This is a genomic window from Chryseobacterium salipaludis, assembly GCF_022968825.1.
Classification (GTDB): domain Bacteria; phylum Bacteroidota; class Bacteroidia; order Flavobacteriales; family Weeksellaceae; genus Kaistella; species Kaistella salipaludis.
In genome coordinates this window covers 173,014-403,699 of record NZ_JALHKS010000001.1, presented here as the reverse complement: position 1 = coordinate 403,699, position 230,686 = coordinate 173,014, and the positions used below count along the sequence as shown (strand labels likewise).

Genomic DNA, 230,686 nt, shown 5'->3' with positions numbered 1-230,686 from the left:
TGCATCCCATTCAGATTGATGAGGTCACCGGATTTCCCGAAATGCTGGACGGCCGCGTGAAAACACTTCACCCTAAAGTTCACGGCGGATTGCTGGCTGTGCGCGATAATGCGGAACACATGCGTACGGCGGAAGAACACGGAATCGGCCTGATCGATATGGTGATCGTAAATCTCTATCCCTTCTTTGACCATGCTACCGAGGATATTTCACTGGACGAAAAAGTGGAATTCATTGATATTGGCGGTCCCTCCATGTTGCGTTCCGGCGCGAAGAATTTCAAGTCCGTGACCGTAATTACCGATGTAAACGATTATGAAACTGTGCAACAGGAATTGGCTGCAAACGGAGAAACCACACTGGAAACCCGCCGCCGCCTGGCCGGTAAAGTATTTAATCTGACTTCCGCTTATGACGCTGCCATTGCAGATATTCTTTTAGAAGAAAACTATCCGCAGTACCTGAATGCTTCCTATCGCAAAGTGTCGGACCTGCGCTACGGTGAAAATCCGCATCAGTCTGCTGCCTATTACGTTTCGACCACTGAAAACGGTGCAATGAAGGATTTCGAAATTCTCGGCGGAAAGGAACTTTCCTTTAATAACCTGCGCGATATGGACTTATGCTGGAAAGTCGTGCAGGAATTTAAAAATGAAATGGCGTGTTGTGCCGTAAAACATTCTACGCCTTGTGGTGTAGCTACCGGCAATACCGCGGTGGAAACTTATAAACTGACTTTTGAATGCGACCCCGTTTCTATTTTCGGCGGCATTGTCGGGATGAACTTTACTGTGGATGCAGCCACTGCCGAAGAACTGAACAAAACATTTCTGGAAATCGTAATGGCTCCCGATTTTGAGGATGAAGCGCTGGAAATTCTGCGTCAGAAAAAGAACCTTCGGATTATTAAGATAAAAAATCCGGTATCCGATAAGCAAACCTGGGTGAAAACTGATGGCGGAATGCTGGTACAGGATAATGACAATCAGTTCTCGGAAGACATAAAAACCGTTACCAAAACTGAACCTACCGACGCGCAGAAATCAGCTCTTTTGTTCGCGCAGCGTGTAGTTAAATATGTGAAGTCCAATGCGATTGTTGTTTCAGATGGTCGCCAGGCGCTGGGCATCGGCGGCGGGCAGGTGAACCGCATCTGGGCTACGCAGCACGCCGTGGAAAGAGCCAAAGCAAAGTTCGATGGTGAGCTGGTACTGGCTTCCGATGCTTTCTTCCCTTTCCGCGATGTGGTGGATTTCTGTGCCGCAGAAGGCATTACCGCGATTATCCAGCCCGGCGGCAGCATGCGCGATGAGGAGAGTATCCAGGCAGCTGATGAACATCAGATTCCGATGCAGTTTACCGGCATGCGTCATTTTCTGCACTGATTTTGCTGTATATCCGGGCAGGCAGAATGAGTACTGCCGGCGGACTGACCGCCGCTTGTGCTATCTGCCTGAACAGTAATAATAAACATTAAAAAAATGAAAATATTAATCGTAGGAAACGGCGCACGTGAGTCTGCGCTGGCCATGAAGCTGAAAAGCGATACCCGCATTTCTAAACTTTATTTTGCCAAAGGAAATGCGACCACGGATTTGCTTGGACAGAATGTGCATGAAGAGAGCATTGAAGGTCTGCGCGACTTTGCCATCAAAGAACAGATAGATTTAACCATCGTGGGCCCCGAGGCTCCTTTAGTGGAAGGCATCGTGGACGAGTTCAAAAGCCATAGTCTGAATATCTTCGGTCCGCGGAAACGCACCGCCGAACTGGAAGGCAGCAAAGCTTTCTCTAAACGCTTTATGCAGACCCACAACATCAAGACTGCAAAAGCCGTGGTGTTCGATGCGTATCATGATGCGATTGATTATGTACGACAGCAGGAGTTCCCGATCGTCATCAAGGCGAGCGGCCTGGCAGGCGGAAAAGGAGTAGTGATTGCCGACGATTTGGAGGAAGCGGAAGCAACCATTCACAGCTTTATGATTGAACGTATTCACGGCGATGCCGGCATTCAGCTGGTGATCGAGGAATATCTTCGCGGCTTCGAAGCATCCATTATTGCGTTTTCCAACGGAAAGAAATTGTTCCCGTGTATTCCGGTCAAGGATTACAAGAAAGCCGGAAACGGCGACACCGGCCCGAACACCGGTGGTATGGGTGCTGTGGCTCCCAGTCCCGAATTTACCGAAGCGCATATGCAGGATTTCGAGCAGCATATCCTGCAGCCCACGCTGGAAGGTTTGCATTCCCACAACATCCATTTCAAAGGGTTTATTTTCTTTGGCCTGATGGTTACCGACCGCGGAACGTACTTACTGGAATATAACATGCGCCTCGGCGATCCGGAAACGCAGGTCATCTTCGCGCTCCTGGAAAACAATCTTTATGATGTTATTACGGACTGTCTCGCTGGAAACGATATTGAACTTCGCTTCAGCGGACAGAAAGCAGTCTGTCTCGTGATGTGCTCAGGTGGTTACCCGCGCCGCATTGAAACCGGTTTTGAAATCCGCAATACGGAGAAAGTCACGCATAGTCAGATTCTCTTTGCGGGCGCACAGCACCGCGGTGACCGTATTGTGACCACCGGCGGCCGTGTGCTCAGCCTCGTGGCAACCGCCAATTCCTTCCAGGAAGCACGTGATAAGGTGTACACTGATGCCCGAACCATTCACTATGATTATGAGTATTACCGGGAAGATATCGGTGATTATTAATAAACCAGGACGCGGGAATTTTTCCGCGTCTTTTCTTTTCAGGAGTTTCCTCCGGCTCTCCACTGTATCTTTTGCTCCACGATGTTTCGCAGAAGGATGCCAGTTTGTCTCGTTTATGGATGAGATTTCGAGCCGGGCTAAGAGGGTAGTTTGCTTTTGAAAAACCAGCAATATATTTAGGTGCAGTTTATAGTCTGCTCTTTATTACTTTAAATACTTTTTAAAAACCGCGGGCCGTCGTATCTTTAACCCTTCAGAAAATAGGGCGCTTACAAAGTATCCGCATTTATATAAAACCATCAACATCATTATGCAAAACGGAATTATCATCCTCGACTTTGGTTCCCAGTACAATCAGCTCATCGGCCGCAGAATCCGCGAAATGGGTGTGTACTCCGAAGTCCTTCCGTATTACACACCGCTCAGCGAAATCCTGGCGCGTGAACCTTCGGGCATTATTTTGTCCGGCGGACCGAGTTCCGTCAATGTAGAAAATGCCCACCTCATCGAAAAGGAAATTTTTGACCAGCGTATTCCTATCCTGGGAATTTGCTACGGTATGCAGCTTACCACCCATCTCCTGGGCGGCGTGGTGAAAAAGGGCGTGAAAGGCGAATACGGCAAAGCTACTTTGCAAATTCAGAGATCAAATGATTTGCTGGCCGGTGTTGGCCGCTTTTCTACCGTCTGGATGAGCCATTTTGATGAAGTGCAGGAAGTTCCGTCCGGCTTTGCGATTAATGCCGTCAGTGATGTGATTTCCGCCATCAGCGATCCGTCCCGCAAGATTTATGGCGTTCAGTTTCATCCTGAAGTATCTCATACCGAGGAAGGCTTGCGCATGCTCGAGAATTTTGTCTTCACGATCTGCCAGGCACCGAAAAACTGGAAACTGACCAATTATATTGAAACGACGATCGAACAAATCCGTGAGAAAGTAGGTGACCAGAAAGTTATTCTGGGCCTTTCCGGCGGGGTGGATTCTTCTGTGGCCGCCGTACTGATTCACAAAGCAATTGGCGACCAGTTGCAGTGCATCTTCGTGGATACCGGCTTACTCCGCAAGGATGAAGGCAAAAAAGTAATGGAAAATTACGGCGAGCATTTTCATCTGAACATTAAAATGATTGATGCTGCGGACCGCTTTCTGAACAAACTGAAAGACGTTTCGGATCCGGAAGAGAAACGGAAGATTATCGGCAATGAATTCGTGGCTGTTTTTGATGAACAGAAACATGATTTTGCCGGCGCTAAGTTTCTGGCGCAGGGAACTATTTATCCTGATGTGATAGAAAGCCAGTCTGTCAAAGGGCCTTCTTCTGTCATTAAATCACACCACAATGTGGGCGGGTTGCCGGAGGAAATGGAGTTTGAGTTACTGGAACCGCTGCGTGAACTCTTTAAAGATGAAGTTCGCAAAGTAGGCGAGGAGCTGGGCATTCCGGCGCATCTGGTACATCGTCATCCGTTCCCGGGCCCAGGTCTGGGCATTCGTATTTTGGGCGAAGTGGATGCAGAAAAAGTACGCATTCTGCAGGAAGCCGATGATATCTTCATTGAAGAATTATATAAAAATAAATTATACGACACAGTTTCTCAGGCCTTCGTGGTGTTATTGCCGGTTAAATCCGTGGGCGTAATGGGTGATGAACGTACTTATGAATACACGGCGGTGGTTCGCTCGGCTAATACTATTGATTTTATGACGGCCACCTGGAGCCGCCTGCCATACGAATTCCTGGATACCGTTTCCAGCCGGATTATCAATGAGGTGCGCGGAATCAACCGGGTTACCTACGATATCAGCAGCAAACCGCCTGCAACGATTGAATGGGAATAACAAACCATCCTTCTTAACAAATTCCCCGGCCCATGGTCGGGGAATACTTTTTGCGGCACCCTGCAAAAGCTTTTTTATGTTCGATAAACAGCAGCGCAAGTTCCGCCGCTCCGCCAAACTGATTGGTATTCTCAGCAAATATGGTTTCCGGGATATCCTGGCGCGTATGAATGTACGCAGCGGGAATGAGCCGGCTGATGACCTGACCGGCAATCATTCTGTATATGAACGTATCCGCCTCGCCATCGAGGAGCTGGGACCTACTTTCGTGAAACTGGGCCAGGCTTTTTCCAATCGCGAAGATCTGCTGCCACCTGAACTTATTTTGGAACTGCAGAAACTGCAGGATAAGGTGGAACCGGTAGCGCTGGACCCGTCTGGTGTGCTCGCGCAGCAGTTCAACATCGAGCCGGCTGATTTTTTTCAGGAAATAGATTCTGCTCCGATTGCCGTGGCTTCCATTGCGCAAGTGTATCGTGCCGTGCTTACAGATGGCTCACCGGTTATTCTGAAAATAAAAAAGCCCGGTGTGGACGAGCAGATTCAGGACGACCTGCTGCTTATTCATGATCTGGTTAAAGTAATTACAACCTATTCCGATATCGGTGAACGGCTGAATCTGAAACAGGCCATTAATACTTTTGAAAAATCATTGCTGGAAGAACTTTCACTTTCGAATGAGAAAAATAATATCCGTCGTTTTGCTTTAAATTTCCGTGAAAATCCGAAGACCTATGTGCCGAAAGTGTACGATGAGTTTTGCAGCAACAGCGTGCTTTGCATGGAGTTTATTGACGGAATCAAAATTACCGATATTGCGCAGTTGCAGGAAGCAGACCTGAATCCGGTACAATTGTCGGAAGCCGGTTTGCAGTTGTTCGTTTCACAAATTCTGGATTATGGTTTCTTTCATGCCGATCCGCACGCCGGCAATATTCTGGTCTTGCGGGATGGGCGGATTGTCTTCATCGATTTTGGTGCAGTGGGAAGTATTCAGCCCAATGAAAAGGAAATTCTGGAGCAGCTGATCATTGCTTTTGTTTCTGCCAATGCCTCCCGGATTGTCAAGTATTTGAAAAAGTTGGCCATCGAATACGATATTCCCGACGAACGCGGTTTCCAGAAAGATGTACAAACCGTACTTGATTATGTGCACCGTACTTCTTTGCAGGAAATTGAAGTGCCGGCGTTGCTCGCAATGATGACCGACACGCTGAAGAATAACCGCATCCTGATGCCGGAGTATCTGTATTTGTTATTGAAAGGAATCAGCTTAATTGAAGGCGTCGGACGAACCATCAATCCCGATCTCGATGTGGTGAAGAGTCTGCAACCCTTCACCAGAAAGATGCTATTTAAAAAACTGTCGCCACAGCATTTGCTGAAATCCGGCACTCAGAAGATGGCGCTGCTCGCAGAAAGCCTCGAGGAAATTCCGGCCGAACTACGATCGATATTACTAAAACTGGATGAAAACCGTTTCACTATTCAGACGGAACAAAAAGGGCTGGAAAAGCAACAACAACTGCTTAAAACGCTGATGGTTAATCTAATCCTTTCTTTGGTGTTGTGCGCCAATATCGTTTCATCAGCTTTGTTATTAACCGACGGATGGCCGGCTGAGCATCCCTCCAAAGCAGGTTTTCTTATTTTCAGTTTATTGCTTTCGGCTATCCTGATTCCGGTCTTAGTGCTGCGCCTGCTGAAAAAATAGATTTCGCGTATCTTTGCGGGATGAATACCACCACCTTTGCCGATTTCGACTTATCTGGAAAAATCCTGGATGTTCTTGCGGATCTTGAATTATTTGAACCAACCCCTATCCAGGAAAAGGCTTTTAAACCGATTCTTTCCGGACGGGATGTAATGGGCATTGCTCAAACCGGCACCGGGAAGACACTGGCGTATCTGCTGCCGGTACTTCATCTCTGGAAGTACAACAAAAGCGGGAATCCCACCGTATTGGTGCTGGTTCCCACGCGCGAACTGGTTGTACAGGTGACTGAAATTCTTGAAAAGCTTACGGAAAATCTGACGGCAAGAGTCATTGGCGTGTATGGTGGTAAAAATATCAATACGCAGAAATTATTATTTAATGACGGCTGCGATATTCTGGTAGGAACGCCGGGGCGTGTGATGGACCTTTCTATTGACAACGCCATTTCTTTGCGTGAAGTACAGAAGTTAATTATCGATGAGTTTGATGAAATGCTGAATCTCGGATTCAAAGCACAGTTGACCCACATTTTTGAAATGATGAAGGAGAAGCGGCAGAACATTCTCTTCTCCGCAACCATGACAGAGGCTGTTGATGCCATGCTCGATGACTACTTCATGAATCCGGTAGAAATCTCCCTGGCCAAATCCGGAACGCCACTGGAAAAAATAGAGCAGTACGGCTATCAGGTGACGAATTTCAATACCAAGATTAATCTCTTACAACATCTTCTGGAGACAGAAGAGGATTTCTCGAAAGTGCTGGTTTTCTGTAATAACAAAAAACACGCGGATTACCTGTACACAAAAATCGAGGAACTTTTCCCTGGTGCGTTTGATGTGATCCATTCTAATAAATCACAAAACTACCGGCTGAATGCCATGCGGCAGTTTGAAAATCAGCAGGTGCGCGGGCTTATTACCACGGATATTATGGCGCGTGGGCTTGATATTACAGATATTACCCATGTCATTAATTTCGAAATACCGGAAGTTCCCGAGCAATATATTCACCGTATCGGACGAACCGGCCGTGCCGATAAACCGGGTATCGCTATCTCTTTTGTGACAAAAAAAGAAGAAGCCGCTCTGCTGGAAATTGAGGTGCTGATGGATAAAGAAGTGCCGCTGCAAATTCTGCCGGAACAAGTCAAAGTGAATCCGGTGAAAATTGCTTCCGAGAAAGATGAAGTGGTGATGAAAAATGCACACACTGTAAAACTGGAAGAAGGCGGCGGAGCGTTTCACGAAAAGAAAGAGAAAAACAAAAAAGAAAATTGGGGCGGACCGCACAAACGTAAGCCTGCCAAAAAAGTGGGTGCCAATCGTGCCCAGCAAAAAGCCAAATCCAAAGCACGCCGAAAAAAATAAGCCCGGCCTATTTGCCGGACTTAGTTCCTTCATTTATTTCCAGAATTCATCATCGTATTCCGGTTCTTTCAGCGCAGCATGTTCCTGCTCGAGTAGCGCCTGCAGCTGTTCTTCGGTAGCAGCTTCCTCAATGGCCGGAAAAATCTGCCGTTCCTCGGTACGAATGTGTTTCTCCAGCAGATCCCGGAAATGCTGAATCTCTTCCGCTGTCGTGAATCCACGGGCAACCATTTCAGCAAACTCATGATGCTCGGCAATGGCTTCCGCAATCAGCGGATGTTCTGCGCCCAGCAGCGGAAATAAATCCTGCTCCTCTTCTGCAAAATGCGGCTTTAAATTATGGTGGTAAAACAGCTCAATATATTTAGCCATCCTGTCCACGTCGATTTCTTTCTTCAACCCCTTTTTTAGTTTCCAGCAGAGCAGTAAGCCAAAATGATGATCGCGGCTGAGCTGAACCAGTGCTTCATGTCTTTTCATCAGTACTATTTTTTAAAGCAGAAATGATTAGTAACTCATCTCCACAATCTTCGCAGCATCCTGCGGGGTAAGTGCTTTGTGTTCACCAAGTCCGGTCCAGTTACGCCCGGCAAATGCCTGTTCCACTTTTTCGGCCGTTCCCTGGTATTCTGAGGTGTAATCCGAAAGTCGAGTCTGAATTCCCAGACTTTGGAAAAACTCCGTCAGTTTTTGGATGCCGGCTTCTGCCTTTTCTTCCAGACTTCCGTTTTGCACATTCCAGACACGCTCCGCGTACTGCGCGAGTTTTTCTTTTTTATTATCAAAGAAATAGCGGTAATGCGAAGGTGCAATGATTGCCAGTGTGCGCGCATGGTCGATGCCGAAGTGTGCGGTAAGCTCGTGGCCCATGGAGTGTACAGCCCAGTCGGTTTTCACGCCTTTTGAAACCAGGCCATTGAGCGCCATGGTACAGCACCACATAAAATTAGCCGCGGCGTCATAATTAAATTCATCCGCCATTACTTTCGGAGCCACTTCCTGCAAAGTCTGGAAAATACTTTCCATGAAACGTTCCTGCAACGTGGCCGACGTCGGAAAGGTCATGTATTGTTCCAGGACATGGGAATAGGCATCAGCAATACCATTGGCTACCTGCTTTTTAGGCAGTGAATAAATGACGTTCGGGTCCAGTACGGAAAACTGCGGGAACAGCCCCGGGCCGCCGGTAGAGAGTTTCTCATTGGTGCTGCGACGCGAAACCACATAGCCGGAATTCATCTCGGAGCCGGTCGCGGGAATGGTAAGCACCGTTGCAAAAGGCAGGCCTTCGCCTTCCGCCGTACGAATGTTTTTCGTTAAAATATCCCACGGATCGGCACCTTCATATTTTGCCGCTGCCGCCAGAAACTTTGTGCCGTCGATTACGGATCCGCCACCAACAGCTAATAGGTAGGTGATATGATGTTCGCGAATATAAGCCAGTGCCTCGAGCAAAACTTCATATTCGGGATTGGCGGGAATACCACCAAATTCATGAACCGTAAAGCCCTGCAGGCCCTCCATAACCTGTTCGTAAATGCCATTCTTTTTTATGCTCCCGCCGCCATACAGCATCAGTATATTTTCGCGGGGAGAAATCTCATCGCGCAGGTGTGCAATTTGTCCCGCGCCGAATAATATTTTTGTCGGATTTTTAAATTCGAAGTTCAGCATCGTAATATCTTTTTCTCAAATTTACAAAATGATGCGCGGATGCTGCGTTAAAGGTTTATTAAAAATAGAATTGCAGTTTTTTAAATAAAAAAACCGGACTGAAAAAGTCCGGTTGTATGGCAAAATTTGCTTTAAGAAAAGCAAATTTTAATAACGATAATACTCCGGCTTGAATGGCCCATCTACCGTTACACCAATATAATCAGCCTGTTCCTGCGAAAGTGTTTCCAGTTCCACACCCAGTTTGCTCAGGTGCAACGCAGCTACTTTCTCATCCAGATGTTTTGGTAAAGTATACACTTTATTTTCATATGCCTCGCGGTTGGTCCACAGTTCAATCTGCGCCAGCGTTTGGTTGGTAAAGGAGTTACTCATCACAAAACTTGGGTGTCCGGTAGCACAGCCCAGGTTCACCAAACGGCCTTCTGCCAGAATGATGATTTCTTTCCCGTCAATCGTATAGATGTCAACCTGTGGTTTTACCTCGGTTTTGGTATCGCCGTAATTTTCATTCAGCCACGCCATATCAATTTCATTATCGAAGTGACCGATATTACAAACGATGGTTTTGTCCTTCATTTTTTTGAAGTGCTCCGCTTTCACGATATTATAGTTACCGGTTGTTGTAATCACGATATCAGCATTGTCCACTACCGTTTCCAGCTTCTTCACTTCGAAACCTTCCATCGCAGCCTGCAGTGCGCAGATCGGGTCAATTTCAGTTACGGTTACGATAGAACCGGCGCCACGGAAAGAAGCCGCCGTTCCTTTGCCCACGTCACCATAACCACAAACGACCACGCGTTTGCCGGCCAGCATTACATCGGTTGCACGACGAATAGCATCAACCGCAGACTCACGGCAGCCATATTTATTATCGAATTTAGATTTTGTTACAGAATCGTTTACGTTGATCGCGGGCATGACCAGCGTGCCGTTTTTCATGCGCTCATACAGACGGTGAACACCAGTGGTTGTTTCTTCCGAAAGACCTTTGATGCCTTCAGCCAGTTCAGGATATTGATCGAAAACCATATTCGTCAGGTCGCCGCCGTCATCCAGAATCAAGTTCAGCGGTTTTCTTTCTTCCCCGAAAAATAAGGTTTGTTCGATACACCAGTTAAATTCTTCCTCGTTCATTCCTTTCCAGGCGTACACCGGAATACCGGCAGCCGCAATTGCCGCGGCAGCGTGGTCCTGGGTTGAGAAAATATTGCAGGACGACCAGGTAACTTCAGCACCAAGCGCTACCAGCGTTTCAATCAAAACGGCAGTTTGGATCGTCATGTGAAGACAGCCGGCGATGCGAGCACCTTTCAGTGGCTGGGAAGGTCCGTATTCTTCGCGAATTGCCATCAGGCCGGGCATTTCTGCTTCCGCCAGTGCAATTTCCTTGCGCCCCCAATCTGCCAGGGAGATGTCCTTTACTTTGTAAGGAAGATATTGTGTTTTGGTTTCCATTTGAAATAAAATTTGATGCAAAGATACGGAAAAGGTGCGGAAGGCTTTGTATTCTGTGCAGTAGCCGTGAGCCCATGATAAGGAATAAACTGATGCACGAAGCGGCAGGTTGTGGACGAACTTATATTAATATAAAAACTGTTTATTTTTGTATTAAAATTAAAGTAAAATATGCCACTCTTCCGTGATTTTTCCGACGATCAAACGACAGTACTTGTGTGGAAATATGATGATAACGATGCGCTTGATGAAAAATTGCTGGAACCGGAAAATAAAGAGCGGATTTTAGACTATCATCCGGTTAAAATTAAAGAAGTGCTGATGGTGCGCGGGCTGTTGAAAATGATTTTACCGGAGCATAAAATTCTGTACAATGACCGTGAACCTTATTTGTCGCCGCCAGGATTGGAAATATCGATCACGCATTCGTTTCCCTATGCCGCACTGGCTGTTTCAAAAGACAAAACCGGTATTGACGTGGAACCTTTCAACCCAAAAATAAAGCGAATCCGCCACAAGTTTATTCAACCCGAAGAAGATGCTTTTTTTCCGGAAGAACAGCAAACAGAATACCTGACCGTTATTTGGTCGGTAAAGGAAAGCCTTTATAAATTGCATCATTCCAACTATTGGTCGCTGAAGAAGCATTACGAAGTGAAGCCTTTTACCTTAGGACAATCTGAACGGCTGAAATGCCGCGTACACGATGAAACTGTTTCTGATCTGTTCGAAGCGCGCGTGGAATTTTTTGACAATTACTGCCTGACCATCGTTCACTGACCCCCGGAATGAATTTTTTCCGTTACCTTTCTTTGTTCCCGGGCGGCATCGAAGATGAGTTCCAATACCTCGCGCAGGCTCTTAACTTCGGTTAAATGTGTCATGTGAGAAGGATCACGGCGATCGAAAAACTCATTTTCCTGAAGTTCTTTTTTTCGTTTTTGCAGAAGTTTTTCCACGGAGTCATGGGGTTGCAGTGCAGCATCCTGTTTCACGGTTTCGTCTTCATTCAGTTCGTTCAGTAATAAATCAGTTCGTGTGAGCTCCGCTGATATTTTCGTATGCCAGCTTTCAAAATCAATTTCCGGATAGGATTTTCCGGGCCGTGCATACTGCGCAAAAGAAGCGATATACGCCGTGATCAAATGGGCGGTAATCACAAACTGATGAAGGTATTCCATTTTCTTCTGCTGGTTTTTCGGATCGGAGATCATCCGCTGGAAATTATCCGAAAGATTGGCAAGATCTATTACGGCCGCTTTTCTGGTAAGTTTGTACTGCTGCTCCTCACTCACGCCGCTGGTGAATCGCCGCACGGCGCTTTCGAAATAGGCAAGGTTGCTGCGGGCCGCACGCTTCATAAACTGCCGGTTGTGTGTATGCTCCCAGACAGGCAAGACGAGGTAGGAGACCAGATACGCCACACCACCGGCGATAAAAGTATCCAGAATTCTGTCTTTAAAAATAGTATTTAAGTTACCGGGATTTAAAAAATTAAAGGCCAGGAAAATGTAAATGGTCATAAAAAATACAGCCCAGGCATACTTGTTTTTTAGCATTGAAAAGCAAAGAATCATGGACAGTAACAACAATGAGAAGAGCACGCTGGAATTACTGATAAAGTAAATCATGGCATAGGCAACGATCGCACCGCTGATGGTACCGTACAACCGCAGCATGTTCCGGTGTTTGGTTGTGGCAAAAGCCGGCCGCATAATCGCAATCACCGTAATCAAAATCCAATAGGAATGCCCGATTCCCAGCACTTCGAACGTAGAGATAAAATAGCCAACCACCAGCGCCGTAGTCACGCGCAAGGCATGCCGGAAATGCGCGGACTGCAAAGAAAAGTTACTGCGGAAAATCCGCCAGTTCAGTTTTTCTTCCGGTGACACAAACTTCTGGTAATCCAGTCTGTCTTTTCCGGTTTTTTGTACCGACTGTTCCTGATCGAAAACTTTATAGATGGTTTTGATATCATCTGAAATAGAGGTGACCCGGTTTAAAATCAGCCGCAAGGTCATGAAATATTCCAGATTTTCGGGTTTCAGCCTTCTGTTTCTGAGATTGAAATATTGGTTATAAATATTTTCCAGTTCCTCATCCAGATCATACAATGGCCGGGCGCGGCGTGCGCCCTGAAGTGCTACTCCGATGTGGTTCATTTCTTCCGCAATCTCCTGCAGATAGGTACTAAGCTGATCCAGAAAGCCGGAATCGCCAAACTGCTCGTGGATCTTCCGGTAATCACTCTCAGAGGTCATCAACTTTTCGTGTAGGTCAATGGAATTCAGGAACATCAGCATCAGCAGACGGCTGGTACGTGTGGATTCGTTTACGATTTGTCTGGTCTTAAAAACGGTTTCGCGCGTTTCTTCCTGCAGATTTTTGATAGCAATCTGCTGCGAAATGACTTCGCGGTAGAGTTCATCAAAATCCGGCTGACGGTTATAAAATTTTGATTTTAAAGTTAGATAGCGGGCCAGTGCCATATAATTTTCACCGATCATCTGTCCGGCGAGTTTATACGGCTGAATTTTAGAAACGATGAGAAAAATAAAAAAATAGCAGAATGATCCGGCCAGAAAAACCAGCGAACTGTGAATCACATCACCACCCGTTAGGTGCCCATCAATAAAAATGGCTAAAACCACCAGCGCAAGTCCGCCCACCGCTGCCATCCGTTGTCCGAAAACGCCAATCATCGTCAGCACAATTCCGAAGAAAATAAGCTCCGCATAAATCAGCAGCGGATAATTCATCAGCAGGTTGGCGGTCACCGCCACTATAAAAAACAGCGCGACTGCAATGAGCAAAGCATTGCGCCGGCGGACAAACGGCCCGGCCTGATCGGTAAGACCCACAAAACTGGTCGCCAGCGGAAAAAGGAAATATTCTTTCAGTACACCGAAATGGGCCAGCACGACACTGGGCAGCACAATGGATAAAGTAATCCGTACCGCAGAGTAAATCGCCTGGCTGGTGGCAAATTTTCTGAATTCTGTGGCAAGGTTCATCTTACAAAGCTACGTTTTTAAGTACAAAAAACCCGGATGAGGTTTCCGGGTTTGGGTTAATTTTTTTAACAATAATATTAATAGTCTGCGTTGGAAGATTCCTCACCAATATTCCAGGTCAGCCCGAAACGAAGTGTGTTATCCAATGCTGAATTTAATTTGGACGTGTTGATCAGGTAAGACATATCCAGCCCAAAAGACTGATATTTCAGACCAACGCCCAAGGTAGCGTATTGTCTGGCACCTTGCTCAGGACTTTCATAAAAATAACCACCACGCACCGCGAAGGCATTATCATACTCATATTCAAGCGCGCCGCTGAACATCAAGCTTTTTTTATTGCTGAATGATTTTCCGATTCCTTCAATCACGCCCACATTCGGAACGTCTCCGGAAGCATCCGGTCCGGCTACAAGCAGTTTGGAAGCTTCCAGGTTTACGCCCACGCGGTTCAGGTCATCAATGAAAAGGTCATATCCCGCACCGATTCTCGCCATGGTCGGCAGGTAGGAGCGGGATTCATCATCGCCGGTATAGTCAAGCCTTGGCCCCAGATTTTGAACTGCGAAACCTCCACGCGCGCGGCCTTCGTAATCACCGAAGGAAGTGTGTTTTTCGGACTGGAAATATCCCGAAACATCTACGGCAAAGGAATTTGCTGCTTTCAAAGTGTTATCTGAATTGAATCCGCCGGACAAATCGGAACGGATAAATCGGCCGGTAACCGCCATGGAGTAGTAATCCGATAATTTCAGACCATACGCCACGTCGATTGAAAATTCGTTTGGCTTGGCAGTACCTTCCGTAACTACTTCGGAACCTACTAATTTTGTCAGGTCCACAGAACCCATATTGAAGTAATAGATACTCGCAGAAATGGTGGAACGCTCCTCATCACCAAGAAACTGATGGTACGCACCGTAAAGCAGGAACACATCATTGGTTACCTTACCCATGTAAGGTGTGTAATTCAGTCCGATGGCGGAAGTTGTTTTGCTGAACGGATATTTCGCTGCGTTCCAGAACTGGGAGAATGCATCAGATGTAGTTGCTACCCCCTGATCACCCATTCCACCTGCGCGGGCATCCGGTGAAATACGCAGGAAAGGAGCACCGGTAAGAACAGGCTGAATGTCGCCTACCTGCGCCTGTGCTGCAACGCCCATCCCGATTCCCAGGCCCAACAGGAGCTTTTTTGTAATTGCCATAAAGTAAAGTTTTTTTATCGTTGTTTGTTATTTAAGTAAAACCATTTTTTCCACTGCCGTAGCACTGCCCGGGCATTTGTCCTGATTCTGGCTGCGGGCAAAAACCTTAAAAATATAAGTTCCTTTCCCGACGGTATCACCAAAATCATCGGTGCCATCCCATTCAATTGCAGTGCGCGGTGTACGGTACCCTTGGAAAAAAGGTTCCGCAGTCACCGTGGTATTCAGTGTGCGAACCAGTTTCCCGGTGATGGTAAAGATTTGCACATGCACATCCAGCATATCATCACAATTATGTTCAAAATGAACGTATGTTTTGCTGGTGAACGGATTCGGCCAGTTCAGCAGTCTGTTTAAGACCAGTTTCCGGTCAGCTTCGTCCTGAACTATAAAGTTTAACGTAGCAGTGGTTGAATTATTATTGATGTCCCATACTTTAAAGCTCAGCTGGTGTTCGCCGGGGCTCAGGTTGCGGAACGGATAAGAAACAGCGCCTTTCTGATAGTCTTTTAAAGAAGGATTAAGGCAACCGTTATTATCTCCGGAAAAGTAGAAATCATTGAGCACAGTTGTATCGATGATTTTCCCATCAAGTACCACCGTAATATCGTGTCCGATACCGGCGCCGGTCGAATTAATTCCGGTATTGTCGCTCACACAGGCGAGCAGGGTAGGGTTTTGGTCCGTAATACCACCATCGGCAAAATTGGTGTTATTCATGTAGAGCTTCACCTTGGGTGGTTCATTGTCATCAATTCCGTTTGGATTGATACCGCCGATTTTTTGAACTTTATTGGTGAAAACATCAAACTTTTTATTATCTGCGTACAGCAAAATCCGTCCGTCACCATCGGTATAGTTAATGTCTTTGGGCATATAAAACTCCACGGTGAACTCGCCATTTACTACTTCGGCCGATGATTTCACAAGGGTACCGGGCTCTTCCTGAAACTCCATGACACCCATGCCGCCATCGTTATTTAAAGTTTTCTTTTTTACTTTTTTATCAAAAACGTTTACCGCAATTCGTCCGGTGAAATCAGTATCGGTACTACCATCAGCTTTTGTAACAATTCCTTTGACAGTGACGAAATCCAGCGCCCGGAGTTTATCCGGATTGGATTGTCCGTCCGCAATAATTTCATTAATAATAATATTCTGTGTCGGCCGGGCCAGTTTCATTGCGGGATCACCCAGGAAATTAACCCGAAGATGGTCCTGTTGTGTTCCTTTTTTCTCTTTTGCCTCTAAAAAAGCATTACCCAGCGTATCGAAATCATGATTGTTCGTGAAGCGGAAAATTTCGGTGGTAAACAATTTGGTGAAACTTTCACCGTATCCAACCCCAATAGCGCGGCTGGAAGTAATCATCGTAGCTGCACCGCCTTCTTTCGATTTAATCACCTGTTCACCTGCGGAGAAAGTGCCCGGCTCATCCCAAAGGGTAAATTCACAGGTGATGGTGGAAACCAGCGGAAGCCTGGAATAGACATTATTATAATTCCGGAAATTACGGATCATATCAATGGTCAGGATCCGCTCCTGCGCCCAGCCATTAATCCCGCCATGGCCGAAATAAAACATATATAAAGTATTTCCCATATCATTGGAAATGGCCTGGTTCACAGCCGGGTAACGCTGCCCGCCGGCTGCTGTTTCGGCCGGGAAGGCATCAATATAGAGTTTGCGCACATTATACTCGCTGCGGGTTCCCTGCTCAAATTCTGCTTTCAGGGTTTCTTCCATTGTTTCGTGGAAAGGTGTGCCGGCATCCTTGTCATCATCTACCACAAAATCAAGTTTCATCCGCCATTCTCCAAAAGGTGTAGACTGCCCGGGCAACGCGTTATAATAGGCCAGCGTTTTATCGATCAATAGTTTTGCTTCCGAAATGTTAGAGGCCGGCAGGCGACCGATCGGGATATCCGGTAACTGATTGCTGATCATGGTGCTACCGTTAGTCTGAGGTTCTGTCATCACAAAATAATCATCGGTGACAAAAGAAGTGGAGAAACTGCCGCTTTCTTCACTTTGGTAGGAAGGAATAATATCAGACCCAGGATAAATTCGTCCACGGAAATCAAAAGAGGTATCGCCCAACAGGAAAACATATTTTAAGGGCGTTTTCTCGTGCATCTGGCTGATGAAGTCGCGGATAGCGGTGAGGTCTTTCCTGCCACTGCTGTATTCGTTATAAATCTTATTTACGTCTACAACAGCGACACTAAACTGGTCCTTATAATAATCTGCCAGCCGCTGCGCCTGGCCCAGCATTTCGGTTTGGGTAATCATGACATAATCAATCCCTGAAAGTCCGGCCAAATCCTGATTGTCGATCCTCCCGACAAATTGAGGGGCATATGCGTCCTGATGACGAAACGCCACGAACTCATTAGGGAACGTTTCAGTTTGCTGATAATTAAACTGGTGAACTCCTGCCGTACCGGAATTGTTTTTTGTGCGCACGGCATTGGTAAGATCAGATACATCCCAAACCTGTTCGGCAGTTCCCGCGTTGGAAAGAACGAAAGTCGCGTTACCCAAAGGAAGATTAAATTTCCTGAAACTCATCTGGCTGCCGTTAAAAGTCAGGTTCTGCGGGTAGGAAACTTCGGCATAATCAAAATAGAAATTCCCGGTGGGATTCGCTGACGTATCGGGATTGTAGGTAAAAGTCAGGGTGTTTCCTCTAACGCCGGTGACCGTTCCTTCTTTTAGGGGAGAAGCAAAGGGATATCCGGCGCTGTTTCCGGAAGCGTGAGAAGAGGTTTCCGCGCCGGTGAAGCCTATCGAAATTTTATTTCCCTGCGACTGGAAGGCAATTACACGAGTCCGGTATTTCACCTCGTCTGTAGGTTGTAGGGGCTCACGGGTAGTAAATGTTTGGACCTGATTGGGCTTGATAATGTCGCCTGTCCAGATGCGGCCCAGCTTCAGCAGATTGTATTTTTCCTCGTTTACAAACTGAAAATCATCATAGCGCGTAATCAGTGGACCGCCGGCAATATCGGCTGCTTCCGGAAATCTTTTACCTGGTCCGAGATCAAAATTGATAAAGTAATAGGCGAAGTCATCATATATATTGATGAAATTGTCCGGCTTATCACTTCGAAAATCCTGTTTTCTTCGGCCGGGACTGTTTTTGTCAAAGACATGAAAGCCGTGCGGGCCCTGCGCATAAAAAAGCGCAAAGGTATTTTCAGTCCAGGTAGTAGCTGCCTCATCATTTATTTGAATCGCCATTTCCTGTAAGCCGCCAAAGCGTGGCTCGAGGTTGTGTTCGGGCAACATCAGGCCACCGTTTCCGTATATTCTGAAATTTTGCGGGTTAATATTGGCTGGATTGATGCCATTATCTCTCAAGAACTTGGAAGTGATTTTGAATATTCCGGATTTATCTACTTTAATTTTATAAAAAGTTCCGGTCTTCAGCGGATTGTCAGTGGTGCCGAGCGGAGCTGGAATTTGCTCTGCCAGACCTCGGGCGGTACTTTGGTCGGTAATGGTAAAAGACGACAGGCGGTAGACTTTTCCGTTTTCTTTTCTAAAAGTGTTGACGAGGATAGAAGTGGTGTGCGCTCCGGTAAAAGGATTTTTATTTACAGCAATATCGGTTATTTCATCTTCCGGCAAAAACTGCGCGTTCAGATCATATAAAGCCGATGGCGAAACAGCTTCCCAAACTAAATTGCTGACTGTTTTTAAACTGCCGGTATAAGGCTGCGTTACTCTTATCACCACAGAATGGTTTTCATAAGCGAAACCCGCATTACTGAAATGGGGAAGCGTTACCTGTGAACTTCCATAATCTACTACCGTGGTTCCTTTCCAGTCGATAGTAATTTTTTGTGCAAGAATAAAAGAGCAGATACTGCAAAAAAAGGCCAGCGTAAGCAGACGTTTCATCAAGGCTGTTTTAGAAGGATTACAAATTAAACGAAAAAAAAATTATAATATTCAGTGTGCAATAAAATTAAGAGGTTATCGTTTTGCAAAATAACATAATAGGTTGCTTAGTCTTTAAAATTTATTTTCTTTGTATCTTCTAATTATATATAAATTTATGAACAAATTTAACCTCTTTCCCTTATTGTTACTGATGGCATCTGCACTTGTTATTAGTTGTGGGAGCGGAAATAACACTAAAAAAGGTGGGGGAACAAAAAGGTTTATCAGTAAAACCGGTTGGAAACCTAACGATCCGAAAGGTTGGTTCTTTAGCGGTAAGGAACAAAAGCAAAAAGGGTGGCCAGGTATGGTATATGTGGAAGGAGGAACTTTTACTATGGGTATGGTAAAGGATGATGTGATGCACGATTGGAACAACACGCCGAAAAGAATGCAGGTAAGCTCTTTCTTTATAGGTGAAACCGAGATTACCAACTACGAATACCGTGAATATGTAACCTGGCTTAAATATGTATTTCCACCGTCTGATCCGAACTATAAGGATATTTATACAGGTGCGCTGCCAGATACTTTAGTTTGGAATAATAAATTGTCACGTAATGATTTTGCAGAGACCTATTTTAGATCACCGGAGTTTGATTATTATCCGGTAGTAGGTGTTTCCTGGTTGCAGGCGTCGCGCTATTGCGAATGGTTAACTGATCGGGCAGCAGAAAAAACTTTGATGGATCAAGGAGTGCTTTCCAAAGACTTATATCTTAATGAAAGCAATAATGTTGGTGGTTCTGCTTTTAATTTGGACAAATTTAAAGGCAATGATCCCGAAATGCAAGCCTACATTAATACGCAGCGTCTCCAGCAAAAAACGGGAATCAAAACCACTAATCAAAGAATTCTTGCCGCGAACCGCAATGCCAATGCAGGTGTTGTAACCAAATTCCGTCTTCCGACAGAAGTGGAGTGGGAATTCGCTGCCCTGGGAATGCAGAAAGAACGTGAGTATAACCTCTTCACCAATAAAAAACCGGAGATTGAAAAGCTGAAAGGCAAGAAAGGCCGCAACCGCGGAATGTACCTGGAAAACTTCAAACAGGGGCGTGGTGACTACTCCGGCGTGCCGGGTTGGAAAAATGATGGTTCACCAACCACTTCTGATGTTCGCCAGTATCCGTCCAACAACCTGGGTATTTACGGAATGTTCGGTAACGTGTCCGAATGGACCGCTGACGTGTATCGTCCGATTATCGATGAAGAAGCAAGTGACTTTAATTACTACCGCGGAAATGTAAGCCGCGCTGTTGTGAAGAATGCAGATGGCACCGTGAAGAAAATCGACGAAGTAAAGTATGATACGCTGGCTGACGGGCGCTTGGTGTACAGAGGGCTTCCGGGTCAGTATGAGCGCGAAGTGGTAGCGGATAACCGCAACTTCCGTGATGGTGACTTCCAGTCTTCACTTGATGCAGGGTACGGCCGCGCAGAGGACAGTTCTACGGTTGGATACAACATGTACAACTCTAAGCAAAAACGGTTCTTCGTGGATGACCGCGGACGTGTGATTCTGGAGAAAGATAATTCTATGCGCACCACCCGAATTTCAAATGAGGTTCGTGTCATCAAAGGTGGTTCCTGGCAGGATGCAGCATACTGGCTGGATCCGGGACAGCGCCGCTACCGTGATGAAGGTAAAGCATTTGGCTGGGTTGGCTTCCGGGTCGCTCAGGATGCTAAATCCAACTCCAAAGGACGCACCAAGAGATAATATCTCAACCGTAAACAACTTACAAATCCTTCCCGCTTTCGGGAAGGATTCTTTATTTTTGCAGCATGAATGCAACTGCTTTTTATCCGCTTTTTTTGGAGTCTTCTTCGGTAACTATTGACAGCCGTACGGCACAGCAAGGTTCTGTGTTTTTTGCGTTTTCGGGTGAAAACTTTAATGCCGCTGAAAAAGCGCAGGAAGCGATAGCAAACGGAGCCATGGCTGTAATTGTCGAAAGGGAAGAGTTCAGTGATCCCAAGCAGCATATTTATTTTGTGCCGTCCACGTTGCAGTTTCTTCAGGATTTAGCCAGGCATCACCGTGCGCAACTGTCAATTCCGGTTATTGGCCTGACCGGCAGCAACGGCAAAACGACAACCAAAGAACTGATGCACGCCGTTCTCAGCCGCAAGTTCAACGTTCAGTACACAAAAGGAAATCTGAATAACCATATCGGTGTTCCTTTAACGGTCTTAAGTATTCGCCGGCAACACGAAATGGCGGTTGTTGAAATGGGTGCCAACCACCAGGGAGAAATCGCTTTTCTGTCCGGGCTGGCAAGACCAACCATCGGTTATATCACTAATTTCGGAAAAGCGCACCTCGAAGGATTTGGCGGTTATGAAGGTGTAATTAAAGGAAAGTCGGAGTTATATGACTTTTTGAAGGAGAACCAACAGACACTTCTTATAAATAATGATGACCCCTTACAGCAGGAAAAAGCAGGGGAGTACGCAGATACGATAAGTTTCGGAACCGCTGCCGGAAATTATATTTTTGAACCAGTCAGTCAGCCACCTTATGTGGGTCTAAATTATAATAATGAAACTGCGGTGTCGCAACTCACCGGGAAGTATAATTTTACGAATATGGCGGCGGCGGCGGCGTTGGGTTTACATTTTGGAATCGCTTTCCCCGAGATCAAGGCTGCGCTGGAAAAGTATACGCCAACCAACATGCGCTCTCAGTTATTAAAAAAGAATAACGCCACCTGGGTTTTGGATACCTACAACGCCAACCCAAGCTCGATGCGTGAGGCGCTTCAGAATTTTTCGCAATTCAAAGGGACTAAAATAGTGATTATCGGGGATATGCTTGAATTGGGAACGGAGGCAGAAACCGAACATCAGCAAATACTTGATTTAGCACAGGAACTTAGTTTCGAATCAATGTTTACGGTAGGAAAGCATTTCGGAAATTCCCATGGAGCCACAAAGCATTTCGATACCGTAACTGAATTGGGGAATTATCTGAAAAAGCACCCGCTTACCGCCGAGAATGTTTTGGTAAAAGGTTCACGCGGGATTGCGCTCGAGAAAATTCTGGACCTGGTTTAGCAGTAATTCCAGTACTGATTCAGGATAAGTTTTATGTTTTCAAAAGTACCGGGAAACACTTCCTTCTGGATCTGTTGTTCATTTTTCCATTGCACATCAGAAATTCCTTCTTCCGTTTGGGGAACAGGCTCGGCGGAGCCCAGATATTTCATCTGAAACCAGTGGGTCGTTTTCAAAACCTTGGTTCCGTTGCGTTCGGTATAAATATGAAAGGTGGTGTTTAAATATTCTTCCAGCATCAGATCTTTCAGCGCTGTTTCTTCTTCAACTTCCCGCAGGGCAGTTTGTTCCAGCGATTCACCGTCTTCAATTTTTCCTTTCGGCAAGTCCCAGCGACCGAGACGCTGAATAAAAAGTACTTCCTTTTTTTGGTTATAGACCACACCGCCGGCTGCTTCGATCACTTTGAACATATGGGTGAAATCTTCCCACATTTCTTCGATATTATCAGCGTACACATTCAGCTCCGGACACGAAGTATTCTCTAAAAGATCCACACCGATTTCCAGTGTGGCAAAACCTTCAAAACGCAGCTTTTTTTCAATATCTTCCGGATATTTACTCAGCGTCAGTTTTTTTTCATTCACAAAAACTTTATACATTTGTAAGGCTTTAATTAATACAAAAATATAAAAATGAATTTAGAAGGACGTAAGATAACAGTAAATAAATCGCCGGCTGAACTGGTTGAAATGCTGAAGAATCCCGAGGATTATAAAAGCTTAATGCCGGATTCGCTGCAAAATTTCGAGGCACGTGAAGATGGCTTTAAATTCAGCCTTAAAGGTATGCCGGAAATCGCCCTGAAGATTGCCGAAGTTAATGAGCAGCAGGCCATCCTGAAATCTGCCAATCCCAGCCTGGACTTCGAACTGCGAGGCGTGATGACTCCGTTAGATGCCAATAAAACCGAGGTTCAGTTGCTGTTTGAAGGAAAATTCAATCCCTTTATCAAAATGATGGTGGAGAAGCCTTTAAAATCTTTCCTGGAAACTCTTACAGATAATATCGAGAAACTGTAATTCGTCTTCTAAATCAATATATAAACTCCGGTCCCGCCGGAGTTTTTTAGTTGGTATAGGTGGCAAAAGCCTGTTCCAGACTTTCATATTTTCCTCGGAAATCCTCAATGCTCGTATCCTGGATCACCGAGCCTTTGTGCAACAAAATAACGCGCGTGCACAGTGCGTCCACTTCCTGCATGAGATGGGTGGAGAGCAGCACCGTTTTGTGCCTACCAATCTCGCGGATAACGCTGCGTATTTCCAGAATCTGGTTCGGATCCAAACCGTTTGTCGGTTCGTCCAGAATCAGCAGTTCCGGCTCATGCAGAATGGCATGTGCCAGGCCCACGCGCTGACGGTATCCCTTGGATAACTGCCCGATTTTTTTGTTTCGCTCCGGCTGCAGTCCGACCAGTTCGATGACTTCCTGAACCCTTGTAGTCTGTACCTGATGGAGCTGCGCTGCAAAACCCAAAAATTCCTGCACGTACATATCAGTGTACAAAGGATTATTTTCCGGTAGGAATCCTATTTGTTTTTTAGTTTGTTTGGGATTAGTGCGAATATCTGCCCCGTTAAAAATAATCTCACCTGCTTCGATATCCAGCGCGCCGACGATCGATTTCATCAACGTGGATTTTCCGGCACCATTTGGACCCAGCAAGCCGATGATTTCATGACGATCGATGGTCAGATTGATTTGGTTAAGTGCCGTCTGGCTCCCGTAGTTCTTCGTTAGGTTATTAATCTGAAGCGACATTTATAAGCAGTTTGCGCAAAGGTACATAAAGACGGGTACAATTTCGATCTGCTACTTATACTCTAAAATAATTTTCCAAAGTTTCTTTGCAACCGTTTTTCCGCCGGTTCTGAGGTAAAACCAATGTAGAATTTAGCTGTTGTTTCTGAAAAGAGAATATAAACGGTAAACATAAAAAAAAGAGAAACCTAAAAAATAGATTTCTCTTGGTGAGCGCGCCAGGATTCGAACCTGGGACCGTCTGCTTAGAAGGCAGATGCTCTATCCAGCTGAGCTACGCACCCTTCGTGCTTTAAAAAGTGTCTACCAACAGGGTATAAACTAAAAAATTCCCGAAGGAATTTTTAAATTGTCGGGGCGGCAGGATTCGAACCTGCGACCTCCTGGTCCCAAACCAGGCGCGATGACCGGACTACGCTACGCCCCGAGAAAATCAGTCCAAAGGATTGCGGAGAGACAGGGACTCGAACCCTGGCGACGGTTGCCCGTCGACAGATTAGCAATCTGCTCCGTTACCACTCCGGCACCTCTCCTTGCAATATTTATAAGAACGTTTCCTCTGTAATTGCGAGTGCAAATATAGAAGAGTTTTCATTACAAACCAAAACTTTTTCCTAAAAAATAATTGTATTTTTGACTTAATAACCGATTAATCACAGAATATATGCGTAAACCATTCGCGCTCATAGCTTTAGGAATTTTAACAATTTCCTGCGGTACTCAGAAGCCCGCGAAGCAACCTGTAAAAAAAGCACCAACCACGGTTAAAACACCAACCCCGGCGCCTAAACCTAAAGCCGAACCGGTCCAAAAACCCAAAGTACAGCGGCAGGCAGGAGCGGAGTTTTTCCGGGAAAATATTGCAGAACGAGGCAAGAACGATAACACCGCCAGCTACGGTTCTATCGTCACGGCGGAAACACCAGGGTACAAAGTGGTGAAAGATTACTTCCCGGCAATTGCGCAAAATTTCCGTCAGCGCTATATTATTCTGCATTACACTGCGCTCGATCATGAGAAATCCGTTCGCGTACTCACCCAGCAGGCCGTCAGTGCCCACTATTTGGTAAATGAACTCGATGATAATGAAATCTATCAGTTGGTTGATGAAAACAAACGCGCATACCACGCAGGGATCAGTGCCTGGCGAAATGACCGTAATTTAAATGATACCTCGATCGGTATTGAAATTGTCAATGCAGGGTATACCACTGATGCCGGCGGAACGAAGATTTTCACACTGTTCCCGCCGGAGCAAGTGGATAAAGTGGCCTCCCTCGTAAAAGATCTCGCAGAACGATATATGATTCCTGCTACCAATATCCTGGGGCACTCCGATATTGCACCAACGCGCAAGCAGGATCCGGGACCTACATTCCCCTGGAAGCAGCTATATGAAAAACATCAGATCGGGATGTGGTATGATGAAAGCACCAAAGATCTTTTCATGCAGACCGCGATGACAGAGGATTATGTGCAGCAAATGACGGTACCTTCTTTTGTTTTTAAAATACAAACCGCACTTCGCGATTTTGGTTATGATGTCAACCCGACGGGAATATATGACGATGCAACCAAAAAAACAGTGGAAGCATTCCAGTATCATTTCCGGCCGCAGAATTATTCCGGTATGGTGGATGCGGAAACCTGGGCAATTCTGCAGGCACTGCTGCAGAAATATCCGCGTAAATAAAATTAAATTATAACTCTATACAATTCCTGCTTTTATGGAAAACTACAGAAATGAAAGTGATTTGCTGGGCACACTTCAGGTTCCGGTACAAGCATATTATGGCGTGCAAACGCAGCGCGCGATGCATAATTTCAAAATATCAGGGCAAACCCTGTCTTCCTATCCGCACATGATCAATGCGCTGGCCGCAGTTAAGAAAGCTGCTGCACAGACGAATCATGAATTAGGCTTGCTGGAAGAAGAACTGTTCCGCGATATTGTCAAAGCATGCGACGAACTCATGAGCGGTGAACTGCATGATCAGTTTCCGATTGATATGATTCAGGGCGGTGCCGGCACTTCTGTAAACATGAATGCCAATGAAGTGATAGCGAACCGGGTACTCGAAATGATGGGCCACCAGAAGGGTGAGTACCAATACTGCTCTCCCAACGACCATGTAAACCTGTCGCAGTCAACCAATGATGCGTATCCAACAGCGCTTAAAATGGCTTTATTAACCATGAACGCAGCGCTGGTTCAGAAGCTTGAAAAAATTGTGCAAGCCTTCCGCGAAAAAGGGAAGGAGTTTGCCGAAGTGATTAAAATGGGGCGCACCCAGCTGCAGGATGCGGTTCCGATGACGCTGGGGCAGGAGTTCGAAGCCTTTGCTGCTACCTTAGAGGAAGATATTTCAAAACTCAACGCCAACGCCGGTTTGTTTGTGGAAATTAATATGGGTGCTACCGCTATTGGAACCGGCTTAAATGCACCGGTAGGATATGCAGTAAAATGTGCGGAAAATCTCGCTGCGATCACCGGTTTCCCGATCGTGTCCGCACCGAATCTGGTGGAAGCTACGCCTGATACCGGCTCTTATGTAATCTATTCTTCTGCATTAAAAAGGCTGGCAGTCAAGTTATCGAAAATCTGTAATGACCTGCGTTTACTGGCGTCGGGCCCGCGTGCGGGTTTGTTTGAAATCAATCTTCCGGCGATGCAGCCCGGTTCTTCCATTATGCCCGGTAAAGTGAATCCTGTAATTCCGGAAGTAGTGAATCAGGTATGTTTTAAAGTAATCGGGAATGATCTTACCGTAACCTTCGCTGCGGAAGCCGGACAATTACAGCTGAATGTGATGGAACCGGTACTGGCGCATTCCATTATGGAAAGCATCAATTTCCTGGGGAATGCAATGGACACGCTGCGTGAAAAATGTATCACCGGGATCACCGCCAATAAAGATATCTGCCTGCAGATGGTGCGCCACAGTATCGGAATTGTGACGGCGCTGAACCCCTATATTGGGTATAAAACCTCCACGACGATTGCAAAGGAAGCACTTGAAACCGGAAGAAGCGTTTATGACCTCGTTTTGGAGCGCGGTATCTTATCTGAAGAAAGACTCAATGAAATTCTTGATCCGGTGAATATGCTGAAACCGCATCAGCCGATGTAAATGACAAATAAAAGCCGGGCTAAAGAGAAATACAGGTCGGCTTTTCTATATAAACCAAACCATAAAAACTTTTGCATGAAAAAAATCATTACCACCTTAACCCTGATTGGAACCCTGATGATGACCAACGCACAGCAATTTGAAACCAAAACCGCAACAGACCCTGCCGGTTACCGCTACGAAACGGTACTGAATGATAAAACCGGCGTACGAATCTATACGCTTAAAAACGGCCTTAAAGTGTATCTGGCAAAAAATGATGATGCACCCAGAATACAAACCTATATTCCTGTTCGAACCGGAAGCAATAATGACCCGGCAAATAATACCGGCTTGGCGCATTACCTGGAGCACATGATGTTTAAAGGAACTTCTAAACTCGCCAGCTCCGACTGGAACAAGGAGAAACCCTTGCTGAAAAAGATTTCGGATTTATACGAGCAGCACAAAGCCGAGAAAGATCCCGAAAAGAAAAAGGAGATTTATAAACAAATCGATGCGGTATCTCAGGAAGCAAGTAAATATGCACTTGCCAATGAATATGACAAAGCCATCTCCTCCCTTGGGGCGAGCGGAACCAACGCCCATACCTGGCTGGATGAGACTGTTTACAAGAACAATATTCCCAACAATGAACTAGAGCGCTGGCTCAAAGTAGAAAAAGAAAGATTTTCGGAACTTACTTTGCGTTTGTTCCACACAGAACTGGAGGCAGTGTATGAAGAGTTTAACCGCGCGCAGGACAATGATGGCCGCCTGGTAAACTACGAATTGATGGACGCTTTGTTCCCGACCCATCCCAACGGACAACAAACCACCATCGGAAAATCCGAGCACCTGAAAAATCCTTCCATGGAAGCGATTCACAAATATTTCGATGAATATTACGTGCCTAATAATTACGCAATGGTGCTCGTAGGTGATCTGGATTATGACAAAACCATCAAGCTGGTCGATCAGTACTTTGGAAGTTTTAAATACAAAGATTTACCAAAAAAAGCGAAAATTACCGAACAGCCGATGACCAAAATTGTGGAGCGTACCGTCAAAAGTCCATCCACGCCACGTTTGCAGCTTGCCTGGAGAACCGATTCGTACGGAACACAGGAAGCGCGCCTGGCAGATATGGTGGCGAACATCCTCACGAACTCCGGCGAAACGGGACTGATTGACTTAAATATTAATCAAAGCCAGAAAGCGCTGAGAGCGGCTGCTTACGAATCTGCGTTCAAGCAATACGGCGGCTTCTCCATGGTGATTGTGCCTAAAAATGACCAAACCCTGGACGAAGCAAAACAACTGTTGCTCGCGCAGCTCGATCTGGTAAAAAAAGGACAGTTCCCGGACTGGCTCATTCCGGCGATTGTTACAGATATGAAAATTCAGCGCATGAAAACCTATGAAACGGCAGATGGTCTGGCCACCAGTTTATACGGTGCCTACATTAACGACCGCACGTGGCAGGATGAACTGAATGAAATTAATGAATACGAAAAAATCACCAAAGCAGATGTGGTGAAATTTGCAAACGATTTCTTCAAGGATAATTATGTGGTGATCCGCAAAGAAAAAGGTGTAAATGATAAGTTAGTACGCGTGGAAAATCCCGGTATTACACCGATTAAACTCAACCGCGACAGCCAGTCCGTTTTCCTGAAGGACTTGATGAGTACAAAATCCACCGACATCCGTCCCGAGTTCATTGACTACAACGCGGTGATTAAAACCGATAAAATTGCCGGCAAGAAAGCAAGTTTCGTCCATAATAAGTACAATGATATTGCCCAGGCTTATTTTATTTTCCCATTCGGCAGCGACAATGATAAGGAACTGGCGCTGGCAGCACAGTATCTGGATTATCTCGGCACTGAAAAGCTAAGCGCAGAAAAACTGAAGGAAGAATTTTTCAAACTTGGAATTTCGCATAACATCCGTGTGATGCCGGATCAAATCCGCGTTTCGCTGAGCGGACTGGAGCAGAATATGCCAAAAGCCATTACCTTATTAAAGGACTGGCTGAGTACCGCCAAGGCCGATCAGGAGGTTTATCAAAAAACCGTCAATACCATTCTGGAAAGCCGCGAAGTTGCGAAAAAGGACAAAGGCCGCATTATGGCTGCATTGAGTAATTATGCAAAATATGGCAAAAATTCCCGCTTTACCGATGTGATTTCTGCAGAGCAAATGAAAACCATGAATCCCGCACAGCTTACAGCGAAAATTAAAGAAATGCTGGCGATGCCGTATGAGATTTTCTTTTACGGACAGGATTTCAATTCATTTAAGAATTATGCGAAACCTTTCATAGAAAAAGAAACCAAAACAGCACCGGCTAAGAAAGTTTATCCGGAACCGGCAACCCAGAACCAGGTCTATTTCACCAATTATGATATGGTGCAAACGGAAATGGCGCGGGTGGCCAAAGGACCGGTGGTTAATCTGAACAATTTCGGAAAGATCAGCGTTTTCAACGAATATTTCGGGCGCGGATTGTCCTCCATTGTTTTCCAGGAAATCCGCGAGAGTAAGAGCTTGGCCTACAGCGCCTACGTTTCCTATGCAACTGCCGCAGAACTGGGGTATGCTGATTATGTAACTACCTATATTGGCACACAGGCAAACAAACTTCCGCAGGCCGTACACGCGATGGATGAACTGATGGCAGATTTACCGCAAATCCCGGCACAGTTTGAAAATGCGCGCAACTCCGCGCTGAAACAGATTGCCAGCAGCCGCATTACGAGAACCAATTTATTCTTCAATCAGTTAAACCTGAAAAAGCTGGGTGTGGATTACGACATCAGAAAAAATCTCTATGCTGAGATTGAAAACCTGACCCTGCCGGAACTTACCGATTTCTACAATAACCAAATGAAACCGATGAAGTACAACACGGCCATCATTGGCAAAAAAGAAAACTTGGATATGGCTGCACTTGCTAAACTGGGCACTTTCCATGAAGTGAGTCTGGAGGAGATTTTTGGGTATTAATTTTATTTAAATCAAATGGAAGCCGCTTGTAATTAAAGCGGCTTTTTTTATGTTATATTTTATTTGGTGAGGTAAAATCAGGTGATTAAACGATACTAAAATGGGCGATTTTCAGCTTGAATCTAAATCTGCTTTTGTGCACCTTTGTTCCAGTCAAATGATGAAACTAATAACCGTGCGAACCTGATCGCGGACCACGCTCCGGTCTTGTCGCAACCTGACGAGTTCAGGTATAAAAACCTTGAAGCATTTGCTTCAAGGTTTTCTTTTGTACTTACTTAATATAGATTATTTCACAATCTTCATCTCGTTCAGCAGCCATTTGGCATCTGCGTATTTATCAACAATAAACAGAATATATTTGGAATCCACCATAATGTTTCGGCTGAAGCGCGGATCGAAGTTAATGTCGCTCATCGTTCCTTCCCACTGGCGGTCGAAATTCAGGCCGATCAGATTACCCTCTGCATCCAGTGCCGGAGAACCGGAATTGCCGCCGGTCGTGTGATTCGTGGCCGTAAAGTTAACCGGAACATCACCCGTTTGATCCTTATACATCCCATAATCTTTGGTATTGTACAGGTTAACCAGCTTGGCCGGCACATCAAACTCGTAATCGCCTGGAACGTATTTTTCCATCACGCCGCTTAGGTGCGTTTGGTAGCCGTAATATACAGCGTCACGCGGATTACTGCCTTTCACCTGTCCGTAGGTGACACGCAGCGTAGAGTTGGCATCCGGGAAGAACTGGCGGTCTTTGTCGGTTTCCATTTGCTGCGCCATGTATGTTTTCTGCAGTGCATCAATTTGCTGCTGCAGCGCATTGTATTTCGCTTCTGTATTTACCGCGTACTGGTTACGGATTGCAGCAGTCAACTGGATCAGCGGATCGTTTTTCAGTGTTTTAATGAGTTCCGCCTGGTTTGCAAATACCTTATCAATATCAGAAATCGTAGTAGCGCCATTCAGGCTGCCGCGTCCGCTCACGATAGAATTGCGGGACCAGTTTTCCACGGTTTCCAGGTTTTTCTTCCCGTCGCTGAACTGATCAAATCCTGCCGGCAGGAACTGCTTGGGTGTTTTGGCATTATATAAAGCCAAAAGCTCTGCGGTTACTTTTGCGTCCAGTTCGCCGCTGTAGTCGCGGTAGATGTTCGTCAGGCGTTTTTTAAAGTTGTTGAGTGACTGCTCATTCACTTTGCCTTCCTCGTAACTCTGAATATAATTAATGAACTGGCTCGCCAGCGAAAGCGTCTCCGCGTTGCGCATTAGTTCACCGAAGTAAGCACGGTTCAGGGCATACGGACCTTGCTCGGTGTACAAGGCATTCAGCTGGTCAATCGTCTTGCTGATCGCCGGGTTTTTGCCGGCCAGCATTTGTTCATATTGCTTTTTCTTCCCGACCGCATCAGATTTTTTCAGGCCTTCCACTTCGCCGATCCACTTTTTCCAGTAGTTGGCAACCGAAGCATATTTGGAGGCGTACTTAATACGCGTTTCATCATCGGCGCGCATCTTTTCGTTCAGAATCTTCAACGCTACTTCACGCACAGAAATCATGGCCGGATCGGTTTCATTCATGATTTTTTCTACTGCGATGGCCGGAAGATATTCGGTAGTTCGTCCCGGGAACCCAAATACAAAAGTGAAATCGTTTTCCTTTTTGTCCTTAATGGAAATCGGCAGGAAGTGTTTTGGTTTGTAGGGAACATTGTCTTTGGAATATTCCGCCGGCATATTGTTTTTATCGGCGTATACGCGGAACATAGCAAAGTCGCCCGTATGTCTTGGCCATGTCCAGTTATCCGTATCCGAACCAAATTTCCCGATGGAGCTCGGCGGGGCTCCTACCAGACGCACATCCTTAAAGGTTTCAATAATATACGCGTAGTATTTATTGCCGTAGTACACTGGTTTCACTACGGCTTTCTGCCAGGCTTTTAATTTAAAACCGGCCTTAACTTTTTCAATGTTGGCATTGATTTTATCATCTGCCGCTTTTCCCTGCAGTTTTTGTGTACCCTTGAGCACTTCAGCAGTTACCTCGTGAATATCTGCAATAAAGTCTACCGTAACACCCGGGTTCGGAAGTTCAGCTGTCATATTGCTGGCCCAAAAACCATTGCTCAGATAGTCATTTTCCACAGAGGAGTGCTTCTGAATCTGGCCGTAGCCGCAGTGGTGGTTTGTCAGCAAAAGTCCCTGAGGCGAGATCATTTCAGCAGTACAGCCTCCGTTGAACTGCACAACCGCATCTTTTATACTTGGTTTGGACGGGTCGAAAATATCTTTGGCAGAAATTTTCATTCCCAGTTCCTTCATTTCTTTTTCATTCAGCTCCGTGGGAATCCACATGCCGCCGTATTGCTGTGCAAAAGCCATGACAGCCGGAAACAACAGCGCCGAAAGCAAAATATTCCTTTTATTCATTGTTCAAAAATTTGCCTAAAAATAAGAAAATTTACCGAGTTAATACGGTTGTTCGTTTGAGCTGGATACTCTTAAGCTAAAGTATAAAATCACTGATGATTCTAAGTTCAAGCTATATGTTCATTGAAAGTTGCTTGAACATTCTGTCTGGAAGTGTCATCTTTATATAATTTCATAAATCTTTTATGAAACTTCCTACAGTTGCATACAATTTGCCTTTCATGTGGAATTAAAAAATACACTGATGGAAAGTATTTATACCCAGCTTTTTGCCGCTTTTGCTTTGGCCATTCCCGTGGCCTGTGTTGCATGGACGGTCACGCACGAAGAGATTTTCCGTGAGCCTCGTGAATATTGTGTAAAACGGTCCCAAAACTCAGCAACGCTCCTGAAACGCAAGTTTTTCTACCTCTTTACCTGCGAGTACTGTTTTAGTCATTACGTCACGGCATTCTTTTTAATTGTAACAGGATTTAAATTGTATTTCGAAGACTGGCGCGGCTATCTGCTGTCCTTTTTCACTGTGGTGTACATCGCCAACCTGTACATGAGCCTGTTCGGATTCCTGCGTCAAAACCTGAAAGCTGAAAAAATAGAAGCGAAACTGAAAGATACTGAGCTCAAGGAAGTTATTAAAGAAAAAGAAAATAAGTAGCTGTTTTTTATTGTACCATACCTGAAATCCTGTGGCTGTCACCGGATTGTTTTTTCCGTTCTGGTCTTAAAATTGTAAAGCCTTGTGAAAATAAAATTATGAAGAAGGATCTTGTCAAAGTTTTTAAAAGTGTCATCTGTCTTTCGTTGTTTTCAATGTTGATGATGCAATGTAATAAAGAAACAACGCCCGGTGGCCCGAATCCGGCAGAAACTGCACGGCAGGATTCCATCGCAAAAGCCAAAAAAGAATCCCTGATTCAGGATTCCATTGAAAAGAACCGGATCACCTACCGAACCATTATTTTCCCAAAAAAGAAAAAGGATTCGGTAATGAAAGCGTTTAATGAAGAGTTTGATAAAGACCAGCAACGCATTATACTTGCTCTGAACCGGCTGGACATGGACAATAAATGGCGTGCAGATACGCTTTCTGTTCCCGATAAATTTGACGAAACGCTGATGCGCTATTCTCCGTTTCCGGCCCACATTGCAAAGTTGGATAAGGTGGACAAGATTGCATTTTTCTCTTATCCTATTCAGGCGTATGCGTTGTATGAGCACGGTAAATTAGTGAAATGGGGGCCTACCAGCATGGGCAAAAAAAACGCTCAGACCAAGCGCGGACTCATGTTTGCCAACTGGAAGAAAGAACTCGCTATCTCAACTGTGGAAAGCGACTGGAAATTGCCCTATAACTTTAATATCCATAATACGCTGGGCATCGGCTGGCATGAGTATGACCTGCCCGGCTATCCGGCTTCGCATTCCTGCCTGCGTTTGCTGCATGATGATGCAAAATATTTATACAATTGGGCAGACACCTGGGTACTTAATAAAGGCGGTGCCACTGTCAAGGCAAACGGGACGCCGGTCATAGTCTTTGGTGATTATGGCTGGGGACAGAAAAAGCCTTGGAAGCACCTGGAAAATGAGCCGGAAAGCAATATCGTTTCTGCCGATGAACTGAACAGTCTCGTCGACGAACATTTAGACAAAATCCTTGCTGAACAGGAAAAACGCCACGCTGTGAAAAGCACTCAGTCCGCCTGATCAGCAGCATGATCCCGCTCAAAACGGATGATGCTTTCCTCTGCAAATTTCCTCAAATGCTGCATTTCTTTCTTTGCACTTAGTTTTCCGATCCTGGAGGCGATATAAGTGGCCGCCAGTAACCCGAGCATGACGAAAGACACCGGAAGCGCCCAGGGGAAATCGTCGCTTTTAATTTGTCTTTCCACAAACCACAGCGTGAAGAACACCATCCACAAAATCGCCAGGATGAAATATAAGAACATGAAAAAAGTCCAGACCGCGGAGGTAGGTCCGAATATTCCCGTGATTACTGTTTTTCGTTCATCCTCATCCTGTTCCGCCCGCAGGGTCAGGCAGGGTTTCCAGTACGCATCTTTATCAGTTTTTGCACAAATGATGGATATTTCGGTATTGATATTACCGGTATAGGCTCGCTCGTTTTCCTGAATATAGGATTTAAGATACTGCGCGTAATTTTCTTTACTGATGTCGGTGTGTATTTTAAAGCGGGGTCGCGAACGGATGCTGTCCAGAATGCTTTGTTCAATCTTCATAGGGTAATGGGTCTTTCAGTGTAACGGTGGATTTCAGGAGTTCGCCGGCACGTCTTACTTCAAACCGGAGCTGCGTGCCGTCTTCGCCCTTCAGTAAATCATTGATTTTTTGCAGGGTCATGTTGGCGGTTTTTTGCCGGTTGATGGTTTCTATCTGATCATTTTTCCGAAGGCCGGCGGTATCGCAGGGCGAATCTTTCCGGCAGCCGGCGATGGAATAAACAGGCTTTAAAACAAAATTATAACGAAATACATCCTGACTTTCATAAACAGGATTTTGCTCACCGGCGGGTTTCACCTGAATGCGAACCACATCCTGCTGCCACTCCATGCCGCTATGCTGTACTTCCAGACCGCTGCTGTTGAACCGGAACGGATCACGGTAATGGCTGTTCTTTTTTAAATACAAGTGCTGATCAGGATAATCAAAAACGATGGTGAAACGGCGCAAAATTTCATTGCCGATGGAACCGGAGCGGCCGGCAGCCATTTTCAGATGTTCCAAGGAAGTACTGTCCGGGAAAGCAGCCAGTGGTTTATTGAAATGAAAATCACCGATTTGCACATTTTTAATCCGGCTTCGCTGCCCGTAAATATCTCCGTTAAACCCGCGGCCCAGATAGTCGGTAAAAATGACGGCCGCGGAAGGAAGAAGCGCGCGGTATTTTGGGAAAAGCCAAACCCCGTCACTGTTACCGAGGTCCAGCAGCATTTTAGTATCATAAAAATCGTCGCGGACAGCGGATTGTGTTTGCAGGTAAGGTTTATTTCCTTCAATGCTGAGGTCGAATCTTTTAAAGCGAGCCAGATTCCTGGGGAGGTGTTGCGGTTCTTTATATACCGTAATTTTCCGTCGGCCGTAATCTATTTGCACCGGATGGTTTTTAAAGAAATGATAGCCGATAATGCCGTGTACCGGAATCCCGATATGTGAGGAAAAATTGATGCTTTCATCCGGAATCACATAAATGGTATGATCAGGATCCTGCAGTGATTTACCAATCATTAGCGTGTTGTGCACAGCGCGCAAACCCTCCAGTTGGCGGCTCTCGCCGAGACCGGAAAATTTAATTTTCTCTACTTCTTTTAGATCGAGTGTCTCGTCACCGAGACTAAATAAGATTGTTTCGCTGACACCCGAGTCCAGCAAAAAAGTGAGCTGCGTTCCGTTGACCGAGACCGGAATCAAAATCAGGTTATTGATAAACTGAAACTTAATGGTTGTTTTCCTGTCGCTCAGCACCGAAAAGCCCGGCTGTGCAAAGCCGCGGGTAAAGCAAATCAGTGAAAGCAACAAGAGCAGTTTCATATCGTGAGTGGGTCTGTTTTTTTATTTTTTAACCATCTTTTCAATGACCGTTTGCGACGCTGTTGAAATCTTTAGAAAATAAATTCCGGCTGGCAGATCATTTACTTTATATTCATCGGCAGGTTCAAATGTTTTGATGCGCTGCCCCAGTGTATTATACAGTTCGATACCTTTTACTTTTTCTGCCGTCTTCACACCGAAAGTGTGGTCCACCGGATTCGGATACAGTTGTATTTTGGCTGTTTGCAATTCAGAAACATTCAGTTGACTTTGTTGCCGCGCTTTTTCAAAATTTAAAATTCCGTATCCCTGTTGTGCATTCGTATTTGGGTAAAGAGAGGCAGTCTGCCGCAGCGTATTTTGCAAATCCTGCAGCGGCTTGTCGGGAAACGCCTGGATCAGGCAGGCAATTCCGCCGGCGGCGAGCGGTGTCGCAAAAGAAGTTCCGCTGCCGTACGTCACAGAGTTATTATAGGCAATTGCTGTATTGGAGCCCCGGGCGCTGGCATCCGGTTTAATGCGGCCGTTGGCATTTGGCCCGTAAGAGGAAAATGAGGAGCTGCTGCCTGTGGAGGTTACCGAGCCTATGGTGAAGACCTTCTCATTGTCACCCGGTGTCACAATTCGTTTCCAGGCGTTGGTTCCTTCGTTGCCGGCAGCGGTCACCACAAATATTCCTTTTTCCACTGCAATCTGGGCTGAGCGCGCAATGAAAGACGTAGTTCCGTTCATGTCCGCAAATACAAGGTTGTAGCGCGGGTCATCAAAATCATAATACCCCAGAGAGCTTGTAATGACATCAGCGCCCACCCGGTCGGCTTCTTCGGCGGCCTGCGCCCAGTACAACTGCTCTTCCGGGATTTCGTTTGCAGCATCTTCGGTGGCATACAGATAAAAATCAGCGTCGGGTGCCGAACCGGCAAAGCCATTTTGAATGTATCCGCCGATGACACCAAGACAGTAGCTGCCGTGATTGTTGAGCGAAGTACTGTAGATATTCGTCGATTTATTAATAAAATTATAGCCGCCTTTTATCTGCCCGCGGCTGCGCAAACGCTCGTAGGCGGAGCCGGTATTAACATAGGGAAAACCGGTATCCAGCACGGCGATGGTCATTCCCGCGCCAGTGAAACCTGCCACATGCAGCGGACGCAGGTTGACCTGAGTGATTTGCTCCAGGCCTTGTCCGTAATTAAATTCCGTTTTACTGACGGTACGGTTGAATTCGTCGAACTTATTTGTTTTTTTCCAGACCGGAACGGCGCCGGGATGTTTAATAAAACTTTCGACTGCCCGCACAAATGACAGCGCGGCCAGCTGCGAAATCTGGGAAGCAGTGGCCTGCACTGCGACACCGTTCATCCATTTTGACTGGTCTTTTACCGTAAAGCCGAGATCGCGAACGGCAGCGATGTAAGAAGGCTCTATGGGCACATCCTGATCATTCAGCGAAATTCCCAACCGCGAACGGCGATCCAGCGATTTCTGGCTGAGCTCCGTTAATGGCTGCTGATAAAAGCTGGCTTTGTTCGGTTTGTCCTTAAAATAAACAAATACCAGTTCTGTTTGTCCAAAACTGTTCAGGGAAGCTGCGATAAGAAAGAAAAGGATCAGTCTTTTCATGAGGAATTGATTGGGTTTAATAACAAATGTAAATAATCTCTCAATAAAATTAAAGAGATATTTTCGAATTTGTATTGATGTAGCCTGATTTTACTATAATTTATTTTTGAATAGCCCCCTCCCTTGCGGATTATTTGTGAGCATTTGTAATTTATTCAGATTAAAATCAAAAATACAGTCGCTCGTTTTACCTGTTAATTGAAACCGCTGTGAATAAAAATTTTATCCAAAATTTAAATTTGCTAAATTTGAGCAAATATTATTTATGAAAAAGATTCAGATGGTTGACCTGGTGAGTCAGTATTACAAGATAAAACCTGAAGTGGATAACGCAATGCTGAATGTGCTGGATTCGGCATCTTTTATTAATGGTCCTGAAGTAAAATTCTTTCAGTCCGAACTCGAAAGCTATCTCGATATTCCGCACGTAATTCCGTGTGCCAATGGTACTGATGCGCTGCAGATTGCACTGATGGCGCTGGATCTGAAAGAAGGCGATCAAGTAATTACGGCTGATTTCACCTTTGCTGCAACAGTGGAGGTAATCCATCTGCTGAAACTGAAAGCTGTGCTGGTGGATGTGGATTATGATACTTTCACCATGGATACCGAAAAGCTGAAAGCGGCTATTACTAATAAGACAAAAGCGATTATTCCGGTGCACCTTTTCGGACAGTGCGCCAATATGGAAGCCATCCTGAAAATTGCCAAAGAGCATAAGCTGTACGTGATTGAGGATAATGCACAGGCCATTGGTGCTGATTATACCTTCAGCGATGGTACGGTTAAAAAATCCGGGACCATGGGAATCATCGGTACCACTTCTTTCTTTCCGTCCAAAAACCTGGGTTGCTATGGAGACGGTGGTGCGATTTTCACCAGTGATGATGAACTCGCGCACAAAATCCGAGGCATTGTGAACCACGGGATGTACGAAAGATATTACCATGACGAAGTGGGAGTAAACTCCCGACTGGACAGCCTGCAGGCTGCGGTGCTGAGAAAAAAGCTGCCACTGCTGGATTCCTACAACGAGGCACGCCGCAAAGCAGCAGATTTTTATGATGAAGCCTTTGCCGGACACGATCAGATTCTCACGCCGGCCCGCGCTTCTTATTCTTCCCATGTTTTCCACCAATACACGCTGCGCATCCTAAACGGAAAAAGAAATGAGCTGCAGCAATTCCTGACCGAAAAGGAAATTCCGGCGATGATTTATTATCCGGTGGCGCTTCGCAAACAGAAAGCGTATTTCCAGGAAAGTGATGATGCTGAGTTCCGCAATACGGACCGTTTACTGGATGAAGTGATTTCTTTACCGATGCATACCGAACTGGACGAAGAACAGCTGAAATACATTACCGATGCTGTGCTGGAGTTTATGGAAAAACAGAACACGGACGCATGAGCAAAACGATTTTAGTTACCGGCGGATTGGGTTATATCGGCTCGCATACCGTGGTGGAACTGCTGGCGAGTGGATTTGAGGTGATCATCGTAGACGATTTGTCTAATTCTGAAAAGTTTATTCTTGATAATATTGAAAAGGTAGCCGGGAATAAACCTATTTTTTATCCTTTTGATTTAAAGCGAAAAGAGCTGCTGGCGCAGCTGTTTGAAGCTCATCAGATAGACGGCTGTATCAATTTCGCGGCGTTCAAGGCAGTAGGAGAGAGCCAGGAGAAACCGCTGGATTATTATGAGAATAATTTGTTTTCCTTAATTAATATATTACAGGAATTTAAAAACAGAAATATATCCAATTTCATTTTCAGTTCCTCCTGTACCGTGTACGGCCAGGCAGACGAAATGCCGATTCACGAAGAAACGCCGCTGAAGATGCCCGAATCGGTGTATGGCAAGACCAAGCAAATGGGCGAGGAAATCCTGAAAGACTTTGCAATTGGCTACGGCCGCAAAATTTCTTTGTTGCGGTACTTTAATCCGATTGGCGCCCATCCTTCAGCTTTGCTGGGTGAGCTTCCGATTGGTGTACCAAATAACCTCGTGCCTTTTGTTACCCAGACGGCTGCCGGAATCCGCGAAAACCTCTCCGTATTCGGAGATGATTATCCGACGCCAGACGGCACTGCCATCCGTGATTATATCTATGTGGTAGATCTGGCCAAAGCACACGTGAAAGCTTTGCAGAAACTCCTGAATGAGGCCGAAGGAACCGTGATTGATATCTATAATCTGGGAACCGGAAAAGGTTCATCCGTACTGGAAGTAGTTCATGCCTTCGAAGCTGCAAATGACGTAGAAGTTACGTACAAAATCTGTGACCGCCGCGCCGGCGATATTACGATAGCTTACGCGAATGCAGATAAAGCTGCCGCAGAGCTCGGCTGGACGGCCGATACGCCGCTGGAAGAAGCTTTGCGCACGACCTGGCAATGGCAAAAATATCTGGAGTCCAGAAATTAAAAGGTTTTAATTCAAAATAAAGCAAGCCCCGAAATATTTCGGGGCTTGCTATTTATCACATTGGCGGCATCTCGTCGTCGCCCATTTCAGCACGGTCATTACGCGGCTTGCGTTTCTGTTCCACTTTATCACCCTGTTTAAAACGGTAGGTAAAGGACAGATTCACCTGTCGCGGATTCCACTTCATTGTAGTTTCGCGGATAAAGGTCGGGTTGATCTGCGTACGGTTGAAACCTCCGGTGTTGAACAAGTCCTGAACATTAAAGGTAAATGTTCCGTTGCCGTTCCACACGGTTTTGGATAGTCCCAAACTGGCCATATACATTGGTTCGCGCTCACTGGCTGCCGTTTTTTCGCCACCGCGGTAAAAGCCTTGTAGCTGTACGCTGAATGTTTTGTCAATTCTGAACGTGTTGCTCAATCTGGCACGCGTGGAAAAACCTGTTCCGGCATAATCTATCGGCTCATCAACATAGGTTAAGTCATCGAAAACACCTTCTACTTTATATCCGTACAGATCCACACTCCCCATAATTTTCCACCATTTGAAGAGGTCTGCGGTTCCGTTGATATCCAAACCATAACGCTGCGCCTGGCCCACATTAAACGGCATACTCATGAAAAAACGAGGGTCATCTGCATCTCTTTTCACAACGATTTGCGTTTCTCCACTGGTGTGGCGGTAATATACAGTTGGGTTAATAGTGATGCTCTTCTTTTGGAAAGCGTAACCCACTTCGAAAGAGTCAGTGTATTGCGGATCCAGATCCGGATTTCCCTGGAAGATGTTTCTTCTGTTCGAAATGCTGTTTGGGAAAGGCGTCAGGAACCAGGAACGCGGACGGTTGATCCGGCGGCTGTAGTTCACCAATAGTTGATTGTTTTTTTCGCCCAGGTCATAACTCAGGAAAACGCTTGGGAAGAAATCAACATAGTTTTTGTTTTTATCGAAACTTTTGCCTGCCTGATTGCTGAAGTCAATATCCAGATTAGTAAACTCCGCACGCAAACCAAGCTGATAACCGAGCTTTCCGGTTTTGCTCTTAAACTGTCCGTAGAGTGCATTTATCTTTTCATCGTAGCGGGAATCACCGCTGAAATCAGGCAGTACTGCAACTACGCCGGCACTGTTGAAATCGTCCGCATTCGTAAAGCTGTATTTGTTGTCATTCGCATCCAGGCGGTAACCTGCTTCAATTTTCGAGGCTTCCCCAATCGGAAGCTCATAATCTATCTTGCCAATATAGGTAGTACTGCGGTTATTGTTAAAGGAAGTGCTGTTGTACGGAAGGTCGAAGAGAACGGAATTATCCACATTCTCATCTCCGTTCGACTTGTTGGACTGGGCACTGAACGAAACAGAAATCTGGTGGCCCTGCTCATTGAATTTATGGTCCAGACCCACATCTCCCTGCAGCGCAGTGGATTCAGAATTTCCTTTGCTTAAGGTATTTTCAGCACGAAGAAGATTCATATTACCGTCATAGGCAATATTCTCCACCGTGTTCTCATTGTTGTTATTAAAAGTTCTGGCCAGCACGGACAGGTTTACAGATGTTTTTTCCGAAAGATCGCGGCTGAATCCGGTATTAATATTATAGAATTCGCTCTTACTGTTGCTAGTACTGTTAGAGGCTTCAAAATCAGTAGCCTGTCCATTCAATAAATTGGTCGTAAAGGTGTCATTTTTACCTTCACGCTCGCGGTAACCGCCGCCGCCGTTCACAAACCAGATCCAGTCGCCGCGTCTCCAGCTTAAGTTGGTGTTCAGGCTGGTTTGTGGTAAATACCCCAGGGCGCCTGTTACACTTCCGTTAAACCCAACGCGGGCTGTTTTCTTTAAAATAATATTTAAGATCCCTGCCGTTCCGCTGGCTTCAAACTTCGAAGATGGATTGGTAATCACTTCAATCCGCTCAATTTGCTCCGCCGGGATAGATTGCAGGGCGTTCGCGCCATCATCAATACCCAGTAAAGAAGAAGGTTTTCCGTTGATCAGGAATTTCACATTCGAGCTTCCGCGCATATTTACCGTTCCATCTGCATCTACTGAAACAGAAGGAACATTATTCAAAACATCCTGCAGGTTTCCGCCCTTGCTGATCACATCGGTTGACGGGTCATATACTTTTTTGTCCAGTTCCACGCGGTACGGCTTGGAGCTGGCTGCGGTAATGGTGACACCCTGGATATCCTGCGTTTTCGTTAATGTTGCGGAACTTTCGCTTTCAATGGTAAAGGAACCCAGGCTGCCGCCTGTTCTGATATCCCGTGCTACGGTACTCTTTTTATAATCAATAGCTTCAATGATTACATCATAATTGCCCGGGACCAGATTAAGCTGATAGTTTCCTTTCTCATCGGTCAAAGCAGCATCGCTGAACATTTTATTGGCCTTGTTACTGAAAGTAACTGAAGCGTAGGGAACCGGCTGGTTCTGCTTGTCCACAATTTTCCCATTGATGTTTAATTTTTCCTGTGCGAAGGCCAGACTCGCGGCGCTCAGCACAAAAGTAAGACCCAGGGCCCGCTTTCTCACGACGGTTGAAATCTCAGTTTTGTTCCTCATATAGATAGTTTAAAGTATACAGATTGTCTTTTCCTTAAAAAGTTAAATCCAGTTTTCACGCAAACAGCGATGAATAAAGGGTTTTTAACATAATATCAAACAGCGCCTCACCGGATGTTTCTGGCATTCAGCCAGTCCTGGTATTCTTTGGCATTGATGGCATGCTCTTCTGCACTCGCCGTAAATTTGTGATAACCCGGCCGCGCGGGATCAGCGCACATATAAATGTGATTGTTATTTTCCGCATTCAGCACAGCTTCTACCGAAGACTGGTCAACCACGCAAATCGGCCCCGGCGGAATTCCGGCAGAATAGTAGGTGTTATAAGGTGATGGTTCTCGCAGGTGTTTATAAAAAACTCTTTTCAAAGGCGGGTTTTTAAAGTTTTCTGCCTTGCTGACAGCGTAAATAACCGTTGGGTCACTTTGCAGTTTCATCCCTTTGCGGTGGCGGTTCAGGTACAGGCCGGCCACAGTTTTCATCTCATCGGGCTTGCCGCCGGTTTCTTTATAAACTAAAGAGGCAAGTGCATACACCTGCGCTCTGGATAAACCAAGTTCTTTTTCTTTCTGAAGTCTTTCCGGTGTCCAGAAATCTTCATATTGTTTTTCGAAAGTTTTGAAGAATTCCGCGGGCGATACGGTCCAGAAAAAATGATAGGTATCGATAAAGAAATATCTCTTCAAATCTTCTGCATCGCTGAAACCTTTCTCCACGGCGATTTGGTTCAGTTCTTTTGCGAAGGTGGCAGAATCCGCTTCCGTTTTCTTGGCTACGCGTCCTACCATCTGGTACACGCTGTAAAAATCACCAATCCGGAATTTATCTTCTGTCTGGTTTCCGGCTTTGATCATATTGACGAGATCGGTATTTCCGGTGCCGGCATTTATTTTATAGCGCCCCGCCTTAAATACCCGGTCCATATTTTTATCTTTTGCCACTTTTTTAAATGCTTCGCGGTCTTCCACGTAGGGAGTAATGCTGTCCAGGATGGAGGCAAAAGTAGCCGTATGCGGAATCAGCACGTATCCTTCTTTCGCGACGTTATTAGCAAAATAAAGCTGGTAATAACGATATCCGAAGAAAGCAGCAACCGCGAAAACAACCGCTATCACGGCAAGCAGCACTTTACTGTATTTCATACAATCTCAAAATCAGTTAATAAATCCGGTAAAAACATGAGCGGCCGGCCCTTCCAGCCAGATGTCGGAAAATCCTGCGCCGTTTTGCTTTGCATAGACGAACAAACGCCCGCCGGGGACTTCCACAGTCACATGGTCTGTGTCATGGTCTTTCAGAAACATCAGTGCGGCGGCAGTGGCACCGGTTCCGCAGCTGTAAGTTTCATCTTCCACACCGCGCTCGTACGTTCTTACGAACAATTCATTGTTTCCGCGCTTTTCGGCAAAGTTCACATTAATACCTTCAGCACAGTATGTCGCAGAATTCCTGATTTTGTTACCAAGTACCGGCACATCTGTGTTTTTTGCGTCCTCCACAAAGCGCACATAATGCGGTGAGCCGGTATTCAGGACAAAATCATCACCGTCCGTATGCCACTCAGCTACATCAGACATTTTAAGTTTTACCTTTCCGTTTTTTAATGTAGCCTCGTGCAAACCATCTGCAGCAATAAAGCGGGTAGCGTAGGTAATGATTTCCAAATAAGCCGCGAAGGCAACAATACAACGTCCGCCGTTACCACACATGGAACTTTCGCCGCCATCGGCATTATAATATACCATTTTAAAATCAGCTTCCGGCGTATTTTCGAGCAGGATCAGGCCATCAGCACCAATCCCGAAACGGCGGTCGCATAATTTTCTGATATACGCTTTCTCTTTGTAGAATTCCAGGCTGCGGTTGTCCACCATAATGAAGTCATTACCGGTGCCCTGGTATTTATGAAACTGTACCATACATTATATTTTTTTAAGCTCACATGCCGGAGAGGCATTGCGAACGGACGCAAAGATAATTAATGCGGTAAAGCAGCGGAAAAGCCAAGGTGTTAAATACTTCCCAAAATCAGGCTTTGGATCGGGCGCTCCGGAGCCATTCGCGGTAACCGATCACTGCCATGATGGTGAAAATAAAGTATTGCACGGAAGTTATTCCCAGACCCTTGTAAATCATCATCGGAACACTGATCAGGTCGCCCACAATCCAGAAAATCCAGTTTTCGATCCGGCGTCGTGCCATTAAAAACATTCCAACCAGGAAGATTGCCGTCGTGAAGACATCCAGCCAATTCGCCCAATCCAGGTGATACAGACCCAGTTGCGCCGAGGCATAACCGTCATCCAAAATCGGTTTATAATAATAGACCAAAGTAACCAGTGCCAGGCTGAGTACGAACAAAAGTGAGGAATATATCCACTCCCGGCGTGTGGTTTTGGATACAAAAACATGAACGTGATCGTCCGAACTTTTAGACCAGAGTATCCAGCCGTAAATACTCATTGCTGTGTAATACACGTTAATCATCATATCGCCCAGCAGCCCAAACACAAACAAAATATAAACATAAATCGCGGTGGAGATAATGCCGGTGGGATACACCCAGATGTTTTTTCTGATCGAAAAGAAAACACTCAGTAAACCAAAAATAGTAGCAATGGCCTCCAGCGCAATCTGATACCCGGCATAGGATTCATACGGCTGCAGGAAGAGTTCATAAAAATTCATGAAGCCAAAGATAGTATAAAATGAAAGTGGGCGAACTACAATTAATCTTACATTTTGCTGCCGGAAGTGCGGTTTGTTGCCGAAATCACTTTTAATAAAACAAAAGAGAATAAAATAATAGATTGCACGTTCGCAGTGTGTTTCAGTGCTAAAGAGTGCGCGGAGAAACTAAATCTGAAAAGAATATGCCGAAAATACGTTAATATTTATTAAATTTTATATTTTTGGAAATCTTAAAAAAAATCAAATGTCAAATCTTTGGAGAACGAAGTCCCTTACGCAGTTGCTGTCAGAAGCAGATGAATCGGAAAAGGGGCTGAAAAAAACCCTCTCTTCTGCTTCGCTGGTCGCCTTAGGAATCGGTGCCATCATCGGAGCCGGCCTTTTTTCGATTACCGGCATGGCCGCCGCAAATTATGCGGGTCCCGGAATTATGATCTCATTTATCATCGCTGCCATCGGCTGTGCTTTCGCCGGTCTGTGTTATGCGGAATTCGCCTCGATGATTCCTGTAGCCGGGAGTGCCTATACCTATTCGTATGCCACCATGGGCGAATTTATTGCCTGGATTATCGGCTGGGACCTGGTGCTGGAATACGCGGTGGGCGCTGCCACGGTAGCCTCGAGTTGGTCCGGCTATCTCGGAAAATTCTTCTCCAATTTTGGCGTCGCCTTGCCGGAAGCGCTGATGACAACGCCGTTTGATGTAACCTCTACCGGCGAGATGGGGCTCATCAACCTGCCGGCCGTGTTCATCGTGACCATCATGTCCTTGGTGCTGATCAAAGGCACCAGCGAGTCTGCGTTTGTGAATACATTGATTGTTATCCTGAAGGTTTCCATTGTTATTGTCTTCATCGTAGTTGGTTTTAAATATGTGCGTCCGGAAAACCTGACACCGCTGATTCCGGAGAACACCGGCAAGTTCGGTGAATACGGCTGGACCGGCGTCATACGGGCTGCCGCGGTCGTCTTCTTTGCCTACATCGGGTTTGATGCCGTATCTACCGCTGCCCAGGAAACAAAAGATCCGAAAAAGTCGATGCCGATCGGGATCATGGGTTCCCTTTTGATTTGTACCGTACTCTATATTATTTTCGCTTATGTAATGGTGGGTGTTACGCACTACAAAACCTTTACGGCCGGCGGCGGTGGCGATCACCTGGCACCGGTAGCTATTGCGATTGATGCGATGGGCGAGGTGGTGAACGGTACGGTTGTACCTGCTTATCCGTGGTTGAATACCTCTATTATTTTAGCAATTTTGTTAGGATACGCTTCGGTAATTCTGGTAATGCTGATGGGGCAAAGCCGTGTTTTTTATTCCATGAGTAAAGATGGCCTGTTGCCAAAAGTATTTAGTGAAGTGCATCCGAAATTCCGTACACCGTACAAATCCAATATTTTCTTCCTTGTTTTCGTGAGTTTATTTGCGGCGTTTATTCCGGGTCGTGTGGTCGGCGAGATGACGAGTATCGGAACTCTGTTTGCCTTCATCCTGGTTTGTGCCGGTGTTCTGGTACTCAGAAAAACGCAGCCAGATGCGCCGCGTGCTTTCCGTACGCCACTCGTACCGCTTATTCCGGTTCTGGGAATTCTGGTATGTTTCGGGATGATGGCCTTCCTGCCGTTTGATACCTGGATCCGCTTGGTCTGCTGGATGATGATTGGTCTGGATGTGTATCTGTACCGCGGCATTCGCAACTCAATCTTAGGGAAGCATAACAGCACCACCGAAAATCCGAAGAATTACACCGTAAGTGCTATTTCGGGAGCGATTCTCACCATCGTGCTGGCCGTTCTGACGTATCTGCACCATCAGAATGCAGAAACCGATGACAGCGGACTGATTATCTTCTCGGTTATAATGATAGTTGTGCACACGGTATTGTACGGATATTATTTCCTTAAGTACAAAAAGAAATAACAGTTTATATTCCCGCTCCTGCAGCGGGATTTTTTTTAAGTTTATACCATGAAAAAGGTTTTGATATTTCTTTGTTTAGTGAACACATTGGCAATTTCATTTGGTCAAAAAGTCCGTAAAGAAACACTGCTGGAAGATGATGTTTCTATTCGCGCACTCGAAATCTGGGACGGTAAAGTTTGGTACACCGGGACCGCTTCTAAGTTTGGGTACGTAGATATTGCCAATCCGGCGGAGCGCAAGCAAATCAAAGTAGCGCCGACAGATCTTCAGTTTCGTACCCTGGCACAGAATGATGCTGCTTTTTATATCATTAATATCGAAAGCCCCGCCCACATTTTTCGTATTGCTAAAAAAGACCTGACAGTAACGTCCGGCGTAACAGATGCGGCTGCTACTGCTTTTTATGATGCCCTGCATTATTCAGACGGATACTTTTATACCTTCAGCGATCCGGCGGAAGATCTGGTCTTGCAATGGAGCCGTCTTAAAGATGCTGATTTTCCTGAATTAAAACCCCTGGCACCTGTTTTACAAATGAAAACGGGAGAAGCAGCCTTTGCGGCCAGTAATTCCAACATTGCCTCAGCCGGTGATTATGTCTGGCTCGCAACAGGAGGCGCAGTTGCACGGATTTTTCGATATCATAAAAAGACCGGCGCGACGCAAATCTTTGAAACGCCTTTTGTGCAGGGAAATTCTACGCAGGGAATCTATGCTATTGATTTTTATAACGCTAAAAAAGGGATTGCGGTCGGTGGTGATTATAGGAAACAGAAGGAAAATCGTAACAATATCGCCACAACCAGCGATGGCGGTAAAACCTGGCAGATTCGTGCTTCCGGAAAGAATGGTGGCTATAAAACGTGTGTACAATACCGGCCCGGATCGCATGGCAACGATATCCTCGCAGTCGGAGACCAAATGGTGGAATATTCTGCAGATGGCGGAAAATCCTGGAACATTATTTCTGATGAGAAAGGATTATATGTCTGCGCCTGGGTGGACCGGAACACAGCTGTGCTCGCCGGCAAAAACAAAATCCTGAAAATGACCTTTGAGCCTATATAAATTAGCTTGTTTATTCCGTCTTTTTTAAGGCCTGTGTATTCAGATAGAAATCATAAGTGTACACATTATAAGGCAACACTTTCTGCGCAAAGTAACGTGCAATAATACAACCCACCAGTACCGGCACAAAAAGCTGAAAACCTCCGGGCGCCAGGCCGCATACCAGAATAAGCGCGGTAAAAGGAGCATAAATAGAGGCGGATAATGTAGCAGCAGCACCCACTAACGCAAAATTCAGCGGGATGAGATTCAAGTCTAAATAGATATTTCCCGCCTTCGCGACCAGTAAGCCTAAAAACGCACCGGCAACAATGCTCGGCGCAAAGACACCGCCGTCGCCACCCGCGCCCAGCGTAAGCGAAGCAGCCAATGGTTTCAGCAGCGCCAGGATGGCCAGCGTACCCAGAGAAATGCCGGTAGCGGTCATGGCCTCCTGCATACCATGGTAGGAATCACCGTACAGTGCCGGAAAAACACACAAGCCGACTCCAACAGCAATGGCACCCGTATTCACCCGGATAAAATTGTTGTTGATATTGCCGAACAGCCTTTTCATTCTTGTTACCAGCAGCGTAAAATAAACGGAAAGAAGTGCACCCAGTAAACTTAAAATAATGAAGCCGGGCATCGCGTGCCAACTCCACGCGAAGTCCTCAAACGCCAGTAGCGGTTCAAGTCCGGCAACGTAGATAAACGCCCACGAGAGCAGCGCTGCTGTTCCACAGGATAGAAGAAGGGTGCTGCGAACCTTGCGGGAAATAACTTCCAGCGCGAAAAGCATTCCGGCTATGGGACTCACGAAAAGTATCGCCACGGCAGCCGTCACGCCGGCACAAACGAGTTCTCTTTTATATTGATTCGCCGCAAAATTGCGAATGTGAATCTGATTTCCGACTGTGGCAGATGCTACGACCGAAGATACCTCGATGCCGGTGGAACCACCGAATATCACCGTAAGCATTCCGTTCAGTAAATGCGAAGGTATCTTGAAGAAAGGCAAATGTTCCTTGCGCTGATCCAGCGTTTTGTAGATTTCAGTAATTCCCTTGTTCTTTCTGCCTTTGAAAGCGTATTTCCTCAAAAAATATATGGCGGTAATACCGATGGTAGGTGTGATGATAAACAGTAGAGCAGAACGGCTGAAGAGCCAATCAAACAGTATTTCTTCCAAATGTTCAGTGACTAGTTTGACCCCGTAAATCAATAGAATGGTAACGCAACTTACTACAGCAGAAGCTGCCAGGAGTTTAAGCAGGTGTCGGTTTTTAATCTGATGTCTGTCCATTTGGCGCACAGGCTGTTATCGTATTTTTAATTAAAGTGGTGCAAAATTAGTAAAAGTGAAATTGAAACACGAACGATTGTACTTTAAGAAGTCCATGTGCTATTGGTTTCTGTCTATAGCGGTATTTGTCAAAAGCAATAATATGTCAGGTGCCGTTGCTGGGCTGCCGGTTTCTAATTTCGTAATTTTGCCACTTGTACCTTAAATCAAGTGAGCACATGCAATCTTTAATTGATAAATATAATATTCCCGGGCCAAGATATACCTCGTATCCAACGGTTCCTTACTGGGATGATGCCGGTTTCACGCCGGAACTTTGGAAGGAATCCGTACTTCGGACCTTCAATGAAACTAATGACGAAGAAGGAATCTCCATTTATATTCACCTGCCGTTTTGCGAAGCGCTGTGTACCTTCTGTGCCTGCCATAAGCGGATTACCAAGCAGCATTCGGTGGAAACACCTTACATCGATACGGTTTTGAAAGAATGGGATTTGTATGTCGAACTGTTTGGTCGTCGTCCTAAAATCAAAGAACTGCATTTGGGTGGGGGAACACCGACATTCTTCTCGCCGGCAAATCTGAAACGAATGCTAGAAGGAATTTTTGCTAAAGCGGAAATTGCAGAAAATCCTGAATTTTCTTTCGAAGGCCATCCGAATAATACGACGCGCGAGCATTTACAGACTTTGTATGATTTAGGTTTCCGCCGCTGCAGTTTTGGCGTACAGGATTACGACCCGAAAGTACAAAAAGCCATTAACCGCATCCAGCCTTTCGAAAATGTGAAAAATGTAACGGAGTGGGCGCGTGAAATCGGTTATCGCGGCATTTCTCATGACCTGGTCTTCGGGCTGCCTTTCCATACCTGGGAAAAAATGGAATACACCATTCGTAAAACCCTGGAACTAAAACCCGATCGTCTTGCTTTCTATTCCTATGCACACGTGCCCTGGATCAAGGGTGTGGGCCAGCGCGGTTTTGATGAAAATGATTTGCCGAGCGGCGAAGAAAAACGAAAACTGTATGAAAACGGCAAACGGTTGCTGGAAGAACTCGGTTACCGCGAAGTAGGGATGGATCACTTTGCGCTGGAACACGACGATTTATACCAGGCGATGCTATCAGGCGATATTCACCGGAATTTTATGGGCTATTCCTCCGGGAAAACACAGTTGATGGTTGGTTTGGGAATGTCCTCGATTTCAGATTCTTGGTACGCTTTCGCACAGAACGAGAAAAGCGTGGAAAAATATCAGGAAATGGTGGAGCAGGGGATCATTCCGGTGGTTCGCGGTCATATTTTGAGTGATGAGGATTTGGTCATCCGTAAGCATATCCTGAACCTGATGTGCCGCCTGGAAACTTCCTGGGATTTGCAAACGAGCTTCCCGGAACTGGAGCAAGCATTGGGCGCACTGAAAGAAATGGAAAAAGACGGCCTGGTTGAGATCGGTGAGAATACTATTAAAATAACTGAAAAGGGGCGTGCTTTCACGCGGAATGTAGCCATGACCTTCGATTTACGAATGATGCGCAACAAACCGGAAACCCGGATTTTTTCGATGACGATTTAATATGTAGAAGCAAGCTGAAAGGTTTGCTTTTTATTTTTTCCAAGAAAGAGGTAGCAGATGATGTTTTTATCAACTATCTTTAATGATTAAAGATTTAATTATGAGCAGGGTTATCTTATTGATATGCATCAGTTTCACCGCGATTTGCGCAGCTCAAAATTCTGGTACCGTTCAGCAAAAATTCGAACAGTCTCGCCCGTCGGCTCCTGATGTTCCTGCGCCACCGGTGATGCTTCATCCGGCTGCATATCCGGGCGGTAACAAAACTTTTGTGACAAAAGTAAAAGAGAATATCTCTTTTGATCATAAAGTTGTACCAAAGTACAAAGCTACTTTAATCCTAAAAATATCACCTGAAGGGGAGGTTCAGAATATATCTGTTTATGCTCCAGACGAAGCATTAAATAATACTATAAAAAAAGCGGCACACCAGGTAACCGATCATATTCGGTGGGAACCTGCACGTAATAAGGCTGGCATTCCTGTGGTTGATGTAGTACGTTTGCCTATATCTCTATAAAATTTCACTCGTATCTGTTTTTAAGTTTTAATTTTTTTGAAATAGAATAACTAATCGTATTTCTGTTTAATGAAGTATTGGAGCGAATCCGCAAACCGGATCCGGCTTAGCACACATTTTGCAACCCTTCAGCCGCTGGTCATTCGCTGCCTGCCGCGGCAGATACCGCAGTTTCATAAATGCCTGTCTTAATTTATAATGCGCTAAAAAATCCGTAAATTTGCACCGCGAAAAAATTGCTTTCGCGACTACTTAATACATGAAAGATTCCAAAGAGTATATAGAAGTTTACGGAGCCCGTGAACACAACCTTAAAAACATAAACGTAAAGATTCCGCGCAACGAACTCGTCGTGATTACCGGCCTTTCCGGGAGTGGAAAATCCTCGCTGGCGTTTGATACCATTTTCGCGGAAGGCCAGCGCCGCTACATTGAAACCTTTTCTGCCTACGCCAGGCAGTTTCTCGGTGGTCTGGAACGGCCGGATGTCGATAAGATTGACGGCCTCTCGCCGGTGATCGCCATTGAACAGAAAACGACCAGCAAAAATCCGCGCTCAACCGTGGGAACGGTTACAGAACTGTATGACTTTCTCCGCTTGTTATTTGCCCGTGTTTCCGATGCCTATTCCTTAACCTCCGGTAAAAAACTGGTGAGTTATACGGAAGAGCAAATCCTGCAAGCTATTCAGAATAATTATAAAAACGAAAAAGTCATGCTGCTCGCGCCCGTGGTGCGGTCGCGGAAGGGACATTACCACGAGCTTTTTGTGCAGATGGCCAAGAAAGGATACGGCCAGGCAAGAATTGATGGAGAGATCCGTGAACTGGAATACAATCTGAAACTGGACCGGTACAAAACCCACGATATCGACATTGTGATCGACCGCTGGATTATCGGCGAAGCGTCGTCCGAGAGCCGCATGGAGAAATCCTTATCTACTGCCCTGCAAATGGGCGATGGGATTATTGGCATTCAGAAGCTCGATAGTGACCATATCGAATACTTTTCGCGAAATCTGATGGATGCGGAAAGCGGTCATTCCTTGGCCCTTCCGGAGCCAAATACTTTCTCTTTTAATTCTCCAAAAGGAAGCTGTTTTTATTGCAAAGGTTTGGGCACGGTGAAGAAGGTGAACACGGATTATTTTGTGGAGAACCCCAAACTGTCCATTAATCAGGGTGGTTTACTGCCGCTGGAGGATATTAAATCTAATAAATGGATTCTTTCCCAGATTAAGAATATTCTGGAAATCTTCGGTTTGTCTTTGTCTACTCCGATGAAGGATATTCCGAAAGAAGCGTTGGATTATATCTACAACGGTTGTCATAAAGAATTTAATAAAGACCTGAAATACGCCGGTGTAAATAAAAAAATTAAAATCAGTTTTGATGGCCTGGTGCCTATGATCAACGAACTGATTGATGATAAAGACAGTTATGATGCGGTGTTGCTGGAACGCCATTTCACCACTGAAGAAAACTGCCCGGAATGTAAGGGAACACGATTGCAGCCTTCGAGCTTGAGTTTTAAAATAGCAGATAAAAATATTGCGGAAGTAAGCGCGATGTCTTTGTCTGATTTTATGGTATGGCTGGTGGAAATTGAAGATCATTTTAGCAATAAAAATAAAATCATCGCTCATGAAATCCTGAAAGAATTGCGCACGCGATTGCAGTTTTTGCTGGATGTGGGATTGGAATATTTAAGCCTGAGCCGCAGTACCAGAACGTTGTCCGGTGGCGAATCGCAGCGCATTCGCTTGGCAACGCAAATCGGATCGCAACTCGTTAATGTGCTTTATATTCTGGATGAGCCTTCTATCGGTTTGCATCAGCGCGATAATGAGCGGCTCATTAATTCGCTTAAAAACCTGCGCGATATCGGAAATTCTGTGCTGGTCGTGGAGCATGATAAGGATATGATTCTGGAGGCAGATGAAGTCCTGGATGTAGGCCCACGCGCCGGAAAGTTCGGTGGTGAAGTGCTTTGGCAGGGCAAACCGGCCGACCTGCTGAAAGCTGATACCATTACAGCAGATTACTTAACCGGAAAGCGGGAAATTGAAGTGCCGGCTGAAAGACGGAAAGGCAACGGTAAATCTTTAATCTTAAAAGGTGCAACGGGAAATAACCTGAAGAATGTAACACTTGAAATCCCGTTGGGAAAACTGGTGGTGGTAACAGGCATCAGCGGAAGCGGAAAATCTTCGTTGATTAACGGTACGCTGTATCCCATTCTGAACCGTCATTTTTACCGAAGTGTACAGGAGCCTTTGCCTTATAAAAAGATTGAAGGCATCGACAATATTGACAAGATTGTAGATGTGGACCAGACGCCTATCGGACGGACGCCACGCTCCAATCCGGCTACCTACACCGGAATGTTCACCGATATTCGTAACCTTTTTGCGGAATTGCCGGAGTCTAAAATCCGCGGGTATAAAGCAGGGCGTTTTTCATTTAACGTAAAGGGCGGACGCTGCGAAACCTGTCAGGGCGGCGGGCTGAAAGTCATTGAAATGAATTTCCTGCCCGATGTTTACGTGCATTGCGAAACCTGTAACGGAAAGCGGTTCAATCGCGAAACGCTGGAAGTACGCTACAAAGGAAAATCTATTTCGGATGTATTGGAGATGACCAACGATGAAGCAACCGAATTCTTCCAGCCGATTCCCAAGATTTATGCAAAAGTGAAAACCTTGCAGGACGTCGGTTTGGGATATATTACGCTTGGCCAGCAATCCACTACCCTGAGCGGCGGTGAGGCGCAGCGCATTAAACTGGCCACCGAATTGTCTAAAAGGCAAACAGGAAACACGCTGTACATTCTGGATGAGCCGACCACCGGACTGCACTTTGAAGATGTGAAAGTTTTAATGGACGCGATTAATAAACTGGTGGACTTGGGGAACTCCTTTATTATTATTGAACATAATATGGATGTGATTAAGCTGGCAGATTATATCATCGATGTAGGTCCCGAAGGTGGAAAGAATGGTGGGGAAATCATTGCGAAAGGCACACCCGAAGAAGTGGCGCGGTCCCGCAAATCATTAACGGCGCGCTTTCTTAAAAAAGAACTGCCGTCAAAATAATTTCATTGTAAAATAATGCTTAAATGCCCGCTGTTTTTATGGCGGGCATTATATTGTGTTCAATTTAAACGACTGTTTGGCATTAAGATTGAACTATAAGAGCAATTGTTTAAATTGTAGAAATGAAAAAAGTATTTAACCTCATCGCCGGCGCAGGATTGGCACTAAGCCTAGCCTCATGTTCCGCAAATCCCGGCGTAAGTGATAGAAATAATTATCCTTCTAATGGAACTGTTTATCGCGCCGGCGACGGCAATGTATATAACCGCGGAGAAGTATATCGTGACCGTAATGGGAATGTGTACCAGAACGGACGTGTCATCCGGAGAGGAGATGTCTATGGACGCCCAGGTGTGATTACGCGCGGCAATCAGTCCACGGTATATTATCCGAACAGAAATGCACGGAACTTACCGCCGGGACAAGCAAAAAAGATTTATGGCGGCAGCGCTAAAGACTATGCCAAAGGCCAGCAAAAAAAGAAGTACAAACAGTACAAATACAATGACAACGGCTACAAGTACAATGATAAAAAGTACAAGAAAGGCCAGAAGAAATATAAACATTAACAGAAAAAAAGCAGCGGAAAATTTCCGCTGCTTTTCTTTTATACTAATTCCGGTAATTTACCGGTCAATCGACCCCAATACCTTTTGTGCAAAGGAATTAAGCGCATCACGCTCGGCCATTCCTTCGGCCACTTTTGCATGCACCTCCAGCGCGCCGCAAATGTTGGTAATCAGCTCGCCTGTAACGTTCAGATCCTCTTCAGTCGTGCCTCGAAACTCCGAGAAAGACTCCAGGACTTCCAGGGTTTTCTCCAGGTTCTCCGCAGACTGGTTCTGATAAAATTGTCTGATAATCGGAAGCTTCATTACTTAAATTCGTTAAAAAGGTTCGTGAGGCTTTCTGCCTGATTGCTCTGTACCTGGTTCACAAGTTCACCATTCTGGAAAATTGCAAACGTTGGCAGGTTATCCACGGTTGCTAGTTTGCGGCTTTCCGGATATTTCTCGGCATCCACGTACAGGAAAGGGATGTCCTCGTTTTCAGAAGCCAGTTTCTTGAACTTCGGCTTCATAATTCTGCAGTTACCGCACCAAGTAGCACCGTACTGCACCACGACTTTGTCATGATCTGCAACCAACTGCTGCAGGTTGTCTTCTGCTAATTCTGTGTACATAATTTTCGGTTTTTATTTTTGTTGAGCCAGATATTCTGCTGTAGATTTTCTGTTGGCCTGCATCGCATCTTTTCCTTCTTCCCAGTTGGCCGGGCACACTTCGCCGTGTTTTTGTACGTGAGCGTAGGCATCAATCATTCTCAAGAATTCTTTTACATTACGGCCCAGTGGCATATCATTTACAGATTCATGGAATACTTTGCCTTCTTCATCAATCAGGTAAGTAGCGCGGTAGGTAACGTTGGAGCCGGTGCAGGTCTCATTTCCTTCTTCATCATAATCAAAATCCTGATCCACAATTCCCAGTTGGTTCGCCAGCTGACGGTGTGTATCTGCCAGGATCGGGTACGTAACGCCTTCGATACCGCCATTGTCTTTCGGGGTATTCAGCCATGCGAAGTGTACTTCGTTGGTATCGCAGGAAGCGCCAATTACCTTTGTGTTTCTTTTTTCAAACTCACCCAGTGCCTCCTGGAATGCGTGAAGTTCTGTCGGGCATACAAAAGTAAAGTCTTTTGGATACCAGAAAAGAAGAACTTTGCTCTGGTTTTTGGTAGCTTCTTCAAGTACGTTGATTCTTAAGTCATCGCCCATTTCAGACATGGCATCGATTGTGCTGTTCGGGAATTTTTTTCCTACTAGTGACATATTTTTTATGGTTTTAAAATTATAATGCAAAGATATAAAGTTTTCATCAATCAAAAAATAAAAACCGATTAATAAAATCTATAACCGTTACAGATGTTGATGGTTTAAAGATAAAGCATTACATTCACAATAGCAAAGTTAGTCCTATGAAAAAAATCATTATTGCACTGATTATCATCTTTATATTTCTGCAGTTTTTTCCGATTGACCGCGAAATTCCGGCTGCCACGCCCCAACTTGATTTTCTTTCCATCAAACAAACACCTGCGCCCATTGCTGAAAAAATCCGCAGCAGCTGCTATGACTGCCACAGCAATGAAACAAAATACCCCGCTTATGCACGAATTCAACCGCTGGGTTGGTTTGTGCAGAACCATATTCGGGAAGGACGAAAGGAACTGAACTTTTCCACCTTCGCTACATACGATTATGAACGTCAACTTAAAAAACTCGAGGAAGCGGCGGAGATGGTGGAGCAGGGCGACATGCCTTTGGACTCGTATTTGCTCGCGCATGGGGAAGCAAATCTTTCGGCGCAGGATCGGCAGCAACTCAGTGCCTATTTTCGCAAAGTGGCCCAAGATCTAAAGATAGTGGGCGAACCACCGTTCACTGCAGAGCCGTCGGATTTTAAAATTGGACAACCATGACAATACAGGACGAAAAATTTTATGTTTTTTATGACGGTGAGTGCGGTTTCTGCAATTTCTGGGTACACTGGATCCTGAAGCGCGATGTTTCCGACCGTTTTCTTTTTGCTTCGCTGCAATCTGACTTTGGACAAAAGTTTCTAAGTGAACGCGGCCGCAAACTGCATGATCTGGATACTTTATACCTTTGGAAGCCGGGCAAATATTATCTGCAAAAATCTCATGCGGTTTTCAAAATTGCGGAAGTGCTCGGCGGAAAATATAAGCTGATTTCTTACCTGCGCTATCTGCCTACATTTATTACTGATTTTATGTATGACCGTGTCGCTGCTAACCGTAAAAAAATCGGAACCGGTGCTTGCGAAATTCCGACACCTGAAGAGCGAAAAAAGTTTATTGCCTGATGGGTCTCACATTTTAGAGCTTTCAATGACCGGAATAAAAACGATCTTCAGTGGGCTTCTGGTGTGTGCTGCACTGCTATTCTCGGGTCAGGATTTGCGGCCAGAACAGCAGCGTAATATTCAGATTATAACAGATTTATTTAAAAAAGCAGATCGCACGCAGATAGCGAACCACATACAGTATCCGCTTAAGAGGCAAACGCCTGTTCCTGATATAAAGTCGAAAATAGAAATGCTGGCGCACTTTGATGAAGTATTTGACGAAGAGCTTCTTGCCATCATTGCAAACTCCGGCGCTGACAACTGGTCCGCCAGGGGCTGGCGTGGAATCATGCTGAATGACGGCCTCCTTTGGTTAGATGATTCGGCAAAATTTATCCGTGCCATCAACTACAGTTCCTCCGCTGAGCAGCGAAAAAAATCACAGTTGATACGGGCTGATAAAGCCGCTCTTCATCCTTCGTTACGGGAGTACAAGGAACCTGTTTATTTAGTAACGACAAAAACCTACCGAATCAGAATTGATGAAATTTCAAATGGCTTCTATCGGTACGCCTCCTGGAAAAAAGAAAAAGCCACAAGTGCAAGACCGGATCTTACAATTAATAACGGCACTGTAGATATGCAGGGCTCAGGTGGCAACCACGTCTTCATCTTCACAAACGGCAGATACAAGTATGAGATCTATCGTGCATATCTTCGGGAAGCCGGTAGTGCAGCAGTATCGCTGATCGTGTATCTCAATGGGAAAATGATACTCCGGCAGGACGGCGAATTGCTTCCGTTTTAGTTTTAATTATCAGCAGTCTCTCTACGCAGGGACAGAGGTTAAGGGGGATATAAAAATAGCCTTACAAATCCTTATATTTGCAATCTATGCAATACAACACACAAAAAACCCGGCTGCATATGCCGGAATACGGGCGCATAACCCAGCAATTGGTTGAACGCTGCAAAGAAGTGGCAGACCGCACCGAACGAAACGAAATGGCCGTAGCCATCGTGGAGTTCATGGGCCAGCGAAACCCGCAATTGCGCGATGAAGAGAATTACCGTCATAAATTATGGGATCATCTGTTCATCCTTGCGGATTATGATCTGGATGTGGACAGCCCCTACCGCATTCCTACACGGGAAGAATTGCACGTGAAGCCTGCACCGATGGCCTACCCGGCATTGCAGGGCGAATTTAAATTCTACGGAAAAAGCATTCTTCAGTTAATCGATAAAGCCATTCAACTGGAAGACGGTGAAGAGAAAGATGCGCTGATTCAGGTGATTGCCAATAATATGAAAAAATCCTACAATGTGTACAACCGTGAGCATGTGCAGGACGATGTGATTTTCCGCCACCTGAAAGATTTATCGCAAAACCGCTTAGATCTCACCAGCCTTGATTCACTGGAGAAAAGCAAGATTTACTACGGCAACAACCGCACAAATAAAAATAACGGCAGAAATTATCAGAATATGCAGGGGAAAAGAAGGAATTACCAAAACAATAAAAACCGCAAATAAAGATGAGCGGAAGTTTTGTAATACATGGCGGCAAAAAGCTGCACGGAGAAATTACACCGCAGGGTGCCAAAAATGAAGCTTTGCAGATATTATGCGCTGTGCTTTTAACCAAAGATCAAGTCCGCATTGCGAATATCCCCGATATCCATGATGTCAACCGTCTTATCGAAATTCTGGGTGATTTTAATGTGAAAATTACGAAGCATGGCACAGGTGATTATACTTTCCAGGCAGATGAGGTTGATTTTGATTATGTGAAATCTGATGACTTCAAGCAGGATGGCACCAAACTGCGTGGTTCGATCATGCTGCTGGGTCCGATGCTGGCCAGATTCGGAGAAGCCTATATGCCAACGCCCGGTGGCGACAAGATTGGCCGTCGACGCCTGGATACTCACTTCCAGGGATTGGTAAGCTTAGGTGCCGGCTTTGAATATGATGAAAAACACGGCTTCTACAGTCTGCATTGCCAGGAATTAAAAGGGACCTATATTCTGCTTGAAGAAGCTTCCGTGACGGGAACCGCCAATATTATTATGGCAGCCGCTTTAGCCACCGGAAAGACGACGATTTATAATGCCGCCTGTGAACCCTATTTGCAGCAACTTTGCAAAATGCTGAATCGCATGGGCGCCCAGATTTCTGGCATTGGCTCCAATTTACTCACAATCGAAGGGGTGGATGAATTGCACGGAACAGAACACCGCATTCTTCCTGATATGGTGGAGATCGGTTCGTGGATCGGGCTGGCCGCCATGACCCGTTCCGAAATTACCATAAAGAATGTTTGCTATAAAGAGTTGGGTCTCATCCCGGACACATTCCGCAAGTTGGGAATTGATATGGAGTTGCGTGGCGATGATATTTTCATTCCGGCACAGGAAGATTATAAAATCCAAAAATTTATTGACGGTTCTATCTTGACGGTTTCCGATGCGCCATGGCCGGGCTTTACACCGGATTTACTTTCCATTATTCTGGTGGTGGCCACTCAGGCCAAGGGAACGCTGCTGGTTCATCAGAAAATGTTTGAATCCAGATTGTTTTTCGTGGATAAACTGATCGATATGGGCGCGCAGATCATCCTGTGTGATCCGCACCGTGCGACGGTGGTTGGCTTAAACCATGAATATCCGTTGCGCGGAACCACTTTGGTATCTCCCGATATTCGTGCCGGTAACGCCCTGCTGATCGCCGCGCTGAGTGCCAAAGGAAAGTCGGTGATCCAGAATATTGAGCAGATTGACCGCGGTTATGAAAATATTGACGGACGTTTGCGCGCCATCGGTGCTGATATCGAAAGGATATAAAATATAATCTAGCTAAATAAAGAGGCTGTCTTCCGCAAGACAGCCTCTTTATTTTATCCAAAAGCAGCACATTACCAGCCACCGCCACCGCCACCGCCGCCGCCACCGCCGGAAAAACCACCGCCACCGGAGCCGCTTCCCGAACTGGAAGGCTCCGTAGCCGTGCTTGCAATGGACGAAGTCAACGACTGATTCAGAGCAGAGGCGAAATGCATGTTGGTAATTGAATTTCCGATAAACCAGCCACTGTGATATTCGGCGCTGCCACCCACGGCAGACTTGGCAAGTGCAGACTGAAACTTTTCACCCCATATTTTTTCCACCCCGAGCACCATCGCATAGGGAAGCATCTTTTCGAAAACTTCCGGCGTGAGTTTCGGCGGATTGTGGAACTGCAGGGTTTTTTCCTCGGCTGCCGATAAATACATTTTAAAACCTTCGATCAGCGACTGCATTTCCAGCTTTTCAGGACTTGGTTTTTTAATCAGATAACTATAGAGCACCAGCGTGATAAAACTGAAAATAATAAAACCAAACAAAGCCTGCACATTCAGAGAGGCAGAAACGAGGTTGCCAATGCTGAAAAATGCAATAATCAGCACAACACTGACAATACCGTACATGATCTTTGGCCAGACAGAGCGGTCAAAAAGGGCGACCAGTACCACGCCGGCAATTAGTAAAGGAACTGCGGTAACACCAAGTAAGAAGAAAGAAATTTCTGCCAGATCAAAAGCCTGAATTAAAAATACACAAAGCGCCACAAGTCCTATCATCAGTAATAAGGGCGTAACTGCAAGCTTCGTGTTATTTCCTTTATTTAAAAACGTTTGATGCTGATATTTCAGGTTCGCCTGGAAATTGCTGACAGCGTTTTCCACGTAAGAGCGGTAGGTGCCGTCAAAAGAAACCTGGGTGCGCTTGCCGCCAAATAATTTGTCCATCAGCTGTTTTTCCTCGGTCGGGAGGGTGTCGTCGCTGTCTTTTAATTTTTCAACATTGTAGCTGGTGCTTCCGAAAATCCCGAGCACGCGTTTGTCTTTCTCGATTATTTTCACATAACCTTTCACAGCGAGATTCACCAAGCTTGCAGAGATAAACTGGGACTTGTAATATTCATCTTTAATAAAACCTAAAGAAGCGGGCGAAATTTCTGCGGGTGGATTAAACTGGGGATAGACCACCGGCCTTTCAGGGTCACGGCCGTATTTATTCCAGGTCATATAGAAATACATAAGAAAACCAACTGCCGAAAACAGCAGTAATAAAGGAATTCCAAATTTTTCCAGCAAAGTAGGTGGCGGCGGTGCTGCGATTACGCCTTTATTAAAACCAACCGCAATGGTCAAACCCTCATTTTGTTCAAGCCCGTTGGCGATGAAGGAAATGGTGGAGGCACTTTCTTTATCCTTTGAACACTGTTGGTTTGTATTGCCATATGAACCAGTGTAACAGCTCGACTGCAGAATAGTGGCTCCCTCCGGCAGATGCAGCCGCGCGCTTACTCTGTCCGTCGCGAAATCCCACATAGTACCGTTTACATTCCAGTAAAACTCGTCATATGTGTCGAAAAAGCCAACCTGATTTTCGGTTTCATATGTTAGAACATATTCATGCACGCCAGTTTCGAGCTGGCGGTTTTTGCTTCCGAAGTAAATCACGAGATTGTCGTTGGAAGACTCCGTATGAAAAGACTCTTTCTGGCCATCGCGCTGTACAGAGGTGATGTCATACTTCACACGCTTTCGCCGGTTATTCAGATTTCGCCAACGCGGCAGCGTCCGGAAAATACCGCGGCGGATATTATAACCGGCCGCATATACGCGGATTTTTTCCGTAATCGTCACTTTTCCGCTTTTCTCCAGTATGATATCTGAATCAAAAGAAAGAATGTGCTCATACTGATTTCGGCTGTCTTCGGCAGAGTAGGGTTCCTGCGCCGGACTGATGAAACCCGCCAGAAATAATATAAGTATTAAAAAAGACTGCCGCATGCTGTGTTTTAAAATTTCACTGACGGCACATTTCTTTCAGCCGTATTTTCCAGTTCGAAGAAGGTGGCTTTTTCGAACTTGTACATGTTTGCAATAATATTGCTGGGGAAGGTTTCCACCATGATATTATTCTCGCGTACGGTTCCGTTGTAGTATCGGCGCGCTTTTTCAATATCTCCTTCCAGCGCTGAAAGTTCGCCTTGCAGTTGCATAAAGTTCGTGTTCGCTTTAAGATCCGGATATTGTTCGGCCACCGCGTTCAGGTGCATCATCGCCTGACTCAGGTTTTTTTCGGCAGCTTCTTTTTCCTGCACCGAGTTGGCGCTCATGGCTGCTGCCCGGGCACGGGTTACGGAATCAAAAGTTTCACGCTCGTGCGAGGCGTATCCTTTCACTGTTTCCACCAGGTTGGGAATCAGGTCATGTCTTTTTTTCAGCATTACATCAATACTGCTCCATGCTTCCTGCACCAGCGTGCGCAGCCGTACGAGCCGGTTGTAGATGGAAACGCCGTAGAAAATAATAAGTACTGCAATAGCAGCCACGATGAGTAAAGCAATCATAGTTTTTTATTTTATAAAAGTAAATATAAAGAAAAATAAAAATGTATTTGCTAAAGGCCGGAAAGGTATTAAGTACCTTTGCGTGTAAATCTTACTATTTTAAAATTGTTTTAATGAAATTAAATTACAATCAGGCGTCCATTTCCTTACTATCTGACGATGCTAATCTTGCTCAGAACGCAGCGGCGGTTGACATTATGTCAACCAGAAATGCAGGTGATTTTGAAGAAACCTCTTTTGCGTCTGTGAAAAAAACGCTGGACAGTGATAAAAACGCGCTATTTGTTTTCCACAATGAGGCCAATCAATATCTGCAGTTTTTACCTGATCTGGACCTGGAAGCGTTGCGCAAAGCAGGTGCAACGCTGTATAAGAAAGTTAAGGAACATAAAGAGGAGCAGCTGATTTTTAAGAATAACAAAATTCTTTCTGCTCGGCAGTGCTATGCTTTTATGGAAGGGTTTCTGCTGGCCTCTTATGATTTTAATAAATATAAAAAAGAGCAGGAAACACAAGAAATAAAACTTTATGTAGAAGATAACATATTGACTGAAAAGCAGCTGGAGGAACTTCAATTGCTGACCAAAGCTGTTTCACTGACCAAAACACTTGTGAACGAACCGGTGAATGTGCTGGATGCGCTTTCTTTTGCGGAAGTGGCAAAACAGGCAGGTGAGGACTTTGGTTTTAGCACGGAAGTGCTTCACTTAGAGGAAATCAGGGAATTGAAGATGGGCGGTCTGTTGGCTGTTAACAAAGGTTCCGAAACGCCGCCTACGTTCAATATCTTCGAATACAAACCCGAAAATACGATCAACGAAAAGCCGTTGGTTTTGGTAGGTAAAGGCGTCATGTTTGACACCGGCGGTTATTCCTTAAAAATCAGTGGAAACATGCTGACGATGAAATCTGATATGGCGGGTGGTGCAGCAGTTTTGGGAACCCTGGCGGCAGTGGCTGCCAATAAACTGCCGTATCACGTGATCGGTCTGGTGCCCGCAACGGATAATAAAATTTCAGCCAATGCTTTGGTGGTAGATGATGTGATCACCATGATGGACGGAACCACGGTAGAAGTTCAGAACACGGACGCGGAAGGCCGCCTGGTGCTGGCAGATGCACTCACGTATGCAAAGCGGTATGCTCCGGAACTCGTTATCGATCTGGCAACCTTGACCGGTGCCGCTGCCGCCATTACCGGAAGTTACGGAATTGCAGTACTGGGCACCGCGCAGGAAAAAATTGAAGAATTAAAACAAACCGGTGAACAGGTGTATGAGCGCCTGGTGCAACTGCCCCTTTGGAAAGAATACCGCGAATTGCTGAATTCTAAGATAGCAGACATTTCCAACCTGGGAGGTCCGGTTGGCGGTGTGAGTACTTCTTCAGCATTTCTTCAGCATTTTACGGATTACCCGTGGATTCACCTGGATATTGCCGGCCCGTCTTTCCTGAAGAAAGCCGAAGGCTACAAACAAAGTGGCGGCACCGGTGCCGGTGTACGTTTGCTGTTTGAATATATTAAACAACAATGTGAAGAGAAGAAATCATAGGAATTTTAATATAATTCACAGAAAATCGTCTGATTTTCAGCAGCAGCCGGCAGTTCTTGTCGGCTGCTGCCGTATAAAGCAGTGAAATACACTATCTTTGCAAAAATTTTGGGCTCGGAGTGTCCGGGTAACCCATTAATAATCTTTTTATTAAACAAATTTTTATGTCGAATATTGTCGCCATAGTCGGACGTCCCAACGTAGGAAAGTCCACACTGTTCAACCGTCTGCTGGAACGCAGGGAAGCCATTGTAGATGCCACTGCCGGCGTCACCAGAGACCGCCATTACGGCAAATCCGACTGGAACGGAGTTGATTTCACGGTGATTGACACCGGTGGATATGAGGTGAATACCGAAGACATCTTCCAGGAAGAAATTTCCAAGCAGGTTGCATTAGCCGTAGATGAAGCTACTTCGATTATCTTTATGATGAGCGTGGCAGATGGCCTTACCGATACGGACCGCGAGATTTATGAAATGCTGCGCCGGTCAAATAAGCCTGTCTATATTGTCGTGAACAAGGTTGATTCTGCCAAGGAAGAACTTGATGCTACGGAATTTTACCAGTTGGGTATAGAAAAATACTATACACTTGCCTCTGCCACCGGTTCGGGCACAGGGGAACTGCTGGATGATATCGTAAAAGGTTTCCCGACGACTGAATACAAGGATCCTTTTGAGGGCCTGCCTAAAATTACGATTGCCGGCCGTCCCAACGTAGGGAAGTCCACGCTGACAAACGCCTTGCTGGATGTTGAAAGAAATATTGTAACTGATATTGCCGGTACCACGCGGGATTCCATTGAAACATTATATAACAAATTCGGTCATGAGTTTGTGCTGGTGGATACCGCCGGGATGCGCCGGAAAGCCAAAGTAAAAGAAGACCTGGAGTTTTATTCGGTGATGCGTTCCATACGTTCCATTGAATATTCTGATGTGGTTATCATCATGGTGGATGCTACTCTTGGCTGGGAATCCCAGGATATGAATATTTTCGGGCTGGCGCAGAAGAACCGGAAAGGCATCGTGATTCTGGTTAACAAGTGGGATTTGGTGGAGAAATCAACCAATACCATGCGCGACTTTGAAAATGTAATCAAGGAGAGAATCGGACAGTTCACGGATATTCCTATACTGTTTATTTCCGCACTCACGAAACAGCGTATCCTGAAAGCAGTAGAAGTCGCAATGGAAGTGTACGAGAACCGCGCGAAAAAAATAAAAACTTCAAAACTGAATGAAGTGATGTTGCCGGTTTTCGAAAATACGCCGCCACCTGCGCTGAAGGGCAAATATGTGAAAATTAAATATTGTGTGCAGTTACCGACACCGAGCCCGCAGTTCGTATTCTTCTGTAACCTGCCGCAGTATGTGAAGGAACCCTACAAGCGTTTTACGGAAAACCAGCTTCGCAAGCATTTCGGGTTTACCGGTGTGCCGATTGAAGTATATTTCCGACAAAAATAAAACCTGCATCTTTTTATCATTTAAAAATAATTTATGACTACCGTTTTATCAGCAACTTCTTCCCTTGTTAATACCTGGATTAATGAACTTCGGAACGTGGAAATTCAGCAGGACAGATTGCGCTTTCGCCGTAATATGGAACGAATTGGGGAAATTGCCGCTTTCGAAATCAGTAAAAAGCTGGAATATAAAACGGTAGCCATTCAAACGCCGCTTGCGTCAGTGGAAGCGCAGGAAATTGCCGTGCAGCCGGTGATCACTACGATCCTGCGGGCAGGCGTACCGCTGTTTCAGGGCGTTCTGAATTATTTCGATGGTGCAGATTGCGGTTTCGTAGCCGCGTACCGTAAGCATGATGCCAACGATTATTTTTCCATCAAACAGGATTATCTGACGTGTCCCAATATTGAAGGCCGGCCGCTGATTGTTGCCGATCCGATGCTCGCCACCGGTGCCAGTTTAATTGAGGCGATTAAGGATTTACTGAATCACGGAACACCATCTCAGCTGCATATCGTGGTAGCGATTGCCAGCGAACTTGGTGTGAAAACCATTGAAGAAGCGTATCCTGAAGCGCATCTCTGGATAGGTGTTGTGGATCCGGAATTAACTGAGAAGGGATATATTTCTCCCGGGCTGGGCGACGCCGGCGATCTCTCGTACGGCGAAAAACTGCAGCGCTGATTAGTCCAGTGCCATCACGAGCACGCTGACTTTATTTTTTCCTTGTTCTAAAATTTCCCAGGCGATGGTACTCAGTGTATTGCCTGTCGTAAAAACATCGTCGATGAGCAGAATATGCTCGCCGCTGACCTTTTGCGTACAACTGAACAAATCCTGGCGCACACTTCGTTGTTCACGCTTCTTTTTTGCCTGCGCTTTTTTGTGAAAGTTTCTTTTTAATAAATTGTGGTCACAGGGAATTTTATAATGTCCCGACAGCGCATTGGCGAAGGAGTGTAGCTGATTGTAACCTCGTAATTTTTCTTTCTTCGGATGCAATGGCACGGTTACGATTCGTGTAGGAATATCATTTTTAAAATGAAGACGCTCGGTGACCCAGCCGGCCAGTAAGGCACCGACATCCGCCCGATGGTTATACTTCAGCTGATGGATTAACTTTCTGGCGATTCCTTCTTTCTCAAACTGCAATAAGGCAAAAGCATGGTGCACCGGAAACAGCAGGCGGCATTCTTCAGTAAAAATATTGGCATTGCCCCAGTTATGATGCAGAAAACTGATCTGCTGATAACACAAACCGCAAATTAAATCGCGACCGGAAATAATCCGACGGCATTCCAGGCAACGGTTCGGGAAGAAAGTGTTCAGTAAAAACATAACCGGCTATAATGGTGAAAGTTACGCTTTTTCTGCTAACAATATGTACAGCCGCAACCTGAAAGCCGGATTTTTCAATTCGCTGCAAATGTTATGGATCGTCCTTTAATCTTTATCTTTGCGCCATGATACGAATTACGAAAATATTCACCTTCGAAACCGCGCATGTGTTATACAATTACGATGGTAAATGTAAAAATATGCACGGCCATTCCTATAAATTGTTTGTGACTGTGAAAGGTGCGCCGATTAATAATCTGCAAGACCCGAAAAACGGCATGGTGGTCGATTTTGGTGATATTAAAAAGATCGTAAAAGAACATATTGTGAACATCTGGGATCACGCAGTTTTGTTGAACGGCCTTTCACCGCACCGCGAATTGGGTGAAGAGTTGCAGCGCCAGGGGCATAACGTTATTTATTGTGATTATCAGCCCACCTGCGAAAATATGCTGTACGCGATTGCTGATATCCTGCGCGAACGCCTGCCGGAAACTGTTTCCCTCGCATATCTGAAACTTCACGAAACCGAAAACTCGTACGGTGAATGGTTCGCAGATGAAAATCCTGTGTAAATATTTAATTTCTTATCAGCCGCTTTGTGCTATAAAATTCCTTTGATGACGATTGACCTGCAGCCCGGAAAGAAAGTATATTTCGCCAGTGATCAGCATTTCGGAGCGCCGACACCGGAAAAAAGCCGGCCACGCGAAGAAAAGTTTGTGCGCTGGCTGGATGAGATTAAAGACGATGCCCAGGTTCTCTTTCTCATGGGCGACCTGTTTGATTTCTGGCACGAGTGGAAATATGTAATTCCCCGCGGCTATGTGCGGGTGTTGGGCAAGCTTGCGGAATTGAAAGATCGTGGAGTGGAGCTGTACCTTTTTGTTGGCAATCACGACTTGTGGATGAAAGACTACTTTGAAACAGAAATCGGTTGCAAAGTTTATTTTGAAAAACAATATTTCATTATTAACGGCAAGAACTTCTTACTGGCACACGGCGACGGTCTGGGTCCCGGCGACAAAGGTTATAAACGGATGAAGAAACTTTTTACCAATCCGGTGGCGCAGTGGTTATTCCGGTGGTTTCATCCTGATTTGGCAATGCGCCTGGCAGTGTATTTTTCCACTAAAAATAAACTCATCTCCGGCGAAGAGGATAAAGCATTCCTTGGTGAAGACAAAGAGTTTTTGATATTATATGCGAAGGAAAAACTCAAAAACGAACAAATCGATTATTTCGTTTTCGGTCACCGCCATTTGCCGATGGTGTTGGATCTGAATGAAGGAGCGGCACAGTATATCAACCTGGGCGACTGGATTGGATACTTTACTTATGGCGTCTTTCAGCATAATTTTGAATTAAAGGAATACCGAGGCTAAAATCTGAATAGATGTTTTCTATCGGATTTGAAATCTTATAGCATTTGACGTGATACAGAAGGACAAAAAAATATCATGAAAAATTATTGACATTCTTCTTTGTTTGTTTTGTTCTTTTACCGTCCGCGCAAAAAACTTCCTGCCAGCTTTCCAGCCATATTCTCGATATTGGTAAAGGTCAGCCGGCACCCGGTGTACAGATTCAGCTCGAAAAAATGAATGAAACTTCCAAAACCTGGGCGGTAGTGGATCGTCGCGCAACTGATAAAAACGGCCGCGTAGGCGATTTCCTTCCTTCCACTGCGGATAATGCCGGGATTTATAAACTGACGTTTTTCACACAGCCTTATTTCCAGCAGCAGAAGACAGACAGTTTTTATCCCTATATCGAAGTTATCTTCAAAATAGCTGATGAGGCGCATTACCACCTACCGATCACGGTATCGCCCTACGGGTATTCTACCTATAGAGGAAATTAAAAAGGCATAGTTTATCTAAATGTTTTGATATCTGCCTTGGTTTTAGGAACTTTGCAGGACCTATTGCATGCATTCTTTTTTTAAAATTATAACCGACGCAGATTTCCGTGCGCATTGTCTGGAAACCTTTGAATATCAATATAAAAACGTTGGTGTTTACCGTAAATTTGTGGATTATTTACAGATAGATCCGGCAGGTATTAACCAAGTGGAAGAGATTCCGTTTCTCCCGATTGAAATGTTTAAAAAACATCAGATTACGGACGGGTCTTTCACTTCGGATCTGTACTTTCAAAGTTCAGGCACCACACAACAGAATTTGTCCAAACACTATATTGCAGAGCCGGCTTTGTATGAGGAAAGCATTGTGCAGAGCTTTTCCCGGTTTTTAGGCAAACCGTCCGACTATATTTTTTTAGGGCTGTTGCCGAGTTATCTGGAAAAGCAGCATTCATCATTGATTTATATGGTGAATCACCTGATGAATATCTCCGGCAAACCCGAAAATGGTTATTATTTATACAACCATGCGGACCTGTTCGAGATACTGAATCAGCTGGCGGCAGAAAAGAAAAGAGTGATTTTATTTGGTGTTTCCTTTGCGCTATTGGATTTTATGGAAGCGCTGCCGGCAGAGTTGCCGTACAACCCGGAACTGACGGTCATCGAAACCGGCGGAATGAAAGGCCGCAAGGAAGAAATGACCAAAGATGAGTTGCTCAGTATGTTGCAGAAAGGTTTAGGTACGGAACGGATTTTCTCGGAATATTCGATGACAGAACTTTTGTCGCAGGCGTATTCTTTGGGAGGGAATGTGTATCAGTGCCCGCCCTGGATGCGTATTCTGATCCGGAATACCGAAGACCCTTTTTCCTATATGCCCGCCGGACGAAACGGTGCGGTGAATATTATCGATCTGGCCAACCGCCATTCCTGCAGTTTTATTGCGACACAGGATTTAGGTAAAATTACGGGCGGCAGCGGCTTGCAGCAGGAGTTTCAGGTGATGGGACGAATTGATCATTCCGATATCCGCGGGTGCAGCCTGCTGGTTTCCTGAGAATTTATTATGATGTTAAAAGTAGAGGAACTTACCTACAACTATATTTGCACCTTTTGCGATTTCGAGAAAGATGTCGTTCTGACCAATCATTTCCATTCTGATTGGGAAGCAGATATTCTCGTTATTGGCGAAGACGGATGCAGCCACGAAATTGAAATTAAACTGTCGCGTGCTGATTTTAAAAATGATTTCAAAAAGAAATATGAGCACCACCAGACCGGCCAGAAATTTTTGAAACACGACAAGATCGCATGTGGTGACTATCCGTGTAATAGTTTTAGTTTCCTGATTCCGCAGGGAATGGTGGAAGCAGACGAAATTCCGCCGTATTGCGGCATTATTGAATTTTATCACAATCCCGATGCCTGGGAAACCAGTTTCCACGTGGTGCGGCCGGCCAAAACGGTGCACGGAGATTCGTTCTGGACTTTGTTTGATAAAGATTTAATGTTGAGAACGATGGCGCGCAATTTCTTTTACAAAAAACTCGAAGCGAAAGGACGGTTTGAAGAACTTATTCTTCCACCGAAAGCTTCCATGAAAAAGTAGGAGTTTGCTTCGGTACAGGATTTGGCGCTTTTGGATTTTTACTTAAATTCGGTTTATGAAATTATCTAAAGGCAAACTGTTTCTGATTGTTTTCGCAGCATTTATCATTTTACTGATCGTGGGGCTGTTGTTTAAACCATCTGCACCCGGCGCGTTGAGCCCGATGCTCATTTTCGGAATGCTGGTCGTGGGCCTGGTGCTCGGCGGTGTGATTGTGTATTTAATCGTGCGCAACATGAAACCGGAGGCACCTGCGGTTCGCGTGGAATCGCACACGCTGGCGGAAAGCTTACGAAAAGTTTTTAAAGTTGTTACGGCAGAAGGCCAGTTCAGCGCAATTTATAATTACGAAGACACCACGAAACTGCTGAAGTTTATTCCTTCCAAAAAGAAAGCACTGGTGATCGTGGAAGCTAAAGTTTTGATTGGTTATGACTTTGAAAAGCTGAAATGGGAACTGGATTCCGAACAGCAACATGTCAGGTTGATTCATTTTCCGCCGCCGGAAATTCTTTCCACCGAAACCGATTATAAATACTATAATATCGAAGAACAGTTTTTCAACCTGTTCAGCCGCGAAGATCTTTCGAATATTCAGAATAACGGCAAAAAGCAGGTAATTGAGGCAGCCAAACAGTCACGGCTACCCATGGTTGCGGCGGAGCAGATGCGTACTTTGCTGACGGAGCTTCTGTCGGCGAAAGGACTTTCTTTGCAGAATCCTGAATTGATATCGTCGGCGGCAGCGCCGCAGGCGCTGCCGCCGACAAGTCCTGCTGAATCCTAAGCCGGTGTGTGTTCCAGATAATCAGCCAGCACTTTCATTTGCTGCTCATTTCCGATCTGTACCAGTTTTTCATATTTCACAGGATTATCCAAAGCATATACTTTCTGACTCACGCGGTTTGCCGCTTTTATCAGTCGCGGAAAAACGCGAAAAGGAGCAGCAGGTTTTGGAATTTCCAGGCGCCTGTTAACTTCCGGGTCCAGTAAAAACCAGTTCATGCTCTGGTGCAGGTTTCGGAGCATGCTGCGCTGAAACCGGTATTTGTAAATGGTGTTTTCCATATTCTCATCAAGGAGCGCGCGGGCCAGTTGCGCGGCATCGGCATCGGCGTGGTCCTGCAAGGTGGCCCACCAGTAGAACTGCTGTGTAGCTGTTTGCCGGTCTTCCGGAATAAACGCTGCCGGTATTCCCAGCTGATAGCCGATGTGTTTCCACAAATGAAATAATCCTTTTTCTTCGGTTGCGGAGATGTGCAGCCCAAGCTTTTTCAGACCCTGCATAAATACGAGAGAAAAACCGGTGTAGGTAGCAATCATATCCCAAAGGTTAATCGGTTCACCCCAGGCTTCGTAATTCCAGTCGGGCAGGCGCTTGCGGATTTCCAGCCGCGCGTAGGAATGCATCAGCCGGGTGCGGACCAGCAGTTCAAATGTGCGGGGATTCTGCTGTGCGTCCTCGCGGGTGACATGAACCCAGAATTCAAGGGTGTCTTTCAAACGCTTGACCGCTCCCTTTTTCAGGGCACCGGTCATGACAAGCGGTTTGGCAAGGTTTGCAAAATCATAGCCACCCATCAGTGAAAAGTCGCGCAGAATGATGAGCGCATTTGTACCGGCGCGCATGCACAGCCGGGCGCCTGCTTTGGCCAGCTCCGGCTGATACCACTGTGGTAATGCGCGCATCTGTTGCAGCATGGTGGTGAGTGCCTCAGGAGTTTCAGCGGTCGGGTTCTGAAGGGCGCTGCTGATGAGTTTTTCGGCTTCTTTGAAAGGCATCCGGTGATAGGTTTGCCGGACCACCTCATCGCCCAATTCATCTACCGAGTGATAGAGCGGACTATAGCGGCTGAAAATTTCCGCGTTTGGCTGAACCTGTGCCTGAACCAGAAGCTCCTGGCCGTTTCCCTGTTGCCAGAATTGCTGAAAGTGCGGTGAATGCTGAAATTTCGGAGTGATCATACGGGGTTGATGGCTGCAATTTTTGAGCCGTTGCAGCAAGGTAAAAACTTCCCTGCAATAGGGATTGCAGCGGAAATCCCGGACCGGCCGACGGCAGGAGGACGGGAGGAATTGTAGTGTAAAGCCCGACCCGCGCGTCGGCACCCGCGCAGGCGAGGGGATTGCCCAAATAAAAAACCTCCCACGGAAGCGGAAGGTTTATTCTTATATGTTTCTTGTCTATAAAGAAGCTGAATGCACGAGCAGATCGGCCAGTTTGTTGGAATAACCCATTTCGTTGTCATACCAGGAAACCACTTTCACGAAGTTTGGTGACAGCATGATTCCGGCATCTTTATCAAACACGGAAGTTCGTTTTTCACCCACGAAATCCTGAGAAACTACGGCATCTTCGGTATATCCCAAAATTCCTTTCAGGTCACCTTCTGCTGCATTTTTCATAGCTGCGCAGATTTCCTCGTAGGAAGTTGCTTTTTCCAGACGAACGGTTAAGTCCACCACAGAAACGTCTACGGTCGGTACGCGGAATGACATCCCGGTGAGCTTACCGTTCAGCGAAGGAATTACTTTTCCTACTGCTTTGGCAGCACCGGTGGAGGAAGGGATGATATTGTTCAGTGCAGAGCGTCCGCCTCTCCAGTCTTTCATGGAAGGCCCGTCTACTGTTTTTTGGGTAGCGGTGGTAGCGTGTACGGTAGTCATCAGTCCTTCCACGATGCCGAAGTTATCATGAAGTACTTTGGCTACGGGTGCCAGACAGTTCGTCGTACAGGAAGCGTTGGAGAAGATTTTGATATCATCCGTCAGATCCTTATGGTTTACGCCCATTACGAACATTGGGGTATCATCTTTGGAGGGAGCAGACAGAACTACTTTTTTTGCACCGGCGTTAATGTGTGCCTGCGCAGCTTCCTTGGACAGGAATAAACCGGTAGATTCCACGATGTATTCAGCACCTACCTCGTTCCATTTCAGGTTGTTTGGGTCTTTTTCTGCAGTTACGCGGATTCTTTTTCCGTTCACGACCAGGTCATTTCCTTCCACGGAAACGTCTCCTTTAAACTCTCCGTGCACAGAGTCATACTTCAGCATGTAGGCCATATACTCAGCGTTGATCAGGTCATTGATCCCCACTACTTCGATATTGTCGCGCTCAGCCATTGCTCTGAACACGAGGCGGCCGATACGCCCAAATCCGTTAATTCCTACTTTGATTGTTGACATAATTTTTAGTTTAAAATTAGATGTATTTAAATAGCCAGGATTTCTGATATTTTTAAAAGTTCCTGATCGAGTTCGTTATGTTTTTTAATAGCTTCCACGATGGGCGTGAACACCAGTCTGTTGGATTGCATCCCCGCCATGACATTGGATTTGCCCTGCATTAAACCGATGACAGCGCCGTAGCCCAGGCGGCTGGCGAGTACACGGTCGGCACAACTGGGAGAACCGCCGCGCTGCATGTGCCCCAGTACGGCCACACGAATGTCATAATCCGGGAAGCCGGCCTGTGTCGCTTTCGCGATATCATAAATGCTGCCCAGTTGCTCCCCTTCGGCCACCACGACAATGCTGGAGGCTTTGCCTGCTTTTTCAGCACGCTCAAAAGTGGCAAAAAGATCCTCAATGCTGTCTTTGCGTTCGGGAATCAGGATGTCTACCGCACCGGTGGCCATGCCGCTGTTCAGTGCAATGAAACCGGCGTCGCGGCCCATGACTTCCACAAAGAAAACTCGGTTATGCGAGGTTGCTGTGTCACGAATTTTATCAATGGCTTCCATCGCGGTATTGAGCGCAGTATCATAGCCGATGGTATTATCAGTGCCGAAAATGTCATTATCAATGGTTCCCGGTACGCCGATGACCTTGATACCGAATTCTTCGCTGAAAACATTGGCACCTTTAAAGGTTCCGTCACCACCGATGCAGACCATGCCATCAATGCCGTGTTTCCGGCAATTTTCAAACGCTTTTTTGCGTCCTTCGTAGGTTTTAAATTCTGCGGAGCGGGCAGATTTCAGGATGGTACCCCCTTCGGAAATAATATGTTTCACAGAGCGCGGGCCCATCTTAATAAGGCTGTCCGTCATCAGGCCGTTGAAGCCTTCACGAACGCCATAACAATCGATTTTGTAGTGGCTCGCCGTGCGGACCACGGCGCGCAGCGCGGCATTCATGCCCGGTGCATCACCGCCGGAAGTAAGAACTACAATCTTTTTGACTGCACTGTTTTCCATAGAAAAAAAATTCAGTGCGAATTTACGAAATATCGGTCAATAAAACCCTGCGCTCGCCAGCCATCTTTGTTTCGTTTATTTTCAGACAAAATACCATAAGAGATCGGGTCTAGATTTTTCTGGGCCAAGGTTGGTATAATTTTGTATTTTTGCGGCATGTGCGTAAAAAAGGATTACAGGAAATACTCGGCGATGCTGTTTGCAGCGCTGTATCTTTTCGTGGCCCTTTTCTCGCAAAATTTCCATGAGCACGGCAGTGGTGCGGTGCTGAAAGATTTGCAGCTCCGCGGTACGGAAAAGAAGTACAAAACTACTACTGATTTTGCGTACTCGGATTGTTTGTCCTGCCACCTGCTGCACGACGCGAAATTCATTCCAAGCTTTGGCGCGCCTTTCGAAATCTTTACATCTGTTTCCTTTGCGCAGGATTTTAGTTTACAATCCAGTTTCTGGGCTGCCGTTTCGCAGCACCCCTATCCGGCGCGCGGGCCACCGGCATATTTCATTTAATTTTTTCGTTGAAAGGACGGCTTGTACATTGAGCTTTGTCCTGTTTCACCTTTTTACTGTTTAAAAATTATTAAATGAAATTTATATTTAGTTTCACGGCGCTGCTTTGTGGTTTATGGATGCAGGCGCAACAAACTTTTACCGTCCGCGGAAAAATCCTGGACTATCACGATAAAATTCCACTCAAAGAAGCACGCATTTCGCTGGCCGGCAAACAAACCCAAAGCGACAATTCCGGCTCCTTCACCTTTAAAAAAATTCCTGTCGGCGCTCACAACCTGCAGGCAACGCACCCTTCCTGCGAACCCTACCTGGAAACACTGAACGTTCATGCGGATCTGGAAATAACGATCCAGATGGAACATCATGTGGAAGAGATCGAAACCATTACGCTGCACATCCCGCACAAAAATGCCAATTCATTGATCGTTAAAACACTTGACCGGCAGGAGATTGAACGCAATACAACCGAGAATCTCGGAAACGCGCTAAGTTCCTTATCCGGTGTGGGCGCACTGAAAACCGGTAACCAGATTTCCAAACCGATAATTCATGGACTGTATGGAAGTCGTGTGCCGATCATCAGCAATGGTGTGAAGCTGGCCGAGCAGGAGTGGGGCGTGGAACATGCGCCGAATGTGGACATCAATCATTATGACCATCTTGATGTCATTAAAGGAGCCTCTGCACTGAAATACGGCAGTGATGCGGTAGGCGGTGTGGTGGTGCTGGAGCCGTCTGTGTTCAAGAAGCGCGACACACTGCAGGGAAATGCGAAATTTTCGGGGATTTCTAATGGTCGCGGCGGTGCGCTGGCGCTGGATGTACTGAAAACCTGGGAAAACGGTTGGGCAGTGAAAACGGCCGGGGGCTACCGCAAAACAGGAGACCTGAAAACGCCTGATTATTACTTAATGAATACCGGCGCGGAACAACAGTCGCTTGCCTTCACGGTACAGAACAATTCTTTCCTGCAGGGAATTTCATTTGATTATACACTGACGGCGCAGGAAACCGGCATCTACCGCGGCTCCGACCTGGGAAATCTCGAAGATTTTTATAAAGCCCTGACTTCTGATATTCCTCTGTACACCGGTCATTTTTCTTATAAAATTCAGAACCCGAAGCAGGAAGTGCAGCATCATATTGCCAAGATTTCTGCCTTCCGCCGTCTGGAGAAATTAGGAAAGGTTTCCTTGGATTACAGTTTTCAGTATAACCACCGCAAGGAATACGACATCCGCCGTGGTGAGCTGGCTCAATTGCCTTCGCTGGATCTGGAACTTTTTACTAATCAGCTGCGGTTGAATGATTTGATCGAGAGGGCAAAATGGAGCCTGGAAACCGGTCTGGATTTTAAATATCAATACAATTACTCTACGCCCGAAACCATGGCGCGCAGGTTGGTTCCGAACTACGAACAATACGGTGGCGGGGCCTATGCTATTGGTAAATATAAAATTTTGCCGAAAATTACCGCAGAAGCCGGTGCCCGGTATGATTATACAAAGTATCAGGTGAATAAATGGTATGACCTGAGTGACTGGGAGCGGCAATATGCCGAACGTTTCCCGGCGTTTTACCGTCGTACGGAAGGAAACCGCGTGTTCACGCAGCCGGAACTTACTTTTAATCATGTTTCTTTTAATGCTGGAATCGATTATCAGCCAGTTCCGGAACTGGATATTAAATTAAACTATGCCCACGTGGGGCGAACGCCTAATGTCGCGGAATTGTTTGCAGACGGTTTGCACCATTCGGCAGCAGTGATCGAGCGCGGTGATCTTTCCCTAAAGAAGGAAGACGGACACCAGCTTAATCTTAATATCGATGCCAAAATCAATGTGCTGGAAGGTGCGCGGTTAAGTTTCAATCCTTATGTATTCCGGACCCATAATTTCATAACGGAAGTGCCGGTGGATATTCAGAATACCATTCGCGGTGTATTTCCGGTGTGGGCGTATCAACAGGTAGAAGCCAAGATGTACGGACTGGATGCAGACTTGTCGCTCGAGATAACGCCGCAGCTAAAGTATCAGGGAGCCTTTTCTTACTTATACGGTCAGGATCTGAGCAACGACCAGCCACTGATATTAATGTTGCCCACCAATTTTAATAACAGCCTGGAATTTAAAAATGAACAGCTGAATAATTTATTTATAAAAGTTCAGCAGCAAACCGTCTTAGGGCAAGACCGCTTTCCGGTGTACAATCCGACCGTTACTGTTTTTGAGAATGGGGAGCAAGCCGAGAAAACACTTGATCTGTCAACACCGCCGCCGGCTTATACTTTATGGTCTGTACAGGCAGGAGCGGATATTGCAAAAAACTTTTCTGTGATGCTGAATGTTCACAATGTTTTTAACACGAAATACAAAGACTACTTAAACCGCCTTCGTTATTTTTCCTACGATACGGGCAGAAACGCAATACTTACCTTACACTATAAATTTTAATTAAAATGCGACAAGCTTATATATACAGATTTTTAATGCTGCTGTTTTCAGCATGGGTACTTGTGCAGTGCAGCCGCGCTGATGAAGAAGATGATGTGCTCTCTCAGGAAGATATTTCCAATATTATTCTGGTGGTGAAAGACGAACTGACCGGTGTGGCAGAAACTTATAATTACACCATGAATGCGCCTGTGCAGCCGGAAATCAAACTGAAGAACGGACGAAACTATATCGTTCGTGCTGTTTTCCTGAATGGCAATGAGGACGAAACCGAAAGTATCATTGAAGCGAAAGAAGAACATTTCCTTTTGTACCGTTTTGAGCAGTCTGAAATTGAACTGGAACGGCTGGATGATGAAGAAAGCACCCGGAACGATGGAGCACGCCTGGGCCTGAAAACGCGTTGGAATATAATTAATGTAGCAAATGGCGCCAAACCGCAGCTCGTACTCACTTTAGTGCATGATCCGATGTCGGTTTCCGAAACAAAGGAGGGTGCAACTTACGGAACGGTGGAGGGAGGCGAAACCGATGCGCTGGCAGTTTTCAGTCTGAAGGTACAACCGTAAGTTCAGAGGAAGTCTTGCACCGTTTCCCACTCAATTAAAAAAAATTACTATTTTTGCAACCTAAATTTTGAATAAATTACCATGAACGTTACAGCGACTCAGCATGATGATGTAAGTGCATTACTTACAGTAACTTTAGAGAAATCCGATTATAAAGATAAAGTTGAAAAACAACTGATCAACTACGCTAAAAATGCACAGGTGCCAGGTTTCCGTAAGGGGAAAGTGCCATTGAGCATGGTGCGTAAGCAGTACGAAGCAGGCATTGCTTTCGAAGAAATCAATAAGCAGGTTTCTGAGGCGCTGAATAATTATGTAAACGAGCATAAACTGCGTCTGGTAGGTCAGCCTGTACCACAACCAGTGGATGAGCTGAACCACAATGCGGAACAGCTGACAGTTGCTTTCGAGATCGGATACGAACCGGATTTCACCGTGGATCTGAGCCAGTACGAAGCACCGCATTATAAAGTGGAAGCTTCTGACAAGGAAATCAACCAAAGCATCGAAAACATGCAGAAGCGTTTCGCAGAACAGCAGCCACAGGATGCAATCGGTGACGATTCTCACGTAGCACTGGAAATCAGCCAGGTGGTAGAAGAAGGCGCTGAAGGTGAACATCACCACGCTCCGAAAAACGTAACCATTGATTCTTCTAAAAAAGAGGCTTTCCAACTGGTGAAAGATCTTAAAATGGATGGTTCCGTGAAAGTATCTAAAGAAGAACTTCAGAAAAATGAAGAGCTGGCCAAAGAGCTGGGCTTCAGTAAAGAAGAAGTCGAGCATCTTCACCACGATGAAATCGAAGTGAAGGTGAAGGATTTTTATGGTCTGAAGCTCGCTGAGTTAAATCAGGAACTGTTCAACAAAGTATATGGTGAAGACACCGTGAAGTCTGAAGAAGAACTTCGCGAAAAAGTGAAAACGGAGCTCGATGAGTATTTCCAGCAGAATGCAGATGTACACTTCGTAAACCAGATTCTTGCTCAGATCAATGAGAAAGAAGAGGTGAAACTGCCGGAGACTTTCCTGGTAAAATGGTTAGTACACAGCAACGAGCAGGTACAGACAGAAGAGCAGGCGAAAGAAATCCTGGAAGCAGAAAAGAATCAGCTGAAAAACCAGATTCTGGAAGGTAAGCTGATGAATGACAATGATATCCAGATTGATTATGCCGATGTTCTGGCGCAGGCTGAGCAACTGGTACGCAACCAGCTGGCGATCTACGGAATCCACCATTTGCCGGATGAAGAAGTTCAGAAGTACGCAGTGGAAATGCTGAAAGAGCAGGAGCAGGTTCGTCAGATTTCATCTGAGGTTGCCATGGCTAAACTGAAAGACGTGATCCTGGAAAAAGCCAAGAAAAACGAAACAGCCATTTCCCACGATGAATTCCTGGAGGAACTGAAAAAGTAAGATTGTCGCTTTATATATTAAATTCCGCTTTGCCTGTGCAGAGCGGAATTTTTTTTGGCGTGTTGACGGAGTTGGTTTCTATTCTGAATAAAAAAATCTGCTCCGGTTACGGGGAGCAGATTTATTAAAGGGAAATATTTGCTTAAATATTACTTTTTAAAAAGCTATAAAATCAAAACTTAAAATCATTAATATAAAAGTTGTGAATCAGATATCGCTCCAGTTCTTTCAGCTGCCGGTCGGTGATGAAAAGTTCCAGTGTCACCATCATTTCGCCCGGTTCTTTTTCTAACTGAATCTGATAACCGCGTTTTGAGATTTTAATCAGGTCTGCAACAATCGCCTGTTTTTGATCAAAATGTTCCGGCAGCAAGCTGAACTTTAAAATTTTATTATGATGCTGCGCCAGGAAATGACGCGTTAAAATTTTAGATAAATAAATAACAATCAGTGCTGAAATCAGAAAGGTAAAAGCGATATAAATTTCACCAAAACCAATGGCAAGCCCTACTGCGGCCGCAATCCAGATGATGCCCGCCGTGGTTAAGCCATACACGTTAAAACCTTCTTTAAAAATAACACCAGCGCCCAGAAAGCCAATGCCGCTGACAACATACGATGCAATCCGCGTCGGATCACCAGAGCCAGACATCTTATAAGATAAAATGGCAAACAGGGTAGAACCCAGGCAGATAACGGTAATCGTTTTCAGGCCGGCGGACTTGTCTTTCATTTCCCTTTCGAAACCCAGGATCAGGCCGGCGACCAGTGCGATCACTGCCTTGTACATATCCATCATTTCGAAATGTTCCGACATCTTATTTTTTTTATTTAAAGATACATTTTCTTTAAGATGAGAATTCACGCTTCCATTCCTCCGCCGCTTCGGTAAGCGTCTGGTAAAATTCTTCACCGTATTTGCGGATGAGTGGTGTTTTTACAAATTTATAAATCGGCACCTGCAGTTCTTTGCCCAGTGCACAAGCATCACTGCAAATTTCCCACCGATGATAATTAAGTGCGGAAAAAGTGCGGTACACATCCACGCGAATCGGATACAGATGACAGGAAATGGGTTTTTGCCAATCAACTGCACCGGCCTCGTACGCCTTTTCAATTCCGCATTTGGTCACACCGTTTTCATCAAAGATAACATACGCGCATTCCCGGCCGGCGACCATCGGAGTTACGTAATCACCATCATTCGGATCCAGCGTCCAGGTTCCTTGTTCTTCCAGCGCAGCCACGCCTTCCGGGCGGAGGTATGGTTTTACCTGATCGAAAATACGATCCAGAATCACCGTCTCTTCTTTATCCAGCGGAGCACCCACATCACCTTCCACACAGCACGCGCCTTTGCAGCGGCTCAGGTTACACACAAATTCCTCGGTAAAAATGTCCTCGGAAATCAGTTTATCGTCAATTTGAATCATGTTCAGTAAAAATTAAAATAAGAAGAAAGTTTAAATAAAAGCAGGCAGCCGATAATCAGCCATAAACCTGCCTCCCGAACCCAGTATTTTTTCGCAAAACGAAGCATACGGCTCAGGATGATGGACGCCGGCAAAGCCAGCAGTAAAAGATATTCGTAAGTCTTGCCCATATACAGCACAATGGTAATCAGCTGCGCTACGGAATACACAAGCAGAAAAGTATATTTAAAACGGCTGGACGGGCTTTTTCTGTTATAAAACCGAAAGTGGTCGCCTACTGAATGCAACAGTAAAATCAGGATTGGGCTGAGCCACCATAAATAACCGAAATTTTGTGTAAAGGTAAATTTACCAAACGGAAAGTAGGCAGTGTCCCAACTGCCAAGATGCAGAAAATAAGCAATGCTAAAATAGGAAAGCGCCACGAGCACGATGCCTAAGAAAAACTGCCCGAGCTGTCTCCCGATATTCGTGCCGGTGGCCACAATATGAAAGAGTACAAAGATAAACATAGGCCAGGTTGTCGGCAGAAAAATAAAATTTAAAGCCAGCAGTGCTCCGACCAGTAAATAAGAATTATTCCGCACGGAGAGGTTATCTGCCGTCAGCTGAAGTAAAATAATGGCATTTGTAAATAGGGATACCGCAATGCCAATATCTAGGTCGCCGGGGTAAAGGGCAAAAATGAAAAAGGTGTAAAGAAAGAGTGGTAGATGCGTCTGATAGTTCAGCGCCATCGCGTGAAAACAGAAATACCCGAGTGCTACGCCCAGGAATGTGATCATAGCTGAAATAATGTCCAGCGTGTTGTAATCCAATATATTAAAGCTAATGACGATTACCAGAAGCACCCCGATATAGACCGGTATTGAAAAAATATTGCTTTCCTTGGAAAGTAATCGAAACATTTTACTTAAATTTGTGCAAAGTTAAAAATTAAAAAAGGAAAATAATGACGGCATTCTGGTTATTCTTAAGCGGTGTTTTCAAGTGGGCTTTTGGATTTTTTGATGCATTTGGATATGTAATCAACTGGATTTTGTTTATCGTGGGAAGCATCCTGTTCTGCTATTGGTGCTGGGTACTGGTGGCTAAGCTGGGCGGAAATAAGGATAAAGAATACCATTCACCAACAGAAGGTCATCACCCGTATTATGATCCCCGTATTTATAATAAGGAAAATAAATAATTGATACGTTTTTCATCGAACGGTAAAAATCCCGGAGTGTTTTCGCTCCGGGATTGTTATTTTATGATAAGATGTCAAATTATTTATCCTGTGTATGAACGGGAATCACCAAAACCGGCACCGGCGAACGGCGGGTCAGTTCTTTGGTCAGGCTACCTACGAAAACATCATACATATTGCTACGTCCGTGGGAACCCATCACAATATAGTTTGCATCCTTTTCTTTGGCATATTCCAGGATTACATCGCCGGCGACACCTTGTTTCAGCAGATGTTCGCAGTCAATTCCCTGGGCAATAATGCGCTGCTCCAGTTTATTAAGCTCCATCAGCTCATGCTTGATTTCATTTTCTTCCACCTCCGGGAAGTACTGGAAACCCATATCACCAATAGCAAAACCAATATCAGAAGGAGCGACGTGAATCAGGCAGATTTTGCCGTTGGTTTCTCTGGCGAAGCGAAGTGCGCCGTCTACCAGCTTTTCTGTAGCATCCGAGAAATCAACCGGAAGAATAATATGTACCATAGCCTTACATTTTTTTAGTTTCTTAAAAGTACACATTTATTCGGTTATCCGAAAATAAACTGGGCTGATATAATTTCAGAAATATAAGCATTCAAAATCCTTCGCTAAATGTGACTGTATTAAGAGTAAAGAAGTGGATAAGTATTGGTGAAAAAAATTAGTCAGCTCAGGATGCTTTCTGCAGGTCGAGCGGTTGCTATTGTTTATTGAAGGTATATTAGATCGAAAAAATTATAAAATATTGATGTCCAGCATCTTCTTTTCTTCCAGGTAAGCCTGCAGGCGGTCTTTTTCATTGACTTTGCCCACCCCTTCCGGAGTGCCGGTAAAAATTAAATCTCCGGTTCGTAATGTAAAATATTGCGACACGAAAGCGATGATATCATCAAAGCCAAAAATCATGTGCCGCGTGTTTCCCAGCTGCACTTCATCTTTATTAATAAGTAAAGAAAAATTCAGGTTTTTCAGGTCGTAGTCATTTTTATCATAGAAGGCGCCGACGACGGCAGAACCATCGAAACCTTTCGCCAATTCCCACGGCAATCCTTTGCTCTTCAGTTTACTTTGCAGATCACGCGCAGTGAAATCAATTCCTAAGCTTATTTCGTCGTAATGCTTGTGGGCATTTTCTTTTTGTATGTATTTCCCGCCTTTGGAAATCTTCAGTACCACTTCCAGTTCGTAATGAATTTCCTGTGAAAATTCGGGGATATAAAAATCGCTTCCTTTTAAAACCGCAGTATCCGGTTTCATGAAGATGACGGGATTCTCCGGTATTTCATTTCCCAGTTCGCGCGCATGTTCCGCGTAGTTTCTTCCGATGCAAATTATTTTCATGTATAGTTTTTTTTATGGTTTTAAAACCGGCCGCGCAGCTGAATGGCGGTCAGCACTCTTTTTGTGTACAGCGGGAAATCAGCATTCTGCAGCCAGCCGAAATAGCCCAGGTCTTTTTTAAAGACATCTGCCACACGCTGGTTACGGTACTTTCCAAAAGAGAATACCTCAAATCCCTCGGCGTCATAGCCTATAAAACCGGCGAGGTCCGCACATTTCTGGTGATAAGAAAACTCGCTGAGCCCGGCTGTGTCTTTTGGCAAGTCCGGGTAGTGGCCAACCTGGGCGTCCAGCACTTCGAAAGTTGCCAGTACATCTGCTTCCGCAGAGTGGGCGTTTTCCAGCGTTTTACGGCAGTAGAACTGGTAGGCCGCCGTCAGGTTACGGGGTTCCATTTTGTGGAAAATGGTTTGTGCATCAATGAGTTTATATTTGCTTAAGTCAAAATCATGACCGGCGCGCAGTAGTTCTTCAGCCAGAACCGGAACATCAAAACGATTGCTGTTAAAACCCGCCAGATCGGAACCCTGAATCATTTCCAGAACTTTAGGGGCAATTTCCCGGAAAACGGGCGAGTCGCGTACGTCGTCATCGCTGATGCCGTGAATGGCGGTTGATTCGCGAGGAATCGGCATCTCCGGGTTCACACGCCAGGTCCGGCTTTCGCGCGAGCCATCAGGAAATACTTTGAGAATACAGATTTCTACGATGCGGTCTTTGCTGATTTGCGTCCCGGTTGTTTCCAGGTCAAATGTGCACAGCGGTTTATGTAAATGTAAATTCATGATACGGTTTAAAGTTGTTTCTGGAACGCGAGCGAAACCAGAATATAATAAAGCACAGCCAGCGGAATTGCGCTCGTTTTAAAGAGGATCAGCAGTACGATAATGCCTGCCAGCAGCGCCAGTTTCGGATAATTGTCCTGCAGTTTCAGGGATCGGAACTTTAGTGAAATCATTTTTACCGGACTGACCAGCAAAAGTGAGCAGACAATGGATAAGAAAATAAGTAACAGCGGGCTTGCAAATAAAAATGAAAATGAACTGCTTTCCTGCCAGGCATAGTATAACCCAAAAAGAAGCAGGGTATTGGTAGGTGTATTCAGGCCTTTAAAATAATAAGTTTGTTCGTCGTCCAGATTAAAGATGGCTAAACGTAAACATGAAAATAAGGTAACTACCAATCCGATATACTGTATTGGAAATCCGAGATCAAAGCCGGAAATATTGTTCCCGAACGGTTCCAGTGCCATGTACATCACCATGCCCGGCAGCACGCCGAAACTCACCATATCCGCCAGTGAATCCAGCTGCACACCGAGCGCAGAATTAGCTTTGAGTGCGCGCGCGACGAAGCCGTCAAAAAAATCAAGCACCAAAGAAATCACCAGGCAAAGGGCCGTAATCGCATATTCTCCGCTAAGAAGATGAATCACGCCGATGCTGCCAGCCAGCAGATTTCCAAGCGTGAGCACATTGGCGAGATTGTTTCGTACAAAGTTCATGTGGGCAAAAGTACGTTTTTTCTGCATTCGGCTGTATGCATGGGCGTGGGCAACCGCCGCAGATTTTATTGTAATTTTGCAGGCTTATTATTGCAACGTATGATGTTGAAAAACAATCTGAGAGTCAGCGAATGGTGCGCGCTTCTGTACCGGCTGCTGCTCGTTTATTTTTTCTATCAGGCTGCCCGCCTTATTTTTTATTTTTATAATCAAAATCTAATCCCGGTCTCCGGCGTCGGCGAATACCTGAAACTGGCGTATTATGGGATTGCGTTTGATACAACGGCCATTCTGTATGTGAACGCTTTGTTTATATTGCTGAGCGTGTTGCCTTTAACAGTTAATACCAGACACGGCTATCAGAAGTTCTTGTTCTGGCTTTATTTTATTACCAACTCAATCGCTTTCAGTCTTAATTTCGGCGATGTTCTATATTATCCGTTTTCACAGGCGCGCCTGACGACGGCTGCGCTGAGTGTGGCACAGAATGAAACCAATATTGCCGGTGTTTTTTTAGCTTCTGTGCTGTCGCATCCGCTGGTGCTTTTATTATATGTCGGCTTGCTGGTGCTTTGGATTTGGTTGTACAAAAAAGTGAAAGTGACCGCAGGTCTGCCCCGCAAACTGCTTCCGTATTTTCTTTCGAGTATCGTGGGACTGGCGCTCACTGCTTTGCTGGCCGTCGGCGGAATACGAGGTGATTTTAAACATTCCACCAGGCCCATCAACCTTGTGGATGCAAACAGGCATGTGGCACAGCCGGCGCAGGGCAATCTGGTTTTAAACAGTGTATTTTCTTTTTTCAGGACTTTGGGAAGTAATAATTTTAAGGAAGTTCATTTCGTGGATGATTCTTTTATTGAGGAATACATTAAACCATATAAACAATATCATCGCGAAGTGCCGCAGCCGAAACCTAATGTGGTCATTTTTATTCTGGAAAGTTTCGGGCGTGAGTATATCGGCGCGTTTAATAAAGAGGCTGATATTCCGGGTTACGTTTCCTATACACCTTTCCTGGACAGCCTGGCACAGGAAAGTTTAATTGCGACCAATGCTTTTGCCAACGGACGACAATCTATTCACGGCATGAGTTCGGTCCTGGCCGGGATCCCGAGCCTGCGCGATGCGTTCACCTCTTCGCCGTATGCCAACCAAAAGATTCAGTCCATCGTTTCTGTTTCGAAGGAAATGGGGTATGACACCAGTTTCTTTCATGGTGCGCCCAATGGTTCAATGGGATTCCTCGGTTTTGGAAATATTCTGGGCTTTGATCATTACTACGGTAAAACGGAATATAATAACGATGCCGACTTTGATGGGATGTGGGGGATTTGGGACGAACCGTTCTTCCAATATTTCGCGCAAACGCTGAACACAAAGAAAGATCCGTTTATGGCGACACTGTTTTCCGTGTCATCGCACCATCCTTTCAAGATTCCGGAGAAATATCAGGGTAAATTTAAAAAAGGAACACTTGAAATTCACGAGCCGGTGGGCTACACCGATTATGCCTTAAAGCAATTTTTTAAAACAGCTTCCGCGATGCCGTGGTTCAGGAACACCATTTTTGTTTTTGTGGCCGACCATCCCAACCAGATCGCCTATCCGGAATATGAAAAAGCAGTAAACCGCGCCGCCGTTCCCATTATGTTTTATTCACCGAACAGCGACTATGGCCTGAAAGGCGAAATAAAAGAGCCGGCACAGCAGATAGATATTTATCCCACGCTGGCCGATCTGATGGGTTATCAACAACCTCTTCGCAGCTGGGGACGTTCACTCCTTTCACGGCAGGAACCTTATTTTATCGTGAATTCGGATGGCCTTAGCATGCGGGTGATGACAGGAAATTATATCTATGTTTTCGATGGCAGCGAGGTGACTGGTGTGTATTCTATCAATGATAAAGCATTGCTCGATAATTTACTTTCAAACACTTTAACTCAGGAAATGAAATTAGGCATCCAAAAAACTAAAGCCTGGTATCAGGATTATATGGATCGCATTATCAATCATAAACTGCGGTAGAGTTTTAAGCTTAAAAAAGAAGTAAATCTGCATCAATTATAACCATTTAAAATTTCTATGAGTGTGCGTAATCATAACTTTATTTTATTCCAAACCTAAATATTTTGGATAGTTTGCTACGGTTACTGGCTTAGCTTATTTTTGTTTATTTCAATATTTTAAGCATTTAAATAAAGGGTATAAAAGAAATAGGGTTCTGCCATACTGCTGTTTATCACGCATCCAATTTTTCGCTACCTATTTTCTGTGGAAATCACCCTAATTTACTTTAAAGCTGCATTGACGTTTTTGATTTGATTAATAAATTTGTATTTTTGACGTAAAATAATATATAATTATGACTGAAATCGGAAACCGCATTAAAGAAATTCGTAAGAGTAAAGGTTTGTCACAAGGTGCGGTAGCTTCTCAACTGGGTGTGTCTCAGGCAACTTATGGTAAAATTGAGAAAAACAGTGCGCAGCTTTCCATTGACAAGTTGGATAAAATGGCACAGATTCTGGGGGTGAGTGGAGCAGAGCTTTTGGGCTGGCCACAGGCAAGCGGCAGCAGTGCCAGCGCGCAGCAACTGGAAGAACTTCAGCTTGCGCATGATGAAAACAAAGAAGTAATGCAAAAACTTTTGCAATCCAAAGATGAACAAATCGAGGTATTGAAAGAACTAATTAAGTTTTACCGCGAAAAATTCAATCAGCAGGAAGCATAATTTATTCATCTTTCCCGATAAATCATAATGGCATTTTTACGAAGATGCCATTATTTTTTTTGCGCAGTTGCAGAGGTGTTGGGGTTTAACTTTTTTTAGTTACTTTTATCCAAAGATAACTTAAAAACAAACCTTACAATGAAAAGAATATTTTCTGCCTTCGCGGCGCTGCTGTTTGCCACTTTCTCTTATGCTCAGATTGAAGGGAAATGGAAAACCATTGATGATGAAACCGGACAGGCAAAATCCATCGTAGAGATTACCAAAAAGCCCAATGGTAAGTACTACGGGAAAGTGACCCAGCTCCTCATTAAACCTGCCGACCCGAACTGCACCGGCTGTAAGGATGACCGAAAAGGAAAACCCATTCTGGGCATGGAAGTAATCCGCGATATTAAAAAAGAAGGAAACGAATTTACCGGCGGAACCATTACCGATCCGAAAACCGGAAAAATGTATAAATGCCTGATCACCCGTGATGGCGATAAACTAAATGTGCGCGGATACATGGGCATCTCCCTGATTGGCCGTACACAAACCTGGCAGGCCGTTAAATAAATACCGTCACCTTTTTTATATTACAAAGCATCCGGCAACGGGTGCTTTTTGTATTCCTATTTTAGCGAAAAAATCTTTACTTTTGTATTTTATAATTATTCAAGAAAGATCATGAAGGAATATACGTTTAGAGAAGTGATTGCACAGGCGATGAGCGAGGAAATGCGAAAGGATGAATCCATTTATCTGATGGGGGAGGAAGTCGCAGAATATAACGGCGCCTACAAAGCTTCCAAAGGCATGCTGGACGAATTTGGTCCCAAGCGTGTGATCGATACGCCGATTGCCGAGCTGGGCTTTTCCGGTATTGCAGTAGGTTCTGCTATGAACGGCAACCGCCCGATTGTGGAATTCATGACCTTTAACTTCTCCCTGGTAGGAATTGATCAGATCATCAATAACGCAGCGAAGATCCGCCAGATGAGCGGCGGTCAGTGGAACTGTCCGATCGTTTTCCGCGGTCCGACTGCTTCTGCAGGACAGCTGGGTGCTACGCACTCTCAGGCTTTGGAGAGCTGGTATGCCAACTGCCCGGGACTTAAAGTGGTGGTTCCTTCCAACCCATACGATGCAAAAGGATTGCTGAAAACCGCCATTCAGGATAATGATCCCGTAATCTTCATGGAATCCGAGCAGATGTATGGCGACAAAATGGAGATTCCGGAAGAAGAATATTACATCCCGCTGGGTAAAGCAGATATTAAAAAAGAGGGTTCCGATGTGACTCTGGTTTCTTTCGGAAAGATCATGAAGTTAGCCATCCAGGCTGCAGAAGATCTGGAGAAAGAAGGAATCTCTGTGGAAGTAATTGACCTGCGTACGGTGCGTCCGTTGGATTATGACACGATCCTGGCTTCAGTGAAAAAGACAAACCGACTGGTTGTCCTGGAAGAAGCCTGGCCGTTTGCTTCCGTAGCTTCCGAGATTACTTATATGGTGCAGCAGAAAGCCTTTGATTACCTGGATGCGCCGATTAAGAGAATTACCACACCGGATGCACCGGCACCGTATTCCGCACCCTTATTTGCGGAATGGTTCCCGAAACTGGAAAAAGTGAAAGAAGAACTGAAAAAAGCAATGTACATTAAGGCTTAACTCAGAAGAACTTTACATAAACCGCTGCAAAAACTTTTGCAGCGGTTTTCTTTTTGGCATACTTTCAGCCACGAAAAAAGGCTGAACGGTATATTTTCTAAAACTTTAAATAAGTACAGAAAAAAATCTAAAAAATTTAATTCAGGAAATCTGCCAATCATTTACCTTTGACGAAATTTTTTTTAAGCTATGGCTGATACAACCGGCGCACATTTCGACACGAAAAAACTCACGGCCATCGGAGTTTTGGTTTCCCTGGGAATTGTTTTCGGCGACATCGGGACTTCGCCGCTTTACGTGATGAAAGCCATCGTGAATGCCCGGCGCGAAACCAATAATCTACCGTTTGAGGAATATATCGAAGGGGCTTTGTCCTGTATCATCTGGACGCTTACCCTGCAGACCACTGTTAAATATGTAATTATTGCACTGCGTGCTGATAACAAAGGCGAGGGTGGAATTTTGTCCTTGTATTCCTTAGTAAAAAGACTTAAAAAAAAATGGCTCTATGTCATCGCCATTATTGGCGCCTCCACCTTGGTGGCTGATAGTGTGATTACACCGTCATTAACCGTGATGTCGGCGGTGGAAGGGCTGAAGATATTTTCGCCACACACGCCGGTGGTGGGGATCACGCTTGTTATTCTTGCGATTGTCTTTTTTGTGCAGCAGTTTGGTACCGCTTCGATCGGTAAGTTTTTCGGGCCGGTGATGGTTTTGTGGTTTTTGACTTTGGGTGTTTTCGGCTCGATTCATATTGTGGACCATGTGGAAATTATCAAAGCATTTAACCCGTATTATGCTTATAATTTGATTACACATTCACCGAGTGCTATTGTAATTATGGGCGCGGTGTTCCTTTGTACTACGGGTGCGGAAGCGTTGTACTCCGATCTGGGGCACTGTGGTAAACAAAATATCCGGGTCAGCTGGGTTTTTGTGAAACTGATGCTGATCCTTAATTACCTAGGACAGGGCGCGTGGCTGCTGGACAATCCCAACAGTGTGGCACAAGGAATCAACCCTATTTTCGGGATTATGCCGGAGTGGGCTGTTTTGCCGGGCGTTATTCTGGGGACTGCGGCGGCTATCATTGCGAGCCAGTCGGTAATTACCGGTTCGTTCACGATGTTCTCAGAGGCGATGTCGGTAACATTCTGGCCGAACCAGCAGATCGATTATCCCTCGGGAGTCAAAGGTCAAATGTATATTCCGCGGATCAACTGGGGACTGATGTTTTTTTGTTTTATCGTTGTAATCTATTTTCAGAAATCCGAAGCGATGGAAGCTGCGTATGGGCTGACGATTACCATCACGATGCTGATGACCACGGTGCTGCTGTTCTTCTGGCTGAGCCGCACGCAGGTCTCCAAGGTGTTTGCGATTGGATTTATTACCATGTATCTATTTATTGAGCTTGGCTTTTTCTATGCGAATGTCATTAAATTCTTTGATGGCGGCTGGCTGACCATGGTGCTGGGAGGATTCATCGCAACCTGTATGTACGCTTGGTATAATGGGCGCTCCATCAAAAGTAAGTTCGTCAAATTCGTCAAACTCGAAAAGTACGTGCCGGTAATCCGGGAACTGAAACTGGATGAAACCATTCCGAAATATGCGACCAACCTGGCTTTCCTGAGCCGCGCCAAGAAAGCGGATGAAGTGGAATCCAAGATCATTTATTCGATCATGCGCAAGCAGCCGAAACGTGCGGATCACTACTTCATTCTGAATATTACCAACCAGGAGGATCCGTACACTTTCAAATATACGGTGGACGAAGTGATGCCGGGAACCGTGTACCGCATTAATTTTTTATTAGGATTTAAAGTAGACCGCCGCATCAATGATTATTTTGATCAGGTACTGGAAGATCTGATGGCCGAAGGAACGATTCCGTCCCGCAGCAGCCATCCTTCCCTGAGAGACTATAACATTCCGCCGGATCTGCGCTATGTGATTATCGATAATACCTACATTAACGATACGCTGCTTACGGTGAAGGAGAAAATTACCCTTAATATTTATAACTTCGTGAAGTACATCGGCAGCGATGATTTCAAAGCCTGGGGCATGTCTGCGCACAATGTCACGGTGGAATCTGCACCGCTCATTGATCAGCGGGTAATTATGACTCAGCGCATCAGTCAGGTCGGTTTTAAACACCGGGAGTAAGATTCACGTTTATTTAAAATAGGCTAAATTTGCATATAACTATTTGAGATGATGATGGACCCGAAACAGAAACAGTTGAATCTTACCACCATTAAGGAAGTATTGCGCCAGTACCTTCAGGAACGCGGGCTGCGGAATACACCGGAGCGCTACACCATTCTAGAGGAAATTTATGAGCTGGAGCACCATTTCAATGTGGACGATCTGTACCTGATTATGATGCAGAAGAAATATCACGTGTCCAAAGCGACGATTTACAATACCATCGAAATTTTTCTGGATGCGGGCCTGATCCGTAAACATCAGTTTGGCGAGAAAACTCTCACATCTTCTTCCTATGAGAAGTCTTATTTCGACAAGCAACACGACCATCTGGTGATCTATAAAAAAGACAGCGGAAAAGAAATTGCTGAAATCATTGAGTTCTGCGATCCGCGTATTCAGGGGATTAAAGAGTCTATCGAACAGGCATTTAACGTGCAGATTGATTCACACTCGCTTTACTTCTACGGAACCAAGAAGGATTAATGAAGCATCTTATTGCATTTCTGCTGCTCTTCAGTGCGGCACTTTCCGGCCAGTTTACCCCTAAAAACGATCTGGTTAAGGATCCCTATTTCAACACGCAACAACCGGCCGGCACTCCGGAAAAGGTGAAATTGGTGCACTCTGACCGCTTTGATAAAAATCCCGAAAAATATAGCGGCAACCCGTATTTCAGCGGTAATGTTCAGTTTGCGCATCAGGGTTCGGTACTGACGGCTGATGAGGTGATTTTCTATCAGGACCAAAATTTCGTAAAAGCACTTGGAAATGTGCGTCTGCAAAACGCCGATGGATCTGTTATCACCTCCGGAGAGATGGAATATGACGGCAACACCCAAAGAGGAATTGCCCGTAAAGATGTCGTTCTGACGGATCCGGGGCAGACGATAAAAACACAAACGCTTTACTACGACCGCATTTCCAATAAAGCTTATTTTAATACCGGCGGTGTTATTTCCAAAGATGGAAATGTGATGTACACCCGCTCGGCTACTTACGATTTAAACAGCCGCCTGATTGATTTCACGGGAAATGTAAAAATTGAAAATCCGGAGTATATTGTCGAAGGTGCGAATATTATTCAAAATCAAAACAGCAATACAGCCACCTTTAACGGCCCGACCACCATTACCAACCGCCAGAATCCCGGCAACCTGATCTACACCGAAAAGGGCACCTACAACATGAATACGAAAGAGGTATATCTGAAAAAAAACGCGCGTATTCATTATAACGGCAAAACCCTCACTGGTGATGATATGTATTTCAATCAGATCACCGGTTTTGGTACCGCACGCGGAAATGTTACCTTGCGCGATCCGGCCGAAAACCGCTATCTGAAAGGCGGCTATGGTGAGATTTATGAAAAGAAAGATTCCGCGATGATGACCGAGAAACCGTATGCCGTCAAGATTCTGGAGAAAGATTCCATGTATTTTGCGGCGCAGCGTATTCTTGCATTTCAGCGACCGGATTCAGTGCAGCCATTAAAAAAGAAAAGTTTTCTTCGCGCATATCGTCAGGCGCGGATGTTTAAAACCAATATTCAGGTGCGGGCAGATTCTCTGAGCTTCGATGAAACGGACGGTATTATGCATTTGCACGGCAAACCCATTGCCTGGAGCGGCGAGAAGCAGGTAACCGGCAATGTGATTGAAGCGTATTTTGATACAGAAAAAGAATACCTGGATTCCCTGCGCGTGGTGGGCGATGCATTTGCCATCAGCAAAGCAGATTCCCTGAATCTGAAAGATGAATTCAATCAGGTGAAAGGTAAGCTGATGACGGTATATTACGAGCAGAACGAAATTAAAACCGCACGTGTTATCGGCAATGCGCAGGCAATCACGTATGCAGATGACCAAAACGAAAAAACAAAAGAAGTCGAACGCATCGGGGTAGCTTTATCGACCTGCGGGATTATCGAAGCGGAGTTTGAAGACCGCCGCGTACAAATTATTTCCTGCAATATCGGCGCGGATGTACAAACCTATCCCATGAGTTTAATTTCCCGTGAAAAGCGCTTTTTCGCCGATTTTAACTGGAATACCACGGACCGCTTGCGGCGTTGGCAGGATATATTTGTCGAGTCACCCAACTATCCGGAAACACAATACCAAAGTAGCGATCAGCTCTACAACGCTGCGCAGAAAGCGATTGAAGATGAACGCGCAAAAGAAGAAGCGAAAAAGCCGAAACGGACGAGGAAGTAATTTCTGACTGCATTTTCCTTTCTCTTTTGTAAGTGCCACGGCCAGTTCATTGCAATTTTTTCCGACCTTTGCAGCCAAATAGAATAGCGCAGTGCAAAAAGATTTTTTTACTTATCAGGCTCAAACTACCCGGTTCGCTGCCGGCTTTGAAGTTGAGCGCGCCGAAGGTTCCTATATCTACGGAACCGATGGCAAAAAATACCTGGATTTTGTAGCAGGTGTTTCTGCTAATACCTTGGGACATTCTCATCCTAAAGTAATTAATGCAATTAAAAATCAGGCAGACAAATACCTGCACGTGATGGTCTACGGCGAATATGCGCAGGAAATGCCGGTGCAACTTTGTAAACTGCTGGCCGAAGCCACGCCAGAACCGCTGGAAGTGACGTATCTTGTAAATTCCGGTGCGGAAGCGATTGATGGTGCGCTGAAACTGGCAAAGCGTTACACCGGCCGCGAAGAAATTATTTCGATGAAGCAGTCCTACCACGGGAATACCCACGGTGCTTTGTCAGTATCCGGGAATGAATTGCACAAACGTGAGTTTCGGCCGTTGCTGCCGCTGGTGGATTTTATTGAGTTCAATAATACAGACGAGTTTTCCAAAATCACGGAAAAAACGGCCTGTGTCATTGCTGAAACCATTCAGGGAGCTGCGGGCTTTCTGATGCCGGACCAGGATTATTTTATGAGGCTGAAAAAACGCTGCGAGGAAGTCGGTGCGCTGCTCATTCTGGATGAAATACAGCCGGGCTTCGGCCGGACCGGAAAATTGTTTGCCTTCGAACATTATGGAATGGTGCCCGATATTCTGGTGATGGGCAAAGGAATGGGCGGCGGTGTTCCGGTGGGCGCTTTCATGAGTTCCCGCGAAATCATGGAAACGCTTTCTCATACACCCAAGCTTGGGCATATTACGACCTTTGGCGGCAATCCCCTTATCGCTGCGGCCAGCCTTGCGACGCTAAAAGAAGTATTGCACAGCAATCTGATGGCAGAAACAGCCGCGAAAGAACAGATTTACCGCGAAATGCTGGTACACCCTGCCATTAAGAACGTGAACGGAAAAGGATTGATGCTCGCAGTAAACCTGGGTACACCCGAATTCACACTGGAAGTAGCAAGACGCTGCATGGAAAAAAGACTGATTGTTTTCTGGCAACTGTATCGCAATGAATATCTGCGCCTCTCGCCGCCGCTGACGATTTCTGAGGCGGAAATACGCGAAGGCTGTCAAATTATTCTGGAGGTTCTACAGGAAATGCAACCTGCTTAATTTCAAAAAAAGCCCGGCTTTTCCAAAATAGCCCCGATGGAAGTGGCATCCTCGCGGTGGCGCGGCAGCGCTGCCGGGAGATATAGCGGACAGCGGGACGAACCTGCCACAAAAATACGGCGCTGCCTGCTCCTGAGAATATACGCTTTTTCCGGGAATCTATGGTATATATCAGAAATTAATTTATATATTGCGACACATTAAAAACTAGGAGTAATATGGCGAAAACCAAAGTGCAGTACGAATTCCCAATGCACTGTCAGTCAGAGATTTTGTATGAATACTTGGCGAGTGAGGAGGGACTGTCGGAATGGTTTGCAGATGAGGTTGTGGAAAAGGGTGATGATTTCTTTTTCAGCTGGGGTGGTGGCCCTGCCGAGAAGGCAACGCTGATCCGGTATAAGCCGGAAAGCTTTGTGCGCTTCCGCTGGGAAGAAGATGAAGGCACGAAAAATTATTTTGAAATGACCATCGTGATTGATGATATCACGGAGGATCTGGCGCTGATTGTTGTGGATTTCTGCGATGAAGGTGATGAGGAAGAAAATCGCCTGTACTGGGAAAATCTGATTGAAAACTTAAAAATTAAACTCGGAGCGTCGTAAGCGCGCTGCTGATCAATTTATAAATGAACGCCCGGCGTTCATTTTTTGTACCTGTTTAGTTTCTTATACTTCTTTTTATGAATACTGTTTTGTCTGCAGCCTCCACTTCTTTACTTCAGTACGGCCCGGTAGTTCGTGTTGCATTCTATTTCCAACAGCAGCAATTAATTATGGCAGAGGAATGCTATTTCTACCTTATGGCATCCATGCGCAAAATGAGAATGCCCATTCCGTTGTCTTATACGCTCGAATATTTTACGGAGCTGATCACTGCTGCGGTTTCTGCGCAGAAGTTGGAAAGTGGTATTGTGGATTTATATGCGTTCGTTGAACCATCGTCAAAACAAACCGAGTTACATATTAATATTTCTTCAACACAATCTGTATTAGGTTTAAAATCTCCGGTGGAAATTGATGTGTTGCGCGAAATTTCTGTAAATACACATATTCTAAGCCAGATCCACACGCCTTGTCCGGAGAATCACTACGCCGCGGTGTATGCAGCGGAAAATGAACTGGATGATGTCATTTTGCTGAACCCGCACAAGAGAATTGCACGTTGCGGCACAGGAAATCTGTTGCTTTTAAATGAAGATACCATCCGGATCCCGACGCAAACAGAAGGTGCTTATATTTCTCCGCTGATGGAAAACTTCGTGACCTGGCTGAATAAGAAGGAACGAATCACCATCGAAGAAGCAGAGATCAACGGATTTGAAACCCAGAAAGCCGAGGAGCTTCTTTTGATATCAGACGCATCCGGCCTGCATCCGGTGCAGAAAATCAGAAACAAAAGTTTTGGATACAGCCGTTTTGAGCAGTGGGCAGCAGACTGGACCAATAGTTTTCTGTTGGGATAATATCAGTTCATCGACACGTCAGTCGGAGCATTGGCCCAAAGCAGGAATTCACCGCCGAGATTCTGCATAATATTTTTCCAGAGACTCTGGTCGTTAGGAGAGGTGTAATCCAGGTTATACACATCCACCGGTGTCCACATTTTCTGTTGGATTTCGCGGTCAAGCTGCTGGCTACCCCAGCCGCTGTAACCGGAAAATATCTTTACATCACTGATGGGCAGGCGAAGTTCAATAAGTGCTGAAACCACATTTTCCACATCTTCGGTCAGGTAGTAATCGTCTGAGATTTCGGTATAGGTGTCGGTCACCTGTTCTCCTTTACAGATAAAAAATATTTTATCGTTTTCCACCGGGCCGCCCTCGTACACCGGCATCTGGAAGCCAAAAATGTCGAGCAGTTTGTTGCTCATTTCATCATTCTTTTTATTCAGGATAAGGCCGAAAGCGCCGTCATCATTGTGGGCGATAATCAGTACCACGGAGCGTGAAAAAATGTCGCCGCCGAGGTCGGGAGTGGATATTAAAATTTTACCTTTGTAAGAGTAACTCATGTGTAAATAACCTTTGAATAAAGCAAACGTAAATCAAAATTAATAAAAATTATATGGAAAACCTGCACGATAAAAGAAAATCTTACGAGCGCGGAGAACTTTTGGAGAGCATGGTCCGCGACAATCCGATGGAGCAGTTCCGCAATTGGTTTATGCAAGCAGAGGAGCATCCGCAGATTGCTGAAGCCAATGCCGTGGCTCTTTGTACCGTGGAGCCGGACGGGTATCCGCGCAGCCGCATGGTTTTGCTGAAGAGTTATGACTGGCAGGGATTTGTCTTCTATACAAATTATGAAAGCCGGAAAGGAAAAGCTATTGAGGCACATCCGCAAATCTGCCTGCATTTTTTCTGGCCCATGCTGGAGCGGCAGGTAATCATCCGCGCTCGCGCGGAGCGGCTGGCCGAAAACCTAAGTGATGGTTATTTCCACGCGAGACCGAAAGGAAGTCAGCTCGGCGCAGTTGTTTCGCCGCAAAGCCAGGAAATTCCTGACCGCGAGTTCCTGGAAAACCGTTTGCATGAGCTGGAGTCCGCTTACAGCGACAAAGAGATTCCGCGGCCCGGTAATTGGGGCGGTTATCTGGCAAAACCGGACGAAATTGAATTCTGGCAGGGCAGGCCCAACCGTTTGCACGACCGGATTATCTATCGTCTGGAGAACGGACTCGACTGGAAAATCAGCCGCCTCGCACCATAAAAAAAATCCCGGCCTGGAGCCGGGATTATTCTTTTCTGCAGAGCAAAATTATTTCTTCTTGCTGCCACCCATTACAGAGTCAGACAGTTCTGCGCCCGGCTTAAATTTAGCTACTTTCTTGGCAGCGATTTTAATAGGTTGCTTGGTTGCAGGGTTGATTCCCTGACGTGCAGCTCTTTCAGACACGGAGAATGTTCCGAAACCTACCAATGACACTTTGCCATCTGCTTCTTTCAACGTTTCAGTTACATTGGAAATAAACGATTCCAAAGCAGCTTTTGCTTGTACTTTAGAAATATTGGCATCTTTTGCCATTGCATCAATTAATTCCGACTTGTTCATAGTAAATGGTATTTAGGTTAGTTTGATTCTATAGCAAATATAAAACATTTTTCATATTGCACAAATCTTTTGCAATTTTCTGACCAAACATCAATAATTAGGGAATTTTAACCAAAACCTTCAAAATCAGCACGCTGCCATTCTATGGCGTTTGCGGTGGGGGCAGTTTCCGGTAAAGCAATAGGGAACGGCCTTTTAATCAAACGGCTGTTTTAATTTCGAAATTACGAATAATACAAAATATAATTACTCGTTTCCCATAATTTTTTAATTTTATAAAAGCTGGTAAATCAACACTTTATAATTAATGAGCGACTGTGTTAATTTCCGTTTCAATTTCAATATTGTCTCCGGGCTTTTATTAAAAATAAGTAAATTTGCGCCATGTTACTTGAAGTATTCAAATCCAAGATTCACCGCGTACGCGTAACGGAATCAGACCTTAATTATATTGGCAGCATCACCATTGATGAAGATTTGCTGGAAGCCGCCGGTATTTTTGTGGGCGAAAGGGTCTATATCGTAAACGTCAATAATGGGGAACGGTTCGATACCTATGCCATCAAAGGCAAGCGTGGCTCCGGTGAAGTGTGCCTGAACGGGCCTGCCGCGAGGCGCGTACAGAAAGATGATATCATCATTATCATTGCCTATGCGCATATGACGCCGGAAGAAGCACAAACTTTCCAGCCTAAAATTATCTTCCCGGATGAACGAACCAATCTGCTTACGTAAATAAAATATCTTGGAAGAAAAACCGAAGAAGTCCGCGCTTAAAACAGCTGTAACCATTGTTATTTCCCTGGCAATCGCAGCCGTGTTTATGTGGTGGGCGCTGAAGGGAATTGAGTTTTCCCGCATTGCCGGTTATTTTGCAAAGGCCAATTATTTCTGGGTTTTGCTGGCGGCGGCCTTTGGAATCGCCGCATACTGGTTCCGCGCGGTTCGCTGGAATTTGCTTCTGCAGCCGATGGGTTATACGGTGAAAACGTCTAACGCTTTTTGGACACTGTCGTTCGGTTATCTGATGAATCTTACCATTCCGCGCAGTGGCGAAGTGGCACGTGCCACGGCCTTGTACAGTGTAGAAGATGTTCCGGTCGACAAATCTTTCGGAACGATTATCCTGGAGCGTGTAATTGATTTGCTCTGTATGGTAGTCTTTCTCATTCTGACCTTGATCTTCAAATACGACGCATTTATTGCTTTTTATAAATATATAACGCAGCAGAAAACTGATACACAAAGCACAGGTAATCGCTGGCTTCTGATCGCCGGCGCGCTGACCGTGGTAATCATTATATTTTTTGTACTGCGTAAGAAGCTGCAGCAGTTACCGCTGTATCAGAAAATAGTCGGTTTTTTGCGCGGAATCGGTGATGGTTTGATGTCCGTTTTCCGTATGAAAGAAAAAAAGAAATTTATTTTTTATACGGCTGGCATCTGGGTTTCCTATTATCTGGCAGCCTATCTGGTTTGTTTTGCGTTGCCGGAAACTTCCGGCTTCACCTGGGCCGATGGCTTTTTCATTATCGTGGTGGGAACCATGGGCATGATGGTACCGGCCTCCGGCGGCATTGGCGCGTATCACCTGGCCCTGAAGTTCGGGATTATGGCGCTGTTTCTGTCCTTGGGTTTGGACCCGGAAGAGGGAGGCGAAGTCGGTTTATCTTATGGTTTTATTTCACATACCATGCAGTTGGTAATTATGCTGGTCATGGGCGTTATCGCTATACCGGTGCTGGCGCGGGAACGCAGCCGTAAACGTTCTTAAAATTACTTCTATATAGTAAAAAGCCGCACCTTTTGAAAAGTAGTGCGGCTTTGTTTTTTAATTTAGATTAAAAGCTCTTTTGAGCAGGCTTTCCACCTGCGGCTCACGACCGCGGAAATCGCGGTATAGTTGCATCGGGTCTTGGGTGCCGCCGAGTGACAGCATTTTTTTATAACGCGCGGCGATATCTTCGTTGAAGATCCCATTGTCTTTAAAAAACTGGAAAGCATCTGCATCCAGTACCTCGGCCCACTTGTAGGAATAATATCCTGCGGAATATCCGCCCTGGAAAATATGCGAAAAGCTGGTGCTCATCACCGTTTCCGGATTGCTCGGGTAGAGGTGGGTCGCTTTGGTTTCTTCCGTTTCAAAGGTTTGAATATCGCCAACTTTTTCCGGCTGGGTATGATAGGCCATATCCAGGATTCCAAAACCAATTTGCCGTAAGGTTTGGTAGCCTTCCATAAAATTTTTGGAGGCAGCAATTTTCTCGATTTTCTCCATGGGCAATACTTCACCTGTTTGGTAATGGTGCGCAAAAGTTTGCAGGAATTCCGGTTCATAGCAATAATTTTCCAGGAACTGAGAAGGTAATTCCACAAAATCCCATTTCACCGAAGTGCCTGATAAATTGGGATACACCGTATCGGCCAGTACGCCGTGGAGCGCATGCCCGAACTCATGGAAAAGCGTGGTTACTTCCTGAAAGGTGAGCAGGCTGGGCGTATCTGCCGACGGGCGCGAAAAATTGCAGACCACTGAGATGTGAGGACGGTAATTTTCGCCGTCTTTTCGATATTGGCTTCGGAAACTGGTCATCCAGGCACCGGCGCGTTTGCCCTTGCGCGGGAAATAATCGGCGTACAGCAGAGCCTTGTAACGGCCGTCTTCATAAATTTCATAGGTGCGCACTTCCGGATGATATTTATCCACGTCCGATGTTTCGCGGAACTCCAGGTTAAACAGTTTGCCGGCAAGGGTAAACACGGCTGCCTGCACTTTTTCCAGCGGGAAGAAAGGTTTCAGTTCTTCATCATCAATATCAAATTTCACTCGGCGCAGCTTTTCAGCATAATAGGCGTGGTCATAACTGTGCATTTCTTCAATGCCGTCTTCTGCAGCCAGCTTTTTCAGTTCATCTGTTTCCTGAATTGCGAACGGTTTTGCTTTTTCCAGCAGTTCGTTCAGAAATGAGGTAACCTCTGCTGGAGATTTAGCCATCCTTTCTTCCAGCACAAAATCAGCATAACTGTCGTAGCCCAGCAATTTTGCTTTTTCCTGTTTTAATAGAATGAGGTCACGAATCAGGCCCTGATTATCATAACTGTTGTTCTGAAAACCTTTTTTTCCATTGGCTAGAGCGAGTTCGCGGCGAAGTTCGCGGTTGCGTGCATAAGTAATCAGCGGCACATAACTCGGGTAATGCAAAGTAATCACATACCCTTCGAGGCCGCGCTCTTTCGCTTCTGCGCGGTATTGTTCCAGAACCGCTTCCGGAATACCTTCGAGCTCGGAAACATCAGTAATATGCTTAAAATAGTCATTTGTTTCTGCCAGTACATTTTGCCCAAACTGTAAGGATTTGCGGGAGAGTTCCATGCTGATTTCCTTGAACCGGGCTTTATCTTCTTTATTCAGCAAAGCACCGCTTCTTACAAACCCTTTGTACGTTTCAAGCAATAAAGTATTCTGCTCTTCCGTAAGTTTCGCACGGTCGCATTCTTCATATACTTTTTTAATTTTTTCAAAAAGCTTTTCGTTCTGGGAAATTTTCGCGGAAAATTCGGTAAGCATCGGCGAAACTTCCTGCGCAATTTGCTGGATGGTATCGTTGGTTTCGGCTGAATTTAAATTAAAGAACAGGGATGAAACAATTTCGAGCTGTTGTCCGGAATAGGCCATGGCTTCAATTACATTAGCGAAATCCGGTGCGGCAGGATTATTCACTATTTGTTCGATTTCCTGCTCTGCTTCAGATATAAGTTCTTTAAAAGCAGGTACAAAATTTTCTTCTTTAATGGCTGAAAAAGGAGCGGACGCATAAGCCGTTTCAAATGGGCGGAGCAAAATATTATTCATAAAAATAAGGTCAGGATTTGTTAAAAAGCAAATTTAACTAAAATTTAATGCTTTCCCTCTGAGTCCGTTTCCAGGCGCCCCTCCTGAAAAAGCATTTCTCGGCAAGCGTTAAAATAAACACAAGTTTTAAAACAGCTTAAATAATTAGTTTAAATTTGTGCTTCGTAGAATTTTCCGGTACAGCCCGGATGCAATTGCTGAAAACTATTTTAATGAAAAAAGTATCCGTACTGGCAGTTTTGGTTCTTACTTTAACTGCCTGTAAGAAAGAAACAAAAACGATAACCAAAACAGATCCGGCCACAGGCGAAACCATTACGGTGGAAGTTCCGGCCGACAGTGCCACTGCATCGAATACAAATGATGCCACGATCGTAAGCGGTCAGCCGGCAGTGTACGCAGAGAATGGAGTGTACAAACAAAGTTTTAAGCTTGAAAAAGGCCAGACCTATCCGCTGATAACGCATCAAAAGGATGTGCAGACACTCACCGGTCCGGACGGAAAAGCACAGAGCGGCACCAGCGAAATGACCGATGAAATGTCTTTCACCGTAAATGATTTTAAAGACGGCGTTTATGATATTTCTGTCAATCTGCTGGGCAAGCGAAACAGCCAGACGGCCAACGGGCAGACGGTGACTGTGGATACGAAGCAGGCGGCACCAAAAGATGAGCAGCTGAAGATGATGTGGAATGTGAATAAGGCATTGATCGGTAATTCCTTAAACATGAAAATGAAACAGAACGGTGAGGTGGTTTCAATCACAGGTTTTGACCCGATTTATACCAAAGTAACCGCGGCGGTCGGAACCGTGCTCAAAGACGCCAAGGAAAAAAATGCATTTGCAGGCAGCTTTAAACAAAGCTTTAATGAAAAAATGCTGAAAGATCAGTTTGCTAAAAACCTGGTCCTTCTGCCGGCGAAAGGAGTGAAGAAAGGTGAGAGCTGGACTGAAAGCGAAAATGCCACGCCTGATGGCAAGATAAAACTGACGACAAAATACACGCTGAAAAGCGCAGGTGATGGTACGGCCGAGATTACCGTTGCGGGTGGTATTCCGAAAAAATCAGATAAAAACACACAGGAAGGCATTACCAGAACAATGAGTTCTGAGCTTTCTCAAAACGGAAATATTGTACTGGATGAAGCGACCGGCTGGGTGAAAAATCAAAACGTGACCGTAAAGACAACACAGTCAGAAACCCTGTCCGACGGAAAACAAAGCCAGACCATGAAATCTGTGTCCAACTCCACCGTGTCGGTGAAAGGCAAATAAAGTGTGCAGTTGCTGTTATTTTTTTGATTAATATTTTATGAAATACGTTTTAGAACTGATTCTAACCACGGTCATTGTGTTCTTCGTCTGGAATATCCTGAAGCGGCTTTTTGTGAACAGCATTTTCCGCTATACGCGCCCGCCGCGACGGGAGCAGCCGGCAACTTCGCAGAAGAAAAAAGATTCAAAGTCAAAAATTCACTGGGATGCTGAAACCGTGGATTACGAGGAAATAGACGAAACTAAAAAGTAATAATAAATCCTCTGGCTGTTGCCGGAGGGTTTTTGTGATTATATCCGCAACCATGAAAAAAAATAAAAACCTGATTTTCGCAGCCGCAAGCCTTGTTGTTTTTGTGCTCATCGCGGTGCTTTATGCACATCCGGTGCTCACAGGAAAGCAGTTGTTTCAGCACGATATTGTACAATATAAAGGCGGAGCCAAAGAATTGCTGGATTACCGCGCCGAACACGGAAAAGAAACCTACTGGAGCGACTCCATGTTTGGCGGAATGCCTACCTATCAGATGGGCGCACAGTTCCGCGGCGACCTGATACGCAATATTGACGGTTGGCTGAATTTCCTGCCAAAACCGGCGAATTACATCTTTCTGCTGTTTGCAGGTTTTTATCTTTTAGGCTGGGTTGCCGTCCGCAACTGGAAATTTGCCTTGCTGGGTGCGTCGTTCTTCGGGCTGTCAACCTATTTTTATATCGCGCTGGCGGCCGGGCACAATGGCAAAATCCATACGGTGGCGTACTTTGCGCCGCTGCTTGCCGGAATTTTGCTGGTGTATATTCGCCGGAATTATGTGGCTGGGTTTATTGTAACCGCTTTGTTTATGGGTTTGCAGATATCATCAAACCACCCGCAGATGACGTACTACCTGTTTCTGGCACTGGCATTCCTGTTCCTGTCAGAACTTGTGCGCGCGATTCGGGTGACGCGTGACTGGAAACACTTCGGGCTGAGCAGCGGCATTCTGGCTGTGGCGATGGTTCTCGGCGTCGGGATGAATTCCCAGCGTTTGATGGCCAACTCTGAATATGTGGGCGAAACGGTGCGCGGAAAGCAGATCCTGACCAATGAGCGTCACGATGGCGGGAAAGCAGGTATGGATAAAGAAAGTATGCTGATGTGGAGCTACGGAAAACTGGAAACCTTAAATCTGTTTATTCCACGGCTGATGGGCGGAGCCAGCAATGAAAAAGGCTCCGACGAAATGATGGCGCAGGTTCAGCAACTGGTGCAGGAAAATGCCAGCTCGCAGGAAGAAGTGAACCGAATTGCGCAGGGGTTCAGTTCGTTAACGTACTGGGGCGAACAACCCGGAACTTCGGGGCCGGCGTATCAGGGCGCAGTCGTTTGTTTTCTGGCAGTGCTCGGATTCTTCCTGGGTTGGAAGAAATACAGATACTGGATTCTGGGAGCTTCTGTTTTGACGATATTACTGGCATGGGGAAGCAACTTCATGATCGTTTCGGATCTGTTTATTGATTTTGTTCCTTTTTACAATAAATTCCGTGCACCAAGTTCGATTCTGGTGGTGGTGGAATTATTGTTCCCGCTGATTGCGATTATTGGCTTATACCGGTATTTTAATTCCGGAAAAAACAGTTCAGGAAACAATACAGATCTGGCGAATGAACCGCTGCTTACAGCTGATGTTAAGGAGAAAACCTTAATAAGAGTTACCGCTGCTGTCCTCGGGATTACGGTCCTGCTCTTAATTTTCGGCAAAAGTATTCTTGGATTTCACACGGCTCAGGAAAAAACTTATCTGCCGCCTTACCTGCTTGAGTATTTGGTTGGGGAGCGATACAGCATGTTTGCCGCAGATGCCGTAAAAGCCATTCTCTTCGTGCTGGCCGTTGCGGGTTCCTTATGGTTATTTATAAAAGATAAAATTTCGCAGAACGTTGCGCTGATTATTATCGGTCTGGTAAGTTTTGTCGATTTATGGTCCGTGGATCACCGTTATTTAAATTCAGATAATTTTATTGATAAAACCTTTACAGAAAATCCGTTTCAAACGGAGACCAGCGATTTGCTCTTTCAGAAAGTGGGGGACAATTCAAATTTAATGGGACTGCTCAGCAACGTGAACGTCAATAAAACACTGGAAGAAATTGCAGAAAAAGACCAGAGTCATTACCGGATTTATAACCAGACACTTGGCACATTCAGCGAAACTAATACTTCCTATTTTAAGTCATCAGTGGGCGGCTATCACGCAGTAAAGCTGCGTCGCTATGACGATTTGATTGATCATTACTTTTCCAGGATGGATACGGTGAAGGTGCCGCGCATTTTGAATATGCTGAACACAAAGTATATGATTTTCGGCAGTGCCCAGGAACCGCAGGCAGTAGCGAACCCGACGGCAAACGGAAATGCCTGGTTCGTATCTGAAGTAGTCATGGCAGAAAATCCAAATCAGGAGATCGATCTTATCGGAGAAATGGATACGCGCAAGACCGCAATCATAGGTAAAGACGATGCAGCATACTTTAAAGGCAAAAAGATGCAAAGCGATTCCACGGCGTATCTGGAGCTCAAATCGTACGAACCCAATCATTTGACTTTCAGTTCTGTGTCGGCTACGCCGCAGCTGGCTGTTTTCTCAGAGATATACTATCCGCACGGCTGGAAAATGCTCATCGACGGTTCCGAAGTACCTTATATAAAAGCCAATTACCTGCTTCGTGCCGTACATGTGCCGGCAGGAAAACATACAGTAGAAATGATTTTCGCGCCTAAAGTAATTGAGACCGGCAAAACCGTTTCATTGATTGCGTTTGCGTTATTTATACTGCTTTCGCTGGCTGGTTTATTCCTGCTTTATCGTAATTATAAAGCGAGGATTGCACCGGAAAAGGCATAATTTAAATCACAACACTCATCATTAAAAAAGATAAAAAAATACTGATTGTTTCCTACTACTGGCCACCAGCGGGCGGACCGGGCGTACAGCGATGGCTGAAATTTGTGAAATACCTGCCGGACTTCGGTTGGAAACCGGCTGTTTTTATTCCGGAAAATCCAAGTTATCCGCTTACGGATGAAACGCTTTGTTCAGAAGTTCCTGCGGACTTAGAGGTGATCAAAAGTCCAATCTGGGAACCCTATCAGTTGGCAGAACTCTTTGGAAAACAAAATAAGAAGTTCAAAGCCGGCCAGTTTGATGTAGGTAAAAAACAATCCTGGAAGTCAAAAATTTCCATCTGGATCCGCGGTAATTTTTTTATTCCGGATGCCCGCGTGTTTTGGGTACGGCCATCCGTTAAAAAACTAAAGAAATATCTCGCTGAACATCCCGTGGAGGTGCTCGTGACCACCGGTCCGCCGCATTCCATGCATCTGATCGGACTACAGTTAAAAAAAGATTTTCCCGACCTGCGCTGGGTGGCAGACTTCCGTGATCCCTGGACGGAGATTTCCTATTATAAACATTTAAAGCTCACCGCCGCCGCCGACCGTAAACACCGCCGGCTGGAAAAGCAGGTCTTTCAAAAAGCGGATTTGACGCTCGCCACCAGTTATAGCGATGCGGAAAACTTCCGAAACCTCGGCGCAAATGCGTATTGCATCACCAATGGTTTTGACGGCAGTCCTTATAAAAAAGGAAAGGAGGCGCATTCAGAAAAGTTTACCATTTGTTATGCCGGCGTGTTGGAGCAGCTGCGCAATCCCGAAATATTATGGTCGGAGCTGCAGCAACTAGCTGATCAGAACTTAGCTTTCAAAGAAGATTTAAAAATTGTTTTTGCCGGTCGGGCAGATGAGCATATCCTCCATGATTTGAAAAACAGTTCTTTGTCGGATTCTGTTGAAACACCGGGCTATCTTCCGCATCAGCAGGCTAATGAGCAAATGCGAAAGGCAGATTTACTTTTATTAACCAACTTCACGCAACCAACGTCCAGAGGAATTATTCCAGGAAAACTGTTCGAGTATCTGGCTTCCGGAACAGAGATTATTTCCTTTGGCCCGGCCGAAAGCGATGTCGCACGCATTCTCCTGGAAACGAAAGCCGGCCGTCATTTTTCTTATACCGAGGAGCAAGAGGTTTCAGCCTTCATTCTGCAGCAGTATGAGCGGTGGAAGCGGAGAGAAGAACTGAAAGAAAAGCGGCATATCGATCAGTTTACGAGAAAGAACCTGACCGGAAAGCTTGCTGAACTGCTGAATACTTTAGCTTCATAAAAAAACCGGCTGCGTGGTGCAACCGGCTTCTGTTGTCTAGAGCCAACCCATTTCCTTCATCCAGTCATCGTTATAGACTTTGGCCACGTAGCGGGAACCGTGATCGTGCAGCAATACGACAATAATGTCATCTTTGGTGAACTGGTCTTTCATCTGAACTAAAGCAGCAATAGCACTTCCGGCGGAATACCCGCAGAAGATGCCTTCTTCTTTGGCCAGTTTGCGCGCATAAACCGCACCGTCTTTGTCGGTCACTTTTTCAAAATGGTCAATGACTGCCATATCGTAGTTTTCGGGGATAATATCTTCACCGATACCTTCCGTGATGTAGGAATAGGCATTCGCTGGAATAAATTCACCTGTTTCGTGATATTCTTTCAGAATGGAGCCATAGGTATCCACCCCGATGATCTTGATATTTTCATTTTTTTCTTTAAAGAAACGACCGCAGCCGGTCACTGTTCCGCCTGTGCCGGCACCGGCAACAAAATGCGTAAGCTTGCCCTCAGTCTGCGCCCAGATTTCGGGAGCCGTTGATTCATAATGCGCCAGGCGGTTGGAGAGGTTGTCGTACTGGTTTACGTACCAGGAATTTTCGGTTTCTTCGGCCAGGCGTCGGGAAACGCTGTAGTAAGACTGCGGATCATCAGGCGTTACATCCGTTGGGCACACAATCACTTCGGCACCCACCGCACGCAGAATATCGCACTTTTCTTTTGATTGTTTGGAGTTGGTCACAAAAATACATTTGTATCCTTTCACGATGGCTGCCAGTGCCAGGCCCATCCCGGTATTGCCGGATGTTCCCTCGATAATGGTTCCGCCCGGTTTCAGCCGTCCGTCTTTCTCTGCATCTTCCACCATTTTAACCGCCATTCTGTCTTTCACGGAATTGCCGGGATTGAAGGTTTCTACCTTTGCCAGCACCAAGGCCGGAAAGTCGTCTCCCAGGACTTTATTTAATTTAACCAAAGGGGTGTTCCCAATGGTTTCCAATATATTTTCAGCGTAATTCATTCTGATTATTTTTATGAAAATTGCAATGCTCTATTACGCGCATTTTAGTGTTGCAAAGGTAAGGAATTTTAAACTTTAATTATATTTAATAGCCTTCACCGGAGAGATTTTACTGATGAGATAACTCGGTAAAATAAGGGAAATTGCGGACACAAGTAAAATTCCCGCCGAGATACAAATAATGTGCAGGAAGTTAATTTCAACCGGTACGACACTCAGATAATAGTTTTCGGGATTTAAAGTAATCAGCCCAAAATATTTCTGAATAAATAAAAAGCTCAGCCCGATCAAATTACCAATCACCAGGCCGGGCACCATGATCAGCAAAGTGTAGTTAATGAAAATGGTGCGGATCTGTGCATTGGTCGCGCCCAGTGTTTTGAGCATTCCGATGGAATTGGTGCGCTCGATGATCAGGATCAGCAGCAGCATAATGATATTAATAATGACGACCACAAGCATTATGCTGATAATCAACATAATATTGGTATCGAAGATCGCAATGAAATCCATGATTTGCGGATATTCATCAGTTGCTTTTACGGTGTAATTTTTATAACCCGCTAGCCGGTCGATGTCCGGCGCGTATTCATCAATATCGTCGATGTTTTTCATGAAAACATCCAGACCGCCCAGTTGCTGGTTGGTCATTCCCTGAATTTTCCGTGCGTGGTTGATATCGCCGATGATATACAGGTCATCGATCATCTTGATCTCCGTTTTATAAATCCCTTTCACTTCAAAGTTCCGATAAAGCGGACTTTGGTTCTCCTTGGAGAAAATGGCGACAATGCTGTCCATTACTTTTAAATGAAGATCAGCGGCAATCTTTTCTGAAATAATAATTCCGTTGTTATACCCTTTTTCCTGATAGTTTGGGATTTCACCGGCGACCAGAAATTTTTTAAATCTTGCGGCATCGAAATCTTTTCCGATGCCTTTCAGAATGATTCCTGCAAAATTATGTTCATTCCGTAAGATCCCGCTTACCGACGCATATTTCTGAGTGGCGGCCACACCGCTAAGATTTTTGATTTGCTGCAGCTTCAGCTCAGAGGTGTCGAGCACCGAGGAATTATAAGAGTTGTTGGATTGCTTTGATTTAATGGAAATGTGTCCCGAAAAATCAGCCATTCTTTCTTTGATTGCTCTTTTGGAACCGAGGCCTGTGGAAACTGTAATCAGCGAAACCACCACGCCCAAAGCCACCGACAGGCGACCGATAAACACAATCACCCGTGAGAGGTTATTTTTGTTATCTTTGGAAAAAGCAATCTTTTTGGAAAAATACAGCGGAAAATTCAACGGCAGATGTTTAACAGCCAAAATTAAAGATTTACTTCTGATTCTGCTAATTTATTTTGGCGCCGCACTTCACATGCAGGCGCAGCAGACCGGAAAAAACTGTTTTCAGAAGGGCGCTGACCGTCCTGCTTTATACTTGCCGCTGCTGGCCGGGAAAAAGGTGGGCATAGTTACCAATCACACCGGCGTGATGCAGGATAAGCAGCACGTGGTGGACTTCCTTCTTAAAAACGGAATAAGCGTTACCAGGATTTTTGCGCCCGAGCACGGTTTCAGAGGAGAAGCTGATGCCGGCGAGCAAATCCGAAACGGGCGGGACACTGCTACCGGCCTTCCCATTATTTCGCTTTATGGTAAAAACAAAAAACCTTCGCGCGACCAGGTAGAAGATCTGGATGTGATCCTGTTTGATATTCAGGATGTAGGGGTGCGATTTTATACCTACATTTCCACACTAGCGTATGTGATGGAAGCTGCCGCGGAAAATCAGGTGGCCGTGATCGTACTGGATCGCCCGAATCCGCATGACGGATATACCGATGGTCCTGTCCTGCAGTCGGGTTTCGAAAGTTTTGTGGGCATGCATCCGGTGCCGGTTGTTTATGGACTAACCATTGGAGAATATGGAAAAATGGTCAATGGCGAAAAATGGCTGGCCAATGGAATCCAGGCAGACTACACCGTAATTCCCATGCTGAATTATCATAAAACACAGCGCTATCCGATTGACGAAAAACCCTCGCCGAATCTGCCGAATGCCCAATCAATAGTGCTCTACCCAAGTCTTTGTTTTTTTGAAGGAACACAGGTTTCCGTCGGCCGCGGTACAGCACTGCCGTTTCAGGTATATGGTTCACCCTGGACCAAATCATTGCCGTACACCTTCACACCGAGGCCTACTGCGGGAGCAAAAGATCCTTTTCTGAACGGTAAATTGTGTTATGGTGAAAATCTCTCAGCCCCTGCCCGCGATTTGCGACAGCTGGAGTTGCAGTGGTTATTAAAAGCGTATCAGGCTTATAACAATCCGTCGCAAAGTTTTTTCCTGAAAAACCTTTTTTTCGATAAACTAGCGGGCACCGATGAACTCAGAAAGCAAATCATCAGTGGCAAATCCGAAAATGAAATCAGAAAATCATGGCAAAAAGGACTGGCTGATTTTGAACGCATTCGCCAGAGGTATGTGATCTATCCGGATTAATTTAAAAAACAGCCTTCACCTGCATGGAGCCGATGTGGATGGTGCGCTCGCCACTGTTTCTGCCTTCATAATTTACATTTAACTGCAGGAATGAATTGATGCTTTGCTGCAGGAAAAGCGACCAGACCTGGTTTTTTCCGGCCTTCAGTCCGTCGAGCATTTGGTTCCCGACGATCGAGAAACTATTGCCGGTAAAGTCGTGGTTAATAAAAGAAAAGTTTCCACGAAGCGAGGTCTTTCTGCGTTCCCACTGAAGTGTGCCAGTGAGTTCATAGGTTTTTAAATTTTCGGGGCCGTCCTGCCTGTTTTTATGTCTTACTGCGGCAGACGCTTCTGCCTGTATATGCTCCGACAGTTGATAAGTTGCTTTCGGGCGGCTTTCCAGAGACTGTATTAAGAAGTTTCGGCTGTCAAACAGTTGCGAAGTGTTCCCTGTGTCCTGCAGGCTGTTCTGCCAGTCGATTTTTAAACTTCTGCCAAACCAGTATCCGATATTTACAAAGTGCGAAGATTGCCGGCGTTCCTCATTACTGTAGTTTGCATTGATTAAATTATCTGTCGCCACAAACCGGTACCCTCCGTTCCAGCCGGAAACATCGGTGTTATGGAACTGAACCGCAGCCAGCAGTGACTGATTTTTAAGCAACTGTGCCGCGTTTTTCTCAAAAGGATTCCAGGCTACCGCATCATTTTCTTTTAAATAAGAATTTTGCGAGTTCACCGAAAGGTTCAGGTTCCATCGTTTCAAAAAGCGGTTTTCTGAGTTAAATATAAAAGAAGGCTGCACGTACAAGGCAAGTTCCAGCTTGTTTTTATTGGAGGGAACATAGGTAATCGTGTTGGTGTAAATGCGGATATATTGTGCAAGGTCGGCGTACTCTGCGATTTCGAACTCATCCAGTTGCTGAATGCCGTCGCCGTTGTAGTCGGTCCATTTATAAACTCCCTGTCCGTCGGTAACTTTAATGTACTGAAATTCCCGGCGCGCTTCCTGTCCGTTTCCTAATTCATAAAAAGCCTGCAGCCGTAGTCCGTTATTCAGAAATTGCTGGCTGTAGGAGATATTGCCGATGATATAATCGCGGTTATATAAAGCTGAGGGTGAATTTTCTTTGTTAAAAAATTTGCGGTAGTGCAGCAGCACTCCCAGCTGTGTCCGCTCTGTCTTAATCAGCTGGCTTTCTGCTTTGATTCCCAGCACCTGATTCAGGGTAATCAACTGATCATTCCGCGCTGAATCATTTTCACGCAGATAGATTTTTGCCAGCAATTTGGTTCTTGCTGAATCGGCTATTTTGTTTTGAAGGAAAATTTCTTTCCAGCGGAAACTCTCCGCATCGAGCAAACCTGTTGAAACCAGTTTTCTGCTGTTTTCTTCGAACCCGCCACCCGAACTCCAGACGCCCGTTCGCGATATATAGGAAACGGAAGTGTTGCCTCGTGCATAATGAGTTTTTAATTCTTTGCCATCAGTTTTTAAATAAGAGGCGGCACCTTCGGCGCTCCATTTATTTCGTGTCCACCCGAAAGCAAGTTCGTTTTTCAGCCCTTTATAAAAGTTCTTTTCTGTAAGATAATTTAAAGTATAATTCAGGAAGCCGGCCTGCTGCCAGGAATTTTTAAAATCAAAAATTAGCCGATCCTGCCGGATGTTATTAAATTCTTCTTGAAGGTTGAAGTCGCGCGCAAACTCAGTGTCATTAATCCGGTCCAGTACATAAAAACGGTCACTCAGATGCTGGTATTCAAAACGCGGTGTTCCCTGCCAACTCCCTTTATGAAAGGTTTTGTACCCAAAAATACGCGCGGCATAGCCCAGGTTTTCTTCCGCATCCAGAGAAGAAAATAAATTGCGGTCATGGTTGCTTAAGGATACATCGCCGCCGACTGCCCCTTCGTTCAGTTGCAGAACAGCATTGGCCGAATAGACATGGGTTTTCTCCGGTGCCGGTAATTTCCGGACCGCGCGGTAACTTCCCATCCCGCTGCCGACATATTCGAAAACGCGACCGTTGGCAATGCTTTGCTTTAAAATATAATCCCCGTTATTTGCCCCAAACTGGGTAAAGGCGACCTGGTACAGTGTTTTTGATTCGTCGGTGGAGTAGCGGTAATATGTTTCCGAAACATCAGTGACGAGTTCGTAGAGGATTTTATTGACATCGTATTCTGTAACCGTTCCGGAGGGTGCATACATCTTATCCGAATTGTTACCGGCCGCCGCAAGTATCTGCTGATCCTCTTTAGAAAGGTTCAGGGCGAGCGGCGCATTTTTGCTGTCATTTTCCACGAACCAGTTAAAACCGGCCTGAAATTTTTCGCGTTTATGACTGATGTTTCCGGTAACCAGAAAACGGGTGTAATTGCGGTTGGTGTAATTATATGAAATCGTAATAAAATTCTGCCGGAAAATTGGCCGGAAGCTGGTGAAGGTAATCTCGCCGGTATTGTAATTAATAACATAATCCTGGTCCTCGCCGCGCTTCATTAAAATCCCGTCGATATATACCTGTTCCGAACCGGAAAGAACGGTTATGAATTGTTCACCGTTTTTCCCGCGCAACCGATACGGTCCCTGGTTGCCTTCCACGGCCTCGAAACGGATTCGTAAAAACTCACTTCGGGCAATTCCTGCGGAAACATTGAATGCGGTGGTGTGCTCATTCCCAAAAAGGGTAGAATATTGCAAACCCATGCTTCTGCGCTGGTAACGGGCGAAATGGGCGGTGTTATCATTAAGTTCGAGATGTCCGCCTTGCAAAACAGAGCAATCGCGGATATTGAGCTGTAAATAAATGCGGTCGAATTCCTCCAGGGTTTGGGTATAACCGTCGGCCTGGATGGGCAAATTATGATCGGAAACTGAAGCCAGAATCGTAACGTCATTTGAAAGCCGCCCGGTTATCTGCAGATCCATCGAACTTTGCACGCTTTGGCCCTGATTATTTCCAAAGGTAATCCCGCGGATAATCGAACCTTTTGAATTAAGCTGAGCTAAAGCCTGCTTACCGGGAACGGTTACCCGCACCCCTTCATCCAGGGCGGGCTGCGGCGTCAGTTGAATATAATCCAGCGTATCCCTGGTAAAAACATCATGATTTAGTTTTTGGGCAATTACCGAATCTGCCGAAATACTGTCTTTTCGAAAATTGGGATTATCCCAACGAAAGATCTGTGCATGGAAAAAGCTCGATGCAAAGAGACATAAAACCAGTGCCGGAAAGGTAATTTTCAAGCAGGAAAATTTTGGGCTGTAAATGTAACGAAAAGAGGCGCGGGAAAGTATTAAGTTTCATTAATGGACAGTGTGTATATGAATTGGAAAGTGTAAATTTGCAATACAATTTTAAAATTTTATATCATGAAAAAACTTTATTCTTTATTTGCAGTGGCTGCAATGTCTTTGGCGGTTAATGCACAATCAAATTTATTTGTTGGTTCAGATTTTAACGACTGGGCGGCTTTTGACTCAAGTTTGGGATTTGCCCTTAAATCTGCAGAACAAAGTACTGACGGAGGGGTTGGTGGAACAGGTGCTCTTAAGATTGTTAACAATTCAACAAATCAGAACATCTACGTTATGACTGCCAACAAAAACATGAATGTTACAGGTGTTAAGTATGTTACTCTGAAAATGAAAGGGGTTTCTGGAGGAGTTTCTTTCAACGCCGGAGACAAGTTTTTTAACGTTCCTGCCGGTACGACCAGTAATATTACTATAACTTCTTCTGGATCAAATGCTTATACAGGGTCAATCAATGCTGCTGACTGGATAACGGTTAGATTAGACGTTACAGATGTAAATTGGGGAACAACGCCAACTTTTTCTATTAAACTGCAAAAGAACTCAACTAATGCATTATTCGTAGATGATATTAAAGGTTCTGCGACGCTTGCAGTAGCAGATTTTGCGCAAGTAAATTCCACTCTTGTTAAAAACACTTCCGTTTCAAACGAACTTATTTTTGGAGCAAAATCTGATGATGTGAAAGTACTTAACCTAAACGGTCAGGTTGTTAAATCACTTTCAGCTGCGGAAAATGGCAGAGTAAATGTTTCTTCCCTTCCAAAAGGAGTGTACATTGTTACCGGAACTGTAAACGGTAAAGCGGTTACTCAAAAGATTATTAAAAAATAATCCTGTTTCACAGATTACTAACTGCCTTTTATAAAGGCAGTTTTTTTTATGGCAGAACTTAAAGGTATAAAAATATACCAAAAATAAAAAAGTAGCACGGAATTTGTTAAATATTTTATGTGAGAGCTTAGGGTTGCCTGCGGAAAAAAGTACAAGGTACTGCGAGTCTGCAATCCATAGTACCCTACTTTTCATAATTTTTTATTTATGTGTTGTCGTGCGCTCCCGGTTGGTTCCGGGAGCGTTTTTTTGTTAGAACCAGCCGCGGCGGAAATAGCTGGTCAGCGCGGAAATATTCAGATTCAGGGTGAAACGGATTCGCTTACCGTAATCTTTAAAACCCGGCTCAAACCCGAGTGAACTCTGAATAGGGAAGTAGACTTCCAGAAAGTCGGGAATTACTTTTAGCTTTACGCCGGAATCCCAGATAAACTGTGCACCGGCATCCCTGTTTTTATACATTCCTGCATCTGCATAGACATTAAACCATTTCCAGACGTGGCTATCCACATTTACCGTCGTTATCCATTGATTTGCTTTATCACCTACGAATGATTTAAAGCCGCCTTCCGCGATAATAGCCTGCTGTGCCAGCAGTCCGGAAGTAGCACTCTGGCCGAGCAGTCCATATGAAAACGCATAGTTGGACACGCGCGCGATCCCGTAATCAAAAAGATCATTCTTGGTTTTGTTGGTGAAGAAATAGCCACCGAACCACCTGAGCAGGATTTTTTTGTCTTCAGCATACTCCCAACGATAGGAAAACTCACTGGAGATTTTCTGGAAATCCTCCATCCATTGCAAACCGGTACTGAAAAAACGTTCATGAATCAATCGGCGGTCCGAATACGCATAACCGATGTTCCATAAATTATATTTGCCATATTCATTCTGCAGCACAAGTTCCGGATTCAGATCTTTTTCGAGATAGTTATACGCAAACTGAATACTGCGTCCGATATCTGATCTTGGGTTTTTAGCAAAATTAAGGTTGGCAAATGCGGTAAATTTTTGGTACGTCAGGTCATAATCATAATGAAAATGCGATGCAGACACGCCCACATCCAGACTGCGGAAGAACGCCTCGGCCGGCTGAAAGGAATAGCCCACACTTCCGGAACCCGTTAACTTCCCGGTGCCCGTACTGAAATAGGGTGTGAATGAATATTTAAACCGCCGGTCAAATAATGCCGTATTCCGGATGTTAAGGCCCAGCAAAACTTTATCATACGCGTTAAAGTTCAGGCGTGGGTTCAGATAAATTTCATTGTATTCGGGATTAGGAACGTCAGTCAGAATTTTCAGCCGGATTTTTTTCGTGTTGGCAAACAGCCCCGTCGTGTAGCGGTAGTTATCCCTGAAGTTGGTTTCCGGGAAGATATAATCATCATTTAAAATAATTTTTTCTGCGGCGGACTGTGGAATCCGGTATTCCACGGCGCGCTTCCGGTCATCCGTATCAAACCAATATTTCTTTTTGTTCCCTTCCTTATCCTGCGTCTGCACCTGAAACGGAACAGTCATGCTGGTATTCTTAGCAATCTTTAGAAGGTACTCGTCGTTGTTTTTCTTAAAGCGTTTTAATTTAAAATTAACCCTGTTTTTGTGCAGTACAAACCGATCCATAAAATCCGCCGAATAGCCGGAAGCGAGCGTTAATTCATCGAGGAATTTCTGTTTTTCTGCAATTTTTCCGTCAGTTTCCTTTAAATATGTTTTGATGAAATCGTTAAACTGGTGTGTCCCCAATTTTTCGGCGAGGAAATTAAATAACGTGCCCGTTTCAAAATGGCTTATGGCAGTCCCATTGAAATTACTGAGTTCTGAAAAAGGAGTATCAATGGCCTGATCCAGATTCTGCGTTTGCATGTACTGATACGCCAACCCATAGCGTTCCAGCAGTTTCAGGCGCGAAGCATGAAATATTTTCAGTGGTTTCATCCCAAAGATTTTCACCTGTTCCGGCAGATTTCCCAGCAGTTTGCGATCCGGATAATTTCTTTGCAGATACTGAATTTCCAGGTACGTTTTTAATCCATTGAGCAGCCAGTGATTTTCTTCCTGTTCGAAAACAGCAGTTTCCTGCAATACCGCTTTCGAAAGCATGCTGAAATAATTCAGGTCTGTTTGCTCAGCTTTACTGAATAAGGAATAGTGAAATTTCCAGAAATGCAGGTCATCGATTCCCACGAAACTTTCCTGTTTTTTAAACCGTTCACTTAAAAATATTTTTGAAGGCAAGGTTCCGATATGTTGCCGGATAAAATCGAGCTGTAATGGAATCAGAAAATTCAGTCTCTGTTTTTCTTCCTCTGAAATGCCATACCCGGCCTGCACCGTTATGTTTTGTCCGTTCACTGAAAACTGCAGCGGTGTATATTCGGTCCGTGTAATGAGAAATTCCGGATCCTCTGTCAAATTGCCCTGCAACGTAGTATTCCCCGTTCTTTCTAAATTCCCATCGATGAAAAAGCCGGGTGGCAAATCGAATGTAAAATTCCAGTGATTTCCGGGGCTTTGATTTTCCTCAATATTTTTGTAGTGTCGCGAATAGAGCGGTTCAACCGTATCCGGTACGATAAAGAAGTATTTTAAATGGGTTCGTTCCTCATCGGTTCCATAGCCTGTGAATTTCCGTAAAGGCAGCTCTACCTGATAATTGAGCTGCAGCCATACGCTTTCGCCCGGCTGCAGTTCCTCTTGCAAAGGAAGATATATGTTTTCTTCCTGCGAACTGGCCGTAACAGCTTCGTTTGCAATTTCAACACTAAGATTCTTTACCTGCGCCAGTTCATTCTCTTCGGCAAAATACAATTCATTTTTTCGGTCCTGCAGCGTTCTTTTCAGCAGCGGCGTTCGGCGGGTGCGGTAGCCGGCGTTCCAGTTCAGCAGTTTGATTTGAGAAAGGGGTTGTTCGCTGGTATTAATATAAAAGATCTTCTGCGAGACATTCAGCATTCTGCGGTCGTCGGATAATCCAGCATCTATGTAAATGCTGTCCTGCTGAGCCTGGAGCCCGGCAGAGAAAAATAAAAAAAGGGCGGGCCAGCAGTATCTCTTCCTCATATGGTTTTCAAATATAATGATGTTTTTAATGTATCAACCGGCATTACCGAAATATCCACTAAATTTGACACAGGCGCGGTAAATATTATGCCAAAATTTTTATCTCTTCTTATCATTTTGCTGTCGACTCTGTTTCATGCGCAGATTCTGGAAGAAACCCGGCTTTTGGTAATAAACGAAAGGCAAAACAGCATCCGAACCAGATTCCAACTGCCCGCAGGGTATCACTGGAAAGAGGAAGCAGACGGCAGCTTCGCAGATTTCCTTCAACATTTTCCCATGCATCCTGCTGGTATTCCTGCACGAGATCACCGGGGAAAGATTCTGCAGACCCATTCCGCAAATACAGGCTTGCTCCGAATTGATACCGGATCCCGTGATCTGCAGCAGTGTGCAGATGCCTGGATCCGGCTGTATGCGGAACATTTGTATCACAGCGGCCGCCGGGCAGAAATTTCTTTCGCTTTCACCAGCGGTCAGAGGCTGAGTCTGCAGGAATATCTGAATGGCACCCGAACGGTGGAAACCGGGAAGCGCGTTCAGTTTATTAATACTCCATCGATTCTTGATACCTACGAGAATTTCCGGTCCTATCTGGATTTGGTTTTTCAGTATGCGGGTACTATTTCTTTATATCAGGATTCTCAACCCGTGCCAGCTGAAACCGAAATTGAGGCCGGTGATTTTATTATAAAACCCGGAAGCCCCGGTCATCTTGTGATCATCATGGCGGTAGCGGAAGATACGCAAGGTAAAAGAAAATACCTGCTCGCGGAATCTTTTATGCCTGCACAGGATATTCGTATTCTTAAGAATCCGCGAAGTAAAACCGATTCGCCCTGGTATGAGATCGGTGTTAGCGCGAAAGAAATGGAAACCGAACGCTATACCTTTAGTCCAATAGAAATCCGCCGATACGTACTTGCAAAATAAGGTGGGAAAAATTCAGAAGCTGTATTTTTGCAGGCTTATAATGATTTTATGAAGAAAAGCCTGCCAAGTTCCACCTTATACTTGCTCAGTATTTCCGCAGGCCTTATTGTCGCTAACCTGTACTATAATCAGCCTTTGCTGCAACAGATGTCTGAAATGCTTCAGGTAACAGAAGCGCAAATAAGCCATGTGGCACTTTCCACCCAAATCGGATATGCACTCGGTCTGTTGCTGATTATTCCGCTGGGCGACAAGATTTCTAATCTGAAAATTGTGCGGTGGGATTTCCTGGTACTGATCGCTTCTTTGATAGGTGCGGCGGCGGCGCCCAACGTGGAAGTATTGGTTTTCTGCAGCTTCGTTATTGGATTCAGCTCCACGCTGCCGCAACTCTTTGTGCCTATGGTGGCGCATTTAAGTACCATCGAAGCGCGCGGAAAATCAATTGGAATTGTAATGAGTGGGCTGCTCATCGGTATTTTGGGGAGTCGCGTGCTGAGCGGAATTACCGGTGAATACTTTGGCTGGTGTAGTGTTTTTTACGGCGCAGCGGTACTCATGGTGTTATTATTTATATTACTGAATAAAGCGTTGCCCGTTATTAAACCTGTTTTCACGGAAAGTTACGGCAAACTGATGCGCTCGCTGGCTTTTTACCTGCGTACTGAACAATCACTGCAAATGGCTACGCTTCGCGGTGCGCTTGCGTTCGGCAGTTTAAGTATTTTCTGGACCACCATTGTCTTTATGCTCGAAGATTCTTTCGGGTATGGGAGTGCAGTTGCCGGCGGACTCGGACTTTTTGGAATTGCCGGTGCGCTGGGCGCAACCTATTTCGGGAAACTCAACAGCCGCGTTCCGAAAAGGAAACTGTTGCTTGTAGGTGCAGGACTTATTACCGCTTCCTGGATTTTATTTTTCTTTTCAACCTATTCTCTGATTGGGCTGATTATCGGAATTATTGTTATCGATCTCGGTGTGCAGGCGGTGCATATTACCAATCAGAACATCGTCTTCTCGCGAAACTCTGAAGCAAGAAACCGTGTAAACACGATTTATATGGTGGGCTTTTTTATCGGCGGCGCAGCAGGAACCAGTCTGGGCGCCATTGCCTGGCATCTGGGCGGCTGGGCGGGCGTTTCGCTGTTGGGCCTTGCGTTTGCAGTAGCGATGTTACTGTTAATTATCTTTGGAAAAAAAAGCATTTACTGATATTGGATATCAAGTATTTCCAGCGGCACATTTTTATTTCCTAAGGCCAGTATCGCCGTTTCTCCTGTTTTTTTGTTAAGCAAAGCTTTTGCTAAAGGTGTGATGAAGGCAATCTTTTTTTGCGCGATGCTGGCTTCGTCCACGCCGACCAACTGGAAAGTCTGGGTCTGTCCTGTTTCGTGATTTTTAAAAGTAACCGTCGCACCGAAATGAACTTCATCCTGAGGATATTTCTGTAAATCCATCACCTTTGCCGAAGCAATTCGTTCGTTCAGCAGCTGTAGGCGCGCATTTAAATGGTTAAAAGCAATGCGGTATTCCTTCTCCTGGGAACTATCCAGCGCTTCCTGTTCCTCGAGGAGAATTGTGCGTTCCTGCAATAACTGGTTCATTCCGTCTGGTGTCACCAGATTTTCTGTGCCTGCCGGCAGGTCAGCTCTGGGCGGTACCAGCGGAACTTCTTCCTGATCATCTTCTTTTACAAATCCGCGACTCATAATCTGTCTTTATTTAAAGTTACGGCTGAACCTGCAATTCCTGCTCCAAATAAAAAAGACCCGCGCTTGCAGATCTCTACGAATTAATCACAGTTGCCATCGGTGTCGCAACTTTTGCCTTCATATAGAATATTCAGGCCGTGGTCTCCTTCTTTGTATTCGTTCCAGGATTTCTCCAGCACTTCCTGAAAAACATTGGCGGGCTGTGCACCGGAAACGCCGTATTTATCATTAACTACAAAGAAAGGCACTGAATTAATGCCCATTTGACTGGCAAGCAACATGTCGCGGGAAACGCCTGCTGCAAATATCTCGGACTCCAGCGCTGCTTTGATTTCTGTTTCTGAGAATCCGGCTTCCTGACCAATTTCGATTAAAGTATTTTCATCATCGATATTTTTGCTGTCGGTAAGCTGCGCTCTGAAAAGCAATTCTTCGACCTGATCCGCTTTGTTTTTGGACGAAGCTAATTGCAGCAGCAGATGCGCCCGGTAGGAATTTGCTACCTTCTGGTTCGCCAGGTCAAAATTAATTCCTGCCTGTTTCCCGACTTGTTCCACATGCTGAAACATACCCTGCGCATCTTCAGCGCTGATTCCTTTTGTTTTAATAAAGTGTTCGCGTGCATTTGCTTCCGGTTGGGTTTGCAACTGCGGATCCAGCTGGAAACTGTGCCAGGTTACTTTCACCTGCTCTTTGTCGGGAAATTTGCTAAGTGCCTCTTCAAAGTTTTTCTTTCCGATATAACAAAACGGGCAACGAATGTCGCTCCAGATATCAATATTCATATTCTTATTTTAAATTAATTATAGACTGGAGGCATACGCATTCCAACCCGCGATCTTGTAATCCAGCGCGGCTTTCTCGGGATCATCACTTTTATAAATACCGCGTCCCACAATCATAAAGTCTGTGTGCAATTGACCGAAAGCGTGCTCAGGCGTATTATATTGCTGCCCCTTTCCGTCGCCCTGGTCCTGCATGCTGATACCCGGCGTAAACAGAAGCAACTCCGGCGGCACCTGGTTTTGGGCCACACCACCGAAAACATTGGGGTGCGAAATGGCGATCCCGGTCGCTTCGTCACGATACAATTTGTGGGTCAGCGTCCCGGAAGAAGACATGCCCAGAATAGCAACCACGCCTACATTTCGGAAACAGTCCAGTGAGTCATAGCCGGCAATAACCTGCGCCGTCACAAAATCTGCCCAGTTGGAAATCTTGTACATCCCGTAGGAGAACTGTAATTCCTGGGTATTGCCAATGTCCGCGAACTTGCGGTCCTCCATAAGCAGGAAATTATATTTGCTTGCCAGGTCTTTAAGAGGCAAGATTGTTTGGTCCGGATCAAAATCCAGGATGACATCAATATGGGTTTTAAGCGCGGCGATATGAGGTCCCACTTTTTCAGCCAGTTCCAGCAATTGCTGTGTGGTGGTTACATCTGCCGAAACAATCAGATTCGTTTTCTTTTCAATGGCGATATTAAGCAGTTTCTGCGCGACAGAATGATCACAGATTTCGAGCTTCTGCTCGTAAGAGAGGCGTTTTTCCTCTTCGAAGTGCACCGTATCACCATTCAGAAATTCACGGATGCGCAGGATTTCATCATCCGCGAGATGGCCTTCTTCCTTCAGCCAGCCGCAGATTTCGGAAATAGTAAATAAAGTGTGTACCCGGTACCCGCGTTTTTCCAGCCGTTCTTTCCCACCTTGCTGGCGATCCAGTACTACGACAATATCAGAAACGGTGATTCCTTCTTCTTCAATATCGGGAATTGTTTCCAGCAGCGAAGCACCCGAGGTAATCACATCTTCCACCAGCAGGCAGTTTTGTCCCTTCGTATAAATCCCTTCGATCATTTTTGCCGTGCCGTACTTTTTTGCTTCTTTTCTTTTAATGATGAGCGGCAGATAACTTTCCAGCGACATGGCAGTTGCCATCGGTAAGGCGGCATAAGGTACCCCGCAGATTAAATCAAAATTATCCAGCGGAAGCATATCCAGCAGATAATTGGCCAGTTTTTTCAGGATTTTCGGGTCTGACGCCAGCGGGCGCAAATCCACATAGAACGGACTTTCAATGCCGGATTTTAAGGTAAAGCGACCAAATTTAATAATGCCGAGCTCATAGCACTCGAGAAAAAAAGATTTCTTATTTTCCATGTAGGGTGGGTTTAGCACAAAGTTAATGTTTTACGTGCGATTTTAAAGCAGCAGTTCATCGTCATTTCGCGCACTTGTTTTTATTTTTTTCTGTAAAACTGCTCTTCCTACCGAGCAAGATTAGTGCCTCGGTTAGCTTTACATAATTAAAGTTATATTGAATACAATCAGATTAGCGAGGGAAAGCTGAAATGCTCTTTTAAAAAATCTTTACCTTTGAAAAAACTGTATTAATGAAATCAAAAATCTCTTTTCTGCTGTTATTTGCAGTAGTTTTAAATTTTGCGCAGATTGCGGAGCAAAGACTGGATCAGCTGATTCAGGAAACCCTGAAGACTTTTGACGTACCCGGTATTTCCGTTGGAATTGTGAAAGACGGAAAAACCGTCTATGCCAAAGGGTTTGGGATCCGGAGCATGATCAACAATCAGCCGATGGATGCGAACACTTTGGTTGGTATTGCTTCCAATTCAAAAGGATTCACGGCCACTGCGCTGGCAATTCTGGCCGATGAAGGAAAATTAAGCTTTGACGATCCGGTGACTAAGTTCATTCCGGAATTTCAAATGTATGATCCGTATGTTTCGCAGCAGGTAACCGTTAAAGATCTCATTACGCACCGCACCGGCCTGGGGCTGGGGCAGGGAGACCTGATGTTTTTCCCGGAAGGCGGCACACAAACGATTGCGGATATCATCCATAATGTTCGATACCTCAAACCGGAAAATAAATTCCGCAACTCTCTGGATTATAATAATATCATGTTTATTGTAGCGGGAGAAGTGATTACGCGTCTTTCCGGTCTTTCCTGGGCTGAGTTTATTGAACAGCGCATTTTAAAACCTGTCGGTATGAATTCCAGTTATGGAAGCTACAACCGTGCGATGGCTGCCAGCGTATCCAATATCATTTCCGCACACGCCCCCGTAGATGGGAAGGCAATTGCAGTTCCGCACGACTGGAACGAAACGGCGAATGCAGCCGGTGGTATTGTGAGTAATATCACGGATATGAATACCTGGGCAGAATTCCTGATGAACGGCTTTACGACACGCGACGGCAAAAAGCTGGTTTCGGACCGCCAGATCCAGCAACTCTGGAATCTGCAGATGCCGACTCCTGTGGCGCTTAAAAACCCCTATGATTCCAATTTTGGCGGTTATGGGCTGGGCTGGTTCCTGACCGATGTGAAAGGACATAAGCAAGTATATCATACCGGTGGACTTATTGGAACTGTAACGCAGTTCACCTTGATCCCTGATATGAAACTGGGAATCACGGTACTGACCAACCAGCAGAGCGGTGCTGCTTTCACAGCTATTACCAACACGATCAAAGACGCTTATTTGGGATTAAACGACCGTAACTGGCTTACGACTTACGGTGAAAGAATGGCGAAAATTAACGCAGGTTACGAAAAAGAGAAGAAAGACATCTACGACCGTTCTGCCAAATTCGCCAAAGACAAAAAGCAGCAGATCGCCGATGGACAGATTACCGGAACTTACCGCGATCCGTGGTTTGGTGATGTTACTGTTTCGCGCGAAGGAAAAGCGCTGCGTTTTGTAAGTAAGACTTCGCCAAGACTTAAGGGTGATCTGTTGCCGTACACACCCAATGTGATGATTGTCCGCTGGGATGACCGCAGCTACGATGCTGATGCTTTTGTGAATTTCCAGTTGGACGAAAACGGTCAGGCGACGGGAGCTACCATGAAAGCCATTTCTGATGTTACTGATTTCAGTTTTGACTTTGATGACCTTGACTTCAAAAAAGTAGAAGATAAAAAGTCTAAATAAGAATACAAAAATCCTCAGCCGCCGGCTGAGGATTTTATTTTAGTGCCGATCTATTTCGCTGCATCCAGCAATTTCTTCGGCTCGTAAAAGAAGATGAGTTCTTTCTTTGCGCCGTGAAACTGGGACCATTCTTCGCAGTGAATTCTAAAGCCCGCCACGCCACAGGTAGGAAACATAAAAACATCCTCGGACATGTGATTGGCAAAATTGGAAATACCGTTGTTGTGTGAAAATAAAGCGATGGTTTCCAGACGGTCTTCAACTTCTGTAATCACCGATTCGAAATTCTCTTCGGACGGGTGATATAAGCGCTGATCAGATTTTACTTCAATTCCAAATTCTTTATTAAAAATATCACAGGTATCCGAAGTGCGCCGTGCCGGGCTGGTATAAAAGCGATCAATTGTAATCTGTTGTTCGCAAAGATAGCGTGCCATCCGTGCTGCATTATCCGCACCCTGCGCAGTAAGCGGGCGGTCGAAGTCTTCGGTGTTTTCCGGCCAGTCGGCTCTGGCATGGCGTACCAGGATTAATGTTTTCATGACAGCTGTTTTTTGGTGGTTTAAAAATAGGCAATATTTCCGGACCTGCATGATTGATTCTGTAAATGTGGCCGCATCCTTTCTCTCAAAAATTTATTAAATTTGCAGGCATGTCCCAAATTCTGGCTATTGATTATGGAAAAGCGCGCTGCGGGCTGGCAGCTACTGATGATCTTCAGATGATTGCCAGTGGTTTGGAAACGGTTCCTACGTCTGCCATATTTACTTTTCTGGAGCAATATTTTGCTTTAAATAAAGTAGAAACAGTGGTCATCGGGCAGCCGGTTGACCTGCGCGGAAATATGTCTGCCGTGGAAGAGGATATTCTTGCCTTTATAGCGGAGCTCGAAAAAAAGTTTCCGCTGTTGCAGATCAAACGTTTTGATGAACGGTTTACATCGCGGATTGCGTCGTACTACATTTCGCAAAGTGGCAAGAATAAAAAGAAAAGGCAGGAAAAAGGACTCATTGATAAAGTCAGTGCCACACTGATTTTGCAAAATTATTTAGAACAGATACAGAAATGATACTACCCATCAGAGCATTCGGCGATGCCGTGCTGCGCAAAAAATGTACAGATATTACGCCCGATTATCCGGGGCTGGAAGAACTGATCAGCAATATGTTTGAAACGATGCAAAGCGCGAATGGAATCGGCCTGGCAGCACCTCAGATCGGCTTGGATATTCGCCTTTTTGTGATTGATGTGCGTCCGCTGGCCGAAGATGAGGATTACGAAGATATCGCGGAGGAACTGAAAGATTTCCGCAAGGTGTTTATCAACGCCAGAATTCTGGAAGAAAGCGGTGAGGAATGGAAGTTTAACGAAGGTTGCCTTTCCATCCCCGATGTGCGCGAAGATGTAAAAAGAAAAGAAACCATCCTGATCGAATATTATGATGAAAATTTCGAGAAACGAACCGAAACTTTTTCGGATATTCGTGCCCGCGTTATTCAGCATGAATATGATCATATCGAAGGAATCCTTTTCACTGACCGCATCAGTTCTTTAAAAAAGAAACTGGTGAAAGGCAAACTGATGAAGATCAGCCACGGCGATGTTGCGGTGAATTACAAGATGCGGTTCCCGAAATAACCGTCAAAAACAGATAATTGAAAGCTTAAAAATTTAAAATAAAGAAAATGCAGTTAGAAAAAATAATTTCCATTTCCGGAAAGCCGGGCCTTTATAAGTTGATTTCGCAGCTGAAAAGCGGATTCATCGTGGAAGATGTCCTTACCAAAAAGAAAGCAAGCATTGCCAATTCTTCACAGGTGAGCCTGCTGGATAATATTGCGATGTTCACCGTGGATAATGAAGTTCCTTTGTTTGATGTTTTCGAAAATCTGGCAAAGGCAGAAGATTACAAAGAAACGATTTCTCACAAATCTTCCGATGCGGAACTGCGTGACCTGATGAGCAAAGCCCTACCAAATTATGACACCGGTCGTGTTTATATTTCTGATATGAAGAAGCTGGCACAATGGTACAATATTTTGCACAAAGCAGGATACATTACACCGGAAAGCTTCGTTAAACCCGAAGAAGCAACTGCCGAAAACGAAACTGCCGAAGCTGCTGAAACTGCGGAAAAATAGTATTAAAAAAACTGATGGCTGCACAAGTGGCCGTTTTTCAACTATACCATCCTGTCCGTACCTTCGGGCAGGATTTTTATTTATTTAAAATTTAAATTATGAACAGCCGCAAAGAACAGTTGGAAGCTTTTGGACGCCTGCTTGATATTATGGATGACCTGCGCGAAAAGTGTCCGTGGGACCGCAAACAAACGCTGCAGTCATTGCGACATCTGACCCTGGAGGAAGTTTATGAGCTTTCTGATGCTCTGCTTGAGGAAGATCTGACTGAAATCAAAAAAGAGCTGGGCGATGTGCTGCTGCACCTGGTGTTTTATGCAAAAATAGGAGCCGAGAAAAACAGCTTTGATATTGCTGATGTGATTAACAGCCTTAATGAGAAACTTATCTTCAGGCATCCGCACATTTATGGTAATGCAGAAGCAGCTGATGAAGAGGCAGTAAAGCAGAATTGGGAAAAGCTTAAATTAAAGGAAGGCAACAAATCAATCCTGGCCGGCGTCCCGAAAGGCTTGCCGAGTATGGATAAAGCGTATCGGATTCAGGATAAAGTAAAAGGAGTGGGTTTCGAGTTTGGTTCCGCTGATGATGCCTGGGTAAAAGTAGAGGAGGAGTTGCAGGAATTTAAGGCAGAGACAGAGCCGGGCCGTCGTGAAATGGAACTGGGAGATGTCTTCTTTTCGCTGATTAACTATGCGCGCCTGCAGGGAATTAATCCTGACGCAGCTCTGGAAAGAACCAATCAGAAATTCATCCGACGCTTTCAGCAAATGGAGCAACTGGCCGTTGCACAAAAAACATCAGTAGCAGATCTGACAATCGAGGAAATGGATGCGCTGTGGGAGGAAGCTAAGAAACAGGAAAGTAAATAATTTTTTTTAAAGGTAATCAGATATAAAAAAAACCGCGCAGTGCCGATGGCACTGCGCGGTTTATATTTTTAAAAGATAAAATTAAATCCCAAATTGCTTCGCAAACAAATCGGGGAAAATTCCGATGGCGATCAGGGCTACTACCACAACCACAGCTACCACATTGTAGGTCATTGAAACGGTTTCAGAGGTTTTAAAACTGCTTTCACGCGGGAAGAACATTACCATAATGAGACGTAAATAGTAGGCAATCGAGATAGCAGAACCAAGTACCGCCATCAGTACAAGAAACGGGGTATCGCCAATAGCCTGTGTAAAGATGGCAAACTTACCCATGAATCCCGCCGTAAGCGGAATCCCCGCCATCGATAGTAAAGATACTGAAGCAGCTACTGCCAGAATTGGTTCGGTGCGGCCCAGGCCTTTAAAAGCAACATAGGAAGTGTCACGCTTAATTTTTTCCACCCAGATCAGGCACATCATCACACCCACAGTGGCCAGTGAGTAGGCGAAAAGATAGAAAGCCAGATTATAACTGGAAAGGCTGTTAATACCGTAAAATATTAAACATAAATAACCCACATGCGAAACGGAGGAATAGGCAAGCATTCTCTTTACATTGCTTTGCGCCAGACCCATGACGTTCGCCAGTAGCAGCGTAATGATAATCAATACACCCAGGATGTTAATCCACGAACTGAAGATACCGGCAAAAGCCAATGTCATTAATTTATAGAAAGCAAAGAAGGCCGCAATTTTAACGACAGACATCATGAAAGCAGTAATCAGTGACGGCGATCCCTGATATACGTCCGGGCTCCACATGTGGAACGGTGCCAGGGACACCTTAAACCCTAAAGCAACAAGCATCAGTACGGCACCGAGGATCAGCATGGTATTATCGGCGTTATTCACGGCGAACTCATGGATTTGGTATAAATCGAAACTGCCGCTGCTTCCGTACACCAATGCGACACCAAAAAGAAGGAAACCGGTTGCAAAGGCGCCCATCAGGAAATACTTGATCGCCGCTTCGTTGGAACGAAGGTCGTTTTTGGCACTTCCGGCCAGTACATATAAAGGAATAGAAAGTATTTCAATACCCAGGAACAGCGTTACCATGTTCTGGAAACCGAACAGTACGATCCCGCCACACAGTGAAAATAACATCAGCGCATACAGTTCCGACTGATGACTGCGGTGATTACTAAAAGCAAAACCGCCGAGGAAGAACAGTAAAATCGTCGTCACAATGGTAACCCGCGTAAAGAGTGCGGCATTGGCCGTAAAGTGAAACATGTGCTGATACTGCGCGAAGAAAGCTGCATCTGCCCGGAAACTGACCACAAATGCAATCAGCAGCCCCAGAATGCTGATGTATCTGGAGAATTTCCCCTGATGATACACGCCCGCATATAGAGCAGCAATGGCGGTCAGGAAAATGATAATTAAAACGCTCATGTAAAGTATGTATTTTAATCAGGAAACCGTTTCGTGAAACGGGCTCCGTTTTCTTTATTGGTTAGGTTATTTTAAGGTAACATCTGATTAAAGATAAATCGCAGCGGGCTGTCCACCATGTTCAGGATGATTTGCGGGAAAATCCCCAGCAGAATCACGAATACGACGAGGCTGGCCAGTACTGAAAATTCCGTTGCTGAAACGTCGGTTGCTGTTTCTGCCGTCACATCATCGATAGGACCAAGCATGGCTTTTGCATAAAACCGGAACATATAGGCCGACGAGAAAATCATGGTCAACCCTGCGATTACCGCGGCTGCCGTACTATAATCAAAGATAGATTTAATCAAAATAAATTCACCGATGAAACCATTGGTCAAAGGCAGTGCGATGGAACCCAATACCAGGATTAAAAACAGAATCGCAAACTTCGGTGCCACCTTTGCCAGGCCGCCCATCTTGCGAATGTCTCTGGTTTTAAATCTTCTGTAGAGTACATCTGCGCATACAAATAAACCAACCACGTTGATCCCGTGTGCAAATGACTGAATCAAAGACCCTTCGCCCCCTTCAATTAGGAAGTTTCCGTTGACCGTAAGAATGGCAGAAGCCATCATCCCGGCGGTAATTAAGCCTACGTGCGACAGGGAGGAATACGCAATCAGTCTTTTCGCATCATTTTGAATGATGGCAATCATCGCTCCGTGAACCACACCAATAATGGCAAGCCCTAAAATGATTTTTCCTGAAATTCCCAAAACCGGCAGTGGCGTAATCGGCAACAAATACCGCAGCATTCCAAACACAGCCATCTTCAGCATAATCCCGGAAAGCAGCATGGAGCCCTGCGCCGGAGAATACGTATAGGTATCACTCTGCCACGAATGGAAAGGGAAGATCGGCAGCTTCACAGCGAATGCAAAGAAAATGAACCAGAAAACGACTGTTTGTGCGGTTTCATTCAGGTTGGCATTGTACAGATCCGTCAGTGCGAAAGAAGCAGATTGAGTGTACAGATAAATCAGCCCCAAAAGCATGAAGAGGGAACCAACAAAGGTGTACACAAAGAAACGCGTTGTGAACTGAATCTTTTTGTTTTCCTGTCCCCAGATACCGGCAATCAGCCAGATCGGGATCAAAGTAATTTCCCAGAAGATATAGAACAGCAATCCGTCCAGCGAAGTGAACAGACCGATCAGGCCAAACTGCATCAGCAGAATCAGGGCATAAAAATTATTGCTGTACCCCGGTTTTTCATCAAAGGCGGAAAGAATGATCAGTGGTGCCAGGATATTGGTAAGCAGCACCATCAGCATACTCATGCCGTCAATCCCGAAATGAAGGTTACTTTTAATATAATTAGACCACGGATAGTTAATCTCATACTGCAGCACACCGTCCACGGTAGGTTTAAAATCCAGGCCTGAAAGCATATAAAATGCGACAAACATCTGCACCAGCGCCAGCGCGAACGCGACAAACTTAGCCGTCGGTTTTTTCCAGGCAAAAAGAAGCAAGGCACCCGCAAGCGGCAAGAGCAGCAACGTTAATAATAGATATGACATGTATTACTGTAATATAAAGTTAACGATTAGTATGAGCCCGATTGCCAGCGACATGATCAGGACATAATTTTCCACACTGCCATTCTGCAGTCTTTTGGCGGCATGACCGGAATCTTCTGCACCCCAGCCGATGAAATCCACAAAGCGGTTCAGGATGCCCTTGTCGAACATATTTCCACCAACGCCCATTCCTTCAATCATTTTTACAAAAGTGACATTGTTCAATTCATCAAAGAACAGCTTGCGGTTGGAAAGTCTTTGCCAGCCGGTGTATTCGGCATCGGGCAGCGCCATTTTGCCTTTTTTAATATAGATATGATACACGGCAAACCATACCGTGAAAAACATAATAACGGTAAGTGCCAGCAAAATCATTTCGGTACTGAAAGGAACTTCTGCCAGTTTCACATCATATACATAGATATTCTGCAGCCATTTCCCAAGGTTACCATATTCACCATGTCCGACGAAATGCGGCAGTTGGATAAAACCTCCTACTACAGAAAGAACAGCCAGCACGATTAAAGGAATCGTCATGCTCAACGGGCTTTCATGCAAGTGGCTCTTTTGAGCATCGGTCCCACGGAAGTTGCCATGAAAAGTCAGGTAGTATGCACGGAACATATAGATAGCCGTTAAAGTTGCCGCCAGAAAGAGAAATCCCCAAACGATCGGATTCTTTCCGTACGCGCTCGCCAGAATTTCATCTTTGGAAATCATTCCGGAGAGGAAAGGGAAACCGGAGATGGCAAAGGTTCCGATCAGGAAAGTAATATGCGTGATCGGGATATATTTTTTCAGGCCACCCATAAATCGCATATCCTGTTCGCCGCTCATGGCGTGGATTACCGAGCCGGAACCAAGGAACAGCAACGCCTTGAAAAATGCATGTGTCATCAGGTGGAACATGGCGGTAGTATAAGCACCAATTCCCACGGCCACAAACATAAACCCAAGCTGTGAAACAGTGGAGTAGGCGAGTACTTTTTTGATATCATTTTGTCTTAAACCGATGAAGGCGGCAATCAGCGCAGTAATTAGTCCGATAAGCATAATGCCATCCATGGTAGTAGGAGCCAGAGAGAACAGGAAGTTGGAACGAACCACCAAATAAATCCCCGCCGTCACCATGGTCGCCGCGTGGATAAGTGCAGACACCGGTGTAGGCCCTGCCATCGCATCCGGTAACCAAGTGAATAAAGGAACCTGCGCGGATTTACCCATAGCCCCGATAAATAAACTGGCCGTGATGAAGATTACCACCGGTGAATCCAGTTCAAATTTCGCAGAGTTTTGGGCAACCGAAAGGAAATCAATCGCATTGGTCTGATACGCGATTGCCATAATTCCGATAATCATTCCCAGGTCACCGATACGGTTCATGATGAAAGCCTTACGGGCCGCCGCGCCGTACTCTTTGTTTTCATACCAGAAACCGATGAGCAGGTAGGAGCATAAACCAACACCTTCCCAGCCGATGAAGAGGATGAGGTAGTTGCTTCCCAGAACCAGCAATAACATAGAGAAAATAAAGAGGTTCAGGTAGGTGAAGAACTTATAATATCCTTTATCCGTTGCCATATACCCCATGGAGTAAAGATGAATTAAAGAACCGATTCCGGTAATGATCAACACCATCATCAGTGACAGCTGATCGACCTGAAAACCGAAATTCACCTGCACTCCGTTAAAACGGAACCATTCGAAGGCGCGGATCACCGTAGGAGGCGAACCCGCATCATAAGAAAAGAAAATGCTCAGCGCCAGGCAGAATGCTCCGAAAACGACCGCAGTCGCCAGTCCGCCCACCAGAACTTTCGGTAAATTCTTACCGAAGAGCCCGTTGATCAGAAACCCGATCAGTGGCAGCAGGACAATTGTATAAATAATATTTTCCATGTAAATAATCACCCTCTTAGTTTATTAAAAATACTGATGTCTACCGATTTGGTATTGCGGAACAGCATGGCGATAATGGCCAGGCCCACCGCTACTTCAGCCGCAGCGACCACCATGATAAAGAAGACCAGGATCTGGCCGTTTCCGTCACCTTTATAACTTGAAAAAGCAGCCAGCATCAGATTCACCGAATTAAGCATCAGCTCCACACATCCCAGGATTACAATCGCATTCTTACGCACCAGTACGCCGACGACGCCCAGACAGAAAAGAATCGTACTCAGGATGATGAAATAATCCAGCGGAACCGACTGTATAAATGAGTTTACGTTTTCCATGCTGTATTTATAAATCTTTTTTACCAATTAATACCGCGCCTACAATTCCGGCTAAAATCAAAATGGAAGCAAGTTCGAAAGGCAGTACATATTCATTAAACAACAGTTTTCCGAGGTTCTTCGTCAGACCGGCAGAAGTATCAACATTCTGCGCTACCTGATGTTGGTTCAGCCCGCGGAAGGCACCCAGGATGCCAACGAGCAGTAAACCGCCACTGAAGATCCCGATGAATTTCGGCAGGTTATGCTTGCGGCTTTCATCCTCTTTATTCAGGTTCAGCATCATCAGGATATAAAGGAACAAAACCATGATGGCGCCCGCGTAAACGATGATCTGAACGATTCCCAGGAACTGCGCATTTAAAAGAATGTACAATCCCGCAATGGAAAAGAAAGTAATAATGAGTGACAGAATTGCATACAGAGCATTTCTTGCGAATACAAAATAAGCAGCACTTAAAATGGCCAGCGCAGCCACGGCAAAGAAAATAATCTGCTCCATATTATTTCACTGATTTTTTTTGCAGTTCACTTTGTCTCTCGGTAATATCAATTCTGCGGTTGATGTCTTCCACCAGTTTGTCTTTACCGTACACGAAGCTGCCGCGGTTGGTTTCCACATCTACCAGACGGTCTGTCAGGTAAATGGCTGATTTGGGGCAGGCTTCTTCGCACAAGCCGCAGAAGATACAGCGGAGCATATTGATTTCATATACGGCTGCATATTTTTCTTCGCGGTACAAATGTTTTTCATCACGTGTGCGTTCTGCTGCGGTCATGGTAATGGCTTCTGCCGGGCAGGCTACAGCACAAAGACCGCACGCGGTACAGCGTTCGCGCCCCTCCTCGTCGCGCTTCAGCACGTGCAGTCCCCGCCATACTTTGGCGCGCGGACGCTGCTGTTCCGGGTAAGCATATACTTTTCCTTTCGGACCCTGCAACGCGTGGCGCAACGTAATCGCCATTCCCTTGAAGATCTCCGGGAGATATAGTTTTTCCATAAACGTCATTTCTTTATCAGAAACAACTTTGGATCGGTTCGTCAGTTTCATATTAATAGGTTCCTAGTGCGCAGTGAAGCGGCACATTCAACTTCTCATTTTTTTATCAGGCGAAAAATACAATGACGCCTGCGGTAATAATCAGGTTTACCAAAGCCAGCGGAATCAGGGTTTTCCACCCCAGGTGCATCAGCTGGTCGTAGCGGAAGCGTGGAATAGTCCAGCGAATCCACATAAAAATTAAAATCCCGATAACTACTTTCGCCAGCATGGCCACAATACTTAAAATTCCGGCGGTGTTTTCTCCCCAGTTTTCGCTCACCCAGTTAATTCCCGGATAGTTAAAACCACCAAAGAACAAGGTAACGATTAAAGCGTTGGAGATAAACATGTTTACATATTCACCGAACATATACTGTCCGAAGTTCATCGATGAATATTCTGTCATATACCCGTTCACAAGCTCCGACTCACATTCCGGCAGGTCAAATGGGTGCCGGTTGGTTTCTGCCATGGCCGCCACAAAGAAAATAATAAAGGCCAGCGGCTGATAGAAAATATTCCAGTTCATTCCATCTGCGGGAATAAAGCCCCAGATTTTGCCCGTTCCTTGTGTGGACGTAATATGATATAAATCCAGGCTGCCTGCCATTAAAATAATAGACAGCAAGGAAAGACCCATGGCGAGTTCGTAGGAAATCATCTGAGACGAAGCACGAATAGCACCAATCAGGGAATATTTGTTATTGGAAGCCCAGCCTCCGATCATCATCCCGTACACACCGATGGAAACCATCCCGATCAGATAAAGTACGCCTACATCGATATTCGCTACCTGCACTTCAAAAGAAGTTCCGCCGATATTCAGCGACTTGCCCCACGGTATTACGGCTCCGGTAATCAGTGAGATAAACATGGTAATAGCCGGCCCAATGTAGAACAGGAATTTATCGGCATTTTGCGGCACAAAACCTTCCTTAAAGAAAAGTTTACCACCGTCTGCCAGCGGCTGTAAAATACCAAACGGCCCCGCACGGTTCGGACCAATACGGTCCTGCAGGATGGCTGCTACTTTACGCTCGCCCCAGGTGGAGTAGGCTGCGATGCCCAGTGAGAGGGCAAACAGGGCAGCTACGAGAATAAGCTTAAAAGTTAATAACTCCATAATTATTTTATGTCTTTTTCACTGATCTGCTTTGCTTCAGCATTATCAAGCAAATTGATCGTGTTTTTCGGTTTTTCGTAATGGTTGAGGGAAATAACGGAATGACGGTCAATATGTCGGGGTCCTTCTATATTCCAGTATTTTAAATCCTTACGCTCAAATCGGCACTCGTTGCAAATCCATTCTTCGGCTTCACCGTACTGATCCTGACGCGTGGTTACGCGGATAATTTCGTCGCCCTTCATCCAGAGCACCGCTCTTCCGGAGCACTTATCGCAGCTGCAGGTAGCGTTTACCGGTTTTGTAAACCACACGCGGCTGGCAAAGCGGGAAGTACGATCTGTAAGCGCCCCTACCGGACAAACGTCGATCACATTCCCAATAAAATCATTATCCAACGCTTTGTTAAGATACGTGGAAATTTCCGCATGGTCGCCTCGGAACAGGATACCGTGCTCGCGCTTTTCAGTCAGTTGATTCGCTACTAAAACACAACGTGCACAAAGAATGCAGCGGTTCATATTTAGTTTGATGTACGGACCGATATCCTCCGGCTCGAAAGTGCGTCTTTCAAATTCCGTACGTGTTCGCTCCAAACCGTGTTCATACGCCAGGTCCTGAAGGTGGCACTCACCAGCCTGGTCACAAACAGGACAATCCAGCGGGTGGTTAACCAAAAGAAACTCCGTTACAGCATGGCGTGCTTCCTGGGTTTTCTCGGAGGTCAGGTTTTTAATTTCCATTCCTTCCATCACGGCAGTACGGCAGCTTGCGACCAGTTTTGGCATCGGACGCGGGTCGGCATCAGATCCTTTGGAAACTTCTACAAGGCAGGTACGGCAACGTCCGCCACTGTTTTCAAGTGGTTTGTAATAACACATCGCCGGCGGAACCGATTTCCCACCGATCTGACGGGCAGCTTCCAGAATGGTGGTGCCGGGAAGCACTTCTGTTTCCTGTCCGTCTATGATCACTTTTATTTTTTTTAGCTCTTCGCTCATATCTTTAGCTTTTAGCTTTACGCTGATGCTTATATTAATTATTTATAAAAAGATATCCAATTTAAGAATCATGCTACTCAATATCAAATGTTGTAATGCTTTCTCAGGCTGCTAGCCAGGCACTGCCATATCAATGATATTGATGTGTTCTTTTCTGCGCTCATCCGTCTTTTAAAATTGCTTCAGACATCACAATATTATTTGCCTGCCTATCCAGCTGTAACTGGCTACGGATTGCAATGAATTCTTCGACGTTCGAATAACTTTTTATTGATTTTAGGAAAAAAACGCCTGCGCTACTCATTGACTGCTTTTCAACTTCATTTGGTGAGCAAGCAGCGGCTTGTATTCTTCCTTTGTTTATTTTCTAAATAAGAATTTGCTTTGACTCTGTCAATTTTTCTCTTCAAAGCAACTGCGTTACCGTCCATTGATTTGCTGCTCCAGACCAGGTCTTATCTGAAAAACAGTCAGTGCAGCATTCTGAAGCGTTATTGCATCTTACTCTGCCTTCGCCACCACCGGAAGCGGATCGGCATAATTTCCGATACCGTAATTCCTCGTCTGTGACTCAGGATTATCTATATACCACTCAAACTCATCCCGGAAATGGCGGATCGCGGCCGCTACCGGCCAGGCTGCCGCATCTCCGAGCGGACAAATGGTATTACCCTCTATTTTTCTCTGAATATCCCACAACAGATCAATGTCTGCCATCGTTCCGTTTCCGGAATAAATTTTCTGTAAAATCTTAAACATCCATGGCGTTCCCTCACGGCACGGTGTACACTGGCCGCAACTTTCATGGGCATAGAAACGAGCGAGGGTCAGGGTGTGTTGTACGACACTCTGATCTTCATCCAGCACAATGAATCCACCGGATCCCATCATGGTGCCGGTGGCAAAACCACCGTCTGCCAGGGATTCATAATTCATATATCGCGGTGCGCCGCTGATCGTTTGCAATAAAAGATTCGCAGGTACAATCGGAACGGAGCTTCCACCCGGAATACAGGCTTTTAGCTTTTTACCATTCGGAATACCGCCGCAATATTCATCACTGTAGATAAATTCTTCCACGGTGATGGTCATATCAATCTCGTAAACTCCCGGCTTGTTAATATTTCCACATGCGGAGATCAGTTTTGTTCCGGTAGATTTACCAACACCAATTTTGGCGTATTCACTGCCACCCATATCCAGGATGGGAACTACGGCTGCAATGGTTTCCACATTATTTACCACAGTAGGGCAGGCCCAAAGACCTTTAACCGCTGGGAAAGGTGGTTTTAAACGTGGATTCCCACGCTTTCCTTCGAGTGATTCCAACAGCGCGGTTTCCTCACCACAAATGTAGGCGCCGGCACCGCGGTGCACGTAAATTTCCAGATCGTAACCTGTGCCCAGAATATTCTTTCCTAAAAAGCCGGCCGCTTTTGCTTCATCAATGGCCTGTTCCAGAATGTCGGGAATCCAGGAATATTCTCCGCGGATATAAATATAGGCGGTGTTTGCACCCAGAGCATAAGAAGAGATCAGCATCCCTTCGATCAGGATATGCGGAATAAACTCCATCAGATACCGGTCTTTAAATGTTCCCGGCTCAGATTCATCAGCGTTTACTACCAGGTATCTCGGCACACCTTCCGGCTTGGCCAGAAAGCTCCATTTCAGGCCGGTCGGGAAACCCGCGCCGCCGCGTCCGCGCAGTCCGGAAGTTTTTACTTCTTCGGTAATTTCATCCGGTTGCATTTTAAACGCTTTTTCAGCAGCAGTATATCCGCCTTGCTTTCGGTAAACGTCGTAGGTTCTGATGCCTTCAACGTGTGCGTCTTTTAATAAAAGCTTCTTCATGACTTTCTTTAAAATTAATCAATCGCGATGCTTCCTTCCCGGCACAGCCTCAGGATATCATCCACTTTTTCATTCGTTAAAAACTCATGATAGAATTTGCCCAGTTGCAGCATGGGTGCATAGCCACACGCGCCGAGGCACTCAACCGCCTTAATGGTGAACATTCCGTCGGCCGTTGTTTCGCCGATGTTGATGCCCAGCGTCGTACACAAGTGTTCGAGGATACCATCGCTGCCATTTACCATGCATGGCCCGGTGCGACAAACTTCCAATACATATTTACCTACCGGCTTCATGTTGAACATCGTGTAGAAAGTAGCCACTTCGTACACTTCGATAGGCTGAATTTCCAGCACGCTTGCCACGTAATCCATTACGGGAACCTGCAGCCAGCCACCAAACTCTTTTTGTGCAATATGCAAAACGGGAATCAGTGCAGACTTTTTATGTTCTGCCGGATAGCGGCGGATAATTTTTTCCACCTGTGCCATTGATTCCGGAGAAAACGCAATTGTTTCGGTCATTTTATTTCTTTCAACCTGATTTGCAGGTTTCTGTTTTAACTATTTATAAAATATATCAGGCATCCAGTTCTCCTGCGATAACATTCATGCTGCACATGGTAACAATCGCGTCTGAGATCATGGAGCCACGAATCATTTCCGGATACGCCTGGTAATAAATGAAGCAAGGTCTGCGGAAGTGCAGCCGGTACGGAGTTCGTCCGCCGTCGCTTACCAGATAGAACCCAAGTTCACCGTTACCGCCTTCCACGGAGTGATATACTTCACCCTTCGGAACATCGGTTTCACCCATCACAATTTTAAAGTGATAAATAAGCGCCTCCATGTTATTGTACACATCTGCCTTTTCCGGCAGATAAAACTCCGGAACATCCGCATGGAATGGCCCGTCGGGCAGGTTTTTATAGGCTTCATTAATGATTTTCAGGCTTTCCCAAACTTCCTGCTGGCGTACCATGAACCGGTCATACGTATCACCGGAAGTTCCGACCGGAATTATGAAATCAAAATCCTGGTAAGATGAATATGGATTTGCAACACGAACATCATAATCCACACCCGCTGCGCGCAGGTTTGGTCCCGTGAATCCATAACTCAAAGCACGTTCTGCAGAGATCGGCCCTGCATCAATTGTACGATCCATGAAAATACGGTTACGCTCGTTCAGTGCGCAGAACTCGCCCCAGATTTTTGGGAACTTCTTCAGCCAGGTCTGCAGGAATTCATGAAACTTCGGAGAAAAATCTCTTTCGAAGCCACCGATACGTCCCATATTGGTCGTCATCCTCGCCCCGCAGATTTGCTCGTACATTTCATAAATCTTCTCACGCTCCTGGAAAAGATAGGTGAGTCCGGTAATAGCACCGGCATCCATGGCAGTTACCCCGTTGCAAACCATGTGATCGGCAATGCGAGCCAGTTCCATCATAATGACGCGCATGTAATCTACGCGTTTGGGAACTTCGCAACCAATGAGTTTTTCCACAGTCATGTGCCAGCCCAGGTTGTTGATGGGTGCGCTGCAGTAATTCATACGGTCAGTCAGCGTGGTGATCTGCGTAAAATTCCGTCTTTCAGAAATTTTTTCAAAAGCACGGTGTATATAACCAATCGTTTGTTCCGAGTGCAGGATGCGTTCGCCGTCCATCGTCAGCACATTCTGGAAGATTCCGTGTGTTGCCGGGTGGGTTGGGCCCAGGTTCAGCGTATAGAGCTGCCCGTCAATATTCTCTTTGGAATCGTGTTGATTTAATATATTGGAGAGTGCGTTGTCTTTCATAATGTTAAGTTACTTTTAACCGCTGTTGTTGCCAGCGGATTAGCGGCCAAACATGGTATCGTCCTTATCGGTGCGGGTTCCATCTTCCAGGCGGTACTCCTTCAGCATAGGATGATACCCGATGTCTTCCACATTTAAAATCACGCGCAGGTCAGGATGGCCTTTAAAGCGGATTCCGTAAAACTCAAAGGTTTCACGCTCCATCCAGTTGGCACCGGCATACAGTTCGGTCATTGAATCGACTTCAGCGTTTTCCCGTGGCATAAAAGTTTTCAGGCGCAAACGGAAGTTGGTCATCATATTATGAAGATGATACACAACGCCCAGTTCAGCTTCAGGATTTTCGGGATAATGAATTCCGCACAGGTCGGTGAGGAAATTAATCTGCAGTGAGGAATCGCGCAGATAATGAATTACCTTTTTGATATCCTGTTTTTTAATTTCTACCGTCAGCATTCCGTATGATTCAGTCGCCGCAACAACCGACTCCGGAAATTCGCGCGTAATGGCCTCCAGCACAAACTCGTTCGTCATATTCCTTTATTTAATATCGTAGGATTGCAGCAAATGCTGATATTCCGGCATATCACGGCGGCGGATACTTTCATTTTCGCACAGCGCCTGTACCTGCATCACCCCTTCAATGATTTGTTCCGGTCTTGGCGGACAACCCGGCACATATACATCCACAGGAATAATCTTATCAATTCCCTGGAGTACCGAATAGCTGTCGAAAATACCACCGCTGCAGGCACATGCACCTACGGCAACTACCCATTTGGGTTCTGCCATCTGGGTATAGACCTGCTTGAGTACAGGCCCGAGTTTTTTGGCAATGGTACCGCACACCATCAGCATATCTGCCTGGCGCGGTGAAAACGAGTTTCGTTCCATCCCAAAGCGCGACGCATCATAGGTAGGGTTTAGCACGGCCATGAACTCAATACCACAGCAGGAAGTGGCAAACGGTAAAGGCCACAGAGAGTGCGCACGGGCAAGGCCGATCACGCTGCTGAGTTTTGTTGCAAAAAAGCCTTCGCCCTCGTAGCCTTCCGGCGCCGGAGCATCCATCCTTATTACAGGTTTATTATCAGACATGATTTTTTCTTTAAAGTTAATAAATAGTCTGCCGGGAATTATTTGTCCCAGTCCAGCGCACCGCGCTTCCAGACATAAAAGAATGCAATGAAGAAAACGGAAATAAAGGTAAGAACAGCCAAAAAGCCTTCCACACCAAATTCACGGATATTCACCGCATACGGATAGAAAAAAACGATCTCAATGTCGAACAATACGAAGAGAACAGCCGTAAGGAAATATTTTACAGAGAACGGAGTACGTGCGTTTCCTTCCACATCCACCCCGCATTCGAAACTTTCATTCTTTCGGACAGCGTCAGATTTTTGTCTCGGGCCGAGAAAGTGCGTGCCCAGAATGGAGAGCAGCACAAAACCGGCACCTACGGCAACCTGAATAAAAATCGGGATGTAATCGGCAGGAACATTCATTGTAGCTTCATTTTTTCTTATCCTGGCAAATTTACGGAATTAAGTAATATATAAAAAATTATCGCCGTAAAACTCGGTCTTTACTTACTGCGCGTATTTTTCAGGCGCTTTAAAACTTCATAGGCCAGATAGGCAATATATAAAAATAAAACACTGGCGTACACGATATTGATCAGCGAATGGATCCGCTCGTCTTCGACAGCAAAGAACTGATTATAAACGATAAAGACCAGGACCAGTGCGGCATATATGTATAATTGCTTTTTCATAGTAACAGATTCGTTTGTTCGGTAACAGTGAGTGAATAGGTGCGGCGGCGCTTGTGATTAACGGGATGATAATCCTGCCAGAGGACCTGAACACTTTTGTTTTCTTCCAGTTCCGGATTGGTTTCCAGATATTTAATTCCTTTTTTGCTAAAATTGCGCCAGATTTCCTGGAAGATAAGCGACGTCACGCCCCGGCGCTGATAATCCGGATGAATACCGATCAGGTAGAAATTAGCACGCGTGTTTTTCTTGCCGGCCTGCAGGAAGTGATACCAGCCGAACGGAAAGAGCGAGCCTTTGGCCTTCTGCAATGCTTCAGAATAACTGGGCATGGTGATCGCAAAGGAAACCAGTTCCCCCTGGCTGTTGGCAATGCAGACAATGTAATCTTTATGAAGAAGTTTAAAATACTTATCCTTATACGTCTGAATCTGCTCATCCGTGATGGGGGTGTAGGTGGACAGCGAACGGTAGGTTTCATCCAGTAATTTAAACATCGGAAAAACATAGGGCAGAATTTCCTTTTTGTTTTTAAAATGAAGAACCTGTAAACCATATTTTTCTGCGATGAGCGCACTGAATTTTTTCACCTTTTCGGGTAAGATTTCGGGGAATTCCAGTTCATATTCCACCCATTCTTTTTCCTTGTGCAGTCCTAAAGCTTCCAAATGCTGCGGATAGTACGGCGCGTTGTATAAACCGATCATCGTTGCCAATCTGTCATATCCCATGGTCAGCATGCCAGCTTTGTCCAGATTGGTAAAACCCATCGGGCCCTCGATCATTTCCATCTGGTGTTGCTGGGCATAATCCACCGCTTTTTGCAGTAAAGCGCGGGAAACCTCTCTGTCATCAATAAAGTCCAGCCAGCCAAAACGAACCTTTCGCAAACCCATTTCCTCCACCTCTTTGTGGTTGATCATCACAGCAATTCGTCCGGCTATCTTTCCGTCTTTCAGCGCGATATATCTTTTGAATTCAGAAAAGGCAAGCGCGGCATTTTCTTTGCGATCCCAGATGTTGATTTCATCCTGCGTCAGCGGTGGAACATAATTTGGATTATGGCGATACAGGTGGTTTGGAAAGGAAATGAACTGCCGCACCTGTGCAGAATTTTTAACTTCAATAATTTCTACTGGCATCCCTGAGATATTTGGGTGAACAAAGATACTGGTTTCCCTGCACAGGCAAAACTTTGGCATACTTTTTACGATCTTGTTGGAGTTTATGTATTTTATAAAATTTAAGTAAAAATGACAGGGTATTATTTGATTCTTATACTCATGATGCTGGCAAGCTGGTGGGTGTCTTCCAGGCTGAAGTCCAAGTTTGAGTATTATTCGCAGGTACATTTGCGAAACGGCATGTCCGGAAAAGAAGTAGCGGAAAAAATGCTGAGAGATAACGGCATCCACGATGTGCAGGTAATTTCGGTGCCGGGGCAACTGACAGATCATTACAATCCTGCCGACAAGACCGTAAATCTTTCGGAAGGTGTATATATGCAGCGAAATGCCGCCGCTGCCGCCGTAGCTGCGCACGAATGCGGCCATGCAGTTCAGCACGCGGTAGGTTATTCCATGCTGACGCTCCGTTCCAAACTGGTACCGGTAGTTAACATCAGTTCTCGTTTGATGCAGTTTGTATTAATTGCAGGAATTATGATTATGGTGGGAACACAAACCATCGACAATCCTCAGGGAAATACGACAGTGCTCGCCATCGGTGTTGCGATGTTTGCCGCTACAACTTTGTTTGCTTTTGTAACGCTGCCGGTGGAGTATGACGCGAGTAACCGCGCCATGAAATGGCTGAAAAGTACCGGCACGGTGACGGCAGAAGAATATGTGGGCGTACAGGATTCACTGAAGTGGGCAGCGCGTACGTACGTTGTGGCCGCGATCGGTTCCCTGGCGCAGTTGCTTTACTGGGCATCTCTGCTGATGGGCCGACGGGATTAAATCAATTTATTTCAAAATCAATATCATGCATCTCAGCCAATTGCGCTGAGATGTTTTCTTTTTCCGCCAGGCGAATACGCGCTTTAATACTGCATTTCTGATCAGAGGTGAAGTCCAGCACCTGTGCATCACATTTATTTAATAAAGTAAAAATCACATTCTGTTTTTCGAAATTGAAATGGACCGTCAGTACCGATTCTAGTTCACGCGTAACAATTTCTGCCGCTTCGATGGTTTCTTTCGCAGACTCTTTATAGGTTCGTACCAGTCCCGACACACCGAGTTTGGTTCCGCCGTAATACCGCACACTGATGACAAGAACATTGGTAATTTCATGTGCCAGCAGCTGATTATAGATCGGCAGGCCGGCGCTGCCCGAGGGTTCGCCGTCGTCATTCGCGCGATAGAGCTGACCTTCCACACCAATCCTGTAGGCATAACAGTGATGCGTTGCTTTGGGGTGCAGTTCGCGGATTTTTTCTAAAGCTGTGCGTACCTCATCTTCATCGGCGACCGGAAAAGCAAAGCCAATGAATTTGCTCCCTTTCTCCCGGATGATGATGTCCGCCACAGGTTGTTTTATGGTTTGAAATTCAAAAGCCATTACTGGTTGTTTTTATAAAAAGCCACCGTATTATCGCGTAGATTAAATGTGTTACGTGCATTCTTTGCAAACAACGGCGCTTGGGTACCTGAAGCTAAACGGAGATTCGGATTTGAAATAACATAGGCTTCATCCCATAAATCTTCCTCAATGAAACGCTCCAATGTTGCGCGGCCGCCCTCAACCAATACAGATTGAATTCCTTGCCGGTGCAGCAAAGAAAGCATATCCGACAGTGAGTCATCTGCCTTTATTTTTTGAAAGGATATATTGTTGTCATCGTCTTCGCGAATGGTATTTAACACTAAAGTCTGTGCATCCTCATTATATAAGTTATGAGTTGTGGGCACTTTCAGATACCGGTCCAGTACGATCCGGATTGGATTCCGGCCGATAATTTCCCGGGTCGTCAGCGAGGGATTATCTGCCAGTGCGGTGCCCCTGCCCACAAGGATAGCATGTTCCCGGCTGCGCATATCGTGTACGAATTGGCGGCTGAGTGTATTGCTGATCTGCGTCGGCTGTCCGTTTTTATCAATAAAACCATCTGCAGACTCAGCCCATTTTAAGATTATATAAGGCCTGCCTTGTTGATGGAAAGTAAAAAATCTTCTGTTCAGTTCGCGGCATTCTTTTTCCAGCACACCGATTTTAACTTCGATACCGGCGTCGCGCAGGATTTCAATGCCCTTGCCATGCACCAGCGTGTTGGAATCCACACAACCAATCACTACTTTTTTGAACTGATGCTGAACTAAAGCAAGTGCACACGGTGGCGTTCGCCCGAAATGTGCGCAGGGTTCCAAAGAAACATAAATAGTACTTTCTTTAAGAAGTGCTTTGTTATCTACGAAATTAATAGCGTTTATTTCTGCATGCGCTTCGCCGGCCTTATGATGGTATCCTTCGCCAATGATCCGGTCGTCGTGCACGATAACAGCGCCTACCAGCGGATTAGGATAGGTGTAACCTTCTGCCTTTTGAGCAAGCACCAAGCAACGGCGCATATAAAATTCATCTGTCATAAAAAGAAAGCACCGGAAAAGGTGCTTTATATGTATTAATTATTAATCTGTTTGAACTTAATTTCAGGAATCGGGAACTCAATCATTTTGATCATCAGCGCATCACGTTGGGTAGACAGCGCTTTGGCTATTTTGCGAGGCTCGCCATATACACGTGTTACGTAGGAAAGAATGAGGAAGTTGGATCCCTGCGGTGCATTGGTGGCGCGGAAACGATCAATCACGTATTCCATATAGGGTTCGCCGGTTTCCGGTGTTTCCGAAATATAATAATCCACCAAAAACTCATTGCCGGCCGGGTTTTCCGCAACGTTCACTTTTGCAAATTTATCGGTTTCCTGCCTATGTTGTATTTGCTCTACCTTTTGACGCACGGCGAGTTCCAGTTCTATTTTTTTATTAAAATAGGAAAAGTCCAGCATCTTCGTGATATTATCGAAGTTTTCATCCGCGGGCAGATACTGTTGTTTGTAGAAAGTCTGCGAGACAGGTTTGCTCCAGACAAGAAACAATTCTTCTCCGCCGAAGTCAACTGGTCCCGGAATGTTAAGCAGATCTTCCGCCTGTTGTGCACTGCCAAATACAGCGGCCGCAAACGTTACTGCCGTTAGTAAATTTTTAAGCATATAAAATTCTATTCTTTTTCTGCAGATAAAATCTGATGAAGAGAGCTTTTCAGGTCTTCGAGCTGTTTCTTCTTTTCATCGATGCGGGCGTAGGTATGAGCCAATAACGGGTTATCACGGGAATCATCGCTGAAGAAACCAAGGTTGTTCTCCATCTTCACAACTTCCGCTTCCAGATCAGCGATCTGGTTTTTCATTTTTCTGGCTTTGTCGCTCAGCTGATCTTCCGTGAGGTTTTTCTCGTTCAGGCTGTATTCCGAAACTTTATTAAGTTTCAGTTTTTCGCGAAGTAATTTATTAAACTCGCTATTAATCCCGATTTTCTCGCGCGGAACTTTCCCTGTTTTGTTCCAGGTGTTTTTGATTTCCTCAATTTTTTCCACGCTGCCTTCTTCGTCTGTTATGCTGCGAAGATCTTCGAGCAATTGTTTCTTGACCTTGTAATTCTGTTTCCAGTTATCACCGGAAGCATTATTTTTTTCCCGGTAAGCGTTGAAGAAAGTGTTGCAGGCTTCGCGGAAATCATTCCACACCTGGTTTGTCATGCTGCGCGGAACATGTCCGATCTTCTTCCAGTCTTCCTGTAGTTTTTTAAACAAAGGGACAGCGGTTTCCCAGTCTTCGGAATTCATGTTTTCCCGGGCAATCTGCACCAAATTCTGTTTCTGTTCCAGATTGGACTGCTGGGAATTTTTCAGGGTTTTATAAAACTCATTTTTGCCTGCATTAAACGCACGCAGATATTGTTTAAAATCATTCCAGGTCTGGCTGGATAATTTCCGTGGCACATTACCGAGTTGCAGAAATTCTGTCCGCAGTTCTTCCACGCGACGAATCGCATTTTGCCATTGGCTGTGATTTCCCCCGGTAGCAGTTTCGGTCAGTTTTTTAATTTCTTCAATAATGCCGCTTTTCTTGGTCAGGTTTTCCTGCTGTTCCTGCTCAATCTGTTTATTGAGTTCACCTTTGCGGTCATGAATTCGGTTCGAAATTTCGCGGAATTCTTCCCAGGTATTTTCACGGAACTCTTCGGCAACCGGCTCGGCTTCTTCTTTCCAAAGGCGGTGCAGATACTGAAGCTCGTTTAAAGCTTTTTGCACAGAAGGTTCTGTTTCCAGCTCCTTTGCCCGGTCAATAATCTGACGGCGCTTTTCCAGATTGTGCGCAAACTCCTGTTCCATATATTCCTTATTCAGATCGAGCATCTGATAGAACTGGTTCAGGTGATGGAAGTAATTATTATTTAAAATTTTAAATTCAGATTTGGCTACCTGTCCGGCATTTTTCCATTCTTCTTTGATTTCGCGGATGGCTTTGAAAAGATTGGTGCCGGGTTCGGTATTGGTGTACAGATTCCGGAGCTTCTCGATAATATCCTGGCGTTGCTGCTTGTGCTGCTGCTGTTGTTCTTCTACCTGCTGCTGGTGCGCATCCATCTTCTGGCGGTACAAGCCGGTGAGTCCGGTCAGTGTGTGGTGCTTAGGGTGTTCACCAATATCCAGCGTGCTTTCTTCCGCGCTTTCCGCAGACTGCTGCCGCAGCGCTTCTGTCTCTGCCTGCATTTTATGATTTGCAGCGTCTTTCAGCGCGTGAAATTCTTTATTTTTAGAATGAGCGTCGTCCCGGTTGATAATTTTTTCCATTTGCTCGAAAAGCTCATTGAGCGACATGTGCTCATACGGAGATGTTTCGGGCTCAGCGGGTACGGTTTCTTCTGTATCTTTTGCGACTGTTTCATTTTCGGCTGCTTCTTCTACAAAAGCGGCTGCAATATCGGTAGTTGCATCGGCAGTGTCCGTATTTTGACCGAAATCTTCGCTTGCTTTCGCTTCTTCAACAAAGGCTTCAGCGATATCCGGTGCAGGTTCGGCTCTATTTTCGTTCGGCTGATTTTCAGCAGAAGTTGGATCTGTCAGTTCCGGTGCCGCAGCATCGGTTGGGCTGTTTCCGTCCGCAGCGGGTTGCATGTTTTCCGTATGTGGATCGGTATTCATTTCCTCATTTTCAGAAACCGGCTTTTCTGTACTCATAGCAAACTTTTTATAATCAGGCATTAAATGCCTGGGGTTGATGGCAATCTACCGCCTAAATTAACCTATTTTTTTTCAATGTTCCAAATTTCCCAGGCTTTTTCTGCCTGCTGCTCCAACATCAGGGCACCGTTGATGGTTTTTGCACCGCGCAGCCGGGCCTGACGAAGGAATAGGGTTTCCGCCGGGTTATAAATAAGATCAATCATCAGATGATCGCTGGTAACATGTTCAAAAGGAAAGGGCACTGATTTTTCGGTATCCGGAAAAGTACCAACCGGTGTGCACTGAATAACCAACGTGTGTTCAGAAATGACCTCAGAACTAAGATCCTCAAAAGTGAAGGTACCTTTGCGACTAATTGTTTTAAAAGAAAAGTTATGTTTTCTCAGCACGTACTGTATTGCTTTAGCAGCGCCACCATCGCCCAGAACCAAGGCTTTCTGATGCGTTAATCCGCCCGACTGAATTAATGTTTTTTCGAAACCGTACGCGTCTGTATTAAACCCTTTTCTCTTTCCATTAAAAACAAGAACTGTATTAACGGCGCCAATCTCCTGTGCTTCCGGGCTCAGTTCGTCGAGATAGGGGATGATCTGTTGTTTATACGGAATCGTCACATTAAAGCCACGCAGGTTTTCCCTCGAAAACAGAGAGGTAACTTCAGAAATATTTTCCCTGTCAAAAATGCGGTAATGATAATCTTTCAATCCAAGGTCTTTAAATTTTTTTTCAAAGAATGTTTTTGAAAAGGAATAAGAGATATTTCTGCCAAGCAGCCCAAGTTCCACGGTGTTTTCCATAAAAACAAAAATAGAAAAAGACCGGCAGTTCACCGGTCTCTTAAGATTAAAATATTTTGATTCGCTTACTGAACAATAAACTTGGTGCTTTGTTCATCAGCTTTTAATATATAAACTCCTTTTGGCAGATTCTGCAAACGAATACTGTTGGATGTTTTAAATGGCTGTTTCAAGGTCTGCATCAGTTTTCCGCTCATGTCGTAAATCTGAACGGATTTAATGGTGTCAAGTTGTGCACCTTCCAGTTTCAAAATGCCATTGCGAACCGGGTTCGGATATACTCTGAGCACGTTCTGGTTTTTAGATGACTCATCAGTTCCCATCGTGCTAAAGCAGGTCCACATCATATTATCAACCGCCACACGATTGTTGTCACCGGATTTATCCAATCGGATCGTAACCGGGCCGGCAATATTAATTCCTGTGATTGTCGTAGTTGTCACTGCCGCTGAATAAGGAATAGTTTTTCCGGTATCCACGTCGTTCACAAAAACTTTGAATGTACCGGAAGTTCCGCCAAATTTAAGTTGCGTGGTGACGGTAAGATCGCCGATTCCATTGGGCGCATCTTCTACTTCCAGATAGCCTGTACGCACCGTTATTGCTTTTCCATCAATCGTTTGATCAGTTCTCGCAAAGGTAGCAGTCCAGTCCAATCCGTTGCTGGACCATTCGCGTACCGTGTACGAACTTCCGCTCGCTTCAGGAATATTATCAAAAGTTTCACTTCCGCAATCTGTGCCGACTTCACCGGTGGTTACCGTTATCATATTGCTGGCAGCGGAAACATTGCCGGCGGCATCTTTGGCAACCACATACATCGTGTAGGTAGTTAGCGGCTGAAGATCTGTTACCGTAGCAGTTACCCCGGAAGCGGAGCCAAAAGAAACATTATTTACAAAAATTTCATATCCGGTTACAGCTACATTATCGGTAGAAGCGGTCCACTGAATTTTCACCTCATTACTGCCGGTATTTACTACAGTCAGGTTGGTTGGGGCCGTCGGTGCTTCAGTATCCACCAGCGTAGTTGCTGTCACTGTGCCTGAAGGTGCGGATTCATTGCCGGCTGCATCCGCTGCAATTACGTAAAAGCTGTATTCCGTTCCCTGATTCAAACCAGTAACCACCGCCGTAGTGCCGCTGACTGATTGCTTAAATTCTCCGTTTGCAAAAATTTTATATGCTGTTACTCCAATATTATCGGTAGAAGCTGTCCAGGTAAGTGTAGCGCTGTTGGTTGTAACTTCGCTTACCGCAAAATTTGCTGGTGCTGTCGGTGCGTCGTTGTCAACAATTTGGGTTCCCCAAATCCGGTCGATCCATTCTGGGTGGTCAATAAAAGGGTTTCTGTTTCCCTGGAAGGTGTAGGAAGCATTGTTTCTGTCGATCTCGGCCGGAGAAACCGGATCCTGTTGCGCCCATTGCAAAAGTACATTTAACTCCCACTTGTCCAGGCCAGGGTAAGGGGATCCACCCAGCATGCCACCGCTGTTAAAGTTGGAAAGTTGACTTTCATATCGGGTCACAAAATAAAAGATCATTCGCGCGACGTCGCCTTTGAATTCATCGATAGGCTCAAACACAGTGCCTCCAAAACCTGCCGAGCCGGAGCTGCCGAGTTTACTGCCATTTTTCGTTACAGTAGTGGCAGACTCTACTTTTCCGAAAGGATAATTGCTGCGGATACCGTTTACTTTTCCGTCGGTGGGACGTATGTGGTGAACATCGGAAACCATCGGAGCTTTTTTACCAAAAAGACTTTGCGGAACTACGTGCTCGCGGTTATAGCAATCACCTTCATTGGAATAATTTCCGCACTTTTTCTTACCGTGCTGAAAATTATAAGGATCCGGACCGGTAGGATTTTCTGAATACATATCCAGCACAGTGCCGTCGTTTTCGTAATAGCGGTCTGTATCAGTAGTTGGATACGCCGTGTATAAGCCATCATATCCTTTGTCTTTATGACCGTTTGTGATAATCTGGCTGAGTTTTGTTTTCAGCTGGGGACCGGCCAGTGTTGCTGTACCGTCGTAATATCCAGCTGGTATCTGCGCTATAGCCTGCAAGAAAAACAGGCTAAGCAAAAAAGTTGATAGTTTTTTCATATTGAAAAGTATTAAGCAACAAAAGTACGAAAACGACAAGAACTGTCCGCTTACGAACCAAACTTATTAAGTCGTGAAAAGACGCGGGCAACCACAATACCGAAAGCTGCGGCTGTACCGGCCACAATTACATAGTTGATGGCCGTAACCCGAACCGGAAAGGCCAGATCTGTATTGGCACCTGCCTTAAAAATGCCCGTGGAAATTTGGAAGTAACACACCGCCGTGCCTAGAAGCAGTCCGCAGATAATCCCGAAAAGGACGATGAGTAAGCCGGTATAAAAATAAATATTGCGGAGCGAACGCTTATCCATTCCCAGTGAAATCAGGCTTTGGCTTTGCACGCGCTTGTCAAGTTGCAGAATAATAATGGCGCCAGCCAGATTAAAAGTCGTGATGAAAATAACGAGCGCGAAAATTAGATAAATAAACAGTTTCTCGGTATTGATCATCTTCCAGAAAGCCGCATTTTCTTCCTGCTTTGTTTTCAGGTCATAACTTTTGCCGAGCTGCTGCTGGAGTCTTTGTTTCACCGCATCTGCCTGTTCCGGATCGTGAAGTTTTATTACAAATTCATAGGCGGCATCTTTAGGGAGTTGCAGGAGTTCCTGCGCTAATTCCAACGGTGCAATAATCGTGTTATCCAGCTGGTCATTACCGGGAAATACACCGGATACAAAAATATCGCGCTTCGTGAAAATATCTTCTTCTTTGCTGATAATGCCTGTACCGGGTTTAGGAACCATCACACTGGCATACTCCGAACTTTCTCCTACGGGAATCGTCAGCCGGTTGTTCAGCTTGTTTTCCATCAGGACTTCATTGGAATATTTAAAAGTGGGATAGGAGCCATAAAGAATGTGCTCGTTCACCGGATTCACCATCGTGTAGGCAGAATCCACGCCGCGCAGAATGGCAATATCACCGTTTCCGTGAAAGTTGATATAAGCTTTCTCCTCAATCACTTTCGAGTAATGTGCAACAGCAGTTTCCTTACGCAGAATTTTTTCTGCGGAAGCGATATTCGGCAGCGTTTTCCCCTGGGTGCTTTTAATGGTTATATCTGCATGGAGATTGGCGATCAGGTCTTTATTGAGATCTTCCAGCGCAGAAAAGACAGAAATAATAATAAACATCGCTGCCACCGCCACCAGCATCGCCACCGCCGCCAGCCAGGTGATGAAGGTAACTGCCGTGCTTCCTTTGCGGGCAAGCAGGTACCGTGCAGCAATATAAAAAGAAGTATTCTTCAAGAATAGGAGTTAAAGAATCGGGTTATCGCCTTGTCCTTTTAATTCTCTTTCAATGCGTTCCACATCATCCAGCGACGTATCCAGGTAAAACTGCAGTTCCGGAATGATACGCACCTGCTTGCCCATTTTCTGGCCCAGGAAATTGCGGTACTGTGATTTGTTTTCTTCGATTTCCTTCATAATTGCTTTGCGGTATTCCACCGGGAAAACACTCAGGTAAATCTTGGCGATGCTCAGGTCGGGTGTCACGCGGACATCCGAAACGGTGATCAAAAATTGCTGGGCACTTTGCGAGGCCTGTTTACGGAAAAATTCGGCAAAATCTTCCCGTATAATCTGAGCGACTTTTCGCTGTCTGTTGCTTTCGTTCATGCGGCAAATTTACTATTTTTGTTTCAATTACCGGGGCGTGCCCTTTCCGTCCTCCGCCTCTCAGCGGAGTCCGGAGCAGGTCGGTCTGCGTGCAGTCGCTTTTTGTGGCGGCACCTGGCGGTGCCGCCACAAAAGAGCTCCAACAATGCACTCCGCCCTCACGCGGTGTACGCCACCCTTGAAAGAAAGATATATGAAAATTGAACACCTCGGCATTGCCGTGAAAAACCTCGGACTGTCCGAAGATGTATTTAGCCGCCTTCTGGGAAAAGCGCCTTACAAACAGGAAACGGTCGAGCGCGAAGGCGTTACCACTTCCTTTTATGAGGCCGGCGACAGCAAAATCGAACTGCTCGAAGCCAGCCGTGAGGACAGCCCCATTGCCAGATTTATTGAAAAAAGAGGAGAGGGCATCCATCATATTGCATTTGGTGTGGAAGACATTTCGGCGGAAATTGAAAGGCTAAAGGCAAGTGGGTTTATCTTCATTTCCGAAGAACCTAAAGAAGGTGCCGATAATAAGCTGGTTGTTTTTCTCCATCCGAAATCCACCAATGGGGTATTGGTGGAATTGTGCCAGGAAAAACCCTGAAATATTTTGCAGGTCCGCAAAAAAGATTATTTTTGCACACCCAACTGAATGAATAACCGGCAACGGTTATGATGATAGGCCCTATAACTCAGCTGGTTAGAGTAGCTGACTCATAATCAGCAAGTCCCTGGTTCGAGCCCAGGTGGGGCCACCGGGTAATAATAAAGCATCTGTTTTTGAGCAGGTGCTTTTTCTTTTTGGCAGTTGTTTTGAAAGGTATATAACATTCTGCTTTACTCTTTAATTTTGCAGAATTACGACTTGTATGCAATAAAGCAATATGGTTGCTGATTCGAAATAATAGCCATCTTAGGACTGCATTCTGCACCTTCAAAATTTTATCTTATCATCCATGGGTTTGACCTTGAGGTAATTATAGCGACAGTTTGTTTCTGGCATGCTTTTGGATTCCGCCTCGGAAAGGAAAAGAAATGAAAAGCAAAGTACTTATTATCGACCACGAAAACAAACCGTTATCTAAAATTCGCCGTTTTTTTAAACGTCGCCAGTTTGAAATCATAAAACCAAAAGAAACCGAAAGTATTTTCAATATCTGTAAATCAGAAGATATTTCTGCAGTCGTAATTGATACCGACATATTCGGCAAAAGAAGCCGCGTCTTTCTGCAAAACCTCCGCGATCATATTCTTCCGCCCGATGTACGCTTAATTAGCATCGGCGATATGAAAGAACAAGATTCTTTCTCTTTCCGGGAGAATTCTATTCTCGCCTAAGATGTTCTATCTTTGTACGATAATCATTCTTTGCTTAAAAAGATCTTTGCTGATATCTTCAAAACATAAGAAGCCGCTTCATACTCTGGAGCGGCTTTGTATTATAGGTTCAAAAATAACTTCGGATTGACCGGTTTATTATTCTTGTGCACTTCATAATGCAGATGCGGACCGGTGGAACGTCCTGTATTTCCGGATTTGGCAATCACCTGATTTACGGTGACTTCATCATTCGTTTTTACATTGATTTCAGAAAGATGGCCGTATAACGTGTCCAGACCGTTGCCGTGTGAAATAATGATGCAGTTCCCATAGCCTCCTTTGAAGCCGGCAAAAATAACACGACCTGCTGCCGCGCAGCGAACTGGCGAACCGTGCGCAACCGCAATATCAAGTCCCTTGTGAAACTGAATCTGTTCCTTTTCGGCCGGGACATTGTTCAGTTCTTTTGTGCCGGTGGAAGTACTGTCGGAAGCTGTCGCTTTGTTTTTCGCTGCAACAGAAGCCAGTAAGACCGTTTTGGTCGGGATCGGATTGGTTCGTTTTCCAAATTGTGAAGAAATATATCCGTCAGCCGGAATACCAAGTGGCACAAACTGTAATTTTTGCTGCAGCTCCGCCAGATACTGACTGTAGCGCCGGGTTTGGCGGCCTACGTAGACCGCATTCTGCAAACTGTCCTTGGAAAGCTTCTCAAGTTGCACCGCCGGAACATTTTTCGCGGCAAGGAAATTGTTGAGTTGCTGAACCGACTGTTCGATGAGCGTTAAATTCGATTTCATTCCGGCAAAGTCCACACTGTCTTTCTCAGTTTGCACCGGAATTAAATTTACTGCATAGTTTTTATGGTCTTTCTCCGCATAAAGTTTTCCGATAAGCAGGCCCTGTGCAATGATTACTGCAGAAAGCAGCACAATGACGACCACGGAATTTTTTAATCGCGCTAAGAGGTATTTCATAAATGATCTATTTTAAATTCAAAAAAAGCGGTGCAAATTTACAAAAACTTAAAGGATCAGGACGAATCCTGATAAATATTAGCATTTTGCTGCCGCCTATTACTGTTCATCTATGCCTGGCCTTGGCAAGTACTATGATAAAGTCTTAATATATTTGCAGCGTCGCACCGCCGGGAACCCGCGCGGCGATAAACCTTAAACTATGAAAAAAGAAAAAACAGCTCGATCGAAACCTGACCATCAGATTAAAGTAGGCGTGGTAGGAAGCGGAAGTTTCGCAACGGCCATTGTAAAAATGCTGGTGGAAAACAGTGAGAAGGTGCATTGGTGCGTACGGAATGAATATGTGAAAGGCGCCATTGAAATGCGGGGCCATAATCCAACGTATCTTACTTCAGTTTCCTTTGATGCAGATATGCTGGCAGTCACCACCGATATTAATGAGTTGGTTTCGGCTTGTGATGTGATTGTTCTGGCAACGCCTTCTATTTACCTTTCTGATACACTGGAGAAAATGTCCTGCGGCTGTGATGGGAAAATCTTTGTTTCTGCGATTAAGGGAATTGTGCCGAAAGCAAATGATGTGGTGGCGCATTATCTTCGCAATGATTTCGGGATTGGTTTCAGGCAGCAGGCCGTCATTGCTGGACCTTGCCACGCGGAAGAAGTCGCGATGGAACGTCTTTCTTATTTAACCATTGCGGCGGCTGAGGATGAGGTGAGTGAAAAACTGCATACACTCTTCAATTCTGACTTTATAAAAGTTCACTGCAGCAAAGATATTCTGGGCAACGAGTACAGCGCTATTTTGAAAAATATTTATGCTGTCGGAGCCGGTATTGCCAGCGGACTGGGTTATGGAGATAACTTCACGGCAGTGTTCGTTTCCAACGCCATCCGCGAAATGGAAACCTTCCTGGAAGGCGTGTACGAAGTCCCACGCGATGTGAATGAAAGTGCTTATTTAGGAGATTTGCTGGTTACGGCTTACTCACTTTTCTCGCGAAATCGCAATTTGGGTAACCTGATTGGTAAAGGCTACACCGTAAAATCAGCGATCCAATCGATGAATATGATTGCAGAAGGGTATTATGCTGCGGATTCTGTGTATCACACCGCACGCGAAAAAAACATGAACACGCCAATTATCGATACTATTTATGGCGTGTTATATGAAGAGAAGAATGCAGAAACAGAGTACGAAAAACTGACGCTGCTGCTTAATTAGGTTTACTCTTTTATAGATAACAAAATATCTCCGGGCCGCCATTTTTATTTGGCGGCCTATTTGCTGTATTTTGGGTCCGGCGAAAATGCAATAAGTACTAAACTACTGCACAATGTATTTCGCTGTTTCTAAGAAAAAAATAATTTATGTCTACACACAAAACTCCAAAATCTCATTACGATGTGATCCTGATCGGAGGCGGTATTATGAGTGCCACTTTGGGCACGCTGCTGCACGAACTGGATCCAACTTTGAAAATCGTCATATTCGAACGGCTGGGCCGCTTCGCGCGGGAGAGTTCCGCTGCCTGGAATAATGCCGGCACGGGCCACTCCGCTTTCTGTGAACTGAATTATACGCCGCAGCGTGAAGATGGTAGCATCGACATTTCTAAGGCAGAAACCATCGCGGAACAATTTGAAATTTCTAAGCAGTTCTGGTCTTTCTTATTATCAAAAGGGTATATATCCAACCCGCATGAATTCATCAACTCCTGCCCGCACATGAGTCTCGTTTTCGGGAAAGGTGATGCTGAATTCCTGCGCCGCCGTCATGAAAAACTTACGCAGTCTGAATTGTTCAAGGGAATGCAGTTTACCACTGATCATGATAAATTACGGGAATGGATTCCGCTGATCATGGAAAAGCGTAAGAAAAGTGAGCAGTTGGCAGCCACGAAAATGGATTTGGGTACAGATGTAAATTTCGGTTCGCTGACCAGAAAAATGGGCCGCTTCCTTGTGGACGACAGTAATGTGGAAGTCTTTTTATATTATAACGTAAAAGATATCGATCCTACGGACGACGATAAATGGCTGGTAAAAGTAAAAGACAGGCTGCAGCATAAAATGCACGATGTAACCGCAGATTTTGTTTTTATTGGTGCGGGTGGTTATGCTTTGCCCTTGCTTGACAGTACGGATATTCGTGAAAGCGAAGGTTACGGCGGTTTCCCCGTTTCAGGCCAGTGGCTGGTGTCCCACAATCCCGAACTGATTGCAAAGCATCAAACCAAAGTATATACCCAGGCAACCGTGGATGCGCCGCCGATGAGTGTTCCACACCTGGACCTTAGAATTATCGACGGAAAAGAAGCGCTATTATTCGGACCTTTTGCAGGCTTTTCCACCAAGTTTCTGAAGCAGGGTAGTTATCTTGATTTGCCTGAAAGTGTCAACTTTAAAAACATCCGCTCTTTATTTGGTGCATGGTGGCATAATTTACCGTTAACCCAATATCTTGTGCGGCAGGTGGCGATGACGAAATCTCAGCGCATCCAGCATTTGCGTGAGTTCGTGAAGGAGGCGCGCGAAGAAGACTGGGAACTGATGGTGGCAGGACAGCGGGTACAAATCATCAAGCGTGACGAAATTGAAGGCGGAAAACTGGAATTCGGAACCGAAGTCGTTGTGAATAAAAAAGGAACGATTGCTTCTCTGCTGGGCGCTTCTCCGGGTGCGTCCACGGCTGCCTATGCGATGACGCAGGTGTTGGAAAAATGTTTCCCGGAAAAGATGAACGGCGAGTGGCGCGAGAAACTGAAAGAGATGATTCCGAGTTATGGCTACAAATTAGCAGAGCACCCCGAAATGGTGCAGAAAATCCGAGCCTACACAAAAGAAAAACTAGATCTGCATTATTAGTATCTTTGTATCCAAATGATTAGAAACGAAACAATAGCTCCGGTGAAAATTGCACCGGAGCTTTTACATGAAATTCAGAATCAGACTTTGCAGGAGAAGCAGGTGATTGTGCACTGCAAGGTTAAAAATGCTTCGATGGAGGATCTGCTGATCAGAATCTGGCCCACTACTTTTTTGGTTGACCGGGTCAGCGGACATCGCAGTAAACTGGTGCATCATGAACATATTACGCTCTACCCGTACTGGACTTTGCTGCCCGGTGGCGTTGGTTATACTTTTACCTTAATTTTTTCCGGGCTGCCGGACAACTGTACTTCTTTCGATCTGCTCGAAGATATTCCACAGGAAGGCGGCTTTTTTGTTCCCGCTATTACGCGAAACAATACCGATATTTACAATGTAGACCTCATATAGCATATCATAAATTTAAGCTATTTTTAATACATGAAAAAAAGTAGCTTTTTATTTTGTATTTCGGTGCTTTTAATGTCGTTGACTTCCTGCGCGACCGCCCGCCACCATTCGTATGAAGACGAAATAACAGCCTTCCGTCAGGAACTAAACGCTTCCTTTCGCGATTCCGCGCACACGCCTTTGCGTGGCCGGCACCTGAAAGAATTTACAGAATTGCCTTTTTTTCCTGTGAATAAAAAATATGCGGTGCAGGCGCATCTGAAGCGAACGCCTGAAGCGCTGCCTTTTGAAATACCTACGTCCAGCGGACAGAATAAAAAGTTCAGGAGCTTTGGTATTGCCACGTTTTTGTTGGATGCAAAAGAATATCAGCTTACGTTGTATGAAAGCCTGAAACCCGATGGCACCGTGCGCGATGCGACCTCACTCTTTTTGCCTTTCCGGGACCTGACTAATGATGAGGAGACTTATGGTGGCGGCCGTTATCTGGACATTAAAAAATCAACAGGAAAAACAGTAATGATTGACTTTAATAAAGCCTATCATCCGTATTGTGCTTATAATGCTTTCGATTACAGCTGTCCACTGGTACCTGCAGAAAACAGGCTTGCCGTTGCCATTCCGGCCGGTGTGAAATACGAAAAGAAATATTACTAGGCCATTGCCTTAAGAATAATTCTCACGCAACGATTCAGCAGATACAATATGGTTCAGAAATTGCAAGTTATTTTTTAACTAAAAAAAATAAAATATGGAACCGTCTAAAAAAAATAAACCCGCGCCCATTGTTATTATCGGGATTGTAGCCATTATCATTGCCATCATTTCTTACTTCATTCTGGGGCCTTTCTTTAATGATTATTTTAATGAACTGCCTACAGGAGATGTGCAACCGGTAGAAAATTAAACCCGGGCCAGAAAATCTTCGAACGCGGCGGCTACTGTTACAGTGCCGTCGTTGTCCATTTTGACTAATTTTAAATTTTCAATCTGGTTCACACTGTCCGGGTCGAAAGGTTTTTTCACACGAACATAATTGCTGCTAAAGCCCAGCATGTAACCATCCTTATTTTCATGTTCCCAAAGGACGGGCTGCACCGTGCCCAGCTGACTTTCATAGAAAGCGTGTTTCTTCTTTTCGGACAGGATGCGCAGCATTTTATTTCTTCTTTTCCGTTCAGGGATGGGAACCACCTGATCCATCTCTGCAGCTTCTGTATTTTCTCTTTCGGAGTAGGTGAAAACATGCAGATAGGAGATCGGAAGCTCCTGAATAAAGCGGTACGTTTCCATAAATTTTTCTTCCGTTTCACCGGGGAAACCCACAATCACATCAACGCCGATGCAGGCATGCGGCATCACTTCTCTGATTTTTTCAACGCGGTTTCTGTATAAAGAAGTCAGGTAACGACGCTTCATCTTTTTCAGAAGATCGTCGCAGCCACTTTGCAGCGGTATATGAAAATGCGGCACGAAACGGCGGCTGTTCGCTACCAGATCAATGCTTTCGTCTTTCAATAGGTTGGGTTCAATCGATGAAATGCGGATGCGCTCAATCCCGTCCACTTTATCCAGTTCCTGAATTAAATCCAGAAAGGTGTGCTCATGTTTCTTATTCCCGAACTCTCCCTTGCCGTAATCACCGATATTCACACCGGTTAGTACGATTTCTTTAATATCACGTGAAGCAATTTCACGCGCATTGCCAACTACGCTGGCGATGGTATCACTTCTGGAAATTCCTCTGGCGAGCGGAATGGTGCAGTACGTACATTTATAATCACAGCCATCCTGCACCTTCAGAAAGGCGCGTGTGCGGTCACCGATGGAGTAGGAGCCGATAAAAGTATCAGCAGCCTCAATCTCGCAGGAATGAATGACACCGTGGCTGGTGGTTTTCTGCAAATCATCGAGATAGCTCAGTATATTAAATTTTTCTTTTGCACCCAGAACCAGATCCACTCCCTCGATCCCGGCAATTTCCTCAGGTTTCAGCTGTGCATAGCAACCTAAAATTACCACCAAACCATCTGGGTTGGCTTTCTGTGCACGTTTTACGTGGAATTTGCACTCGCGGTCTGCATTATCAGTTACAGAGCAGGTATTGATCACATAGACATCCGCACGCTCATCAAAGCTTACCTTATCATAACCGGCACCGGTCAGCTGGCGCGCGATGGTAGAAGTTTCAGCGAAGTTAAGTTTACAGCCAAGTGTATGAAAAGCAGCAGTTTTCGGGATTAAATTCTTCATAATACTAAGGCCGCAAATTTACGGATTATTTTTTGTCCTAATTTATGGAGGCGGCGGCAAAGCGTTTACAAGTAACTGACATAAGTCATTACCGGTACTCGTCCCGAATTTCATCACTGCCCAAAAAACAGACAGGAGAAGCATTTTCAGGTTCACCTGGTGTTTTTCCTTTTCGATCACTTTCTGCAAACTTTGACCTGGCGTGCAGTTGCCCGGCCACAAAAGCGCAAGCTGCTACCAGCAGGAAATTTTCAGAATCATCGGATTTTTTATTATCACATAAATGTTCCTCCATTTTACTCGATAAGATCTTCCAGACTGATGTAATCTGATCAAGGCTCTTAAGTTCCAATGAAGACCTTTTTAATCCGGCCATCTTCGCAAAAGGTTCCGGAATCTGCAGTTCTATATCAGCAGGCGCTAACTGAGCCAGGGCCGTATCGCCTGTATTTTTATATATTTTAAAAACTTCGTGGATATCCATTTCGTCTTAAAGGTACTAAAACTGAAAATAGTAGGCTGTGCGGCAGGCATTTAGCAAATAAAATATTTAAATTTGATAAAAACCTAACACCATGTCTCCAGTACATATCCGCTGCCGGAACTGTAGCCAGTCTTTACATCTGCAGCAGAAATTTTGCCATGAATGCGGACAGCGTACCGATACGCACAGAATCGACTATCATTTTCTGGTGCATGAAGTGCAGCACGGGGTTTTTCATGTGGATAAAGGAATTATTTACACCCTGAAGGAGCTGCTTATCAAACCCGGGCACACGATCCGTGAATATGTGGTCGGCAAACGGAAAGACCACTTTGAACCTGCCTTACTCATCATGGTTTTGGCTACTGTTACTATTTTGCTGAATCATTGGTTGAATAGCGGTGCGGTGCTTCTCCAGGGAAAAGTTGAACTAAGCCAGTCGGCGGAGGCGGTCGATCTTTACCAGAAACAGGTCGTTAAAACTGCTCAGTCGGTTATTCATAACGTGTCTGCCGTAATGGAGTGGATCAACAGTCACTACGCTGTGAGTGCGTTGCTGATGGTTCCGTTGCTGGCGTTTTGCTTATGGCTGGTGTTCCGGCCCTACCGACAGATCTTACCGGAATGGCTGGTTATTTTCACCTTCATCACGGGACAGGGAATGTTTCTTTATATAATGTTGATGCTGCTGCACAAACAATGGCTGGATCTTAGTTTTCTTTTTTTTCTATTAATAAATATATACATCATCTGGACCGTCACGCAGTATTTTTCTCCCAAGCCACGGGTGCAGACGGTCGTAAGAACAGTGGGAGCTTTGGCTTTGTATTATACGGTTCTCTTATTATCCATTATTGTTTTTGTACTGACTGTTGTGTTCAACAGTACGCGGTCCTAAAGTCAGGATATTGTTCGGATTCAATGATTGAGGATAAGAATAGTTCCGAACTATAATCACGGCCTTTACTGTCAGATTCCGGTTCAATCTCTGCTGTATTCCATGCGGAAAAAACAGTAAATTTGCAAAATGACGAACAGCGACCAAATAAAAGACGCCCAGCAAAGAATTGCAGAACTCTATAAATTTCTACAGATCGAAAGAAAAAAAGTAGAAATCGCGAACGATGAAGAAAAAACACTGGCGCCTGAATTCTGGGATCAGCCCAAGGAAGCAGAAGCTTTTATGAAACAACTCCGATCCAAAAAGAAATGGGTGGATGATTACGAGGAAATTTTCTCGCGGTTTGAAGATGTTCAGGTTTTGCAGGAATTTGCAAAGGAAGATCCTGAGTCCGCTGCAGAACTGGACGAAGCGTTTGCGGTGCTGCTCGAAAAAATCGAAAACCTCGAGTTTAAAAATATGCTCTCCAATGAAGGCGACGAACTTTCCGCCGTGCTGCAGATTACGGCCGGTGCCGGCGGCACTGAAAGCTGCGATTGGGCCGGCATGCTGATGCGAATGTACACCATGTGGGCTGAGCACCAGGGTTACAAAGTAAAAGAACTCAACTTCCAGGAAGGTGATGTGGCTGGTGTGAAGACCGTGACACTCGAAATTGATGGTGAATTTGCGTTTGGTTATCTGCGCGGCGAAAACGGCGTTCATCGCCTGGTGCGTATTTCTCCGTTTGACTCCAATGCGAAGCGTCATACGAGCTTTGTTTCCGTCTACGTGTATCCGTTGGTCGACGATACAATTGAAATTCATATTAATCCGGCCGATATTTCTTTTGAAACCATGCGTTCCAGCGGCGCGGGTGGCCAGAACGTGAATAAGGTAGAAACAGCCGTCCGTCTTCGTCATGCGCCAACGGGAATTATCATTGAAAACTCGGAATCGCGTTCACAGCTTCAGAACAAGGAAAAGGCAATGCAGTTGCTGCGGTCCCGCCTGTATGAGATTGAGCTTGAAGAACGTATGAAAGCCAGAAATGAAATTGAAGCCAACAAAATGAAGATCGAATGGGGCAGCCAGATCCGAAATTACGTGATGCATCCGTACAAACTGGTAAAAGATGTTCGGTCCGGCTACGAAACTTCGGATGTGGATTCGGTGATGAACGGCGAGCTCACACCTTTCCTCAAAGCTTTCCTCATGGCCGATGGAACGGCGGTTTCCGACGAGGAAGACAGTCTTTAAACTTTAGTAAACTTTAACAAATTATCACGCCCGGCCGGCGGCCGCTTTTATTATCTTTGCGCGTATGGAAAATTTCGAGAGCTGGAAGGATTTACTCAATCCGGAGTTTTATATTAAGATGGGTGGATTTTGGCTCATCTTATTTATTGTCTTTGCAGAAACGGGTTTATTTGTCGGCTTTTTCCTACCTGGCGACAGTCTTCTTTTTGTGTCCGGTATTTATGCCGTCGATATTATCAGGGAAACTTTCGGCTCCACCGGCAGTGATTTGCTCGATACTACCATTTTAGCTTCAGCTGTTTCGCTCGCAGCCATTATCGGAAACGAGATTGGGTACTGGTTTGGCATTAAGGCCGGTCCTGCGCTGTATAAAAGAGAAGATTCTTTCCTTTTTAAAAAGAAATACCTTTTCCAGGCTCATGATTTTTTTGAGCAACATGGTGCCCTGGCGGTGATTATGGCGCGCTTCCTTCCTATCGTACGGACTTTCACGCCGATTGTTGCGGGAATTGTGAAAATGGATAAAAAAAGATTTTTGGTTGATAATATCATCGGTGCGGTGCTTTGGTCATTCTCGCTTATTTTTGCCGGGCATTATCTGGATGCTTTATTTAAAAATCAGTTTGATATTGATTTGAAATCACATCTGGAGATGATAATTATCATCATTGTGCTGATTACCACCCTCCCGATTATTATTAAATTTTTCTTCGGCGGCAAGAAAGAAGAGGCATAACACAGTAAGCCTTAACAATATAAAAAAAAGCAGTTTCGTTCGGAGCTGCTTTTTTGTTGTTTTTATTCTGACTTATAATCATAAAATACTTTAAATATTATAATTAAAAATAATTGTTAGATAATACTAACCTTGTTACTTTTACATTTGAAACGTAAAATGATAGTTTTATATGAAAAGAGTAGTGTTCTCTGTAGTGGCTTTGGCAACCGCCGGAATTTTTCAGGCGCAGACTTCTTCTATTTCCGGCACTTTAACTGCAGAAGGTGAACCTAACGTAGCAGTGGGTGTTTTTTTAGACGGAACAGATTATGCCACATTTACTGATAATGAGGGTCTGTACCGTTTTGACAGTATTCCCGCCGGGACTTATAAAATAAAAGCGCGCATCGAAAGTCACCAGCCTTTCAGTAAATCCATCACCGTTGCTGAAAATGAGCAGGCGGCTTTAGATATTAATTTAAAGTCAAATGAAAAAGCCACGGACATTGAAGATGTTGTGATTACGGGTACAATGAAAGCTGTGCGCAGATCCGAAAGCCCGGTAGCCGTGGAAGTGTATTCGCAGACTTACTTTAAGAAAAACCCGACGCCTAATATATTTGATGCCTTGCAGAATGTGAACGGCGTGAGGCCGCAATTGAACTGCAATATCTGCAGCACGGGCGATATTCACATTAATGGCCTGGAAGGACCTTACACCATAATTCTCATTGACGGTATGCCCATCGTCAGCTCACTGGGAACGGTCTACGGATTATCCGGGATTCCGAACTCACTCATTGAGCAGGTAGAGGTTGTGAAAGGGCCGGCTTCTTCTTTGTACGGAAGTGAAGCAGTAGGTGGTTTAATTAATATCATAACCAAAAACGCCAAGACCGCGCCCAGATTCAGCGCCGATTTATTTTCGACCACCTGGGGAGAATATAACACCGATTTAGGATTTAAGTTTAGCCTCGGCAAAAATGTAGATGTGTTGACGGGAATTAACTACTACAATTACAGCAATCCGATTGATAATAATAATGACAACTTCACCGACGTCACCCTGCAGCATCGCATTTCCGTCTACCAGAAGTATAATTTTAACCGTCGCGACAGCAAATTGTTCAGCATAGCGGGACGTTATATGTACGAAGACCGGTGGGGCGGTGAAATGAACTGGAAAAAATCCTACCGCGGTGGTGATGAGGTATATGGTGAAAGTATTTACACCAGCCGCTCCGAAGTTTTCGGGAATTACCAGTTGCCGGTATATGAGAAAATGTTCTTTGGGTTTTCTTTTGTAAACCACGATCAGGACAGTCGCTATGGCACCGAATCCTATATTGCCAACCAGAAAATTGCCTTTGGTCAGTTAACCTGGGATAAAAAAATCGGCCGCCACGACCTGCTTGCGGGTACAGCCTTGCGGTACACGTATTATGATGATAACACGCCCGGTACTTCTGATGCAGATGGCGTAAATCAGCCGGAAAAAACATTCCTGCCCGGTGTATTTATTCAGGATGAAATTACACTGGCAGAAAGGCATAAATTATTGCTGGGCGCCCGATATGATTACAACAGCATTCAGGGAAATATCTTTACGCCGAGAGTTGCCTACAAATGGACACTCAATCACAGCGATGTCTTCCGCCTCAATGCCGGGACTGGTTTCCGGGTGGTGAACCTTTTCACGGAAGAACATGCCGCGCTAACTGGTGCGCGCGAGGTGGAAATCCTCAGCGATCTGAAACCAGAGCAGTCGTATAACGTCAACCTGAATTATATTAAAAAAATCTTTTTGGATTCCGGCAGTATGATCGGTTTGGATGCGTCTGCGTTCTTTACGTATTTCACGAACAGAATTGTGCCGGATTACGAAACGGATCCGAACAAGATTATTTATAATAATATCGACGGTCACGCCATCAGCAAGGGACTTACCCTAAATGCCGATCTGAACTTTGCCAACGGCCTGAAGTTTATTTTGGGCGCAACCTTAATGAAAAATACCATTACCACCGAAGGAGAAACTACGCACCAGATCCTGACGGAGAAGTTTATGGGAACCTGGGCGGTATCCTACAAAATACAGCCCTGGCAGCTTACGATTGATTACACCGGAAATATTTACAGCCCGATGCGCCTGCCACTGCTGAGTGATTTGGACCCGCGGAAGCCGTATTCACCGTGGTGGAGTATTCAGAATATCCAGTTTACCTACGGCGGCAGGAGGAACTTTGAATTCTATGCGGGTGTAAAAAATCTTTTGAACTGGACACCGAACAAAGGGAATCCGTTTATCATTGCACGAACAGAAGACCCCTTTGATAACAACGTCGTTTTCGGTCCGGATGGCCAGGTGATCCAGACACCGGACAACCCATATAAATTAACCTTTGACCCGGAATATGTGTATGCACCCAATCAGGGCATCCGCGGTTTTCTGGGAATTAAATATCATTTTAAATAAAGTATGAAAAATCGCTGTTTTCATTTAACACGAAACCTGCTGTTCCTGCTGCTGTTTTCCGCGGCAGTCAGGGCGCAGCAGCATCCTGTGGAGATCGTAGTGCAGCAAACGCAGAAAGCATCCAAACCAGTGGTGCTTTTTCTGCATACGGATTGGTGCAATTACTGCAAAGCCATGCAGAAAACTACTTTTAATAATCCTGAGGTTAAAAAGCTGCTGACGGAGGATTATTATTTTGCAAAACTGGATGCAGCGGAAAAACAGCCTATTTATTTTGGAAGTGAGCTGTACGAATATAAACCGACCGGTGTGGGCAGCGGCTACCATGAGCTGGCTGCAAAATTAGCAGAACAGGAGGGCGAAGCCGGCTATCCGGCTTTGCTTATTTTAACCCCCGATCTCAAGGTTATTTTTCGGTACAATGGCTTTCTGAAAGCTTCGGAACTGGCTGAACTACTTAGAGAAGTCAAGATTAAATCCTGATATTTTAAGAATTGTTTAACGGCTGTTGGCTCGCTTTTCTGCGCTGTAAGCCTTATATTTGAAGAACATTTAAAAAAAATATCATGGCAAAAATTACATTACACGGCGATTCGGTTACCACTACCGGCGAACTTCCCGAAAACGGAACCAGCGTAAAATCTTTTGAACTGGTAGATACAGATTTAAAAAACAGAACACTGGATGAGTTTTCCGGCAAGAAAATCATTTTTAATATTTTCCCCAGTATTGATACCGGTGTTTGTGCCGCAGCTGCTCGTGAGTTTAATGAAAAAGCCGGCGACCTGGATAATACGGTAGTTATTAATGTTTCCCGCGACCTGCCGTTTGCGCTCAAGCGTTTTTGTGCTGCAGAGGGACTGGATCATGTGGAAACCTTTTCCGATTTCCGAGGAAGTTTTGGCGAAGATTACGGTGTAACTATAACCGATTCCCCGATGAAAGGCCTGCTGAGCCGCGCGGTGATTGTTACCGATGAAAATGGCAAAGTAGTATATTCCGAACAAGTTTCGGAAATTGCACAGGAACCGGATTATGAGAAAGCGCTGGAAGCAGTGAAATAAGTACTGCAGAAAGTACTCAACAATAAACCTTGCCCGGAAATGGCAAGGTTTTTAGTATGGTTATGCACAGTTAAAAGGAGCATTGTACTATATTAAATTAAATAAAACTTATGGAAACTATTCAGCTGGAAATTACAATACTGAAACCGCTCGAAACGACCTGGAACGCCTACACTGATACAGAGGAAATCAAAAAATGGTTTCGTCCTACCGATGATTGGGAGTGCAGCAAAGCCGAGCATGACTTCAGGGTGGACGGGCATTTCCTGTATCAAATCGAACACAATGGCGATTACACGCGAGAGTTTGAAGGGATTTTTACAGAGATTGAACCACAGCGCAAAATAAGTCTTCGCCTTACCGATGGCCGCGAAGCGGTAACCACCATGCGGCAGGCAGATCCGTCAACTACCGTGATCAATACTGAGTTTCAGCCGGATCCGCGAAATATGCGCAGTATGGAGTATGATACCTGGTACGGATTGCTGTATCACCTGCAGAAATACCTGGAGGAAAAGTAAGCATTCCGCGTGTAAAAACACAATAGCTTATAGGTTATTTAAAAAATATTCTGTATTTTTAGCGAAAACAATCAGAATGGAACCTATTACTATTAAAATTACAATATTGGAACCGTTGCAGAAAGTTTGGGATTATTTCTATCATCCGAAGCATATTATGAAGTGGAATTTTGCAACACCCAAGTGGCATTGTCCCAAAGCTTCCATTGATTTCCGGGTGGGTGGCCACTTTAATTATCGCATGGAATACCGGGATAAAAGTTACGGATATGATTTTGCCGGCACGATCGAGGAAATCAGAGAAAAGGAATATGTACGAACAAAACTCACCGACGGGCGCACCGTGGAAGTGTTCTTCAATGAGCTGGATCCGGAAATGACAGAAATTGTGCAGATCTTTGAGCCGGAACATAAATACTCCCGCGAAATGCAGCGGATGGCTTGGTATGCGATCCTGGACCGCTTTCATAAGCATGTTGAAAATGCTAAATAAGCTACAGCAGCAGAATAACTTTTATTAATAATGAACCGACGGGCTGAAACAGTAGTTTCAGCTTTCACATGTTAAGATATGCGGGATTACCGGTTACAGGTCTTTTATACTGTGGCGCAGCGCCTGAGTTTCAGCCGTGCTGCCGACGAGCTGGATATTTCGCAGCCTGCCGTGTCCCGGCACATCCGCGAACTGGAGAAAGAGTATCAGGTCCGGTTGTTTGACCGCAGTGCCTCTTCTATCCGCCTGACGGCGGCAGGAAAGGTGTTGCTGAGATACGCAGGTGAAATATTTTCACGCTACCGTCAGCTGGACGCTGAAATGGCCGCTTTACAAAATCAGCAGGGCGGCGTCTTGAAAATCGGTGCCAGCTCTACGGCCGGGCAATATATCATACCTGAATTTCTGGCCGCTTTCAGAAAAGACCATCCCTCGGTACAGGCAGAACTTTCCACTGGGAACAGCCAAAAGATAGAACAACTGCTGCAGAATAGCTCTGTCAATATCGGAATTGTGGAGGGCAACAGCCGCCGCGCGGAATTGGAGTATCAGCCTTTCCTGCGGGATGAAATTGTGCTTTGTACGCGTGCTTCCAATCCGGTGAATCCCACGGTAACACTTTCAGAGGTTCGGCGTTTTCCAATGGTTTGGAGAGAAGCAGGTTCGGGCTCGCTGGAGGTCATCCACAAAGGGCTGTCTTCCCATCAGTTAAAAAGTTCTGATTTCCACACGGAAATTGTTTTGGAGAACACCGAAAGTATAAAAAACTATCTCCTGTACTCAGATGCTTTCGCCTTTCTTTCAGTAGCCGCAATGGTGAAGGAACTGAAAAATAATACGTTAAAAATCGTTGATGTGGAAGATCTCGTCATCGAACGATATTTCTATCTCGTTCGTAAAAAAGCGGACAGAAACCCGCTCGCAAATCTGTTCTTTAACTACCTCCCCCATAACCTGTAGTTATTGGTGATAGCTACTTGTATTAGGTAAAAGCAACTGCATTTCGGAGCTTTGTATAAAATTATTTTATGCAAAAGATATCATCAAATCTCACCCTGAGTTGGTCCGGATTTTTGTTTATACTGCTCGCTGTGTTTTGCCTCACACCCTACGTTTCGCCACCGATTGCTTTACTGATGGGTATCATCGTGGCGCAGGTGCTTCGTCACCCGTATGAAAAACTGGCGAAACGGTCTATTCATTTCTTGCTGCAGTTCTCCGTGGTTGGTCTCGGTTTCGGCATGAATGTAACGGCAGCGCTACAGGCTGGCAGTGAGGGATTTATGTTTACCGTTGTTTCCATTCTTGGTACCTTAACTTTCGGGTTGTTGCTGGGTAAGATCTTAAAAATCGAAAAGATTATTTCCTACCTGATTTCCGGCGGTACGGCCATTTGTGGAGGAAGTGCAATCGCTGCCTTAACGCCGGTGATTCGCGCCAATGAAAAACAGGTCAGCGTTGCCTTAGGTGTTATATTTATATTAAATAGTGTCGCGCTGTTTGTGTTTCCGGCTGCCGGTCATTTTCTGCACATGTCACAGAATGATTTCGGCCTGTGGTGCGCGATCGCCATTCATGATACGAGTTCTGTGGTTGGTGCCGCAGCGAAATATGGTGATGAAGCTCTGCAGGTGGCTACCACCGTAAAACTGGCGCGGGCACTGTGGATTATTCCTTTGTCCTTAATAAGTGCCGGAATCTTTAAAAGCAAGGATGCGAAAATCAAAATCCCTTATTTCATCGGACTTTTCGTGGTGGCCATTTTGGTGAATACTTACGTACCGGGTGTGCAGACGATCAGCCCGTATATCGTAATGATTTCTAAAGCCGGCTTAACCTTAACCTTGTTTCTGATCGGCAGTGGCCTGTCCTGGACATTATTAAAAGCGGTAGGTCATAGGCCGGTGGTGCAGGGAACGATTCTGTGGGTTGCTATTTCTGTTCTTGCGCTTGCGGCTATTCTTTACTTTTAGGTTAAAAATATGAGTTCTAAATAGAGTGTTAGCAATAAATTTAACCTAAGATTATTCTAAAACTACCATTGGCAACGTGTTTGTTGAAGTTGGTTTAAAGTTTATACATGGAAACACTGGAATTTAAAATCCGAATAGCAACGAGCGCCGAGGAACTCTGGAAACTGCTATGGTCACCGGAAACCTACCGGCAATGGACACAGTACATCGGAAAGATTACCAAAATTGAAAGCGACTGGAAACTGGGCGGAACCACTCTTTTTTTAGATGATGAAAACAACGGCCTTTTTTCCACCATTGAGCAGATGCAGGAACCGAAAGAAGTAATTTTTCAGCATTTAGGAACCTATAAGAACGGCGTGGTCGACATTAAAAGCCAGCCGGTAATGGAGTGGAGCGGAATTGAAGAAAAATATTTTCTGCGAGAAATAGAACCGCGCCTCACCGAACTTCGGATTGTGGTTCATACCTACCAGATTTATGATGAACGTATCATGGATGGGTTTAATAAAGGCCTGGAACTGCTGAAGCAAATTGCCGAGTCTGAACAAATCTGACCTTGCTCCGGTTTGCAAACTGTAATTTTTTTACCTTCGTTTTTTTAACAAGAGATTAATGCGCAAATTTGTAATCAAATTCCGGTGATCCTAAATCATCCGAGCTGCCGGCCTTTTTTCCTGAATGAAGAATTATTATTATTTTCTCGGTATTCCTGAAAATGCTTCTGCTGAAGAAGTAAAAAAGGCTTATCGTAAACTCTCTCTGAAATACCATCCCGATAAAAATCCCGGGGACGAATTTTTTGAAGACCGGTTCCGGGAAGCGCAGGAAGCCTATGAAATGCTGAATGACACCGATAAGCGGAGAATTTATGATGAAAACTTAGCCCACGAACAACGCAGTTACCGTCCGGCTTTGCCACCGGTGATCAAATCATTTACAGTGAATAAAATCCGGGTACAAAAAGGCGAGGAAGTGATTATTACCTGGCAGACCCAAAATGCAGATGTCGTAAAAGTGCTGCCTTTTGGCCTCGAAAAAGGATATGGCGAGCGGGTCATCAGGATTACTGAATTCAAAGATGGGAAATTTCAGCTGCTGCTGCATGCAACAAACACGCTGCTGAATAAAACGGTGGTGCAGGGAATCACGATCACAGAAGTTTTTGAAAATAAAACCGAACAGTTCAAAAGCGAAGTGGAAGAAATGTTTCGTCCGGAACGTCCGTCTTACACCAATCCATCCGGCATGCCCAGAGTTTTACAAATGACCCTCGGAATTTTTATGGTCATTGTGTTGCTCATTATTGCCTGGAAGTTCTTCACTTCTGCTTAAAGAATTATTCCATCTTCAGCCGGCCCGGGCATTTCTTGCACCGTTTGCCTTTCTTAAATTTTTTACAGCATTTCTTTTTGCCGCACATCATTTCTTTGGACCAGGAAACCGCCGGCGCGAGCGGTTGTATTTTGAAGGGGATAATCTGCAAATTCATGGTGCAAATATAAAGGTTATTTAGACTAAGTCAAAATAAAAAAGAAATGATTTTCAGCATCTTTAGTGCTGCCATATTGCATTGTATCTTCTCTGAATTAGTTGTATTTTTACGAACCTTTTCCAAGCAGAAAAATCTAGTAAAATTATATGAATACTACTCAGTTTGTTAACCGTCACATTTCGCTGAACGAAGCCGACACACAGGCGATGCTGGACCGCACAGGCGTTTCCGGAATGGAAGAATTAATCTCACAAACCATTCCCGATTCCATTCGCCTGCAACAGGATCTGGACATTACACCTGCTTTATCCGAGCACGAAATGCTGGCACATTCCAAAGACCTTGCTTCCCAAAATAAGATGTTTGACAATTACATTGGTTTTGGGTACCATAATACCATCCTGCCAAGTGTCATCCAGCGCAATATCCTGGAAAATCCTTCCTGGTACACCGCATACACACCTTATCAGGCAGAAATCGCACAAGGCAGACTGGAAGCGCTGCTTAACTTCCAAACCGTTGTTGCCAATCTGACTGGTTTTGAACTGGCCAATGCCTCTTTGCTTGATGAATCTACTGCCGCTGCTGAAGCGATGCACATGTTCTTTGAAAGCCGCAGCCGTGACCAGAAAAAAGCGGGTGCCAATAAATTTTTAATTTCAGACCTGGTGTTGCCCCAGACTGTTGCGGTACTGCAGACAAAAGCGGAAGGATTGGGAATTGAAATTGTTGTCGCCGATCACGCAACTGTATCTACGTCCGAAGGATTTTTCGGCGTATTGTTGCAGTATCCGGGTAAAAATGGGATTATCATCGACTACACGGAGGCGATTGCAGAATATAAAAACAATGATCTGCAGGTAGCGGTTGCCTGTGACCCGATGGCTTTGGTGAAATTGAAATCACCGGCTGATATGGGGGCAGACTGTGCCGTTGGAACGACCCAGCGTTTCGGCATTCCGATGGGCTATGGTGGTCCGCATGCTGCTTTCTTTACTTGTAAATCCAGCTATAAAAGAGATATTCCCGGCAGAATCATCGGCGTGTCTCAGGATATGTACGGGAAACGCGCGCTGAGAATGGCGCTCCAAACTCGTGAACAGCATATCAAACGTGAAAAAGCAACTTCAAACATTTGCACGGCACAGGTATTATTGGCTGTAATGGCCGGTATGTATGCCGTATATCACGGTCCGCAGGGACTGGATTTCATTGCGTCACAAATTCACTATAAAGCGGTAGCACTTCGTAACGGGCTTCAGCAGTTAGGATATGAGATTGCCGATGAACCGATCTTCGATACCGTTAAATTTACGCTCCCGGAAGCAGATAAAGCAAAACTGAAAGAATTGCTGGAAGAAAAGCGAATTAATCTGAATTATTTCTCCGAAGACATTGTCAGCATTTCGTTAAACGAAGCTTCTACGCAGGAAAAAGTTCAGCAGTTGTTTAACGCATTAGCAGCATTTAAGAATAAAGAAAGTTTCGAACTGGATTTCCGCGAGGAGCTTCAGATTCCGGAAGAAAACCTTCGTACTGATGCGATTCTTCAGGAAGAGGTGTTTAATAAATACCACACAGAAACTGAGCTGATGCGCTACATCAAAAGGCTGGAGCGCAAAGATTTATCGCTCACGCATTCCATGATTTCTTTGGGCTCGTGCACCATGAAGCTGAATGCAGCCACCGAAATGTTACCGCTTTCCTGGGCAGAGTGGGGCAGTGTGCATCCATTTGTGCCGGTGGAGCAGGCGCAGGGTTATCAGAAACTGATTAAAGAACTGGAAAAGGACTTGGCTGAAATTACCGGTTTTGCGGGAACTTCCTTGCAGCCCAATTCCGGGGCGCAGGGTGAATATGCCGGCCTGATGGTTATTCGCGAGTACCACAAATCCCGTGGGGAAGCACATCGTAATATTGTGTTGATTCCGCAGTCGGCGCACGGCACTAACCCGGCTTCTGCAGTGATTGCCGGCATGAAGGTGGTCGTGGTGAAAAACCTGGAAAACGGTGAAATCGATTTCGAGGATCTGAAAGCGAAAGCAGAACAGCACAGTGAAAATCTAGGTGCGGTGATGATTACTTATCCTTCTACTTACGGTTTCTTCGATGATAATATTAAAGAAATTACCGCGCTGATTCACGAGCATGGCGGACAGATTTACATGGACGGTGCCAACATGAATGCACAGGTTGGATTTACCTCTCCGGGAAATATCGGCGCCGATGTTTGTCACCTGAATCTCCATAAAACCTTTGCGATACCCCATGGTGGCGGTGGTCCCGGTGTAGGGCCGATCTGCGTGGCAGAACACCTGGTGCCTTTCCTGCCGGCAAATCCAAACATTGAAACCGGCGGTTCGGAAGCCATTAAAGCGATCTCAGGAGCGCCTTACGGTTCTTCTTTGGTACTAAATATTTCCTATGCTTATATTAAGATGCTCGGAACCGACGGATTGAAGAAGGCTACGGAACACGCAATCCTCAATGCCAATTACCTGAAAGAAGTATTGTCTGAGCATTTCCCGATTTTGTATGCAAATGCAAACGGCCGTGTCGCACACGAATGTATCGTGGATTTCCGGCAGTTCAAATCTCTGGGGATTGAAGTGGCAGATGTCGCCAAGCGTTTGATGGACTACGGATATCACGCGCCAACTGTGAGCTTCCCGGTAGCCGGTACGCTGATGATCGAGCCAACTGAATCCGAAAGCAAGGAGGAAATCGACCGTTTCGCGGAAGCTTTGATTTCTATTAAAAGAGAAATTGATGAAATCGCAGAAGGCGGCGCTGATCTTGGGAACAATGTGCTAAAGAACGCACCGCACACAGAACAGCTGGTGATTTCAGATAATTGGGATAAACCATATTCCCGTGAAAAAGCGGCCTATCCGCTGGAATGGGTACGTGAGCGCAAATTCTTTGCCTCGGTTTCCCGTGTGGATGAAGCGTACGGTGACAGAAACTTGATCTGTACCTGTGCTCCGATTGAAAGTTATATGAACTAATCGTTCGTACTACAAATAGAAAACGGCCGCTCTTTTCGAGCGGCCGTTTTTTAATATTATTTTTTGATGAATTTTGTCTGGTAAGATCGGTTCTTATCTGTTTTGGCTATGATGATATACATTCCTTTTGCAAAAGCTGAAACATCTACCGTGTCTGCGCCTGCAACCTTATGCAGCAACTGACCGGCAGTATTGTAGACCGCGATTTCCACGGCTTTTTCATTCGCAGGGAAAGTCAGATGAAGTGTCTTTTCGACCGGGTTCGGATATACCGTTATCTTAGCAGAAGTCAGGTCATGAACGGCCAGCGGCTGGCTGTTGATTTTAATATTATCATAATAAGCATCGCCACCATAATTGTTATGCAATAAAGTAAAGCCTATCAAATCAAAAGTACTGGTATTTGGTGCTTCCAGGACTTGCGTTCCATTCAGCAGATAAATGAGTTTATCAGCGGTAAAGCGCACTTCCATAGTGTACCATTGGTTTGGCTGCCATGTAACATCATCCATACGAACATATCCGTCAAAATTAGGTTCCGTGTAAAAATACATTTTCCCTTCATTCTGAAATCCGACCGCCGTCATAATGTCAAACGTTTCTTCCTGCTCGTTGATCGCATAGACAGCAAATTCGTAATCTGCGCCGTCTTGCTCGGGTGACAGAAAATCATACGAAATGGTGGTGTTTCTGTGATCGAGTGGTTGCGGAAAAGTTTTTTCAGCGCCAATAATAGGAACCCATTGTGGGCCGGTTCCATCCAGATATGCATTTTTAAAAGAATAGTTTCCGTCTTTCGATTTCTCGTTTGTGATGATCTGATTGGTGATAAAACCATCGCTGCTTTCAGTAACGGTCCAGCCGTTTTGGCCGTTGAGGTCCCCTAAAGCATACCCTTCCGATGTTTCAAATGAGATAGTTTGCTGTGACCAGGCCATCGTCGAACACATTGTTAAAATAAAAAAGTACTTTTTCTTCATTAAAATTAAATTTTGCCAATAATACCGATAAATTAGAGCAGAACCAATTGTGAGGGAGGTTTTAACATTTGTTTTTTGAGTAAGCAGCAGCGTTTCCCACTAAAGTATTGCCATGTTTTAAAAAGAAGTTTTAATCCGATAGTTCTGATTATTAATGTATTTAAGTATAAAATAAATTAAAAACTTCTTCATCTTAAATCCCGTATTTTTGACGTGCTATGGATTTAAATAAATCATTTACCACCGTCGTACCGGTACCGATTCGGCCACCCGGGTGTCACGCACCGATTTTCAGCGGGATTTTGACCGGATTATTTTCTCCTCTGCTTTCCGGCGCATGCAAAATAAGACCCAGGTATTTCCGCTGCCCGGCAGTGTCTTTGTGCACAACCGGCTTACACATTCCCTGGAAGTAGCTTCAGTCGGTCGCAGTCTCGGCACACTGGCCGGTGAATTTGTTGTAGAAAATTACGGCCAGGATATTTCTGCAGACGCCGCGGAGTTTTACCGCCACCAGTTGCATAATGTAATTGCCGCCGCCTGCCTTTGCCACGATGTGGGTAATCCCGCGTTTGGCCACAGCGGAGAAGATGCCATCGCCAGCTACTTCGAAAGGAATGAATCCCAGTTTCAACATAAGTTTAATGAAAAACAATGGGCAGATTTAATTAACTTCGAAGGGAATGCCAACGCCATCCGTGTACTGACACATCAGCAAACCGGAAAAGACGATGGTGGCACGCAGCTGACTTTTACCACCTTGGCCGCGATTGCCAAATATCCCTGTGAAGCGGTGGCGCGTGATAAATCCAGACTGCACCGCAAGAAATTTGGTTTCTTTCAGGATCAGAAAAATACCTTTCTGCACATTGCCGCCGAAACAGGCTTACAACAGGAAAGTACCGAGCCCGTTATTTTCCGGCGTCATCCGTTTGTGTGGCTCGTGGAAGCGGCAGATGATATTTGCTATAATATCATTGATATGGAAGATGCGCACCGGCTGGGCATTGTGCATTCCAAAGATTGTGAAAATCTTTTTACAGATCTGATCTGTGCGGTGAATCCCGCGGAAGAAAAAAAGATTACCGATAAGTTGGCCGTGATCCGCAATGCCAATGAAAGGGTTTCCTATTTGCGCGCCAAGGTGATCAATGCGCTCATTAACAAAAGCATTCACCTCTACTGCAGTAACTTTGAAACGATTGTTGCGGGTAATTTAACCGAAGGTTTGCTGGATATATTTAAAAAAGAAAGTGAGGCGCTTGCGGAGATTGAGCGTTTTTCCTTTGATAAAATTTACAATCACCGGGCCGTAGTGGAAATCGAAAATGCGGGTTATAATGTAATGTACGAACTCCTGGATCATTTCGTTCCTGCTGTGCTCGAAGATCAGAAGAAATCATATCATAAAATGGCGCTGAAGTTATTGCCGGAGCAGTTCCGCTATGAACAGGGAAGCGACTACCAGAAAGTGCTTGGCGTACTGGATTACGTGTCGGGGATGACGGATAATTTTGCCACCGATTTATATCGTAAAATAAAAGGAATTGATATTGGAATGACCATGTAAATCCAGTATCTTTAGCAGAAATATATTTAAAATTTTAAACAATCATTATATGGCATTTCTTGGATTTATAGTATTTTTCGGACTGGTAGTCCTTTTTGCATCGTTTTTCACGGTGAAGCAGGCAACGGCTGCGGTGGTGGAACGGCTGGGTAAATTTTTAGTTGTGCGTCATCCCGGGCTTCATCTTAAAATTCCTTTTATTGATCAGGTTGCCAAGCGCGTGAATTTGCGGATTCAGCAACTCGATGTCATCATTGATACCAAAACGCTGGACAATGTATTTGTGCGAATGAAAGTATCTGTGCAGTATCAGGTCATTAAGGGCCAGGTGGCAGATTCCTTTTATCAGTTGGAGAATCCCGAAAATCAGATTACTTCTTATGTTTTCGACGTCGTGCGCGCAGAGGTTCCGAAATTAAAACTCGACGACGTTTTTGTGCGCAAAGATGATGTGGCCATCGCGGTGAAAAGCGAATTACAGGACGCGATGCAGAGTTATGGCTATGATATCATCAAAGCACTCGTAACCGATATTGATCCGGATGAGCAGGTGAAGCACGCCATGAACCGCATCAACGCTGCGGAACGCGAAAAAACCGCTGCTGAATATGAATCCGAAGCACAGAAAATCCGGATTGTTGCCGTGGCAAAAGCAGAGGCTGAATCCAAGAAATTGCAGGGGCAGGGGATTGCAGACCAGCGCCGGGAGATCGCCAAAGGTCTTGAGGAATCGGTGAAAATGCTGAATGCTGCAGATATCAATGCGCAGGAAGCTTCCGCTCTGATCGTGGTGACACAGCATTATGATACGCTGCAGGCTATTGGAGGGAATAACCGCAGCAACCTTGTCTTACTGCCAAACTCGCCAAGTTCTGCCAGCACCTTGCTAAACGATCTAATGGTTTCCATGGCAGCCACCCAGAAAATGGATGATCTGCAGAATAATAAACTGGGCAATGATGATCAGCGACGTGACCGGAACTAAAATTTTTACTTTTTTAAAATATATTATTGGCAATTTCGAAAAGAGGTTGCCATTTTTAATTAATTAAAATTAGTTTAGAATGTAAAAATAATATAGTTCCCATATTCATTTTTAACTTACTTTTGGCGAAATTTATTTAAATGAAAAAACTTAATTATTTAATGCTGTTATCCGTTTTGTGGATGACTGTTTCCTGTGCGGTTAAAGTGCCGATGAACGAAGATTATTTACAGAAACCCGGCAAGGTGGGGATTTTTGTGAATGTAACTGAGCCCCAGAAATACCGGGAAGGTTCCCAAGGGTTGCTGGACTTGGCAGTAACCTCCGGCGATAAGTACCAGACGTTGCTCGATTATGTGAAGGGACAGATTAATCCAAAACAGGATCTGATTACCTTATATGTGCAGGCAATGCGTGATCGTGGACAGGAAGTGGTGGTTATCGACGAAGAATTTGATGCAAAAAATGCAAGCAAATTTAAAGGTGAAAAAGCAGAAGGTAAAAAGTACAGTACTTATGACCTTGGATACCTGAAAAACAAATATAATGTAGATAATGTTATTTTTGTGAATATGAACTGGGGGATTATGGTAAGCTATTACAGCATGATTGAAACTGGTCGTGCAGCTTTTGCCTATATCGACACCAAGGTGGTAAACCTGGATGACCAGTCGCTCTACTATTCGAACCCCGAAGCGCAGTCAATTGTCATTAAAGGAAAATGGAATACGCCGCCTGCATACGAAAATGCTGCCGGAAAAATTCGTGAAGCGGTTGATAAAACCATCGAAGCGGAACGAAAAACTTTTATGAAAAAATAGAAACAAACCCGGACCTTACGCCGGGTTTTTTTGTGACCGGAAATGTTGTTTGCGGCTCAGCAATTCCCAGAACATCCGGAAATCTGCCATAACTTCCGGGAAGAAGTAACGCATCATCACAGGCTTATTTCCTTCGAACATGAAATGTGAAAGCCATTGTAGCCCAAAACCCAGGATGGGAATATACCACAGGAACTTAGTTTTGCCGGTAAGCAGCACATAAATCACCGCGGTCAAAATTACAAGCGTGCCCGCGAAATGCATCATCCGCGTGCCGGCGTGCTGATGCTGTGTCAGGTAAAAACGATAAAATTCGTCGAAGGTTTTAAAATTCTTTGTCATCATTTATTCTGCAGTTTGCTCCGCCCGCAATTTGCTGTGACGGTAGCCATATACAAAATAAATCACCAAACCAATTCCAAACCAAACCGCAAAATAAAACCAGTTATCATGCGTCATCCCCGTTAAAAGGTATAGGCAGGAACTAAGCCCCAGCAAAGGAATCAGGGAAAGGTTTCTGATCAGCGTGACAATGCACAGAATAATATTAATGATGATAAAAAAGAAAATTGAAATCCGGAATTCACCTTCGTTCGGGTCCTTCCAATCCATCAGATTGGCGAAAAATTCCGGCTGCCAGAAGTAGAAAAAGATCAGTCCGCCCAGGAAAATAACCGGAAATGCAAACCTGGAGCTGATGTAGGGAAGATGGAATCTGCCCGGCAGTTTTTGCTTGGCCGGCAGCAGCAAAACTCCTCCGCAAACCAGTACAAAGGCAAAGATCGTCCCGATACTGGTAAAATCCAGAATAAAGCTTTTGTCGGTGAAAAAGATCGGAATTCCTACTACGATTCCCGTAATGATGGTAGCGAAAGAAGGTGTTTTATATTTCGGGTGAATGGTGAGGAACTTCTTCGGCATCAGACCGTCACGGCTCATAGCGTACCAGATTCTCGGCTGGCCCATCTGGAACACTAAAAGTACAGTCGTAATTGCGACGATGGCACCAAGTGAAACCACCAGTTCCATCCAGGCAATATTGGCATTGGTTTTTTCAAAGATGAATGCCAGTGGGTCGCCCACGCCGTCAAAGCGCCGGTAATCCACCATACCGGTCAGCACGAGCGTCAGAATAATATAAATTACGGTACAAAGAATAAGCGAGATAATCATTCCGCGTGGCAGATTGCGTTGCGGATTTTTGGTTTCTTCGGACAGAACACTGAGTGCATCAAAGCCAATATAGGCAAAGAACACCCCGGAAACGGCACTCATTACGCCGGCAAAACCATTGGGCATCAAAGAAGGTTCGCCGGTCACTGTACTTACCGGCAGCCAGTTATCCGTATCCACAAAAGCCATCCCTACGGCGATGACGAGCAGGATAATAAACAGCTTTAAGATGACAAACAGGTTATTGAAATTCTTTGATTCGCGCACGCCGATGTACACCAGCCAGGTAATTAACCCGTTAATCACGAGCGCCGGCAGATCAAAAATCACACGCAGATTGCCGAGCATTGGTGCATTTTTCCAGGCGCTCAGCAATTCGCGGTTTTGCGAACCGGCCAGCATGGCTTTCCTGGCTTCCGTGTAACTGCAGGTCAGATAATCCGGAATGTGCACGCCAATTCTCCCCATAAAACTGGTAAAATAATCCGACCACGAAAACGCTACATATATATTCCCAAAAGAATATTCCATAATCAGCGCCCAACCGATGATCCAGGCCATTAATTCCCCAAAACTGGCATAGGCATACGTGTACGCAGAACCTGCCGTGGGAATACGGCTGGCGAATTCCGCGTAGCATAAGGCCGTAAAACCACAGGCGATCCCGCAGATGATATAGAGCACAATTACGCCCGGTCCGCCACGAAAAACAGCTTCACCCAGCGAGGAAAAACTTCCGGCCCCGATAATCGCCGCAATCCCGAAAAAAACAATATCCCACATTCCCAGGGCACGCACCAGGCCGGAAGAATGGCCACTTTCACTGTATTGTTTTCGTCGGAAGAGCTGATTCATAAAATTCAAGATTTACACAAATGTAAAAGAAAATTCGGAAAAAGTGTATTAATAAAAGCTTTTATGCCGTTAGGTCTACAGGTTCATTTGAAAAGAAACAATACTTTTAAACAAAAAAAGACGGTGTATCGGTTTTTACAGCTTTATTTATTTTTATTTATTTCAACGATTTACGGGCAGAATATTTCCATATTGAACGCAAATGATGGAAGTGTTTTATCGTCGCCACAATTGTTTTGTAACGGTGAAACCTTTCATGTAAAAGTGAACGCAACGGCGACTTCTACCGGGGATTATGCGATGACCAGCCTTTCATCTTTCAACATTAGTAACCGTTCCAACCCGGTTCCTTTTAAAAATAAAATAGGAGAAGACCATTTCAGCGAATCTGTACCAATTCCGTTTACCTTCAGTTATTTTGGGAAAAGTTATTCACATTTGGTCGTTGGTTCAAATGGCCGGCTGGTCTTCGGTGAGCAAAGTGAATTGTCTCTATTACAGAATAATATTTATGCAGATCAGGTACATAGTGGAAATCTGGGGCAATCAAACCAGTATAAAATTCCGTCTATTGAATATAATAAAGTAAATACCTTGGACCCGGCACAGAGTTTAAATCTTGCTCACATTTTTGCCGGTTTTACGGAGTTAAAATATAACAGTGATTCTATTTATGATAAAATAACTTATGGTGACACCAACTATGAAGGCAAGACTGCTTTAATCGTAAGTTTTACCAATATAAACGAAAGGTTAGTCGGTGGAGGATATACAAGCCCGTTAAGCAACCAGATTGTGTTGCTAGAAGACGGGCGAATCATTATTAAAGTTATTAAATCCAGCAGTAATAGCAATGCGATTCTTGGCCTGCAAAACTCAGATGCCACCAAAGGGCGCTGGCCCATAAATAACGAACTCAGTTCTCCGTATAATAACGGTACTTTTACCTCCGGTTCTGAAGCGTGGTTGTTCACTCCTAAGCAACAACTCACTCCACAGGTAAAATGGTTACGCAACAATGTCGAAATACCTGGTGCAACCTCAGCTGCACTCCCCAGCTTCGAGCCACTGGATGGTGATCAGCTTAAAGTGCAGGTTACCTATGCGGAAGATCCGAGCGTCGTACAAACTGGTGAAGTTGTTTTTCACAAATTGCAAAAGCCAGCAATCCAGATTCAAAATCAAACCTGCGGCAGTGTTACACTGGAAACACCAGCCATCACCGGGATGACCTATACATGGTATAAAGCCGGCGATGCCAACCCGTTTTCTTCCACTTCGAATAAAGTTACGGTGACTGCGAACGGAAATTATTTTGTCCGGGTTGGTAAAACTAACAGCAGTTGCTATGTGGAGTCTGACGCTGAAACCGTTACGCTGGCCAGTGATTTTCCGCCTCTCAATCCATCATCTTATCACCTCTGCGCAACCTCTGGCGAAAGCCAGCGACTAATTAATCTTATTGACTACTATCCCACAAATCCGGCGCAGTACAAGGTGGAGTTTTTTGAAGGAAATGCCCTGATTCAAAATCCCGAGGAGTATCTTCTTGTCGCAAATCAACCGGCTCAGCTAACTGTGAGAGTAACCTCACAAAACGTAGCAAACTGCACCCAGGACTTTCCTTTAAAAGTGGTTTTGCTAAGCACGCCCGCAGATGGTGAGGTTGTCTTATCGAATAATATTTGTATTGGCACGCCTACTTATAGCCTAAGTAGTTTTGAAAGCAGATATAATGAGCTGAATTTTAGTTTCCTGTATTCAATTGATAATGGAAACACGTTTTCAGCGCTGCAGCAAATTGATTTAGCGGCTCATGATCAGGTGTTGGTGAAAATCCAACATCCTGATGTAACCTGTGAATCTGTTTTTACTCTAAAGTTTAACTACCACCCTGAAGTAGAGGTGCGTCCATATACGGAGTTTCCGCCGCATTGCAGGAGTGACGATGAATATTTTGATTTAGAAATAACAGAGCGGGAACTGACATACGGTCCGGATATTCTGGTGACGTTCTATAGAGATACAGCTATGACGGATCAGATATTTGATCTGCAGTACAGAGGCAAAGGAAAAGTTTACGTAAAAATAGAAAATACGGCGACGGGATGTCTTGCGCAGGATCCACCGATACTTAATTTAGTGGTTTACAATCCTCCAAAACTTATTAAGCAAACACCGGAGCAGAAGTTTTCTGCATGCGGCCAGCGAACCTTTGACTTAACGACTGATATTCACGATTATATTGGCAGTTTTCCATACCAAACGATTACAAAGTATTTTGACGAAAACGGTATTGAATTAGATGAAGCCGAGTGGAAAAATTATAATCCCGACTTGCGCGGACAGCCTTACATGCAGTTTATTTATAATACCACTAATAATCTTACTGGTTGTTCAGATATCATTCAGTTTGATCTGAAGTATCAAGAAATTCCCGTCGCGCAAATTTCCTCCATCATAATTTGCGGTCAGACCTCTTATGCACTGTCTGATTTTAAATCTAAAGCCATCTCAACCCCTGAAGATTTTATTTTCACCGATGAAAACGGCAATGAGTTATCGGGTGATTTTTCTGTCTCGATTCTCCCGTTTGACTTGAAGTTTTATATGGAAAATAGAGCGACAGGATGTAAAAGCACGTTGCAAACTGTTACCTTCGAAAATGGAAGCCTTACGCCTGTTCTAAACCATGATTTAAAATATCCGCTTTGTGATGCTGACAGTGACGGCTTCACAGAATTTGATTTAAAAACACTGCATTTTGAAATAAGTTCTGCTCAAAGTGCAACGTTTCGGTACTACAAGGATTCTTCACTGACTCAGCCGATTCCCTCTGTTTATACCAATGAAACCGCATTTTTCCAGATCATTTATATTCAGGTTGAAGAACCAGGATTTTGTCCGGTGGTAATTCCGGTAAATTTAATTGTCAACACGCCCACCACCCTCAATCTCTCCGGCAATCTTAATATCTGCTATGGCGAAACTCTTTGGCTTCAGGTGCCGAACGACTCCGATTTCAATGAAATCAGATGGCTTGCGCCGAATGGCGATCTGCTCACATCCGGTGATTCGCTCACTTTGTCTTATGCTGACATTGACTTTGGGTATGAATATAAAGTGGTAGCCATCAATGAAAACGGTTGTGTCACTGAATATCCGTTCACACCTTCGGATCGTAACCAGCCGAAGATAACCGCCATTAAACAAAGCAATACGTCCATCGAAGTGACTGCCGAAGGCGGCACCCAGCCGTACACTTACTATTTTAATGGTAAGCCGCAGAACTCCCATGTCCTCCTTAATCCGGAACCGATCAGCTACGAAATCCAGGTAAAATCTGCAGCTGGCTGTTTCGGTCCGCCGAAAACCGTTTATTTTATTAAAATTAATAACGCCTTCACACCCAACGCCGACGGTAAAAATGATGTCTGGAAAATCGATTATCTCGACCGTATGAATGATGTAAAGTTAACCATCACCGACCGGTTTGGAAATGTAATGTATCAGGCTGATTCCGGAGCAGATGCGGCCTGGAACGGAACCGCCGCCGGACAGGCGGTGCCCACCGGTACTTATTGGTATTTAGTATCCTGGACGGACCCTGTTACCCGCACTTCCGAGCAGCGCCAGGGCTGGATTCTTCTCAAAAATCAGCGGTAACCGCCGCGCGCCGCCGCGTTGCTCAGGCAATAACTTTTCTGTATTTTCGTTTCTTTAAAATTATGGCGCTGCCAGCACTTTGGTGTGGCAGCGCTCACAATTAAATCAGGAGTACATGAAGTCACAAAAAGTTTTAGCTGCCGCCGCGTTCCTGCTCATGGGCTGGTCCCAGGCTCAGCAGTCTGCTTTCTACAGCGACCGTGAAAATTACCGTTTCCGGCTGGCTGAAAATTTATATGAACAAAAAATATATGGTGCTGCGCAGCATGAATATGCGCGTCAGTATTTTTATAACCGCCATCTCACGGCCTCCAAAGCAGAAGCCGCTCGCTTTTTTGACAACGTAATCGGTGTCATCCTGCGCCGCAACCATGCAGAGCAGGGCTTGGATGCTTTTATCAGAGAGTATCCGAACTCCGCTTATTTCGCACAGGCCAATCTGCCGCTGGCTGATTTTTATTTAGCACAGAAAGATTTTGATAAAGTGCTGGAAACCCTGCAGAAAGTCAATCAGTATCAGCTTTCGCGGGAAGAAAATACACAGTATGTGATGAAACTGGGGTATGCCCGTTTCATGACCGGTGACTCTCAGGGAGCCATTGAAGCGCTTGCTGAAGCCTATGATACCGCCACCGCCACCGACCGCGATGACATCACCTATATGCTCGGCCATTTGTATTACGCCGACGGGCAAAACGACCGTGCCTTTTCGTACTTCGACCAGATAAAAGAAAACGGCAAATACGCCCGCATCGTCAAGCCTTACTATGTGCAGCTGTATTTTAATGATAAAAATTATGACCAGGCCATTTATGAAGGCAATGCGCTTTTAAATGAAAATATTTCGGAGGAATATAAGGCTGAGGTACATAAGATTATTGGCGAAAGTTATTTTATGAAGTCGGATTACAGCTCTGCTTATCCGCATCTCAAAATCTATCTGGACAGTAATTCCAATCCTTCCGAAAGTGATTTGTATGAAATGGGTTTTGTGACGGCGCAGCTTCATAAATATGATGAGGCGGTTTCGTATTACAATCAGCTCATTAACAGCAATTCAGCGACGGCGCAAAACGCGTATTACCAGTTAGGGAATGCCTATCTGGAAGTAGGTAAAAAACAGGAAGCCTTGTCCGCTTTCCGTTCTGCTTATCAGATGACGTATGATGCAAGGGTGCAGCAATTGGCGCACCTGCAATATGCAAAATTGAGTTACGAACTCGGAAACCCGTTCGAATCTGCCTCAACGGTTATTCAGAATTATATTACCAAATATCCCAAGAGTGCCGACACGCCGGCGCTGAAATCTTTATTGGTTAAATCTTATGTTTATTCCGGTGATTACCGCGGAACGCTGGCGGCCATTGATAAAATGCCTGATTCCACACCGGAAACCGACCGTATTGACCAGGAAGTTTCGTTCCTTTTGGGAACGGAAGAGTTTAACAAAGGGAACCTGGACGAAGCTGAAAAATATTTCCTGCGCAGCCTGGAATTTAATATTAATAAAGAATTTAATGCCCGCGCCCGTTACTGGGTTGCCCAAACGTATTACTTAAAAGGGAACTATCCCTCTGCTGTTGTGCGCCTGGAACAACTGAAAACGGCGGAATTCCCCGAGAAGCAACAGCTGAATTATGATTTAGGCTATGCTTATTTTAAATCTAAAAAGTTCGACAAAGCACAGCAGCATTTCCAGGCTTATCTGAACAATCCAAAACCGGAATTTAAAGCAGATGCGGAATTGCGGTTAGCGGATACGTATTATGCTGAAAATAATCTGAATGAAGCGATTGCCATCTATGATAAAACAGACCAGGCGGATGATTATACACTGTTCCAGAAAGCAATGGCACTTGGTTTCAAAGGCGATACCGTTGCCAAAATCGCAGAACTGAAGAAACTGCTGGCACAATATAAAAATTCCGAATATGCGGATGATGCTCAGTTTGAGATCGCAACGGCCTATGCAGCCAATGATGACTTTGCGAGTTCCAATGATTATTTCTCACAGGTGATAAAAACCAGTCCGGATCGTGATCTGGTAGCAAATGCACAGATTTACCGCGCTCAGAATTATATTGACCAAAACCAGGATGCGAAAGCACTTTCAGAATTAAAAGTGCTGGCCAACCAATACCGCAACACGGCCTATGCCGCGAAAGTGGTGCAGGCTGCCAGACCTTTATTTTTGAAGAATAATGATGTGGCAGGCTATCAGGCGTTTGCACAAAGTGTGGGTATCAGCCTGAATGCTTCCGAAATTGATGAGATCAATCTGAATACGGCCCGCAGCCTGTATGCTGCGAAGGATTTTAAGAAAGCCATTCCTTTGTATGAAAAATACCTGACCCAGAATCCGGTAGGAGAGGGCTTGTACCAATCGCAGTATGAACTGGGTGAAAGTTATTACCAAACACAAAATACGGCGAAAGCATTGCTGGTCCTCCAGGAAGTTGCGGCGGTACAAAATGACTATCAGGAAGATGCACAAACCAGACTCGCGCAAATCTACCTGGCACAGAACAATACCCGCGAAGCGCGCAAATATTTGGAGCCGCTGGCTTCTTCGACCAACGTAAACATCCGGAATTTTGCCAATGTGGAGCTGATGAAACTGTACGCGCATGATAAAGATTTCCGCAAGGCCGAGGCGCTGGCTGACCAGGTCTTAAAAAATGCTAAAAACTCTGCCTCGGTGCTGGAGCTGGCAAAAGTAATCAAAGCGCGCAGCCTGATGAACAGCGGCAAGGATAATGACGCCAAAAGCGCCTATGCCGCGCTGGAAAAATCAGCCAATACGGAAGTAGCGGCTGAAGCCTTGTATGCAAAGGCGTTCTATCAGAATAAGGCGAAAGCTTTTAAAACATCCAATGAAACCATCTTTAAACTGGCTAATAATTACGCTTCCGAAGAATATTGGGGCGCGAAAGCTTTGGTACTGATGGTGCGCAACTACATGGGACTGAAAGATAATTATCAGGCGAGTTACACGGCAGATCAGCTGATAGAAAATTATCAGGATTTCCCGGATATCGTAGCCGAAGCACGCGACCTTAAAAAACAAATTAAAAAGTAATCCGTACAAGCTGTGGACTGTCTTCTATAAGACGGTCATAACGCTAAACATACACTTTCCATGAACAAAAGAATTCAGCATATATTTTTACTTGGGCTAATGGTTTCTTCCGCCGCAGCCTTCGGACAGATTAAAGAAGAAAAACTAATCCTGGACCGCAAACGCGAGCCGGAAGTCCGCAAGATTGAAAAGAAAAAAACTTCCGTACCGGCCGAGAAAAATTATCCGCCGGAGGAAAAATCGGCGAACCCGCCTACCTACGATATCACCAATGTTCCCGCTGCTTCTGATTTCCGTACCTCGGTGATTCAGGGCGAAGACATTTCACCAAAATTCGATGCCGAGTATCGCAACAATTACTTTCAGGTCGGCATGGGCAATTACGGAAAAATTCTGGCGGATGGCTTGATTTCCGGTCTACTGGAAAATAATATGGAAGTAGGCGCCGATGTGCATTTGCTCTCCACGAAAGGCCTGAAAAAAGAATATCCCTGGGACTCAAAACAGAACAGCGGAACAGTTGGCGTGTTTCTGAACAGTTTTGGCGAAGTCGGTAAACTGAGCGTGGACGCTAATTATTCGCTGAATGATTATCGCTATTATGGGATTTATGCGCTGGCGCCTTCATCAGATATTGACTTAAAACAGCGAACCAATCAATTTAAAGTCAACGGATATTACGATTTTTATTCCAATGAAATCCTGAACGACGTCCGTGTGAAATCTTCTTTTTTGTCTGACGGGTTTGATGCAAAGGAAAATCAGGCATCAGTAGCGGTGAATTTATCAAAACACGGCGTGGAACTCGGAACCGTTAATTTCTATGTGGATCTGGGCGCGATGCTGGAAACCCAGAAAAGCAATTTCGATATTATGGAGAAACACGCCTCTCAGTTTTTGAATATGACGCTCACGCCGGCCATCACGTTCCGGCTGGATGATTCTTATGTGAAACTGGGCTCGGGCTTTTCGTTTTTAAATTCAACCTACAACGGACTTCTTTTACCTGAACAGGAAAAAACCAACAAAACCTATTGGTTCCCGCAGGCGGAAGCACAGTTTGCCGCGGCAGATGAATTTAAGTTTTATGCCGGCGTTGACGGCGGACTGCACCTGAATTCCTACGGTGAAATGCTTGAGGTAAATGCGTTCCTGTTGTCTGATCAGGACATCCGCCCAACCGAAACAAAATATAAGTTTTATGTGGGACTGCGCGGTGATGTGGATCAGCAAATTAAATATAACTTCCGCGCCGGATACGGGAAAATCAACAATATCCTCTTTTTTGGCGCCAATGATATCTTTAATAAAAATACGGAGGCAGAACGCGCTCCTTATGATTATGCAAATACATTCTCGGCGCTATACGATAACGGTACGGTGAGCGAAGCGAGTGGAAGCGTGCAGTATTTTCCGTTGGCGAATCTGACTTTTGATGCAGAAGTTAACTTCAGAAAATATAAGCTGGATACCTACGATCATATTTATAATGTACCGCTGGTGGATGCCCATATTGGTGCAAAATATCTGCTGTTCGATAAAAAACTGCATTTGGGTGCGCAGGCATTTTTCCGTTCGGACCTGACTATCAATTCCTTCACCGTGACGGAGGATGCGCTGAATCCGCTGCTCTATGCAAGCGAACAAAACACCAATGATAAGGTTTCCGGTTTTGCGGATTTAAATTTATCGGCGGAGTACCAGGTTCACAAAAATTTTAGTATTTTTGCCCACGGTAATAACCTCCTGAACAACCATTATCAGACCTTCAAAGGCTATAAAGTACTTGGCGCACAGGTCTTGGGTGGAGTGAAAATTTCCTTCTAAACCTAAAAAAAAACCGAACTTGTTTTTTAGATAGCAAAAGTTGGTTTAAAAATAAGAGGCTGCGTAGTTCAACTGGATAGAATATCAGATTTCGGCTCTGAGGGTTGGGGGTTCGAATCCCTCCGCGGTCACAAAAAGGATAAATTAGTTTTTATCCTTTTTGTTTTTTATAAACGGCTTGTCAAGGCTGATTTATAATTTTAACATTAGTAAAAGGAATACTCGTCCGAATTTAACAGCAAAAGGGTAAGACAAAAAAGCGTCAAAATTCTAATAAGTTTTGACGCTTTGTATTAAATTAAACTGTGCTTACGTTTCAAAACGGTTGTTTCATTTCTCAATAATCCGCATTAATTTTTGCACGGTTTCTTTCAAGTCCGAAATTTCGTTATCAGATAAATTTAATTTTTCCTGCATTTTTCCCGGGATCAGGCAGGCTTTTTCCTGCAGCGCAATTCCTTTGTCTGTCAGGAACACTTCTACCACGCGTTCATCTTCGCGGCAGCGGTGGCGGATGAGATATGATTTTGCTTCCAGCCGTTTGAGCAGCGGCGTCAGTGTGCCGCTGTCCAGGTGCAGTTTTTCACCAATTTGATTGACGGTAAGCCGTTCGTATTCCCACAGAACCATCATTACCAGATACTGAGAATACGTTATATCAAGTTCTTCCAGAAAAGGCCGGTACATCCCCGTGATTTCTTTTGCCATCAGATAAAACGGAAAACATAATTGCTCGCTCAGTTTTGGTGTTTTGTCCATGAGATGATTGTTTTAATCAGGCAGCAGTTATTTTGCAATAATAAATTCCTCCATCGGAATTCTTACTTTTTTCATGTGCGAAAGATAATCGCGTTCCAAATCGCGATAGCCAAGATAGAGCAAAGTAACGCTTTTCAGACCTAATTCTTTGAGCTCCAGAATTTCGTCGACCACTTCATTGCTGAAACCTTCCGCCGGCGTGCTGTCAATCTTCAATTCAGCTGCCTGTGCCATGGCGAGCCCAAGGGCGATATACGTTTGTCTTGCCGCGTGGGCAAAGTGCTGCTCAGGGGTCTGGCCGTTATACAGTTCTTTCAGCTTATCCGTATAACTTCCGAAGCGGCCGCGCGGTAAATTGCGCTCATCAGTGTGGCGGTCATACACACGGTCAATTTTTTCATCTGAATAATGATCCCAGGCAGCAAACACGAGCACATGAGAACATTCTTTCATCACTTCCGGATTCAGAGCGCCGGCCACCATTTTTTCTTTTAGTTCCTGACTTTCCACAACAATAATCCGAAATGGTTGTAAACCCGAAGAAGTCGGCGCCAGGCGGGCGGCTTCCAATATTTTCTGAACATCTTCTTCAGCTACTTTCTTCGTTGGATCATACGCTTTTACGGCATGGCGCCATTGTAAATTTTCTATTAAAGACATTTTAAATTTTTAAAAGTTAATATCAATACAAAGATAGGCAACAATTAAATTTTTTACAATTTAAAATTTAAATAAGCATCATTGATATAAAAAAACCGCCAGCAAGTGACGGTTTCGAAATATAATTTAAATCAAAAAGGTTATCCCATTTTCTTGGCATCAGCCACGAATTGTTCCAAACCTTTGTCGGTCAGCGGGTGGTTCAGCAGGTTCAAAATAGAAGCCAGCGGAGAGGTTACCACATCTGCCCCAATTTTCGCACAGTTGATAATATGCATAGGAGAACGGATTGACGCTGCCAGAATTTCGGTATCAAATAGATAGTTATCGAAGATTACCCGGATTTCTTCAATCAGATTAATGCCGTCTACCGAGATATCATCCAGTCTTCCCAGGAAAGGCGACACATAGGTTGCACCTGCCTTTGCCGCTAAAAGCGCCTGACCTGCAGAGAAGATCAGGGTACAGTTAGTCTTAATTCCTTTGTCCGAGAAATATTTTAACGCTTTGATTCCGTCTTTAATCATTGGGATTTTCACAACGATATTAGGATGAATAGCGGCCAGTTCTTCGCCCTCTGCAATCATTTCATCATAGGTCGTGCTCAGTACTTCTGCGGAGATATCACCATCCACGATTTCGCAGATTGTTTTATAGTGATTCAGAATAGCCTCTTTTCCGCTGATGCCTTCTTTCGCCATCAGGGAGGGATTGGTGGTTACTCCATCCAGAATTCCCAGGTCCTGTGCTTCACGGATTTGGTCCAGATTCGCTGTGTCAATAAAAAATTTCATATTAAAAATATTTTTTGCAAAGGTACAACTTCGCGCGGAGCCTTCACTTATCAATTCAGGATTTTACCCGCACGGCTTAACGGTTTTTTATTTTGAATTTAATTTTGCTTCTATCACCGCGAGTGCTGATTTCACATCACGCATCGTCTCCATGGATTCATTGTCTATCTCAATGTCGAAAGCTTCCTCCACGTCCAGCACCACGTCCACGAGATTGGCAGAATTGATGTTCAGGTCATTCAGGAAATCGGTATTTTCATTCAGGTTTTCCAGTGCCTGTTCCTCTTTCACATACGGCTTCACAATTTCTTTCAGCTGCAACAGATAATCTTCCCGGCTCATAATTTTTTAGTTTTTATATTTTTTAAAGATAACACATCCGTTCACATCGCCAAAACCAAAACTCACTTTTGCGGCTATTTCAATAGAGGTTCGGATCAGTTCTTGCGGCACGCAGGTGCGGTCAATAGTTTCTGCGATTTCCGGATGCAAATCCTGGCAGTTACGATTGGGTGCTACATAATCATGGGCCAGCTGGAGTACTGCTGCCACACTTTCCAGGCTGCCGGCCGCGGACAGGCAATGGCCCGTGAGCGATTTCAGCGAGTTGATATAAGGAAAGTTCTTGCCCTTCCGTTTCAGAGCGGTTGCGAGATTCTGAATCTCAGTACTGTCTTTGGAAGTTGCGGTGAGATGCCCGCTGATGTAATCAATATCCTGTGCGTGCACACCTGCTGCCTTAAGCGCATCTTGTACAGATTTCTGTACCGCGGTAGAATTAGGCGCCGTCATGGTACCTCCACCGCGCTGACCGCCGTTATTAATATTTCCGCCGAGAACTTCGGCATAAATCCTCACCCCGCGCGCCACGGCGCTCTCCAGTTCTTCCAGGACCAAAGCACCCGCACCGCTGCCCGGTATAAATCCGGCGGCAGACGCACTCATCGGCCGCGATGCCGCTTCGGGCTCCTCATTGCTCTTAAAATTACATACCTTCATCGCATCGAAGCCGCCCCAGATATACGGACCGGAGTCACTCGTGCTGCCCGCCAGCATGATATCTGCCTGCCCGGACTGAATTCGGTCAAAAGCCATCAGTATACTTTCGGTGCCGGTAGTGCAGGCAGACGAATTGGTGGTTACCATATTGCCCAAACCAAGTTTGCCTGCCAAAAATGCCGAAACACCACTGTTCATGGTTTGTACAACGGCCGTACTGCCCAGCCGCCGGGTTTGCAGATCATCAATCTTATAAATACTCTCGCGAAACTTTTCGATCCCCGAGGTACCCGCGCCGAAAATGGTTCCGGCGTGCCACAGCGGTTCCTCCGAACCAGCGATCGTTAAGCTCGCATCATTCCAGGCTTCCATTCCGGCAATCACACCATACATGATGCCGGTTGCAGCGAAATTCCGAAGTTCCAGTGGCGTAAAATAATGATTGATGATCTCCTCCGAAAGCTGCGGCGTACCGGCCACCTGACAGGAGAATTGCAGGTCCGCCAATTGCTGGTCGAAACGTATTCCCGAGGTGCCTTTTTTTATTGCTTCTTCGAAGGCGGCCAGTCCCACACCATTTGGTGAAACAGCGCCCATTCCCGTAATCACTACACGTCTCTTATTCATCATGCTGGCATTTAATTTGCGATAATTCCGGCGATTTCTCCTTCACATACCACTTCGCCGGCCGCGTTATACATGGTTACAGCGCATTTAAGTTTGTTAAATCTGAAGTAAACTTTTCTGGATTCCACGGTTACTTTTTCACCGGGAAATACAGGTTTTAAAAATTCAATCTGCGTAGAGGTCAGACCGATCGATTTTTTTGAATTAAGGTCATCTTTACATAAATATAACCCTAAGCAAACCACGCCAATCTGCGCCATGGTTTCGGTCAGGATAACCCCGGGTGTTACGGGAAAGTTTTTAAAATGACCTTTATAAAAGTCGAGTGTTTCGCTGAAAGTATAAGTTCCCTTTGCACCGTTTTCATCCACGTGCAGCAGTTCGTCTACAAACAGGAATGGTTCGGTGTATGGAAGATGATGTATGATTTCCTGAAATTTCATATTAGCAAAGATGTTCGCCGCCGTCTACAGGAATAACGCAGCCGTTGATCCAGGCTGCTTCCGGAAGGCACAAGAGACTGACCACGTCGGCCACATCCCGCGGTGTGGTTAAGCGGCCAAACGGATTTCGGTTTTGGGTTACTTTTTTTATTTCGTCGCTGCCCGGGATCATTTGCAGCGACCGTGTATCCGTTACGCCCGCTTGAATACAATTCGCGCGGATTCCGTACGGAGCAAATTCCAGGGCGATACTTCGCATCATCGCTTCCAGCGCCGCTTTTGCTGCTGAAATGGCAGCATAATTTGGTAACGGGCGTGAACTTCCTTCGCTGGTAAAAGCGAGCAAACGCGCATCTTTGGCGAATAAACTGGCGTTGAAAATCAGCCGCACCCAATCATAAAAACTGGTCGCCATCGCTTGTAGCGTAATTGAAAAATCTTCCGTGCTCAGTGCATTTTCACCGGTCATCGGTTTCAGATTTCCTTTGGCAATGCTGTGTAACAAACAGTTGATTTTTCCTTCGGGACTTATTTCTTTTCGTATTTCCGCGACCATGTTTTTCTGCTGCACGGGATTTAAAGCATCTTTATTGAAATCAATCAGGCGCACACCGGTTTCGCGGATGACATCAAACTCTTTTTGAATTCCGGTTAATTCACTTCTCGGACTTCGGTGAACGATGATGATATTAAAACCGTCCAAGGCCAGTTTTTGTGCAGATGCCAGGCCCAGACCGGAACTGCCGCCCAGTATCAAAGCCCACTGATTTTTTACTTTAGTTTCTACCATTGCAGTAAAACACGTTGGGCAGAAAAGCCCGGCCCGAAACTCAGCATTAAACCGCGCTCGCCTTTCTGCGGATTCTGCTTCATAATTTCTTCCAATACATATAGCACGGTGGCGCTGGACATATTTCCGTAGAGCCGCAGTACTTCTTTGGTCATGTTAATATCCTTTCCTAAATCTGAGAATAAATCTTCCACCATCTGGACTATTTTCTTTCCGCCCGGATGAAAAATAAGGTGGTCAATATCAGCAATGCCTAAATCTTCCGCAGCCAGGAAGGGATGCAAAATTTGTGGGAAATGTTCGGCAATGGTTTCCGGAACTTCCACATCCAGTACCATCTGCAGACCGGAATTGGTCAATTTAAAACCCATCATATGATCATTTTCATAAAAATGATACATGCCTTCCGCTATAATTTCCGGACCGGGGGCCTCTTCTTCAGAAGACAGGAGCATACAGGCAGCACCATCCCCGAAGATAGCAGCGCTTACCACATTTGCCATTGAGTAGTCCTGCAGCTGAAAAGTAGCGGTGGGGCTTTCCACGGCAATAACCGCGGCACGCTTGCCGGGATTTGCTTTCAGAAAGTTTTTGGCGTAAATAGTACCGGAAACACCCGCCGCACAACCCATTTCGGTCACGGGCAGGCGCACGATATCTTGTTTTAATTTTAAACGGTTAATCAGATAGGCGTCCAGTGAGGGAATCATAATTCCCGTGCAGCTTACCGTGATAATATAATCCAGCGACTCAGGTTCCCAGCCGGCCTTGGCCAGTGCTTTGCTTAAGACCTGCTCACCGATGATGATGGCTTCCCGGGTGTAAATATCATTTTTCTCTTCAAAGGAAGTTGCCGTAAATACTTCGACAGGATCCATAATAGAGTAGCGCTGATCCACCGCTGCACCTTCGAAAATCTTTTTTACTTTTCGTGCAAAACGACTGTCTTGGTCTTCCATCCACTGGTCAACGAAGGGAAGAATGTCGGCTGTTTTACGGGAATATTGTGGCAGCTGCCTGGCCACCGTTACAATGTGTACACTCATAATTTATGTATAATCCACTGCCATCGGAAGGCCCATTTCCAGCGGATGCGGTATTTGGTAAAGTTTAATTGCTTAGAGAAAAGTACTAAATCTTTTCGTTTAAATCCTCTTAGTATGGAAATTAATCCATCCTGCGCGGTCATCGGTTCCAGCCTGAAGACAAAAATAACTGCCTGAAACAAACGGTAGGCGAGCTTGCTGCGCTGCAAATCATTTACCACGATTCCCAACGAAACGTCTTCATACAAAATATGCAGAATTTCTTTGATGTCCGGATCTTTGAAATGATGAAGCGTGAGGGTAAGCAAAGCGATGTCCGGCTGAAAACCCTTAAAATCAGTTTTAAAAATATCAGCCGTGATAAATTCTATGTTAGGATAAGCGACCGAATGCTCACTTGCAAACCGAATGGCTGTTTCGTTGGCATCTACACCAATAAGCCGGAATTTTCTGTTATTTTTTTGGCCAAAATCTGCCAGCATCCGCAGCAGGTCACCGCCGCCACAACCAAAATCCACAATGGTGATTTCCCGGTCGCGCGGAATATTTTTCAAGAGTTGCGAAACACCATTTCTCGTTACATTGTTGCCGCCAAGCAATAAATTAATACGCGACAAATCCTTCAGCGCTGTAATCAGTGCCTCGTTACTCAGAGAAAAATCATCCATCATTTCCTCTGCATCCGTCCGGTATGTGGTATCTATAGCCATTTATTTTGTCGTCATAAGTTCTTTTCCGTGGGTCTTACGGATAATAATCGGCAGCAGAAAAGGAAAGTACATGAGCAGGCCGGTGCCAATTTCCGCCAGTTTTGCATGCTCCAGCAGTTTACCTAAAAGTCTGCCAATGCTGAGTCTTCCGCTAAAGTTCTTCTGCCATTGTTTTCGATACTCATTTTCCAGCTGTGCGCGGTTGATTTTTTTATGTAAAAATAAAGTAACTCCTTCTGCCGCCAGTTTCGCACTGTGGATCGCCATGGCCATTCCGTTGCCGCACAGCGGATGAATTAGCCCTGCCGTATCGCCCATCATCAGGACATGATTTTCTACCGCCGTTTTCGGTGCAAAAGAAATCTGACTGATGGTTAAAGGTTTTTCAAATATCATCGTAGCGCCACTTAAAATTTTATCTAAATGCGGATTCTGTCTCACAATTTCGCGCTGGTATTCTTCAATGTTTTTATGCTTTTTAAAAGTTTTAAAGTGCGCAAGATAACAGATGTTTATGCTGCCATTTTCCAACTTAGAAACCCCGCAGTAGCCGCCGCGAAAATTATGCAACCCGACAAGTGTATCATCAAAATCTCCCTGATAGTGCGCTTTGACCGCCAGCCAGGGTGTTCTCTTCTTTAGAAAAGTACGCTCCAGCTTAATATCCAGATTGGAACGCTTTCCGAAAGCGCCCAGAACTACCGGTGCCGTTAGTTCACTGTTTTTATCTGTTCTGACGGTAAAAAGATTATCATTAAAAATAATATCATTTACCTGTTCCTGCACTATTTTTCCGCCTAGGGCAATCACCAGTTTCATCATGGCGTCATCCAGCGTGTAGCGGCTTACCCCGAATCCGCCCAGCGGAAGTTGGGTATGTAAAACTTTTCCGGACACAGAGGAAAACTGCAGATGGGTAATTTCAGCGGGCTGAAGTTTCTCGAGATCAAGACCGAGCCACTGCAGATAACTTCGCACTTCATTGGAAATGTATTCCCCGCAAACCTTGTGTTTCGGATAGCTGCTTTTCTCTATCACCGTAACGCTAAATCCCTCGTGCAGCAAATGAAGTGCAGCCGATAAACCAGCCAGGCCGCCGCCAACAATAATGATATCTGAATGCTTATTGTCCAACAGTAAATTTTAAATTCTTTCTTCTTTAATTTCTTCTACAATTTCGGGATTGAGGAGGGTAGACGTGTCGCCGAAATTGGCAAAATCACCTTCGGCAATCTTTCTTAAAATACGGCGCATAATTTTACCGGAACGCGTTTTAGGCAAGGCAGAGACAAACTGAATCTTATCCAGTTTCGCGATCGGCCCGACGGTCTCGGCAATCAGGTTATTAATTTCCTTGCGCAGGTTATCCTTGTCGCGGCTTTCACCGGTATCTTTCAGCATCACATAGCCATACAGCCCGCTTCCTTTCACTTCGTGCGGGAAACCTACAATGGCTGATTCTGCCACAGCCGGATGCAGATTGATGCTGTCCTCTATAGGCGCAGTCCCCAGATTGTGACCGCTAACGATAATTACATCATCCACACGGCCGGTAATGCGGTAATAGCCCACTTCATCACGCAGGGCACCGTCGCCCGTAAAATACTTGCCCGGAAATGCGGTAAAGTAAGTTTCTTTATAACGCTGGTGGTCACCCCAGATGGTGCGTGCAATTCCCGGCCACGGAAAGCGGATACAAAGGTTGCCGTTCACCTGATTGCCTGTAATTTCATTTCGCTTGTCATCCATTAAAACTGGTTGAATGCCCGGCAACGGCAAGGTCGCATAGGTGGGTTTTGTCGGTGTTACAAAAGGAATGGGCGAAATCATAATGCCGCCGGTTTCGGTTTGCCACCATGTATCGACAATCGGGCATTTTTTCTTGCCTACATGATCGTTATACCAGTGCCAGGCTTCATCATTAATCGGTTCGCCTACGGATCCTATCACCCGCAGACTGGACAGGTCATGTTTCTCCACCCATTCGTAGGATTCCTTGGCCAGGGACCGGATGGCAGTTGGCGCCGTATAAAACTGAGTAACTTTGTGCTTTTCAATGACTTCCCAGAAGCGGTCGGGCTGAGGATACGTTGGCACGCCCTCGAAGATGACGGTTGTTGCTCCGTTGAGCAGCGGCCCATACAAAATATAAGAATGGCCGGTAATCCAGCCGATATCTGCCGTACACCAATAAATGTCATTTTCTCTATAATTAAAAACATTTTTAAAAGTATATGCAGTGTACACCATGTAGCCGGCCGTGGTGTGCAGCATTCCTTTCGGTTTTCCGGTGGAACCCGACGTGTATAAAATAAACAATGGATCCTCCGCATCCATGATGACAGAAATAAAATCAGGCGCCGCCGCTTTGTACAAGGGTTCCAGCCAAAGGTCGCGGCCTTCTTTCATTTCAACATCGGAATTCGTGCGTTTCACGACCAGCACTTTTTCCACGCTTGGACACTGGTCTACTGCTTCATCGATGATGCCTTTCAGATCAATGGCTTTTGATCCGCGGAAACTTCCGTCGGAGCAGATAACGAGTTTGGCGCCACAGTCATTCACGCGCGAACGTACTGCAGCAGCAGAAAATCCTGCGAATATCACGGAATGTACCGCACCAAGTCTTGCACAAGCCAGCATGGTCACGGCAAGTTCCGGGATCATCGGTAAATAGATGCAGACTCGGTCGCCTTTTTCTACGCCCAGATCGCGCAAAACGTTCGCTATTTTGCAGACACGCTCGCGCAGTTCACTGTACGAAATATGCTGTGCGGCTTCCTCAGGATTATTAGGCTCAAAAATAATGGCGGTTTTATCTCCCCGTTCCTGCAAATGCCGATCAATACAGTTTTTGGTGATGTTGAGCTTGGCATTTTTAAACCATTTAATTTTGGCCTCTTCCATGTCATAATCCACCACTTTCGACCAGCGCTGATACCATACAAAGTTTTCATCAGCAATTTTGTCCCAGAATTTTTTCGGGTTCTTGATTGATTTCTTGTATTGTTTAAAGTAATCCGGCAGGTTCTCAACAGTGTAGTTATTCATCTGGCTTAATTTTAAAAGAAAGTTAAATGTAGGTATTATTTAAGAATTTGATGGGTTTTCAGCGAGTCACTTAAAATATTTTTTAAAAGTTTTCTCGTTTCCTGAATTATGTTTTATCTTTGTAGCCGATGAAAGATTATTTCCTTTTTCACGAGACAGAGAAAAGCGGTGTTGCCGCTGATAACAATATTTTTTTATGAAACGAAGCCCTGCCGGCTTCGTTTTTTTTATTTTAAAACTTTAAGATTATGCTGAGAACCGCTGATTTATCCGTTGAGAAAATTAACAGATTACTGCAGGACGCCGAAGAATTTGCCAAGGGTAAAATCCTGAAAGCCGACCAGGAAATTTATGTGGCCAATCTCTTTTTCGAAAACAGTACGCGCACCAAAACAAGTTTTGAAGTCGCAGAACGGAAACTGGGATTGCAGGTCATTCCATTTGATATTTCTTCCAGCAGTGTGAACAAAGGCGAATCCATGTACGATACGGTAAAAACGCTGAAAAGCCTGGGCCTTGAATTGTGCGTCATTCGTCATCACAAAGAAAAATTTTATGATGAGTTCAATGGCATCGATATGTCGATTATAAACGGTGGCGATGGTACCGGCAATCATCCTTCCCAGAATATGCTGGACCTGATGACCATCCGCCAGGAATTCGGAAAGTTTGAAGGTTTGAAAGTGGGGATTGTGGGCGATATCAAACACAGCCGCGTAGCTAATTCGAATGCAGAAGTATTACGTAAACTGGGCGCTAAGGTATATTTCTCCGGCCCGGAAAAATGGTTTGATGAAGGAACCCTGATCAACGGAACTTATCTGCCCATCGATGATCTGGTGAAAGAGGTGGATGTCCTGCTGCTGTTGCGGATTCAGCACGAAAGACACAACCAGGACGAGAAACTGAATCTGCCGGCTGAGCGCTACCACCGTAAATTCGGACTTACTACAGAACGCGCCGCGGCCATGAAAGAAAATGCCATCATTATGCACCCGGCACCGATCAACCGGGGTGTTGAGATTGCAGATGAATTAGTGGAAAGCAGCCGTTCCAGAATCTTTAAGCAGATGGAAAATGGGGTGTTTGCGCGCATGGCTATTTTAAAAACTGCTTTGGAAAAACGAGGTTTCACTTTCTCGGAACCGAACTCGCCGGCAGAAAGCATTCACTGATGACTGCCTGAAACAATCGAAAATAGAAAGAAAAGGATAAAAAGTAAAAATGAAAAAGAAACTAATATTAGCTTCCGGCGAAGTGTTTTATGGCGAGGCCTTCGGCGGCGGCCAGGATGCTTCCGGAGAAGTGGTTTTCAACACGTCGATGAGCGGTTACCAAGAACTGCTCACCGATCCGTCCAATTGCGGGCAAATGGTTTGCCTGACCTATCCGCTCATTGGCAATTACGGAATTAACCGTGATGACAACGAAGCGATTGTGCCCGTCGTGAAAGCGGTGATTGTGAAGGAAGTTTGCGACTTTCCGTCGAACTTCAGAAGTCAGATGTCGCTCGATGCGTTTTTGAAGCAGCACAACATTGCAGGACTTTCGGGTATTGACACGCGGCGGCTTACGCGCGTACTCCGAAATCACGGTACCATTCAGGGTAAAATAGTGGATGCTGATAATGAAACCGCTACCGTTGATAATGAGTATCGCAAAGATCTGATTGCACAGGTTTCTACGAAAACGCCATATGCCAGCCCCGGCCGCGGACTGAAAGTCGTGCTGGTGGATTTTGGTTCGAAACTCGGTATTCTGCGTGAGCTTTCTCTTCGGAATTGTGATGTAACGGTGGTTCCTTATGATACGTCTGCGCCGGAAATCCTGCAGATGAATCCGGATGGCGTTGTTCTGTCCAACGGCCCCGGCAACCCGGAAGATGTGGAAAGTGCGCCGGAAATGATTCGTGAGCTGATGGGCAAAGTTCCGCTTTTCGGCATCTGCATGGGGCATCAGCTGATTGCGCTGGCCTGCGGTGCCAAAACATTTAAACTGAAGTTTGGTCACCGTGGCGGGAATCATCCCGTTAAAAATCTAAAAACAGGAAAGGTTGCGATCACTTCCCAGAATCACAGCTATGCCGTAGCTTCACCTTCGCTTGCAGGTACCGGCTTGGTGGAAACGCATACAGCGATTAATGACAATACAAATCAGGGACTTTTACATGAGCAGTATCCCTGCATGTCCGTGCAGTTCCACCCGGAAGCAAGTCCCGGTCCGGAAGATACCGGATTTCTCTTCGATGATTTTATTTTGATGATGGAAAACTTTAAAAATAAATAAAGTCAATTTCTGAATTTCAGAAGATTAATGCTCCGATGGATTCAGTTACATCCTTAAACACACATAAAATCTGCTCTAAATAAAAAGTAAAAATGAAAAGAAACGATATAAAAACCATCCTCGTCATCGGCTCGGGACCCATCATCATCGGCCAGGCGGCAGAATTTGATTATGCCGGAACCCAGGCATGTCTTTCGCTGAAAGAAGAAGGCTATCGGGTCATCCTTATAAACTCCAATCCGGCAACGATTATGACGGATGTGGAAATTGCTGATAAAGTGTACATTGAACCCATTTCCCTGGAATTCGTGAGTCATATTATCCGCAAAGAAAGACCCGATGCGCTGCTGCCAACTTTGGGCGGACAAACCGGTTTAAACATGGCGGTTGAATTGGAAAAATCCGGGATTCTGGACGAATGCAAAGTGGAAGTGCTCGGCACCAAACTTTCCGCCATTAACCAGGCGGAAGACCGCGACCTGTTCCGCAGCCTGATGAAAGAACTAAACGAGCCGGTACCGGATTCCGATATTGTAATGACCGTGGAGGCTGCACTTGATTTCGCTGAGCGGATTGGTTATCCGGTGATTGTGCGTCCTGCTTTTACCATGGGTGGCACCGGCGGCGGTATTGCAGGTAACGAAGCAGAATTAAAGGAGATCACTGCGTTTGGGCTAAAATACAGTCCCGTTACCCAGTGTTTAATTGAAAAATCTATCGCGGGTTATAAGGAGATTGAATACGAAGTGATGCGCGACAGCAATGACAATGCGATCGTCGTCTGCAACATGGAGAATATCGATCCGGTCGGCGTGCACACCGGTGACTCTATCGTAGTGGCGCCCTCGCAGACTTTGTCTGACAGAGAATACCAGATGTTGCGTAATTCATCCTTAAAAATTATTCGTGCGCTGGGCATTGAAGGTGGCTGTAATGTACAGTTGGCGCTCGATCCGCATTCTTATAATTATTACATCATTGAAGTTAATCCAAGAGTTTCTCGCTCTTCCGCGCTGGCCAGTAAAGCCACCGGCTATCCAATTGCCAAGATTGCGGCAAAAATCGCGGTGGGCCTTACCCTCGATGAAATTTTAAATCCGGTAACCGGAAAGACGTATGCTTCCTTTGAACCGGCGCTGGATTATGTGGTTACCAAATTCCCGCGTTTTCCTTTTGATAAATTTGAAACTGCCGATCGCCGCCTCTCTACCCAGATGAAAGCCACCGGCGAGGTGATGGCGATCGGCCGCAACTTTGAGGAATCCTTACAAAAAGCAATTCGCTCCCTTGAAACTGGACTAAGGCATATCGGCCTGAATCGCGACCGCGCTGCTGCATTGACACCGGAGGAAATTGAACAGCGCATCCGCGTCTGTGATGATGAGCGGCTTTTCATTATCGGCGATGCTTTGCGGCAGGGCTACGATTGGAAACAGATTGTGGAATGGAGCCAGATCGATCCTTTCTTTATATATAAAATTAAAAAACTGATCGATTTTGAAAAGGCGATTGCAGCCAGCCAATATGAACCTGAAATTACGCTGCAAGCCAAAAAGCTGGGCTTTTCTGATTTAAGTATTGCCCACTTATGGAACACCGACCAGCGCGCTGTTTTTGAGTTTAGAAAAAGCAGAGGAATTATGCCGGTTTACAAAATGGTCGATACCTGCGCGGCTGAGTTTGAAAGTGATACACCGTATTTCTACGGAACGTATGAAGAAGAAAATGAAAGCGTACCTTCTGATAAAGAAAAGATTATCGTGCTGGGTTCGGGACCAATCCGCATCGGGCAGGGAGTGGAGTTTGATTATGCAACCGTACATTCGGTGTGGGCTATCAAGGAAATGGGTTACGAGGCCATCATCATTAATAATAACCCGGAAACCGTTTCCACCGACTTCTCAATTTCTGATAAACTCTACTTCGAGCCGCTGACGGAAGAAGATGTAATGAACATCATCGAACTCGAAAAACCTAAAGGCGTGGTGGTTCAGTTCGGTGGCCAGACGGCGATTAACCTCGCAGAAAAGCTGGCGGCACACGGTGTTGAGATTTTGGGAACATCGCTGGAAGATCTGGATCGTGCGGAAAACCGTAATAAATTTGAAGCTGCTTTGCAGGAACTCGGCATTCCGCAGCCGATGGGAAAAACATGTTTTACCGAAACAGAAGCACAGGAAATTGCGCAGGAAATCGGTTTCCCGGTACTCGTGAGACCAAGTTATGTGCTCGGTGGGCGCGCCATGGAAATTGTGTACGATTCCTCAGAGTTGCGTCACTATATGGAGAACGCCGTACGCGAGTTCTCGGATCATCCGATTTTGATTGACCGGTACCTGACCGGAAAAGAAGTAGAAGTGGATGCCATTTCGGATGGTGAAACGGTCGTGATTCCTGGAATTATGGAACATATCGAAAGGGCGGGCGTGCACTCGGGAGATTCTATCGCCGTGTATCCGCCGCAGAATATTACGGAAGAGCAGCTGAAAAAACTGGTGGATTATACGGAACGTCTGGCCAGAGGACTGAATGTTGTCGGACTGATGAACATCCAGTACGTTTTATACGAAGGAGAAGTCTATGTGATTGAAGTAAATCCGCGTGCCAGCCGGACTGTTCCCTTCCTTTCGAAGATTACCAATATTCCCATGGCAAATGTGGCCACGAAAGCGATCTTGGGTAAAAGTCTTAAAGAGCTCGGATACCGAAATGGGCTCGCGCCGGTGCAGGAAGGTGTGTATGTGAAAGTACCTGTTTTCTCTTTCTCTAAAATGGCAAGAGTAGACATTTCGCTGGGTCCTGAGATGAAATCGACCGGTGAAGTGATGGGCAAAGATCAGACATTGGAAAAAGCGCTGTATAAAGGCCTGGTAGGAGCGGGCAGAAAAGTGCCGCTGCACGGTGCCATCTTGTTTACGGTTGCTGATAAACATAAGGCAGAAGCCTGCGACCTTGCGCGCCGTTTCCAGGAGATCGGATTCCGTATCTGGGCGACAGAAGGGACAGCACGCTATTTTGAAGAACATGGTGTATCTACCAAGATTGGATATAAAATCGAGGAAAATCCGGAAATCAACCTGATTGATCTGATTCAGAAAGGGAAAGTGCAGTACATTGTAAATACCATGACCAAGGGAAAACAATCCGAACGCGACGGTTTCCAGATCCGCCGGACTTCTGTAGAAAACGGAGTGCCGTGTCTGACTTCCATGGATACAGTAGAAGCTATTCTAAAAGTAATTGAAAGCATGAGTTTCAAAATGGAAGCCATGTAATGAGTGAATAATGAACATTTTAAAGACAGACTTCAGTCTGTCTTTTTTGATTTTATGTTTCGTAAACTGCCTTAAAGTCCTTAGCAGTAGAATGTTTCTTTTATTCTTAAAAAAGGTTAAACTTCAGCAGGATATTTTACATGGCATTTTTATTGAATCCCTGTTAGCACCAACAAATCATTTATTAATCCATTAAAAAATTTAAACACTATGGAAAGTAACACGAATTACGTACCGGAGTACAGAAGCAATTATGTGTCAAAAGTTTTTAACACCCGTGAGGAGGCTGATGCGGCCTACAACGAGTTGAAAAATAAAGGGTATACCCAGGATGAAATCAACGTGATGATGTCCGACGACACCCGCAATAGATATTTCAAAGATCACGATAATGATGACACCGCTCTTGGCGACAAAGTAGCTGAGAACGCCGGTACAGGATCCCTGATCGGTGGTGGAATCGGTGCCGTGGTAGGAGCAGTAGCTGCGATTGGTACCAATGTATTGCTGCCGGGTCTGGGACTGATCGTAGCAGGACCGCTTGCGGCAGGTCTTGCCGGCGCAGGAACCGGAGCAGCAGCCGGAGGGCTTATTGGCGCTCTGACGGGAGTAGGCGTGCCGGAAGATGAAGCAGAACGTTACAGAGACCGCGTGAAAGAAGGCGGAATCTATATGGGCTTTAAACCAAGACACGAAGATGATGCCCGTTCTACTTACGATACATGGTACGGAAACACCGGAAACAGTACACATCTGTAAACCGCCGAACATAAGATAAGATGAAAGTCACTCGATTGAGTGGCTTTTTTATCTTTAGTTCTTTTTCGCTACATTTCTCCCATCACGACCATTTCTTCCAAAGTAGGAACTTTGCTTCCGCCTTCCGGCTCAACGGTAATGGCAAACGCCTGCGGATCCCTGGCACTGGGAATAACACAGACCATTTCCGCTTAATCTAAAATGAAAGAGAAAACCGTAATGGTAGGTGGTGCTGTCATGTATCCGAGCAAGAATATTGTGGAGAATGCAGTGAACTCAAAAGACCGCACCACACTGGTTGCAGCTGTAAAAGCCGCAGGTCTGGTAGAAACGCTGCAGTCAGCCGGCCCTTTCACCGTTTTTGCACCGACCAACGCAGCCTTTGATAAACTACCGGCCGGTACAGTCGATAAACTTGTGATGCCGGAGAACAAAGCGATGCTGACTTCTATCCTTACCTATCACGTAGTTCCCGGACGTATTTCCGCAAAGGATCTGATGACCTGGATCAAGAAAAACAACGGTAAATACATGGTAAAAACGGTTCAGGGAGAGGAACTTACTTTCTGGATGAAAGGAAACAAAATATATGTTACTGACGCAAAAGGAAACAACGCTGCAGTTACCATTGCCGATGTAAACCAGTCAAATGGTGTGATTCATGTGATTGATCATGTGCTGATGCCATAGTTTTCATAGTTTTATTTTTAATGTGGGAGCCAGCCGGATGCGAATTCGGCTGGCTTTTTTATTTTGTTTTTATGTACATTTATCTCATTAAAAACGAACAATCATAAATTAAAATGAAAAAATTATTCTTTTTTATTGCTTTAAGTGCAGGTGTTTCTGCCTTTGCGCAATATAATTTGCCCGCGGCAAGTCCGCGGCAAACCATCGAGCAGCAGTTTTCAGTTTCAAAAGTCAGCCTGGATTATGGCCGGCCTTCGGTTAACAACAGGAAAATTTTTGGAGCGTTGGTTCCTTATGGTGAAGTGTGGCGCGCCGGTGCAAACAGTGCCACTAAGATTACTTTTGGACAGCCGGTGAAAGTAGGAAATACTGTTTTGCCGCCGGGTTCGTATGCTGTCTTTGTGATTCCGCAGGCGACCTCTTGGCGTGTTTTATTTAATAAAGAAGCAGAACAGTGGGGCGCCTACAATTACAAAGCTGATTTGAATGTGGCGGAAATCACCGTGCCGGTACAGAAATTAATGCCGGCCCAAGAAGTTTTAACCTGGCTTCTGACTCCGTCCGGAAATCAGATTCAGCTTTCCTGTATGTGGGCAGATGTTCGCGTGGACGTGCCTATCACGGGGGCTGATACCAAAACGACTGACCGAATCGTTGAAAAACTGACTGAAATCAGAGCGATTGAAAAAGAAGCCTCGAAGAAATAAACTTAAGCGACTGATACTGCATTATGAATAAAGAACCTTTTTTAGAATATCTCCGAAACAGCAAATACAAGTTTAATGCGCAAGGAGACATAATAGAAGTACGGATTGGATTTTCACAACGGGCTATGGTTGATTTCACTCATGATGCCCGGCCTGAAATAACCGACCGGATGGTCCCATGGAATTTCTTGACCGGTTTGATTCCCATGAAATTTAAAAGCGCTTTTGTTTATAACGTAATCATGTGTCTTTTTTTAACCGCGGCGTTTGTGTTTTTGTGGCCTACAGCGGCAAATGTACTATTTACAGTTATGTACGTTTCGGTGATTTCTTTAATTTCAGCGGCGATTTACATCCATTATAGAAAGCTAATTGACTTTAGGAAATTCACCGCGGAATTCTTTTCTTCTCCTTATGTACGCTCACAGTAAATTACGTTTTCCTTTAATTCTTTTTTATGACCCATATTAATCTGCAGCCTGGACTTGAAAATGATAGCGTGCTGCTGCAGTCTTTGAAATCCTCTGATTTTGAAAAATTATACGAAGTAGCGCGTGATCCAGAAGTTTGGTCCATGCATCCTAATAAAGACCGGTATAAAAGAGAAGTATTCCAAAATTTTTTCAAAGGTGCGCTGGAAAGTGGTGGTGCTTTTTTAATTATAAATAAATCCGACAATGCGGTAATCGGCAGTACCCGTTTTTATGATTATGATGCTGAATCTAAATCGATTTTAATAGGATATACTTTTTACGGCAAAGCATACTGGGGTCGCGGATTTAATGCACAGGTTAAAAAACTGATGCTGGATTATATTTTCCGGTTTGTCGATACAGTTGATTTTCACGTCGGCCGCGATAATCTTCGCTCCGTGCGCGCCATGGAAAAATTAGGTGCTGAAAATACCGGTGAGCAGGAAATTGCATATTATGGCGAAGCACCAAAAATTAATATCATCTTCAGGATTAATAAAGAACAATGGGCGAAACGCCATTGATTAAAGAAAAAGTGGCGGTTTTACACAATTATAAATAAAAGAATTAAAGACACGATAAATTGCTAAAGTTTTTTGCTTTTAGCTAAATTTTCTATCTTTAAGGTCAACTCAATAAAAAATTATGTCTCAACAAAACAAAGAATTCGGCATCGGAAAATCTCTGGAAAAACTGGGGATTCAAAGCAATAATAAAGGCGTGTCCACCGGAGGCGACTATTTTGCCACCGGTTTCGCGCTCGAAAGTTATTCTCCTACCGATGGCGAACTGATTGCCTCGGTAACTACAGCAACCACAGAAGATTATGATAAAGTAATAAGTACGGCGAAAAAAGCTGCGCTGCAGTTTCGCCAGATTCCTGCACCCAAAAGAGGGGAGCTGGTTCGTCAGTTTGGCTTAAAACTGCGTGAATATAAAGAAGACCTCGGAAAACTAGTTTCCTATGAAATGGGAAAATCCCTGCAGGAAGGCTTGGGCGAAGTTCAGGAAATGATTGACATCTGCGATTTTGCGGTCGGGCTGTCGCGCCAGTTGCACGGCTTCACCATGCATTCGGAAAGACCCGGGCACCGAATGTACGAACAATATCACCCGCTGGGCATTGTCGGGATTATCTCGGCATTTAATTTCCCGGTGGCGGTTTGGTCCTGGAACACCACGCTCTCCTGGATTTGCGGAAACGTCACGGTTTGGAAACCTTCGGAAAAAACACCGCTTTGCGCCATTGCGTGCCAGAATATTATCAGTGAAGTACTGCGCGAGAACGATATGCCGGAAGGAGTTTCTTCCATGCTCGTAGGCGACCATATTATCGGTGACCGTTTGGTTAACGACAAAAATGTCGCGCTGGTTTCCTTCACCGGTTCCACAAAAGTGGGGCGTACGGTAGGAGTGAACGTCGCCAAACGTTTTGGAAAATCCATTCTGGAACTTGGTGGGAATAATGCCATTATCATTACCGAAAATGCAGATCTGGATATGTCCATTATAGGAGCGGTATTCGGCGCAGTCGGTACGGCGGGCCAACGTTGTACGTCCACACGAAGACTTATTGTCCATGACTCTGTTTATGAGGAAGTTAGGAAACGCCTTATCAATGCATATGGACAGCTTAGTATCGGAAATCCGTTGGATGAAAATAACCACGTTGGACCTTTGATTGACAAAGATGCCGTGCAGCAATATCTTGATTCCATTGAAAAATGCAAAGCCGAGGGCGGGAATTTTATTGTTGAAGGCGGCGTACTCGAAGGTGAGGTGTATGGCTCTGGTTGTTATGTGAAACCATGTATTGCTGAAGTTGAAAATCACTACGAAATCGTGCAGCACGAAACCTTTGCCCCGATTCTATATATCATGAAATACCAGAATCTGGAAGATGCCATTGCTATGCAGAATGATGTTCCGCAGGGATTAAGCTCCGCTATCATGACGCAGGATTTGCGGCAGGCAGAATTATTCCTTTCCCAGAATGGCTCCGACTGTGGAATTGCCAATGTAAATATCGGTACCTCCGGTGCTGAAATTGGTGGCGCTTTCGGCGGCGAAAAGGAAACAGGCGGCGGCCGCGAATCCGGCTCCGATGTCTGGAAATACTACATGCGCCGTCAGACCAACACCATTAATTATACGGATACGTTGCCACTGGCGCAGGGAATCAAATTTAATATCTAATCACCAATCACCTCTAAATCAATATATTAATATGAATAATACAACTGCACCCCAACCAGTCTCCGCCAATGCTGTGAAAGAAACCCTTTCCCGGCATTTGCTGGCAGACGGTTTCGATTTTGTTATGGATATTGAAAAGTCGCATGGCTCCTGGATTCACGACCGCCGCAGCGGCAAGAATTTCCTGGATATGTTTTCTATGTTTGCGTCCATGGCAGTCGGTTACAACCATCCGCATATCGTAGAGAAAGCCGAATGGCTTGGTAAAATGGCCATCAATAAACCAACCCTCGCTGATGTGTATTCGCAGGAATTTGCCGATTTTATGGAAACCTTCGAGCGCGTAGCCATCCCGAAAGAACTGCAGTATGCTTTCTTTATATCGGGTGGAACACTGGCAGTGGAAAATGCCATGAAAGCGTGTTTCGACTGGAAGACCCGGAAAAATTTTGAAAAAGGGATCGATGTGGAAGCCGGCATCTGTATCCACTTTAAACAGGCATTTCACGGGCGAAGCGGATATACACTGAGTTTAACCAATACTGCAGACCCGCGTAAATATGAGTATTTTCCCAAATTTGACTGGCCGCGTATCGTAAACCCGCATTTGAATTTCCCGGTTACAGAAGAAAATCTGAAGGAAACAATCACCCAGGAAAACCGTGCGCTGCTAAATATTACCGAAGCCATTCTGGCCAATCCAAACAGAGTGGCGTGCATCATCATTGAACCTATTCAGGCTGAAGGAGGCGATCACCATTTCCGTGATGAGTTCTTCCAGGGCTTACGAAAAATTTGCGATGAAAATGAAGTGCTGCTTATTTTTGATGAAGTACAAACAGGCATCGGGCTCACCGGTAAAATGTGGGCGTATGAAAATTTCAGCGTAGCTCCGGATATTATTGCGTTTGGTAAGAAAACCCAGGTTTGCGGTGTGTTGGCCAATAAAGAAAAGTTTGATGAAATTCCTAACAATGTTTTTCGTGAAAGTTCACGGATCAACTCCACATTTGGCGGCAATCTGATTGACATGCTGCGTTTTCAGTTAATTCTGGAAATCATTGAAAAAGAAAATCTGGTGGAATATGCGGCAGAAGCAGGTGCGTTTCTGCTGGAAGGTTTGCAGGATTTGCAGGCGAAATATCCGGATAAAATTTCCAATGCCCGCGGCCGCGGACTCATGTGCGCTTTTGATCTGGCCACGCCGGAGATGCGAAATACGCTGCAGCAAATGCTGTATGAGGAGTACATGATTATCTTGGGTTGCGGTGAGAAATCCATCCGATATCGTCCGCATCTGAACGTAAGCCGAGAGGAACTGCAGATGTCGCTGAACCTTATTGAAAAATGCCTTAACAAAATGGGATCTTAATGTTTTTTTAGTAATGAAAAATATAGATCTTAAACTTTTATAAAAATTTATATGCTAAAGGTGCAAAAATTCAGTTTTTTTTGTACCTTTAGCAAACAAATGCAGCTATGGAAGAGAAAAGCACAGCCGCAATCTTCGAGAGCGAGATGCCGGCACTGATAAAAAAGGTGCAGAATTTGCTGGAGCAGGAAGGGATTTCCGCCGTGGCAGGACCTTCTCAGTCGATGTTATCTACGAGCGAAACGATTGCTGTTTATGTCACTTTAGAGCAGGAGCGGGAGGCGCTCCGTATTGTGGATGAGGCACTTAGTAAAGATTTGTTATATAACCTTTAAACCAAATACACCTTCATATTTTTTAAATTTTTACGTTTTACAGAAATCGAAGTTTCTCTGTTGAAACTTCGGTTTTTTGTTTTTATACGGTAAGGCCACTGTATTTCGAAAGCTGCAAAATCATGGGTAAAATTATTATCTTTGTAAAAATATAGCATCTATGCAAACTACTTATATAGAAACACAGCAAATCAGTTTTCAGGATTTTAAGGAACAGATTCTTGCTGATTACCGACTGGGACGAATTTCCCGCGAGATGTCATTACTGGGCCGCCGCGAGGTTCTTACCGGTAAAGCGAAGTTTGGTATTTTTGGCGATGGTAAGGAGCTCCCACAGCTGGCAATGGCCAAAGTATTCCGCGATGGTGATTTCAGGTCCGGATACTATCGTGACCAGACTTTTGCTATGGCCATCGATGCCTTAACGGTAGAAAGTTTCTTTGCACAATTATATGCAGATACTAACATCGAGCGCGAACCCGCTTCCGCCGGACGCCAGATGAACGGTCACTACGCTACCCGCAGTCTGAATGAGGACGGCAGCTGGAAGGACCTGACCAAGCAAAAAAACATATCTTCAGATATTTCTCCCACCGCCGGCCAGATGCCACGCTTATTGGGACTGGCACAGGCTTCTAAAATTTATAAATCTGTACAGTTCGATGGTTCCGAGAAGTTTTCGAACGGCGGAAATGAAGTAGCTTTTGGAACCATTGGCGATGCTTCCACCGCGGAAGGCCACTTCTGGGAAACCCTGAACGCGGCTTGTGCATTGCAGGTGCCGATGATTGTTTCTATCTGGGATGATGGCTACGGAATTTCCGTTCCCACCCAAAACCAGCGTGCGAAGGCGGATATCGCCGAAATGCTGTCGGGTTTCCAGCGTAAAGAGGGAGAAGAGCAGGGATGCGAAATTATTCAGGTAAAAGCCTGGGATTACCCGTCGTTGCTGGACGCGTATGCGCGCGCGGAACATTTTGCACGTACCGAGAGTATTCCGGTAGTGGTGCATGTGGTAGAGGTAACACAGCCGCAAGGCCACTCGACTTCCGGTTCCCATGAACGCTACAAAAGCGGAGACCGCTTGAAGTGGGAAGGAGAATATGACGGGCTCTTAAAATTCCGTGAATGGATTCTGAATTACTCTATTGAAATTGAAGGCGCAGAACAGCAACTGGCAACTACTGAGGAGCTGGACGCGTTGGATGCGGAAGCCAAAAAAGTTGTAAAGGACGGTCAGAAAAAAGCCTGGGAAGCCTATCGCGCAACCATTGATCATCTGGTGGAAGAATTGCTGCCGCTGGTTAAAACTCTTGCCGCCGAGCAAACTGAAGTTTCTGCGGAAATTGAGAAATTCACGAAACTCGTTTCCGTCGCCAAACGCGATATTTTCCATTTGGTACGACGAGCATCATTGCTGACCAGAAAAAATAACACGCATTCCCGTACGGCGCTGGCCGAAAAATACGAGCAGCTTTTAGCAGAAGAAAAACAGAATTACTCTTCTCACCTGTATTCACAGTCTGAATGGAAAGCGACGAACGTAGCCGAAGTTGAACCGGTGTATTCTGAAGGTTCGGAAACGGTAGATGGCAGAGTAGTCATCAGAAATAACTTCGACCAAATTTTCAGTAAGTATCCGGAAACTTTAATTTTCGGTGAAGACACGGGAAATATTGGTGATGTGAACCAGGGGCTGGAAGGATTGCAGGAAAAATATGGCGAACTCCGGATTGCTGATACTGGCATCCGGGAAGCTACCATTCTGGGCCAGGGGATTGGAATGGCAATGCGCGGACTGAGACCGATTGCGGAGATTCAGTATCTGGATTATATTCTATACTGCCTGCAGGGCATGAGCGATGACCTGGCTACAGTACAATATCGCACACGAGGAGGACAGAAAGCGCCTTTGATTATCAGAACGAGAGGCCACCGCCTGGAAGGCATTTGGCATTCCGGTTCACCAATGGCGGGAATTCTGAACCTGTCGAAAGGAATTCTGGTATTGGTGCCAAGAAACCTCACCAAGGCTGCCGGCTTCTACAATACCATGTTACAGTCGGATGAGCCGGCCCTGATTGTGGAATGTCTGAACGGATATCGACTCAAAGAAAAACAACCGGATAATCTCGGTGAATTTACCGTTCCAGTTGGAAAAGTGGAAGTGACTAAATCCGGTACGGATGTTACGCTGGTTACCTACGGCTCCACCTGGCGACTGGTGATGGAAGCGGCAGAACAATTGGAGGAATTAGGGATTTCTGCGGAAGTAATTGATATTCAATCTTTAATTCCGTTTGATTTAAGTCATGATATTCTGGAAAGCGTGAAAAAAACCAATCGCCTCATGGTGATTGATGAAGATGTGGAAGGTGGTGCCTCGGCCTTTATCCTGCAGCAAATTCTGGAAAAACAGAAAGCTTTCCGCTATCTGGATTCTGATCCGCTCACCATTTCTGCGGAAAATCACCGGCCACCGTATGCAAGTGACGGCGATTATTTCAGCAAACCAAGCACTGATGATATGGTCGAGAAAATTTATGCCATGTTCACGGAACTAAACCCGCAGAAGTTTCCGCAGATTTAAACAAAACATATGAAATAAAGCAGGTGAAAGCCTGCTTTTTTCATGTCATAAAATCTCAGCGGGAAAGAAGCTCTCTATCTGCCTCCCAGGCCTCAGGGCTGAAATATTTTCCGTAAATTCGCATAAAATTTTATTAATAATGAACTACGATATCATTGTCATCGGAAGCGGTCCCGGCGGTTATGTAGCTGCCATCAGAGCAGCACAGCTCGGATTTAAAACTGCTGTCATCGAAAAAGAAAGCCTCGGCGGGATCTGCCTGAACTGGGGTTGTATCCCTACCAAAGCCCTGCTGAAATCCGCGCATGTTTTCAAATACCTGCAGGAGGCTGAGCAGTATGGTTTAAATAAAGTAGAAAACCCGGGTTTTGATTTTTCCAAAGTAGTACAACGCAGCCGCGGTGTAGCGCAGAAGATGAGTGGTGGTATCTCTTTCCTGATGAAGAAGAATAAAATTGATGTCATCATGGGAACGGCTAAAGTTCAGAAAGGAAAAAAAGTTTCTGTGACCGATGAAAACGGAAAAGCTACAGAATACAGCGCTCAGCATATCATCATCGCAACCGGTGCACGCTCACGTGAACTGCCGAACTTGCCACAAGATGGTAAAAAGGTGATTGGATACCGTCAGGCCTTAAACTTACCTGAGCAGCCAAAATCGATGATAGTTGTAGGTTCCGGCGCGATCGGGGTGGAATTTGCTGATTTTTATAACGCCATGGGAACCAAGGTGACCATCGTTGAATTTATGCCGACTATCCTGCCGGTGGAAGATGAAGATGTTTCCAAACACATGGAAAAATCTTTGAAAAAAGCGGGCATCAACATTATGACCAATTCTTCCGTTGAAGCGGTAGATACTTCCGGAAACGGTGTAAAAGCGACAGTGAAAACGGCCAAAGGCACGGAAACACTGGAAGCTGATATTCTGCTGTCTGCAGTTGGAATTGCTTCTAATGTGGAAGGACAAGGCTTTGAAGAAGTAGGCATTAAAACAGAAAAAGGCAAAGTACTGGTGAATGAATGGTATGAAACTTCTGTTCCCGGTTATTATGCCATCGGAGATATTTTGCCGACACAGGCTCTGGCGCACGTTGCGTCCGCGGAAGGAATCACCTGCGTGGAAAAAATTAAAGGAATGCACGTGGAAAAAATTGATTACGGCAATGTTCCGGGTTGTACCTATTGTCATCCTGAAGTAGCCTCTGTTGGTCTAACCGAAAAACAGGCAAAAGAAAAAGGTTACGAACTGAAAGTTGGTAAGTTTCCGTTCTCTGCCTCCGGAAAGGCGACAGCCAATGGCGATACTGATGGATTCATTAAAGTTATTTTTGATGCCAAGTACGGCGAATGGCTCGGCTGCCACATGGTAGGCGATGGCGTTACCGATATGATTGCGGAAGCAGTAGTGGCCAGAAAACTGGAAACCACCGGTCACGAAGTGCTGAAAGCAATTCACCCGCACCCAACCATTTCGGAAGCAGTCATGGAAGCAGTTGCAGCTGCGTACGGTGAAGTAATTCACATTTAAAACTCAATATTCTTTTATATCATATGAAACCATCGCCTTGGCGGTGGTTTTTTTTGTCTAATTTGAGTATCTTAACCGGAAAAATTATTGTCAATGAAAATTCGTTATTTGTTGCCGGCTGCTTTTTTGTGCGGAACTTCTTTTCTTTTCGCGCAATCAGCAGAAAGTGTCATTGTTCCTAATGAAAACCTGATTGCACAAAATATTCCCGCAATCCCAAAGTCGCTTAGCCAGAAAATTAAGAAGTATTCCGAAAGCCGTGGTGCCAGCATCACCGCACTTCACCCAAACGGACGGGAAATGATTATAGTGACGCGTTTTGCTTCGACCAATCAGTTACATCAGTTATCCCAGCCGATGGGTGCCAGAAAACAACTTACTTTTTTTGATGAGCCGGTCAATACGGCATCGTATCAGCCGGTCCATGGAAATTTTCTGGTCTATAGCCGCGATATTGGTGGAAATGAATTTGGGCAGTTGTTCCGTTTCGATTTGGCAACCATGGAGTCAACGCTTCTTACCGACGGCGGACGTTCCCAAAATGGCGGCATGAAATGGAAGAAAGATGGTTCCGGCTTCTACTTTACTTCGACCAAAAGAAACGGCGGCGACCGTGATATTTATTATATGGATCCTCTGAAGCCCGAAAGCGCAGAACTGATTTTGCAGGTAAAAGGTGGCGGATGGAGCATCAGCGACATTTCGAAAGACGGCACAAAGCTGATTATCGGCGAGTATATTTCGGCCAACGAATCGCATCTTTATTTGTTTGATACGGTTTCTAAAAAGCTGGAAGCGATTACAAACCGCAAGGATAAACAAATCATCCAGTCCGGTGCTAAATTTACCAGCGATCCTGATGAGATCTTTTATCTCACCGACCGAAATAACGAGTTTACCCGATTAGCGCAGATGAACTTAAAAACCGGCAAAGTGCAATATCTGACCACTGATATTCCCTGGGGCGTGGAATCGTTCAGCCAATCCAAAAAAGCCGGTAAGCTTGTATTTAAAACCAATGAAGGAGGTTTAGATAAAATATACCTGATGGATCTGAATACCAAAAAATATCAGGAGGTGCCCGGTTTAGCGGTAGGTCTCATCGGAAGTACAAAATTTAGTAAAGACGGTCAGAGTTTATTTTTCTCGCAGTCCACTTACGATTCCAGCTCCGACATTTATCGCCTGGATCTGGCCACGATGAAAACAGAAAGATGGACAGACAGTGAGCAGGGAGAAATGCAGAAGCAGGACATGTCTGAACCCAGGTTCATTGAATGGACTTCCTTTGATAAAATGAAAATTAGCGGTTTCTATTATCCTGCCTCGTCTAAGTTCACGGGCAAAAGACCAGTGCTGATCAGTATTCATGGCGGGCCGGAAGGCCAGTCCAAAGCTTCATCGCTGGGCTCGAATAATTACTACACCAACGAAATGGGCGTAGCTGTAATCTATCCAAATGTGCGTGGCTCGGCCGGTTTTGGTAAGAGTTTCCTGGCCAGTGATAATGGTTTCAACAGGATGAATTCCGTTAAAGACATCGGTGCCCTGCTGGACTGGATTGCCAAGCAGCCGGAACTGGATAAAGACCGCATTATGATTATGGGCGGAAGTTATGGTGGCTTTATGACGCTGGCAACTGCGTATGAATACGCTGACAGAATACGCTGCTCCGTGGACGTCGTTGGTATTTCGGATTTTAATACCTTCCTGAAAAACACCGAAGAGTACCGCCGGGATCTGCGACGTGCGGAATATGGCGATGAGCGCGATCCTAAAATGAGCGCGTTCTTCACTAAAATTGCACCACTGAATAATACGGCCAAAATTAAAAAACCGATGTTTATTATTCAGGGAACCAATGATCCGCGTGTCCCTGTAACAGAAGCCGTGCAGATGCGCGATAAACTGAAGGCACAGGGCAATACCGTTTGGTACCTTGAGGCAAAGAATGAGGGTCACGGTTTCCGCAAAAAAGAAAACGTGGACTTTCAGCGTTTGGCGGTCATCCGTTTTATGCAGGAATATTTATTAAATTAAATAAAAGAGAAACCGTCGGAAATCTGGCGGTTTCTTATTTTTGTAACTATGGCAGATAAAAAATATCCTTTGGGACTGGTGTTATCCGGTGGTGGAACGCGTGGTGTGGCGCATGCGGGTTTCTTAAAATTTATGCAGGAACAGCAGCTGCAGCCCGAGATATTTGCCTGTTGCAGTGCCGGTTCTATTGTGGGCGCATTATATACCGTCGGTAAGTCTCCGGATGAAATTTTGGATTTCTTTAAATCAGTGTATTTTTTTCATTGGCGGCATTTTACTTTTAACAAGCCGGGACTGGTATCGTCGCTGATATTTTCGACATATCTGCAACCCGTTTTTGGGAATCGAACCATCGGCGACCTGGAAACTGATTTACGCATTATCGCAACTGAGCTGGTCTCCGGCGAGCAAAAAGTATTTGGACCAAATGATAAGGTAGTAGATGCTGTTATCGCTTCCTGTTCCATTCCCGGTGTCACGACACCGTACCTCGTAGGAGAGGAGATGTTTTGTGATGGCGGTGTTCTTAATAATTTTCCGGCAGATATTATTCACAATGAATGTGAGCGCATAATCGGCGTTTACGTTTCACCACCGCAAATTGTGGAGCTGAATGATTTAAACACGATCAAAGCGGTAACCACCCGCGCTTACGAATTACTTTCGCACCGCACCGAACTGTATAAGTTTGCTTATTGCGACTGGCTGGTCACTTCGCAGGAGCTGGCACAGTACGGAACCTTCGAGCGGAAAGCCAGCCGGCTTGAAGAAATATTTAATATAGGGTATGAAGCAGCCAAAGCCTCCTTTAAGGAAACTATTTTTGCTGCGAACAAAGAATATAAATAAAGCCGATTCCATTATTTGTTTCCGTCCACCACACACTCATTTCCTGAAAAACTTGAGCTTATAGGTTCCAGCGAAATTCTGCTCTGCACGACGCAGCATTTTTAAGCTATTTAAGTCATAAATCAGCTTTAAAAAAAATCGCGCCGGCTTACCAGTATTGATCAGCCATATAAATAAACTGAGCCATGGCCGTGGCACCCAGCAGCAGTTCGCGTTTATTCACTTTATCAAAAGTATCTTCCGCCGAATGGTGAATGTCAAAATATCTTTGCGGATCCACAATTAACTCAGCAAGCGGCACACCCAGCTTGCGCAGAGGCATAATGTCGGTCCCGGCATATTGTAGGTCGAAATTGTAAACGCCATATGGCAGAAAGAGAGGTTGCCAGGACTGCGCCTGTTTACGTTTGGCCTCGTCCATTACTAATCCAATGCCTCTCGGTGTAAATCCACCACCATCACTTTCCATGGCCAGTACGTGAGCTTCACCGCTTTTTTGCACTTCATCAGCATAGCTGTTTCCGCCACGGACGCCATTTTCCTCGTTGGCATAGCAAATCACGCGGATGGTATGGTTCGGTTGCAGATTAAGCTTTTTAAAAGTGCGCAGTACTTCAATACTTTGTACAATCCCGGCACCGTCGTCCTGTGCGCCTTCGCCCACATCCCATGAATCCAGGTGGCCGGCGACTGCAATCACTTTTTTATCTTTTTTACCGGTAATTTCCCCGATGACGCTGTACGAGCTCACCTCACCCTTCATGGTACAATTGGAGTTTAACTTCGCCGTAACTACCTGCGTCCGCGCCAGTTTTTCCAGCCGGTCTGCGCTCTGCGGACCAATAGCAACGGCCGGAATTTTGTGTATATCATCGGCATCATAACGCATGGCACCGGTATGCGGAACATCATCTTCTGCTGAAGAAAGTGAGCGAATAATAACTGCCACCGCGCCGTTCTTCCCGGCCCATGATGCGGCAGACCGGCGGTAGATCCCGGCATCGCCATATGCTTCACCCGTACTGACGAATCTCGGGTTGAACGGATAATTGAACAGCACAATTTTACCTTTCACCTGATCTGCCGGTAAACGGTCGAATTCTGCTTTGTCTTTCACCGCAATGATTTGCGCCGTCACATCTTTACCACCGGTACCTTCTGAATTTCCCAGGGAGAGCATATTCACGGTAGTCCAGCGACCGTTTTTCTCCTTGATATATAAAGATTCAGCGCCTCGGTACCAGACCGGAACCATCACCGGCTGTTTCCAGACTTTGTCTGCACCGGCTTCTTTTAATTTTAATACGGCCCAGTCCACCGCTTTTTCGTAGGCATCGGAACCGCTAAGCCGCGCTCCGATATTTTTAGTTAAATCATGCAGGTTGCTATAGGCGGTTCCGTTGGTCAGAACCTCATCTGCAATTTTGCGGAACTGTACTGAATCATTTTTATAAGAAGTTTGTGCAAATAAAATTCCGCCCAGGAAGAGCGGAATAAGGGATAGAATATGTTTTTTCATAGGATTAGTTTGGAAATCTAATCAAATGTAAGCAAAATTTTAAAAAAATTAACTCTTCATATCGTACATTAAAAGTGCGGTAACCAACTTCGGTTCAATATACGTGCACTTTGGCGGCATTTTAATGTTGCGGTCTGAAACTTTAAGCAAATCATTGAAGCTCACAGGATAAAGTCCGAACCCAACTTTATACTTACCGGAATCCACCTGATCTTTAATGGCCTGAATTCCTGTTGTCGTCGAATTTCCTTTGATATAGGTGATTTTCTCCGTCGTTTTCGGATCTTCTATTCCGAGGATATCTTTAAAAATATATTCCTCCAGAAGGTAATGATCCAGATCGATCATATCACCCGGATGACTGCGCAGTTCCGGTTTTACGTGAAGTGAATAAAATTTTCCGTCCAGATACATGGACATATGAAACTTTTGGGAAGGGAAGTACAGGCCGTCTTCTTTCTGATGAATCTGGAAACTCTTTTCTATTTGTGCCAGGAATTCTTCACTGCTTAATCCGTTCAAATCTTCCAGCAAACGGTTATAATCATGAATTTTAATCGACTGGTTCGAGACGATAAAACTCAGCACATAATTATAAGGCTCATTGCCATTATGTTTTTTAGACTTCTGCTGTTGTTTGTCTGCGTGTAAAGCAGCTGAACCAATGCGGTGGTGGCCGTCTGCAATATAGAAGAAATCGGTTTGTTCCAGCACTTCTTTGAACTGCTGCATTTTCAGCCGGTTATCAATGCGCCAGATCTTGTGTCGTGTACCCGCCTCATCCACATAGTTCAGGATGGGGACATTTTTCTGCTCATGATTCATCAGGAGTTCTACCTTTGGGTTGGCAAGATAGGTCAGTAACACCGGCTCCGCCTGCACATTTACCTTATCTAAATAATAAGCAAGGTTTTCTTTTTTATGTGTCAGCGTAGATTCATGTTTTTTAATTTTTCCCTGGCGGAAATCTTCCACACTGGAGAGCCCCATGAGTCCGCGGAAGGACGTTTTATCTTTCCGGATTTGCTCGTACAGGTAATATGCTGAATTATCCTGAACCAGCGTGCGGTTTTCCAAAAGCTCTTCAAAGTTCTGACGGATTTTGCGCAGGTTGCGGTCCAGGTCTTTCGTTTTATTCGCTACGTACGGCTGAATCATTTTTATGTAACTGGAATCCTGCTCGGATTTCAGGTGGATTTCTTCTTCGGAAAAGTTGTCCAGCGGATGCGTCGGGAAAATATCCACGTACTCATCACTTGGCCGGATTCCGCGAAACGGCTTAAAGATCGGCATGCAAGTTTACAGTTGGTTAGTAATATCGATAATCTGTTCCGCGAGTTCGCGCCCGATTTTGTCCTGTGCATCCAGCGTGCTTCCGCCTACGTGCGGCGACAGCGACAGGTTGGGGTTCATCAGCAAAGCCAGTTCGGGCGTCGGTTCATTCTCGAAAACATCCAGCGCGGCACCGGCAATTTTCCCTGATTCCAGATGATTCAGCAGGGATACTTCGTTTAGTACACCGCCGCGCGCTGTGTTCACTATAAATACGCCGTCCTTCATCATTTCAAACTGTTCGTCATCCAGCAGATATCCGTCGGTTGTAGGAATATTGATGCTCAGGAAATCTACGTCCGCGAGGAAAGTTTCCATATTGGTTTCGGAACTGATTGCAAAAGAAACCTCCTGACCGTCGAAGAATTCAAGCATTACTTCTTCGGTCCTGGGTTTACGGGTCAGTACTTTCACTTTCATTCCCAGCCCGATTCCCATTTGCAAAACTTCTTTACCAATGGCACCGAAACCAATAACGCCCAGCGTTTTGCCCTGCAATTCCACGGCGCCGGCAAATGACTTTTTCAATGCTGCAAAATGAGTTTCCCCTTCCAGCGGCATTAGCCGGTTGGACTCGTGCAGGAAACGCGCGAGTGAAAAGAAATGCCCGAAGACCAGTTCAGCCACAGAGCGTGAAGAGGCTTTCGGCGTGTTAATAACATAAAGTCCTTTTTCAATCGCGTAGGCTGCGTCAATATTATCCATACCGACACCGCCGCGACCGATAATTTTTAAGTCCGGGCACGCATCGATTAAATCACGGCGAACTTTCGTTGCGCTGCGTACTAGTAAGGTCTCGATTTGATTATCATTAATAAACTTCGCCAGATGTTCTTGTGAGACCTTCGAGGATACGAGTTCAATCCCGGCTTGCTCAAGCATATCGATTCCGGCCTGTGAAATGCCGTCGTTTGCAAGTACTTTCATAAAAATCAGTTGAGGCTTTTCATTATATCTACTAATACCTGCACACTTTCAATAGGCAGGGCATTATATAAACTGGCTCTGTATCCGCCGAGGGTACGGTGTCCGTTCAGACCGTTGAGACCGGCGTTTTTCCATGCTTCATCAAAACTTTCCTTCTTGCTGTCATCAAGTAAGCGGAAAGATACGTTCATCAGGGAACGGTCTTCCTTATTGCAGATAGTTTCAAACAGCGGGTTACGGTCGATTTCCTGATACAGCAATTCTGCTTTGGCGCTATTGCGCTGTTCGGCAGCTGCAATTCCACCGGTGCGCTCCAGTTGCTGCAAGGTGAGCAATGATGCGTAAACGGGAAAAACAGGCGGCGTATTGAACATGGATTCTTTTGCAATGTGCAGCGAATAGTCCAGGTATGAAGGAATGTCACGTCCGGTTTTGCCTAAAACCTCTTTTTTAACCACCACTAAGGTCGTTCCTGCAGGACCCATGTTTTTTTGGGCACCGGCATAAATTACATCAAACTGCGAAAAATCCAGCTGGCGGGAGAAAATATCGGAACTCATATCACACACCATTGGAATATCCACTTTTGGGAAACTCTTCATCTGCGTGCCGTAAATAGTATTATTGCTCGTGCAGTGGAAATAGTCTGCGGCCGGATCTACTTCGTAGTCTTTTGGAATGAAACTGTATTTCTCTTCTCTGGACGAACCGGCAATTTCAACAGTGCCGAGCTTTTTAGCTTCCTTAATCGCTCCGGCAGCCCACACACCGGTATCGAGATACACAGCCTTTCCGTTTTCCTGTTTCATCAGGTTGAAAGGAACCATTACAAACTGCAGGCTGGCACCTCCCCCTAAATACAGAACCTCATACGAGTCGTCGAGGTTCATCAGGCGTTTTACAATGGCGCGGGCTTCTTCCATTACCGGAACAAAGTCCTTGCTTCGGTGGGAAATCTCGAGCAGCGAAAGGCCGATCCCATTAAAATCTAAAATTGCTTCTGCGGATTGTTTCAGCACTTCCTGCGGTAAAATGCACGGGCCGGCGCTGAAATTGTGTTTTTTGCTCATTATTTTTTGGATTTGGTTGAGCGGAATCAGTGAGATATCTGTTTTTTGCAGAGGATTTTATTCGTTGTGCAGGAATGCCTTCTTCTCCAGTAGCGCTTCTTCGCTTTCCACATGGTCTTCATCCGGAATACAGCAGTCCACCGGGCATACAGCCGCACATTGAGGCTCTTCGTGGAAGCCCATACATTCCGTACATTTATCGGTTACGATAAAATAAATGTCATCACTTACCGGTTCCTGTGGTGCATCTGCATCAATAGTTAATCCGGATTTCATGACGACTGTTCCTTTCAGTGCCGTACCGTCAGACGCCTTCCAATCCACCGCTCCTTCATAGATCGCGTTGTTGGGGCATTCGGGTTCGCAAGCACCGCAGTTAATACATTCGTCGGTTATTCTGATAGCCATAGCTACTTAATTTATAATTTGTACAAAGATAAAAAAAATCCTTCGCATTCAGGGCGATTCAGCCGGGTTGGTTTGCTTTAAAATAGCACCTGAAAGCATTGGCAAGATGCAGGCTAAAGTTTACTTACTTCACAGCGGAGCAGAAACTTTAACTTTTAAGAAGAACGTCCGTCCACTGTCTATAACCTGGTCTGAAATACGCCACAGCATTATTTTTGCATAAAACCGTATCTTTAAACTTTAAAAAAAAAAGGAGAAAGATCAATCCGTTTTTAAGCATTTGATTTAAGTCTTTTTTTATATTTTTTATTCTAAAATTAATGGACAAACATACACTCGCTTCTTCAACTGATACCGGCTGCTGTTCTGATTCGGGATGCAGTACTGGAAAAAATAGAAAAAGCGTAACCCAGGACCATGATCACGTGCATGAAGTACCCGAAACTACATTTGAAAAAATAAAGGTGTTCTTGCCAGCAGCAATGTCATTAATACTGCTCGGTACCGGTTTGCTATTCGACTACGGTATGAAAGCAGATTGGTTTACCGGCTATCTAAGGCTTTTCTGGTATGGGGCCGCGTATCTGCCGGTAGGGTTGCCGGTGCTCGGTCAGGCCGCGAAGAGCATGCGTCACTGCGATGTGTTTTCTGAGTTTTTCCTGATGGGCCTGGCCACCCTTGGGGCTTTTGCCATCGGTGAGTATCCGGAGGGAGTCGCGGTGATGCTTTTCTATACCATTGGCGAAATTTTTCAGGGAATGGCCGTGAACCGCGCCAAAGGAAATATTGCTGCTTTACTCGATCAAAGACCGGATGAAGCGACAATAATTCTGCCGGATGGCACCTTTTGCGAAATGCACGCGCGCGAAATTTTGCCTGGCCAGATCATTCGTCTGAAACCCGGTGAAAAAGTAGCTCTGGACGGGCGCCTGCAGTCTGAACAATCATTTTTCAACACGGCCGCGCTCACCGGCGAAAGCGTGCCCCAGCGAAAAGAAAAAGGAAGTGAAATACTGGCAGGGATGATCAACATGGATTCTGTTGCCACCTTGGAAGTTACCACTCCGTATGAGGACAGCAAACTCTCCCGTATTCTGGAAATGGTACAGCAGGCAAGCAGCCAGAAAGCACCGACTGAATTATTTATTCGCAAATTCGCCAAAATTTATTCGCCAATTGTTTTCTTTCTGGCCGTCGGAATTTGTTTGTTGCCGTATTTTTTTGTTTCTGATTATATCTTTCGGGACTGGTTATATCGGGCGCTGGTCTTTCTGGTAATTTCCTGTCCATGTGCGCTCGTGATCAGTATTCCGCTTGGATATTTCGGTGGGATTGGTGCTGCGAGCCGCAACGGTATTTTATTTAAAGGCGGAAATTATCTTGACCTGATGGCGAAAATAGACGCGGTCGTGATGGACAAAACCGGCACACTGACTGAAGGCGTTTTTAAGGTACAGGAAGCGGTTATTAATAATGGCTTTAACCAGGATGAAGTACTGAGCTTGCTGAACGCGATTGAATCTGCTTCCAGCCATCCCATTGCAACGGCGATTAAAAATTATGCGGGAACGGAAGCGCCGTTTATTAATCTAAATGAAATCAGGGAAATTCCGGGGAAAGGTTGACAAGCTGAAAAAGAAGGTAAGATAATATTGGCCGGTAATTTTAACCTGCTGGACCAGTTTGGCGTTTCGTATGACCTTAATCCCGAAAATATTGTGGGAACAGTCGTGGCAATTGCCGTGGACGGACAATTTGCGGGTTACCTCACCGTAGCAGATGAAATCCGGGCCGATGCAGCCCACGCAGTGCAGCGCCTGAAACAATTGGGCGTTCACGTCGCCATGCTGAGCGGTGACAAGGATCAGGTAGTGCAGTCTGTTGCTCAGAAACTTGGGATCGATATCGCGTTTGGAAATCTCTTACCGGAAGATAAAGTACAGAAGTTAAAGGAAATAAAAGCACAACACGCCGCGGTTGCCTTTGTGGGTGATGGTGTGAATGATGCGCCGGTAGTGGCGCTCAGTGATGTGGGGATTGCCATGGGCGGTCTCGGCAGCGATGCGACCATTGAAACGGCGGACGTGGTGATACAGGACGATAAACCGTCGCGGCTTGCTTCGGCCATTATGGTGGGTCGCAAAACGAGACAGATTGTGTGGCAGAATATTATTTTAGCCTTTGGTGTTAAAGCGGCTGTACTCGTGCTGGGTGCGGGTGGGCTGGCCACCATGTGGGAAGCAGTTTTTGCCGATGTGGGAGTCGCCTTGCTGGCTGTCTTAAATGCGGTAAGAATTCAGAACAGTAAATCGTTTTAAGATTACAAGGAATGAAAGCGTGTTTCCCTGGTGCAGTATTTTTTTAAATTAAAACTGCGTAAATTTGCGCCTGCTACAAAAACGGCAGGAATTTAAAATGGATAGAGCGCAAAATATGGCTGCCCTGGTACAGCTTGGTGCAGAACTCAGGGAATTTGCAGAAAAGGATCAGAATTCGTACAACGAGGGAGAGCAGTATCTTCTCGCGTTGTGCCGCAAAGCTGAAATCGAAAATTCCTGGTTCACGCTCGAAAACCAAAAATTCGCTTTTGCGGAGTGGGGCAAACTGTTACAGGAAGAGCCACTGAAGAACTGGCTTTCGCATTACAAACCTGCTGCTCAACCGAAAAAAGTAGGTCTCATCCTGGCCGGAAATATTCCCATGGTCGGCTTCCACGATGTACTCTCGGTAGTGCTCAGTAACCATATTCCGTTGATTAAATTGTCTTCTAAGGACAAAGTCATTCTGCCGTATCTGATGAAACGCTGGGCAGCACTTTCCAATGACACTCTTCAATATGAAATTGTGGAAAAGCTCACTGATTTTGACGCGGTAATTGCAACCGGCAGCAATAATACAGCACGCTATCTGGAATATTATTTTAAAGACCATTTGAGCATCATTCGCAAAAACCGCACTTCTGTCGCAGTACTGACGGGAGAGGAAACGAACGAACAACTGCGGTTACTGGCAGAAGATATTTTCCGTTATTTCGGTTTAGGCTGCCGCAATGTAACGCGGCTTTTTATCCCTGCAGATTTTAAACTCGATCGCCTGTTTGAAAATTTTCTTGATTTTAAAGAGGTGATCAATCATCACAAATATGCCAATAATTACGAATACAACCGTGCCGTCTATCTGCTGAACCAGGAGCCGTTTTGGGATAATAATTTCGTGATGCTTCGGCAGGACGATGCTTTATTTTCGCCGCTGTCTGTTATTAATTTCAGCCGATACAGTAATCCTGAAGAGGTGTTAGCGTACCTTCGAAACCACGAGCATGATATTCAGGCGGTGGTCAGCGAAGCCGGTTTTATTCCCGAGAAAGTCTCTTTTGGTGAAGCGCAACATCCTGCATTGGATGAATATGCTGACCGTGTGGACACCATGCGTTTTCTCGAAGTTATTTAAAACTTTATTTTAATCCCAGCGGCTGTGCTGCGGATTGAGCAGCGTCGCAAAAATCATCACCTGATCGCCGAACGCGGCAGCAATCAGTTCGCTGATGTTCACCAATTCGTTCTGCATAAATTCTGAGCGTTTTTCATCATCAGCGAAGAAGAGCAGAAGATTTGTGTTTTGTCCTTCCCGGACCATATCGGTTTCCACGGTGGAAAGCACGTATTTCTCGGCTTCCAGCAGGTTATCGGCCATGTTCTTCAATTCTTCGTTAAGATACTTTTCCCAGCGCTCCTGCAGATCTGCCGTGGAGTGAAAGGTGACACTTAAAATACTCATCTTTTTTAACTAATTTTTATGACGTAAAACAGTTGCTGCTGCTGCAAAAGTCGGTAATTTTTCGTAATTTAGCACGTTATTAAAATTGAAAGAAAAGCACAGCGCGGGTGTCTGCTTAATTGCCTGGCTGTGAGATTATAGAATCATTATGCATACAGAAGGAGAAAAGTTAATTCCGATTAACATTGTCGATGAGATGAAGTCATCATACATTGACTATTCGATGTCGGTAATCGTTTCCCGGGCGTTGCCTGATGTGCGCGACGGATTGAAGCCGGTGCACAGGCGCGTATTGTACGGAATGTACGGCCTTGGAGTTTTTTCAAACAGAAAATATTTAAAGTCTGCCAGAATCGTTGGGGATGTATTGGGTAAATATCACCCGCACGGGGATACTTCCGTGTATGATGCGATGGTTCGTATGGCCCAGCCTTGGAGTTTGCGTTATACGCAGGTGGACGGTCAGGGGAACTTCGGTTCCATGGATGGTGACCCGCCGGCAGCAATGCGTTATACCGAGGCGCGCCTGAAAAAGATTTCTGATGAAATCCTGGCGGACCTGGATAAAGACACGGTTGATTTTCAAAATAACTTTGATGATTCCCTGACGGAGCCAAAGGTGCTTCCTACCAAGATTCCAAATCTGCTAGTCAACGGAACTTCCGGTATTGCCGTGGGGATGGCGACTAATATGGCGCCGCATAACCTGTCCGAGTCGGTGGACGCTATTTGCGCTTATATCGATGACCGCGAGATTACGATTGATGAACTGATGCGTCATATCGTAGCACCGGATTTCCCAACCGGCGGAATTATTTATGGCTATGACGGCGTGCGCGATGCGCTGCATACCGGACGGGGGCGCATTATTTTGCGTGCACGCGTTGGCTTCGAGGAAATCGGAAACCGCAATGCGATTGTCGTAACCGAAATTCCGTATCTGGTAAACAAAGCCGAAATGATTGCGCGTACCGCTGAATTGGTAAAGGATGACAAAATTCCGGGGATCGTGGAAATCCGCGATGAGTCTGATCGGTCAGGACTGCGCGTAGTTTATGAACTTAAAAATGATGCAATTCCGAATGTCGTGTTGAATATGCTGTATAAGTATACTTCACTGCAAACGAGTTTTAGCGTTAACAATATTGCCCTTGTAAATGGCCGTCCGGAGCAGCTGAATGTGAAGGACCTGATTCGTCATTTTGTGGATCACCGTCACGAAGTAGTGGTGCGCCGTACCGAATATGAACTGAGGAAGGCCCGTGAGCGTGCGCATATCCTCGAAGGGTTCATGAAGGTAATCGGTACACAGGATGCGCTGGATCGTGCAATCGCCATTATTCGTCACAGTGCCAGCCCGAATGATGCGAAGGAAGGCCTGATGGCTGAGTTTGAGCTTTCCGATATTCAGGCACAGGCTATTCTGGACCTCCGGTTGGCAAGGCTGACCGGTATGGAGCTGGATAAAATCCGCGCGGAATATGACGAGATCATGAACCTCATCAATAACCTGGAAGATATTCTGGCCAATGAAGGGCGTAGATTTGAAATCATTAAGGAAGAACTGCTTGAGATTAAGGAAAAATACGGCGATGAACGCCGGACTGAAATTGATTACTCCGGTGGCGAAATGTCCATTGAAGATTTGATTCCGGATGAAAAAGTGGTTCTGACCATTTCTCATGCTGGTTATATTAAAAGGACATCACTTTCCGAATACAAAATTCAAAGCCGCGGTGGCGTAGGAAACCGTGCTGCCACGACCCGGGATGAGGACTTCCTGGAATATATTGTAGCGGCAACCAATCACCAGTACATGCTGTTCTTTACGGAAAAAGGACGCTGTTTCTGGCTGCGTGTTTTCGAAATCCCGGAGGGCTCCAAAACAGCCAAGGGCCGCGCCGTTCAAAACCTGATTAATATTGAGCCAGACGATAAAATTAAAGCGTATATCAGGACCAATGATCTAAAGGATGCTGAGTATGTGAATCAGATGAACGTGGTGATGATCACGAAAAACGGGACCATCAAGAAAACTTCGCTCGAAGCATATTCCCGTCCGCGAACCAATGGGGTAAATGCAATTGAAATCCGTGATAACGATCAGTTGTTGGGCGCAAGACTGACCAATGGCGCATCTGAAATTATGATCGCGACCAAAAACGGAAAATGTATTCGTTTCCCTGAAGAGAAAGCGCGTGCCGTGGGCCGGGGTTCCATCGGTGTTCGCGGAATTACGCTGGAAGATGGCGATGAAGTGATCGGTATGATTGCTGTGAATGATGTTGAAAATGAATCAGTGCTGGTGGTATCCGAAAAAGGATATGGTAAGCGTACAGCCGTGGAAGATTATCGTATCACCAACCGTGGCGGCAAAGGTGTTATTACCTTAAATATCACCGAAAAAACCGGAAACCTGATCGCCATTCAAAGCGTTACGGACGAAGATGGTCTGATGATTATCAATAAATCAGGGGTAGCCATCCGTATGGGCTTGGACGAAATGCGCGTCATGGGTCGTAATACCCAGGGTGTTAAACTCATCAACTTAAAGAAAAACGACGAAATCGCAGCCATTGCCAAGGTAGAAATGGATAGTGAGGTTGCCGAAGAAG

Annotated in this window: 201 protein-coding genes, 5 tRNA genes and 2 pseudogenes (2 of these 208 running past the window's edge); 113 read left to right on the top strand and 95 right to left on the bottom strand. The window is 45.3% G+C overall.

The annotated features are described in order from the left end of the window. The 5 genes from purH to MVI27_RS01785 all read left to right on the top strand — a co-directional run. Positions 1 to 1,385: the 3' portion of a bifunctional phosphoribosylaminoimidazolecarboxamide formyltransferase/IMP cyclohydrolase gene (gene purH, locus MVI27_RS01805; RefSeq protein ID WP_246958975.1), read on the top strand. Its footprint begins 133 nt before the window's first position; the window shows 1,385 of its 1,518 coding nt (coding positions 134–1,518); its start codon lies beyond the left edge, outside the window; the stop codon is at positions 1,383 to 1,385. Between the two features lie 96 nt (positions 1,386 to 1,481). After that, positions 1,482 to 2,720, top strand: coding sequence for a phosphoribosylamine--glycine ligase (gene purD, locus MVI27_RS01800; RefSeq protein WP_246958974.1), 1,239 nt, complete (start codon positions 1,482 to 1,484; stop codon positions 2,718 to 2,720). A 310-nt stretch (positions 2,721 to 3,030) separates the two neighbouring features. Next, on the top strand, positions 3,031 to 4,560 hold the full coding sequence (gene guaA, locus MVI27_RS01795) for a glutamine-hydrolyzing GMP synthase (protein ID WP_246958973.1): 1,530 nt from the start codon (positions 3,031 to 3,033) through the stop codon (positions 4,558 to 4,560). 76 nt (positions 4,561 to 4,636) lie between these two features. Next, positions 4,637 to 6,274 (top strand): ABC1 kinase family protein, encoded by a 1,638-nt coding sequence (locus MVI27_RS01790; RefSeq protein WP_246958972.1) that lies wholly within the window; start codon positions 4,637 to 4,639, stop codon positions 6,272 to 6,274. Positions 6,275 to 6,294: 20 nt separating this feature from the next. Continuing rightward, a complete protein-coding gene (locus MVI27_RS01785; RefSeq protein WP_246958971.1) occupies positions 6,295 to 7,647 on the top strand; it encodes a DEAD/DEAH box helicase in 1,353 nt (450 codons plus the stop codon). Between the two features lie 33 nt (positions 7,648 to 7,680). Here the strand turns inward: MVI27_RS01785 and MVI27_RS01780 are convergent, their stop codons facing one another. From MVI27_RS01780 to ahcY, 3 genes are all read right to left on the bottom strand, one after another. Then, complete coding sequence (locus MVI27_RS01780) at positions 7,681 to 8,127, bottom strand: hemerythrin domain-containing protein (protein ID WP_246958970.1); 447 nt, start codon at positions 8,125 to 8,127, stop codon at positions 7,681 to 7,683. 27 nt (positions 8,128 to 8,154) lie between these two features. Then, entirely contained in the window at positions 8,155 to 9,321 is a 1,167-nt protein-coding gene (locus MVI27_RS01775; RefSeq protein ID WP_246958969.1) for an iron-containing alcohol dehydrogenase, read from the bottom strand. Positions 9,322 to 9,468: 147 nt separating this feature from the next. Continuing rightward, positions 9,469 to 10,782 carry an adenosylhomocysteinase gene (gene ahcY, locus MVI27_RS01770; protein ID WP_246958968.1) on the bottom strand — a complete coding sequence of 438 codons (1,314 nt, stop codon included), beginning with the start codon at positions 10,780 to 10,782 and terminating at the stop codon, positions 9,469 to 9,471. A gap of 171 nt (positions 10,783 to 10,953) precedes the next feature. Here ahcY and MVI27_RS01765 point away from each other — a divergent pair, with 171 nt between their 5' ends. After that, positions 10,954 to 11,562 (top strand): 4'-phosphopantetheinyl transferase family protein, encoded by a 609-nt coding sequence (locus MVI27_RS01765; protein WP_246958967.1) that lies wholly within the window; start codon positions 10,954 to 10,956, stop codon positions 11,560 to 11,562. On the opposite strand, the gene MVI27_RS01760 is transcribed toward MVI27_RS01765, so the two are convergent. The 3 genes from MVI27_RS01760 to porU form a co-directional block, all read right to left on the bottom strand. Then, positions 11,556 to 13,799 (bottom strand): FUSC family protein, encoded by a 2,244-nt coding sequence (locus tag MVI27_RS01760; protein ID WP_246958966.1) that lies wholly within the window; start codon positions 13,797 to 13,799, stop codon positions 11,556 to 11,558. The genes MVI27_RS01765 and MVI27_RS01760 overlap by 7 nt on opposite strands. A gap of 77 nt (positions 13,800 to 13,876) precedes the next feature. Beyond that, positions 13,877 to 15,007, bottom strand: coding sequence for a type IX secretion system outer membrane channel protein PorV (porV, locus tag MVI27_RS01755; protein WP_246958965.1), 1,131 nt, complete (start codon positions 15,005 to 15,007; stop codon positions 13,877 to 13,879). A 27-nt stretch (positions 15,008 to 15,034) separates the two neighbouring features. After that, complete coding sequence (porU, locus tag MVI27_RS01750) at positions 15,035 to 18,913, bottom strand: type IX secretion system sortase PorU (RefSeq protein ID WP_246958964.1); 3,879 nt, start codon at positions 18,911 to 18,913, stop codon at positions 15,035 to 15,037. A gap of 157 nt (positions 18,914 to 19,070) precedes the next feature. Between porU and gldJ the strand changes: the two genes are divergently transcribed. Together gldJ and MVI27_RS01740 are read left to right on the top strand one after the other, a co-directional pair. Next, positions 19,071 to 20,678: a gliding motility lipoprotein GldJ gene (gldJ, locus tag MVI27_RS01745; RefSeq protein WP_246958963.1), complete on the top strand. Its 1,608-nt coding sequence runs from the start codon at positions 19,071 to 19,073 to the stop codon at positions 20,676 to 20,678. Between the two features lie 65 nt (positions 20,679 to 20,743). Beyond that, on the top strand, positions 20,744 to 22,015 hold the full coding sequence (locus tag MVI27_RS01740) for a UDP-N-acetylmuramoyl-tripeptide--D-alanyl-D-alanine ligase (protein ID WP_246958962.1): 1,272 nt from the start codon (positions 20,744 to 20,746) through the stop codon (positions 22,013 to 22,015). On the opposite strand, the gene MVI27_RS01735 is transcribed toward MVI27_RS01740, so the two are convergent. Further along, positions 22,012 to 22,617, bottom strand: a complete 606-nt coding sequence (locus MVI27_RS01735) for an NUDIX hydrolase (protein WP_246958961.1) — start codon at positions 22,615 to 22,617, stop codon at positions 22,012 to 22,014. The two genes, MVI27_RS01740 and MVI27_RS01735, sit on opposite strands and share 4 nt — an antisense overlap. Positions 22,618 to 22,650: 33 nt before the next feature. On the opposite strand from MVI27_RS01735, the gene MVI27_RS01730 reads away from it, so the two are divergent. Then, on the top strand, positions 22,651 to 23,037 hold the full coding sequence (locus tag MVI27_RS01730; RefSeq protein ID WP_246958960.1) for an SRPBCC family protein: 387 nt from the start codon (positions 22,651 to 22,653) through the stop codon (positions 23,035 to 23,037). A gap of 46 nt (positions 23,038 to 23,083) precedes the next feature. Here MVI27_RS01730 and MVI27_RS01725 read toward each other — a convergent pair whose 3' ends face one another. The 4 genes from MVI27_RS01725 to MVI27_RS01710 form a co-directional block, all read right to left on the bottom strand. After that, on the bottom strand, positions 23,084 to 23,779 hold the full coding sequence (locus tag MVI27_RS01725) for an ABC transporter ATP-binding protein (protein ID WP_246958959.1): 696 nt from the start codon (positions 23,777 to 23,779) through the stop codon (positions 23,084 to 23,086). Positions 23,780 to 23,986: 207 nt separating this feature from the next. Further along, positions 23,987 to 24,063, bottom strand: a tRNA-Arg gene (locus tag MVI27_RS01720). Positions 24,064 to 24,131: 68 nt separating this feature from the next. Continuing rightward, positions 24,132 to 24,206, bottom strand: a tRNA-Pro gene (locus MVI27_RS01715). A 22-nt stretch (positions 24,207 to 24,228) separates the two neighbouring features. After that, positions 24,229 to 24,312: transfer RNA gene (locus MVI27_RS01710), tRNA-Ser, on the bottom strand. A 131-nt stretch (positions 24,313 to 24,443) separates the two neighbouring features. Here MVI27_RS01710 and MVI27_RS01705 point away from each other — a divergent pair. From MVI27_RS01705 to MVI27_RS01695, 3 genes are all read left to right on the top strand, one after another. Further along, a complete protein-coding gene (locus tag MVI27_RS01705) occupies positions 24,444 to 25,472 on the top strand; it encodes an N-acetylmuramoyl-L-alanine amidase (protein ID WP_246958958.1) in 1,029 nt (342 codons plus the stop codon). Between the two features lie 34 nt (positions 25,473 to 25,506). Then, positions 25,507 to 26,910, top strand: a complete 1,404-nt coding sequence (gene aspA / locus MVI27_RS01700) for an aspartate ammonia-lyase (RefSeq protein WP_246958957.1) — start codon at positions 25,507 to 25,509, stop codon at positions 26,908 to 26,910. Between the two features lie 75 nt (positions 26,911 to 26,985). Continuing rightward, complete coding sequence (locus MVI27_RS01695) at positions 26,986 to 29,901, top strand: M16 family metallopeptidase (protein WP_246958956.1); 2,916 nt, start codon at positions 26,986 to 26,988, stop codon at positions 29,899 to 29,901. Positions 29,902 to 30,189: 288 nt separating this feature from the next. On the opposite strand, the gene MVI27_RS01690 is transcribed toward MVI27_RS01695, so the two are convergent. Continuing rightward, positions 30,190 to 32,331, bottom strand: a complete 2,142-nt coding sequence (locus MVI27_RS01690) for a S46 family peptidase (protein ID WP_246958955.1) — start codon at positions 32,329 to 32,331, stop codon at positions 30,190 to 30,192. A 244-nt stretch (positions 32,332 to 32,575) separates the two neighbouring features. Between MVI27_RS01690 and MVI27_RS01685 the strand changes: the two genes are divergently transcribed. Together MVI27_RS01685 and MVI27_RS01680 are read left to right on the top strand one after the other, a co-directional pair. After that, complete coding sequence (locus tag MVI27_RS01685) at positions 32,576 to 32,986, top strand: hypothetical protein (RefSeq protein ID WP_246958954.1); 411 nt, start codon at positions 32,576 to 32,578, stop codon at positions 32,984 to 32,986. Between the two features lie 98 nt (positions 32,987 to 33,084). After that, positions 33,085 to 34,038, top strand: coding sequence for a L,D-transpeptidase (locus MVI27_RS01680; RefSeq protein WP_246958953.1), 954 nt, complete (start codon positions 33,085 to 33,087; stop codon positions 34,036 to 34,038). Here MVI27_RS01680 and MVI27_RS01675 read toward each other — a convergent pair. The 3 genes from MVI27_RS01675 to MVI27_RS01665 are packed head-to-tail and all read right to left on the bottom strand — an operon-like array spanning position 34,026 to position 37,506. Beyond that, positions 34,026 to 34,574 carry a hypothetical protein gene (locus MVI27_RS01675; RefSeq protein ID WP_246958952.1) on the bottom strand — a complete coding sequence of 183 codons (549 nt, stop codon included), beginning with the start codon at positions 34,572 to 34,574 and terminating at the stop codon, positions 34,026 to 34,028. The genes MVI27_RS01680 and MVI27_RS01675 overlap by 13 nt on opposite strands. After that, positions 34,564 to 35,883: a retropepsin-like aspartic protease gene (locus tag MVI27_RS01670; protein ID WP_246958951.1), complete on the bottom strand. Its 1,320-nt coding sequence runs from the start codon at positions 35,881 to 35,883 to the stop codon at positions 34,564 to 34,566. The genes MVI27_RS01675 and MVI27_RS01670 overlap by 11 nt, the downstream gene beginning before the upstream one ends. A gap of 21 nt (positions 35,884 to 35,904) precedes the next feature. Further along, on the bottom strand, positions 35,905 to 37,506 hold the full coding sequence (locus MVI27_RS01665) for a S8 family peptidase (protein ID WP_246958950.1): 1,602 nt from the start codon (positions 37,504 to 37,506) through the stop codon (positions 35,905 to 35,907). 265 nt (positions 37,507 to 37,771) lie between these two features. On the opposite strand from MVI27_RS01665, the gene MVI27_RS01660 reads away from it, so the two are divergent. After that, positions 37,772 to 38,914, top strand: a complete 1,143-nt coding sequence (locus MVI27_RS01660; RefSeq protein ID WP_246958949.1) for a DegT/DnrJ/EryC1/StrS family aminotransferase — start codon at positions 37,772 to 37,774, stop codon at positions 38,912 to 38,914. After that, the gene (galE, locus tag MVI27_RS01655; RefSeq protein WP_246958948.1) at positions 38,911 to 39,933 is read left to right on the top strand and encodes a UDP-glucose 4-epimerase GalE; all 1,023 of its coding nucleotides are present in this window, start codon (positions 38,911 to 38,913) and stop codon (positions 39,931 to 39,933) included. The genes MVI27_RS01660 and galE overlap by 4 nt, the downstream gene beginning before the upstream one ends. A 55-nt stretch (positions 39,934 to 39,988) precedes the next feature. Here galE and MVI27_RS01650 read toward each other — a convergent pair whose 3' ends face one another. The 4 genes from MVI27_RS01650 to pnuC all read right to left on the bottom strand — a co-directional run bounded on the left by MVI27_RS01650 (position 39,989) and on the right by pnuC (position 45,190). Further along, positions 39,989 to 42,502, bottom strand: a complete 2,514-nt coding sequence (locus tag MVI27_RS01650) for a TonB-dependent receptor (RefSeq protein WP_246958947.1) — start codon at positions 42,500 to 42,502, stop codon at positions 39,989 to 39,991. 107 nt (positions 42,503 to 42,609) lie between these two features. Beyond that, positions 42,610 to 43,644 (bottom strand): endolytic transglycosylase MltG, encoded by a 1,035-nt coding sequence (mltG, locus tag MVI27_RS01645; protein WP_246958946.1) that lies wholly within the window; start codon positions 43,642 to 43,644, stop codon positions 42,610 to 42,612. 12 nt (positions 43,645 to 43,656) lie between these two features. Continuing rightward, positions 43,657 to 44,421, bottom strand: a complete 765-nt coding sequence (gene dapF, locus MVI27_RS01640; RefSeq protein WP_246958945.1) for a diaminopimelate epimerase — start codon at positions 44,419 to 44,421, stop codon at positions 43,657 to 43,659. 109 nt (positions 44,422 to 44,530) lie between these two features. Then, the gene (gene pnuC / locus MVI27_RS01635) at positions 44,531 to 45,190 is read right to left on the bottom strand and encodes a nicotinamide riboside transporter PnuC (protein ID WP_246958944.1); all 660 of its coding nucleotides are present in this window, start codon (positions 45,188 to 45,190) and stop codon (positions 44,531 to 44,533) included. 247 nt (positions 45,191 to 45,437) lie between these two features. On the opposite strand from pnuC, the gene MVI27_RS01630 reads away from it, so the two are divergent. Next, complete coding sequence (locus MVI27_RS01630) at positions 45,438 to 47,117, top strand: amino acid permease (protein ID WP_246958943.1); 1,680 nt, start codon at positions 45,438 to 45,440, stop codon at positions 47,115 to 47,117. 48 nt (positions 47,118 to 47,165) lie between these two features. After that, positions 47,166 to 48,188 (top strand): WD40/YVTN/BNR-like repeat-containing protein, encoded by a 1,023-nt coding sequence (locus MVI27_RS01625; RefSeq protein ID WP_246958942.1) that lies wholly within the window; start codon positions 47,166 to 47,168, stop codon positions 48,186 to 48,188. Positions 48,189 to 48,198: 10 nt separating this feature from the next. Here the strand turns inward: MVI27_RS01625 and MVI27_RS01620 are convergent, their stop codons facing one another. Continuing rightward, a complete protein-coding gene (locus MVI27_RS01620) occupies positions 48,199 to 49,473 on the bottom strand; it encodes a chloride channel protein (protein ID WP_246958941.1) in 1,275 nt (424 codons plus the stop codon). 218 nt (positions 49,474 to 49,691) lie between these two features. On the opposite strand from MVI27_RS01620, the gene hemN reads away from it, so the two are divergent. From hemN to MVI27_RS01600, 4 genes are all read left to right on the top strand, one after another. Continuing rightward, positions 49,692 to 51,050: an oxygen-independent coproporphyrinogen III oxidase gene (gene hemN, locus MVI27_RS01615; RefSeq protein WP_246958940.1), complete on the top strand. Its 1,359-nt coding sequence runs from the start codon at positions 49,692 to 49,694 to the stop codon at positions 51,048 to 51,050. A gap of 82 nt (positions 51,051 to 51,132) precedes the next feature. After that, positions 51,133 to 51,570, top strand: coding sequence for a hypothetical protein (locus MVI27_RS01610; RefSeq protein WP_246958939.1), 438 nt, complete (start codon positions 51,133 to 51,135; stop codon positions 51,568 to 51,570). A 259-nt stretch (positions 51,571 to 51,829) separates the two neighbouring features. After that, positions 51,830 to 54,667, top strand: coding sequence for an excinuclease ABC subunit UvrA (gene uvrA / locus MVI27_RS01605; protein ID WP_246958938.1), 2,838 nt, complete (start codon positions 51,830 to 51,832; stop codon positions 54,665 to 54,667). A gap of 122 nt (positions 54,668 to 54,789) precedes the next feature. Next, on the top strand, positions 54,790 to 55,236 hold the full coding sequence (locus MVI27_RS01600; protein ID WP_246958937.1) for a hypothetical protein: 447 nt from the start codon (positions 54,790 to 54,792) through the stop codon (positions 55,234 to 55,236). Between the two features lie 57 nt (positions 55,237 to 55,293). Here MVI27_RS01600 and MVI27_RS01595 read toward each other — a convergent pair whose 3' ends face one another. Genes MVI27_RS01595 through MVI27_RS01585 form a run of 3 tightly spaced genes read right to left on the bottom strand, consistent with a single transcriptional unit; the run spans position 55,294 to position 56,498 of the window. Next, entirely contained in the window at positions 55,294 to 55,542 is a 249-nt protein-coding gene (locus MVI27_RS01595) for a DUF6952 family protein (protein ID WP_246958936.1), read from the bottom strand. Continuing rightward, the gene (locus tag MVI27_RS01590; RefSeq protein WP_246958935.1) at positions 55,542 to 55,850 is read right to left on the bottom strand and encodes a thioredoxin family protein; all 309 of its coding nucleotides are present in this window, start codon (positions 55,848 to 55,850) and stop codon (positions 55,542 to 55,544) included. Before MVI27_RS01590 ends, MVI27_RS01595 begins: the two co-directional genes overlap by 1 nt. A 12-nt stretch (positions 55,851 to 55,862) precedes the next feature. After that, the gene (locus MVI27_RS01585; protein WP_246958934.1) at positions 55,863 to 56,498 is read right to left on the bottom strand and encodes a peroxiredoxin; all 636 of its coding nucleotides are present in this window, start codon (positions 56,496 to 56,498) and stop codon (positions 55,863 to 55,865) included. A gap of 146 nt (positions 56,499 to 56,644) precedes the next feature. On the opposite strand from MVI27_RS01585, the gene MVI27_RS01580 reads away from it, so the two are divergent. The 5 genes from MVI27_RS01580 to murA all read left to right on the top strand — a co-directional run bounded on the left by MVI27_RS01580 (position 56,645) and on the right by murA (position 60,380). Beyond that, a complete protein-coding gene (locus MVI27_RS01580; protein WP_246958933.1) occupies positions 56,645 to 57,148 on the top strand; it encodes a heme-binding domain-containing protein in 504 nt (167 codons plus the stop codon). Continuing rightward, entirely contained in the window at positions 57,145 to 57,552 is a 408-nt protein-coding gene (locus MVI27_RS01575; protein ID WP_246958932.1) for a thiol-disulfide oxidoreductase DCC family protein, read from the top strand. Before MVI27_RS01580 ends, MVI27_RS01575 begins: the two co-directional genes overlap by 4 nt. After that, positions 57,503 to 58,342, top strand: a complete 840-nt coding sequence (locus MVI27_RS01570) for a hypothetical protein (protein WP_246958931.1) — start codon at positions 57,503 to 57,505, stop codon at positions 58,340 to 58,342. Before MVI27_RS01575 ends, MVI27_RS01570 begins: the two co-directional genes overlap by 50 nt. 86 nt (positions 58,343 to 58,428) lie before the next feature. Next, positions 58,429 to 59,070, top strand: a complete 642-nt coding sequence (locus tag MVI27_RS01565; protein WP_246958930.1) for a DUF4290 domain-containing protein — start codon at positions 58,429 to 58,431, stop codon at positions 59,068 to 59,070. Between the two features lie 2 nt (positions 59,071 to 59,072). Continuing rightward, the gene (gene murA / locus MVI27_RS01560; protein WP_246958929.1) at positions 59,073 to 60,380 is read left to right on the top strand and encodes a UDP-N-acetylglucosamine 1-carboxyvinyltransferase; all 1,308 of its coding nucleotides are present in this window, start codon (positions 59,073 to 59,075) and stop codon (positions 60,378 to 60,380) included. Between the two features lie 71 nt (positions 60,381 to 60,451). Here the strand turns inward: murA and MVI27_RS01555 are convergent, their stop codons facing one another. Together MVI27_RS01555 and MVI27_RS01550 are read right to left on the bottom strand one after the other, a co-directional pair. Beyond that, entirely contained in the window at positions 60,452 to 62,374 is a 1,923-nt protein-coding gene (locus tag MVI27_RS01555; protein WP_246958928.1) for a DUF2207 domain-containing protein, read from the bottom strand. Between the two features lie 8 nt (positions 62,375 to 62,382). Next, the gene (locus tag MVI27_RS01550; protein ID WP_246958927.1) at positions 62,383 to 62,937 is read right to left on the bottom strand and encodes a LemA family protein; all 555 of its coding nucleotides are present in this window, start codon (positions 62,935 to 62,937) and stop codon (positions 62,383 to 62,385) included. A 113-nt stretch (positions 62,938 to 63,050) separates the two neighbouring features. Between MVI27_RS01550 and MVI27_RS01545 the strand changes: the two genes are divergently transcribed. The 3 genes from MVI27_RS01545 to upp all read left to right on the top strand — a co-directional run bounded on the left by MVI27_RS01545 (position 63,051) and on the right by upp (position 66,646). Continuing rightward, the gene (locus MVI27_RS01545) at positions 63,051 to 64,490 is read left to right on the top strand and encodes a leucyl aminopeptidase family protein (protein WP_246958926.1); all 1,440 of its coding nucleotides are present in this window, start codon (positions 63,051 to 63,053) and stop codon (positions 64,488 to 64,490) included. 164 nt (positions 64,491 to 64,654) lie between these two features. Beyond that, positions 64,655 to 65,962, top strand: a complete 1,308-nt coding sequence (gene der, locus MVI27_RS01540; RefSeq protein ID WP_246958925.1) for a ribosome biogenesis GTPase Der — start codon at positions 64,655 to 64,657, stop codon at positions 65,960 to 65,962. 33 nt (positions 65,963 to 65,995) lie between these two features. Beyond that, on the top strand, positions 65,996 to 66,646 hold the full coding sequence (upp, locus tag MVI27_RS01535; RefSeq protein ID WP_246958924.1) for a uracil phosphoribosyltransferase: 651 nt from the start codon (positions 65,996 to 65,998) through the stop codon (positions 66,644 to 66,646). Here upp and MVI27_RS01530 read toward each other — a convergent pair whose 3' ends face one another. Beyond that, the gene (locus tag MVI27_RS01530; RefSeq protein ID WP_246958923.1) at positions 66,647 to 67,300 is read right to left on the bottom strand and encodes a ComF family protein; all 654 of its coding nucleotides are present in this window, start codon (positions 67,298 to 67,300) and stop codon (positions 66,647 to 66,649) included. A gap of 125 nt (positions 67,301 to 67,425) precedes the next feature. Between MVI27_RS01530 and MVI27_RS01525 the strand changes: the two genes are divergently transcribed. The 6 genes from MVI27_RS01525 (at position 67,426) to MVI27_RS01500 (ending at position 71,563) form a co-directional block, all read left to right on the top strand. After that, complete coding sequence (locus MVI27_RS01525; protein WP_246958922.1) at positions 67,426 to 67,875, top strand: 6-pyruvoyl trahydropterin synthase family protein; 450 nt, start codon at positions 67,426 to 67,428, stop codon at positions 67,873 to 67,875. A gap of 45 nt (positions 67,876 to 67,920) precedes the next feature. After that, positions 67,921 to 68,685 carry a UDP-2,3-diacylglucosamine diphosphatase gene (locus MVI27_RS01520; protein ID WP_246958921.1) on the top strand — a complete coding sequence of 255 codons (765 nt, stop codon included), beginning with the start codon at positions 67,921 to 67,923 and terminating at the stop codon, positions 68,683 to 68,685. 86 nt (positions 68,686 to 68,771) lie between these two features. Beyond that, positions 68,772 to 69,164: a hydroxyisourate hydrolase gene (uraH, locus tag MVI27_RS01515; RefSeq protein ID WP_246958920.1), complete on the top strand. Its 393-nt coding sequence runs from the start codon at positions 68,772 to 68,774 to the stop codon at positions 69,162 to 69,164. A gap of 67 nt (positions 69,165 to 69,231) precedes the next feature. Next, positions 69,232 to 70,224 (top strand): acyl transferase, encoded by a 993-nt coding sequence (locus tag MVI27_RS01510; protein WP_246958919.1) that lies wholly within the window; start codon positions 69,232 to 69,234, stop codon positions 70,222 to 70,224. 9 nt (positions 70,225 to 70,233) lie between these two features. Beyond that, positions 70,234 to 70,776: a hypothetical protein gene (locus MVI27_RS01505; RefSeq protein ID WP_246958918.1), complete on the top strand. Its 543-nt coding sequence runs from the start codon at positions 70,234 to 70,236 to the stop codon at positions 70,774 to 70,776. 55 nt (positions 70,777 to 70,831) lie between these two features. Continuing rightward, on the top strand, positions 70,832 to 71,563 hold the full coding sequence (locus tag MVI27_RS01500; RefSeq protein ID WP_246958917.1) for a DUF4230 domain-containing protein: 732 nt from the start codon (positions 70,832 to 70,834) through the stop codon (positions 71,561 to 71,563). Here MVI27_RS01500 and MVI27_RS01495 read toward each other — a convergent pair. From MVI27_RS01495 to pfkA, 3 genes are all read right to left on the bottom strand, one after another. After that, positions 71,560 to 72,741, bottom strand: coding sequence for an oxygenase MpaB family protein (locus MVI27_RS01495; protein WP_246958916.1), 1,182 nt, complete (start codon positions 72,739 to 72,741; stop codon positions 71,560 to 71,562). The two genes, MVI27_RS01500 and MVI27_RS01495, sit on opposite strands and share 4 nt — an antisense overlap. Positions 72,742 to 72,960: 219 nt before the next feature. Beyond that, on the bottom strand, positions 72,961 to 73,965 hold the full coding sequence (gene gap / locus MVI27_RS01490) for a type I glyceraldehyde-3-phosphate dehydrogenase (protein WP_246958915.1): 1,005 nt from the start codon (positions 73,963 to 73,965) through the stop codon (positions 72,961 to 72,963). 26 nt (positions 73,966 to 73,991) lie between these two features. Continuing rightward, positions 73,992 to 74,978: a 6-phosphofructokinase gene (gene pfkA / locus MVI27_RS01485; protein WP_246958914.1), complete on the bottom strand. Its 987-nt coding sequence runs from the start codon at positions 74,976 to 74,978 to the stop codon at positions 73,992 to 73,994. Between the two features lie 156 nt (positions 74,979 to 75,134). Here pfkA and MVI27_RS01480 point away from each other — a divergent pair, with 156 nt between their 5' ends. The 4 genes from MVI27_RS01480 to MVI27_RS01465 all read left to right on the top strand — a co-directional run bounded on the left by MVI27_RS01480 (position 75,135) and on the right by MVI27_RS01465 (position 79,929). Next, on the top strand, positions 75,135 to 75,488 hold the full coding sequence (locus MVI27_RS01480) for a hypothetical protein (RefSeq protein ID WP_246958913.1): 354 nt from the start codon (positions 75,135 to 75,137) through the stop codon (positions 75,486 to 75,488). A gap of 74 nt (positions 75,489 to 75,562) precedes the next feature. After that, positions 75,563 to 77,944: a TonB-dependent receptor gene (locus MVI27_RS01475; RefSeq protein WP_246958912.1), complete on the top strand. Its 2,382-nt coding sequence runs from the start codon at positions 75,563 to 75,565 to the stop codon at positions 77,942 to 77,944. 35 nt (positions 77,945 to 77,979) lie between these two features. Beyond that, positions 77,980 to 78,513 (top strand): hypothetical protein, encoded by a 534-nt coding sequence (locus tag MVI27_RS01470; protein WP_246958911.1) that lies wholly within the window; start codon positions 77,980 to 77,982, stop codon positions 78,511 to 78,513. A gap of 81 nt (positions 78,514 to 78,594) precedes the next feature. Next, positions 78,595 to 79,929 carry a trigger factor gene (locus MVI27_RS01465; RefSeq protein WP_246958910.1) on the top strand — a complete coding sequence of 445 codons (1,335 nt, stop codon included), beginning with the start codon at positions 78,595 to 78,597 and terminating at the stop codon, positions 79,927 to 79,929. Between the two features lie 172 nt (positions 79,930 to 80,101). Here the strand turns inward: MVI27_RS01465 and MVI27_RS01460 are convergent, their stop codons facing one another. From MVI27_RS01460 to MVI27_RS01450, 3 genes are read right to left on the bottom strand one after another with little or no spacing between them, the layout of a single operon-like run. Continuing rightward, complete coding sequence (locus tag MVI27_RS01460; protein ID WP_246958909.1) at positions 80,102 to 80,746, bottom strand: MgtC/SapB family protein; 645 nt, start codon at positions 80,744 to 80,746, stop codon at positions 80,102 to 80,104. A gap of 31 nt (positions 80,747 to 80,777) precedes the next feature. Then, positions 80,778 to 81,362: a DUF3109 family protein gene (locus MVI27_RS01455; protein WP_246958908.1), complete on the bottom strand. Its 585-nt coding sequence runs from the start codon at positions 81,360 to 81,362 to the stop codon at positions 80,778 to 80,780. 2 nt (positions 81,363 to 81,364) lie between these two features. Further along, positions 81,365 to 82,270 carry a DUF6427 family protein gene (locus MVI27_RS01450; RefSeq protein ID WP_246958907.1) on the bottom strand — a complete coding sequence of 302 codons (906 nt, stop codon included), beginning with the start codon at positions 82,268 to 82,270 and terminating at the stop codon, positions 81,365 to 81,367. Positions 82,271 to 82,314: 44 nt separating this feature from the next. On the opposite strand from MVI27_RS01450, the gene MVI27_RS01445 reads away from it, so the two are divergent. Then, on the top strand, positions 82,315 to 82,551 hold the full coding sequence (locus tag MVI27_RS01445) for a hypothetical protein (protein WP_246958906.1): 237 nt from the start codon (positions 82,315 to 82,317) through the stop codon (positions 82,549 to 82,551). A 79-nt stretch (positions 82,552 to 82,630) separates the two neighbouring features. Here MVI27_RS01445 and MVI27_RS01440 read toward each other — a convergent pair whose 3' ends face one another. From MVI27_RS01440 to MVI27_RS01425, 4 genes are all read right to left on the bottom strand, one after another. Next, positions 82,631 to 83,077 carry a universal stress protein gene (locus MVI27_RS01440; protein WP_246958905.1) on the bottom strand — a complete coding sequence of 149 codons (447 nt, stop codon included), beginning with the start codon at positions 83,075 to 83,077 and terminating at the stop codon, positions 82,631 to 82,633. 231 nt (positions 83,078 to 83,308) lie between these two features. Continuing rightward, positions 83,309 to 83,914 carry a fumarylacetoacetate hydrolase family protein gene (locus MVI27_RS01435; protein WP_246958904.1) on the bottom strand — a complete coding sequence of 202 codons (606 nt, stop codon included), beginning with the start codon at positions 83,912 to 83,914 and terminating at the stop codon, positions 83,309 to 83,311. 20 nt (positions 83,915 to 83,934) lie between these two features. After that, positions 83,935 to 84,699 carry a 3'-5' exonuclease gene (locus tag MVI27_RS01430; protein WP_246958903.1) on the bottom strand — a complete coding sequence of 255 codons (765 nt, stop codon included), beginning with the start codon at positions 84,697 to 84,699 and terminating at the stop codon, positions 83,935 to 83,937. Positions 84,700 to 84,707: 8 nt separating this feature from the next. Next, on the bottom strand, positions 84,708 to 85,418 hold the full coding sequence (locus MVI27_RS01425; protein WP_246958902.1) for a CDP-alcohol phosphatidyltransferase family protein: 711 nt from the start codon (positions 85,416 to 85,418) through the stop codon (positions 84,708 to 84,710). 99 nt (positions 85,419 to 85,517) lie between these two features. On the opposite strand from MVI27_RS01425, the gene MVI27_RS01420 reads away from it, so the two are divergent. The 10 genes from MVI27_RS01420 to MVI27_RS01375 all read left to right on the top strand — a co-directional run bounded on the left by MVI27_RS01420 (position 85,518) and on the right by MVI27_RS01375 (position 96,982). After that, positions 85,518 to 87,449, top strand: coding sequence for an LTA synthase family protein (locus MVI27_RS01420; RefSeq protein WP_323134584.1), 1,932 nt, complete (start codon positions 85,518 to 85,520; stop codon positions 87,447 to 87,449). A gap of 337 nt (positions 87,450 to 87,786) precedes the next feature. After that, a complete protein-coding gene (locus MVI27_RS01415) occupies positions 87,787 to 88,155 on the top strand; it encodes a helix-turn-helix domain-containing protein (RefSeq protein ID WP_246958901.1) in 369 nt (122 codons plus the stop codon). A 138-nt stretch (positions 88,156 to 88,293) separates the two neighbouring features. Further along, on the top strand, positions 88,294 to 88,713 hold the full coding sequence (locus MVI27_RS01410; RefSeq protein ID WP_246958900.1) for a DUF2147 domain-containing protein: 420 nt from the start codon (positions 88,294 to 88,296) through the stop codon (positions 88,711 to 88,713). A gap of 111 nt (positions 88,714 to 88,824) precedes the next feature. Then, positions 88,825 to 89,808 (top strand): pyruvate dehydrogenase complex E1 component subunit beta, encoded by a 984-nt coding sequence (locus MVI27_RS01405; RefSeq protein WP_246958899.1) that lies wholly within the window; start codon positions 88,825 to 88,827, stop codon positions 89,806 to 89,808. 189 nt (positions 89,809 to 89,997) lie between these two features. Further along, positions 89,998 to 91,983, top strand: a complete 1,986-nt coding sequence (locus MVI27_RS01400; protein ID WP_246958898.1) for a KUP/HAK/KT family potassium transporter — start codon at positions 89,998 to 90,000, stop codon at positions 91,981 to 91,983. Positions 91,984 to 92,034: 51 nt separating this feature from the next. Then, complete coding sequence (locus MVI27_RS01395) at positions 92,035 to 92,511, top strand: Fur family transcriptional regulator (protein WP_416346216.1); 477 nt, start codon at positions 92,035 to 92,037, stop codon at positions 92,509 to 92,511. Then, on the top strand, positions 92,511 to 94,241 hold the full coding sequence (locus tag MVI27_RS01390; protein WP_246958897.1) for an OstA-like protein: 1,731 nt from the start codon (positions 92,511 to 92,513) through the stop codon (positions 94,239 to 94,241). Before MVI27_RS01395 ends, MVI27_RS01390 begins: the two co-directional genes overlap by 1 nt. 91 nt (positions 94,242 to 94,332) lie before the next feature. Beyond that, entirely contained in the window at positions 94,333 to 95,517 is a 1,185-nt protein-coding gene (locus MVI27_RS01385; RefSeq protein ID WP_246958896.1) for an aspartate aminotransferase family protein, read from the top strand. Positions 95,518 to 95,735: 218 nt separating this feature from the next. Beyond that, positions 95,736 to 96,122: an START-like domain-containing protein gene (locus MVI27_RS01380; protein WP_246958895.1), complete on the top strand. Its 387-nt coding sequence runs from the start codon at positions 95,736 to 95,738 to the stop codon at positions 96,120 to 96,122. Between the two features lie 77 nt (positions 96,123 to 96,199). Then, positions 96,200 to 96,982, top strand: a complete 783-nt coding sequence (locus MVI27_RS01375; protein WP_246958894.1) for an aminotransferase class IV — start codon at positions 96,200 to 96,202, stop codon at positions 96,980 to 96,982. A 2-nt stretch (positions 96,983 to 96,984) separates the two neighbouring features. On the opposite strand, the gene MVI27_RS01370 is transcribed toward MVI27_RS01375, so the two are convergent. After that, entirely contained in the window at positions 96,985 to 97,533 is a 549-nt protein-coding gene (locus MVI27_RS01370; protein ID WP_246958893.1) for a YqgE/AlgH family protein, read from the bottom strand. A gap of 53 nt (positions 97,534 to 97,586) precedes the next feature. Between MVI27_RS01370 and pdxH the strand changes: the two genes are divergently transcribed. Then, the gene (pdxH, locus tag MVI27_RS01365) at positions 97,587 to 98,231 is read left to right on the top strand and encodes a pyridoxamine 5'-phosphate oxidase (protein ID WP_246958892.1); all 645 of its coding nucleotides are present in this window, start codon (positions 97,587 to 97,589) and stop codon (positions 98,229 to 98,231) included. A 48-nt stretch (positions 98,232 to 98,279) separates the two neighbouring features. On the opposite strand, the gene MVI27_RS01360 is transcribed toward pdxH, so the two are convergent. Continuing rightward, positions 98,280 to 98,573 carry an HU family DNA-binding protein gene (locus MVI27_RS01360; protein WP_246958891.1) on the bottom strand — a complete coding sequence of 98 codons (294 nt, stop codon included), beginning with the start codon at positions 98,571 to 98,573 and terminating at the stop codon, positions 98,280 to 98,282. Positions 98,574 to 98,957: 384 nt separating this feature from the next. Here MVI27_RS01360 and panD point away from each other — a divergent pair, with 384 nt between their 5' ends. Continuing rightward, the gene (panD, locus tag MVI27_RS01355) at positions 98,958 to 99,308 is read left to right on the top strand and encodes an aspartate 1-decarboxylase (RefSeq protein ID WP_246958890.1); all 351 of its coding nucleotides are present in this window, start codon (positions 98,958 to 98,960) and stop codon (positions 99,306 to 99,308) included. A gap of 10 nt (positions 99,309 to 99,318) precedes the next feature. Further along, positions 99,319 to 100,347: a lysylphosphatidylglycerol synthase transmembrane domain-containing protein gene (locus MVI27_RS01350; RefSeq protein ID WP_246958889.1), complete on the top strand. Its 1,029-nt coding sequence runs from the start codon at positions 99,319 to 99,321 to the stop codon at positions 100,345 to 100,347. Between the two features lie 57 nt (positions 100,348 to 100,404). On the opposite strand, the gene MVI27_RS01345 is transcribed toward MVI27_RS01350, so the two are convergent. After that, positions 100,405 to 102,426, bottom strand: coding sequence for a M3 family metallopeptidase (locus MVI27_RS01345; protein ID WP_246958888.1), 2,022 nt, complete (start codon positions 102,424 to 102,426; stop codon positions 100,405 to 100,407). Positions 102,427 to 102,638: 212 nt separating this feature from the next. On the opposite strand from MVI27_RS01345, the gene MVI27_RS01340 reads away from it, so the two are divergent. The 4 genes from MVI27_RS01340 to MVI27_RS01325 are packed head-to-tail and all read left to right on the top strand — an operon-like array spanning position 102,639 to position 107,910. Continuing rightward, complete coding sequence (locus MVI27_RS01340) at positions 102,639 to 103,703, top strand: DUF6263 family protein (RefSeq protein WP_246958887.1); 1,065 nt, start codon at positions 102,639 to 102,641, stop codon at positions 103,701 to 103,703. Between the two features lie 37 nt (positions 103,704 to 103,740). Next, complete coding sequence (locus tag MVI27_RS01335; RefSeq protein WP_246958886.1) at positions 103,741 to 103,956, top strand: hypothetical protein; 216 nt, start codon at positions 103,741 to 103,743, stop codon at positions 103,954 to 103,956. Positions 103,957 to 104,008: 52 nt separating this feature from the next. Further along, positions 104,009 to 106,588, top strand: a complete 2,580-nt coding sequence (locus tag MVI27_RS01330) for a YfhO family protein (protein ID WP_246958885.1) — start codon at positions 104,009 to 104,011, stop codon at positions 106,586 to 106,588. A gap of 20 nt (positions 106,589 to 106,608) precedes the next feature. Beyond that, a complete protein-coding gene (locus tag MVI27_RS01325; protein ID WP_246959157.1) occupies positions 106,609 to 107,910 on the top strand; it encodes a glycosyltransferase in 1,302 nt (433 codons plus the stop codon). Between the two features lie 36 nt (positions 107,911 to 107,946). Here the strand turns inward: MVI27_RS01325 and MVI27_RS01320 are convergent, their stop codons facing one another. Both MVI27_RS01320 and MVI27_RS01315 read right to left on the bottom strand, forming a co-directional pair. After that, positions 107,947 to 108,927 (bottom strand): PLP-dependent cysteine synthase family protein, encoded by a 981-nt coding sequence (locus MVI27_RS01320; protein WP_246958884.1) that lies wholly within the window; start codon positions 108,925 to 108,927, stop codon positions 107,947 to 107,949. Between the two features lie 75 nt (positions 108,928 to 109,002). Then, positions 109,003 to 110,232, bottom strand: a complete 1,230-nt coding sequence (locus MVI27_RS01315) for an ABC transporter permease (RefSeq protein ID WP_246958883.1) — start codon at positions 110,230 to 110,232, stop codon at positions 109,003 to 109,005. On the opposite strand from MVI27_RS01315, the gene MVI27_RS01310 reads away from it, so the two are divergent. Then, the gene (locus MVI27_RS01310; protein WP_246958882.1) at positions 110,207 to 111,433 is read left to right on the top strand and encodes an exo-beta-N-acetylmuramidase NamZ family protein; all 1,227 of its coding nucleotides are present in this window, start codon (positions 110,207 to 110,209) and stop codon (positions 111,431 to 111,433) included. The two genes, MVI27_RS01315 and MVI27_RS01310, sit on opposite strands and share 26 nt — an antisense overlap. Before the next feature lies 1 nt (position 111,434). Here the strand turns inward: MVI27_RS01310 and MVI27_RS01305 are convergent, their stop codons facing one another. Next, positions 111,435 to 114,668 carry a hypothetical protein gene (locus tag MVI27_RS01305; protein ID WP_246958881.1) on the bottom strand — a complete coding sequence of 1,078 codons (3,234 nt, stop codon included), beginning with the start codon at positions 114,666 to 114,668 and terminating at the stop codon, positions 111,435 to 111,437. 126 nt (positions 114,669 to 114,794) lie between these two features. On the opposite strand from MVI27_RS01305, the gene MVI27_RS01300 reads away from it, so the two are divergent. Beyond that, the gene (locus tag MVI27_RS01300) at positions 114,795 to 115,571 is read left to right on the top strand and encodes a T9SS type A sorting domain-containing protein (protein WP_246958880.1); all 777 of its coding nucleotides are present in this window, start codon (positions 114,795 to 114,797) and stop codon (positions 115,569 to 115,571) included. A 252-nt stretch (positions 115,572 to 115,823) separates the two neighbouring features. On the opposite strand, the gene MVI27_RS01295 is transcribed toward MVI27_RS01300, so the two are convergent. After that, positions 115,824 to 118,637, bottom strand: a complete 2,814-nt coding sequence (locus MVI27_RS01295; RefSeq protein WP_246958879.1) for an aminopeptidase — start codon at positions 118,635 to 118,637, stop codon at positions 115,824 to 115,826. Positions 118,638 to 118,724: 87 nt separating this feature from the next. On the opposite strand from MVI27_RS01295, the gene MVI27_RS01290 reads away from it, so the two are divergent. Together MVI27_RS01290 and MVI27_RS01285 are read left to right on the top strand one after the other, a co-directional pair. Then, complete coding sequence (locus tag MVI27_RS01290) at positions 118,725 to 119,570, top strand: DUF4846 domain-containing protein (RefSeq protein ID WP_246958878.1); 846 nt, start codon at positions 118,725 to 118,727, stop codon at positions 119,568 to 119,570. A gap of 48 nt (positions 119,571 to 119,618) precedes the next feature. Then, positions 119,619 to 120,782 carry an MFS transporter gene (locus MVI27_RS01285; RefSeq protein ID WP_246958877.1) on the top strand — a complete coding sequence of 388 codons (1,164 nt, stop codon included), beginning with the start codon at positions 119,619 to 119,621 and terminating at the stop codon, positions 120,780 to 120,782. Here the strand turns inward: MVI27_RS01285 and MVI27_RS01280 are convergent. The 3 genes from MVI27_RS01280 to pyrF form a co-directional block, all read right to left on the bottom strand. Further along, positions 120,776 to 121,279 carry a GreA/GreB family elongation factor gene (locus MVI27_RS01280; RefSeq protein WP_246958876.1) on the bottom strand — a complete coding sequence of 168 codons (504 nt, stop codon included), beginning with the start codon at positions 121,277 to 121,279 and terminating at the stop codon, positions 120,776 to 120,778. The genes MVI27_RS01285 and MVI27_RS01280 overlap by 7 nt on opposite strands. A gap of 83 nt (positions 121,280 to 121,362) precedes the next feature. Continuing rightward, positions 121,363 to 122,067, bottom strand: a complete 705-nt coding sequence (locus MVI27_RS01275; RefSeq protein ID WP_246958875.1) for a DsbA family oxidoreductase — start codon at positions 122,065 to 122,067, stop codon at positions 121,363 to 121,365. An 18-nt stretch (positions 122,068 to 122,085) separates the two neighbouring features. Continuing rightward, complete coding sequence (gene pyrF, locus MVI27_RS01270; protein ID WP_246958874.1) at positions 122,086 to 123,444, bottom strand: orotidine-5'-phosphate decarboxylase; 1,359 nt, start codon at positions 123,442 to 123,444, stop codon at positions 122,086 to 122,088. A 233-nt stretch (positions 123,445 to 123,677) separates the two neighbouring features. Between pyrF and MVI27_RS01265 the strand changes: the two genes are divergently transcribed. Beyond that, the gene (locus MVI27_RS01265; protein ID WP_246958873.1) at positions 123,678 to 125,243 is read left to right on the top strand and encodes a serine hydrolase; all 1,566 of its coding nucleotides are present in this window, start codon (positions 123,678 to 123,680) and stop codon (positions 125,241 to 125,243) included. A 50-nt stretch (positions 125,244 to 125,293) separates the two neighbouring features. On the opposite strand, the gene MVI27_RS01260 is transcribed toward MVI27_RS01265, so the two are convergent. Next, positions 125,294 to 125,785 (bottom strand): SixA phosphatase family protein, encoded by a 492-nt coding sequence (locus MVI27_RS01260; protein ID WP_246958872.1) that lies wholly within the window; start codon positions 125,783 to 125,785, stop codon positions 125,294 to 125,296. 110 nt (positions 125,786 to 125,895) lie between these two features. On the opposite strand from MVI27_RS01260, the gene ruvX reads away from it, so the two are divergent. From ruvX to mazG, 4 genes are all read left to right on the top strand, one after another. Then, on the top strand, positions 125,896 to 126,312 hold the full coding sequence (gene ruvX / locus MVI27_RS01255) for a Holliday junction resolvase RuvX (RefSeq protein WP_246958871.1): 417 nt from the start codon (positions 125,896 to 125,898) through the stop codon (positions 126,310 to 126,312). Continuing rightward, positions 126,309 to 126,881, top strand: a complete 573-nt coding sequence (def, locus tag MVI27_RS01250; RefSeq protein WP_246958870.1) for a peptide deformylase — start codon at positions 126,309 to 126,311, stop codon at positions 126,879 to 126,881. The genes ruvX and def overlap by 4 nt, the downstream gene beginning before the upstream one ends. 47 nt (positions 126,882 to 126,928) lie before the next feature. Further along, positions 126,929 to 127,384, top strand: a complete 456-nt coding sequence (locus MVI27_RS01245; RefSeq protein WP_246958869.1) for a DUF5606 family protein — start codon at positions 126,929 to 126,931, stop codon at positions 127,382 to 127,384. Positions 127,385 to 127,482: 98 nt separating this feature from the next. Continuing rightward, a complete protein-coding gene (gene mazG, locus MVI27_RS01240; RefSeq protein ID WP_246958868.1) occupies positions 127,483 to 128,256 on the top strand; it encodes a nucleoside triphosphate pyrophosphohydrolase in 774 nt (257 codons plus the stop codon). An 81-nt stretch (positions 128,257 to 128,337) separates the two neighbouring features. Here the strand turns inward: mazG and MVI27_RS01235 are convergent, their stop codons facing one another. From MVI27_RS01235 to MVI27_RS01160, 16 genes are all read right to left on the bottom strand, one after another. Beyond that, entirely contained in the window at positions 128,338 to 129,717 is a 1,380-nt protein-coding gene (locus tag MVI27_RS01235; RefSeq protein ID WP_246958867.1) for an NADH-quinone oxidoreductase subunit N, read from the bottom strand. A 71-nt stretch (positions 129,718 to 129,788) separates the two neighbouring features. Further along, positions 129,789 to 131,282: a complex I subunit 4 family protein gene (locus tag MVI27_RS01230; protein WP_246958866.1), complete on the bottom strand. Its 1,494-nt coding sequence runs from the start codon at positions 131,280 to 131,282 to the stop codon at positions 129,789 to 129,791. A 3-nt stretch (positions 131,283 to 131,285) separates the two neighbouring features. After that, entirely contained in the window at positions 131,286 to 133,181 is a 1,896-nt protein-coding gene (gene nuoL / locus MVI27_RS01225; RefSeq protein WP_246958865.1) for an NADH-quinone oxidoreductase subunit L, read from the bottom strand. Between the two features lie 8 nt (positions 133,182 to 133,189). Continuing rightward, positions 133,190 to 133,519: an NADH-quinone oxidoreductase subunit NuoK gene (nuoK, locus tag MVI27_RS01220; RefSeq protein ID WP_246958864.1), complete on the bottom strand. Its 330-nt coding sequence runs from the start codon at positions 133,517 to 133,519 to the stop codon at positions 133,190 to 133,192. Positions 133,520 to 133,526: 7 nt separating this feature from the next. After that, positions 133,527 to 134,021 carry an NADH-quinone oxidoreductase subunit J family protein gene (locus MVI27_RS01215; RefSeq protein WP_246958863.1) on the bottom strand — a complete coding sequence of 165 codons (495 nt, stop codon included), beginning with the start codon at positions 134,019 to 134,021 and terminating at the stop codon, positions 133,527 to 133,529. A 1-nt stretch (position 134,022) separates the two neighbouring features. After that, positions 134,023 to 134,571, bottom strand: a complete 549-nt coding sequence (locus MVI27_RS01210) for a NuoI/complex I 23 kDa subunit family protein (RefSeq protein ID WP_246958861.1) — start codon at positions 134,569 to 134,571, stop codon at positions 134,023 to 134,025. A gap of 55 nt (positions 134,572 to 134,626) precedes the next feature. Next, positions 134,627 to 135,685, bottom strand: coding sequence for an NADH-quinone oxidoreductase subunit NuoH (gene nuoH / locus MVI27_RS01205; protein WP_246958859.1), 1,059 nt, complete (start codon positions 135,683 to 135,685; stop codon positions 134,627 to 134,629). A gap of 2 nt (positions 135,686 to 135,687) precedes the next feature. Continuing rightward, entirely contained in the window at positions 135,688 to 136,686 is a 999-nt protein-coding gene (locus MVI27_RS01200; RefSeq protein ID WP_246958857.1) for an NADH-quinone oxidoreductase subunit G, read from the bottom strand. Between the two features lie 501 nt (positions 136,687 to 137,187). Beyond that, positions 137,188 to 138,540 (bottom strand): NADH-quinone oxidoreductase subunit NuoF, encoded by a 1,353-nt coding sequence (nuoF, locus tag MVI27_RS01195; protein ID WP_246958855.1) that lies wholly within the window; start codon positions 138,538 to 138,540, stop codon positions 137,188 to 137,190. Between the two features lie 14 nt (positions 138,541 to 138,554). Next, positions 138,555 to 139,064 carry an NADH-quinone oxidoreductase subunit NuoE family protein gene (locus MVI27_RS01190; RefSeq protein WP_246958853.1) on the bottom strand — a complete coding sequence of 170 codons (510 nt, stop codon included), beginning with the start codon at positions 139,062 to 139,064 and terminating at the stop codon, positions 138,555 to 138,557. A 55-nt stretch (positions 139,065 to 139,119) separates the two neighbouring features. Continuing rightward, positions 139,120 to 140,343 carry an NADH-quinone oxidoreductase subunit D gene (locus tag MVI27_RS01185; RefSeq protein ID WP_246958851.1) on the bottom strand — a complete coding sequence of 408 codons (1,224 nt, stop codon included), beginning with the start codon at positions 140,341 to 140,343 and terminating at the stop codon, positions 139,120 to 139,122. Positions 140,344 to 140,382: 39 nt separating this feature from the next. Continuing rightward, entirely contained in the window at positions 140,383 to 140,877 is a 495-nt protein-coding gene (locus MVI27_RS01180) for an NADH-quinone oxidoreductase subunit C (RefSeq protein ID WP_246958849.1), read from the bottom strand. Between the two features lie 6 nt (positions 140,878 to 140,883). After that, positions 140,884 to 141,441, bottom strand: coding sequence for an NADH-quinone oxidoreductase subunit B (locus tag MVI27_RS01175; RefSeq protein ID WP_281432061.1), 558 nt, complete (start codon positions 141,439 to 141,441; stop codon positions 140,884 to 140,886). A 38-nt stretch (positions 141,442 to 141,479) separates the two neighbouring features. Next, positions 141,480 to 141,851 (bottom strand): NADH-quinone oxidoreductase subunit A, encoded by a 372-nt coding sequence (locus MVI27_RS01170; RefSeq protein ID WP_246958847.1) that lies wholly within the window; start codon positions 141,849 to 141,851, stop codon positions 141,480 to 141,482. A gap of 80 nt (positions 141,852 to 141,931) precedes the next feature. Beyond that, positions 141,932 to 142,120, bottom strand: coding sequence for a hypothetical protein (locus MVI27_RS01165; protein ID WP_246958845.1), 189 nt, complete (start codon positions 142,118 to 142,120; stop codon positions 141,932 to 141,934). Continuing rightward, a complete protein-coding gene (locus tag MVI27_RS01160; RefSeq protein WP_246958843.1) occupies positions 142,117 to 143,262 on the bottom strand; it encodes a GNAT family N-acetyltransferase in 1,146 nt (381 codons plus the stop codon). The genes MVI27_RS01165 and MVI27_RS01160 overlap by 4 nt, the downstream gene beginning before the upstream one ends. Before the next feature lie 111 nt (positions 143,263 to 143,373). Here MVI27_RS01160 and MVI27_RS01155 point away from each other — a divergent pair, with 111 nt between their 5' ends. After that, positions 143,374 to 144,081, top strand: a complete 708-nt coding sequence (locus tag MVI27_RS01155; RefSeq protein WP_246958841.1) for a zinc metallopeptidase — start codon at positions 143,374 to 143,376, stop codon at positions 144,079 to 144,081. Between the two features lies 1 nt (position 144,082). Here the strand turns inward: MVI27_RS01155 and MVI27_RS01150 are convergent, their stop codons facing one another. The 8 genes from MVI27_RS01150 to rbfA form a co-directional block, all read right to left on the bottom strand. Beyond that, positions 144,083 to 144,685, bottom strand: a complete 603-nt coding sequence (locus tag MVI27_RS01150; protein WP_246958840.1) for an IMPACT family protein — start codon at positions 144,683 to 144,685, stop codon at positions 144,083 to 144,085. Further along, on the bottom strand, positions 144,685 to 145,710 hold the full coding sequence (gene ribD, locus MVI27_RS01145; protein WP_246958839.1) for a bifunctional diaminohydroxyphosphoribosylaminopyrimidine deaminase/5-amino-6-(5-phosphoribosylamino)uracil reductase RibD: 1,026 nt from the start codon (positions 145,708 to 145,710) through the stop codon (positions 144,685 to 144,687). The genes MVI27_RS01150 and ribD overlap by 1 nt, the downstream gene beginning before the upstream one ends. Before the next feature lie 35 nt (positions 145,711 to 145,745). Next, positions 145,746 to 146,336 (bottom strand): hypothetical protein, encoded by a 591-nt coding sequence (locus tag MVI27_RS01140; protein ID WP_246958837.1) that lies wholly within the window; start codon positions 146,334 to 146,336, stop codon positions 145,746 to 145,748. 8 nt (positions 146,337 to 146,344) lie between these two features. Continuing rightward, complete coding sequence (locus tag MVI27_RS01135; RefSeq protein WP_246958836.1) at positions 146,345 to 148,366, bottom strand: DUF349 domain-containing protein; 2,022 nt, start codon at positions 148,364 to 148,366, stop codon at positions 146,345 to 146,347. A 65-nt stretch (positions 148,367 to 148,431) separates the two neighbouring features. Beyond that, positions 148,432 to 149,169, bottom strand: a complete 738-nt coding sequence (locus MVI27_RS01130; protein ID WP_246958835.1) for a shikimate dehydrogenase family protein — start codon at positions 149,167 to 149,169, stop codon at positions 148,432 to 148,434. A gap of 65 nt (positions 149,170 to 149,234) precedes the next feature. Next, positions 149,235 to 151,280, bottom strand: a complete 2,046-nt coding sequence (locus MVI27_RS01125; RefSeq protein ID WP_246958834.1) for an endonuclease — start codon at positions 151,278 to 151,280, stop codon at positions 149,235 to 149,237. A gap of 50 nt (positions 151,281 to 151,330) precedes the next feature. Continuing rightward, on the bottom strand, positions 151,331 to 152,533 hold the full coding sequence (locus tag MVI27_RS01120; protein ID WP_246958833.1) for an ABC transporter permease: 1,203 nt from the start codon (positions 152,531 to 152,533) through the stop codon (positions 151,331 to 151,333). Between the two features lie 9 nt (positions 152,534 to 152,542). Further along, positions 152,543 to 152,905, bottom strand: a complete 363-nt coding sequence (rbfA, locus tag MVI27_RS01115) for a 30S ribosome-binding factor RbfA (protein ID WP_246958831.1) — start codon at positions 152,903 to 152,905, stop codon at positions 152,543 to 152,545. A 193-nt stretch (positions 152,906 to 153,098) separates the two neighbouring features. On the opposite strand from rbfA, the gene mce reads away from it, so the two are divergent. From mce to MVI27_RS01100, 3 genes are all read left to right on the top strand, one after another. Then, the gene (gene mce, locus MVI27_RS01110; protein ID WP_246958830.1) at positions 153,099 to 153,497 is read left to right on the top strand and encodes a methylmalonyl-CoA epimerase; all 399 of its coding nucleotides are present in this window, start codon (positions 153,099 to 153,101) and stop codon (positions 153,495 to 153,497) included. 77 nt (positions 153,498 to 153,574) lie between these two features. Next, a tRNA-Ile gene (locus MVI27_RS01105) sits at positions 153,575 to 153,648 on the top strand. Positions 153,649 to 153,928: 280 nt separating this feature from the next. Beyond that, positions 153,929 to 154,231 (top strand): hypothetical protein, encoded by a 303-nt coding sequence (locus tag MVI27_RS01100; protein ID WP_246958829.1) that lies wholly within the window; start codon positions 153,929 to 153,931, stop codon positions 154,229 to 154,231. Positions 154,232 to 154,332: 101 nt separating this feature from the next. Here MVI27_RS01100 and MVI27_RS01095 read toward each other — a convergent pair whose 3' ends face one another. Beyond that, a complete protein-coding gene (locus MVI27_RS01095; protein WP_246958827.1) occupies positions 154,333 to 155,190 on the bottom strand; it encodes a M23 family metallopeptidase in 858 nt (285 codons plus the stop codon). A gap of 202 nt (positions 155,191 to 155,392) precedes the next feature. Here MVI27_RS01095 and MVI27_RS01090 point away from each other — a divergent pair, with 202 nt between their 5' ends. The 5 genes from MVI27_RS01090 to MVI27_RS01070 all read left to right on the top strand — a co-directional run bounded on the left by MVI27_RS01090 (position 155,393) and on the right by MVI27_RS01070 (position 159,382). Continuing rightward, complete coding sequence (locus MVI27_RS01090; RefSeq protein WP_246958826.1) at positions 155,393 to 156,418, top strand: NAD(P)H-dependent glycerol-3-phosphate dehydrogenase; 1,026 nt, start codon at positions 155,393 to 155,395, stop codon at positions 156,416 to 156,418. Positions 156,419 to 156,564: 146 nt separating this feature from the next. Next, a complete protein-coding gene (gene mqo, locus MVI27_RS01085) occupies positions 156,565 to 158,061 on the top strand; it encodes a malate dehydrogenase (quinone) (protein ID WP_246958825.1) in 1,497 nt (498 codons plus the stop codon). Positions 158,062 to 158,076: 15 nt separating this feature from the next. Then, entirely contained in the window at positions 158,077 to 158,475 is a 399-nt protein-coding gene (locus MVI27_RS01080) for a hypothetical protein (protein WP_246958823.1), read from the top strand. Between the two features lie 30 nt (positions 158,476 to 158,505). Continuing rightward, positions 158,506 to 159,132 carry a DUF1684 domain-containing protein gene (locus MVI27_RS01075; RefSeq protein ID WP_246958822.1) on the top strand — a complete coding sequence of 209 codons (627 nt, stop codon included), beginning with the start codon at positions 158,506 to 158,508 and terminating at the stop codon, positions 159,130 to 159,132. 94 nt (positions 159,133 to 159,226) lie between these two features. Then, positions 159,227 to 159,382, top strand: a complete 156-nt coding sequence (locus tag MVI27_RS01070) for a hypothetical protein (protein WP_246958821.1) — start codon at positions 159,227 to 159,229, stop codon at positions 159,380 to 159,382. Here MVI27_RS01070 and mtaB read toward each other — a convergent pair. Both mtaB and MVI27_RS01060 read right to left on the bottom strand, forming a co-directional pair. After that, the gene (mtaB, locus tag MVI27_RS01065; protein WP_246958819.1) at positions 159,379 to 160,728 is read right to left on the bottom strand and encodes a tRNA (N(6)-L-threonylcarbamoyladenosine(37)-C(2))-methylthiotransferase MtaB; all 1,350 of its coding nucleotides are present in this window, start codon (positions 160,726 to 160,728) and stop codon (positions 159,379 to 159,381) included. The genes MVI27_RS01070 and mtaB overlap by 4 nt on opposite strands. A gap of 88 nt (positions 160,729 to 160,816) precedes the next feature. After that, positions 160,817 to 161,212, bottom strand: coding sequence for a hypothetical protein (locus tag MVI27_RS01060; protein WP_246958817.1), 396 nt, complete (start codon positions 161,210 to 161,212; stop codon positions 160,817 to 160,819). 91 nt (positions 161,213 to 161,303) lie between these two features. On the opposite strand from MVI27_RS01060, the gene MVI27_RS01055 reads away from it, so the two are divergent. The 13 genes from MVI27_RS01055 to gcvP all read left to right on the top strand — a co-directional run bounded on the left by MVI27_RS01055 (position 161,304) and on the right by gcvP (position 175,100). Beyond that, positions 161,304 to 162,110, top strand: coding sequence for a DUF3667 domain-containing protein (locus MVI27_RS01055; RefSeq protein WP_246958815.1), 807 nt, complete (start codon positions 161,304 to 161,306; stop codon positions 162,108 to 162,110). Positions 162,111 to 162,239: 129 nt separating this feature from the next. Then, positions 162,240 to 163,352 carry a peptide chain release factor 2 gene (gene prfB, locus MVI27_RS01050; protein ID WP_246958814.1) on the top strand — a complete coding sequence of 371 codons (1,113 nt, stop codon included), beginning with the start codon at positions 162,240 to 162,242 and terminating at the stop codon, positions 163,350 to 163,352. A 64-nt stretch (positions 163,353 to 163,416) separates the two neighbouring features. Beyond that, a complete protein-coding gene (locus tag MVI27_RS01045) occupies positions 163,417 to 164,088 on the top strand; it encodes a DedA family protein (RefSeq protein ID WP_246958813.1) in 672 nt (223 codons plus the stop codon). 172 nt (positions 164,089 to 164,260) lie between these two features. Further along, positions 164,261 to 166,546 carry a TonB-dependent receptor gene (locus MVI27_RS01040; protein WP_246958811.1) on the top strand — a complete coding sequence of 762 codons (2,286 nt, stop codon included), beginning with the start codon at positions 164,261 to 164,263 and terminating at the stop codon, positions 166,544 to 166,546. Between the two features lie 3 nt (positions 166,547 to 166,549). Next, complete coding sequence (locus tag MVI27_RS01035) at positions 166,550 to 167,029, top strand: thioredoxin family protein (protein ID WP_246958810.1); 480 nt, start codon at positions 166,550 to 166,552, stop codon at positions 167,027 to 167,029. Positions 167,030 to 167,112: 83 nt separating this feature from the next. Next, positions 167,113 to 167,610, top strand: a complete 498-nt coding sequence (gene tpx, locus MVI27_RS01030; protein WP_246958809.1) for a thiol peroxidase — start codon at positions 167,113 to 167,115, stop codon at positions 167,608 to 167,610. 110 nt (positions 167,611 to 167,720) lie between these two features. Then, entirely contained in the window at positions 167,721 to 168,131 is a 411-nt protein-coding gene (locus MVI27_RS01025; protein ID WP_246958807.1) for an SRPBCC domain-containing protein, read from the top strand. 76 nt (positions 168,132 to 168,207) lie between these two features. Then, positions 168,208 to 168,624: an SRPBCC domain-containing protein gene (locus tag MVI27_RS01020; RefSeq protein WP_246958806.1), complete on the top strand. Its 417-nt coding sequence runs from the start codon at positions 168,208 to 168,210 to the stop codon at positions 168,622 to 168,624. A 78-nt stretch (positions 168,625 to 168,702) separates the two neighbouring features. Further along, complete coding sequence (locus MVI27_RS01015; protein WP_246958804.1) at positions 168,703 to 169,584, top strand: LysR family transcriptional regulator; 882 nt, start codon at positions 168,703 to 168,705, stop codon at positions 169,582 to 169,584. A gap of 68 nt (positions 169,585 to 169,652) precedes the next feature. Next, the gene (locus MVI27_RS01010; protein ID WP_246958802.1) at positions 169,653 to 170,597 is read left to right on the top strand and encodes a YeiH family protein; all 945 of its coding nucleotides are present in this window, start codon (positions 169,653 to 169,655) and stop codon (positions 170,595 to 170,597) included. A gap of 107 nt (positions 170,598 to 170,704) precedes the next feature. Then, positions 170,705 to 171,154 carry an SRPBCC domain-containing protein gene (locus MVI27_RS01005; protein ID WP_246958801.1) on the top strand — a complete coding sequence of 150 codons (450 nt, stop codon included), beginning with the start codon at positions 170,705 to 170,707 and terminating at the stop codon, positions 171,152 to 171,154. 124 nt (positions 171,155 to 171,278) lie between these two features. Then, positions 171,279 to 171,932: a J domain-containing protein gene (locus MVI27_RS01000; protein ID WP_246958800.1), complete on the top strand. Its 654-nt coding sequence runs from the start codon at positions 171,279 to 171,281 to the stop codon at positions 171,930 to 171,932. Positions 171,933 to 172,238: 306 nt separating this feature from the next. After that, positions 172,239 to 175,100: an aminomethyl-transferring glycine dehydrogenase gene (gcvP, locus tag MVI27_RS00995; RefSeq protein ID WP_246958798.1), complete on the top strand. Its 2,862-nt coding sequence runs from the start codon at positions 172,239 to 172,241 to the stop codon at positions 175,098 to 175,100. Positions 175,101 to 175,156: 56 nt separating this feature from the next. Here gcvP and MVI27_RS00990 read toward each other — a convergent pair whose 3' ends face one another. Continuing rightward, on the bottom strand, positions 175,157 to 176,080 hold the full coding sequence (locus MVI27_RS00990; RefSeq protein WP_246958797.1) for a T9SS type A sorting domain-containing protein: 924 nt from the start codon (positions 176,078 to 176,080) through the stop codon (positions 175,157 to 175,159). A 218-nt stretch (positions 176,081 to 176,298) separates the two neighbouring features. Here MVI27_RS00990 and dgt point away from each other — a divergent pair. From dgt to MVI27_RS00975, 3 genes and pseudogenes are all read left to right on the top strand, one after another. Further along, positions 176,299 to 177,650, top strand: a pseudogene (gene dgt / locus MVI27_RS00985) (dGTP triphosphohydrolase). 49 nt (positions 177,651 to 177,699) lie between these two features. Next, positions 177,700 to 178,635: an SPFH domain-containing protein gene (locus MVI27_RS00980; protein WP_246958794.1), complete on the top strand. Its 936-nt coding sequence runs from the start codon at positions 177,700 to 177,702 to the stop codon at positions 178,633 to 178,635. Positions 178,636 to 178,775: 140 nt separating this feature from the next. Then, positions 178,776 to 179,456 carry a hypothetical protein gene (locus MVI27_RS00975; RefSeq protein ID WP_246958793.1) on the top strand — a complete coding sequence of 227 codons (681 nt, stop codon included), beginning with the start codon at positions 178,776 to 178,778 and terminating at the stop codon, positions 179,454 to 179,456. A 15-nt stretch (positions 179,457 to 179,471) separates the two neighbouring features. Here MVI27_RS00975 and MVI27_RS00970 read toward each other — a convergent pair whose 3' ends face one another. Together MVI27_RS00970 and MVI27_RS00965 are read right to left on the bottom strand one after the other, a co-directional pair. Next, complete coding sequence (locus MVI27_RS00970; RefSeq protein WP_246958792.1) at positions 179,472 to 179,801, bottom strand: Mpo1-like protein; 330 nt, start codon at positions 179,799 to 179,801, stop codon at positions 179,472 to 179,474. After that, a complete protein-coding gene (locus MVI27_RS00965) occupies positions 179,802 to 181,484 on the bottom strand; it encodes an APC family permease (RefSeq protein ID WP_246958791.1) in 1,683 nt (560 codons plus the stop codon). A gap of 192 nt (positions 181,485 to 181,676) precedes the next feature. Here MVI27_RS00965 and MVI27_RS00960 point away from each other — a divergent pair, with 192 nt between their 5' ends. The 4 genes from MVI27_RS00960 to MVI27_RS00945 all read left to right on the top strand — a co-directional run bounded on the left by MVI27_RS00960 (position 181,677) and on the right by MVI27_RS00945 (position 190,187). Beyond that, a complete protein-coding gene (locus MVI27_RS00960) occupies positions 181,677 to 185,150 on the top strand; it encodes a T9SS type B sorting domain-containing protein (protein ID WP_246958790.1) in 3,474 nt (1,157 codons plus the stop codon). A 115-nt stretch (positions 185,151 to 185,265) separates the two neighbouring features. Further along, the gene (locus MVI27_RS00955; RefSeq protein WP_246958789.1) at positions 185,266 to 188,229 is read left to right on the top strand and encodes a tetratricopeptide repeat protein; all 2,964 of its coding nucleotides are present in this window, start codon (positions 185,266 to 185,268) and stop codon (positions 188,227 to 188,229) included. 60 nt (positions 188,230 to 188,289) lie between these two features. Then, positions 188,290 to 190,056 carry a TonB-dependent receptor gene (locus tag MVI27_RS00950; RefSeq protein ID WP_246958788.1) on the top strand — a complete coding sequence of 589 codons (1,767 nt, stop codon included), beginning with the start codon at positions 188,290 to 188,292 and terminating at the stop codon, positions 190,054 to 190,056. A 57-nt stretch (positions 190,057 to 190,113) separates the two neighbouring features. After that, positions 190,114 to 190,187, top strand: a tRNA-Arg gene (locus MVI27_RS00945). A 199-nt stretch (positions 190,188 to 190,386) separates the two neighbouring features. Here MVI27_RS00945 and MVI27_RS00940 read toward each other — a convergent pair. From MVI27_RS00940 to acs, 11 genes are all read right to left on the bottom strand, one after another. After that, on the bottom strand, positions 190,387 to 190,815 hold the full coding sequence (locus MVI27_RS00940) for a MarR family winged helix-turn-helix transcriptional regulator (RefSeq protein ID WP_246958787.1): 429 nt from the start codon (positions 190,813 to 190,815) through the stop codon (positions 190,387 to 190,389). Between the two features lie 27 nt (positions 190,816 to 190,842). Next, positions 190,843 to 191,475 (bottom strand): NAD(P)H-dependent oxidoreductase, encoded by a 633-nt coding sequence (locus MVI27_RS00935; protein ID WP_246958785.1) that lies wholly within the window; start codon positions 191,473 to 191,475, stop codon positions 190,843 to 190,845. Positions 191,476 to 191,615: 140 nt separating this feature from the next. After that, positions 191,616 to 192,269, bottom strand: coding sequence for a fructose-6-phosphate aldolase (gene fsa, locus MVI27_RS00930; RefSeq protein ID WP_246958784.1), 654 nt, complete (start codon positions 192,267 to 192,269; stop codon positions 191,616 to 191,618). Positions 192,270 to 192,356: 87 nt separating this feature from the next. Then, a complete protein-coding gene (locus MVI27_RS00925) occupies positions 192,357 to 192,611 on the bottom strand; it encodes an acyl carrier protein (RefSeq protein WP_246958783.1) in 255 nt (84 codons plus the stop codon). A gap of 6 nt (positions 192,612 to 192,617) precedes the next feature. After that, a complete protein-coding gene (locus MVI27_RS00920) occupies positions 192,618 to 193,898 on the bottom strand; it encodes a beta-ketoacyl-[acyl-carrier-protein] synthase family protein (protein ID WP_323134579.1) in 1,281 nt (426 codons plus the stop codon). A gap of 8 nt (positions 193,899 to 193,906) precedes the next feature. Next, positions 193,907 to 194,338 (bottom strand): 3-hydroxyacyl-ACP dehydratase FabZ family protein, encoded by a 432-nt coding sequence (locus MVI27_RS00915; protein ID WP_246958782.1) that lies wholly within the window; start codon positions 194,336 to 194,338, stop codon positions 193,907 to 193,909. A 1-nt stretch (position 194,339) separates the two neighbouring features. Then, a complete protein-coding gene (locus MVI27_RS00910) occupies positions 194,340 to 195,128 on the bottom strand; it encodes an SDR family oxidoreductase (protein ID WP_246958780.1) in 789 nt (262 codons plus the stop codon). Beyond that, complete coding sequence (locus MVI27_RS00905; protein ID WP_246958779.1) at positions 195,122 to 196,174, bottom strand: type III polyketide synthase; 1,053 nt, start codon at positions 196,172 to 196,174, stop codon at positions 195,122 to 195,124. The genes MVI27_RS00910 and MVI27_RS00905 overlap by 7 nt, the downstream gene beginning before the upstream one ends. Beyond that, positions 196,171 to 196,884 (bottom strand): methyltransferase domain-containing protein, encoded by a 714-nt coding sequence (locus tag MVI27_RS00900; RefSeq protein ID WP_246958778.1) that lies wholly within the window; start codon positions 196,882 to 196,884, stop codon positions 196,171 to 196,173. The genes MVI27_RS00905 and MVI27_RS00900 overlap by 4 nt, the downstream gene beginning before the upstream one ends. Then, positions 196,885 to 198,018 (bottom strand): NAD(P)/FAD-dependent oxidoreductase, encoded by a 1,134-nt coding sequence (locus MVI27_RS00895; protein ID WP_246958777.1) that lies wholly within the window; start codon positions 198,016 to 198,018, stop codon positions 196,885 to 196,887. A gap of 9 nt (positions 198,019 to 198,027) precedes the next feature. Then, the gene (acs, locus tag MVI27_RS00890) at positions 198,028 to 199,935 is read right to left on the bottom strand and encodes an acetate--CoA ligase (protein WP_246958776.1); all 1,908 of its coding nucleotides are present in this window, start codon (positions 199,933 to 199,935) and stop codon (positions 198,028 to 198,030) included. 248 nt (positions 199,936 to 200,183) lie between these two features. On the opposite strand from acs, the gene MVI27_RS00885 reads away from it, so the two are divergent. The 4 genes from MVI27_RS00885 to MVI27_RS00870 all read left to right on the top strand — a co-directional run bounded on the left by MVI27_RS00885 (position 200,184) and on the right by MVI27_RS00870 (position 206,255). Beyond that, positions 200,184 to 201,110 carry an aspartate carbamoyltransferase catalytic subunit gene (locus MVI27_RS00885; protein WP_246958775.1) on the top strand — a complete coding sequence of 309 codons (927 nt, stop codon included), beginning with the start codon at positions 200,184 to 200,186 and terminating at the stop codon, positions 201,108 to 201,110. A 49-nt stretch (positions 201,111 to 201,159) separates the two neighbouring features. Continuing rightward, complete coding sequence (locus MVI27_RS00880) at positions 201,160 to 202,221, top strand: carbamoyl phosphate synthase small subunit (protein WP_246958773.1); 1,062 nt, start codon at positions 201,160 to 201,162, stop codon at positions 202,219 to 202,221. A gap of 92 nt (positions 202,222 to 202,313) precedes the next feature. Then, positions 202,314 to 205,496 carry a carbamoyl-phosphate synthase large subunit gene (gene carB, locus MVI27_RS00875; RefSeq protein WP_246958772.1) on the top strand — a complete coding sequence of 1,061 codons (3,183 nt, stop codon included), beginning with the start codon at positions 202,314 to 202,316 and terminating at the stop codon, positions 205,494 to 205,496. A gap of 210 nt (positions 205,497 to 205,706) precedes the next feature. Then, on the top strand, positions 205,707 to 206,255 hold the full coding sequence (locus MVI27_RS00870) for a general stress protein (RefSeq protein ID WP_246958770.1): 549 nt from the start codon (positions 205,707 to 205,709) through the stop codon (positions 206,253 to 206,255). Between the two features lie 68 nt (positions 206,256 to 206,323). Here MVI27_RS00870 and MVI27_RS00865 read toward each other — a convergent pair whose 3' ends face one another. Continuing rightward, a complete protein-coding gene (locus tag MVI27_RS00865) occupies positions 206,324 to 206,440 on the bottom strand; it encodes an anti-sigma factor (protein ID WP_246958768.1) in 117 nt (38 codons plus the stop codon). Positions 206,441 to 206,456: 16 nt separating this feature from the next. Between MVI27_RS00865 and MVI27_RS00860 the strand changes: the two genes are divergently transcribed. From MVI27_RS00860 to MVI27_RS00815, 10 genes are all read left to right on the top strand, one after another. Beyond that, a complete protein-coding gene (locus MVI27_RS00860) occupies positions 206,457 to 206,945 on the top strand; it encodes a fasciclin domain-containing protein (protein WP_246958767.1) in 489 nt (162 codons plus the stop codon). A 113-nt stretch (positions 206,946 to 207,058) separates the two neighbouring features. Next, positions 207,059 to 207,652: a DUF2911 domain-containing protein gene (locus MVI27_RS00855; protein WP_246958766.1), complete on the top strand. Its 594-nt coding sequence runs from the start codon at positions 207,059 to 207,061 to the stop codon at positions 207,650 to 207,652. 457 nt (positions 207,653 to 208,109) lie between these two features. After that, positions 208,110 to 208,649 (top strand): GNAT family N-acetyltransferase, encoded by a 540-nt coding sequence (locus MVI27_RS00850; RefSeq protein WP_246958765.1) that lies wholly within the window; start codon positions 208,110 to 208,112, stop codon positions 208,647 to 208,649. A 121-nt stretch (positions 208,650 to 208,770) separates the two neighbouring features. After that, positions 208,771 to 210,321 (top strand): L-piperidine-6-carboxylate dehydrogenase, encoded by a 1,551-nt coding sequence (gene amaB, locus MVI27_RS00845; protein WP_246958764.1) that lies wholly within the window; start codon positions 208,771 to 208,773, stop codon positions 210,319 to 210,321. Positions 210,322 to 210,352: 31 nt separating this feature from the next. Further along, a complete protein-coding gene (lat, locus tag MVI27_RS00840; protein WP_246958763.1) occupies positions 210,353 to 211,693 on the top strand; it encodes an L-lysine 6-transaminase in 1,341 nt (446 codons plus the stop codon). Between the two features lie 107 nt (positions 211,694 to 211,800). Then, on the top strand, positions 211,801 to 212,028 hold the full coding sequence (locus tag MVI27_RS00835) for a putative signal transducing protein (protein ID WP_246958762.1): 228 nt from the start codon (positions 211,801 to 211,803) through the stop codon (positions 212,026 to 212,028). A gap of 160 nt (positions 212,029 to 212,188) precedes the next feature. Beyond that, complete coding sequence (locus tag MVI27_RS00830; RefSeq protein WP_246958761.1) at positions 212,189 to 214,618, top strand: alpha-ketoacid dehydrogenase subunit alpha/beta; 2,430 nt, start codon at positions 212,189 to 212,191, stop codon at positions 214,616 to 214,618. A 139-nt stretch (positions 214,619 to 214,757) separates the two neighbouring features. Beyond that, a complete protein-coding gene (gene lpdA, locus MVI27_RS00825) occupies positions 214,758 to 216,149 on the top strand; it encodes a dihydrolipoyl dehydrogenase (protein ID WP_246958760.1) in 1,392 nt (463 codons plus the stop codon). 93 nt (positions 216,150 to 216,242) lie between these two features. After that, positions 216,243 to 218,189 carry a S9 family peptidase gene (locus tag MVI27_RS00820; protein WP_246958758.1) on the top strand — a complete coding sequence of 649 codons (1,947 nt, stop codon included), beginning with the start codon at positions 216,243 to 216,245 and terminating at the stop codon, positions 218,187 to 218,189. 48 nt (positions 218,190 to 218,237) lie between these two features. Further along, positions 218,238 to 219,038, top strand: a complete 801-nt coding sequence (locus MVI27_RS00815; protein ID WP_246958756.1) for a patatin-like phospholipase family protein — start codon at positions 218,238 to 218,240, stop codon at positions 219,036 to 219,038. Positions 219,039 to 219,186: 148 nt separating this feature from the next. Here MVI27_RS00815 and MVI27_RS00810 read toward each other — a convergent pair whose 3' ends face one another. The 5 genes from MVI27_RS00810 to MVI27_RS00790 are packed head-to-tail and all read right to left on the bottom strand — an operon-like array spanning position 219,187 to position 224,294. Beyond that, positions 219,187 to 220,557: a M20/M25/M40 family metallo-hydrolase gene (locus MVI27_RS00810; protein ID WP_246958755.1), complete on the bottom strand. Its 1,371-nt coding sequence runs from the start codon at positions 220,555 to 220,557 to the stop codon at positions 219,187 to 219,189. A gap of 48 nt (positions 220,558 to 220,605) precedes the next feature. Next, positions 220,606 to 221,850, bottom strand: coding sequence for a DUF1015 domain-containing protein (locus tag MVI27_RS00805; protein ID WP_246958751.1), 1,245 nt, complete (start codon positions 221,848 to 221,850; stop codon positions 220,606 to 220,608). A 6-nt stretch (positions 221,851 to 221,856) separates the two neighbouring features. Further along, positions 221,857 to 222,816 carry a D-2-hydroxyacid dehydrogenase gene (locus MVI27_RS00800; RefSeq protein WP_246958750.1) on the bottom strand — a complete coding sequence of 320 codons (960 nt, stop codon included), beginning with the start codon at positions 222,814 to 222,816 and terminating at the stop codon, positions 221,857 to 221,859. Between the two features lie 5 nt (positions 222,817 to 222,821). Further along, entirely contained in the window at positions 222,822 to 223,886 is a 1,065-nt protein-coding gene (gene serC, locus MVI27_RS00795; RefSeq protein WP_246958749.1) for a 3-phosphoserine/phosphohydroxythreonine transaminase, read from the bottom strand. Positions 223,887 to 223,943: 57 nt separating this feature from the next. Next, entirely contained in the window at positions 223,944 to 224,294 is a 351-nt protein-coding gene (locus MVI27_RS00790; protein WP_246958748.1) for a 4Fe-4S binding protein, read from the bottom strand. A 320-nt stretch (positions 224,295 to 224,614) separates the two neighbouring features. On the opposite strand from MVI27_RS00790, the pseudogene MVI27_RS00785 reads away from it, so the two are divergent. Together MVI27_RS00785 and MVI27_RS00780 are read left to right on the top strand one after the other, a co-directional pair. Further along, positions 224,615 to 226,612 (top strand): annotated as a pseudogene (locus MVI27_RS00785) (heavy metal translocating P-type ATPase). Between the two features lie 97 nt (positions 226,613 to 226,709). Beyond that, entirely contained in the window at positions 226,710 to 227,744 is a 1,035-nt protein-coding gene (locus MVI27_RS00780; RefSeq protein WP_246958747.1) for an acyl-CoA reductase, read from the top strand. 9 nt (positions 227,745 to 227,753) lie between these two features. Here MVI27_RS00780 and MVI27_RS00775 read toward each other — a convergent pair whose 3' ends face one another. Further along, complete coding sequence (locus MVI27_RS00775; protein ID WP_246958745.1) at positions 227,754 to 228,071, bottom strand: DUF4286 family protein; 318 nt, start codon at positions 228,069 to 228,071, stop codon at positions 227,754 to 227,756. A gap of 148 nt (positions 228,072 to 228,219) precedes the next feature. Here MVI27_RS00775 and gyrA point away from each other — a divergent pair, with 148 nt between their 5' ends. Beyond that, positions 228,220 to 230,686: the 5' portion of a DNA gyrase subunit A gene (gene gyrA, locus MVI27_RS00770; protein WP_246958744.1), read on the top strand. Its footprint extends 116 nt past the window's final position; only the first 2,467 of its 2,583 coding nucleotides appear in the window; its start codon is at positions 228,220 to 228,222; its stop codon lies off the right edge, out of view.

Bases quoted from the DNA above. Each gene is read 5' to 3' on its own strand.
- purD (WP_246958974.1), top strand. From the start codon at position 1,482: ATGAAAATATTAATCGTAGGAAACGGCGCACGTGAGTCTGCGCTGGCC.
- guaA (WP_246958973.1), top strand. From the start codon at position 3,031: ATGCAAAACGGAATTATCATCCTCGACTTTGGTTCCCAGTACAATCAG.
- MVI27_RS01790 (WP_246958972.1), top strand. From the start codon at position 4,637: ATGTTCGATAAACAGCAGCGCAAGTTCCGCCGCTCCGCCAAACTGATT.
- MVI27_RS01785 (WP_246958971.1), top strand. From the start codon at position 6,295: ATGAATACCACCACCTTTGCCGATTTCGACTTATCTGGAAAAATCCTG.
- MVI27_RS01780 (WP_246958970.1), bottom strand. From the start codon at position 8,127: ATGAAAAGACATGAAGCACTGGTTCAGCTCAGCCGCGATCATCATTTT.
- MVI27_RS01775 (WP_246958969.1), bottom strand. From the start codon at position 9,321: ATGCTGAACTTCGAATTTAAAAATCCGACAAAAATATTATTCGGCGCG.
- ahcY (WP_246958968.1), bottom strand. From the start codon at position 10,782: ATGGAAACCAAAACACAATATCTTCCTTACAAAGTAAAGGACATCTCC.
- MVI27_RS01765 (WP_246958967.1), top strand. From the start codon at position 10,954: ATGCCACTCTTCCGTGATTTTTCCGACGATCAAACGACAGTACTTGTG.
- MVI27_RS01760 (WP_246958966.1), bottom strand. From the start codon at position 13,799: ATGAACCTTGCCACAGAATTCAGAAAATTTGCCACCAGCCAGGCGATT.
- porV (WP_246958965.1), bottom strand. From the start codon at position 15,007: ATGGCAATTACAAAAAAGCTCCTGTTGGGCCTGGGAATCGGGATGGGC.
- porU (WP_246958964.1), bottom strand. From the start codon at position 18,913: ATGAAACGTCTGCTTACGCTGGCCTTTTTTTGCAGTATCTGCTCTTTT.
- gldJ (WP_246958963.1), top strand. From the start codon at position 19,071: ATGAACAAATTTAACCTCTTTCCCTTATTGTTACTGATGGCATCTGCA.
- MVI27_RS01740 (WP_246958962.1), top strand. From the start codon at position 20,744: ATGAATGCAACTGCTTTTTATCCGCTTTTTTTGGAGTCTTCTTCGGTA.
- MVI27_RS01735 (WP_246958961.1), bottom strand. From the start codon at position 22,617: ATGTATAAAGTTTTTGTGAATGAAAAAAAACTGACGCTGAGTAAATAT.
- MVI27_RS01730 (WP_246958960.1), top strand. From the start codon at position 22,651: ATGAATTTAGAAGGACGTAAGATAACAGTAAATAAATCGCCGGCTGAA.
- MVI27_RS01725 (WP_246958959.1), bottom strand. From the start codon at position 23,779: ATGTCGCTTCAGATTAATAACCTAACGAAGAACTACGGGAGCCAGACG.
- MVI27_RS01705 (WP_246958958.1), top strand. From the start codon at position 24,444: ATGCGTAAACCATTCGCGCTCATAGCTTTAGGAATTTTAACAATTTCC.
- aspA (WP_246958957.1), top strand. From the start codon at position 25,507: ATGGAAAACTACAGAAATGAAAGTGATTTGCTGGGCACACTTCAGGTT.
- MVI27_RS01695 (WP_246958956.1), top strand. From the start codon at position 26,986: ATGAAAAAAATCATTACCACCTTAACCCTGATTGGAACCCTGATGATG.
- MVI27_RS01690 (WP_246958955.1), bottom strand. From the start codon at position 32,331: ATGAATAAAAGGAATATTTTGCTTTCGGCGCTGTTGTTTCCGGCTGTC.
- MVI27_RS01685 (WP_246958954.1), top strand. From the start codon at position 32,576: ATGGAAAGTATTTATACCCAGCTTTTTGCCGCTTTTGCTTTGGCCATT.
- MVI27_RS01680 (WP_246958953.1), top strand. From the start codon at position 33,085: ATGAAGAAGGATCTTGTCAAAGTTTTTAAAAGTGTCATCTGTCTTTCG.
- MVI27_RS01675 (WP_246958952.1), bottom strand. From the start codon at position 34,574: ATGAAGATTGAACAAAGCATTCTGGACAGCATCCGTTCGCGACCCCGC.
- MVI27_RS01670 (WP_246958951.1), bottom strand. From the start codon at position 35,883: ATGAAACTGCTCTTGTTGCTTTCACTGATTTGCTTTACCCGCGGCTTT.
- MVI27_RS01665 (WP_246958950.1), bottom strand. From the start codon at position 37,506: ATGAAAAGACTGATCCTTTTCTTTCTTATCGCAGCTTCCCTGAACAGT.
- MVI27_RS01660 (WP_246958949.1), top strand. From the start codon at position 37,772: ATGAAAAAGATTCAGATGGTTGACCTGGTGAGTCAGTATTACAAGATA.
- galE (WP_246958948.1), top strand. From the start codon at position 38,911: ATGAGCAAAACGATTTTAGTTACCGGCGGATTGGGTTATATCGGCTCG.
- MVI27_RS01650 (WP_246958947.1), bottom strand. From the start codon at position 42,502: ATGAGGAACAAAACTGAGATTTCAACCGTCGTGAGAAAGCGGGCCCTG.
- mltG (WP_246958946.1), bottom strand. From the start codon at position 43,644: ATGAAATACAGTAAAGTGCTGCTTGCCGTGATAGCGGTTGTTTTCGCG.
- dapF (WP_246958945.1), bottom strand. From the start codon at position 44,421: ATGGTACAGTTTCATAAATACCAGGGCACCGGTAATGACTTCATTATG.
- pnuC (WP_246958944.1), bottom strand. From the start codon at position 45,190: ATGAATTTTTATGAACTCTTCCTGCAGCCGTATGAATCCTATGCCGGG.
- MVI27_RS01630 (WP_246958943.1), top strand. From the start codon at position 45,438: ATGTCAAATCTTTGGAGAACGAAGTCCCTTACGCAGTTGCTGTCAGAA.
- MVI27_RS01625 (WP_246958942.1), top strand. From the start codon at position 47,166: ATGAAAAAGGTTTTGATATTTCTTTGTTTAGTGAACACATTGGCAATT.
- MVI27_RS01620 (WP_246958941.1), bottom strand. From the start codon at position 49,473: ATGGACAGACATCAGATTAAAAACCGACACCTGCTTAAACTCCTGGCA.
- hemN (WP_246958940.1), top strand. From the start codon at position 49,692: ATGCAATCTTTAATTGATAAATATAATATTCCCGGGCCAAGATATACC.
- MVI27_RS01610 (WP_246958939.1), top strand. From the start codon at position 51,133: ATGATTAAAGATTTAATTATGAGCAGGGTTATCTTATTGATATGCATC.
- uvrA (WP_246958938.1), top strand. From the start codon at position 51,830: ATGAAAGATTCCAAAGAGTATATAGAAGTTTACGGAGCCCGTGAACAC.
- MVI27_RS01600 (WP_246958937.1), top strand. From the start codon at position 54,790: ATGAAAAAAGTATTTAACCTCATCGCCGGCGCAGGATTGGCACTAAGC.
- MVI27_RS01595 (WP_246958936.1), bottom strand. From the start codon at position 55,542: ATGAAGCTTCCGATTATCAGACAATTTTATCAGAACCAGTCTGCGGAG.
- MVI27_RS01590 (WP_246958935.1), bottom strand. From the start codon at position 55,850: ATGTACACAGAATTAGCAGAAGACAACCTGCAGCAGTTGGTTGCAGAT.
- MVI27_RS01585 (WP_246958934.1), bottom strand. From the start codon at position 56,498: ATGTCACTAGTAGGAAAAAAATTCCCGAACAGCACAATCGATGCCATG.
- MVI27_RS01580 (WP_246958933.1), top strand. From the start codon at position 56,645: ATGAAAAAAATCATTATTGCACTGATTATCATCTTTATATTTCTGCAG.
- MVI27_RS01575 (WP_246958932.1), top strand. From the start codon at position 57,145: ATGACAATACAGGACGAAAAATTTTATGTTTTTTATGACGGTGAGTGC.
- MVI27_RS01565 (WP_246958930.1), top strand. From the start codon at position 58,429: ATGCAATACAACACACAAAAAACCCGGCTGCATATGCCGGAATACGGG.
- murA (WP_246958929.1), top strand. From the start codon at position 59,073: ATGAGCGGAAGTTTTGTAATACATGGCGGCAAAAAGCTGCACGGAGAA.
- MVI27_RS01555 (WP_246958928.1), bottom strand. From the start codon at position 62,374: ATGCGGCAGTCTTTTTTAATACTTATATTATTTCTGGCGGGTTTCATC.
- MVI27_RS01550 (WP_246958927.1), bottom strand. From the start codon at position 62,937: ATGATTGCTTTACTCATCGTGGCTGCTATTGCAGTACTTATTATTTTC.
- MVI27_RS01545 (WP_246958926.1), top strand. From the start codon at position 63,051: ATGAAATTAAATTACAATCAGGCGTCCATTTCCTTACTATCTGACGAT.
- der (WP_246958925.1), top strand. From the start codon at position 64,655: ATGTCGAATATTGTCGCCATAGTCGGACGTCCCAACGTAGGAAAGTCC.
- upp (WP_246958924.1), top strand. From the start codon at position 65,996: ATGACTACCGTTTTATCAGCAACTTCTTCCCTTGTTAATACCTGGATT.
- MVI27_RS01530 (WP_246958923.1), bottom strand. From the start codon at position 67,300: ATGTTTTTACTGAACACTTTCTTCCCGAACCGTTGCCTGGAATGCCGT.
- MVI27_RS01525 (WP_246958922.1), top strand. From the start codon at position 67,426: ATGATACGAATTACGAAAATATTCACCTTCGAAACCGCGCATGTGTTA.
- MVI27_RS01520 (WP_246958921.1), top strand. From the start codon at position 67,921: ATGACGATTGACCTGCAGCCCGGAAAGAAAGTATATTTCGCCAGTGAT.
- MVI27_RS01510 (WP_246958919.1), top strand. From the start codon at position 69,232: ATGCATTCTTTTTTTAAAATTATAACCGACGCAGATTTCCGTGCGCAT.
- MVI27_RS01505 (WP_246958918.1), top strand. From the start codon at position 70,234: ATGATGTTAAAAGTAGAGGAACTTACCTACAACTATATTTGCACCTTT.
- MVI27_RS01500 (WP_246958917.1), top strand. From the start codon at position 70,832: ATGAAATTATCTAAAGGCAAACTGTTTCTGATTGTTTTCGCAGCATTT.
- MVI27_RS01495 (WP_246958916.1), bottom strand. From the start codon at position 72,741: ATGATCACTCCGAAATTTCAGCATTCACCGCACTTTCAGCAATTCTGG.
- gap (WP_246958915.1), bottom strand. From the start codon at position 73,965: ATGTCAACAATCAAAGTAGGAATTAACGGATTTGGGCGTATCGGCCGC.
- pfkA (WP_246958914.1), bottom strand. From the start codon at position 74,978: ATGGAAAACAGTGCAGTCAAAAAGATTGTAGTTCTTACTTCCGGCGGT.
- MVI27_RS01480 (WP_246958913.1), top strand. From the start codon at position 75,135: ATGTGCGTAAAAAAGGATTACAGGAAATACTCGGCGATGCTGTTTGCA.
- MVI27_RS01475 (WP_246958912.1), top strand. From the start codon at position 75,563: ATGAAATTTATATTTAGTTTCACGGCGCTGCTTTGTGGTTTATGGATG.
- MVI27_RS01470 (WP_246958911.1), top strand. From the start codon at position 77,980: ATGCTGCTGTTTTCAGCATGGGTACTTGTGCAGTGCAGCCGCGCTGAT.
- MVI27_RS01465 (WP_246958910.1), top strand. From the start codon at position 78,595: ATGAACGTTACAGCGACTCAGCATGATGATGTAAGTGCATTACTTACA.
- MVI27_RS01460 (WP_246958909.1), bottom strand. From the start codon at position 80,746: ATGTCGGAACATTTCGAAATGATGGATATGTACAAGGCAGTGATCGCA.
- MVI27_RS01455 (WP_246958908.1), bottom strand. From the start codon at position 81,362: ATGATTCAAATTGACGATAAACTGATTTCCGAGGACATTTTTACCGAG.
- MVI27_RS01450 (WP_246958907.1), bottom strand. From the start codon at position 82,270: ATGTTTCGATTACTTTCCAAGGAAAGCAATATTTTTTCAATACCGGTC.
- MVI27_RS01445 (WP_246958906.1), top strand. From the start codon at position 82,315: ATGACGGCATTCTGGTTATTCTTAAGCGGTGTTTTCAAGTGGGCTTTT.
- MVI27_RS01440 (WP_246958905.1), bottom strand. From the start codon at position 83,077: ATGGTACATATTATTCTTCCGGTTGATTTCTCGGATGCTACAGAAAAG.
- MVI27_RS01435 (WP_246958904.1), bottom strand. From the start codon at position 83,914: ATGAAAATAATTTGCATCGGAAGAAACTACGCGGAACATGCGCGCGAA.
- MVI27_RS01430 (WP_246958903.1), bottom strand. From the start codon at position 84,699: ATGAATTTACATTTACATAAACCGCTGTGCACATTTGACCTGGAAACA.
- MVI27_RS01425 (WP_246958902.1), bottom strand. From the start codon at position 85,418: ATGAACTTTGTACGAAACAATCTCGCCAATGTGCTCACGCTTGGAAAT.
- MVI27_RS01420 (WP_323134584.1), top strand. From the start codon at position 85,518: ATGATGTTGAAAAACAATCTGAGAGTCAGCGAATGGTGCGCGCTTCTG.
- MVI27_RS01415 (WP_246958901.1), top strand. From the start codon at position 87,787: ATGACTGAAATCGGAAACCGCATTAAAGAAATTCGTAAGAGTAAAGGT.
- MVI27_RS01410 (WP_246958900.1), top strand. From the start codon at position 88,294: ATGAAAAGAATATTTTCTGCCTTCGCGGCGCTGCTGTTTGCCACTTTC.
- MVI27_RS01405 (WP_246958899.1), top strand. From the start codon at position 88,825: ATGAAGGAATATACGTTTAGAGAAGTGATTGCACAGGCGATGAGCGAG.
- MVI27_RS01400 (WP_246958898.1), top strand. From the start codon at position 89,998: ATGGCTGATACAACCGGCGCACATTTCGACACGAAAAAACTCACGGCC.
- MVI27_RS01395 (WP_416346216.1), top strand. From the start codon at position 92,035: ATGATGGACCCGAAACAGAAACAGTTGAATCTTACCACCATTAAGGAA.
- MVI27_RS01390 (WP_246958897.1), top strand. From the start codon at position 92,511: ATGAAGCATCTTATTGCATTTCTGCTGCTCTTCAGTGCGGCACTTTCC.
- MVI27_RS01380 (WP_246958895.1), top strand. From the start codon at position 95,736: ATGGCGAAAACCAAAGTGCAGTACGAATTCCCAATGCACTGTCAGTCA.
- MVI27_RS01375 (WP_246958894.1), top strand. From the start codon at position 96,200: ATGAATACTGTTTTGTCTGCAGCCTCCACTTCTTTACTTCAGTACGGC.
- MVI27_RS01370 (WP_246958893.1), bottom strand. From the start codon at position 97,533: ATGAGTTACTCTTACAAAGGTAAAATTTTAATATCCACTCCCGACCTC.
- pdxH (WP_246958892.1), top strand. From the start codon at position 97,587: ATGGAAAACCTGCACGATAAAAGAAAATCTTACGAGCGCGGAGAACTT.
- MVI27_RS01360 (WP_246958891.1), bottom strand. From the start codon at position 98,573: ATGAACAAGTCGGAATTAATTGATGCAATGGCAAAAGATGCCAATATT.
- panD (WP_246958890.1), top strand. From the start codon at position 98,958: ATGTTACTTGAAGTATTCAAATCCAAGATTCACCGCGTACGCGTAACG.
- MVI27_RS01345 (WP_246958888.1), bottom strand. From the start codon at position 102,426: ATGAATAATATTTTGCTCCGCCCATTTGAAACGGCTTATGCGTCCGCT.
- MVI27_RS01340 (WP_246958887.1), top strand. From the start codon at position 102,639: ATGAAAAAAGTATCCGTACTGGCAGTTTTGGTTCTTACTTTAACTGCC.
- MVI27_RS01335 (WP_246958886.1), top strand. From the start codon at position 103,741: ATGAAATACGTTTTAGAACTGATTCTAACCACGGTCATTGTGTTCTTC.
- MVI27_RS01330 (WP_246958885.1), top strand. From the start codon at position 104,009: ATGAAAAAAAATAAAAACCTGATTTTCGCAGCCGCAAGCCTTGTTGTT.
- MVI27_RS01320 (WP_246958884.1), bottom strand. From the start codon at position 108,927: ATGAATTACGCTGAAAATATATTGGAAACCATTGGGAACACCCCTTTG.
- MVI27_RS01300 (WP_246958880.1), top strand. From the start codon at position 114,795: ATGAAAAAACTTTATTCTTTATTTGCAGTGGCTGCAATGTCTTTGGCG.
- MVI27_RS01295 (WP_246958879.1), bottom strand. From the start codon at position 118,637: ATGAGGAAGAGATACTGCTGGCCCGCCCTTTTTTTATTTTTCTCTGCC.
- MVI27_RS01290 (WP_246958878.1), top strand. From the start codon at position 118,725: ATGCCAAAATTTTTATCTCTTCTTATCATTTTGCTGTCGACTCTGTTT.
- MVI27_RS01285 (WP_246958877.1), top strand. From the start codon at position 119,619: ATGAAGAAAAGCCTGCCAAGTTCCACCTTATACTTGCTCAGTATTTCC.
- MVI27_RS01280 (WP_246958876.1), bottom strand. From the start codon at position 121,279: ATGAGTCGCGGATTTGTAAAAGAAGATGATCAGGAAGAAGTTCCGCTG.
- MVI27_RS01275 (WP_246958875.1), bottom strand. From the start codon at position 122,067: ATGAATATTGATATCTGGAGCGACATTCGTTGCCCGTTTTGTTATATC.
- pyrF (WP_246958874.1), bottom strand. From the start codon at position 123,444: ATGGAAAATAAGAAATCTTTTTTTCTCGAGTGCTATGAGCTCGGCATT.
- MVI27_RS01265 (WP_246958873.1), top strand. From the start codon at position 123,678: ATGAAATCAAAAATCTCTTTTCTGCTGTTATTTGCAGTAGTTTTAAAT.
- MVI27_RS01260 (WP_246958872.1), bottom strand. From the start codon at position 125,785: ATGAAAACATTAATCCTGGTACGCCATGCCAGAGCCGACTGGCCGGAA.
- ruvX (WP_246958871.1), top strand. From the start codon at position 125,896: ATGTCCCAAATTCTGGCTATTGATTATGGAAAAGCGCGCTGCGGGCTG.
- def (WP_246958870.1), top strand. From the start codon at position 126,309: ATGATACTACCCATCAGAGCATTCGGCGATGCCGTGCTGCGCAAAAAA.
- MVI27_RS01245 (WP_246958869.1), top strand. From the start codon at position 126,929: ATGCAGTTAGAAAAAATAATTTCCATTTCCGGAAAGCCGGGCCTTTAT.
- mazG (WP_246958868.1), top strand. From the start codon at position 127,483: ATGAACAGCCGCAAAGAACAGTTGGAAGCTTTTGGACGCCTGCTTGAT.
- MVI27_RS01235 (WP_246958867.1), bottom strand. From the start codon at position 129,717: ATGAGCGTTTTAATTATCATTTTCCTGACCGCCATTGCTGCTCTATAT.
- MVI27_RS01230 (WP_246958866.1), bottom strand. From the start codon at position 131,282: ATGTCATATCTATTATTAACGTTGCTGCTCTTGCCGCTTGCGGGTGCC.
- nuoL (WP_246958865.1), bottom strand. From the start codon at position 133,181: ATGGAAAATATTATTTATACAATTGTCCTGCTGCCACTGATCGGGTTT.
- nuoK (WP_246958864.1), bottom strand. From the start codon at position 133,519: ATGGAAAACGTAAACTCATTTATACAGTCGGTTCCGCTGGATTATTTC.
- MVI27_RS01215 (WP_246958863.1), bottom strand. From the start codon at position 134,021: ATGGAGCAGATTATTTTCTTTGCCGTGGCTGCGCTGGCCATTTTAAGT.
- MVI27_RS01210 (WP_246958861.1), bottom strand. From the start codon at position 134,571: ATGAAACTGACGAACCGATCCAAAGTTGTTTCTGATAAAGAAATGACG.
- nuoH (WP_246958859.1), bottom strand. From the start codon at position 135,685: ATGGAGTTATTAACTTTTAAGCTTATTCTCGTAGCTGCCCTGTTTGCC.
- MVI27_RS01200 (WP_246958857.1), bottom strand. From the start codon at position 136,686: ATGAGCGAAGAGCTAAAAAAAATAAAAGTGATCATAGACGGACAGGAA.
- nuoF (WP_246958855.1), bottom strand. From the start codon at position 138,540: ATGAAGAAGCTTTTATTAAAAGACGCACACGTTGAAGGCATCAGAACC.
- MVI27_RS01190 (WP_246958853.1), bottom strand. From the start codon at position 139,064: ATGACCGAAACAATTGCGTTTTCTCCGGAATCAATGGCACAGGTGGAA.
- MVI27_RS01185 (WP_246958851.1), bottom strand. From the start codon at position 140,343: ATGAAAGACAACGCACTCTCCAATATATTAAATCAACACGATTCCAAA.
- MVI27_RS01180 (WP_246958849.1), bottom strand. From the start codon at position 140,877: ATGACGAACGAGTTTGTGCTGGAGGCCATTACGCGCGAATTTCCGGAG.
- MVI27_RS01175 (WP_281432061.1), bottom strand. From the start codon at position 141,441: ATGTCTGATAATAAACCTGTAATAAGGATGGATGCTCCGGCGCCGGAA.
- MVI27_RS01170 (WP_246958847.1), bottom strand. From the start codon at position 141,851: ATGAATGTTCCTGCCGATTACATCCCGATTTTTATTCAGGTTGCCGTA.
- MVI27_RS01165 (WP_246958845.1), bottom strand. From the start codon at position 142,120: ATGAAAAAGCAATTATACATATATGCCGCACTGGTCCTGGTCTTTATC.
- MVI27_RS01160 (WP_246958843.1), bottom strand. From the start codon at position 143,262: ATGCCAGTAGAAATTATTGAAGTTAAAAATTCTGCACAGGTGCGGCAG.
- MVI27_RS01155 (WP_246958841.1), top strand. From the start codon at position 143,374: ATGACAGGGTATTATTTGATTCTTATACTCATGATGCTGGCAAGCTGG.
- MVI27_RS01150 (WP_246958840.1), bottom strand. From the start codon at position 144,685: ATGGCTTTTGAATTTCAAACCATAAAACAACCTGTGGCGGACATCATC.
- ribD (WP_246958839.1), bottom strand. From the start codon at position 145,710: ATGACAGATGAATTTTATATGCGCCGTTGCTTGGTGCTTGCTCAAAAG.
- MVI27_RS01140 (WP_246958837.1), bottom strand. From the start codon at position 146,336: ATGCTTAAAAATTTACTAACGGCAGTAACGTTTGCGGCCGCTGTATTT.
- MVI27_RS01135 (WP_246958836.1), bottom strand. From the start codon at position 148,366: ATGAGTACAGAAAAGCCGGTTTCTGAAAATGAGGAAATGAATACCGAT.
- MVI27_RS01130 (WP_246958835.1), bottom strand. From the start codon at position 149,169: ATGGAAAACACCGTGGAACTTGGGCTGCTTGGCAGAAATATCTCTTAT.
- MVI27_RS01125 (WP_246958834.1), bottom strand. From the start codon at position 151,280: ATGAAAAAACTATCAACTTTTTTGCTTAGCCTGTTTTTCTTGCAGGCT.
- rbfA (WP_246958831.1), bottom strand. From the start codon at position 152,905: ATGAACGAAAGCAACAGACAGCGAAAAGTCGCTCAGATTATACGGGAA.
- mce (WP_246958830.1), top strand. From the start codon at position 153,099: ATGAAAATTGAACACCTCGGCATTGCCGTGAAAAACCTCGGACTGTCC.
- MVI27_RS01100 (WP_246958829.1), top strand. From the start codon at position 153,929: ATGAAAAGCAAAGTACTTATTATCGACCACGAAAACAAACCGTTATCT.
- MVI27_RS01095 (WP_246958827.1), bottom strand. From the start codon at position 155,190: ATGAAATACCTCTTAGCGCGATTAAAAAATTCCGTGGTCGTCATTGTG.
- MVI27_RS01090 (WP_246958826.1), top strand. From the start codon at position 155,393: ATGAAAAAAGAAAAAACAGCTCGATCGAAACCTGACCATCAGATTAAA.
- mqo (WP_246958825.1), top strand. From the start codon at position 156,565: ATGTCTACACACAAAACTCCAAAATCTCATTACGATGTGATCCTGATC.
- MVI27_RS01080 (WP_246958823.1), top strand. From the start codon at position 158,077: ATGATTAGAAACGAAACAATAGCTCCGGTGAAAATTGCACCGGAGCTT.
- MVI27_RS01075 (WP_246958822.1), top strand. From the start codon at position 158,506: ATGAAAAAAAGTAGCTTTTTATTTTGTATTTCGGTGCTTTTAATGTCG.
- MVI27_RS01070 (WP_246958821.1), top strand. From the start codon at position 159,227: ATGGAACCGTCTAAAAAAAATAAACCCGCGCCCATTGTTATTATCGGG.
- mtaB (WP_246958819.1), bottom strand. From the start codon at position 160,728: ATGAAGAATTTAATCCCGAAAACTGCTGCTTTTCATACACTTGGCTGT.
- MVI27_RS01060 (WP_246958817.1), bottom strand. From the start codon at position 161,212: ATGGATATCCACGAAGTTTTTAAAATATATAAAAATACAGGCGATACG.
- MVI27_RS01055 (WP_246958815.1), top strand. From the start codon at position 161,304: ATGTCTCCAGTACATATCCGCTGCCGGAACTGTAGCCAGTCTTTACAT.
- prfB (WP_246958814.1), top strand. From the start codon at position 162,240: ATGACGAACAGCGACCAAATAAAAGACGCCCAGCAAAGAATTGCAGAA.
- MVI27_RS01045 (WP_246958813.1), top strand. From the start codon at position 163,417: ATGGAAAATTTCGAGAGCTGGAAGGATTTACTCAATCCGGAGTTTTAT.
- MVI27_RS01040 (WP_246958811.1), top strand. From the start codon at position 164,261: ATGAAAAGAGTAGTGTTCTCTGTAGTGGCTTTGGCAACCGCCGGAATT.
- MVI27_RS01035 (WP_246958810.1), top strand. From the start codon at position 166,550: ATGAAAAATCGCTGTTTTCATTTAACACGAAACCTGCTGTTCCTGCTG.
- tpx (WP_246958809.1), top strand. From the start codon at position 167,113: ATGGCAAAAATTACATTACACGGCGATTCGGTTACCACTACCGGCGAA.
- MVI27_RS01025 (WP_246958807.1), top strand. From the start codon at position 167,721: ATGGAAACTATTCAGCTGGAAATTACAATACTGAAACCGCTCGAAACG.
- MVI27_RS01020 (WP_246958806.1), top strand. From the start codon at position 168,208: ATGGAACCTATTACTATTAAAATTACAATATTGGAACCGTTGCAGAAA.
- MVI27_RS01015 (WP_246958804.1), top strand. From the start codon at position 168,703: ATGCGGGATTACCGGTTACAGGTCTTTTATACTGTGGCGCAGCGCCTG.
- MVI27_RS01010 (WP_246958802.1), top strand. From the start codon at position 169,653: ATGCAAAAGATATCATCAAATCTCACCCTGAGTTGGTCCGGATTTTTG.
- MVI27_RS01005 (WP_246958801.1), top strand. From the start codon at position 170,705: ATGGAAACACTGGAATTTAAAATCCGAATAGCAACGAGCGCCGAGGAA.
- MVI27_RS01000 (WP_246958800.1), top strand. From the start codon at position 171,279: ATGAAGAATTATTATTATTTTCTCGGTATTCCTGAAAATGCTTCTGCT.
- gcvP (WP_246958798.1), top strand. From the start codon at position 172,239: ATGAATACTACTCAGTTTGTTAACCGTCACATTTCGCTGAACGAAGCC.
- MVI27_RS00990 (WP_246958797.1), bottom strand. From the start codon at position 176,080: ATGAAGAAAAAGTACTTTTTTATTTTAACAATGTGTTCGACGATGGCC.
- MVI27_RS00980 (WP_246958794.1), top strand. From the start codon at position 177,700: ATGGCATTTCTTGGATTTATAGTATTTTTCGGACTGGTAGTCCTTTTT.
- MVI27_RS00975 (WP_246958793.1), top strand. From the start codon at position 178,776: ATGAAAAAACTTAATTATTTAATGCTGTTATCCGTTTTGTGGATGACT.
- MVI27_RS00970 (WP_246958792.1), bottom strand. From the start codon at position 179,801: ATGATGACAAAGAATTTTAAAACCTTCGACGAATTTTATCGTTTTTAC.
- MVI27_RS00965 (WP_246958791.1), bottom strand. From the start codon at position 181,484: ATGAATCAGCTCTTCCGACGAAAACAATACAGTGAAAGTGGCCATTCT.
- MVI27_RS00955 (WP_246958789.1), top strand. From the start codon at position 185,266: ATGAAGTCACAAAAAGTTTTAGCTGCCGCCGCGTTCCTGCTCATGGGC.
- MVI27_RS00950 (WP_246958788.1), top strand. From the start codon at position 188,290: ATGAACAAAAGAATTCAGCATATATTTTTACTTGGGCTAATGGTTTCT.
- MVI27_RS00940 (WP_246958787.1), bottom strand. From the start codon at position 190,815: ATGGACAAAACACCAAAACTGAGCGAGCAATTATGTTTTCCGTTTTAT.
- MVI27_RS00935 (WP_246958785.1), bottom strand. From the start codon at position 191,475: ATGTCTTTAATAGAAAATTTACAATGGCGCCATGCCGTAAAAGCGTAT.
- fsa (WP_246958784.1), bottom strand. From the start codon at position 192,269: ATGAAATTTTTTATTGACACAGCGAATCTGGACCAAATCCGTGAAGCA.
- MVI27_RS00925 (WP_246958783.1), bottom strand. From the start codon at position 192,611: ATGAGCCGGGAAGATTATCTGTTGCAGCTGAAAGAAATTGTGAAGCCG.
- MVI27_RS00920 (WP_323134579.1), bottom strand. From the start codon at position 193,898: ATGATGAATAAGAGACGTGTAGTGATTACGGGAATGGGCGCTGTTTCA.
- MVI27_RS00915 (WP_246958782.1), bottom strand. From the start codon at position 194,338: ATGAAATTTCAGGAAATCATACATCATCTTCCATACACCGAACCATTC.
- MVI27_RS00910 (WP_246958780.1), bottom strand. From the start codon at position 195,128: ATGGTAGAAACTAAAGTAAAAAATCAGTGGGCTTTGATACTGGGCGGC.
- MVI27_RS00905 (WP_246958779.1), bottom strand. From the start codon at position 196,174: ATGAGTGTACACATTGTAACGGTGGCCAGGCAGCTGCCACAATATTCC.
- MVI27_RS00900 (WP_246958778.1), bottom strand. From the start codon at position 196,884: ATGGCTATAGATACCACATACCGGACGGATGCAGAGGAAATGATGGAT.
- acs (WP_246958776.1), bottom strand. From the start codon at position 199,935: ATGAATAACTACACTGTTGAGAACCTGCCGGATTACTTTAAACAATAC.
- MVI27_RS00885 (WP_246958775.1), top strand. From the start codon at position 200,184: ATGCTGAGAACCGCTGATTTATCCGTTGAGAAAATTAACAGATTACTG.
- MVI27_RS00880 (WP_246958773.1), top strand. From the start codon at position 201,160: ATGAAAAAGAAACTAATATTAGCTTCCGGCGAAGTGTTTTATGGCGAG.
- carB (WP_246958772.1), top strand. From the start codon at position 202,314: ATGAAAAGAAACGATATAAAAACCATCCTCGTCATCGGCTCGGGACCC.
- MVI27_RS00870 (WP_246958770.1), top strand. From the start codon at position 205,707: ATGGAAAGTAACACGAATTACGTACCGGAGTACAGAAGCAATTATGTG.
- MVI27_RS00865 (WP_246958768.1), bottom strand. From the start codon at position 206,440: ATGGTCTGTGTTATTCCCAGTGCCAGGGATCCGCAGGCGTTTGCCATT.
- MVI27_RS00860 (WP_246958767.1), top strand. From the start codon at position 206,457: ATGAAAGAGAAAACCGTAATGGTAGGTGGTGCTGTCATGTATCCGAGC.
- MVI27_RS00855 (WP_246958766.1), top strand. From the start codon at position 207,059: ATGAAAAAATTATTCTTTTTTATTGCTTTAAGTGCAGGTGTTTCTGCC.
- MVI27_RS00850 (WP_246958765.1), top strand. From the start codon at position 208,110: ATGACCCATATTAATCTGCAGCCTGGACTTGAAAATGATAGCGTGCTG.
- amaB (WP_246958764.1), top strand. From the start codon at position 208,771: ATGTCTCAACAAAACAAAGAATTCGGCATCGGAAAATCTCTGGAAAAA.
- lat (WP_246958763.1), top strand. From the start codon at position 210,353: ATGAATAATACAACTGCACCCCAACCAGTCTCCGCCAATGCTGTGAAA.
- MVI27_RS00835 (WP_246958762.1), top strand. From the start codon at position 211,801: ATGGAAGAGAAAAGCACAGCCGCAATCTTCGAGAGCGAGATGCCGGCA.
- MVI27_RS00830 (WP_246958761.1), top strand. From the start codon at position 212,189: ATGCAAACTACTTATATAGAAACACAGCAAATCAGTTTTCAGGATTTT.
- lpdA (WP_246958760.1), top strand. From the start codon at position 214,758: ATGAACTACGATATCATTGTCATCGGAAGCGGTCCCGGCGGTTATGTA.
- MVI27_RS00820 (WP_246958758.1), top strand. From the start codon at position 216,243: ATGAAAATTCGTTATTTGTTGCCGGCTGCTTTTTTGTGCGGAACTTCT.
- MVI27_RS00815 (WP_246958756.1), top strand. From the start codon at position 218,238: ATGGCAGATAAAAAATATCCTTTGGGACTGGTGTTATCCGGTGGTGGA.
- MVI27_RS00810 (WP_246958755.1), bottom strand. From the start codon at position 220,557: ATGAAAAAACATATTCTATCCCTTATTCCGCTCTTCCTGGGCGGAATT.
- MVI27_RS00805 (WP_246958751.1), bottom strand. From the start codon at position 221,850: ATGCCGATCTTTAAGCCGTTTCGCGGAATCCGGCCAAGTGATGAGTAC.
- MVI27_RS00800 (WP_246958750.1), bottom strand. From the start codon at position 222,816: ATGAAAGTACTTGCAAACGACGGCATTTCACAGGCCGGAATCGATATG.
- serC (WP_246958749.1), bottom strand. From the start codon at position 223,886: ATGAGCAAAAAACACAATTTCAGCGCCGGCCCGTGCATTTTACCGCAG.
- MVI27_RS00790 (WP_246958748.1), bottom strand. From the start codon at position 224,294: ATGGCTATCAGAATAACCGACGAATGTATTAACTGCGGTGCTTGCGAA.
- MVI27_RS00780 (WP_246958747.1), top strand. From the start codon at position 226,710: ATGGATAGAGCGCAAAATATGGCTGCCCTGGTACAGCTTGGTGCAGAA.
- MVI27_RS00775 (WP_246958745.1), bottom strand. From the start codon at position 228,071: ATGAGTATTTTAAGTGTCACCTTTCACTCCACGGCAGATCTGCAGGAG.